This is a genomic window from Pseudomonas spelaei (assembly GCF_009724245.1).
In the GTDB taxonomy this organism is placed as follows: Bacteria; Pseudomonadota; Gammaproteobacteria; order Pseudomonadales; family Pseudomonadaceae; genus Aquipseudomonas; species Aquipseudomonas spelaei.
Window position 1 is genome coordinate 57,672 of record NZ_WNNK01000001.1, and the last position, 230,686, is coordinate 288,357.

A 230,686-nucleotide genomic window follows, 5' to 3' on the forward strand; every position below is an offset into this window, starting at 1 on the left:
AGGCCATTCGGGCTGATCAGGTAACCCCGGCCATCGAAACGGCAGATAAGCCCTTCCTTGTGCAGCAGCTCCAGGGCTCTGCGCACGGGGACGCGGCTGGTACCGAACAACTCCGCGAGCGGCGCTTCGAGCAGCACCAGGCCGTGGCGGGCGGTGCCGTTGACGATAGCGTCACGCAAGACCTGGCGGATCATCGCGTAACGGGAAGCCGAGGCTGACACTGCTTTCATCGGGTTCTCTAGAGCAGGGGGACGATGGCCGGGGATTCTCTCATAGATGCCCCTGTCACTCTGCGCCACGTTAGCGGCACTTTTTTGGGGCCATCAGAGAGGAATGTTACTTTTCTGCACCAAAATGGATTTATTAATAAAAGATACAATATTTCATTCTAGGACACCGTGAACACATCGATAGATTTTTCTTTCAACGATGTAAGCCTATCTAGCCCGTATATCTAAGCCAAAGTCGGGTCTTCATGTGTGAGCCACGTGTCGTCCTGGCGATAAGGCTGGCACGAATGCTGCCTTTGTAAAATGTATATTTTATTAATATGTACGTTTTTAAGGGAGTCTTTCATGTCAGACGCCACCTCATTGGCCGAGGACTTCGTCAGCGGTCGCAGTGATCCGGTGCAAGCGCTTGAGCAGGCGCTTGTCCACGCGAGCCTCGCCCCCAGCGTGTTCATCTGCCTGACCGCCGAGCGCGCCCGTCGTGAAGCCGAAGCGGCTGCTGCTCGCTGGCGTGCCGGGCAGCCTTTGAGTGTATTCGATGGCGTGCCGCTGGCGTGGAAAGATCTGTTTGATGTTGCCGGCAGCGTGACGACGGCGGGCGCCGCGTATCGCCGGCAAGCACCGGTTGCCTTGCTGGACGCTCCGGTCGTTGGCCAGTTGTGCCGCGCCGGCATGGTCAGCGTGGGCAAGACCAACCTCAGCGAACTGGCGTATTCGGGCCTGGGCCTTAACCCGCATTTCGGTACACCCCACAACCCCCATGGCACTGATCAGCCGCGCATTCCTGGCGGCTCGTCCTCAGGGGCTGCGGTCGCCGTGGCGGCCGGTATCGTACCGATTGCCATGGGCACCGACACGGCGGGTTCGATCCGCATTCCGGCCGCCTTCAACGGCCTGGTTGGTTATCGCAGCAGTTGCCGACGCTACAGCCGCGATGGGGTGTTTCCCCTGGCCCACACCCTCGACAGTCTCGGCCCGCTGACTCGCAGTGTGCGTGATGCGCTGGCCATCGATGACGTGCTCAATGGCCGCGACCAGCGCCAGCCACGCCCGGCCCGCAGCCTGAAGGGCCAGCGGTTCCAGGTTGAACAAAGTGTCCTGGAAGACGCCCGGGTCGAGCAGAGCGTGCGCGATAACCTGCATCGCTCTATCGATCAGCTAACGGCTGCAGGTGCGCTGATTGATGTACGCCCGTCGAAGACCTTTCAAGCCACGCTGGACCTGATCCAGCATCAAGGCTGGCTGGGTTCCTTCGAAGCCTTTGCCTTACACCAGGCATTGCTCGACAGCCCCGACGCCGAGCAACTCGACCCCCGCGTACGCCGCCGCCTTGAAGCTGCGCGCACGCTACCGGCCAGCCAACTGCTGGGCCTTTACGACGCCCGCCGCCGCCTGCAACAGCAACTGATCGAGGAACTCGACGGCGCCATCCTTATCACCCCAACCGTGGCCCATGTCGCCCCGGCCCTGGCACCGCTGGAAGCTGATGATCAACTGTTCGTCAGCACCAACCTTGCCACCCTGCGCCTGACGATGCCCGGCAGCTTGCTGGACATGCCCGGCGTGACCTTACCCAGCGGCCGCGACGCGCTGGGCCTACCCACCGGCTTGCTGCTCAGCGCCCCCAGCGGTGAAGACGCGCGGGTCTTAAGAGCGGCTCTGTCGGTTGAAACCGTACTTGTCCAATAAGGAAACACATCATGGCTAAAGACATCCTCTGTGCATTTGGCGTCGACGTCGACGCGGTCGCCGGCTGGCTGGGTTCCTACGGCGGCGAAGATTCCCCGGACGATATTTCCCGTGGCTTGTTCGCCGGCGAAATCGGTGCGCCACGCCTGTTGAAACTGTTCGAACGCTATGGCCTGCGCACCACCTGGTTTATCCCCGGCCACTCGATGGAAACCTTTCCCGAGCAGATGAAGGCGGTGGCCGACGCCGGCCATGAAATCGGCGTGCACGGTTACAGCCACGAAAACCCCATCGCCATGACCGCCGAACAGGAAGAAATTGTCCTCGATAAGTCCATCGATCTGATCACAAAAGTCACCGGCAAACGGCCTACCGGCTACGTCGCGCCGTGGTGGGAATTCAGCAAGGTCACCAACGAACTGCTGCTGAAAAAAGGCATCAAGTACGACCACAGCCTGATGCACAACGACTTCCATCCCTACTACGTGCGCAAGGGCGACAGCTGGACCAAGATCGACTACAGCCAGCACCCCGACACCTGGATGAAACCCCTGGTGCGCGGCGAAGAAACCGACCTGGTAGAGATCCCGGCCAACTGGTACCTCGACGACCTGCCACCGATGATGTTTATCAAAAAGGCCCCCAACAGCCACGGCTTCGTCAACCCGCGCCACCTCGAAGAAATGTGGCGCGACCAGTTCGACTGGGTCTACCGCGAACACGAACACGCCGTGTTCACCATGACCATCCACCCCGATGTGTCCGGTCGCCCGCAAGTGCTGCTGATGCTTGAGCGTCTGATCGAACACATCCAGAGCCATGCCGGCGTGCGCTTCGTCACTTTCGACGAAATCGCCGATGACTTTATCCGCCGCCAACCCCGTACCTGACCCCCGGCCAACTTCCTGAGGCGCGATTCATGTCTATCTACAACAAGCTTGACCTGACTGGCTGGAAACCCCGGCAACTGACGCCCAAGGAAGTGCGTTTCGCCACCTGGATTGCGTTTTTCGCCTGGGTGTTTGCGGTGTATGACTTCATCCTGTTCGGCACGTTGCTGCCGGAAATCGGCCGACACTTTGGCTGGGGTGAAGTGGAGCAAGCAGAAATCGCCACCTGGGTGGCTGTCGGTACCGCCGTGGTGGCGTTGGCCATCGGGCCTTTGGTAGACAAACTCGGGCGGCGCAAAGGGATTATTTTTACCGTCGCGGGTTCGGCGATCTGCTCCGCCTTGACCGCCATCGGCGGCGCGTGGGGCAAGTCGCCGCTGATCTTTATCCGTTCGTTGGGCGGCCTGGGGTATGCCGAGGAAACGGTCAACGCCACCTACCTGAGCGAACTGTACGCCGCCTCCGACGACCCGAAACTGGCGAAGCGGCGTGGCTTTATCTACAGCCTGGTGCAGGGCGGCTGGCCGGTGGGCGCGTTGATTGCTGCGGGTTTGACCGCGTTACTGCTGCCGATCATTGGCTGGCAGGGTTGCTTCGTGTTTGCGGCGATCCCGGCGATCGTGATCGCGATCATGGCCCGCAAGCTCAAGGAAAGCCCGCAGTTCCAGATCCATCAGCGCATCAGCGAGCTGCGTAAAAGCGGTGCGGTGGCAGAGGCGCAAAACGTCGCCGTGACCTACGGCGTGGACTATGACGAACACAGCAAGGCCGGCCTCAAAGCCGCCTTCCGTGGCCCGGCGCGGCGCGCGACGTTGGTGATCGGTGCGGCGATCCTGCTCAACTGGGCAGCGATCCAGGTGTTCAGCGTGCTGGGTACGTCGGTGATTGTCAGCGTGCACCACATTTCGTTCGAGAACTCGCTGATCATCCTGGTGCTGTCGAACCTGGTGGGTTACTGCGGTTACCTGTGCCACGGCTGGATGGGCGACAAGATCGGGCGACGCAATGTGATCGGCCTGGGCTGGATGCTCGGTGGGCTCGCGTTTGCCGGGATGCTGTATGGCCCGAGCAATATGCCGATGGTGGTCGGGCTCTACAGCCTGGGCTTGTTCTTCCTGATCGGGCCGTACTCGGCGGCGCTGTTTTTCATCAGTGAAAGTTTCCCCACCAGCATCCGCGCCACCGGCGGCGCAATCATCCATGCAATGGGGCCGCTGGGGGCGGTTGTCGCCGGTTTTGGTGCCACGCAGGTGTTATCGGCTGGCAGCGACTGGCAGACCGCAGCCCTGTATTTCGGCGCACTGCCGTGCTTTCTCTCCGGTGCGCTGATGTTTGCCGCGCGCCATGTGCGTCCGGAAACCGTCAAGTAAGGAGTTCAGTTGATGAGTCGTAAAGTTGCCTTGATTACCGGTGCTGCCAGCGGCATCGGCCAGGCCCTCGCGGTGGCCTATGCCCGTAGCGGTGTGGCGGTGGTGGGGGGGTATTACCCGGCCGATCCCCATGACCCGCATCAGACCGTCGCGTTGGTGGAGGCGGCGGGCGGTGAATGCCTGATGCTGGCGCTGGACGTGGGTGATACCGCATCTGTGGATAACCTGGCTGCGCAGGCGATCCAGCATTTTGGCCGTCTCGATTACGCCGTGGCCAACGCCGGCCTGCTGCGCCGTGCACCGTTGCTGGAGATGACCGATGAGTTGTGGAACGAGATGCTCAATGTCGACCTGACGGGGGTGATGCGCACCTTCCGTGCGGCGACCCGGCATATGCGTGAAGGCGGGGCGCTGGTAGCGATCTCGTCGATTGCCGGTGGTGTGTATGGCTGGCAGGAGCATTCGCACTATGCGGCGGCCAAGGCCGGGGTGCCGGGGTTGTGCCGGTCGCTGGCCGTGGAGTTGGCGCCGTTGGGGATTCGGTGCAACGCGGTGATTCCGGGGCTGATTGAAACGCCGCAGTCGCTGGATGCAAAGAACTCGCTGGGGCCTGAAGGCCTGGCGAAAGCGGCGCGGGCGATTCCGTTGGGCCGGGTAGGGCGGGCGGATGAAGTGGCGTCCCTGGTGCGGTTTTTGACCAGTGAAGAGTCGAGCTACCTGACGGGGCAGAGCATTGTGATTGATGGTGGCTTGACCGTGCGCTGGCCGGATTAACCCCAGTTTCAATCCACGCACAATCCAATGTGGGAGCTGGCTTGCCTGCGATGGCATCACCTCGGTGTAACTGAGTTACCGAGTCGACTGCATCGCAGGCAAGCCAGCTCCCACACTTGATGGTGTTCATTCATCAAAGGAGGACTAACAATGCCCCAGCTCACCACCCGCCGCGCCGTTATCACCGGCGCCGCCAGCGGCATCGGAGCCGCCATCGCCCGCGCCTACGCCGTCGAAGGTGCGCGCCTGCTATTGGCCGACCGCGACGCTACCCGCCTGGCACAAACCACCCAAATCTGCCGCACGTTGGGCGCCGAGGTCTTCGAATGCGTGGCTGACGTCGGCACCGTCGAAGGTGCACAGGCCAGCGTTGATGCGTGCGTCGCGTATTACGGTGGCATCGACATCCTGGTCAACAACGCCGGCATGTTGACCCAGGCCCGTTGCGTCGACCTGAGCATCGAGATGTGGAACGACATGCTGCGCGTCGACCTCACCAGCGTCTTCGTTGCCAGCCAGCGCGCCTTGCCCCACATGCTCGCGCAGCGCTGGGGTCGTATCATCAATGTGGCCTCGCAACTGGGCATCAAGGGTGGCGCTGAGTTGACCCATTACGCTGCCGCCAAGGCCGGCGTGATTGGCTTCACCAAATCACTGGCTCTGGAAGTGGCGAAGGATAACGTGTTGGTCAACGCCATCGCCCCCGGCCCGATTGAAACGCCCTTGGTCGGTGGCATCAGCGACACCTGGAAACGCGCCAAATCCGCCGAGTTGCCCCTGGGCCGTTTTGGCCTGGCGGACGAAGTCGCGCCCACTGCCGTGCTACTCGCCAGCGAGCCTGGCGGCAATCTGTTCGTCGGCCAGACCCTGGGCCCGAACTCCGGCGACGTCATGCCATGAGTGAGCAATAAGCATGTGTGGACTCTGCGGACTGTTGGGCGAAGATGTGCACTGGAGCGATCCTTTAGGCGATGAGTTGCCCCGTCGCCGTGAGCGCCTGCGCCGGATCGCCGCGATCAATCAGGTGCTGGCGGTGTTCCGGCTCAAGGTCGAGGACTTCCAGGGTGCGTCCTATCTGCTGTTGGGTGCCACCGGCAAGCAGGAACTCGCCAGCGGCCTGGATCAGCTATGGCGGGCAGCGGAAACCATGCTCGGGCGACCCTTGGATCCGCTGGACCCGGCACTGCTCGATCAGCTGGAGCAACCCTCATGAGCATCGCCCTCAACGTTATCACCGGCTTCCTCGGCAGCGGCAAGACCACCTTGCTCAAGCGCCTGCTGCAGGGCGAAAGCCTGGGCGATACCGCGCTGCTGATCAATGAATTCGGCGACGTCGGCATCGACCATTTGCTGGTGGAAGAGGTGGCGCCGGACACGGTGCTGCTGCCCAGCGGTTGTGTCTGCTGTTCCATTCGCGGCGAGTTGAAAGACGCTTTGCTCGGCCTGCTGCAACGTCGCGCCCGGGGTGAGATTCCTGCCTTCAAACGGGTGATTCTGGAAACCACCGGTCTGGCGGACCCGGCACCGATCCTTGCCACCTTGAACAACGACGTGCAACTGCGTGGGCGCTTTCATATCGGCTTGGTGATCACGTTAGTGGATGCCAGCCATGCGGCACTGCAAGAACGCCTGCACCCGGAGTGGCTGGCGCAAGTGGCGGCGGCGGATCGCCTGCTGTTGAGCAAGACCGATCGGGTAGAGGACTGCGAGCCGCTGCGCGAGCATTTGCGGGCGCTGAACGCCGGCACGCCGATCCTCAACACCCATGAAATCCTCAGCGGCGATCAACTGCTGCTGGGGGAAGGCCTGCGCAGTGCCGAGCCCGCCGCCGAAGTGAGCCGCTGGAAACTCCATCAAACCACCGCCGTCACCCACGGCGCAGCGCAAGTCTGCTGCCTGACCTTCGACCAGCCCCTGGATTGGGTCGGCTTCGGGGTCTGGCTGTCGATGCTGCTAAGATGCCATGGCGAACGTATTCTTCGCGTCAAAGGACTGCTCAATGTGAACGCCAGCCACGCTCCCATCGTCATTCATGGCGTGCAACACTGCCTGCATGCCCCCGTCCACTTGCCTGCCTGGCCGGGTACCGATCGGCAGTCGCGTCTGGTGTTTATCTTGCGGGGCCTTGACCCGGCGTTGCTGCGCCGCTCCTTTGATGTGTTCTCTCGTAGGTTCAACCCATGATTACGTTGCGTGTGCTCGGTACGTCGGTGACTTTGCTTGAGTGTTTGCGGGTACGCGCCGAGCAGGAGCTGGGGATTCGCCTGGTCTATCAGGTGCACGACGTCGAAAAGGCCCAGCGCATTGCGGTGATGCAGCCCGAAAGCTACGACCTGTACGACCAGTGGTTTCACAACGTCGACTTCGTGTGGCCGGCGCGGGCGATCCAGCCCATCGACACTCGGCGCATTGCCCTGTGGGATGAAATCAATGACCTGCCCAAGCGGGGGCGTTTGTCCGCCAACGATCGCTTGGGCGGGGGCAGCGTGCCCAGTGAGCGTTTGTTCGTGCAACACGATGGCAGCCTCGGCAGCACCGTCACTGGCCGCATCAGCATGTTGCCCCTGACCCATAACGCTGACAGTTTTGCCTATCGTCCCGAGCGGTTACCCGATGGTTTCAGCCCGGCCAACGAAAGTTGGGGCTGGCTGCTGGATCCTGCCTGGAGTGCGCGTACTGCGTTGCAGAGCGATGCGGCCATCGGTGCCCTCGATGCGGCGCTGGCAGTGCAGGGCGCCGGGTTGGCCCGCTTCAAGGATATCGGCAACATGAGCATCGAAGAGATCGATGTGCTGGCCGACATCCTGGTGCGCAAACAGAAGGAAGGGCACTTTGCGGCGTTCTGGTCCGATGACGAAGAAGCGGCGCAATTGATGCTCAGCCCCAACGTCGATATCCAGAGTCTGTGGTCGCCGACGTTGATGCGCCTGCACCGCGCCGGGGTCAAATACCGTTTGGCGGTACCTCGGGAAGGTTATCGCGCCTGGTTCGGCGGCCTGTCCCTGTCGCGTCATGCCAAGGGCCGGGTGCTGGATGCGGCCTACGCCTATCTCAACTGGTGGCTGTCCGGTTGGCCGGGCGCGGTGATGGCCCGCCAGGGTTACTACATCGGCAACCCGGCCCGCACCCGCGACCACTTGAGCAGCGCCGAATGGGATTACTGGTACGCAGGCAAGCCGGCCCGCGAGGAACTGCCGGGCAGCGACGGGCTGCCATTGATCGATATCGGCGAAGTGCGTGACGGCGGTTCCTACGAACAGCGCATGGGCCATATCGCGGTGTGGAACTCGGTGATGGACGAGCACAACTACCTGGTGCGGCGTTGGGGCGACTTCATGCGGGCAAGAGGTTAGGCAGCCCAAAAAAATACCGCCATTTTAATGACAGTCGGCATCCCGGTTTTATTGCGTGTGCTTCTGCTCATCCAAGGCTAATCTGGAAAATCCAAGTGCCCTTCCTGGAAGGGCATTTTTTTGACGCCGGGTTCAGTTGTTGCGAGGGACGCAGATGACCAAGGGATGTTTCGGCTCATTGAAAAGGGGATGGGCATGAAGTGGCGCCATACCTTCCAGGCACGGATTGCCGGTGTGCTGGCGCTGTTGCTGCTGGTGGTAGTGGGCGCGGTGTACTTCGCGATGAAGACCGCTACTTACCATGCCGTGGAAAACCAGGCGCAGGTGCAATTGGAAACCGGCAGCCGGGTGTTCGAGCGGCTGTTGGATTTGCGCGGCCGACGCCTGCGATATGGCCTGGACTGGCTGACGGTGGACTCGCAGTTTCGCCGGGCCGTCGCGGGTGGCCAAGCGGCGCCGATTCTCGCCGCGCTGCGTCGGCATGGCACGGGCATTCGCGCCAGTGAGGTGTTTGTCCTGGGCCTTGATGGCCGGGTGATTGCCAGCACCTTGTCCGCCGTCCCTCAGGACCGAACCTTCGCCTACACCGATGCCTTGCGCCAGGCTCGGCGTAGTGGTTTGCAGATGTTGATTGTGACCCTCGACGGCCATCCCTTCCTGCTGGTGCAGGATGAAGTCCTCGACCCGCAACCGATCGCCCGGGTGGTGATGGGGTTTCGCATGGACGATATTTTCGCCAGCGAATTGCGCACCATGAGTAACCTCGAAGTGTCGTTCATGAGCCAGCAGGACCAGCAGCCGGGCGAACTGTTCAGCACCCAGCCCCATGCGTACTGGGAGGCGATCATTGGTGCGATGCAGGGCTCGTTGCACCGTTCTGCGCAAAACTCGACGGCGCAAATGAGCGTCCTGGGCGGCCAGCGCTTTCTCAACCAGGCCCTGCAGCTGGCCAACACCGATGACCGTGATCGCAACCCGGTGCTGGTGTTGTTGCAAAGCCCCCTGGACCGCTCACTGCAATCCTTCGCGCCCCTTGATGGGCAGTTTCTCGGCATCGCTCTGGCGGCATTGGTGGTGTCGTCGGTGGGTGTGTTGTTCATGGCGCGGCGGGTCTCGCGTCCGCTCAATACGCTGGTGCGGGCCGCCGAGCGTATTGGTGCCGGTGATTACCGCACGCCGGTAGTGGTGCGCCGTCGGGATGAGTTCGGCCTGCTGGCCCACGCGTTTAATGCCATGCAAAGCGGCATTGCAGTGCGCGAACGGCAATTGGCCCATAACGCCTTGCACGATCCACTCACCGGGCTGCCCAACCGCGCCCTGGCCATGGAGCGCCTGGGCAGTGCGATCAGCGCCGGTCGACCGGTGGTGTTGCTGTATCTGGGGATTGAAAACTACCGGGTGATCAACGAAGGCTTTGGCCCCCAAGGTGTGGAAGAGATGCTGCGCGAGGCCAGTCGTTGTTTGTTGAGCAGCTTGTCGGCCAGCGACACCGCGGCGCGGATCACCGGCACTGAGTTTTTGCTGCTGCTGGAAAACACCCAGATCGACCGCGCCGTGGCCCGGGCCGATCGCTTGTATGGGCTGCTGACGGAACCGCTGCGTATTGGCGGTGATGAACTCAGGCATGAAGTGAGCATGGGTATCGCCGCCTATCCTGCTGATGGGCAGCAGGTCGAAGAGTTGATCAGCCGCGCCTCCATTGCTCGCCATGATGCTGCGGTGCTGCCCGGCTATTTGCAGATTTATCAACAGGACCGTGACCTGGCCCATCAGCGTCAGATCACTCTGATCCGTGATCTGCGCCGGGCAGCGGTGGAGAACGAATTGTTCCTGTGTTACCAGCCCAAGCTCGACCTGCACCACGGCCACGTGCGTCAGGCCGAGGCATTGTTGCGTTGGCAACACCCGACGCTGGGCCTGGTCTCGCCGTCCGAATTCATTCCCTTGGCTGAACGCACTGGCAGTATTGGCAGCTTGACCCAATGGGTGATCGAGGAAGCCATCCGCCAATTGGCCGAGTGGGATGTGCGGGGGTGGCAGGTGCAACTGTCGGTGAACATCTCGGTGGATGACCTGAGCGATGACAGCCTGGCCATTCGTGTTACCGAATTGCTGGCGCAGTACGGCGTATCGGCGGAGCAGTTGGTGTTTGAAATCACCGAGAGCGCAATCATGCACAACCCGCAGCAGGCCCTGCGTGTGCTGGAGCAACTGCGCGGCTGTGGCATCAGCCTGTCGGTGGACGACTTTGGCACCGGCTACTCATCCCTCGCGCAACTTCAGCGCCTGCCGGTGCAGGAATTGAAGATCGACAAGTCCTTTGTGCGCAACCTCGACAGCACCAGCGGCGATGGTGTGATCGTGCGCTCCACGATTGAAATGAGCCACAACCTGGGGCTCAAGGTGGTGGCGGAGGGCGTGGAGTTCGAGCACAGCCTGAAACTGCTGAAGCTGTGGAAGTGCGACACCGCCCAGGGCTACCTGATCAGTCGGCCATTGAATGCCATGGCGTTCGAGATGTGGATGCGCCGTGAGCGGGCGCCGGTGTGAAGCGTTGATCAGTGTTCAGCACCAGAACTGAAATGGCTGCCCGGTCACGTAGCCAATAAAGGACTGAATACTGATGCGTTTGCCTGACTCAAACCCGCAAATGGCGTGAGGACGACGGGTGTTCATGATGATCAGCTCATTTTTCTGCGGGACCATACGCAAGGGTTCGAGCAACCGTTCCTGCGGAAGATTTTCGCCTTCAAACTGTTCGATTTCAGCGAAGGAAAAGGGTTCGGTGTCCCAGATGCGCAGTTCTCCACCCGAGGGCGGGGTTTGCAGATAAATATTGGCGCTGAACTGTTGCTCCAGTGGGACGATGCCTTGAGGCAAGCAATCGACATGGGGCGTGGTTTCTGAAAGGTGTGCCGTTTCTGGAAACATGGCGCGAATAATCCCCGCGTACATCGGTTGGCCTTCAAAGGCCGCAATCGCCGCACCCGCCGGCCAATGGGCGTTGAATTCGCCGATCAGTGTCTGAATGGGCGTGCGCCGAGGTGCGCAAAGGCCTTCCATCAAGCGCTGCATATGCAGGGCGTCACCGTAGTATTTCTGCCGGGCGCCGTCCTCTGATGCCTTGCCGTACGTGCTGTTGAACGGAGTCCCCCAGCGATGGACGCCGTAGAAGTGCTGCACGACTTGCCCCTCTTCATACACTTCGTGGGTATAGGGGCGTAGCTGGGTGCTGGAGTCGATGTGTTGATTCAAGGCCGAGGCGATCGTTTCGTCACAGTAGTTCGGAATGCGAATGGCCAGCACCTCACCGTCGATGAGTTGCTGCAGGCTGTGTCGACTGAGTTTTTCCAGGGTCAGGATTCTGCTGTCGATGGCGGGAGCAGGAGTGTTTTTGCGGGGGGCACGATCCAGAGTGTGCATGTGGCGATCCTTTGCTGTTCGATACGAAGGGCAGCAGTAGAGCAGTCTGGATTCACTTTATTCGGGACGGGCTCGGCTTTTTTTCGGCAATGACCCCGGTATGGGGGACAGGGCAATGGGCAAAAAAAAGCGGCTACCGTCCGGTAGCCGCTTCTTCTGACTGCTGGCGATGAGTTAATCCGGCAGTTTGAACGCCATCACGTAGTCACCCTGTTTGGTGCCCAGGGAACCGTGACCGCCGGCCATGACCAGCACGTATTGCTTGCCGTCCTTGCCGGTGTAGGTCATCGGTGTGGTTTGAGCGCCTGCTGGCAGGCGACCTTCCCACAACTGCTTGCCGTTTTTCACGTCATAGGCGCGCAGGTACTGGTCGAGGGTACCGCTGAGGAAGGACACACCACCGGCGGTGGTGAAGGTCCCGCCCAGGCTTGGCACGCCCATGGTCAGAGGGATTGGAACCGGCGAGCTGTCACGCACGGTACCGTTTTTGTGCATCCAGATGGTCTTGTGGTTGGTCAGGTCGACCGCTGCCACATAACCCCAGGCCGGTGCCTGGCACGGCAGGCCCAGTGGCGAGAGCATCGCTTCAAGGATTACGCCGTACGGGGTGCCTTTGTTTGGCTGCACACCTTCGGTTTCGCTGACGCGCGGGCCTTGCTCGGCAATTTTTTCCGCCGGGATCAGCTTGGACTTGAACGCCATGTAGCTTGGGTTGACGAAGGCGATCTGGCGTACCGGATCCACCGAAATGCCGCCCCAGTCGAACACACCAAAGTTGCCTGGATAAACGATCGAGCCTTGCAGCGATGGCGGGGTAAACGGGCCGTCGTAGCGCAGGGACTTGAAGTCGATCCGGCAGAGCATCTGGTCGAACGGGGTCACGCCCCACATGTCACGTTCCTTGAGGGGCGGTGGCATCAGGTTGAGGTCGGACTTGGGCTGGGTAGGCGAAGTGTGGTCGCCGGCTACCGCGCCTTGCGGCACAGGGATTTCATTGATCGGTACAACCGGTTGGCCGGTAGCGCGATCCAGCACGTAGATGCTGCCTTGCTTGGTCGATGCCATGACCGCTTGCTTCACGCCTTCAGCCGTCTTGATGTCGACCAGCGAAGGCTGGCCGCCCACGTCCATGTCCCACAGGTCATGGTGCGTGAACTGGTAGTACCAGCGCACGTGGCCGGTGTTGATGTCCAGCGCGGTCAGGCCGGCGCTGTATTTTTCCGACTCGGGGGTACGCAGGCCACCGAACTGGTCAGGGGTCTGGTTGCCCATCGGCAGGTAGAGCATGCCGAGTTTTTCGTCGACGGCGAACATCGACCACATGTTGGGCGAGTTGCGGGTGTAGGTCTTGCCCGCCGCGATTGGCGTGGTGTCTTCAGGGTTGCCGCTGTCCCAGTTCCACACCAGTTTGCCGGTGTGTACGTCGAACGCACGGATCACGCCGCTGGGTTCGTCGGTGGAGACGTTGTCGGTCACGTGACCGCCGATGACCACCAGGTTCTTGGTGACGGCGGGTGGCGAGGTGGAGTAGTAGCCACCTGGCGCGAAGGTGCCGATGTTGGCGCCCAGGTCGACCTGGCCTTTGTCACCGAAGTCTTCGCACATCTTGCCAGTGTCGGCGTTCAGGGCGATCAGACGGGTGTCGGCGGTTGGCAGGAAGATCCGGCGTGGGCAGGCGTTGGCGGCCGGTGCAGCGGCGTCGGTGGCCGGGCTTTGCTCGGTGGCGGCGTAGGCGGCGTCATCGTGATACGACACGCCACGGCAGGTCATGTGCGCCCAACCCTTGAAGTTCGCGGCTTTTTGCGTCGAGAGCTTCGGATCGAAACGCCAGATTTCCTTGCCGGTGTCCGGGTCAAGGGCAATCACCTGGCTGTGAGGCGTACACACGTAGAGCATGCCGTTGACTTTCAGCGGGGTGTTTTCCGCGGTGGTTTCACCAGGGTCGCCAGGGCCAGGCAAGTCGCCGGTGCGATAGGTCCACGCCGGTACCAGCGTGTGGGCGTTTTCCGGGGTGATCTGCGCCAGGGGCGAATAACGGTCACCGAAAGCCGAGCGACCGTAGGAGTTCCAGTCGCCATCGGGCTGGGCCGGAGCGGCGTTGGTCATGCCCGGGACCGCGTCGCGGTCGAGCTGGCCTTTGATTTCACCCGGAGTGGTGAACTGGCTGGCCACGGCGGCGGCACCGGCCAGAACCACGGCCACGCTCAGCGCGCCAGTGCCCAGCGGCGCGGATTGGCCACGCAGTAACGGACGGCGGAACCATGGGAGCAGCATGACGATGCCGAGGGCGAACAACAGGGCCAGGCGTGGCACCAACTGCCACCAGTCCAGGCCGACTTCCCACAAGGCCCAGACGGTGCTGGCAAACAGCACCACTGCATACAGGCCCAGCGCCGCACGGCGCGTGGCCAGCAGCAGGACACCGGTCAAGGTGATGCCGATACCGGCCAGCAGGTAGTACAGCGACCCGCCGAGCATGCTCAGCTTGATCCCCCCGGCCAGCAAGGCCAGGCCCATAATCAGCAGCAAGATCCCCAGCAGCCTGGGCAGCAGGCGGCTTGGGCTTGAAGCACCATCAGTGCTCATAGTGTTGTTCTCCGTGACGTTTAATGTAGTCCCGCGCTTGTTCACTGTAGATGACGATCTGGCGCGGGCTTGGTTCAGCTGCAAAAGTGTTGTTTTTTCTCGGCGCCACCGTCGATGGGTAGGCCGCTCATTGGCTATGGGCCACTACTGTTGTAAAGACAGCGCTGTCTAAGGAGCGAAAAGTAGAGGCCAAGGCTTGAGCATGCTGGTCGGAGACGAGTTGGGGGTGAAACGTTTCAGGTTATTACTGACAAGGATAAAGCCACTTGTCGGGGAGAGAAAGGGGCATTCGCAAGATGGATCGTTTCGTATTTGGTAATAGTGCGAGGGGGCTCGCGATAGCGCTGTAGCTGCTGCCGAGGCACGAGGCTTTGAGGGCGGTCCTGCGGACACGCATCGCAGCCTCGTGCCTCGGCAGCGAAGGTCAGAAGGTAGTACGCAACCCGAACTCCACACTGCGCCCCGGCGCCGGTGCGATATCCCGCAGGATCGAGCTGGCATACCGCACGGTCTGGTTGGTCAGGTTCTCACCGTTGACGAAAGCCAGCCACTGGCTGCCACCGACGTTGAAACGGTAGCCGGCACTGGCGCCCAGGGTGGTGTAGCCGTTGGTGCCGCTTTCGTTATCGGGCACGCGGCCTTGGCCTGCCGCGTGTTCGATGTCGATACGCGCCTGCCAGCGGTCCAGTTCCCACAACAGGCCACTGTTCAAGCGCAGCGGAGCGATGCGCGGCAAGGCTTCGCCGGTGTCCAGGTTGGTGGCGCGGGTGTAGTCGCCTGACAGTTCCAGGGCGAACTTACCGTAGGCGCCTTCGCCCAGCTTCCAGTGATCCTGGGCTTCAAAGCCGGCGAACCGGGCACGCACGCCGGAGTATTTGTATTCAGGGTGGCCACCCGCGTCCTCTTCGCCCTCGTCATTCAAGGTCCTACCGCTACCCAGCAGGCCGATATAGTTGGAGAAACGGCTGTAGAACACGCCGAAGCTGCCCTTGTGGGTGCCGTTGTCGAAGCGCAGGGCCAGGTCGCTGGACACTGCTTTTTCCTTCGACAGATTGGCGTCGCCCACTTCATAGGTGCCGGTGGCGACGTGAGCGCCGTTGGCGTACAGCTCGTAGAAGGTCGGGGCGCGTTCGGTGTAGCCCAGGGTCGCGGCCAGGGACCAGATCGGCGTCAGGGTATAAACCGCTCCGGACGACAGGCTGCCGGCGGTGAAGGTGTTGGACTTGTCGGCATTGGCGAAGCGCGCGTTGCCCTTGGCGTCCGGGTCGACGGTGGTGTGTTCCAGGCGCCCGCCCAGGCTCAGTTTCAGGCGTTCGGTGGCTTGCATTTCTTCGAGGATAAACAGCGCGCCGGCATTGGTGTCGGTCTTCGGTACGAAGGCTTCTTCACCCAGCGCGGAAAACTCATTGCGGGTCACTTGGGCGCCCACTACGCCGTCGAACGGCCCCAGTGGCTGATGCCGCGCTTCAATACGGGCTTCATAGCCCTTGTTCTTGAACGTGGTACCGGTCTCGCCACCTTCGATTTCCCGGTGCTCGTAGTCGGTGTAGCCAGCGTCGAGTTTCACCGAGGTGAAGGGGCCTTGCAGGTTACGGATCTCGGACGCGAAGGCGTAGTGATCCTGCTTCATGCGAATCCGCACGTCCTGCTCAGCGGGTGAGCCGTAGTTGCTGTCGTAGTTGCTGTAGGACAGACCGGCGTAACCGTCATCCCAGGTGTAGGAACCGCCGACTGCGCCACCGTCCTGTCGGCCATCGCTGTTTCCCAGGCGACCGCGCTTGCCGTCGCCATTTTCGCTTTCAGGGGCGTGACGACTGCGGGCGAAGCCAGGGATTTTCAGGTCGTTGAATTCCCGGGCATTGGCGTCCAGGTGCAACGCAAACGTGCCGTTGCCGGCTTCCAGTTTGCCGGCGCTGCTGCGGGTGGTTGCGGCGCCACCGTAACGCAGTTCACCGGCGCCATGGATGCCTTCGATAGCCTCGGTGGGGATACGGTTATCGAAGGTATTGACCACCCCACCGATGGCACTGCCGCCGTAAAGCAGGGCGGCCGGACCACGGACGATTTCGATGCGGTCAACATTGACCGGGTCCAGCGGTACGGCATGGTCATAAGACAGCGACGAGGCATCCAGCGCCCCCACGCCATTGCGCAGGATGCGAATGCGGTCGCCGTCCTGGCCACGGATGATCGGGCGGCTGGCGCCCGGGCCGAAGTAGGACGACGACACACCCGGCTGCTTGTTCAGGGTTTCGCCGAGGCTGCCTTTTTGTTGCAGGGTCAGGTCATCGCCTTCCAGCACGGTGGTCGGCGAGGCGAGCTGCTGGCTGCCCAGCGGATTGCCGGTGATCACTTGAGGTTGCAATTCCAGCGCGTGAGCCTGGGCGCTGATCAGCAGGGCGGCGGCCAACGGGGTGAGGCGCCATAGCAGTGGACGAGAAGGGCAGAGGGACATCGGTCATTCCTTGGGTGGCGCACGCAGGGGCGCCCTGAGTCAAAAAGAGAAGGCTGAAAACGGTAACGGAACGATACCTGTGATAACTGTTGTTACAATATAACATCTCTTTTTTGTCTTGGAAGAGGAACTTTTCCCAAAATCCTGTAGCCGATGCCGAGGTTCTGCTACGCAGCCCCTCGCAGCCTCGCAGCCTCGTACCTCGGCAGCGGCTACAGGGCTATAGTGAAGGCATTGCTTCCACCCGCTGGGTCCCTCGGCTAAGGTGCGCGGCTTATTCTTCATTTTTGGCATAAAGGCTTGGCATGACCGCACAGAAAAACGACCCTTTGCACGGCGTCACCCTGGAACAAGTGCTCACCGCACTGGTGGCTCACTACCAATGGGAAGGGCTGGCCGAGCGCATCAACATTCGCTGTTTTTCCAGCGACCCGAGCATCAAGTCGAGCCTGTCATTCTTGCGCAAGACGCCATGGGCGCGGGAAAAAGTCGAAGGGTTGTACGTCAAGCTGATGCGCACCAAACGTCCCCAGGACTGATGGCATGAGGGCGTATGTTGCGGTAGCCGCGCTGGCCGGTTGGGCAGGGCTGGTGATTCAGCAGTACCTGATTTTCCAGTCGCGCTGGAGCGCAGATGCCAGTTTGCTGGGCGGCCTGGTGAGTTTTTTCAGTTTCTTCACGGTGCTCACCAATACCCTGGCGGTCGTGGTGCTGAGCTACGCACTGGTGAATCGTCCTTGCGCCGGGCGACAGTTTTTCCTGCAGCCGGCGGTCAGCAGTGGGATTGCCGTGAGTATGCTGGTCGTGGGCCTGGCCTACAGCCTATTGCTGCGGCATTTGTGGCATCCCGAAGGCTTTCAGTTTGTGGCTGACGAGTTACTGCACGACGTGATGCCGCTGCTGTTTCTCGGCTATTGGTGGTTCTGCGTACCCAAAGGCACCCTGCGCCTCAAACACGTTGGCCTGTGGGTGATTTATCCGCTGGTGTACTTCGCCTATGTGCTGCTGCGCGGGCATTTGCTGGGGCAGTATCAGTACCCGTTCATCAATGTGGATAACCTGGGTTATGCACAGGTGTTCGTGAATGCCGGGGGGATATTGGTGGGGTTTGTGGTGATTGCCTTGGCGATAACCGGGTTGGACAGAATCGCCAGATCACCGCAGGGTTAATGTGGGAGCGGGCTTGCTCGCGAAGGCGGTGGATCAGCTTGCACATGTATCAACTGACACACTGCCTTCGCGAGCAAGCCCGCTCCCACACTTTTACTCCTCGTCGCTGCCGTCCGCACGCCAGTAGCCAACCGCCTTGACGAACTCTTCATTCAGCCTGTGCGTATCCAACAATACCCGCCGAACCTGGCGTGACAGCTTGGTCTCGGTGGCGACCCAGGCATACAGCGAACCACCCGGTACGTTTAGTTTCTGAACGGTGGTGAGCAAGTCATCCACACCCCGCAGTACCCAGATCACCTCAACCTGCGCCGTACTCTCCAGCGTCTGTTTTTCTGCCGCATCCGCCACTTCAATCACCGCGAGCACTTTGCGTCCGGCCGGCAACTCTTCCAGGCGCCGCGCGATGGCGGGCAAGGCGGTTTCATCGCCGATCAGCAGATAACTGTCGAAGATATCCGGCACGATCATCGAGCCACGAGGCCCGCCGATGTACAGGTGTTGGCCGACAGCGGCCTGTTCGGCCCATGTCGAGGCTGGGCCGTCGCCGTGGAGCACGAAGTCGATGTCCAGTTCGCCGATATCGAGGTCAAACCGGCGTGGCGTGTAATCGCGCATCGCCGGTTGCGGGCCATCGCCCCTGATGTTGAACGTCGGGCTTTCCAGCGCGGCGTGTTCGGCGGCGTTCTGCGGGAACAGCAGTTTGATGTGGTCATCGCTGCCCAGGCTGATAAACCCGGCCAGTTGCTCGCCGCCCAGGGTGATGCGGCGCATGCGTGGCGTGATGTCGACTACACGCAGCACGTCCAGGCGACGGCGCTTGATTTCATGCATGACGCGGTGGATTTCCAACTTATTGGATTCACTCATTGGGCTTGCTCCGATGAAGATTGCACGGCAGGGCCGTCGACAATGGCTTTGGCGGTGTTATTGAGCAGCTCGCTGACTCGCCGGATTTCTTCCGGGCTCCAGCGCCCGTGGTGCAGTTGCAGGGCATGGCGCAGGTTGTGCACCGCCTCGTGGATTTCCGGAGGGCGGTCATGGCCGCGCAGCGAACGCTTGCTGACGTCGATGCGCATGCGCACGCCGTCCAGGGCAATGGCTTGTTCGTTTAAGAAGAGACGACCGGCGTCGGTGATTGTGTAGCGTTTTTTTCCACCTTCGGCGTCGCCGGTGATCAATTCGCTTTCTTCAAGAAAGGTCAGGGTGGGGTAGATCACCCCGGGGCTGGGGCTGTAGGCGCCGTCGAACAGGCCTTCGATCTGGCGGATCAGGTCGTAGCCGTGGCACGGTTGCTCGGCGATCAGTGCCAGTAACAGCAGTTTTAAATCACCGGGGGCAAACACCCGTGGGCCACGGCCGCCGCGTTCGCGGCCAGGGCGTTTTTCGAAGCCGTCGCGGCCGTCACCGTGTTCTCGGTGGGAATGATGGTCTCTCATTGTCGTGCTCTCTGTGCTTGGTTTAGACATAACTTAAGATATATCTTAATGCTGTGACAAGACAAGGCGACCAGCGGTCATGCGCGCAGGCGGACCGATAAAACGCCGTACCGATTACTTGAAGTTAATCACCGCCATCGAAATTAAGAACTATTGTTAGAGTGAAAGCTCGAATTAATAATAAATACTATTCTTCATGTTTTTTATTAGGTGCGTGGTACTGTTCTTACGGAATGTTCAACTAACTGGTTGGATTTTTATTTGTGTAGTCCATATCTTACGGACAGTTTTAAAGTTTTGGCAAAAGGCCATAATTTTCTCTCAAGGCCAGCATTTATGGGCTACATAAATGTGAGAACAAACTGGCATATCTGTTTTTTCAATTAGCGGATTATTGCTGTGGCGTTGCACTCGATTAGTTTCGGCGCAACGGCCCTCATTGTGTGTTGGTTTTAACCCTGTATTTAAAAACCAACGCTCAATGAGTTATTCCGCTCTCCAAAAAAACAGGAAATGACCATGTTCAAGAAGTTTGCAATTGCTGCTCCCCTGGCTGTTATGGCCCTGAGTTCCTCTGTAGCGTTTGCAGCGGGTGAGGCCAACCACACCGTCAACATCACAGCGAGTATCCCAACCACGGTATTCCACGCCCAGCCACGCGATCCCAACTTCGGTCGGGATGAGGCCATGAGCTACAACCTGGTGAGTGGCGAGCTGGCACCGTTGAGCGCCATCTACGACCTGAAGAACACCAACGGCTCGGTTCACGCTTACATCGAAGGTGGTCCGGCGGTGTTGTTCAACGGTAACGTGGCTCAAAACATCCCACTGACCACCACCCTGCATGGCGTCACCCTGACCGGTGCGCCAACCGAAGTGGTGAACGAAGCTGATTCCACCCCAGGTGTCGGGGCGGAATTGCGCATCACGGCTGCCAAGCCTACGGCCACCCAGCGTGGCGCGTACACCTCAGCTGTGGCGCTGGTGTTTGACGCGGTGCTGCCAACACCACGTTGATGGTGTGAGTGCCCGTGGGGCATTTGCGTCCGGGCATTTGCGTTCAGGCCGGCTGATTTTCCCCAGTGGCTGGCCTGCTTTTCATCTTGTCTCCTGGCCCTCAGAGTATTCCTTTCATGTTCCCGATGATGCCCATCGCGATTGCGCTTGCGCTATTGGTCTGTACGAGCGCCTTGGCCGCGCCGACGCCCGGTGCCGTGACGTCGACCAGCCTGCTGACCCAGGCCCAGGGTTTGCCTGCCGGGTTCAGTGACCATTTTTTCGACGTGCCGCTGGCGGTACGGGTTGAACTGGATCAGCAACTGTTGGGTGAGGCGCTGATTGTCTTGTCGCAGGATGAGCGTGTGACCCTGCTGGAATTTACCGATTCAGGCGAGAGCAAGGTTCCTGCTGCGACGCGCGATACCTGGCAGTCGGCGCTGGAACAGGGCATAGCCCTGGGCCCGTGTACCCAGTCCTGCCCACAGCAATTGGTATCCATGCACTACAACCTTGAAAACTCCCAGCTGTCGATCATTACCCAAAACGCCGAACACACCAGTGATGCCCCGCGCTACCACCCACAGCCCGAAGGCGGCAGCCGTGGCTTGATCATCAACAACCAGCTCAACCTCAACGGCGGCCAGGACGAAGACCTGGGCGGACGTTACGGTTTGCAGGCCAGCGCCAGCCTGGGCAACTGGACCCAAGTGTTCAACCTGCAACTGGCTCGCCAGAGTGGTGATGAAGAACAACTGCGTCACGCGATCCATGAGCTGTATACCCAGCGTGAACTGGAAGGCCAGTTTCTGCGCCTGGGTCATTTCACCCCTAATTCCGATGGCCTGATGCGTCAGTTACGCAGCTTTGGCGCCAGCCCCGATACGGCCCTGGGTGCTATGTATGGCAGCTCTGACAGCCTGTCTATCAACAATGCCAAGGCCAGTGTTTACCCGATCTACGTCACCGCCAATCGCCAGGCCGCCGTGGAGATTTACCGCAATGGCCTGCTGATCAATACCCAGGCGGTGTCGGCCGGTTTGCAGACGCTGGATACGCGCCCCCTGCCTGGCGGCATCTACGAAGTGGAAGTACGCCTGGTGGAAGACGGCTTGACCGTCAGCACCACCCAGGAACTGGTCTACAAACCCAGCAACTGGCGCAACGTCGATGACCGCTGGCGCTATAACGTATTCGCCGGGCGTGAAACCAAGTTGTTCAGCAACTGGGACGAACAGGCCACTGGTGCAATGACCGCCGGCGCCTCCGTCAACTACCTGGTGCACCCACGGGTGATTCTCGGCCTGTCGGCGCGCGAAGTGCGCGAGCAACTGCAATATGGCGGCTCGGTAGACTGGACCGTTGCCAACAACACCAGCCTTTACACCAACGTCTATCAGACCAATGAACACGGCACTGGCATGGACCTGCAAGGGCTCTATACCTTCGGCGCCACCAACCTGGTCTTTAGCCATAACCGCAGTTGGCTCGACACCCGCGACACCTATGAAACCCTGCCCGACGGAACACGCCTGCGGCGCAATACCTTCGTGGGCCAAACCAGCAACTCGGCGGTCTCCGTCAACCATCGGGTCGATGCGAAAAACTCGTGGAACCTGCGACTCTCCCACAGTGAAGGCAACGCCGAAGGCGCCGGGCTGGACCTGGGCTGGAGCCGCCGCGACACCGTGATGGGCAGCGATGCCAATTGGCGCTTCTCGGTGTTCGATCGTCCCGGTAACGCCGGTACCGATGATCAGCGCAACCGTGGCGTCGACATCAGCTTGAGCCTGGCCCTGGGCAGTGATGGCCGGCAGATTTCCGGCAGCATCGGCACCCGTACTGCCCGTGAGGGTGGCCGCGACAACAACGCCTCCGTCACCTACCGTCAGGACCTCACCGACCACTTGTTGCAAAGCGTCTCGGCCACGGCGATCACCGACACCTACGGCATCGGTTTATCGAGCATGGCCAGTTTCGACACCGACGTTGTCAGCGGTGACGGTTTTGTCCAGCGCAGTTCGTTCAACAACAACTTCACCGGTGGTTTGAACCTGCACAGCACCTTCGTTGCCGGTGCCGACAAGATGCTGCTGACCAGCCAGTACCAGAGCAACGGCGCGGGCATGATCATCGACGTCGAATCCGATCTGGACAGCATTGCCCTGCGGGCCGATGACTTCAACGGCGGCGGTGCGCTGCTGCGGCCGGGGCGCAATTTTGTGCCGGTGTCGGCCTACAAGAGCAGCACCGTCAACTTCGACTTTGAAGGCAACCACCCACCGGCCGCCAACATCCAGCCGGCGCGCACCACCTATCACCTGAACAAGGGCGGGGTGGACTACCGGAAAATCACCGTGATGAAAACCGTCAGCGTGCTCGGGCGCCTGCTCGATGCCCAGGGGCAGCCGCTCAAGGGGCACCACGTGATCAATCACGCCAGCCGTGGGGTGAGCGAAGTGGATGGGTTCTTCTCCATGGAAATGAGCGCCAGTTCTCCGACCCTGGAAGTGCGCTACCAGAACCAGTTGCTCTGCCAGTTCCGCCTGGACCCGGCCACGGCCGCGAATGAAAACGACGTGCTGATGATCGGTGATCTGCGCTGCACGCCGGACACCCTGGCTGAAAACACACTTAACGCGCAGACCGCCGGTTGAGTGTCATGACGAGACAATTCACGATGAAACGCATCAGTAGCGTGATAACGCAAATGGGCGCGGCAGTGTTGTTGGGGGCTTCGTCCGTGGCCAGCGCCAACGATATCACCGCGCTGTTCAGGCCGAATCCCGGCAACCCGATGGAAAACAAGTTCGAGAACACCACGCCCATCAGCTCAATTTGTGCCGCGCATATTCCGGCGCGCTGCAAGGCGCTCGGGATCTTCAGCCTCAGGGACAATGACATTGTCACCACTGCCAACGCGCCCATTCTGGCCAACCACGAGGATGAGCGGCAGGGCTTTATGGTCAAGGTGCCGTCCGATTGGCGAGACCTGCAAGTGACCCATTCGTCTACTGGGGAAACCGAGACGGTGCAGTTGCGCATTGCCGGTATCGGGGGGTTCTGGCGAATGTCCCGACCACCGGGTGTAGGGGGATGGGCGCAACCGGGAACGTCCTGGCAGAGTCGCTGGCAAACCGCGCCGAGCCCTTGCCAAAGTACCGGTCACTTGCCTGCCGGTGTCGCGTCTGCCTCGTATTTCTGGCTTACCCCTGAGGGGGCTGGAGCCTGCAGTCGGCAACCTTCGCAAACGATAAATGCCATGTACGTCAATACCATGGAGTACGCCTATGAACTCAGGACTCCCAACCCTCTGGGCATGTCCAGCGGGCAGTACGTGGGAAGCATCACCTACAGCATGGGACCAGGCGGTGACTACGACTTTGGCGACGTGTTCATACCCTCGAAAAACGCTATCACCTTCAACTTCACCCTGAGTGTGGAACACGCCCTCAAGGTCGATATTCCTCCCGGCGGTAATCGCATCGAATTGATCCCCGACGGCGGCTGGCAAGCCTGGCTCGATCGCGGGCGTACGCCGACCCGGCTGTACCGCGACCAGACGTTCCGTATCGCCGCCAGTTCACGTTTCAAGATGCAGTTGGAGTGTTCGATTGTCATGAACAACACCTGTGGCTTGCGCAACGGCAACGGTGATGAGGTGCCGGTGCAGGTCGCCGTGACGCTGCCTGTTGGCATCGACGGTCAGGACGACCAGGCGGTGCGCAAGCGCCCCCTGCGGTTGGATGGCACGGGTACCGAGTTGTTCCAGCCGCTGTTTTACGTGAATGACCGTCCCGGCACCCTGCACTTTGAAGTGCTCAGTGATGACATGCGCGAGATGCTCAGCCGGCCAGGCAGTACCTATTCGGGCGTGGTGACCGTGGTCTGGGACTCACAGGTCTAGACCGGCCCCACAACATCGGCGGCCGGGTACTTTCGCCCAGGCGCGCCGCGTTCAATCAATGAGGCGTAGTAAACATGAAGCATGCAGTGTTATGGATCGGGTTGTGCCTGCTGTCGCTGACGGCCCACGCCGGGCCGCTGATCAATGTCGGGGTGGTGTACGACTACCTGGAAGGTGATCGCAGTTCTTACCTCAAGCGCGTGTTCAATGGCGGCACCAGCACCGCGTTCATCAAGGTCAATGTGCTGGAGATTATCTACAACGCAGACGGCACCACCCGGGAAGTGCCTGTCGCCTCGATGACCGATGGCAAGGGCAACACCACCAGCCGCGACGGGCTGATGGCCAGTCCCGCTCGAATGATTGTGCCGGCGAACGGGCGTCAGGGCACCCGGCTGTTGTACATGGGCGCGCGGGACACAGAGCGGTATTTCCGCCTGCGCTTTATCCCGGTGGTGCCGGAGAAAGACGACAACTTTGGCATCACCGACGAAGAGCGGGCCGAATACAAAGACCATCTGGCTGCCGGGATCAACGTGATGGCGGGCTACGGCACGGTGTTTTTCGTGCGCCCCAAACACACCCGTTTCGATACCCAGATCAATGAAACGAGCGGCGAGTACCAACTGCGTAACGCCGGCAACAGTGTGGTGGTACTCGACGAGTTTTACGACTGTTCGGCGACTAGCGCAGCCGACTGCGTGCCGACCACCAAGCACCACATCCTTCCGGGACGCCAGTTGACGTTCGAGAAAAAACCGGACCGGCGTTACAGCTTCGTGCTGGTCGAAGGGCAGGTCAAAAAGCCGATGAAGGTCGGGAACAATAACGGGTGATCATGATGTTCAAGCAACTGACAAGACTCGGTGTGCTGGCGGCCTTGATGCTGTCGGGCACCCAGGCCGGAGCGATCCAGGAACGCTATTCCTTTGATGTGTCGGTGACTATTCCGGTCCATGAGGCCTATGTGCTGCCGTCCGAGCCGGACTGGATGGGCCAGGATCAGCGGCTGGCCTGGAACCTGGTGACGTCCCAGCTCAGCCATTTGCGCAAGAACTTCGATGTGAAGAACCTCCATGGCGGTGTCGCTGCCCGGTTGGGGGATACGCCGTACCTGTCCAACAACGGGCAGGGCCGCATCGATTTGCAGGTGCTGTTCAACCGTATCCCCTTGACCCTGGACGCGACAGAGGTGGTCAACGCCGAGGTGGCGCGCGTCGGCACCCGGGCCGAGCTGGACATCTCGGCGATCGAGCCCCCGGGTGGTTATAACGGCGGCGAGTATTACGGCACGGTGCACCTTGTGTTTGATTTTTTGGCACCGTGAGCAGGGGCCTCTTGCAAAGGCCTGCCGTTCGCTCAAACCACGGCGGCCAATGAAAACGATGTGCTGATGATTGGTGACCTGTGTTGCACAGCGGGCACCCTGGCTGAAAACACTTCCAGCCCTCAGAGCGCCGGTTAAGTGCAATGACGAGACCCTTCACGATGAAACGCGTCAATACAGTGATCACACAGATAGGGACGATGGGCGTGGCGCTGTTGTTCAGTTTGTCGGCGCAGGCTGCGGTTCAGGAGATCCGGGCGACGTTTGTCCCGGACCCGTCTAACCCGATGGTCAACCGCTTTGAGAATAAAACGCCCCAAGCGGGTGTCTGCGCCTCCTTCATGCCAGCACGTTGCAAGGCGCTGGGTATTTTCAGCCTGAGGCTTCCAGAGCTTTCGTTCGTTACGGAACAGGCGATTGAAGCTAATCATGAAAACCCGCGGCAGGGGTTCATGCTCACCCTGCCTTCAGATTGGCGGGATGTGGAGGTGCGCCACAGCATAGGTGAGACGGAAGTCGTCCAGATACGCATTGCCGGTATCGGTGGCAGTTGGAACCTTTCTCGTCCACCCGGGGTGAGTGCCTGGGCCCGGCCTGGGGCTTCCTGGCAATCGATGTGGCAATCGGCACCGGCCCCCTGCATGAGTACCAACTTTCTGGCGGCGGGTGCCTCTTATGCCCAGTTTTTCTGGTTGATGCCCGAGGGTGGCGGGGCTTGTGCAAGAACGCCGTCGGTGACGATCCCTTACTTCCGTTGGAGTGGCATTGACTATGTGTATGAACTGCGTACCCCCAACCCGTTGAGTATGCGCGCCGGTGAGTACCGTGGCTCGCTGTCTTACTCCATTGGCCGGGGGATGGACTTTGATATGGGGGATGCGCTGATCCCCAGTATCGACACGGTAGCCCTCAACTTTGTCCTGAGCGTGGAGCACGCCCTCAAGGTCGATATTCCGCCCGGCGGCAATCGTATCGAGTTGCTGCCCGACGGCGGCTGGCAAGCCTGGCTCGATCGGGGGCGTACGCCGACCCGGCTGTACCGCGACCAGACCTTTCGTATCGCCGCCAGTTCGCGGTTCAAGATGCAGTTGGAGTGCTCGATTGTCATGGGCAACACCTGTGGCTTGCGCAACGGCACAGGTGATGAGGTACCGGTGCAGGTGGCCGTGACGTTGCCAGGCGGCATTGACGGGCAGGGCGACCAGGCGGTGCGCAAGCGCCCCCTGCGGCTGGATGGTTCGGGTACCGAGTTGTTCCAGCCGCTGTTCTATGTCAATGACCGCCCCGGCACCCTGCACTTTGAAGTGCTCAGTGATGACATGCGCGAGATGCTCAACCGGCCGGGCAGTACCTATTCGGGCGTGGTGACCGTGGTCTGGGACTCCGAGGTCTAGGCCGGCCCCACTAAACATGAAGCCTGCAGTTTTTGTTTTCGGATCGGGTTGGTTTCCCCAGGGCCACTGTCCGGTGTCTCTCCGGCAGTGGCTGTGCAGAGGGCGGTATTACAGGCCTGCGTTTTTCAGGGCCTGGCGTGTCAATTGCCGGCCCAGCTCATTGTAATCATGCTGAATATCGTCGTAGAGCTTGCGCACGGTAGCGTCCGATAACGGCCGTTCGGCTAACACCACGGTGTGCGGGATAACCCGCTCATTGGCCAGGGTGACGAGCTGTTCGCGCAGTTGAGCTTTACGCTCGGGTGTCACTTGCGGGCTGGCCCATTCCTTTTGAGCGTCCAGCAAGTCCTCCAGTTGACTGCCGGCGTTGTTGCGTTGCTCACCTTGGGCGTTGAACGCTTCCAGGTGCGCGTCTTGCAGGTAGTCGTTCCAGAACGGTTGTTCAAGCAGGCCGTTCACCAGGCCATCGCCTTGCTCCTGCCCGATGATGCTGGCCGCAGCTTGGTCCAGATGCGCTTGCGTCACATTGGCTGTGTTGCGGTAGACCATGTGTTCGGACAGCCACGGCAGGTCGAGGCGCGTCTTGAGTCCGGTCTGGTAGGCGAGGTACACCTGCACGTCGTCAACGGTGTTGTCACCGAGGCCGAATGCCTGCCCCAGCCCGCCCTCGCTCTCTGGGGCTACACGATGCTGGATTTCTTGGTGGGCGAGTTGGTTGACCCGCTCCAGGCGCCAGGATTGCCTGGCCAGCGTTACCAGTTTCTTTTCGCGGGTCGATAGGCCTTGCGGGGAGTCATCTTTGCGGATGGTTTCCAGCAGGGTTTCGACGCCCATGCGGTTGAAAATATGAGCGCCGGCGTCTGCACAGTTGGCCGGGGCACCGGCCAGGCTGAACATCCGGTCGCGAAACTGTGGGTCTTTATCTACAGCAAACAGTAGTTGCCAGACGCGAATGGAGAGGTCGTCCCGACCTTGTTGAAACAACTGTTCATCGATATCCGTCTGGAACTCTGCAGGCGGTTGCAACAGTTTGAGGACATCGAAGAAACCCTGGGAACCGTGCTCCTGTTCGACGTCATCCCAAACCTTTATTGCGTCGGGGTGATCTGCTTCTGTCAGGCCAGACATCCAGTATTGCCTGTCGGCTGTACCCCCAGGTGGTGCAGTGCGGTATGGGTCGATACCGAAGGCGCGGCGATAGCGGACAAACCGGTCTTCATCCAGGCGCCCAAGTGTCGTGCGATCCACCCAACTGTTGGCCACTATCTGGGCTGCCACCGAGTCCTGGGCGAACTCGGGAACGGTCTTGACCTGGGTGTTGCTCAGGTCCAGCACCGGGATGCTGAGTCTTTGGATATCCAGGCCGCCTGGCCATTGGGTAATGCGGGTTCCGCGCAATACCAGTCGGCGCAGGTCAGGCATGTAACGGATATCCGGTGGGACCGCCATGAGCCGGTTGCCCGCCAGGTTCAGTGAGCGAAGGTACAAGAGGCGTCTAAGTACGTCATAGTTATAGGCGTCCGACCAAATGATCGGGTTCTCGCTCAGGTTCAGTGCCGTCAGGTCCTTCATGTCCACCAGATAGGCGGGAATGAGATCCAGGTGGTTGCTTGACAAGTCCAGGGCCCGCAGGTTGGGGAAGTTCATGAGAAACCCCATGTCTAGATCACTTAGCCGCGTGCCGTTCAGGTTCAGTCGGGTGACATGGCTGAAGTCAGCTCGTAGCGGTTTCAGTTGTCGTATGCAATGACCCAGGGTCAGTCCGCTCAGATCCAGCAGGGTACCGCGAGGTCCTGGTTCCGGGGGGAGCATGCGCTGGTAGGCGCCTTCTGCCCAGCAGGTTTTCAGTTCATTGATGATCAGGTCTCGCATGAGTTTTTCGTGCAGCGTGATAGTGGCGCTTGCCCTGGCGAGTGCTGGTTTTTCTCTGCGAAATTGGTCCATGTCTTCGTCCAGTGTCGCTCGGTCGGGTATCAGCGTTTTCAGAAACTGTTCCCCCTCCGGCGTGCTCAGGTAGGGCATCGCTTTTTGTATCTGTTCCTCGCTCAAACGGGGGCACAGTTGGGTCAGTGTTTCTTTGAGCGTGGGTGGCTGCCTCGGTGGATTTCTCCGAAGTAAACGGCGGAAGGCTCCGAGCATGGGTTTTTGCAGCAAGCGTTGTGTCGTGCGCTCATCGGCCTGGCGGCGAGTGGGTTCTTCCAACACCTTGCGGCGTTCGGCCAAGGGTTCAAGTTGCTCGATGAGCCATGCCTTGAATATGCCTCCCTGGCCCGGCAGGTAGTCGAGCGTGTCTTCGGGGACAGCACGCAACACCGCCTCGTAGAAGCTGTATTGCGCCTGGGAGGCAGAGGACGCGGCATCGTGGATCTGGTAGCGCCCGAGGCTCTTGTACACGAGTATTTTTTTCGTGCCGGCGTCTGCGGGCCCCACCTGGCAACGCAAGGCGCCGCTGGGGGATTGCTCATGAATGGCTATGTTCAAGTCACCCAGAGCATCGGTGTGCAAACGCACGATATTGAGCGCCATGCGTTCGGTGTCCGCTGTCAGCAACGCGTCGTTGTAGAACCCTTCAACCGCATGGCTGGCGCGGACTTCGTTGGCCAGTTCCCGGGCCAGGTTTTTCAGGCGCAGGGGGATGCGTTGCTCGCTGCTCATGATCCTCAGTTCTTGCGGCGAAATGCGTAGCAGCAGTGTCGCCACCAGGTCTTTGGGCAGTTGCGGGAACTGCTGTTGAATCAGCCGGCCATGAGGCGTGTCGATCACCTCTGCGGTGCTGTAGAGGTGGTTGAATATGGTGGTTTTTTCCTGCATCAGTGTATCGGCCAGCAGATCGCGCAGGGCCTGGATTCGCCCGGCCGGGGTTTCGGGTACGGGAACGGACAGCAGGGTACCGAGCTCTGTTTCACTCAAGAAGGCGATGAGTTGCTCGGGCAACTGGCCCGCTTCCACGTCCCGGTGACTGATCTTGAGGGTGTTGGCATCCGTGGCGTCCTGGGCCCCATAAGGCATGGCATCACCCACCAGGTCGTCACTTATAAACACCTTGATGGCTTTGTTCGACGGCCAGCCCGCACGTTCACTGGTGGTTTGCGCCGACCAGTTGGTTGGCAGCTCAGTCGTGGCCCCGGTGCGGATTTTTTCCGGCATGCGTTCGAGTTCCCCGCGTAGCTTCATGCGCTTGAGGCTGTCGGCCAGCAGGGGCGGTGGGGTATCGCGGTTGGCGTACATCATGCGCAAGGCGCCGTCATGGGTGCCGCTGGTTTCACAGGCTTGTTCGAGTTGGGCGGGGGAGAGGTCCTTGACCACGGGCCCGAGGCGGCGGCGTAAGGTCTCGCTGTCCCAGGTGTTCGGGTTTTCCCCCTCATGCACCCAGGCGCCACTGCCGTTATGCTCGAGCGTGGGTGAATAGGCCTCGGGACGCGTGGGGTGTTTGACCCGGTAAGTATTGGTAGCTTCTTCGTGTTCGACGACGTAGTGCTGGTCATCCAAGGGCAGGATTTTTTGCTCCTGGTGTGCATGCAGGCCCAGTTCATTGGGACGGGAGTCGCTCGGCAGCTGCAGGTCTTTCTTGGCATAAGGCGCAAGGTCGGGGTTCCACAAGCGTTGTTGACCCCCCACCTTGACTGCCCGCAGGCCGTCGACGAAGGCGGAGCGCTTGAAGACGCTGACAATTTCTCCACCCTCGGCGAAGATTGCCAATTGGATCAAATCGCTAGTCACGCCGATGAAGTGCTCGGCGCCTTCTATGATCTGTCCCTCTGCCAGGTCGACAATTCCTTCGAGCACCTCGTTGGCCAGCTGGAGGGCGGTGTAGACCAGCATCAACTCGCCCAGGCCCGGTACGAACGGGGTGACGACCATCAGGGCCGCGTTGAAAATATCCGAGAGGATTTTTGTAAAGTTATCCCACCAGGCCCAACGTTGTGCGCTGTCGGTATCGGCCGTGGAGACGGCGATGCTTCGTCCATCGTTAAGGATTTTGTTGAAGGATTGCTGGTAGAGGTATTCCCACAGGTCACCCTCGATTCTGCGTGAGGACGACCGTAGCCTGGGATCGTCCTGTGGGACTTTCTGACCGCCCTGGAGCGTGCACAGCTGTTGATCCAGCCCGGCAAAGAAATGCCCGCGTTGGGCATGGTCGACAAACTGGCTGAAGAACTGTTGGTAAGTCTGTTGTTGACGAGAAGGGATGGGCGCGTTGGCTTGCAGTTTGCGGGTCAGGTCGCGCATGAACTCAGGGATCGAGTTGTACTCCTTGACCGGACTCTCAGGGTCGTGGGGGATGTAGGCGATCACTTTCGACTCGCTGGAGGCCCGATCCAGGTCTGCGGCAATCAGCAGAATACCGCTCAGCGCCGTCTCCAGAATGCTCAGTTGGTAGAACTGCATGACGCCTCGTTCACTGCGTAAAGCGCGCATCAATACATGGTAGGCGGCCATCCCCAGGTCCGGCACCTGTTGCACATCGGTTTTCAGGCAGGCCAGTTGCGCTGCGGCCCTGAGCGCGGCTTTCTGGCTGGCGGTGACCTGGTTCTTCAAATCGGCACGGGCGGCGAGGTCCGTCGGCAGCAGGTGGGTGTTCAAGTGGTGTTGGTAGCGGGCGCCGAGGTCCAGTTCACGGCACAGCGCTTTGAACTGGTCGAGGGACATCGCGTCGGTTAACGGTTTGAGGGTGAAGTGACCGCGGTAGTCCGGTTGACTGATGTAGCAGGAGTTGTCTTCAAACGTTTCGCTATTGGCAAAATTATGCAACGCGGCGTCCAGCAGGGACACTTTTCGGGAAGTGACACCCTGGGAGATATTGAAGGTGTACCAGGGCAGTGCTTTGGGGATATACAGGTTCAGGAAGGTTGTCTTGACGTCCAGGTCGAGTTGGTACTTGTCCAGGATGGCTTTTTTCAACAGCGGCTCGGCAAAGGCATACACGTCCTGCACGTTACTCAGTTGCTGGTCTACGCTGTTTTGCGCACGCCAGCCCTCGGCATTGGCCGTCTTGAGGGCTTGATGCTGGTCGGGTGTGGCGCTGGTGTACCAGGCCGGCCGAGAAAGGACTGCATTGTTTAATTGAGTGACTTTCGCCAGGGAAGTCGTGGATAGCCAGTCCGGGATTTTTTGTTTGATCAGCTCATAATGCGGGCCTTTATAGGGCGTTGCAGGCGCCCGGAACGGGATTGGAGGTTTGGGCATTAAGTTGAACTCGTTAGAGGGATTTAATTATTAGCGTATCCTTTGTGGTTGAGAATAAAAGTTCAAAATTCTGAGGGGTGTTTAAGTGTTAAGTGTGCGGGTTATTCGTTATTTAAATGTGAAATATATATAACTAATTCCTGGAAGCTACGCCCATTCACGAGTACTCGCCGCCGCCTCCTGACAAATGCGTAACTCCCAATAATGCTGTTCCGTTAAGGAAACGCGCCGAATAGCTGATACGGCCGTTTTCTGTAGCCGCTGCCGAAGAATGAGGCTGCGATGGGCTGCGTAGCTGCCCCAAGGGCGGTCCTGGGGCCCGCATCGCAGCCTCGTACCTCGGCAGCGGCAGGGCAACCGAAAGCCCAAAAAACGTTCGGGCAGTGGCTTAACTGAGCGGCATCAAGACATGCCCCGGCGTCTTACTCGTCGATCCGCCCCAGCGACTGGCGGGTCTGCTCCCGTAGCCATTCCTGGCGTCGCCGGCCCAGGTCATTGAGCAATTGGTTGTAGAGCTCATCGGATATCGGCTCGTCAGGCACGACGCGGTCTTCGATTTGTAATTGCTCGATCATGAGTTTCAGTTGTTCGCGTTTTTCAACTTTTTGTGGCTCGGTCAGGTCCGGGGATTGGGTCAACGCTTGCTGTTCGCTTTGCAGTTGATCGAGGAGGGCAAATTGTTCATCGATGCTGCTCTCGTTGATCTCGTAGTCTGTCGCATAGCGCTCCTTGAGGAAGTTTTCCCAGTAAGGCTCAAGCAGTATTTGATCCACCAGCCCGTCACCTTCACTCAATGACAGTACTGCCGTGTGCGCTCGGCTGATGGAGACTTCATTGACCCTGGCGGTCTCCCGGTACAGCATGTGTTCGCTGACCCAGGGCAAACCGAGCCTGCGGGCCAGGCGCGTCTGGTAGGCCAGGTGAACTTCTACTTCATCAACGGTGCCAGGCTCGCCGCTGATCATCTCTGAGGTCAGTCGCAGGCCTAGTCCACCTTGCTCGACAGGTTTGAGACGGTGAGCGATGTCGGCGCGCGCAACGTGGTTCAACAGCTTGAGGTTGGCCGCCCCCTTGGCCAGTTTGATCAGTTGCTCTTCACGCTCAGCGGGTGTTCGGCTGAAGAGCCTGGCCCGGCTCGCCTCGACTTCGATGCCCATACTGTTGAATATTTGCATCCCCGCATCGGGGCACAACCCCGGAAAGCTGGACATCCGAAACAGTGTTTGCCGCAAGTCGTGGTCGGCGTCCATGGACGACAGCATGCGCTGCACTTGTGATCTCATCATTGCGCTGTTCTGTTGATAGAGTGCCCTGTCGGTCGGGTCTTCGAAGAACTCTGGGGGCTCCAGGGCTTTGATCACTTCGAAAAAACCTTGGGAGCCGTGTTCATGCTCCAGGTCTTTCCAGATGGCTCTATAAATAAAGCGGTTTTCATTGTCCAGATCGTCGAGCCAGTAACCGCTGTCGCCTTGGGGCTCATAGGTCCGATAAGGGTCAAGCCCCGCGACGGTTCTATAGGTCTCAAAGCGCTCCTGGGCCTCAACGGTCAGTTTTGCACGGTCCAGGCGGGTCAGGGCAACAATGACGGCCGATTCGGAGTTGCTGGCAACCAGGGGGACACTGGTAATGGGGTTACCGCGCAGTTCCAGGATGAAAGTACTGTTGCGTGGTTGTGCAAACAAGCCGGTAGGCCATTCGCTGATACCGGTGTCGCTTAACAGGAGTACATCTAAATTGGGCATCTTGCTGATATCCGGCACGATGCCCAACGGGTTGTTGGCCAGGTTCAGGCCGCGTAGGCGCGACAGGTTACTCAACTGCTCGGAGGTCGAGGCGTCCAGGACAATCTTGTTGTCGGCCAGGTTCAGCTCTCTGAGATTGGGCATGCGCTGAATGGCGGGAGGCAGCGTTGTTAGAGCGTTGCCTGTCAGATCAAGGACCTTCAGTTTTGGAAAGTGTTGTAGGAAGTTGGCACTGCTCGAAGAGAGTTTGTGGCCGGTCATGTTCAAGCGAGTGACCCGTTGCATTTCGGTGGGCAGCTCGGGCAGCTTGTCCGGCCATCGCGTTTTAGAAAAATCCAGCCTGACGCCACCGCGCGGAGTGTTGAGCTCGTCATGCAGTCGCGTATAGCCCTCACTCCAAGCCTCCATCAGCTTGTCAGCAAAATGGGTTCTAGTCTGACGAATCACTGCCTCCGGGGGATCGTCCTTGGAACGCGTTATTTTGGATTTGATATAGTCACCCAGCGTTTTTTCAAAGGTTTGGCCTTCGGTTTCCAGGTGCTCCAGTTTTTGTAGACCTTCCGCTGTTTCCGCTACTTGAGAAAAGCGTCTTACACCTTGCTCAGACATTTGGGGGAGCCACCTTTTGATGCGTTGCTGCAAGGTGGCGGGGGGCGCCTCTTCGGCCACTGTACCCCGTAAAGTGCTGATGAAGCCGCCCCCCAGCAAGGTGAGGGTTTCAGGTTCGGCCTGTACGCGGATCGGTGGTTCGGCCATTATCAGACGCCGCTCCGCAGGGGCTGTGATCTTTGTGATCAGCCATGACCTGAAGCGCTCACCGTCGATGAAGCGTTCGTCGGTGGTCAGGGTATGGAAGACCGCGCTGTAGAAGTCTGTCGTGCCATGCAGCAGTGTGCCTTGAGCATTAAAGACCCGGTATTGGGCCTTTTTGTTGCGCACCAGGATGCGCAGGTTGGCAGCGTCCTGTTCACCGACCTGAATCCGCAAGTCGCCAGTCGGGGCTTTTTCACGGATTTCGATACGCAAGTTCGCCAGCGCGTCGGTGTGGATTCTCAAGGTATTGAGCGCCAGGCGTTCGGCTTCTTCCGACAGAGGATAGTCTTGAAGGATCTGCTCGAACACCCGTGTGCTGGTGACCTCGAACTCCAGTTCCCGGGCCTGGTTCTTGACGTCCAGTGGCAGGCGTTGGTCCTCGCTCATCACCTTTAGATGGCGGCTTCGGGTATGACGGACCAACCGTTGGGCGATGCTCAGGGGGAGGTCGGGGTACTGGGTGCGCAGTAACTGGACATGCGGGTCGTCAGTGGCTTCTTGTTCGAGGTAAAGGTGCTGGGTGAGCGATTGACTCTGTTGTTCGACATGCTCGGCCAACCGATCACGCAGTGCCTGTACCTGTTCCGGTGCGGGCAGGGTTTCGCCCAGTAAGCGGGTGAGCTGTTGTGGGTCGAGAAACGCCACGACTTTTTCCGGCAGTTGGCCGGACATGACGTCGGCGATGCTGAGCGTCAGCACGTTATCTCCCTGGGCAGTCGGACTGCCATAGAAACGGGAGTCGCCGGACAGGTCGGAATGTTGATAGACCCGCAGCGCTTTGTCCTGCGGCCAGCCTTCAAGCTCGGTGACCATTTGCTCAAACCAACTGGACGCAGGGTCAAGCGGTTGTGCCATGCGGATTTTCTCGATACTGGTCTTGATCTGCCGGTCACTTTTAAAGCGTTGCAACGTGTCGGCGAGCAACGGCGGAGTCGGTTCATTCTTGACGTACATCTGGCGCAATGCACCGTACTCCACTCCGCTGATGACGCGTACTTGCTCAAGCTCAGCGTTGCTCAATCCATCCGTCTGTGGCCCCAGTCGGCGCAGTAACCGGGTATTGCTCCACGCGCGCGGCTGTTCGCCTTCCAGTACGCAGGCGCCGCTGCCGTTGAGTGTTACCGGTGGGCGATAGGCGTCGGAACGTTTGGGGTGGGCGAGTTGGAATGCCTGGTTTTCGGGATCCTGCCGGACTTCATAATGACGGTTATTCACACGCACGATCTGCTTGCCCCGGTGGGAGTGCAGGCCATTTTCCTGCGGTTCTGGCAGATCCTGCACCCTGTGCTGATAAGGCCGCAGGTCAGGATTCCACAAACGGGTATCGCCGGAAGGCATCTGTACGGGTTTAAGCCTGTCAACAAAGGGAGACAACTTCAGGCGGGCGACTGCTGCGAGCTGCCCTCCGGCGTGGAATGTCCCCAGTTGAATAACGTTTTCGGCAACCGCCAAGATATGCTCCCACCCCTCAATTTGCCGGCCTGCGCTCCAATCGACGATGCCTTCGAGTATGTCGTTGAGCAGTTGGTAGGTGGTATAGGCCAACATCAGCAGACCCAGGAAGGGGACGAATGGGGTGATGACCATGAGGGCGACGTTGAAAATGTCCGAGAGCATCTTTTCCAGATTGTCCCACCAGGCCCAGCGGGCCATACGGTCGGCATAGTCTGTGGAAATGGCGATTTCCCGAGCGTCGTTGATGATTTTGTTCAGTTTGACCTGGTGCAGATAACGCCACAGATCCTCGCTGGTATCGTTAGCAACTTCATCGCGTACAGCCTGAATGCGAAACTGCAGGTCGGGTACCTGCACAGGGGTTTCACGCCAGTTTGGATCGCTGTCACCCGGTTCCCTCGGGTACCAGCGCACGGTCGAGAGCAAATTGTTGAGCTGGTTAAAGAAGCGCCCGCGCTGTTCATGGGGAACGAACTGACTGAAAAATTGCTGATAGCTGAGGCGAGGCGAACCCGGTGTTGGCGTCTGGTCACGTAACTGGCGGGTCAGTTCTTTGACGAAGTCCAGTGACGACGCGTATTCCTTGAGGGGATGCTCCGGGTCATGGGGGACATAGGCCAACATCCGTCCGGTACCCCAGTCAGCCGTTTGCGAGGTGATGATCAGGACGCCGGCCAGGCGGGTATCCAACAGGTCCAGGGTGTAGAACTCGATTGGTTTGGCGTCGAGCATCAGCAGCCCGGGGGTGCCTGTGACCATGAGCTGGATCAGCTCATAGGCGTCCTCGGCAATGTGATTTTTGTCCAGGGCCATCTGGGAAGCGCTGTCCAGGGCTGCCCGCAGGTTGTCGATAACCTCGTGTCGTAGCGCGTCGGCGACCGACGGATTATCGAACCCCAACGAGGCCCGAAGTTGCTGTTGATAGCGCGCGCCAATGTCGAGGTTGCGGCAGAGCGTCTTGAACGTGTCGGCGGTCAGCACCTGGCCGCTCACGTTATGGGTGAACGTCAATAGCTGGCGCTGGCCTCGGGCATCTTCATCGGAGAGGAAGGCGTAGTCGGCGAAGGTTTCCGAGGCCGAGAAATTGTGCAGTGCGGCATCGAGCAACGTGATGGTTCGGCTGGTAACGCCAGGCAGCACACTGATCGACCACCAGGGCAGGTTGGCGGGGGAATAGAGGCGAATTGAGGTGTGTGACACATCAATATCACCGTAGGCGCTCAGCGCCTCTTTGAGCAGCGGCTCGGCAAAGGCCTGGACGTCATTCAGTTGGGCAAATTTTTTGTCGAGGGTGTTCTGGGTGGACCAATGCTTGTCCAGAGCCTGTTTCATGGCCGTGTGTAACGGTGGCGTGAGTGCGTTTGTGTGGAGCCCGGAGATGACGGGCTTGAGTGTTCTTAGTGTGGTCAGTCGCTGGGGCCCGGTATCGAGCAACCAGCGAGGCAGTTGTTGTTTGATGAAGTCGTAATGAACCGGTTTTTTTTCTACGATCGAAAGTGGTCGTTCTATGACAGCGGCAGGCATGGTTGGATGACCTTTTAATAATGCTTGGGTCATTCGATTGTGTGCGGGAACGCTCCATTCAAACCTCGAAAATGTTGCTCGGAACAGGGGGGATTGGATGAGCAATTCGGGACTGAAAAGTAAACAAGTAACGCCCTGCTGCGAATGCTCTGGCGGGCAGGGTATTGGCTCGAGAACGTGCGGAAAAACTTAGTTGCGATTAACCGCCGGCGGTTGGTGGCAGGCACAAGCTCCGGGCGCCGGGTTGTAGGTAAGGCATCAGAATCGGAGCCATGCCCTTGAGTACTTGTACTGGCAAGGCCGAGGTGAACGTGAAGCCTTGGGCCGAGGCACCGGGCACGAAGGCGGTCAGGGTGCCGAAGTGATGCTCACCGATGTAGAACACAAACGTGGCCGTGCGGTTGATCGACTTGGAGCTGAGAATGCGTCCGCCGGCACCGATGGCTTCAATGCGGTTATCCCCGGTACCGGTTTTACCGCCCATGGCCAGCGGCGTGCCGTCTGTGAGTTTGAAACTGCCGGAAACCCTTTTCGCCGTTCCCGTATCCACCACTTGCGACAACGCCTCGCGCAAGGCACTGGCGACTTCGCTGGGCATCACGCGTTTGCCGCGATTCGGGTCATTGATCAAGCGGGTTTCATAAGGCGTGGCGGCAGCAAAGTGCAGGCTGTCAATGCGCAGTGTCGGTTGACGCACGCCGTCATTGAGGATCGTTCCTACCAATTCCGCAAGGGCTGCGGGCTTGTCGCCCGAACTGCCAATCGCGGTGGCCAGGGACGGCACCAGATGGTCGAAGGGGTAGCCGACGGCTTGCCAGCGTTGATGAATATCCAGGAACGCCTCGATCTCCAGCATGGTGCGGATACGACTGTCGCGGGCACTCTTGTGTCGGCTTTTGAAGAGCCAGCCATAGACTTCCTGACGCTCGTGCTCGCTGGCGGCGACGGCCTGGGTGAAGGTGGCGTCGGGCTTGTTCAACAGGTAGCCGAGCAGCCACAAGTCCAGGGGGTGGACCTTGGCGATGTAGCCTTGGTCCGGCAGGTCATAGGCGCCGGGGCCGTAGTTTTGATAGAGCTTTTCCAGACGTTCATCGGTGAGCTTTTCCGGGTCCTTGGTGTGGATCAAGTGGGCGCGTACGAAGCTGTTGAAACTCTGTTGACTGGCCTGGGGCAGCAGGTAGCGGTGCACGGCGGCCAGGCGGATGGCGGTGGGGTGCATGCCGTCGAGGAAGGTGTCGAGTCGGGCCTGGGTATCTTTGTTGCGGTACTTTTTCCAGAAGCGCAGCAGAAAGGTAGTGCCCTCGCGGTCAGCGAATTGGGCCAGGTATTCCTGGCGGCGCGGGTCGTTGTCGTCCTTGAGCAACTCGGCACTGTTGTTGGCGCCGTGGTAGGTGCTGTAGCGCACCAGGTCGCGCATCAGGCGAATGAACGGCAGGTTGATCGATTCGCGCAGGGCATCGCGCAAGGTCGGGCTGCGGCCGTTGTCTTCGTTGCGAAAGTTGTGGAAGTGATGCAAACCGCCGCCGGTGAAAAAACTTTCGCCGGGGCTGGCGGAGTACTGCCGGTTGAGGGCCGCGTCGAGCATTTTCGGCAGGCTTTGGTCGCTGTTTTGCGCCAGGTAATCCACGGCCCAGCGGGACAGGCGATCCTGGTCGTCGACGTTGACTTTCCTCAGTGCGGCGGGCGCTTGCCCGGCGTAGCGGTCATGCAGTTCGCTGATGATCTGCAGGTAGGTGGTCAGCACCCGCAGCTTGGCGGTGGAGCCCAGTTCCAGCTTGCTGCCTTCGTTGATGTCGAAGGGCTGATCGGTGTTGTCGGTCTGTACCCGCACGCGGGCGCCATCGGGTGTCATCTCGTAGAGGTTGAAGCTGTAACGCACCTGGGCCGTGTTGGCTGGGGTCAGCAGGCGCGGCCCGAGCAGGCCGAGTTGTCCGGCGAAGGCGGGGTCGGCCAGGTGCTTGAGGTAGGCGGTGGCCTGGGTTTGCAGGTCATTTTGCAAGGTGCTGGTGGCGGACAGGTCGAGGCGGTCCAGGTCATACAGTGGGCGCTTGAGCAAGGTCGCGAGGCGGCTGCGGGCGACACTGATGCCTTTGTTGGTTTCGATGGGTTGGATCGTGGGTTGTTGTTGCCAGTCACGGTAATTGACCTTGCTGGCCAAGGCGGCGGCGGACAGTGCGGGTTCGATCACGCCATTTTGTGCCAGCAGGCGGATGTGACTGTCGGTGAGTTCCGCCAATTCCTGGCGACCTTTGGACAGATAGTGCGAGGGCCGGCGCTGGGCGATCATCAACGACAGCACTTCCCGCAGGGCCAGGCCTTTCTGCGCCAGATTTTTTGGATCGTTGCTGGCCAGAATGGCGTTGCTCTGCTTGAAGTCGGCGCCGTACCAGACTCGCAGACCTTCGGCCATGCCGTGCACTTCCCCGTGGCCGGGCACTGCCGACAGCGGGACGCTGTTGAGGTAGTCGCGCACGATGTTTTGCCGCGCCCTCAGTGTCTCGGGACCGCCCTGATAGGTGCGCACGCTGGCGGAAATCATCTGGCGAATCTTCTCGCCGCCAGACAGCGTTAGCCCATCGGGTGAATGGCGGTATTTTTCCAGTTGGGTAGCCAGGGTACTGCCACCCGCTGTCTGGCCTGGCAGGTGCAGCAGCTTGGCGATTTGCGACCAGGCGGCCTTGGCAAAGCGCGGCCAGTCCACGGCCGGGTTGGCCTGGGGTTGGGCCGGGTCCAGCAGGTCGCGGTTTTCGATAAACAGCAGGCTGTTGATCACCACCGGCGGGATGGCGGCGAAGCTGGGGTAGAACTGTTGCGGGTAGCTGAACTGGTACAGGGGCACGGCACGGCAATCGGTGATTGACAGGCCAGCCTGGATTTTTTCGGCATAGGGCACAAACAGGCCGTGTCGGGTGTAGTCCAGCAGGGCGTCAGAGAAGTGCGCCTGGCTTTGGATCAAGTAGTCGCGCTTGAGCAAACGTGGCAGGAAATCACCCAGGGCACTGTAGCCCAGGCGCTTGTCGAAGGGGCCGTCGCCGGGGTAGACCATGGCATTACTGGGGCCGGGCTGGACCTTGTAGGTCAAGGTCTCGGCAAGCCGGCTGAACTCCCGGGCCTGCCACTTGGACGTACGCATTTCCCGCGAAGCGGCATAACCGAGGGCGATCAGCCCCATCACCAGCAACAGCCAGAACATTCGCCAGACAAAGCGTCGTTTGCGGGGCTTTTGTGGCAATGGCTGTTCATCCGTGCTGTCGGTTGGCACCGCAGCCTTGGTCGAATTGGTTTGCCACAAAGCACCCATAGTCGATTGATCCATTCACGCAGATTGATCGGACTTGTCTGAAGCTTAGACGGTGGTTGGCGTGTGGGAAGAATTTGTGTGGGCAATCGATAGCAGGGGTGGGTACCTCTGACTTAAGGAAAAATGAAGAACCGACACAGCCGATTTCTGTAGCCGCTGCCGAGGTACGAGGCTGCGATGCGGGCGGCAGGACCGCCGCCGGGGGCCGCTACGTCGGAATGCCGCCCAGACCCATCACAGCCTCGTACCTCGGCAAGGGCTACAGAAGGTGCGTTCTAGAGCCTCCTGCCGAGGTAAACCCGACAAAAGCAGGGGCATGACGATGCACCTTCCCTGTGCAATACTCGCCGCCGCTAATTAAAGGCAATTCCTACATTGCCCAGGTGATGCCCCTCCGAAAAAGGCGCTTTTACCGAGACTTCTCGCTGAATCTTGCTGTTTATAGAGTGAAAAGCCCTGCCCATGGCTTTTTATACTGCACCCCCGCTGAGCTGGTCCGGTTTGCAGGGCCAGTCAGGTTTGCCCAAAAGGCAGGCCTGGCAGGAGGGCGTCGTGGCGACCCGCTGCGACGTCGAACACTCGGTGGTTCATATCCAATAACAAAATGAGGTTGTACCCCTATGCCCGCTGGCAACCACCTGCCCCACGGCGAGACCGCATCAGGCGGTCCGCTTAAACGCGAACTTGGCGAACGGCATATTCGCCTGATGGCGCTCGGCGCCTGTATCGGTGTCGGCCTGTTCCTGGGTTCGGCCAAGGCCATCGAGATGGCTGGCCCGGCGATCATGCTGTCGTACATCATTGGCGGCCTGGCGATCCTGGTGATCATGCGCGCCCTCGGCGAGATGGCGGTGCACAACCCCGTCGCCGGCTCGTTCAGCCGCTACGCCCAAGACTACCTCGGCCCATTGGCCGGCTTTCTCACCGGCTGGAACTACTGGTTCCTGTGGCTGGTGACCTGCGTTGCAGAAATCACCGCCGTCGCCGTGTACATGGGCGTCTGGTTCCCCGATGTGCCGCGCTGGATCTGGGCCCTGGCCGCCCTGGTCAGCATGGGCACCATCAACCTGATCGCAGTGAAAGCCTTCGGTGAGTTCGAGTTCTGGTTCGCCTTGATCAAGATCGTCACCATCATTGCGATGGTCATCGGCGGCGTCGGCATCATTGCCTTTGGCTTCGGCAACGACGGTGTAGCGCTGGGGATTTCCAACCTGTGGGCCCACGGCGGCTTCCTGCCCAACGGTGTGCAGGGCGTGTTGATGTCGCTGCAAATGGTGATGTTCGCCTACCTGGGCGTGGAGATGATCGGCCTGACCGCCGGTGAAGCGAAGAACCCGCAGAAGACCATTCCCAATGCGATCGGCTCGGTGTTCTGGCGCATTCTGTTGTTCTACGTGGGCGCGTTGTTCGTGATCCTGTCGATCTACCCATGGAATGAAATCGGCACTCAGGGCAGCCCGTTTGTGATGACTTTCGAGCGTCTGGGCATCAAGACCGCTGCCGGCATCATTAACTTCGTGGTGATCACTGCCGCGCTGTCGTCCTGCAACGGCGGGATCTTCAGCACCGGGCGCATGCTCTACAGCCTGGCGCAGAACGGCCAGGCCCCGGCGACCTTCGCCAGCACCTCCAGTAATGGTGTCCCGCGCCGCGCGCTGCTGCTGTCGATCTTTGCCTTGCTGCTGGGGGTGTTGCTCAACTACCTGGTACCGGACAAGGTCTTTGTCTGGGTGACTTCGATCGCCACTTTTGGCGCGATCTGGACCTGGGTCATGATCCTGCTGGCCCAGCTCAAGTTCCGTAAAGGCTTGAGCCCCGCCGAACAGAAAGCCCTGAAATACCGCATGTGGCTGTACCCGGTCAGCTCGTACCTGGCCCTGGCGTTCCTGGTGCTGGTGGTGGGCCTGATGGCGTACTTCCCGGATACCCGTGTTGCGCTGTATGTAGGGCCTGTGTTCCTGCTGTTCCTGACGGTGCTGTTCTACGTGTTCAAGTTGCAACCGACCAATGCCTCCCCAGGCTCGGCACGTTCAACGTCCTGATACGTACACGCTCAACAAAAAGCCCCGGTCAACTGATCGGGGCTTTGGTTTTTGCGGTGTCGAAGGTCAGGCCGTGGCGACACGCGCCGGTTGGGTCAGGCGCTTGTTCAAGTCCAGCCATGCGCCGAGCAAGGCCATCAATCCGGCGCCCACCAGCGCGGTGAAGATCTGCATGGCGAAGGCATCGTTGGTCATGGCGTTGACCATGTCCGCCAACGGCGCCAACAACACGCCCAGGCAGAACACTTCGAGGGAGTAGCGACCCATGCGGCAGGTTTGCTGTGCCAGCCAGTTTTGCGTCCAGACACGGCCCGGCAAAAGCTTGGCGGTGACGTAGGCCAAGGCCAGGAAGTGCAGCAGGCGCACCGGCGACAGGTCGGTTTTGCTGATGGGGTACAACAGGTCGCTCAGGGCGGCGGGCATCACTGCATCGTGGATTTCGGGCCAGCGCCAGGAGACCGTGATGATACCGGCCATCACCACGTAGCTGGCGGCGGCGATGAACAACGGCTGGCGTGAAAGCGGTCGACGTTGCACGGGCTGGGGTTTCTGGCTGTGCAGCGCTGCCGCGCCGCCCAGTACAAACAGCAACTGCCAGGTGACGGGGTTGAAGTACCACACACCGTCGGCAATCGCCGACAGGTTCCAGCCCAGTTTCGGCGCCAGCAGGTACACCGCCAGTGACACGGCAACGACCGCCCAGGCCTTGCGTACCAGCAGCGGCAGCACCAGCGGCAGGCCTGCCAGTAGCACGATGTACAGCGGCAACGGGTCCATCAGGTTCGGTTTGAAGCGCAACAGCAACTCATCCGTCAGCGCTTGCTGAGGGTTGCTGATGAAGTGCGTCAGGCCCATTTCCTGGACCAGGTCGCGGGTTTCCACATGGCTGTTGGCGAAGAACACGATGCCCATCAGCATCGCCAGCAGGAAGATATGCACCACGTACAGCACCCAGGCGCGCCGCAGGATCTTCACACAGGTGATCCAATACCCTTCGCGCTGCAGGATCTTGCCGTAGGCCAGCACCGCCGCGAAGCCCGCGAGAAACACGAAGACTTCCGCCGCATCGCTGAAGCCGATGTTGCGCAGGGTAATTTGGCCCAGCGGGTTGTGGGGCACGTGATCCCAGAAAATGAAGATCAGCGCCAGGCCCCGAAAAAAATCGATGCGCGGGTCGCGTCCGTTAAACATGGCTGCGGGCTCTTGAACAGTTGGTTTAGTAATGACAAGTGGACGACGGCATGGGTCGGACCGTACGTCGGGCGGGCGCAGGTTGGCGGTATTTGTAAGCAATTGCAAAGCGTGGGTATTACTGAATGTCTCATCCTGGCTGCCCAGGGATGAAGATCTAACCCTTGTAGGCGCTGTCGAGCTTTAGCGAGGCTGCGATGGCGGTGGGTCAGGCACCATCAATGTTTGCTGTACCGACGTCATCGTAGCCTCGCTAAAGCTCGACAACTCCCACAGTTGATCTTCACTGCCTTGAGCTGGATGTTTGCTTGGCGGGCTGGTGTTTAGAACGCATCCATCAGCAATACCCGGCACGGCCTGGCCTGATGCGCGTTGATCTGCGGTACCAACCGGGTGAAGTGTTCGGTTTGGCAGTGAGTATCCAGCGCGGCCTGATCGGGCCATTGCTCGATGAAGGTAAAGTGCCCCGGGTCTTTCTGGTCGACGAACAAGTCATAGGCGATGCACAGCGGTTCCTGGCGGGTTTTTTCCACCAGTTCGGCATACCACGGACGCACGGTGTCCAGGTGTTCGGGTTTGATGAAGTCTTCAGCGATCACTTTCAACATAAGGTCAATCCTTTGAGCGGCGCCGTGGCCGACGCCGCCATGGGGTTTAAGCAGCCGCTTCTTCATGGGGCTCAAAGCTGTCGGCCCGCGCCATCTGCCACATCCGCGAATAAAACTCGCCATTCACTTCGCCAGTGAGCAATTCACCGGGCTTGAGGAACACATGCAACTGCGAGAACAGTTTGATCTCGGTTGCCGACATGCGTCGTACCAGATGTTTGGCCGACAGCTGCGATGGATGCTCCAGACCTGCGGCTGCCAGCATTTCCGCCAGGGCCTTGAGCGTGTTGCGGTGGAAGTTGAACACCCGCTGGGCTTTGTCCGGTACCACCAGCGCGCGCTGACGCAGAGGGTCCTGGGTGGCGACGCCGGTCGGGCATTTGTTGGTGTGGCAGCTTTGCGACTGAATGCAGCCGATGGCGAACATGAAGCCCCGGGCTGCGTTGGCCCAGTCGGCACCGATAGCCAGCACGCTGGCGATATCGAAGGCGCTGACGATCTTGCCGCTGGCGCCCAGCTTGATCTTGTCCCGCAGGTTCAGACCCACCAGGGTGTTGTGGACGAACAGCAGGCCTTCACGCAGGGGCACGCCGATGTGGTCGGTGAACTCCACGGGCGCGGCGCCGGTGCCGCCTTCCTTGCCGTCGACCACGATAAAGTCCGGCAGGATTCCGGTTTCCAGCATGGCCTTGGCGATGCCCATGAATTCCCATGGGTGGCCCAGGCAGAATTTGAACCCGATGGGTTTGCCGCCAGACAGTTCACGCAACTGGGCGATGAACTGCATCATTTCAATGGGTGTGGAAAACGCGCTGTGGCGGGACGGCGAGATGCAGTCTTCGCCCATCATGATGCCGCGGGTCTCGGCGATTTCCTTGGTCACCTTGTGCTTGGGCAGGATCCCGCCGTGGCCGGGCTTGGCGCCCTGGCTCATCTTGATTTCGATCATCCGCACTTGCGGGTTCTGCGCCTGCACGGCGAAGCGTTCCGGGTCGAAGCGGCCATCGCTGGTGCGGCAGCCGAAGTAGCCGCTGCCCAGTTCCCAGGTCAGGTCGCCGCCGTTTTCCCGGTGATAGGGGCTGATGCTGCCTTCGCCGGTGTCATGGGCGAAGTTGCCGAGCTTGGCGCCCTGGTTCAGGGCGCGGATGGCATTGGCACTCAGGGAGCCGAAGCTCATGGCCGAGATGTTGAACACCGAGGCCGAATAGGGTTGTGTGCACTGTGGGCCGCCGACCATCACCCGAAAGGTGCTGGGGTCACTCAATGGCGCTGGGCGCATGGAGTGGCCGATGAATTCGAAACCGGACTGGTACACGTCGATCAAGGTGCCGAAGGGTTTGTCGGCGCTTTCATTCTTGGCCCGGGAATAGACCAGCGAGCGCTGGGCGCGCGAGAAGGGCAGGGCGTCGCTGTCGGACTCCAGCAGGTACTGGCGGATCTCCGGACGGATGCCTTCCACCAGGTAACGGATATTGCCCAGGATCGGATAGTTGCGGCGCACCGCGTGGGGGCTTTGCATCAGGTCGAAAATGCCGATCAGGCTGAGGATGCCCGTGACTACCGTGATAGGCCACAGCCAGTCATGGTCGACAAAGGGCAGGCTGGCGAGGGTGAAAATAACGCACACGGCAAAGAAGGCGTAACGGCTTAGCAAGGACAGGCTCATACGGTTTCCTTGGGTTCGGACTCATCAGGTCGGTCACGCATTCTGCGCCAGTACTGAAACCGCGGACAAGGATTGAGCACTCTGGGGCGCAGGGTTACGGCCCATGAAGAGGAACTCTTCCTGTTGTCGCTGCCACTACAGGCTTAAGACGCAAGTCCAATAACGTTCTTAATGTGCCGATGAGTGAGTCGTTTATGACTATAAGTACAGCAGTTACTTCTGATCGCTATTCACTGCCGCCTGCGCTACAACAAGAGACGGCTCACGTGGATCAGTCGATGACAAACAATGAAAAACCAGAGCTTACGGCCGATTCCGCAACGGAGCATTCAGCACAGAGCCAGCGTCCCGCAGAGCGGATGAATAATGGCAACTCTATCGTCAAACTTCTGATTGACCAGAAAGGCATTGAGTCTCGGGAGGAACATGCCCCGCAGGACGGCGTGACGAACAAAAACAAGGCCCCGGAAAGTACCCTGGACACTCATGTGGGGCATGACGATACCGATAAGGGGGTGGTGCGTAATACCGCCGGAAAAGTTGCTAGGAATACGTGGTTTATCCCTGGTCTGAGCAACATGCTTCAAGGTATTGAAAAGTCTGATGGTAGCCCCGGCGGTATTATGGAAGGGGCAAAAAACGGGTTTGAAAAGACACGGCGTGACGGTTTGGATACTGCGCTTGGCGGCGGTGTCCGAGGTGACTTTGCGTCAGTTGTCAAAGGCTATGCCGAGGCTGTGGCTAAAAGCGAAGCCACCCCGGTAGTCGTCAAGGAAGTGCTGCTCAAGGTCCTCGAATGGATGAGTGAGTGGTGGCAGCCCAGCTCTCCAGAAGCTGAAAAAAATTCGAACACAGCTCGGAGCGGAGCTTGATCCAAAGATGTTTTATTGCAACTGGTTCTCGTTTGAGTGTGATTGCATGTTACTGTATAACAGTTCTGACACCCAAATGCCCCGGAGGCCTTATGAAAGCTGGTATCCATCCTGACTACCGTACGGTGCTGTTCCACGACACCGCCGCCGATGTGTTCTTCCTGATCGGTTCCACGGTTGAGACGGATCGCACTCACAAACACACGGACGGCACCACTTACCCTTACATGGCCCTCGACGTGTCCAGTGCTTCGCACCCGATCTACACCGGTCAGCAGCGCAAGACTCAGGTCGAAGGCCGGATTGCCGGGTTCAACAAGCGTTTTGCATCGTTTGGTTCGAATCCGAAAAAAGCCGAGGCATGAATGAGGTTCGACGGCGACTGGCGGTGTGTCTTACACCGCCGTTTGCCGAATGGGTAACACCACTCGAAATATCGTGCCCTTGCCCAGTTCGCTGCTGACGGAAATGTTCCCGTGGTGTTTCTTGACGATACCGTAGGACAACGACAGTCCCAGCCCTGTCCCTTCACCCACCGGTTTGGTGGTGAAGAACGGATCAAAGATTTTCTGCAGGCTTTGCGGTGCAATACCGCAACCGTTGTCTGCCACCTCCAGCCAGACGTTTTTCCCCTCAACACCATTACTGATGGTGATTGTGCCGCGTTCCGGCCCCATGGCTTGCGCCGCGTTGATGATCAGATTCATGACCACTTGGTTGATTTGTGACGCCAGGCATTCGATCTCCGGTAGCGCCTGGTACTGCTTGATCACGTCTGCTTTGTACTTGAGTTCGCTGGCAACGATGTTCAGTGTCGAGTCGATGCCCTGCTGCAGGTTGGCCCACTGCCAGGATTGGTCGTTATCCACCCGGGAGAAGTCTTTCAAATCCTTGACGATCTGCACCACGCGGCCGATGCCTTCCTTGGACTCCCTGATCAGGATCGGAACGTCCTCCTTGAGAAACTCAAGGTCCATGCCAGTGCGCAAGGTTTTGAGTTGTTCAAGGCTTTCCCCCGAGGCGATAAGCTCTTCGGCTTGTCGATAGGCGTCGAGCATCTGCTGCAATTGTTTGAAGTAGCTGTCCAGGGTGCCCAGGTTGGAGGAGATGAACCCCACCGGGTTGTTGATTTCATGCGCGACGCCCGCGGCCAGTTGCCCCAGGGAGGCCAGCTTTTCCGACTGCACCAACTGGCTCTCCAGTTGCTTGCGCTCATCGATTTCCAGTTGCAGCGCCTGGCTGGCCTGGGTCAATGCTTGGGTGCGTTGTTCCACCAGCCGTTCCAATTGACTGGTTTGCAACGATGCGCGCCGGGCCATTTCCCATTTGGCTGTCAGGGTGTTGGCCATTTGTTGGACTTCGATGTTGTCGAAGGGCTTTTTCAGGATCAGCAACCGGTCGTGTGCCTGCAGGCGGAACAGCAGTTCCTCCCAGGAGTAATCCGAGTAGGCGGTGCATACCACTACTTGCAACTGCGGGTCGACTTTCCACAGCTCTTCGATAGTTTGCGCACCGTCCCAACCCTGGGGCATGCGCATGTCGACAAAGGCCAGGGCGTAGGGCAGTTTCTGAGCCATCGCCTTTTCGATCAGTTCTAAACCTTCCCGGCCACCATAGGCTGAGTCCAGCTCAAAGGCCTGGGCCCTGGGTTTGACGGCGTCGCCGAACAGCGCCATTTCCATATCGTCCAGTTCCGGGGTTTGCTCCTGGACGGGGGTGAGGATCTTGCGAAAGTCCTCGTGAATCGAGGGGGTATCGTCAATCAACAGGATGCGCCGGTTCGGTGGTTGATTCATGGTCAGTTCTCGGCGTTTTCCAGGGGGATTTGCAGGGTGAACAGAGCGCCTTTGCCCGGCCCGTCACTGTGGGCGGTCAGCTTGCCCTTCATTTCGATTGCCGCCAGTGCGCAACTGTGCAGGCCGAAGCCATGGCCTTCCTTGCGGGTGGTGAAACCGTGGGTAAAAATTCGGGCCATGTTTTCGGGCGGGATCCCTTCGCCCTCATCCTTGACGCTGATGTGCAAGGTGCTGTTGTCCATTGGACGAACCATCAGTGTCATTTGTCGTGGCCGATCGCAGAGGTTGGACATGGCGTACTTGGCGTTGCTGATCAGATTGACCAGGATCAGCAGCAGCCGATGCTTGTCGGCCATGATCTGCGGTACATCGTGATAGTCCTTGACCACCGTCACATGGTGGCGGCTCAGGGCGCCGGAGTTCATACGCAGGGCATCTTCGATCAAGGCGCTGATGTGTACCGGCTCCAGCAACGTGGAAGCGCCTGCGTAGGATTGCTGAGTGGAGACGATGTCCTTGATGTGGTCGACGCTCTTGCTGAGCTGAGCAAGTTCGTCGGTGATGTCCCGCTGTTCGAGAGTGATGGCCTCTACCAACTGGTTCAAGTAGCCGGGCAGCAATTTACCTTTTTCATCTTCGGTGATGAATCTGCCCAGGTCGTGGTGGTGTTCGTTGATCAGTTGCACGGCCTTGCCCAGTCCCAGCGTCTTGCTGGTGCGCAGCTTGCGGGTCACCAGGTCGGCGGAAATGTTTACGCTGTTGAGCACATTACCGACGTTGTGCAGCACATTGGTGGCGATTTCCGCCATGCCAGCCTGGCGTGCGCTGTCCAATAGTTCGCTCTGGGCGTCCTTGAGTTCGCGGGTGCGTTCTTCGACCCTCTGTTCAAGGCTTTCGTTGGCTGTGTGCAAGGCGCGGTTGACCCGGTTGATCTCGGCAAAACTGCGCAGCAAACGAATAGCCAGATACAGCAGCAGTACCACCAGCAGGCTTGCGAACACCAGCAGGTAGCGGTGGTACCTCTGGTCGACGAGGTCGGCTTCGGCCTGATCCTGATTGAGCAGGTTGGTCAGGTCGTCCAGGCGATCAGACAGCGGGATGGCGGCGATGCGTTCGAGCAACGTGTTGACCAGTGGTTGTTCGCGCAAGATCAGTGAAACGTGGTTGCTCAGAATCTCCACCGGCGCTTGGAACTCGTCGGGCAGGAGCGTCTTGTTGACCGCCAGTTTATTCAGCCCTACAAGAATATCCGCCGCTTTGTCGTCGCTGGTGACCTGGGCGAACTCCAGGCCACTGAGCAGTAAGTCATAGGTGTCGGTGGCGATGTTTTGTTGTTGCAGCTTGTCGGCATCATTGAGCTGGATGAATTGCGCCTGAATATCGTCCTCGGCGGTCGGCAAAAAGGCCAGGGAGTTACGCAGCACTGCGTTGTGGGACTTGAACTGGTCCACCAGCCGGGCCTTTTCCTGAAACGCCTGCACATAGGCATCCTGGCTGGCCTGCCAGAGTGCCGGGTCTTGAGGGTGATGATGGGACTCGCGCGTCAGCAGGCTGGCCCACAGGTGGGTCATTTCGTTGAGTGGCTCCACCAGAGGGTCGTAGTTGTGGGTCAGGGCAATCCTAGCTTTGAGTACTTCGCCGTCCCATTGCGCGTTCAGTTGCTTGAGCTGGCGGATCAGGTCCCGGGACTCGGTGTACGTGGCGGCCTGGTCAGTCGAGGACTTGAGGTACAGGAACACCAGGATCGAGGCCAGGACCAGGGTCATGGCGCTGAGCAGTGTCTGGCTGGCGTGGCGAGACAGTTTCATAACGGTTTGCCTGCCCATTCGCCGGTCAACGTCTTGAGAAACTGGATGATCAGGGTTTTGTCCTCCGCTGATGGAGTGCGACCCAGTTGGTACTTGAACATCACATCCACCGCCTCTTCCAGGGTCTTGGCCGAGGCGTCGTGGAAGTACGGTGCGGTGACTGCAACGTTACGCAGGCTGGGAACCTTGAAAACATGGCGGTCCTCCTCGTCCAGGGTCACCAGGTAGCGTCCCAGGTCCGCTTCGGTGGGGTTGCCCCGGGCCTTGAAGTAGTCCCCCATCACACCAAACTTCTGGTACATGTTGCCGCCGATATTGACCCCCTGATGGCAGGCGATACAGCCGTAGTCCTTGAAACGCTGGTAGCCGTATTTTTCCTGGAGAGTGAGGATGTCGGTGTTGCCTTGCAGGTATTGGTCAAAACGTGAGTGGGGGGTGAGCAGGGTACGTTCATAGGTAGTCAGAGCGTTTTGTACGTTGGTCGCCGTCACGCCGTCGGGGTATGCCTGGGCAAAAGCTGTTTGATACACCGGCAGGCTCGATAAAGTCTGCACCACGTTCTTCCAGTCATTGCCCATTTCCACGGGGCTGATGACCACTTGTTCTATTTGTGCTTCCAGGGTGTCCACCCGTGCGTTCCAGAACTGTTTGAAGTTCAGGCTGGCGTTGAACACGGAGGGTGTATTGAGGAGCACTGGCTGGCCGTCGAAACCGATGGAAAAAGCTTTGTTGTCGGCACCGCCCGTTTCCAGGTGATGGCAACTGGCGCAGGACAGGGTGTTATTGACCGACAGGCGTTTTTCATTGAACAGCTGACGGCCCAGCTCAACTTTTTCGGCATCCAGGGCCGGTACTGGGGGCAGAGGCTTCAACGGCTCATCCAAGGGGGCGGCGGACACCGACCCGGCCCACAGCATAAAGGCGAGGCTCAGCCCTCGCATTACCCGGTGCCGAGGATGTGGCAGAAGGTTACTCAAGTATTGATTCCTTGTGAGCACGGCGTTATTGGCCAGGCATCAGGGTGTGTAGTCCGGTTTGCAGCATCCGGGCGAAGTCATCGGCGGCGACGGGCTTGCTGAACAGATAGCCCTGACCTTCCTCGCACAGGTTGCTTTTGAGAAAGTCCAATTGCTCAACGGTCTCTACCCCTTCGGCAATGATGTGCAGGTTCAGGCTCTTGCCCAGGCTGATGATGGCGCCGATCAATTGCGCGTCCTGGCTGTTGGCGCTTAGGCCGCGAATAAACGATTGATCGATTTTCAGCACATCGATGGGAAAGCGTCGCAGGTAGCTGAGACTGGAATAGCCGGTGCCGAAATCATCGACGGCCAGGCGGACTCCCATGGCCTTGACCGCCCATAAGGTGGCCACCGTGTCCTCGACGTTTTGCATCAAGACGCTCTCGGTAATCTCCAGTTCCAGCAACGCGGGCGCCAGGCCGGTCTGTTCGAGGATGGCGGCCAGGTTGGCGACAAAATCCCGCTGACGGAAATCAATGGCCGAGATATTCACCGACATGCAGATCGGCGCCAGGCCCTGGGTTTGCCAGGCTTGTGCCTGCTCACAAGCCTGGCGCAGTACCCATTGGCTCAAGGGCACGATCAGGCCGCTGTCTTCAGCCACGGGAATAAAGGCAGATGGGTATATCCAGCCATGATCGGGTTGGCACCAGCGAATCAAGGCTTCGGCGCCGATGATCCGGCCACTTTTCAAGTCCAGTTTCGGTTGGTAGTGCAAGACAAACTCATTGCGTTCCAGCGCCAGCCGAATTGCGCTCTCCAGACTCTGTTGCTCCCGCGCCCGCAGGTTCATATCGTCGATGAAGAAGCTGAAGTTGTCAGGGCCATGGTCCTTGATGGTGCGCATGGCGATTTCGGCTTTCTTGATCAGTTCTACGGCGCTGAAACTGTCATTGGGGTAGAGGCTGGCGCCCAGACTCGCGGTAATGTTCAGGTCGTGGCCCGCCACATGGCGGGTGGCACTTACCGCCTTGAGAACTTTCTCGGCCATGCCCTGGGTTTGCTGGGGATGACGAATGTCGTTGAGGATCAGCACGAACTCATCGGAGCCGTAACGAAATACCGAGTCTGACTCCCGCACCGTCGCTACCAGGTTTTGGCTGACCTGCTTGAGCACCTCATCGCCCGCTGGATGGCCCAAGGCGTTGTTGATGCGCTTGAAGCGATCCAGGCCGATAAACATCACGGCCAACTGAGTGTCGTGACGCCTGCATAGGGTGATGGCCTGGGTCAGGCGATCCCCCAGCAACGTGCTGTTGGGCAACTCGGTGAGGGCGTCGTATTGCAGCAGGTGCGAGACCTTGAGCAACTCCTGGACCCGTTCCTCGATGGTGCGCTCAAGGCCCACCAACTTGAGCGCCGCGTCCTGTGCCAATTGCCACTTCCAGGTCAGGGCACTGGCCATCTGGCGAATTTCCAGGTTGTCGAAGGGCTTTTTCAGGATGAGCAGTTGATCGTCGAACGTCAGGCGCGCTTCAATCGCTTCGAAGGAATAGTCGGAATAGGCCGTGCACAAGGCGATTTGCAGATTCGGGTCGACGTTCCACAGTTGTTCGATGGTTTCCAGGCCGTCCCAGCCCGGCGGCATGCGCATATCGATGAACGCCAGGGCGTAAGGTGTCTTCTCGGCCAGGGCCCTGGTCACCAGTTCGAGGGCTTCCTGGCCCTGGTAGGCGGAGTCCAGGAGGAACGACTGACGCACTGCCGGGGCCGTACCGAACAAGGTTTGCTCGACCCTGTCCAGGGATTGGTCGCCACTGGTTTCGGGGCAGAGGATCTTGCGAAAGTCCTGATGAATCGATGCGGTGTCATCGACGATCAGAATCCGCCGATTGGCCCGTCCCGAGCGAGGATTCATTGCACTTCTCGCCCAATGCACAGCAGCGTATTCGGGCACATATGGCTTCCTTACCTTGATTGCCTGGCTGAAGGGGCGTGGCGACCAGCTTCATGCCCATAGCGTAGTCGACTCCCTTGAATAAGTCGGTGAGTTGGCGTCAAATCAATGCCAGTCAGTCATCAAAACTCCGTTGGCCTGCGCAATGGCGGTGCTTGATCTACGGTGTAGCGCAACGGTTCAATTGTCAGCAGGTGTCGCCATGGATGAGCAACTCGCTACGACTTCCCCCTATAAACCCACGGTCTTGCTGGTTGATGACGAAGAGTCGATCCTCAATAGCCTGCGTCGCCTGCTGCGTAGCCAACCCTACGAGGTGCTGCTGGCCGGCAGCGGGGCCCAGGCCCTGGAGATCATGGCTGCCCGGCCCATCGACCTGGTGATGAGTGACGCGCGTATGCCCGCCATGGACGGTGCCATGCTGTTGGCTGAAACCCGTCGGCTTTACCCGGCAACCACGCGGATCCTGCTGACGGGGTATGCCGACCTGACGATGATGATCAAGGCGATCAACGAAGGGCAGATTCATCATTACATCAGCAAACCCTGGAACGACGAGGAAATGCTCCTGACCCTGCGTCAGTCCCTGGAACACCAGCACTCCGAGCGCGAAAGGCTGCGTCTGGAGAAACTGACCCTGGAGCAGAACGACCAGTTGAAGGCCCTCAATGCCTCGCTCGAAAAGCGAGTGGAGGCGCGGACCAGCGAGCTGCAACAGACCGCTGACATGCTTGACCTGGCCTACGATGAGCTCAAGCGCAGCTATGTGACGGGCACCGAAGTGTTTTCGCTGTTGGCCAACCTGCGCCTGCCCAAGGAGAAGCAGACCAATCGTCAGTTGATCGAACTGATACGGGTCTACTGCACAGCCCAGGTGATGGACGAAGCCAGCAATCGCGACCTGACCATGGCCGCTGCGCTTTACAACATCGGCAAGCTCAGTTGGAGCGACAGCATGATGATCGCTCCGGCCGATCTGCTGCACAGCACCGACCGCGAGCGCTATCGGGCGTATCCGGCCCAGAGCGAGTCGCTGCTGATGACCCTGGAGCCGATGAAGGATGCCGCCCGGCTGATCCGTCATCATCAGGAACGCTGGGACGGCACGGGTTTTCCCGATCACCTCAAGGGTGAGGCGATTCCCTTCGGTTCGCGATTGCTGAAATTGGCCGTGGACTTCATTGAACTGCAGCACGGGCTGATTCTGGAGCGGCAGATGAACAGCGATGAGGCGCTGCTGTACATCCGCAAATACGCCGGGCGCCTCTACGACCCAGGCATGGTGGAAGACTTCGTCCAGGCCTGTGCCGCGTTCCTCAGCGATGTGACCTTGGGCGACCCGCGCGTCAAGGTGCTCAGCACCCGCGAACTGGCTGAAGGCATGGTGCTGGCCCGCAACCTCAACGCCGACAACGGCATGTTGCTGCTCAACGCGGGCAAGGTGCTGAACCTGCCGTTGGTGGACAAGTTGATCGCGTTTGAAGCGATGGAGGGTGCCAGGTACAGCGTGTTTATCAAGGAACCGGATGATGCACCGCTCCTTGCTTAGACTGAGGGTAAGGGGCTGCCTTTACCTCCTACATTCCCCAGGCGACTGGCTTGCTGGCGTGATAATCAATGATGCCTCTGAGTATGAATATATCGTTCTCACCGTCTTTCCCGGCTTTCTCAAAAGCTGCTCGCCATCGACCACGACCAGCACCGATCTCTACTTGCGGTAAATCAACATAGGTGTATTTACCTATTTTTTTTCGAGTAACACGACCTGCTTGAATGTCCTGAATAATGTCCTCGATTTTGGCTCTGGCATTATCGGGTAATAGTGGGATTTGGGTTTCTGCCAGATCATCCAGTTTTACGATGTTAGTTGTCGGAGCTCTGACGGCTGTTTGTGTTGGAACTGCCGGGATGTCGGGCGCAAGTACTGGTCTTTCAATTCGGTGCGTTTGAGCCCGTGGGCTAACAAACTCTAAGGGCGATGAAAATTGGGTGATGTTTCTTTCAAAGTTTGTGACAGTGACACTGTCAACCATTTTAACGCCAGAGTCCGAGCCCGTGGGTTTGCCCCGCGACAGTGCGATATAGGGAACGCCGGATTTTTTAAAATCTTCTGAAAAGGAATCTACGCCAAGCTGTCTGAGTTGCTCTATGAATTTCTCTGCTCTGAATTTTTCTAACGTATCTTGTATTTCAGGGGACTCTAGCAGTAGATCCAGCGCCTCTTGGCGTGTGATTTTTTTGTCTGCCGCTATTTTGTTGAGGATTTGTTGTCGTCCCTTTTCATTTAAGAAATTATTAAGGCTTTCGATTGGCCAAGTTGAAAGTTTGTGTTTTTGATCGAACTTTGTCAGGCTGTTAATATGTTTTTGTGTGAAGGCATAGCCTACAAGTCTCGCACCTGTCTCGGGGTCTGAGAGTCCAATGGATGCTCTGATGGATTTTGAGAAATCATCATTTTTTCCAATTATTCTTTTTATTCTTATATGAAGTTTATCTATATCTTCCGGAGTAAGGGGGAGGGAAAAATTTGTTGATTTGTTTATGTGGACGAAAATGTTCATGTCGGATTGTAGCGTCAGCAGCGAGTCACGTAATTTGGTTTTCGCGGTTTGGCTTAAACCCCGCGGGTCCGATACGATACGACGAAATGTAGCTTCATCTATATTGACGTCCAGTTGTTGCCGTGCGGTATCAAGGAGTCGTTTTTTTTGAGGATTGCTTAGTTTTACAAGGTCTTCTATGAATCTCGGTATCTCCTCTTCTGTTGAGTAAACACGAAGGGCTGCGATCAGATCATTATCCACTTGCTGTGCCGCTGTGAGCGGGCGCAGGGCGCTCCAGACGGGCCCTCCGCCTCTTAGCCTTCTCTCGAAACGCGGCTTCCAGCTTTTTGCGTCGTCCGGTACCACCATAAAGTCCACTTTATTCGCTGCCGGGTCTTTTATATAACGCGCTCCCTCATACTGGTAGGACGAGTACAGGTGATAGCGTCCCCGTTCATCCCTCATCGCAATAAACTGGTTATTTCGAGTGTCGATAAAAGAGGGCGCTCTTCCCGCACTGCGCGACAGCGTGTAATTGTTCGTCTGGGCAAACAGTTCCACGTCAAAGAGCGGGTCAATCTGTTTAGGCAACCGATACTCCGCGACGTTGACCCAGGCCGGCTCCAGCGGGCGGATTGAGATCTTTCCGATCGCGATGCCGGCTTTTCGGCCCCCACTGACTTTATTGACAAGCCCCGGAATAAGGTGCCCCAGTTTTTGTGCTTTGTGCAGCGCCCTAATGATTCCTCGACGCAAAAACGACAACACTGCCTTGGCCGGCACCAGATCTATCAGAAAATCGGCGACTTCAGCGGCGAACATAAAGGCATTCACCGTTGATTCTCGCGAGATTTCTTCGTTGCTCCGTGAACGGTAATCCGCACGTGCGAGTTGAAAGCCAAGTTGAGCCGAATACAGGTAGGCCTGGAAATTGCCGGTTATCGGTATCAAGGCATAGCGGTGCACGCTACGTGTATCGCTGAAGATTCGCGCAAGCTCCTGTGCATCGTTAGTGGCCATCCGTTGGGTCAAATAGGTCCGCCATTCGGGTTTTGTCTTCAATGTGTCCAGTTCCGCCAGCCCGTCGACCAACTCCCTGAATGGCACGCCATCTGGCGCATCCGGGGTATAGAGGACGCTGACCCCGTGAGTCCCGGTACCTTTTCGCTGGATGACCGAGACGCCATTGATGACCTGTCCTCCCTGGCCTTCTTCCAGTGCGCTGCCCATCACCAACAGGTTGCCCTCGATCTCGAATCCGCTGACTTTGGGGCGGGTTGCCGAATCGGGGTGCTCCGTTATCGACTGTATCCAGTCAAATCCACTGCCAGGCGTCTTGAATACAAACAGGTTGTAGGCTGCAGGATTCAGCCGGCTCTCAAGGGCATCCTTGTTCATTTTTACCGTGTGCGCGCGTTGCCAGGCCGTAGCAAAGGTGCCCCCGTTGCCGCTCTGCGAGAATGCTGATTTGAGATACGTCTCATATTTTTCGGCAATGTTGGCCTGTTGGGCGAGAGCACGTAAATCGGCATTGTCGAGCCTGCCTCTCTTTTTACCCGAGAAGTCGATGATGTCAGCGGTGGCGCTGATCGTCCTGTGTACTTCATGCACGGACCAAGGGTCGACATTGCGTCGGGTGTAACTTCCCAGGGTCCGTAAATCCACGATGGTTGTGGTCTTCCAGGAGCCCCTTTTCAATGAGGGGTTCTTCAGAAACTGCGGGATGTCTATCTTTGGGTCCTCACTGATATAGACCACTTCGGTTTCCTCGTCGCGATACCCCCTCACTTCGAAGGCGAGGGTGGCGGTCAAGCGCAGATGTACCAAGCTTCTATAGGGGGCAATGTGCACATCGGCATAGGCCGGTTTCTGTATTTTCAGCGCCTTGTGGGTCTCGATTTCTGAAAACGATGTCAGTGTCGAGATTTTCTCAAGCAGAGGGATGAGCACCTCGTTGCTGTCAATCATCGCCTTTTCCAGTTGCCTGTACCGGGCCTGATCTACCGGGCTGGCAGCTGCTAGCCAGCCGGGCTCGTGCGGCTCCACCAGGCGTAGGTTGCGGGCCGCAAGGGCAATGCAGGCATCCAGTTGCGGCGTCAGGTCTGCAGCCAGGTCGAGCTCGCCTGTCACCGGTAATGTCTCCCCGCGCAGAGCCTCGCGGATACGAAAGTGTTGCCGGATCCGCAGTGAGCGGACGCTGTCTGCAATCACATCGGCGTCTATCGGTGGCGGACGCACTGCCAGCACGGGCAAGCCGCCCCGTTGTGCGCGAGTCGTTGCTGGCAGACTACTGGCCAGCAGCTTGCCTGCCGATCCGCCGTCACGTAGACGTGCCGCCACTGTTTCATTCAAGCGACTGAGGTTTTCATACTCCTCAAACCCCTCGCCCGGGCTGTACAGCATCACGTTGCCCGCTGGCGACGCTCCACCCGTGGCGTTCAGGATAAAGGCGGCGGCGAACTCACTGCCGTCCTCCAGCGTCAGCCGGTATACCCCGGGCCTGTTACCGGCGGTAAATGCCTTTTCCCGCGCGGCTGCATCCGGGTACTTCAGCAGATTGTCTGCCAGCGTTCGTCCAGCCGCTGACAGCGTGCCGTCAACCGTACGCAATGCCAATTGATGGGCCAGTACCTGCCGGCGCAATGCGACTAACTGCTCCTCGGTGTTGGGTTGTTCGTCCTCGCGATCCCCCCAGAATTCATTCAGGCTCATCGTGATGGCTATTTCCAGCACGCTAGCCAGCGTCGCTGGCGAAGCGGTTGCAGAGAGGCTTTTGTCCGCTTCCAGCGTGTTGCGTTCCCGATAGAAGGCGCCGGTCTCTGTGAGGTATGCCTCCCCGCCAGGGGCCCGTATCTTTTTCAGCAGCGGTCCCAGGGGTTCGCAAGACAGGAGCTGTTTTTGCCCCTCGTTATCCACGCGGTAACGGCTGTAAAAGACGCTGTTTGGATTGATGGGCCGGGGCAGCTCGGGAAAGATCTCGGCCAGTTTCTGCTGATACACAGCCTCCAGGCTCGGCTGTTCGTGCATCAGGTCGTCGGTTCGGGTGTTGAGGTTGCCGAGTTCGCGAATGAGGTGCGCCTGTTGATTGTCGATCGATAGCTGTGTAGGCGGTACCACAGGCAGTGTCACGGGCTGCAAGGGATGGGCGGCCAAAGTGGCGGCCTGGATTTGTTTAAGGTCGCTATCCTGTTGCTCTTGGGATGGGGGCAATGAAGTGTGCATGGTAGAACCCGTATGAAGGGGGCGCACTGCAGATACCGTGTGCCCGACTGAATATGAGTTCTGAGTGTATGGTTGGCAGTAATGGGCGTTGCGGTGCATGTATGTCGGATAAAAAGCGGATGAGGACGCCTATTCAAACGGTCACTTTGGAAGGTTGGAGGCGGTTCGATTGCCCTCGGCTGACGCACATGTGATCCTTGACGTCTTTTACTCCGAGGCGTTTATTTCATGTCCCTGACTATCCGCATCGCCGCTGCTCTATTGATCGGCAGCGATGGCCAAACCCTGCTGGTGCGCAAGCGCGGTACTCAAGCCTTCATGCAGCCAGGCGGCAAGATCGACGCCGGTGAACAGCCGGCCGAGGCATTGGTGCGTGAACTGCACGAAGAGTTGGGGTTGTGCATTGATCCGGCGGCGGCCATCTATCTCGGTCAGTTCTCGGCGCCTGCGGCCAACGAGCCAGGCTTCGTCGTGGAGGCCGAGTTGTTCCAGGTCAATATCGATGTGCCGGTGACGCCTGCCGCCGAGATTGAAGAGGTGCGCTGGATCGATCCGGCCGGCGATGGCGACCTCGTGCTGGCACCGTTGACACGGGACCTGATCCTGCCGTTTTATCGCTCATCGCTGGCCATTGCCTGACCCCACAGGCTCAAAGGATTGAACCGTGATTCCGACCCAAGACCTGCTGATTTTCGCTGCGGCTTCCCTGTTGTTGGTGCTCACGCCCGGGCCGAACATGATCTACCTGATCTCTCGCTCGATCTGCCAGGGCCGCAAGGCCGGGGTCACGTCGCTGCTGGGTGTGGTGGCGGGATTCTTTGTTCACCTGTTCGCGGCTGCAGCCGGTTTGACGGCGGTGTTTCTCGCGGTGCCGATGGCTTATGAGGCACTGAAGTGGGCCGGCGCCCTGTACCTGTTGTGGTTGGCCTGGCAGGCGGTCAAGCCGGGCGCACGCTCGCCGTTCGAGGCCCAGCAACTGCCGCCGGATTCTTCACGCAAGCTGGTGCTGATGGGGTTTCTCACCAGTGCCCTGAACCCGAAAATCGCGGTGTTTTATCTCTCGGTCTTCCCGCAGTTCATCACCCCGGAGCACGGCTCGGTGTTTACCCAGAGCCTGATGCTCGGGATGACCCAGATCAGCGTGAGCTTCATGGTGAACCTGCTGATCTCGCTGTTCGCCGCCACCATTGCCGGCTGGTTTATCAACAACCCGAACTGGATGGCGGTGCAGCGCTATTTCATGGGGTTTGTCCTGGCGGCCTTGGCGGTTCGGCTGATGCTTGAGCAGCGTCGCAGCGCATGACCCACTTTTGACGCGACGGTCTAACGAACCGCGCTCACCCCATCCAGGGTCGAAAACGAGGTGTCCTTGGCCGTCAGCAAGAAGTCGCGCATGTATGGCGCGTCCAGCATGTCGGCGCGAATCCCTGCATACAGCGTGGCAAACAGGCCTTTTTCTCCCAGCCGCTTGGCCTTCACATAACCCCGTGAGCTGTATTCATGCAACGCCCAGTGCGGCATGCCACACACGCCACGGCCGCTGGCCACCAACTGCATCATCATCACTGTCAGCTCCGAGGTGCGTACCTGGGCGGGCTCCACGTCGGCTGGCTCCAGGAAGCGGGTGAAGATGTCCAGGCGGTCGCGTTCCACCGGGTAGGTGATCAAGGTTTCGTTGAGCAAGTCCTCGGGCACGATATAGGGCTTGTTCGCCAGTGAGTGCTGGTTGGCCACTGCCAGCATCGCTTCGTAGGTGAACAGCGGCACATAGGTGATGCCTGCCAGTTCCAGAGGGTCAGAAGTCACCACCAGGTCCAGGTCGCCACGGGCCAGCGCGGGCAGTGGGGCGAAGGCAAAACCTGAAGCCAGGTCCAGTTCGACTTCCGGCCAGGCATCGCGGAACTGGTCGATGGTCGGCATCAGCCACTGGAAGCAGCTGTGGCATTCAATGGCCATGTGCAGGCGCCCGGCGGTGCCACCGGCCAGGCGCGCGATGTCCCGTTCGGCGCCGCGCAGCAAGGGCAGGGTGGCGTCCGCCAGTTGCAGCAGGCGCAAGCCGGCGCTGGTGAAGCGCAGGGGTTTGGTCTTGCGCACGAACAGTTGCATGCCCAGGCGCTCCTCAAGTTCCTTGAACTGGTGGGACAGCGCAGACTGAGTCAGGTGTAGCCGTTCAGCGGCTTCCACCAGGCTGTCGGCTTCGCGCAGGGCGTGCAGGGTCTTGAGGTGGCGAATTTCGAGCACGGGCACTCCATGAGTACAATTTGTGATAAATGCGAATAGGGTGAGTTTGTCTCATGTTGTCGTCGCTGTCGACATCCGAGCCCGGCTTTAACTTCCAATGACCGTTGGGCGCCCTTCATCAAACTGTCACGCAACTGTGGCAGCGCGCTTGAATAAACTTCATCAGACTCGCGCTCTACTGGGGTTCTGCGTTTCGGTGTTTTCCATGCGTGTAGTGTTATTTCTGGCCGCGCTGTTGTTCGGCCTGCCGTCCTTTGCGGCTTCTCGATGTGATGTCAATGTCCCGACCCAACGGGTCGACCTGCCACAAGTCAGCCTGGCTTACCAAAGTATTGGTCGTGCCTCGGACCCGGCGTTGCTGCTGGTAATGGGCCTGGGCGGGCAACTGATTCACTGGCCCGACGAAGTCGTGGTTGCGCTGTGCCAGCAGGGTTTTCGGGTCATTCGTTACGACAACCGTGATGTGGGTTTGTCCACCTGGCGCCAGGCGCCAGCCAGCGCCAACCTGACGTTTGAGGTGCTGCGCTACAAATTGGGCTTGCCGGTGGCGGCGCCCTACACCCTGACCGACATGGCCGATGATGCGCTGGGGCTGATGGATGCTTTGCAAATCCAGCAGTTCCACGTGCTGGGCGCCAGCATGGGCGGGATGATTGCCCAACACCTGGCGGCCATGGCGCCCCAGCGGGTGGAAAGCCTGACGCTGATCATGACCAGTTCCGGCGCCGAAGGCCTGCCGGCACCGAGTGCGGCACTGGTGCAACTGTTGTCGCGGCGCAGCGCGCCCAATCGCGAGGTGGCATTGGAGCAACAGGCCGACCTGCTGGCGGCGCTGGGCAGCCCTGAGGTGAAGGACGATCGCCAGATGCTCCTGCATCAGGCGGCGCTGTCCTATGACCGGGCCTTCAACCCCGAGGGCGTGAAGCGCCAGATCATGGCGATCCTTGCCGAGCCCAGTCGGGTGCCGTTGCTCAACCAATTGCGGGTGCCGACCCTGGTGGTCCACGGCACTGCCGATCCGCTGCTGCCGGTGATGCACGGCGTGCACCTGGCCGCGCATATCCAGGGCAGCCAGTTACGGTTGATTCCGGGCCTGGCTCACCGATTCCAGGAGGCGTTCAAGGCGCCGCTGCTGGCGGCGGTGTTGCCGTACCTGCAAGCCCATCGGCAGGACACGGCGCATTGGGCGCGAATTGATCCAGTGGAGCCGGCGAACCTTTTGTGAGCGGGGGGCTCGGGTGTATGGTGCAACTTTTACGGCGCGTTTTAGCCTGCGAGGTTGCCTAAATGAGTACTCCCCTGAAAATCGATTTCGTCAGCGACGTGTCCTGCCCCTGGTGCATCATCGGCCTGCGCGGCCTGACCGAAGCCCTGGACCAGTTGGGGCCTGAGGTACAGGCCGAGATCCACTTCCAGCCCTTCGAACTGAACCCCAACATGCCTGCCGAAGGGCAGAACATCACCGAGCACATCACTGAAAAATACGGCTCCACTGCCGAACAGTCCCAGGCCAACCGGGCGATGATTCGCGATCGGGGTGCCGAGGTCGGTTTCGCGTTTCGCACCGACGGCCAAAGCCGCATCTACAACACCTTCGATGCCCACCGCCTGTTGCATTGGGCCGGGCTTGAAGGGTTGCAATACAACCTCAAGGAAGCGCTGTTCAAGGCGTACTTCACCGATCAGCAGAACCCCTCTGATCACGCCACCTTGGCGGCGGTTGCTGAAAGTGTCGGTCTTGATCGCAAGCGTGCAGAAGAAATTCTGGCCTCCGATGAATACGCCGCCGAAGTTCGCGAGCAAGAGCAGCTGTGGGTTTCCCGTGGCGTGAGCTCGGTGCCGACCATCGTCTTCAACGACCAGTACGCGGTCAGCGGTGGCCAGCCGCCGGAAGCTTTTGTCGGGGCGATTCGGCAAATCATCAGCGAAGCGAAAGGCTAAGGCCCCGTGCAGTTCAAAATGTGGGAGCGGGCTTGCCCGCGATGCAGTCGCCTCGGTGTGTCAATTGCACCGCAGTGATGCTATCGCGGGCAAGCCCGCTCCCACACTTTTTGATCTTCGGTGTCTCCATAGCCGCGTTTGCTTCACCGCTGGCCCGGCCCTTGCATCCACCCCCTAAAGCCTATTCGGCTGGCGTTCATGAGTGATGAAGCCGGTGTCTGGAGGGGCGCTGCCAGGGTGGAAACATTTCCTTGAACATTCTTGACCTCGACCACAGCCTCACGGCCCAGGACCCGATTGCCCGGCGTCTTGCCAGCGGCCTTGCGACACGCATCGACTTGCTGGACCTGGGCCCGAAACTGCGCCTGTGGTCTACCGAAAAAACCTACAAGCGGTTTGCCGAACGCCTGGCCCAGCGGTCCCGGCCCACGGGGGCGCGTCCGGAGATCTTCTTTGTCGGCTCCGGCGATTATCATCACCTGACACCGGCTTTTCTCGCGGATCTCAAAGAGCCCATCAGCCTGATCCACTTCGATAACCACCCTGACTGGGTACGTTTTGCGCCCCGTCGCCATTGCGGTTCCTGGGTCAACCGGGCGCTGAAAATGCCGGCCATCAAGCGCATCGTCACGCTCGGCCCGTGCAGCGATGACCTGCACAACCCACAGCTGCGTGGCGGTAATCTCGGCGCCCTGAAGCGCGGGGACTTGCAACTGTTCCCTTGGCAGCACCCGCCGTCGAAAGTCTGGGGCAGGGTCGGCGATGGCGCAGGCCATGAGCAACAGGAAGACCATCTGCATTGGCGCAACCTGGCCGAGCTGGACTGGACTGCGTTCCTGACGCAGATGATCGCCAGCCTACCCACCGAGGCGATCTGGATCACCATCGACAAGGACGTGCTGGCCAGCGAAGACGCCGCCACCAACTGGGATCAGGGCGGCATGCGCCTGACCCACCTGTTGGAAGCCCTGCGGACCCTGGCGGCGAGCAAGCGGATTATCGGCATCGATGTCTGCGGTGAATTTGCCCAGCCGGCCTTCAGTAATGCGCTCAAGCGCTGGGAAGCCAAGTCTGACCAACCTCCCGCCGAACGCTGGAGCGATGAAGACTTGCTGCGCAATTCGGCGACCAACGAAGCGTTGATCAATCTATTTGAGGAGCTGTTCCCGTGACCCTGACTGTGGTGCTGTTGGTGGCCTTTTCCATCGTGCTCGATGTGATTGGCCAACTGTGTTTCAAGCTGGGGCTGGATCGCCTGCCGGAACTGGAGGGCGGTTTTCGCCTGAATGCTTTCTGGGGCCAGGTGTTCAACGCGCCCTTGCTGTGGGCGGGCATTGCTGCCTACGCCATCGAATTTTTCGTCTGGCTTGAAGCCCTGTCCCGTGCGCCATTGAGCCTGCTGTTTCCGGCAGCGGCACTGGCGTATTGCGGCGTGGTGCTTGCCGGCAAGGTCGTACTCGGTGAAACCGTCAGCCGTCGCCGCTGGTTGGGCACTTTCGTGATCACGGCCGGCGTCATGCTGGTGGCTATTTCAGGGACGCAAGCATGAACTCAGAGAACATTTCCATGAACCCCGCTCGTCCCGAAGGCTGGCTGCACGGGCGCCTGGGCACCGTGGTGCTGTGGGCGTTGCTGATTTGCACCGAAAGTGCCGGGCAACTGTTCACCAAGGTGGCCGGTGATCAACTGGGGCAGATGGACTTCACCCTGCAATGGTTGGGGGATGTGGCGAGAAACCCGGGAATCCTGGCGGCCATTGGCAGCTATACCGGTGCGTTCTTCGTGTGGATGCTGATTTTGCGCCGCAGCAGCCTGTCCCTGGCGTTTCCGCTGAGTTCATTGGTGTTTGTGGTGGTGTTGCTCGGTTCCTGGCTGGGCCTGGGTGAGCACATCAGCTTCCTGCACTGGGTGGGCGTGGCGGTGATTATCGGCGGGATTGCGTTGTTGGCTGAAGGCGAAGAGAACTAGTCGAAGCCCATTTGCCAAATCCCCCGTAGCAGCTGTCGAGCTTTAGCGAGGCTGCGTAGGCCACACCACTGACCTCAGCCCCATACCGTGGCCCCCCGACGCAGCCTCGCTAAAGCTCGACAGCTGCTACGGGGAAACGACGGGGGCAGTGGCCAATGTCAGTTTTTGCGGTGAGCCACCAGAAAACCCAGCCCATGGGACACCGGAATCACCTTCACCCCCGCCTCACGCTGCTGCTGGGCAATCTCGCGGTGAAATACCTTCATTTTCGTCCAATGCATCTTCGGCCGGTAGTGGTGCTCGGCGTGATAGCCGTTGTTCATCCAGATCAGGTTGTACAGCACGCCGTAAGCGCTCACGCCCCAGGCAATCGGCAAGCCTGGGTTGCCGCCGAAGTGTTCGTAGTAGCCGTTGAGGGACGACAGGCATTGGCCCAGGTACCAGAACGGCAACAGCCATAGCACCGCCTGCCAGTTGTAGAACGCCAGGGCGATGTAAAACGCGACGGTGACGTAAATCTCTACCTTGACCCAACGGGCGTCCGCCGGGCGCTTGCGCTTCATTTCTTCGTAGAACGGCTTGGGATCATCGCGGAAAAAACTGAGGAACGTGTAAGCCCATGGGTTCTCAGGCTGGCCGTCCTTGCCCCGCAGGTAGATCGACAGTGGGTCGATGGTCTGGCCGTTTGGTCCCGGCAGGTCGGAGTTACCGCGGTGATGGCGGTTGTGGATATCGCGGTAGAGCGTTTGCGAGAAACCGATGGTCACCGACAGCAGCAGATCGAACCCGCGGTTCATCCAGGCCTGGGTGAAGTAGGCGTTGTGAATCTGGTTATGGGAAATGCTGTTGATGCTCCACGACAGGCTGACGGCATACACCAGTGCCAGGGGCACGATGGCCCACCAGGACAGGCTGTGGAAGGCCAATACTAACCAGATGACAAAAGCGAAATGCGCCAGGCCCAGGGCAATGGGAACCAGGTCCCACAGCGAATGGGCGAGCAGGCGATAAGCGGGGCGAGCCATGACTAACGTCCTGAGGAAATGAATTCCGGGGCGTCGTTGCAAAGCTCAGACCAATTTGTAAAAAATTATGTATTAATCGAATTTATAACTGATGGCTGTCTGCACCTGCCCCTGGTTCACATTCCCGGTTTGCTTGACGATGCTGCTGTCGGCCGCCGAACCCACCAGGTGTACCCAACTGGCGCTGGTCAGTAGCGACCAATTGGAGGCCAGCGGAAATTCGAAGCTCTGGGTCAATGTCAGGTTCTGGAAGCCACCGCTGGCGTTGTATGGGCGAAAGCCGGAAGCCGCGGATTCTTTAGCGTCGACGCCAAAATAGGTCTGGGTCTGGCGTGCGTCGGCAAAGTGCGCCATCAGGCTGCTGCTGCCGATGATCCCGCCGCCCAAGGGGTAGCCCAGTTCGCCGCCAATCTTGCCCAGCGTGCCACTTTCTTTGTGTCCGCCGCCCACGGCTCGGCCCAGTTGGGCGTAGACCCGCCAGAAGTCAGCCGGGGCGTATTGGATGAAGCCTCCGACCTCGGCCAAGTCCGGCACATTGTTCAAGCCCTGCAACGAACCATTGGAGTTCCGGCCGGGGAGGTAATTGATGTAGGGGCCGGCGGTGAATCCCTGGGTATTGAGTGCACTCCAGGTCAAGCCGTCATCGGTATTGAGGCTGACATTTCCCCAGTCCAGATCGAAATACGGAATGGGCCGTGTTTCGTAGCGGCTGCCGGTGGGGTCGTGGGGCTGGTAGCTGATGCCCGCGCCCGCTTCACCGGTGATCCCGTCCGCCAGGGCTGCACTGGAAAAGCTCCACAGGCCAAGTAAACCGGCAAATACAGCAAAGGTGACCTTGAACATGAAGCGTTTTCCTTCTCTGAACATGCGCGCATGAACGCGCGAAGGGCACTGTCCGCGCAAGCACTCATCTTGTTTGTAGCAGGCTACAAAAATTGTAGCTCATTCGATACATAACCCTCTTGTCTGCGTGAAAACCCCCAGCCCGGCTGGGCTTTGACGACTTGGCACAATCCCTGCTGTACCCCTTATGCAAGCGCAACAGCGCGCTCCTCTTCAAGGTAAAAGCAGATGATCCACTGGCATATCGTGTGTGACTTCGACGGGACCATCACCCCTACCGATGTCATCGACAACGTCCTCCAACGCTTCGCCGGCCCCGAGTGGGAAACCATCGAACAGGAATGGCTGGATGGGCACATCGGTTCCCGCGAATGCCTGAGCCGCCAATTGGCCCTGATCAAGGCGACCCCGGCCGAACTGCTGGCGTACTTTGACAGCGTCGAGATCGACCCTGACTTCCCCGACTTCGTTGATCATGTCATCGGCCTGGGCGCTTCCATCGAAGTGGTCAGCGACGGCATCGAGCAAGGTATTGCGCGGATTCTGTCGCGTAACTACGTGACCCTGCTGCCGATTCTCGCCAACCGCCTGCGTCAGGTCGACCAGAATAGCTGGCGCATCGACTTCCCGTATTCCAGCGATGCCTGCCGTGCTGCGTCCGGTAACTGCAAGTGCAAATCCACCCCGCGCAACAAGCGCGTGCTGGTGATCGGCGACGGCAAGTCTGACATGTGTGTGGCGTCCACTGCCGATTTCGTCTTCGCCAAAGGCAGCCTGGCCGAGTACTGCGAAACCAACAACATTCCTTACGCGCGCTTCGACACCTTTGCCGAAGTGCCTGCGCTGCTGGCTCAACTGCCTCAAGGCATGGCTGCCAACGCGACCTCTTTCAACACTTCTTCTGATAATCAGGAACTCTTCCACCATGTCTGATATCCGCATCGCTACCGCAGAAGACCAGGTTCTTCTGGATAAAGAAGCCAAGTACTGCTCCTACGGCGATACCGTTCACTACATCGACCCTCCGCGCATTTTCAGCCGTTGCGAAGGCTCCTATGTATGGGACACCGAAGACCAGGCTTACCTCGACCTGCAAATGTGGTACTCGGCCGTTAACTTCGGTTACGCCAACCCGCGCCTGAACAATGCGCTGAAACAGCAGATCGACACGCTGCCGCAAATCGCCAGCCAGTACCTGCACAAAGGCAAGATCGAACTGTCGGAAATGATTGCAGTCGACGCCAAGAACAAGTTCGGCCTCGACGGTCGCGTGCACTTCAACGTGGGTGGTTCGCAGTCCATTGAAGACTCGCTGAAAGTGGTGCGTAACGCGTCCAACGGCAAGAGCCTGATGTTCGCCTTCGAAGGCGGTTACCACGGTCGTACCCTCGGCGCCTCGTCGATCACTTCCAGCTTCCGCTATCGTCGCCGCTACGGCCACTTTGGCGAGCGCGCGAATTTCATTCCATTCCCGTACCACTTCCGTGGCCCGAAAGGCATGACCAAAGAAGAGTACGGCAGCCACTGCGTGCAGCAGTTCGCCCGTCTGTTCGAGACTGAATACAACGGCGTGTGGGATCCGAAAACCAATCAGTGCGAATACGCAGCCTTCTACGTCGAGCCAATTCAGGGCACCGGCGGCTACGTGATCCCGCCGATGAACTTCTACAGCGAACTCAAACAAGTCCTCGACCAGCACGGCATCCTGATGGTGTCCGACGAAATCCAGATGGGCTTCTGGCGTACCGGCAAGCTGTGGTCTATCGAACACTTCGACGTCAAACCTGACGTGATCGTTTTCGGTAAGGCACTGACCAACGGCCTGAACCCGCTGGGCGGCATCTGGGCCCGTGAAGAGCTGATCAACCCGAAGATCTTCCCACCAGGCTCGACTCACTCCACCTTCGCTTCCAACCCATTGGGTACTGCGGTAGGTCTGGAAATGTTCAAAATGACCAGCGAAGTCGACTACGGCGCGATGGTCATGGCCAAGGGCAAGTACTTCCTGGCTGGCCTGCAAGAGCTGCAAAAGCGCTTCCCGATCATCGGCGACGTCGATGGCCTGGGCCTGGCGCTGCGCTGCGAAATCTGCACCGCCGACGGCTTCACCCCGGACAAGGCCACCCTGGACTACATGGTCGAGGAAGGCATGAAGGGCGACATGGTGGTTGACGGTCAGAAACTCGGCCTGATCCTCGACGTGGGCGGCTACTACAAAAACGTGATCACCCTGGCACCGTCGCTGGAAATCACCTACCCGGAAATCGACCTGGGTCTGAAACTGCTCGAGCAACTGCTGGTGCGAGCGACCAAGCGGTGAATCACTCTGAGATCGACCTCGGTGAAGGTGATGCCGGCTTCGTTCTCGGCGAAGGTCCGATCGGGATTCTGTTGATCCACGGCCTGACGGGCACCCCGACGGAACTCCGTCGGGTAGCCCAGGGCTTGGCCAAGGTGGGTAATTGCACGGTGTACGTGCCGACCCTGGCTGGGCACTGTGGGGACAACAGCGACTTGCAAGCCACCGGCTGGCTGGACTGGTACGAAGGCGTACGCAAGACGTTCGTCGGCGTGCAGCAACGGCATGACCAGGTATTTGTCGGTGGCTTGTCCATGGGCGCGGTCATGTCGATGTACCTGGCTTCGGAATTTCCGGGTCAGGTCACTGGCCTGCTGATGTATTCCACGACGTTGAAGTACGACGGCTGGAACATCAACAAGCTGGCGTTCCTGACACCCTTGCTGATGAAGATTCCGTTTGGCGTGCACATTTGTGTCTTCGAGGAGAAGCCCCCCTACGGCATCAAGAACGAGCGCCTGCGGGCGATCGTCGAGCGGCAGATGAAGCAAGGGGAGAGCAGCCAGGCGGGTTTGTTGACCATGGAGGGCGTGACGGTGCGCGAGTTGCACCGCATGAACGCTGTGGTCAAGAAACGCATGCCGTCGATCAAGACGCCGGCGCTGGTGCTGCATTCCATCGAAGACGACATCACCAGCCGCTGGAACGCCGATTACGTGGAACGCCATCTCGGCGGCCAGGTGACCAAGGTCCTGCTGGACAACTGCTACCACATGATCACCGTCGATCTGCAATACCGTCGGGTGATTGAGTTGAGCGCCGACTTTATCCAACAACATGCCCAGGCCATCGAGGCCCCTGAAGATTATCGACAGCAAGCTCTGGCTTAAGGAAGAGACGTGATTACCGCCCAAGCCTTTTCGACCATTGGTGCTATCGAACGCAGTGCCTGGAACGACTGTTTTCCGGGTGCCCTGGAGGATTGGGACTATTACGTGGCGGTGGAAAAAGCGGCCATCGATGATTTTCAGTGGCGCTACCTGGCGGTGTTCGAGGGCGAAACGCTGGTGGCGGTTGCCCCGGCGTTTATCACTCATTACCGCCTCGACACCACCGTGTCAGGTATCGGCAAGCGCTTTACCGAGCGCCTGGAGCGACTGTGGCCGGGTGTTTTGCAGTTGGGCCTGTACGCTATCGGTTCGCCGGTGGCCGAGCAGTGCAACGCGGGTACTGCCAGCCACATTCCCGAGTCCCGGCGTCAGGCGTTACTTGAGCAGTTGCTCCAGGCTGCACGCCGGGATGCCGATGACTTCGGCATTGGTTTGTTGGCGGTGAAAGACGCGCCGACCAACGACGAACACTGGGCCAACAGTTGCCAGGCGGCGGGCTTTCAAAGCATGCCCAGCCTGCCCTCGGCGCTGTTGCCCATCCCTTTCGGTTCAGTGGACGCTTACCTGGGTTCCCTGGGCAAATCCACCCGCAAGGATCTGCGCCGCAAACTGCGGGCTCCCGGCCCACGGGTGGAGTGGCGGCGTAATATCGATGACGTGTTGCCAGAGATCATGCGCCTATATGAAGCCACCCTTGAACGCGCCGACCTGCAATTCGAGCGCCTGCCGGCGGGGTATTTCACCGGTATCCTTGAACAGCTGGGAGAGCGTGCGGTCTGTGTACTTTACTGGGTGGACGAGCAGTTGGTGGCGTTCAACCTGATCCTGCTGAACCAGGATCGGTTGATCGACAAATTCTTCGCCCATGACCTGGCCCGCAGCCGCGAGTACAACCTGTACTTTCGCAGTTGGCTGACCAACGTCGACTACTGTATTCAGCACAATATTGCGCTGTATGAGTGTGGTCAGGCCGGGTATGCCAGTAAGCTGCGCCTGGGCTGCAAGTTTGAGGGCAACAGTGTGTTTTTCCGCCATCGCAATTGGCTGCTCAACACGCTGCTCAAAGTCGTAAAAGTGTTTATTCGTCCGGATCGATCCGACCCCGCCATGGCTGCTGCGATAAGCGAAACCTGATGATCACCAAGACCCGCCAAAAAGCCCGCCCCTTTGCCATTTCGCGCTGGAGCGTCCAGCGTAAGCTGGTCCTGGCGTTCTGGCTGGTCAGCGTCATTCCGACCATGATTGCCGCTGAACTGGCGGCCACGACCCTGTCGCAGATTTTCGACAGCAACGTGCGTATCTGGCTGCAAGAGTCGACCAAGATCGTCAAGGACGAGATCAGTGAAACCCTTCACGATAATGCCCGTGCTGCACAGTTGTTCCTACGTTACACGCGGCCGCCCACGTCCCGCAGTTCGGCCAAGCACGACAAGCTGACGGCCGATATCGCCGATGCCATGGGCATCGACATGGTTGCGCTGATTCGCAAAAGCGACCACAAAGTGGCGTTCAGTACGGTGGCCGATAGCATCGTCGGGCAGATCAGTACGTCCTCCAACGCGGTCCTGCAGACCATTCAAATCAGTGGCGTGTCCACGGGGGCGGTGGTTTCGACATTTGAGACCACTGAAGAGGGCGTTGATTACATGCTGGTCATCGCGACCTTCCTGGATAACAGCTTCCTCACCAGCGTGGCCGATGTGCACTCCCTGGACTTGCGCCTGTACCTGGCCAACCCTACCGGCTTCTCGGAGATTTTCGCCACCCAGCGTTTCGAGGACCATCCCAACAAGATACCGAGCCAGGTCGAAGCCATGATGCGCTCGACCAAGCAACCGAGTGAGCAGTTCACCAGTCGCTACAGCGGTTTGTACTGGCCGATATTCAATGATTCCGGTGAGCTGCAAGGCGTGATCTTCAGCGGCTTGTTGCGTCACTCCAGCCTGGTGGGCCTGGTTAACCAGAGCAACCTGTTCGTACTGATCTTCCTGGTCAGCTCGGCGCTGTCACTGAGTGCCGGGTGGCTGGTGTCCAAGCGCCTGACTCACCCGCTGCGTAACCTGTCTGAAGGGGTGCGGGCGGTGATTTCCGGTGACTATCAACATCGGGTGCCGGTCAGTGGCGGCGATGAGCTGGCCGAGCTGAGCAGTACGTTCAACCACATGACCGAACGCCTGGGTGAACTGCATCACCTGGAAGCCCAGTTGCGCCGTCGTGACCGGCTGCATGCCCTGGGCGAAGTTGCCATGGGCCTGGCCCACGAAATTCGCAACCCGTTGGGCATCATCAAGACCGCTACCCAATTGTTGCACCGCCGGGCCGATCTGCCGGAAACCGACAAGCGTCACCTGGAATACGTGATCAGCGAAGTCAGCCGGATCAACGACCTGATCACCGAATTCCTTGACTTCGCCAAGCCCAGCGCGCCCCTGCGTACCCGGCAACTGGCACGGCCGCTGGTGGAAGAGATTCTCGGTTTCTGCGGCCCGGAGCTGTCCACCCACAACATCGATGCAAAAATTGATGACCACGCACCCGGCGCGACGATCTACGCTGATGCCAAGCAACTCAAGCAGGCTTGTCTCAATTTGATTCTTAACGCCATCGATGCCATGCCGGACGGCGGTTGCCTGATCCTGGGCATCAACACGGTAGAAGAAAACACCGTGATCAGCATTGCTGATACCGGCCAGGGCATTCCGGAGGACATGATCGAGCGCATCTTTACACCATTCGTCACCACCAAAGCCTCGGGCACTGGCCTGGGCCTGGCGAAAGTCTTCTCGATCATGGAAAGTCATGACGGCAGTATCGAATGTGCCAGCGAGAAAGATGCCGGCGCCACCTTCAGCCTGTACATTCCGGCTAACGGTGAAGACGACGGTTTTGAAGAGGATGGTGATGACGCATAACGTATTGGTGGTCGACGACGAGCCCAAGCTGTGTGACCTGCTGTCTTCGGCCTTGAGCCAGAGCGGCATCCAGGTGTTCACGGCGGGCAACGGCTTGCACGCGCTCAAGGTACTGGAGCAGGAAGACATCGACCTGGTGATCAGCGACTGGCGCATGCCTGGCATGGACGGCCCGGCGCTGTTGGCTGAAATCAAAGTGCGTTACCCGCAGTTGCCGGTCATTGTCATGACGGCCTACAGCACCGTGAAAAACGCCGTGCAATCGATGCGTAACGGCGCGTATGACTACATCGCCAAGCCCTTCGACATCGATGAGCTGGACATCACCGTGGCCAAGGCATTGCAGTTTCGCGACATCATGCGCGACAACGCGCGGATGCGCGCCGAGCTGGACGAACATGCCCAGTTCGACAGCCTGGTGGGCGATGGACCGGCCTTCCGCCGAGTGTTGCAGGCGGTGGATTCGGTGCGTGACAGCAACGCGACGATCCTGCTGACCGGCGAAAGCGGCACCGGCAAGGAAATGGTCGCCCGGGCGATCCACAAGCATGGCAACCGCGCCGACCGGCCATTTGTAGCGGTCAACTGCGCAGCCATTCCCGAGGGGTTGCTGGAAAGCGAGATGTTTGGCCACCGCAAGGGCGCGTTTACTGGCGCCGTGGCGGACCGGGTCGGGCGTTTCATGCAGGCCGACAAGGGCACACTGTTCCTCGACGAAGTGGGCGATATGCCCCTGGCGTTGCAGGCGAAGATTCTGCGCGCTCTGCAGGAGCGGGTGATCGAGCCCGTGGGCGATCCACGTGAGCGCAAGGTGGATGTGCGGGTGATCGCCGCCACCAACAAGAACCTGCTGGAGGCGGTGGCCAACAAGGAGTTCCGCGAGGACCTCTACTACCGTCTCAACGTCTTCCCGATCCCGCTGCCGGCTTTGCGCGAGCGCGTGGAAGACATCGCGCCCCTGGCCCGTCACTTTGCCCAGACCTTGAGCGCCACCACCGGCAAACGCATCACCGGCTTCAGTCCGGAGGCGTTGCAGGCCATGGCGGCTTATGGCTGGCCGGGCAATATCCGTGAACTGCAGAACTGCGTGGAGCGGGCGACCATCGTGGCTGCCAGTGCGGTGATCGAGGACATTGATCTACCGGCGTATCTGTTTGCTTCCCGGCCGGCGGACAGCAGCGTGGGGGCCGTTCTCAGCGAAGGGCCAGGCGTGCCCCAGGACCTGGATGCGGCGTTGGCCGAGGTGGAGAAAGCGTACATTCTGGCGGCGTTGCAGGAGAGCAACGGGGTGCAGGCTGCGGCGGCCCAGAAGATCGGGATATCCGAGCGCAGTTTCTGGTACCGGCTGAAGAAGCTGGGGATTCAGGTGGAAAAGATTATTCGCTGAGTTGCTGCCACAACACCGATCACCGTGTGGGAGCTGGCTTGCCTGCGATAGCGCTTGTAGCCGCTGCCGAGGTACAAGCGCATTCGCGAGCAAGTGTCAGGCGTGAATGCGCACCCACACGCTGACCAGCACCGTAGCCGCCATCAACCACGCCACCGCCGCCACGGCCAGTGACGCCTCCAGCCGCATCCGGTCCACCATCACGTACAGCGTTGCCAGGTACACAAAATACGGAATGATCGACCACATCCCGAACACGATAGTCGTCTTCAGATCCTCTACCGAGCGACCTTTGCCGACGATGTAATGCGCGATCAATGCAAAGGTCGGAAACAGTGGTACCAGACCTGCGATGTAATAGTTCCTGGTCTTGGCCAGCGCCGCGAGGATCAGTACCACCCCCGCACCCAGCGCGGCCTTCAGCAATAAATCCACACGACGCTCCTAGTGGCTCAAGCCGTACTTCTTGACCTTGTCGAACAGCGTGGTCTTGGCCATGCCCAGTTCCTGACTGGCCTGGGTCAGGTTGCCACCGCTGCGCTGCAAGGCGTCGTTGAGCAGGTTGCGTTCGAAGGCTTCCACCGCTTCAGTGAAGGCCAAGCCGTTGTTGCCGCTGCTGGCGCCGCTTTTCTTGAAGGCTGGCAATCCCAGGGCAAAGCGTTCGGCAACGTTGCGCAGTTCGCGTACGTTGCCCGGCCAGTCGTGGCTCATCAGGTTGGACAGGGTCTGGTTGTCCAGGTCCGGTGCAGTGCGGTCAAAACGCAGTGACGACTGCTGTAGAAAGTGTTCGAACAACTGCAGGATGTCTTCCCGGCGCTCGCGCAGGGGCGGCAGTTCCAGGGTCACCACGTTGAGGCGGTAATACAGGTCGCTGCGAAACTGGTTGGCGCGGCTCAGGTCATCAAGGTCGGACTTGGTGGCGGCAATGACCCGGCAATCTACCGCCACGCTCTGGTTTGAACCCAGGCGTTCCAGTGTGCGTTCCTGCAACACCCGCAATAGCTTGATCTGCAGGTTCATCGGCATGCTTTCCACTTCATCGAGAAACAGCGTGCCTTGGTGGGCGTGCTCGATCTTGCCGATCCGCCGTTTGCCGGCGCCGGTGAAGGCGTTGGCTTCGTGGCCGAAAATTTCGCTTTCGAACAGGTTCTCCGGCAGGCCGCCGCAGTTCAGGGCCACGAACTGATGAGCGTGGCGGCGACTGAAATCGTGCAGGCAACGGGCAACCAACTCCTTGCCGGTACCGGTTTCGCCTTCGATCAGCACGTTGGCTGAGGTGTCGGCGACGTTGGCGATCAACTCCCGCAGGTTTTGCATGGCGGGTGAGCGGCCGATGATCCGTCCTTCCAGGGAGTCGCGCTCGGCCAGTTGCCGACGCAACGACCAGACTTCCCGAGCCAGACCGCGCTGTTCCAGGGCACGGCGAGCGACGTCCACCAGGCGCTCGGGGGAGAAGGGTTTCTCCATGAAGTCATAAGCGCCGTTGCGCATGGCACCGACGGCCATGGAGATGTCGCCGTGGCCGGTGATCAGTACCACCGGCAGGCTCTTGTCCAACGCCTTGAGACGGGTCAGCAGTTCCAGCCCGTCGATGCCCGGCAGGCGAATATCGCTGATGACAATACCGGCAAAGTTTTCACCGACCCGAGTCAGGGCTTCCTCGGCACTGTTGACGCCAATGCTGGGAATGTCTTCCAGGGCCAGGGCTTGCTGGCAGCCGAGCAGTACATGGGGGTCATCTTCGACGATCAGGACGGTCAGGTCGGTGTTGTGTTCGGTATTCATGTCGACTCGCCGGGTTGAGGGCCTGCCAGGGGCAGGCTCAGGACAAAGGCTGTACCACCGTTGAGCGGGTGCTCGACGGCAAGCGTGCCGCCGGTGGCCGCCGCCAGGCTTGCCGACAGGGTCAGGCCAAGGCCCAGTCCCTGTTCGCCGGGTTTGGTGGTGAAAAAGGGTTCGAACAAATGCTTGCGGGTTTGCGCGTCAATACCATGCCCGTTGTCGCGTACCCGCAGGCGGTATTTGCCGTCGACGGTGTCACCCTCCAGCCACAGTTCGGGAGCCGGTTGCGCCTGCATGGCGTCCAGGGCGTTGCCGATCAGGTTGACCAGGATTTGCTCCAGCCGGGTCTGGTCGATTTGCAATTGCGCGGGCGTGAAGTTGCGGTGCAGGGTCAGCGGCAAGCTGTCCAGGCGGCTGCCCAGGACCTGAAAGGTCGCGTCTACCGCCTTGACCAGGCTCGCTTCGCCCTGGTCGTCGCCGCGCCTTGCAAAGGAGCGCAGGCTGGCGGTGATGCGGCCCATGCGGTCGATCAGTTCGTTGATGGTCTTGAGGTTGGCGCTGGCGGTGTCCAGGGCGCCGCGTTCGAGGAAGCGCACGGTGTTGCCTGACAGCGTACGCAGGGCGGCCAAAGGCTGGTTCAATTCATGGGCGATGCTGGTGGACATCTGGCCGATGGCGGCCAGCTTGCCGGCCTGGACCAGTTCATCCTGGGCCCGGCGCAAGGTTTCTTCGGCCAGGCGTCGTTCGCGGATCTGGCTCTTGAGTCGCTCATTGCTGGCCCGCAGGTCGGTGGTGCGTTCGGCGATGCGGCGCTCCAACTGATTATTGGCTTCCTGCAAGGCTTCCCGTGCAGCGAGGCGGGTGGCGATAACCTTGCGCCGCTCGTTCCAGGCGATCAACAGAAAGGCCACCAAGGCAAAGGCCACGGCCACCAGAATGCCCTGGTTGACCGCTGCCTGGCGCAGGTCATGCAGGGGCGTCAGCAGAGTGAAGTTCCACGGTGTGTCACTCAGGGGGCGGGTCTGGGCCAGGTAGCTGACTTCGTTGTCGTCGGCCACCACTTCGCTGTTGGCCGGGAAGGTCAATTTTTCCGTGCCTTCATTAAGACGCTCGCGGGCCAGGGGTTCCAGCTCGTTGAGGGTTGCCCAGTAATATTGCAGGCTGCGGGCCAGACGCTCCTTGGTGTCATCACTCAAGGGACGCACGGCCTTGAGGCGGCGCGCTGGGTCGCTGGACAGAATGATGATGCCGTTCTCGTCACTGACGAAGGCTTCCAGGCGTGCCCGTTGCCAGCGTTCTTCCAGTGCTTCCAGGCGCACTTTTACCACCGCGACGCCGATGATCTTGCCGTGTTCTTCCAGGCCATGGGCCAGGTAGTAACCCGGCTCGCCGTTGGTGCTGCCGATGCCGTAGAACCGACCGGGTTGGCCGCGCACCGCATTCTGGAAATAGGCGCGAAAGGACAGGTCTTCTCCCAGGTAACTGTCAGCATCGCGCCAGTTACTGGTGGCCAACACACGGCCGGTGGTGTCCATCACATAAATGGCTCGACTGCGGCTACGCCGGTTCAGGCCCTCGAGGTAATCGTTGACGGTCTTGCGGTGTTCGGCAGAGGGCTCAGCCAGCAACTTGGAGACGCTGGACTCCAGCTCCAGGAGGCTGGGCAGGTAGGTGTATTTGCTGATCTCACTCTCGACGGTGCGGGCGTGCAGCTCCAACTGACGCTCGCCGTTCTCGCCCAGGGTGCGGATTCCGTAGTATTCGCTGATCCAGAAGCCGATATAACCCAGGCCGATCATCAGCAGGATGATCAACGGCGGCAGGAACAATTGGCGAATCAGACGAGGCTTCACGGCAAGTGATGGCGGTGCGGCGCGATAGAGAGTGGGGTCGCATTTCATCACAGATGCCTTGGGTCAACCAGAGCTCAACCAAGCCGAACACGGTCTGCGAAACAGTGAAGATCAAAAGTGGGAGCGGGCTTGCCCGCGATGGCGGTATGTCAGGTGTCAGTAGATTGACTGGCAAATCGCTATCGCGGGCAAGCCCGCTCCCACATTTGTCCGGTTTCGACAGTGAGAGCGGTGTGCTTTTAGTGCTGCAGGATTTTCTCAAGGAAGTGCTGCGCACGCTCGGAACGGGCACTGATGTCGCCGAAGAACTCCTCTTTCGGGCAGTCTTCGATGATCTTGCCGGCGTCCATGAAGATCACCCGGTCCGCGACCTTGCGGGCGAAACCCATTTCGTGGGTTACGCACATCATGGTCATGCCTTCCTGGGCCAGTTGCACCATCACATCCAGTACTTCGTTGACCATTTCCGGGTCCAGCGCCGAGGTCGGTTCGTCGAACAGCATGACGATCGGGTCCATGGCCAGCGCACGGGCAATCGCCACACGCTGTTGCTGGCCGCCGGAAAGCTGGCCCGGGTGCTTGTGAGCGTGAGCCGACAGACCTACACGCTCCAGCAGTTGCAGGCCTTTCTTGGTGGCTTCTTCCTTGCTGCGTCCCAACACCTTGATCTGCGCGATGGTCAGGTTTTCGGTGATGGTCAGGTGCGGAAACAGCTCAAAGTGCTGGAACACCATGCCGACGCGCGAGCGCAGTTTTGGGAGATTGGTCTTCGGGTCGGCGATGGACGTGCCATCGACTACCACATCACCTTTCTGGAACGGCTCCAGGGCGTTGACGCATTTGATCAAGGTGGATTTGCCGGAGCCGGACGGTCCGCACACCACGATCACTTCGCCTTTTTTAACCTCGGTGCTGCAATCGGTCAGCACCTGGAAGTCGCCATACCACTTGTTGATGTTCTTGATAGAGATCATACGGCAAACCTTTTTTGCAGACGCTTGACCAGCAGCGAGGCGGAAAAGCTGATGATGAAGTAGACGACACCGGCGAAGATCAGGAACTCATTGGAGCGGCCAATGATGTCGCCATTGGAGCGGGCGGAGTTGAGGAAGTCCACCAGGCCCACGGTGTAGACCAGCGAGGTGTCCTGGAACAGGATGATCGACTGTTGCAGCAGCAACGGCGTCATCTTGCGGAACGCCTGGGGCAGGATGATCAAGCGCATGGTCTGGCCGTAGCTCATGCCCATGGCCTGCGCTGCGGCCATTTGGCCTTTGGGGATCGACTGCACACCGGCCCGCACGATTTCGCAGAAGTACGCCGCCTCGAACATCATGAACGCCACGACGCAGGAGGTGAACGCACCGATCGGCGTATCTTCGCCTGTAATCCAGCGCAGCACGAACGGTACCGCCAGGTAGAACCAGGTGATCACCAGCAGCAGCGGGATCGAACGGAAATAGTTCACATAGGCGCCGGCCAGGCGGGACAGCAGTTTGTTGGAGGACAGGCGCATCAGCGCGAGGATCGTCCCGATGATGATCCCGCCGACCACACCCATGACCATCAGCTTCAAGGTCATGACCATGCCGTTCCACAAGCCGGGAATGGCGGGGATGATGCCGCTGAAATCGAATTCCATTATTTACCCCCCACGGAGATCAGGCCGGGCACTGCGACTTTCTTCTCGACCACACGCATCAGCAGCATCAGGCTCATGTTCAAGGTGAAGTAAATCAGCGTGGCCAGGGTGAAGGCCTCGAACAGGTTGGCCGAAAACTCGGCGGTCTGTTTGGTTTGCGCCAGCAGTTCCATCAAGCCGATCAGGGACGCCACCGAGGAGTTCTTGAAGACGTTGAGGAACTCCGAGGTAAGCGGCGGAATGATGATCCGGTAAGCCTGGGGCAGCAGCACGTTCCAGTAGATCTGCGGCAGCTTGAAGCCCATGGCGCGCGCGGCGGATTCCTGGCCGCGTGGCAGCGCCTGAATGCCGGTGCGCACTTGCTCGCACACACGGGCGGCAGTGAACAGGCCCAGGCATACGACGACGCTCAGGTAGGCCGAGGTGGTCGGATTGAGGTCTTGTTTGTACCAGTCTTGCAGGTTCTGCGGCAGCAGGTCGGGTATCAGGAAATACCAGATGAACAGCTGAACCAGCAGCGGTACGTTACGAAACAGTTCCACGTAGCAGGTCGCGATGCCCGATACGATGCGGTTTGGCACGGTGCGCATGACGCCGAGTACGGAGCCCAGCAGCAAGGCGATGATCCATGCCACGACGGCAATAGCGATGGTCCAGCCCAGGCCAGCGATGTACCAGTCGAGATAAGTCTCGCTGCCAACGCCGGTGGACTTGAAGAACACGCCCCAGTCCCAGTTGTAATTCATTAGGGTCTCCCCTCGAGATCGATCGATGTACAAGCACCCGCTTGGGGAAAATCCATTCCCGCCTGACGTTGATCGTCAGGCACACACGATCGGCTCGAAAACCACCGGGTCGAGTGTTCCAAAAATTATTGCCAGCAGGTAGTAACAGACGCCTGAGGGAGGGTTGGCTCCCTCAGGAGATAAGGTTAGTCAGGAATCAGATTTTTACTTCCGGAGCAGGCTTGTCGGTCGGGTTCTGAATCAGTTCCTTGACCTTGTCGCTCATTGGGAAGTTCAGGTTCAGGCCTTTTGGTGGAATCGGGCTTTCGAACCACTTGCTGTAGATCTTGTTGATTTCGCCGGATTTGTACAGGCCGACGATGGCGTCATCCACGGCTTTCTTGAAGGCCGGGTCGTCTTTGCGAACCATGCAAGCGTAGGCTTCAAAGGACTGCGGAGTACCGGTGATGACCCAGTCATCCGGCTTCTTGGCCTTGGCTTCTTCACCGGCCAGCAGGGCGTCGTCCATCATGAACGCTACGGCGCGGCCGCTTTCGAGCATTTGGAAGGATTCGCCGTGGTCTTTGGCAGAGATGACGTTCATGCCCATCTGCTTGTCGGCGTTCATCGCTTTGATGATGCGCTCGGACGTGGTGCCGGCGGTGGTCACGACGTTCTTGCCTTTCAGATCAGCGAAATCGCTGTAGGACGGCTTGCCGTCTTTGTCTTTCTTGACCAGCAGGCGGGTGCCGATTTCGAACATGTTGATTGTGAAGTCAACTTGCTGGGCGCGTTCGGTGTTGTTGGTGGTGGAGCCGCACTCGATGTCCACGGTGCCGTTCTGCACCAGCGGGATACGAGTCTGTGAAGTGACCAGATTGTACTTGGCTTTCAGGTCGGGTTTGTTCAGGTCTTTTTTCAGGGCTTCAACGATAGCCAACTGAATGTCGTGGGAGTAGCCCACAGGTTTGCCCGAACCGTCCGCGATGTAGGAAAACGGGATGGAGCTGTCGCGGTGCCCGAGGGTGATGGTGCCGGAGTCGTTGATTTTCTTCAGTGTGCCGGTGAGTTCGGCGGCGAAAACTGGAGTGCTGATCAGAGCAGCAGCGATAGCTGCGCCCAAAATATGGGGAACGATGCGCATCAATACTTCCTCGACATTTGTTTTTTTTATGAAGCCGGTTAAGACGGCCCTTTTTGTACAGCGAATGCCTATGGCGGCTCCTGAGGCACCTCAGGCAATCGCCTACGAGTGTAGAGCATGAGTCGTGCCAGGCTTGAAATAAGTTATTAAGTATATGATTTATAACAATATTAACTTTATATGACCGACGCTTTTCAAGCGGTTGATCCGGTAAACCGAATCAAGGATGGCATGGCGTTCGGAAAACCGACTATTTGAATGGCCATAAAAAAGCCCCTGAACCTTTCGGCGCAGGGGCTTTGTCATGGCAGGTGGATCAGGCCGCTTCAATCTTGCTGCGGTTCTGTTCGACCTTGGCCAGGTAGTGCTGCACGTTTTCCTGTTCTTCCGGGGTGGTGAACAGGCCCAGCTTGCTGCGACGCCACAGGATGTCCTCAGGGTGCATGGCCCACTCTTCGGCACACAGGTAGTCGACTTCCCGGGTGTAGAGGCCGCCACCGAGGTGATCGCCCAAGTCTGCCAGCGACTGCACACCTTCCAGCAGGCGCCAGGTGCGGCTGCCATAGGTGGTGGACCAGCGACGGGCGATTTCGCTCGGGATCCAGTCGAACTTGTTGCGAATGGCCACGGCCAGGGCTTCTGGGGTGGTCATGTCTTCGCCGCCGGGCAAGGGGGCCTTGGCGGTCCAGCTTGGCCTCATCTGTGTGAAGTACGGTGCCAGATGGCCCATCGCCGACTCTGCCAGTTTGCGGTAGGTGGTCAGCTTGCCACCGAATACCGACAGCAGAGGTGCTTCGCCAGTGTTGCCGGACAGCGACAAGGTGTAGTCGCGGGTGATGGCCGATGGGTTGTCCGACTCGTCATTGCACAGTGGACGCACGCCGGAATAGGTGCGGACGATATCGTCGCGGCTCAGCTGTTTCTTGAAGTGGGCGTTGACCACCTTCAGCATGTAGTCGGTTTCACCTTCGGTAATCGCCACTTTTGCCGGGTCGCCGGTGTACTCACGATCGGTGGTGCCGATGATGGTGAAGTGGTTCAGGTACGGAATGGTGAAGACGATGCGCTGGTCTTCGTTCTGCAGGATATGCGCGTGGGCGCCTTCGTACAGTTTTGGCACGATCAGATGGCTGCCCTGAATCAAACGGATGCCATAGGGCGAATCCAGCTTCAGGTCGTCCTTGATGAACTTGGCAACCCAAGGACCGGCGGCGTTTACCAATGCCCTGGCGCGGATCGAGAACAGGCTGCCGTCGGCCCGTTCCATGTTCATTTCCCACAGACCTTTGCTGCGGTGAGCGCTGACGCAGCGGGTCTGGGTGTGGACATGGGCACCCTTTTCCCGTGCGGCCATGGCGTTGAGTACCACCAGGCGGGCGTCGTCGACCCAGCAATCGGAATACTCGAAACCTTTGGTGATTTCGCTTTTCAGCGGGCTGTCCGGGCCGAACTTGAGGCTTTTAGAACCTTCGAGTTTTTCCCGCTTGCCCAAGTGGTCGTACAGGAACAGGCCGGCACGAATCATCCACGCCGGACGCAGGTGCGGGCGGTGGGGCAGGACAAAGCGCATTTGTTTGACGATGTGCGGGGCCTTGGCCAGCAGCACTTCCCGTTCAGCCAGGGCTTCGCGCACCAGGCGGAACTCGTAATGTTCCAGGTAACGCAGGCCGCCGTGGATCAGCTTGCTGCTGGCCGAGGAGGTGTGGCTGGCCAAGTCGTCCTTTTCGCAAAGGAATACCGACAAACCGCGACCGGCTGCGTCTGCTGCAATGCCGACGCCATTGATCCCGCCACCAATAACGGCGACATCATAGACTTCGGCAAGCGGTTGAGCAGGCAAGGTAGAAGGGTTCATCGGCTGGCCTCGCAATCTTTTCGTATTGGAATTCGAACATTAATGTTCATTTGCGAAAATGGTAGCTTATAAACGCAGGCACAGCCAGTCCGCTTCGATTGAAAATACTGATCGAAGGGCGGGGAAAGGGAAATGTGTGAACGTAAGTCGGGTGACCGACTCAAGAAATGTTTTGTCAGCTAAGCCTTCATCGCGGGCAAGCCCGCTCCCACAGTTGAAATGCGATCAACTGTGGGAGCGGGCTTGCCTGCGATAGCAGAGGAACAGGCGATGAAGGTGACGGAGGGTTAAACCACTTCCAGGCGAATCTTGTTCTGATTGAGCAACTGCACCAGCGCCGGAACCGGCTGCTGATCGGTGACTAAACAATCAATCAAACTGATTGGTCCCAGACGAATCATGGCATTGCGCCCGAACTTGCTGGAGTCTGCTGCCAGAATCACCTTGCGTGCATTGGCGATGATCGCCTGGGACACCCGCACTTCCTGGTAATCGAAATCCAGCAGGCTGCCATCTTCATCGATACCGCTGATACCCACCAGTGCGAAATCGACCTTGAACTGATTGATAAAGTCCACGCTGGCCTGGCCCACCACGCCACCGTCACGGCGTACGTTGCCGCCGGTCAACAGCACATCAAAGTCATCCTTGGCACTGAGCATCGTGGCGACATTGAGGTTGTTGGTGATGATTTTCAGGTGGCTGTGGTTCAACAGCGCCCGAGCGATGGATTCGGTGGTGGTGCCGATATTGATGAACAGGGAGGCGTGATCGGGGATCTGCGCCGCAATCGCTTCGCCGATACGCTGTTTCTCGTCGCGCATCTGGTCGGCACGCATGGCGTACTCGGTGTTCTCGACGCTGGAGTCATAAGCCGCGCCGCCGTGGTAGCGACGCAACAGATTATCTTGGGCGAGTTGATTGATATCACGGCGGATGGTTTGCGGGGTGACAACGAACAGCTGCGCCATTTCCTCGATGCTCACATAGCCGCGTTCGCGGACGAGTTCGAGGATTTGCTGCTGGCGGGGAGGCAGATTCATGGGGCGTCCTTTGGGCTGCCGTACAAAAAAGTGGCCCATGATGACGCAGGAATCTGCTCCCTGCCAGTTACAACCCTATATGGGTCCAGCCGCTGGCTTATTCAGCACCTTCGTGGGGTTCCCAGTCGCGGGTGCGGCTGACGGCTTTTTTCCAGCCAGCGTAGAGTTTTTCCTTTGCGGGTTCGTCCAGTTGCGGTTCAAATTCGCGCTCGATGACGGCCTTGCCACGCAATTCCTCCAGGCTGCCCCAGAAGCCACAGGCCAGGCCTGCCAGGTAGGCGGCACCCAGTGCAGTGGTTTCGCGCATTTGCGGACGCTCAACCTGAGTGCCAAGGATGTCGGCCTGGAACTGCATCAGGAAGTTGTTGGCCACTGCGCCGCCGTCTACCCGCAGGGATTTCAAACGTTCGCCGGAATCCTGCTGCATGGCATCGAGTACGTCGCGGGTCTGGTAGGCAATAGACTCCAGGGCTGCACGAATGATGTGATCCACGCGTACGCCGCGGGTCAGGCCAAACAGTGCGCCACGGGCGTACGGGTCCCAGTACGGAGCGCCCAGGCCGGTGAAGGCCGGAACCAGGTACACGCCGTTACTGTCCTTGACCTTGCTGGCGAAGTATTCGGTGTCGGTGGCATCGGCGATGATCTTCAGTTCGTCGCGCAGCCACTGCACGGTGGAACCGCCGTTGAATACCGCACCTTCCAGGGCGTAAGCCACTTCGCCGCGCGGGCCGCAAGCGATGGTGGTGAGCATGCCGTGCTTGGATTTCACAGCCTTGTCGCCGGTGTTCATCAACAGGAAGCAACCGGTACCGTAGGTGTTTTTTGCCTGACCCGGTTCTACGCACATTTGGCCGAACAGCGCCGCTTGCTGGTCACCGGCGATACCGCCGATGGCGATGCCGCTCTTGGTGCGGCCGTAGATTTCCGAGGAGGACTTCACTTCCGGGAGCATTTCGCGGGGGATATCCAGGATATCCAGCATCTTCGCGTCCCACTCCAGGGTGTGGATGTTGAAGAGCATGGTGCGTGAGGCGTTGGTGTAGTCAGTGACGTGGGTCTTGCCGCCGGTAAATTTCCAGATCAGCCAGCTGTCGACGGTGCCGAACAGCAGTTCGCCGTTGCGCGCACGCTCGCGGCTGCCTTCGACGTTGTCGAGGATCCACTTGAGCTTGGTACCGGAGAAGTACGGGTCGGTTACCAGGCCAGTGGTGTCGCTGATGTATTGTTCGTGGCCGTCGCGCTTGAGCTGCTGGCAGATCTCGGTGCTGCGGCGGCACTGCCAGACAATGGCATTGTAGATCGGGCGACCGGTGACCTTGTCCCAGACCACCGTAGTTTCACGCTGGTTGGTGATGCCGATGGCGGCAACCTGGTCATGGTGCAGGCCGGCTTGTGCCAGGGCCTCGACCATCACCGCACTCTGGGTAGCAAAAATTTCCATCGGATCATGTTCGACCCATCCGGCTTGCGGGTAATGCTGGGCGAATTCACGCTGGGCGGTGCAGACCACGTTGGCGTCACGATCAAAAATGATCGCTCGGGAACTGGTCGTGCCCTGATCGAGGGCAATGATGTAGTTCTTATTCTGAGTGTCGGTCATGTCGATTGCCTTGGACGGAAAAAGGGAGAGGGTCAATAGCCTGGGTCGCAAAGGGCAGGAGGACCCAGGCTAGCACTGTCAGGAAGTTCGGGTTTTGTCGGTGGCGACGGTTCTTGTGTCAGTCGCATCAGTCGCATCAGTTGTAGCAGGTGCGACGCTGGGCAGGTGACGGGCAATCAGCCCGCGATAAGCCGCAGCGCCGAGGCAGGCACCGACAATCGGTGCAAAAATCGGAATCAGGAAATAAGGAATATCGCGCCCGCCAGTGAAGGCTATTTCACCCCAACCGGCGAAAAAGGTCATCAGCTTGGGGCCGAAATCACGGGCCGGGTTCATCGCAAACCCGGTCAGAGGGCCCATGGCGCTACCAATTACCGCGATCAGCAAGCCGATCAATAGCGGGGCCAGCGGGCCACGGGGCAAGCCATTGTTATCGTCGGTCAGGGCCATGATCACGCCCATCAGGATGGCGGTGATGACCAATTCCACCAGGAATGCCTGGGCAGTACTCAGCAGCGGGTGTGGGTAGGTGGAGAACACCGATGCCAATTCCAGGCTGGCCTGGGAGCCGCGGATCATATGGTGGGTTTGTTCGTAATCGAAAAACAGGTTGCTATAAAGCGTGTAAACCAACGCGGCTGCGCAGAAGGCGCCCGCCACTTGGGCAAGGATGTAGAACGGCAGTTTACGCTTGTCGAAATCGGCAAAAATACACAGCGCGATACTCACGGCGGGATTGAGGTGGGCCCCGGAAATGCCGGCGCTCAGGTAGATCGCCATGCTGACACCGATCCCCCAGATGATGCTGATTTCCCACAAACCAAAGCTGGCACCCGCGACCTTGAGCGCAGCAACACACCCGGTACCAAAAAAGATCAGCAGCGCAGTCCCCAGGAACTCGGCCATGCATTGGCTCGAGAGTGGCGGCTGTTGAAGAGCAGTTGTCATTGAAAACCTCTGTTTTTGTTGTTGTCCGGCGTCTTGTCGTAACGGGCAAGAGGCGATTTTCACCGTGTCGAGGACCCCCATCCTGTTCGCGGCTTGCTGCTGGAGTACCGAAGGGCTGTTTCTATAGTATTCGGAAACGAAAAAATATAGACAAGAAACACGGCTGTCAAAGGTCGAAAGTGAACTGTCGGTCATTTTCTAACTATTGGTGCGGTGAATGATCGCGAAGAGGATTGATAAAAGGGCTGTCACTCCCTGTCCGGATACGTCGCAGAGCGGGTCGGACTAGAGCCTTTTGTGAGGGCTTGGCCTAGAATGGGTGATCCGTTTTTCCACCTTGATGCCAAGTTTGGAGCCTTCATGACGCCTGCATTGGACTTGTTGAAAAAAGTTCGCGCCGAACATCGTATCCACAGTTATGAACACGACCCCAAGGCGGCCTCCTATGGCCTGGAGGCCGCGGAAAAACTGGGGCTTGATCCGGCGCAGGTGTTCAAGACCTTGCTGGCCAGCAGTGAAAAAGGTGAGCTGTTGGTGGCGGTTGTGCCGGTCGTCGGAAGTCTGGATTTAAAGGCCTTGGCTCATGCGGCGGGGGTGAAGAAAGTCGAGATGGCCGCCCCGGCAGCCGCGCAACGATCGACTGGGTATTTGCTGGGGGGAATCAGCCCCCTGGGGCAGAAGAAGCGTTTGCGCACATTCATTGATGTGACGGCGCAGCCATTTGCGACAATTTTTGTCAGCGCGGGGAGGAGGGGGCTTGAGGTGGAGTTGGCTGCTGCGGTGCTGGCTGAGCATACCCAAGGCAAGTTTGCAGAAATTGGCCGGGCTTGATTGCTTGCGTTGATCCCGAGAGCTCTGGAGATTAAGTGTGGGAGCAGGCTTGCCTGCGATAGCGGCGTAACAGGCAACATGAATGTTGAATGTTAGTCAGTCATCGCAGGCAAGCCAGCTCCTACATTTTGATTCGGTTTCTTCAGTTGGCGCTGCTGTAGCGCCGAACGCCTGATTCGACCTGGGGAATCTGCGCCGCCGTACTGCCCGAGGCCTGGAACAGCACCAGATGTTCAGCCGCCACGCGAATGCCAACCTCAGCACCCACCTGATGATCGGCATGGCTGGGGAAGATCGACTCCAACTGGGCGCCGGTTGGCAGTTGCAAGCGATACAAGGTCGACGCACCAAGAAAGGTCTTGCCGACGATCCGTGCTTTCAACGCGCTGTCCGGGGTATAGACAATGTCATCCGGGCGCAGCAATACATCCACCGTGCCGCCAGTCGGCCAGGTATAGGCACGATTGCCACGCAACTCACCCAGCTCGGTACTAACGGATTCCGGCGTCGTCAGTTGCCCGCGAATGAAATAACCCTGCCCGATAAAGCTGGCCACAAACGGTGTCAGTGGCTCGTGATAGAGGTTGTAGGGCGTGTCCCACTGTTCCAGGCGACCTTCTTTGAACACGCCAACATGGTCGCTTACCGCGAAGGCTTCTTCCTGGTCATGGGTCACCAGGATCGCACTGGTGCCCCGAGCCTTGAGGATATCGCGCACTTCATGGCTGAGTTTGCGCCGCAGTTCACCGTCGAGGTTGGAGAAGGGTTCGTCCAGTAATAGCAGCTGTGGTTCCGGCGCCAGTGCGCGAGCCAGGGCTACACGCTGTTGCTGGCCACCGGACAGCTCATGGGGGAAGCGCTTGCCCAGGTTCTTGAGGTTGACCAGTTCCAGCAGCTCGGCAACCACTCGGTCTTTTTGCGGGTGTTTGCGGATGCCGAAGGCGATGTTGTCGGCCACGCTGAGGTGTGGAAACAGCGCGTAGTCCTGGAACACCATGCCGATACGACGTTTCTCCGGCGCCAGGGTAAAACCGGCGCTGGAGATGACTTCGCCCGCCAGGCTGATTTCCCCTTCATGCACCGGCTCAAACCCGGCAATCGCCCGCAGGGTGGTGGTCTTGCCGCATCCCGAGGAGCCCAGCAGGCACCCGATGTCGCCAGCATTGAGGTGCAGGTTGAGGTTCTGCACCACCCGTTGATCCTGATAACCGCATGCCAGATTGCGAAGATTCAGCAGTAATGGCTGGCTCATGCGTGGTGGTACGCCGGTTCGACGAGAAATTCGAGCAAGGCTTTTTGGGCGTGCAGACGGTTTTCCGCCTGGTCCCAGGCCACCGAGCGCTGATCGTCCAGCAGGTCGAGGCTGATTTCTTCACCCCGGTGAGCTGGCAGGCAATGCATGAACAGTACATCCGGCGCGGCCAGGTCGAGCAGCGCGCGAGTCACCTGGAACGGTGCGAACAGCGCCAGACGCTTGGCAGTTTCGTCTTCCTGGCCCATCGAGGTCCAGACGTCAGTGCTTACCAGGTGGGCACCGACCACCGCATCCCGTGGGTCGCGTACGATTTGTACACGGCCTGCGGCCTTGGCGAGGAATTCGGCACTCGGTTCGTAACCTTCGGGGCAGGCAATGCGCAGGTGGAAGTCGAACTGGATCGCCGCTTCTATATAGCTGTTGCACATGTTGTTGCCGTCGCCAATCCAGGCCACGGTTTTGCCCTGAATCGGGCCACGGTGTTCGAGGAACGTCTGCATGTCGGCCAGCAACTGGCAGGGGTGCAGGTCATCGGACAGGCCGTTGATTACCGGTACCCGGGAGTTGGCGGCAAACTCGGTGAGGGTGCTGTGGGCGAAGGTACGGATCATCACCGCATCGAGCATGCGCGACATGACGATGGCGCAATCGCTGATGGGCTCGCCACGGCCCAGTTGGGTATCCCGAGGCGATAGGAAGATGGCCTGGCCGCCGAGCTGGATCATCCCGGCTTCGAAGGACAGGCGGGTGCGGGTGGACGACTTCTCGAAAATCATCCCGAGCACGCGGTTTTTCAAAGGCTCGAACAGTACGCCGCGGTTACGCAGGTCTTTAAGCTCAATGCCTCGACGGATCACGCTGACCAGCTCTTCGGGCGTGCAATCCATCAGGGAGAGAAAGTGCCTTGCGCTCATCATTAACTACCTTTTTGCAACAGACCGCAGATACTCAAAGCCTTGTTTATTGGGAAAACGGGCGAGACCTGCGGCGAAAGCCGCACGGGGCGACGAAATAGGGGAAGGCGCGATATTGACACTAAATGTCGCGTCTTACCAATAGGCTACGGTTTTTAGGGGTGTTCAAGGACGCGGGGAGAGCGCTTTTGAAGCCTGTTTCCTGACTGCAGCGGGTCATTTGTACACTGGCGTTGCTTAACTTTGCAACGCGTCAGGGCGGGCGTAGGTCAGGCTGTGTCGGTTTGGGCAGGCTGCGCAGGGCGGGTCTGCCGGTTCTGAAACATTTCCTAATGCTTCACCATGGCCGCACCTGATGGCGGCGGATTCACACGACGAACGTTGCTGGCGCCTGGGGCGGTGGCGGGCCATAGTTTTGCGCAAAGCGCTCACCCCGACGACGCTGCCCATAAGAAAGAGACTGGCCATGACCAAGACTCTCCATCACCGTGCCTGCCACCTGTGCGAGGCCATCTGCGGCCTGACGCTGGAAACCACCCAGGCCGAAGACGGCAGCCTGGCGATTACTTCGATCAAGGGCGACCCGCTGGACAGTTTCAGTCGCGGCCATATCTGCCCCAAGGCCGTGGCGCTGCAGGATATCCAGAATGATCCGGACCGCCTGCACCAGCCCATGTTGCGGGTGGGCAGCGAGTGGCAGCCCATCCCTTGGGATGACGCCTTTGCCCTGGTGGCGGAGCGGCTGGCGGGGATCCAGGCGCGTCATGGGCAGAACGCAGTGGCGGTGTACCAGGGCAATCCCAGTGTGCACAACTATGGCTTGATGACCCACAGCAACTACTTTCTTGGCCAGCTCAAGACGCGCAATCGCTTTTCCGCCACGTCGGTGGACCAACTGCCTCATCACCTCGCCAGTTACCTGATGTACGGCCACGGCTTGCTGCTGCCGATTCCGGACATCGACCATACCGATTTCATGCTGATCCTGGGCGGTAACCCGCTGGCGTCCAACGGCAGCATCATGACCGTGCCGGATGTGGAGAAGCGCCTGAAGGCCATCCAGGCCCGCGGCGGTAAAGTGGTGGTGGTCGATCCCCGGCGCAGTGAAACAGCCGCGATCGCCGATCAGCATCTGTTCGTGCGGCCAGGAGGTGATGCGGCGCTGTTGTTCGGGCTGCTTAATACCCTGTTTACCGAGAACCTGACCCGTGGCAGCCACCTGCCGGTAGATGGCCTGGATGAGGTGCGCCGCGCCGTTGCGGGGTTTACCGCCGAGGCCATGAGCCGTCAATGCGCGGTGCCTCCCGAACAGATCCGCCAATTGGCGCGGGATTTTGCTGCGGCCGACAAGGCGGTCTGTTATGGGCGGATGGGGGTTTCGACCCAGGCTTTCGGTACCTTGTGCCACTGGCTGGTGCAGTTGATCAACCTGGTCACCGGCAACCTGGATCGAGTGGGTGGTGCCTTATGCACCACACCTGCGGTCGATCTGGTGGCGGCCACTTCCGGCGGTCATTTCAACCGTTGGCAGAGTCGGGTTTCCGGGCGCCCTGAATACAGCGGCGAGTTGCCGGTGTCGGCGCTGGCCGAAGAAATGCTCACCGAAGGCGAAGGGCAAATCCGTGCCCTGGTGACGGTGGCGGGCAATCCAGTGCTGTCCACGCCCAATGGCCGGCAGTTGGAGCAAGCGCTGGACGGTCTGGAGTTCATGGTCAGCGTCGATCTGTATATCAATGAAACCACGCGTTATGCAGACCTGATCCTGCCGTCCACCTCGGCTTTGGAAAATGATCACTACGACACCACCTTCAACATGTTCGCGGTGCGCAATGTCACGCGGTTCAATCGCGCCATCCTGCCCAAGCCCGAAGGTGCACTGCATGACTGGGAGATCTTTGTCGGGTTGGCCCAGGCATTTGCGGCGAAGACCGGCAACGCGCTCAAGCCGACCATGCCGCCGGCGCAGATGATCGACTTCGGCATTCGGGCCGGAGCGTATGGCGATGCGTCCAGTCACAAGCTTTCAGTGGCCGCGCTGGCTGATCATCCCCACGGCCTGGACCTGGGACCGCTGCAAGCCAATCTGGCTGGGCGCTTGAAAACCGCCAATGGCCGCCTGCAGGCTGCGCCTGAGGTGATTCTGGCGGACCTGGTGCGATTCGCCGCGCAACCGCTGCCTGAGGCCGATGAGTTGTTGTTGATCGGGCGCCGGCACGTGCGTAGCAATAATTCCTGGATGCATAACTATCACCGCCTGGTGAAGGGCAAGCCCCGGCATCAGTTGTTGATGCACCCCGACGACTTGGCTCGACGCCAGTTGAATGATGGCCAGCGAGTGCGCGTCAGTTCGCGGATCGGCATGATTGAGGTGGAAGTAGTGGCCAGCCTGGACATGATGCCCGGCGTGGTCAGCCTGCCTCATGGTTGGGGTCATGGCCGCCCTGGAGTGCAGATGACGATTGCCAGCGGCCAGCCCGGGGCGAGTGCCAATGACCTGACGGATGAGCGGCAGGTGGATGAGTTATCGGGTAATGCGGCGTTGAATGGTGTACCGGTGCGGGTGGCAGCGGCTTGAGGCGTGTCTGTCGGGGAGTCCGAGCGTCATGCTGGGCTTTGCGTTACAATGCGCCACCGTGCCGACCCATGAGTCGGAAAGTTCCAGCCGAGGTGTTCCATGGATATCATCGAAACGATTAAAGAGCAGATTGCCAACAACACCATTCTGCTTTACATGAAGGGTGCGCCTAACGCCCCTCAGTGTGGCTTCTCTGCAAAGGCTTCCCAGGCAATCATGCAATGTGGCGAGAAATTCGCCTACGTGGATATCCTGCAGAACCCGGAAATCCGCGCCAACCTGCCGAAGTACGCCAACTGGCCCACCTTTCCGCAGTTGTGGGTTGCGGGTGAGTTGGTCGGCGGTAGCGACATCATCACCGAGATGGCGGCTGATGGTTCGTTGCAGGCACTGGTCAAAGATGCAGCGGCAAAAGCAGCTGCGAAGACCGAAGCCTGATTTGTTTTAGGCTGCGGTCATAAAAAGCCCCGCTTCTCCATAAGAGAGCGGGGCTTTTTAGTGGCCGAGAATTAAGGTTTATTCACCCATCTGCGATTGCAGATAGTTCTCGATCGTCACTTTATCGATCAGGCCTACTTGGGTTTCCAGCCAGTCGATATGTTCTTCCTGATCCTCAAGGATATCTTCCAGCAGCTCGCGGCTGCCGAAGTCGCCCTTGGTTTCGCAATGCGCGATGGCGGCCTTGAGGTCGGTGTGGCTTTTGCGTTCGAAGCCCAGGTCGCAGTTGATCATTTCCTGAGTGTGCTCGCCGATGTTCAACTTGCCCAGGTCCTGGACGTTCGGCAGGCCTTCAAGGAACAGGATGCGCTTGATCAGTTTGTCCGCGTCTTTCATGGCGTGGATGGATTCTTTGTACTCATGCTTGCCCAGCTTTTCCAGGCCCCAATCTTCATACATGCGCGCATGCAGGAAGTACTGATTGATCGCGACCAGTTCATTGGCAAGGATTTTGTTGAGTTGCTGGATGACTGTAATGTCGCCTTTCATGATTGGGGTCCTGCCCTGTATTCGCTGTATATAGGGCGGAGTTTGAGCCGGGCAATGACTACTGTCAAACCTAAGTTATTGAATAATATATGAAAATTAATCGGAATAAGAATGTTTGTGTTCCGCGTCTTGGCGCTAACTGATTGAATTCAAGGCATAAAAAAACCGGACATTAAGTCCGGTTCTTTAAAACACGCAAATTACGCGTGTGTAAATTCTGCTGAGTAGGGGATCGCAGCCTGGGCAGTTTGCAGCTGCGTCAGGGTTTCCCGCACCACTTGCTTGGCCAGGCAGGCGCATTTACCGCATTGGCTGGCAACGCCGGTGGTCTCACGTACTTCTTTGTAGCTGCAGCAGCCTTCGTAGATTGCTTCGCGGATTTGTCCGTCGGTGACGCCAGTGCAGAGGCAGACATACATAAGGGAGAACCATCGCGGGTTGAGGCTTAAGTGCGATGGATCTTAATGTTAACGAGAATGATTGTCAAAGTAGTTTCTCCGACCTTTGTGGTTACGCAGCCTCGCGCTGACGAACGGTTTTTTCGGTGTATGATGGTCGGTCTTCACGAAGCGTGACCGCGTCACAGGCCTGTCGTTTAGCCAAGGCACACTGAGGCCGGTCCTTTTACTTCAGCTACTACACCAGGAGATATCCAATGAGCGTACTCGTCGGCAAACAAGCCCCAGATTTCGACGTGCCAGCCGTCCTCGGCAATGGCGAAATCGTAGACAGCTTCAAACTGTCTGAAGCCATCAAAGGCAAATACGGCCTGGTGTTCTTCTACCCGCTGGACTTCACCTTCGTCTGCCCATCGGAGCTGATCGCTCTGGATCACCGCATGGAAGACTTCAAGGCGCGTAACGTTGAAGTGGTTGCCGTTTCCATCGACTCCCATTTCACCCACAACGCCTGGCGCAACACTGCCATCAACGATGGCGGCATCGGCAAAGTCAAATACACCATGGCTGCCGACATGAAGCACGACATCGCCAAGGCCTACGACGTTGAGTCCGAAGGCGGCGTGGCTTTCCGTGGCGCGTTCCTGATCGATGACAAGGGCGTTGTCCGCTCGCAGATCATCAACGACCTGCCGCTGGGCCGTAACATGGAAGAGCTGATCCGTCTGGTTGACGCGCTGCAATTCCACGAAGAGCACGGCGAAGTTTGCCCTGCCAACTGGAAAAAAGGCGACAAGGGCATGAACGCTTCGCCAGAAGGCGTGGCGGCTTACCTGACCGAGAACGCTGGCAAGCTGTAAGCCACGTTAGCGGCATAAAAAAACCGGCCTGTGAGGGCCGGTTTTTTTATGCGCGAGATTCAACTTCAGTCGTTGAAGTCTTCCCAGCCACCCATCTGTTTCCAGCGGTTGACGATGCCGCAGAACAGCTCGGCGGTTTTCTCGGTGTCGTAGCGGGCCGAGTGGGCTTCACGACCATCGAAGTCGATACCGGCGGCCTGGCAGGCTTTCGCCAGCACGGTCTGACCATAGGCCAAACCGGCCAGGGTGGCGGTGTCGAAGCTGGAGAACGGGTGAAACGGGTTACGCTTCATGTCCAGGCGCGCCACAGCAGCGTTGAGGAAGCCCAGGTCGAAACTGCTGTTATGCCCTACCAGGATCGCGCGTTTACAGCCATTGGCCTTCAAGGCCTTACGCACGCCACGGAAGATGTCGGTCATCGCGGCTTCTTCACTGACAGCCATGCGCAGCGGGTGATCGAGCTTGATCCCGGTGAATTCCAGGGCGGCAGCTTCGATGTTGGCACCTTCGAACGGTTCGACGCGGAAGAAGTGGGTGTGCTCCGGGAACACAAAACCCTGTTCATCCATGCCGATGGTCGTGGCAGCAATTTCCAGCAGGGCATCGGTGGCGCAGTTGAAGCCGCCGGTTTCTACGTCGATGACCACCGGCAGGTAGCCACGAAAGCGTTCAGCCATCGGGTGGCGTGAACCGCCACCGCCATGACCTTCGTGTTCGTCGTCGAAATGGTCTTCACTCACGGGTGTTCCTCCAGCAGGCGCCAGCGCAGTGTTTCACCGGCGCGCAGCGGGATGACGGTCAGCTCGCCAAATGGCAGGCTGGCAGGGGCGGTCCAGTCTTCACGGACCAGGGTAATGCGGTCGGTATTCGCCGGCAGGCCGTAGAAACGCGGGCCATTGAGGCTGGCGAAGCCTTCAAGCTTGTCCAGGGCATTGCGTTGTTCGAACGCTTCGGCGTACAGCTCGATCGCCGCATAGGCGGTGTAGCAGCCGGCACAACCACAGGCCGCTTCCTTGGCGTGCTGGGCGTGGGGCGCCGAGTCGGTGCCAAGGAAGAACTTCTCGCTGCCGCTGGTGGCGGCATCCAGCAGTGCTACCTGGTGGGTATTGCGCTTGAGGATCGGCAAGCAATAGAAGTGCGGCCGAATCCCGCCCACCAGCATGTGGTTGCGGTTGTACAGTAGGTGATGAGCGGTGATGGTCGCGCCGACATTGGCCGAAGCCTCAGTGACGAACTGCACGGCATCAGCGGTGGTGATGTGTTCGAACACCACCTTGAGGGTCGGGAACAGCTCCACGACGCGACGCATGTGTTCGTCGATGAAGATTTTCTCGCGATCAAATACGTCGACATCGCCACGGGTGACTTCGCCGTGGATCAGCAACGGCATGCCGACTTCTGCCATGGCTTCTATAGCCGGCAGGATCTTGTCGATGCTGGTCACGCCAGAGTCGGAGTTGGTGGTTGCGCCAGCAGGGTACAGTTTCGCGGCGTGGACGAAACCGCTGGCCTTGGCCTCACGAATTTCTTCGGGCTGGGTACGGTCGGTCAGGTAAAGCACCATCAACGGTTCGAAGCGGCTGCCGGCCGGTCGTGCAGCAAGAATGCGCTGGCGATAGGCGTCGGCTTCCACGGCATTACGCACCGGAGGTACCAGGTTAGGCATGATGATGGCGCGGCCAAACGTGCGCGCTACATCGGCCACGGTTTGGGGTAACGCAGCACCATCGCGAAGATGAATATGCCAGTCGTCGGGACGCAGCAGGGTCAGGCGGTCGGACATTGGGGATTCCAGGCGGGTCAATCTGGTGGGAATGCTACCGGAAAAGACTCTTGCAGGCACTCGCTATCAAGTTTTGCGGGAGGCGACCGATATCCCTGGGTATGCCTTAACGACGTATGACGCCTTGATGTGTTGTAGAAACCAGTGGAGCCTCCCGTGCGCCAGCATTATCTAGCCCTGCTCAGTGTGTTCGCCAGCCTGCCCGCGATGGCCCTCACGTTCCAGACACGACTGGAGAATATTGAGTGGAAGGTGGAGGGTGATAAGTTCGAGTGCCGTTTGAGTCAACCGATCACCGATTTTGGTTCGGGCGAGTTCGTGCGCCGTGCCGGTGAGCTGGCGACATTTCGCCTGAAAGCCTACAGCGGCTCGCTGGGCGCCGGTTCTGCGACGCTGTTGGCCGCGGCCGCGCCGTGGCAGCCGGGGCGTGGTGACATCAATCTGGGGGCGGTGCGCGTTGGCAGTGGCGATGTGCTGTTCAACAGTTCCCAGGCCCAGGCCGGGCGTTTGTTCACCGGCCTGCTCGAGGGGCGTAGCCCAACGGTGCGCCACTACGCCCGTGACGGCGGTTACTCCGAGATACGCCTGCTGCCGGTGAAGTTCAACAAGGCCTACAGCGACTATCAACTGTGTACCGCGAAGCTTCTGCCGATGAATTTCGAGCAGGTCAAACAAGCGGAAGTAGGCTTTCCTGGCGGCGGAATCGAACTGGATGCCGCAGCCAAGAAGAAGCTGTCGGTCATGCTGGAATTCATCAAAGCCGACCCGACAGTCAACCATATCGAGTTGGACGGTCACTCGGACAACAGCGGTAATCGGCTGACCAACCGCGACTTGTCTCGTCGTCGCGGCCTGGCAGTGATGGACTATCTGAAGGCTAATGGCATTCCGGAATCCCAGATTACCTTACGTTTTCATGGCGAACGCTACCCACTGGTGCCTAATACCAATCCAGCTAACCGGGCCAAGAACCGGCGGGTCAATATTCATCTGGAACGGGTGGCAACCCCTGAGAAACCGGCACCCCAGGCCACTGCTCCGGGCAATGCCGCAACCACGTCGTAAGGTGCGGCAATTCGTCGCCCACTCGACATAATCTGTCGCTTTATCTTCATTTGCTGTCGCGCCTCTGTAATTTCACGGTTTTGGTCGGTAGAATCGACGCCTTTCCGTACAACCCCGTGGAGTGATGGCATGGCCGACGTAAACAAGGTCGTTCTCGCGTATTCCGGCGGCCTGGACACTTCGGTGATCCTCAAGTGGCTGCAGGATACTTATAACTGTGAAGTGGTGACCTTCACCGCTGACCTGGGTCAGGGCGAAGAGGTCGAACCTGCACGTGCCAAGGCGCAAGCCATGGGCGTGAAAGAGATCTACATTGACGACCTGCGCGAAGAGTTCGTCCGCGATTTCGTTTTCCCGATGTTTCGCGCCAACACTGTCTACGAAGGCGAGTACCTGCTGGGTACCTCCATCGCACGTCCGCTGATCGCCAAGCGCTTGATCGAAATCGCCAACGAAACCGGCGCTGACGCCATTTCCCATGGCGCCACCGGCAAAGGCAACGATCAGGTCCGCTTTGAACTGGGCGCGTACGCCTTGAAGCCGGGCGTGAAAGTGATTGCTCCTTGGCGTGAGTGGGACTTGCTGTCCCGTGAAAAGCTGATGGACTACGCTGAAAAGCACAATATCCCGATCGAGCGCCACGGCAAGAAGAAGTCCCCGTACTCGATGGACGCCAACCTGCTGCACATCTCCTATGAAGGCGGCGTGCTGGAAGACACTTGGACCGAGCACGAAGAAGACATGTGGAAATGGACCGTCTCCCCGGAGAACGCTCCTGACAAGGCCCAGTACCTGGAACTGACCTACCGCAATGGCGACATCGTAGCGCTGGACGGCGTCGAAATGACCCCGGCCACCGTATTGGCGACCTTGAACCGTATCGGTGGCGAGCACGGTATCGGCCGTCTGGACATCGTCGAGAACCGCTACGTGGGCATGAAGTCCCGTGGCTGCTACGAAACCCCGGGTGGCACCATCATGCTGCGCGCTCACCGTGCCATTGAGTCCATCACCCTGGACCGTGAAGTGGCTCACCTCAAAGACGAGTTGATGCCCAAGTACGCCAGCCTGATCTACACCGGCTACTGGTGGAGCCCTGAGCGCCTGATGCTGCAACAGATGATCGATGCGTCCCAGGTTCACGTGAACGGCGTGGTGCGCTTGAAGCTCTATAAAGGCAACGTGATTGTCACCGGGCGCAAGTCCGATGAGTCGCTGTTCGATGCCAATATCGCCACCTTTGAAGAAGATGGCGGCGCCTACAATCAAGCGGATGCTGCCGGTTTCATCAAACTCAACGCATTGCGTATGCGTATTGCGGCCAACAAAGGTCGCAAGTTGTTCTGAGTGATTTAAGCTGCGATGAAAAAATGCCCCTTGCTTAAGGGGCATTTTTTTTGAGCTCTGTTTATGCTTTAAACATATGGCGGCGTTGTGTCGCTCGATAAGTTTAATATTCGTTTAGTTTGTCGCGGAATGATATGTCGGTCAGCCCAAGAGGGTGATCTTAGTCATTACGACATCTCATGATGTAGTTTTCATTCAGAGTGTGGGGAATTTTATTACGGAAAATTCACTCAATTAGTAGCCGCCAAGGTAGTGTTTGTTGAATGTTCTGTCAGAAAATTACTATGTAATGAAATATGCTGGTTGGAACTTTTTAGCGTGTGAGTTTGTTGCGTGTGCGTCGGAGTGTTGCTGGTAAACAAGGGGCATTTCCTGAAGTCGGTGTGCGGGACGTTTACCTTTGGCCATTGCTCTGAGGACTTTTCACTCAAGATATGTTCATCCTCGGAAACTTCTGAAAGTTCAAACAAAACTCGATACATCTGTTGTGGCGTCTTTTTGTAGGTCAAATCCTATCTCTTTGTGGGGGGTGTCTCTGCTTACTGTTGCTTGGGGGGGAGTGCTATGCCAAGGAGGAAACGACTAGGCTATTGTGCTTGCTCTAAATAATTCGAACAGCGAAATTGGACTTGCCCATGAATAAAGTGCTGATCGTGGATGATCATCCCGTCATTCGTCTTGCTGTGCGTATGCTAATGGAGCGTCATGGTTATGAGGTCGTTGCCGAGACTGATAACGGTGTCGATGCGTTGCAACTTGCACGGGAGCATATGCCGGATATTGTCATACTGGATATTGGAATACCCAAACTCGACGGTCTGGAAGTTATATGTCGACTGTCGTCTACCAAACAGGCACACCCCTTCAAGGTGCTGGTGCTGACGTCCCAGGCTCCCGGTCATTTTTCCATGCGGTGCATGCAGGCAGGGGCTGCTGGCTATGTGTGCAAGCAGCAGGACCTGACGGAGCTGTTGAGCGCTATAAAAGCGGTGCTTTGCGGCTACAGCTACTTCCCTAACCAGGCACTGAACTCGGTGCGCTCCACCTTGGGGAACGCCAGTGAAGCCGATATGGTCGAGCGTCTTTCAGGTCGAGAGATGATGGTGCTGCAACAGCTGGCCCGAGGGAAGACCAACAAGGAGATCGCCGATGGCATGTTCCTGAGCAACAAAACCGTGAGCACCTACAAGACGCGCCTGCTGCTCAAGCTCAATGCGCGTTCCCTGGTAGACCTGATCGAACTGGCTCAACGCAACGGCTTGGTATAGGGAAGGCCGCCCGTTCAGGACGTATACACAGAAAAGCCTCCGTAAGGGAGGCTTCTGATCACTACCAGTGTCGGTTTGATTAGAGATCGAAATCGTAATCGGCCAACTGTTTTTGCAAGCGTCGCTCTTCCAGAAGATTGTCGATGGTGCGGCGTTTGCTCAAATTGGTCTTGGCCACCTCTGCAGGTGCCTCCGCGGCATCATCATCGGACTCAGCGCCAACAAGCTCGTCTTCTACATCCAATTGTTCTTTGCCAGTGCTCATAAGGTTAACTCCAGGCTAAGACTGCCGTTGGCGCTCCTTATAACGATTATCGTGTTGCGGGTAAAAAAGATTTTTTCAATCGACTGATCAAAAAAAGCAATGGTTGCTCAATCGTCGCAAGTCTTGTCCTTGTATTCACACAGGTCTTCGATACGGCAACTGCCGCAGCGGGGCTTGCGGGCCTGGCAGACATAGCGTCCGTGAAGGATCAGCCAATGATGTGAATCAAGCAGATAGGGCTTGGGCACAAACTTCATCAGTTGTTTTTCAACCTCCACCACATTTTTCCCGCGAGCAATGCCGGTTCGGTTGCTGACCCGGAAAATGTGCGTGTCCACGGCCATGGTCAACTGACGGAACGCGGTATTGAGTACAACGTTGGCGGTTTTTCGACCGACACCTGGAAGCGCTTCGAGCTCTTCTCGTGTTTGCGGAACCTCGCCAGCATGACGCTCCACCAGCAACCGACAGGTCTCAATGACGTTTTTTGCCTTGCTGTTGTACAAGCCAATGGTCTTGATGTACTCGGACAACCCTTCAACCCCGAGGGCGTGAATGGCCGCTGGCGTGTTGGCGACCGGATACAGCTTGGCGGTAGCTTTGTTGACGCCGACGTCTGTTGACTGGGCCGAGAGAATCACGGCGATCAGCAACTCGAACGACGAGGAGTAGGCCAGTTCGGTTTTCGGTTCCGGATTGTCTTCGTGAAGCCGACGGAAAATTTCCAGGCGTTTTGCGGCATTCATGGGGCGAGCGGTTCCTTGCAGACAGTCAGTGTGGTTTTGAAAAGTGCACCCAGGCTTGTCGGCCGGCGAGCAGTAACCCAAGCAGGATAAACCCGCCTGGCGCGAGTGCGGCGATGGTGCCGCTACCGAGCAATCCGCGCACTGAGCCAAGCGTAATCAGCAGTAGGCCAAACAGGCCGAACAGTTGCAATCGCGTTTTGCCCTGGCCTGCGTCGAATCCGCCTGAATATTCCAGCAGCACGCATTGGACACTGATCAGTGCGAGGTAAATACCCAGTTGTTGATACAGAGGCAGTGCAAAGGCCTGCAAGATCAGTTGTACGCAACTGACCAGCGTGGCGGCGAGGAGCAGGCTGGCGATCAGCCGCATACGCTCACCCAGAAGGTTTCGCACGCAGCCCATACCCACGCCATACAGCGTCACGATTAACACCGAAAGCGCCCAGAAGCTCAGTGCCTTGGGCAGCGTGTCACTGACGCCAATCAGTGGTGCAAGCATCAATGAGCCAGTGAGACCAGGCGATTTAGTCATGGGCAGGTTGCTCCAACATCGACTGCCGGTGCTCATCAAAATAGCGCAAGGCGTCATGCACCGCGTTGATTACCGCCCTGGAGGTAATGGTAGCGCCCGCCATTTGATCGAATTGCCCGTGGTCCTTTTTCAATGCCCAGCCTGAATCCGCTGGATCGTTGCGGGACCGAGCCTTGAAGGCTGCCAGCCAAGGGTTATTGTCCTCGGCGATGTGCCCACCCAGGCTCGGGGTTTCTGACTGCTTCAGGGTTTTTACCCCCAGCAATTTTCCATGGATGGAAATGGCAATCAGCAACTCGATGGGGCCGCTGTAGCCACTGACCTGCGAGCGCAGCAGAACTGCATTGGGCTGGCTCGACAGGGTCGCGAGATAACCGCCCAGCAATTGACTGTTTGCCAATACCTGCGGGTTTATCACCAGCGGATGTTCCAGTGGATGGTTGTCGTAACTGCCACCGGGAAGGATGTCCAGCAGGGCACGGCGCTGTTGGTCTTGTCGTTCCTGGGTGACGCGGCTGGCGGTCAGTTGTTGGACGGCGATGGTCAGGCCAATCCCGGCGGCGGCGATCAGCAACACCATCAGCAGGCTTCGGGTGCCTTTCATGAGGTCACCGCAGGCTGTTTTGGCGCCGCCAGGCGTTCCAGTGCAGGCACCGCCAGGTTCATCAGCAATACTGCAAACGCTACCCCGTCGGGGTAACCGCCCCACGTACGGATCAGGTAAGTCAGCAAGCCCGCCCCAGCGCCAAACATCAGACGCGCCCGTGGGCTTTTAGGGCCGGACACTGGTTCAGTAACAATAAAAAATGCCCCGAGCATGCTGGCGCCGGTGAGCAGATGGAACAGTGGCGAGCCATGGGAGTCCGACCCCGAGCCGTTCCAGCACAACCAGCTGATGATGAACAAACTGCCGAGCATGCCCACCGGTGCATGCCAACTGAACACCCGTTGCTGCAACAGAAACAGGCCTCCGGCGAGAAACGCTAGGTTGACCCATTCACTGCCTCTGCCTGCGACGTAACCGAAACTTGGATTCCCGGCAAACAGTTCGTCGATCGTCAGGCTCTTATTGATACGCAACGTATCCAGGGCAGTGGCCTGCACCCAGGCGTCCGGAGCGTTACCGTGCAGGCCGAAAACCTGTTGCAGGCCCGCCAGCAGGTCCATGCCGTGGGATGCGGGCCAGTGAGTCATGGGTTGTGGGAAGGCCACCAGCATCAATGCATAACCGAGCATGGCCGGGTTGAACGGGTTCTGGTTGCCGCCATACAGGTGTTTGCCCAACAGCAATGCGCTGGCCACTGCCGCCACACACAACCACCAGGGGCAATAAGGTGGCAGCGCCAGCGCCAGCAGCGTCGCGCTGACCAAGCCGCTGAGGTCGTTGGCAGAGCGTTGGCGCAACCGCTGCACACCTGCTTCCAGCACCAGTGCGCAAGTGCCGGCCAACAGCAGGTTGATCAACACACCCCAGCCGTACAGCCAGAACATGGCCAATAAGCCTGGCACTGTCGCCAGCAGCACACGTTTCATCGCCTGCTGCTGGCGCTCGACGGTTTCACCCGCTGACATGGCTATTCACCGAGCACAGGGCATCGTCGAGACGGCGCTGGGCATCGGCCAACTCGGTCTCGCTGGCGCCAGGTTGACGTTGAAGTTTGCTCAAGTCGGCACGGGCATAGGCCAGGGTGGTTTTCAGTTGGCGTAGTTGACTATCGATTGGCCGCTTTTCCACCCGTTGCAAGACGGGGCGGGGCTGGTTGGACGCGGCTTCAGCGTCATGCAAGGCTTGTTCGGCTGCGGCCAGTGCTGCACTTAATGCCGCCAGTTGTTGCGGGTCGGCGTTTTGGTTTTGGGCTTTTTGCAATTCGGCACGACGCATCGCCAGTTGTATTTTTGCCCGTTTCAGCTCTGGATCCTTGTTTGGAGCTGGCGGCGGTGTGCTGTTTACGTCAAGCGCCGCGAGTGCTTGTTCAGCGGCTTCGAATTGCCGCTGCAGGATGACCAACTGCGACTGCTGTTCAAAGGTAGGTGGATGGCCGAACGCTTGCAGGGATTTGTGTAGCTGGGCACGGCTCATGGCCAGGTTTATTTTGGCCTTCTTCACAGCAACGTCCATGTCAGCGGCTTTTTGCGCGCGAACCCGCTCAATGGCGGCCTGGACCGGGTCGACTGTCACCGCCTCAACAACCGCTGGGCGTTTGACGCGGGACAGGCGTTCGGCGAGCTTCTGTTCTTCCTCCCGTTGCAGCCGCGCGTTGCGCTGTTCAAAGCGCCGCCGGGCACGGTCGCGCTTGATGCTGCGTGCCTGGCGCTCGTGATCGTTGGACGCAAGGCCACCCACAATCGGCAGCACCTTGGCCAGCGGGTGCATTTCGATGCAGTCAACGGGGCAGGGCGCGACACACAGGTCACAACCCGTGCACTCGTCGATAATCACCGTGTGCATCAGCTTGGCCGCACCGACGATCGCGTCCACCGGGCAGGCCTGGATGCATTTGGTGCAGCCAATGCATTCCGCCTCGCGGATAAAGGCGATCTGCGCCGGGGCGTCTCCCCGGGAAGTGTCCAGGTCCACTATGGGGACGTTCAACAGCTGCGCCAGTCCGGCGATGGTTTCCCGCCCGCCCGGAGGGCATTTGTTGATGGCTTCGCCTTGGGCGATGCCTTCGGCGTAAGGCTTGCAGCCAGGATGCCCGCATTTGCCACATTGGGTCTGTGGCAGCAGCGCGTCGATACGTTGAATCAGGCTCATGGTTTGATCATTGCGTTGAAACCCAGAAAAGCCACGGCCATCAGCCCGGCGCTGATCAGCGCTACGGGCAGGCCTCGAAAAGGAAGCGGGATATCGTTATCGGCAATGCGTTGGCGCAGGTCGCTGAACAGGCTCAGCACCAGCCAGAAACCCAGGCCAGCGCCCAGACTCAGGGCTGCCATGTGTGCCAACCCTTTATCGTCCTGTGTGCCTAGTAACACCCCGGCCAACACCCCGGCGTTACCCAGGAGCAACGGCCGCAGGCCATCGAATGACAGTTTGGGCAGATGGCGGGACAGCACGCTGAGCAGTGGTTGAATCAACAGGATAGCCACCGGAAGAAACACGAATAACCGCAGGGGTGTCAGCGCCAGTGGTTGCAACAGATAGTGGTCAAGCAGATAACTCAAGACAGCGCTCAGCACCATCAGCAAGGTGGTGGCAATGCCCAAGGCATGCACTTGTCTGCGTGGATGAGCGGGGGATGCCAGCACCGGGTCGATAGCCAACGGCATCTGCAACACGAAGTTGCTGATCAGGGCCGTGCTGACGAGGGTGAGCAGTATATCGGTCATGGGCATGCCGGGTTAAGCAAACAGAATCCGATTATCCGGCAAGCGAGGAGGGGGCACTAGCCCTGTAGCGAGCGGGCAGGCCCGCTCGCTACAGGTAGGTTTACTTGATGCGCTGGCCGGGCTTGGCGCCGCTGTCAGGGCTCAGCAAGTAGATCTCTTCACCGCCAGGGCCGGCCGCCATCACCATGCCTTCGGAGATGCCAAAACGCATTTTCCGGGGCTTGAGGTTGGCGATCATCATGGTCAGGCGACCTTCCAGCTTGGCCGGGTCCGGGTAGGCACTCTTGATCCCGGAGAACACGTTGCGTTGCTCATCACCGATGTCCAGGGTCAGGCGCAGCAGCTTGTCGGCGCCTTCCACAGCTTCGGCCTTGAGGATCAGCGCCACCCGCAGGTCGACAGCGGCAAATGCGTCGAAGTCGATTTCGGCAGACAGTGGATCTTTAGCCAGTTCGCCATTACCGGTCGGTGCGGCTTCGCCGGTATCAGTCTTGCTGGCTTCCAGATCTTCTTTCGACGCGTCGGTCATGGCCTGGACTTTCACCGGGTCAATGCGGGTCATCAGCGGCTTGAATTCATTGAGCTGATGGTTGCTGAGCAAGGTCGCGTGATCGTTCCAGGTCAGCGGCGGCACATTGAGGAACGCCTCGGCGTCGGCCGCCAGCAATGGCAGCACCGGCTTGAGGAAGATCACCAACTGGCGGAACAGATTGACGCCCGTGGCGCAGATGGCCTGGACTTCATCCTGCTTGCCTTCCTGTTTGTTCAGTGACCACGGTGCCTTGTCGGCAATCCAGGCGTTGGCACGGTCGGCCAGGCCCATGATCTCGCGCATGGCGCGGGCAAAGTCACGGGCTTCATAGGCGTCCGCGATGCTTGGCGCGGCGGCCAGGAACGCGTCGGTCAGCTCTGGCGCGGCATTTTCTGCCACCAGCACACCGGCGTTGCCCTTGTGGATAAAACCCGCGCAACGGCTGGCGATGTTGACGACCTTGCCCACCAGGTCCGAGTTGACCTTCTGCACGAAGTCTTCCAGGTTCAGGTCCAGGTCGTCGACGCCACGGCCCAGCTTGGCGGCGTAGTAGTAGCGCAGGTATTCCGGCGACAGGTGATCCAGGTAGGTGCGCGCCTTGATAAAGGTGCCACGGGACTTGGACATCTTCTGGCCATTGACGGTCAGGTAGCCGTGTACGGCGATGCCGGTCGGCTTGCGGTAGCCCGAACCTTCGAGCATTGCTGGCCAGAACAGGGCGTGGAAGTTGACGATGTCCTTGCCGATGAAGTGATACAGCTCGGCGGTGGAGTCCTTGCCCCAGAACGCGTCGAAGTCCAGCTCCGGCGTGCGGTCGCAGAGGTTCTTGAAGCTGGCCATGTAGCCGATTGGCGCGTCCAGCCACACATAGAAGTACTTGCCTGGCTCGTCAGGGATTTCGAAACCGAAGTACGGCGCATCGCGGGAGATGTCCCACTGTTGCAGGCCGGCGTCCAGCCATTCGGCGATCTTGTTGGCCACGGCGTCTTGCAGGGTGCCGCTGCGGGTCCAGGTTTGCAGCATTTGCTGGAAATCCGGGAGCTTGAAGAAGAAGTGCTGGGAGTCCTTGAGCACCGGTGTGGCGCCGGAGATCGCCGACTTCGGATTCTTCAGGTCGGTGGGTGCGTAGGTAGCACCGCATTTCTCGCAGTTGTCGCCGTACTGGTCTTCGGTGCCACACTTCGGGCAGGTGCCCTTGATGAAGCGGTCGGCCAGGAACATTTTCTTTTCCGGGTCGAAATACTGCGTGATCGAACGCGTGGCGATGTGCCCGGCGTCCCGCAGCCGCTTGTAGATCTGGCTCGACAGCTCACGGTTTTCTTCGGAGTGGGTCGAGTGGAAGTTGTCGAAGTCCACCAGGAACTCGGCAAAGTCGGCGCTGTGTTCAGCCTGGACGTTGGCGATCAGTTGTTCCGGGGTAATGCCTTCCTTTTCGGCGCGCAACATGATGGCCGAACCGTGGGCGTCGTCCGCGCAGACATAAATGCATTGATTGCCGCGATGCTTCTGGAAGCGCACCCACATATCGGTCTGGATGTACTCAAGCATATGGCCAAGGTGGATTGAACCATTGGCATAGGGCAGGGCGCTGGTGACGAGGATCTTGCGTGGCTCGGACATGGGGCTCGGCTACTTGATGAAACGGAGGTCGGCCACTATAAAGCGCCAGGAAATTTATTTCACCCCGTCGCGTTGTTTCAGCGTTTTCCATTACCGCGAAAGCATGCCGCTGGAAGCTCGGAACGGTTAGGATAGCCGCCTGTTTTAGTCAGTCTTTTTCGGGAGTAGCCCATGAGCGCCGTCAATCGCGCAGCGGTGGAAGCCGTTCTTCGCCAGTACACCGACCCCTACCTGAACCAGGACCCGGTCAGCGCCGGGTGCGTTCGCGTCATTGATGTGCAGGGTGACAAGGTCTCGGTCCAGCTTGAACTGGGTTATGCCGCAGGTCTGTTCAAGAGCGGTTGGGCGCAGATGCTGCAAATGGCCATTGAAGGTCTGGCTGGTGTCAGCACGGCCAAGGTCGATATTCAGTGCGTGATTGCACCGCACAAGGCCCAGGCGCAGATTCCAGGGCTGGCCAACGTCAAGAACGTGGTGGCCGTTGCTTCTGGCAAGGGCGGCGTGGGCAAATCCACCACCGCCGCCAACCTGGCCCTGGCCCTGGCCCGTGAAGGCGCCCGCGTCGGGATTCTGGATGCGGACATTTATGGACCGAGCCAGGGCGTGATGTTCGGCATCGCCGAAGGCACCCGGCCGAAGATCAAGGACCAGAAATGGTTCGTGCCCATCGAGTCTCATGGTGTGGAAGTGATGTCCATGGCATTCCTGACCGATGACAACACGCCGATGGTCTGGCGTGGGCCGATGGTCTCCGGAGCCCTGCTGCAACTGGTCACCCAGACCGCCTGGGGCGACCTGGACTACCTGGTGATCGACATGCCGCCAGGCACCGGTGATATCCAGTTGACCCTGGCGCAAAAGGTGCCGGTGGCCGGTTCGGTGATCGTCACCACACCTCAGGACCTGGCGCTGCTGGACGCGAAGAAGGGCGTGGAGATGTTCCGCAAGGTCAATATCCCGGTGCTGGGTGTTGTGGAAAACATGGCGGTGCACATTTGTTCCAACTGCGGCCATGCCGAGCATCTGTTCGGTGAAGGCGGTGGTGAAAAGCTGGCGACCCAGTACGGTGTCGAACTGCTGGCATCGTTACCGCTGTCGATGGTGATTCGTGAGCAGGCCGACGGCGGCAAGCCTACCGTGGTCGCCGAGCCTGACAGCCAGATTGCCATGGTGTACCAGGAACTGGCCCGCCACGTGGGCGCTCGGATCGTCTTGCAAGAAGCGGGCGCCCAGGCAATGCCGACTATCACGGTCAGCGACGACTGATCCACCTGTGGGTAGACAAGCCTCGACGGTGTCGGGGCTTTTTCTTGCCCGCAGAACACTTAATAGAGATCGTTTGGCGTTTACGTAATTGCTGGTGTAAGCATTTGCTTACTTTTTCGTAAGTGTTTGGTTTTTTTACCGGACGCGGACAGCTCGAATGGCTGGTTATATTTGCTAACTTGCTGAAATTTAATAACTATTTATTGGTTTTTTAAGTGCGAGATCCAATCTTCTGTCCGTTGGATCACGTTGAACTTAATCGTGAACTCTCTAAGATCAGCCCTGTGTCCACGGATTGACACAGTCATCAAGGAACGATGACTCAGGGAACCTCGCAGGATGCGATTCATCAGGATGATGAAAAGGAACACAGGGACTAGGGAAAAAATGTGGGCGGGTCATACCGCCCCTTTTTTTGCCTGTAGAAAAGTGAAACCCCGTACGCAGAAACGCAAAAAGGCCCGCAAGGGGCCTTTTGGAGGGCGTCGACGCTATTAGCGCTCGAGGTCTGCAATCTTGCCTTTTTTGCCATCCCACTCTTTAGCATCGGGCATCGGGTCTTTGCGCTCAGTGATATTCGGCCAGATTTCGGCCAGATCAACGTTCAACTGAATAAATTCCTGCATTTCTGCCGGGACTTCATCCTCGGAAAAAATGGCGACGGCCGGGCATTCTGGCTCGCACAGCGCGCAGTCAATGCACTCATCCGGGTGGATCACCAGGAAGTTCGGGCCTTCGTAAAAGCAGTCCACCGGACAGACTTCTACGCAGTCGGTGTACTTGCACTTGATGCAGTTGTCGGTGACGACGAAGGTCATTTCTAATTTTCTCCTCAGGCGGCGGCAGCGAAACCCCTTGTGGCGGGGCTCGCGAGGTTCGGGAGCGATAGTCTGCGGGCCAGGCTAAAAGCCCGCAGCATCCCAAACCGCGCGAGATTCTATCAGCTTGCAAGCGTCTGCGTTAGATCCGTGTCTTCAGTGCATAGAGCATTTCCAGCGCTTTACGCGGCGTCAACTCGTCCAGGTCAAGTTTAGCCAACTCATCCAGAACCGGATGGGGCAGGCTGGCGAACATATCGCTTTGGTGTGGAGCGCTGGATTTGCTGGCTGCTTTCGCGGGGCTGGCCACGGGCAACTCGTGGGGCAGAGCGGTCTCTTCCAGGCGGCTCAGGTGCTCACGGGCACGGGTGATGACATCCGTTGGCACGCCCGCCAACTGGGCCACGGCCAAGCCATAACTCTGGCTGGCTGGCCCCGGCAGCACGTGGTGCAGGAAGACGATGCGCTCGTTGTGCTCGGTGGCATTGAGGTGCACGTTGGCGACCAGCGGCTCGTTTTCCGGCAGCACGGTCAGCTCAAAGTAGTGGGTGGCGAACAGCGTATAAGCCCGCAAGTGTGCCAACCGCTCGGCTGCCGCCCATGCCAGAGACAGACCGTCGAAGGTGCTGGTGCCACGCCCCACTTCGTCCATCAGCACCAGGCTACGGTCGGTGGCGTTGTGCAGGATGTTGGCGGTTTCGCTCATTTCCACCATAAAGGTCGAACGGCCACCGGCCAGGTCATCGCTGGAGCCGATCCGGGTGAAGATGCGGTCTACAAGGGACAATTCGCAACTGGCCGCCGGCACGAAGCTGCCGATATGCGCCAGCAGCACAATCAATGCGGTCTGACGCATGTAGGTGGATTTACCACCCATGTTCGGACCGGTAATCACCAGCATGCGGGTATCGTCGTCCAGCGACAGGTCATTGGCCACGAACGGTGTGGTCAATACCTGTTCCACCACTGGGTGACGGCCCTGGACAATACGCATGCACGGCTCGCTGACAAAGCGCGGGCAGTTCAGGTCAAGGTTCAGTGCGCGTTCGGCCAGGTTGCTCAGTACGTCCAGCTCTGCCAGGGCGGCCGCGGTGTCCTGCAACGGCGCCAACTGGCCGATCAAGTCTTCGAGCAGGGCTTCGTAGAGCATCTTTTCACGGGCCAGGGCGCGGCTCTTGGCCGATAGCGCCTTGTCTTCGAACGCTTTCAGTTCTGGAGTGATAAAACGCTCGGCGCCTTTGAGGGTCTGGCGGCGTTGGTAATCGATAGGCGCCTGTTCGGCTTGCTTGCTCGGCAACTCAATAAAGTAGCCGTGGACGCGGTTGTAGCCGACTTTCAGGTTGGCCAGGCCGGTACGGGCTTTCTCCCGGGCTTCCAGGTCGATCAGGAACTGCCCGGCGTTCTCGCTCAGGGATTGCAGTTCGTCCAGCTCGTTGTCGTAACCGGTCTTCAATACGCCACCGTCGCGGATGATCGCTGGCGGGTTGTCGATGATGGCTTTTTCCAGCAGTGCCGCCAGCTCCGGGTAGGTGCTGGTGGTCACGGCTAGCTGTTGCAGGTGCGGCGCTTCCAGTTCAGTCATTGCCACTTGCAACTGCGGCAGGGCGCCGAGGGCATCCCGCAGGCGTGCGAGGTCACGAGGCCGCGCGTTGCGCAGGCCGATCCGCGCGAGGATCCGCTCGATATCGCCGATTTCCTTGAGCTGCGGTTGCAGCTTCTCAAAGCGATAGCGGTCCAGCAGGCAGGTAATCGAGGTTTGACGGGATTGCAGCACCGTCAAATCTCGCAGCGGGCGGTTCAACCAACGGGTCAGCAGACGGCTGCCCATGGCAGTCTGGCAACGGTCGACCACCGATTGCAGGGTATTATCGCGACCGCCGGCCAGGTTAGTGTCCAGCTCCAGGTTGCGTCGGCTGGCGCCATCGAGCACCACGGTGTCATCCAGGCGCTCATGACGCAGGCTGCGCAAATGGGGCAGGGCGGTGCGCTGGGTTTCCTTGGCGTAGCTGAGCAAACAACCGGCGGCGCCGATGGCCAGGGTCAGGGTTTCGCAACCAAAGCCCTTGAGGTCTTGCACGGAGAACTGTTGGCACAGGCTTTTCAGTGCCGAGTCACGTTCGAAGTCCCACGGCGCGCGGCGCTTGGTCCCACGGCGGCGTTCCGCCGGCAGGTCTTTGGGCCAATCGTCCGGAATCATCAACTCCACCGGATTGACGCGCTCCAGCTCCGCCAGCAGATTCTCCCAGCCCTTGATCTCCAGCACCGTAAAGTTGCCGCTGGTGATATCCAGCACGGCCAGGCCGAACAGCCGCTCATCCCCCAGCACTGCCGCGATCAGGTTGTCGCGACGCTCATCCAGCAGCGCCTCATCACTCACCGTCCCCGGGGTAATAATGCGCACCACCTGACGTTCCACCGGGCCCTTGCTGGTGGCCGGGTCGCCGATCTGCTCACAGATCACCACTGATTCGCCGAGCTTGACCAGCTTGACCAGGTACCCTTCCAGCGAGTGATAAGGGATCCCGCACATCGGAATCGCCTGCCCCGCCGACTGCCCACGCGCGGTCAGGGTGATGTCCAGCAACTTGGCCGCTTTCTTCGCGTCTTCATAGAAGATCTCGTAGAAGTCGCCCATGCGATAGAACATCAACTGATCAGGGTGCTGGTTCTTCAGGCGCCAGTACTGCTGCATCATTGGGGTGTGGGAGGACAGGTCGGAAGTGTTTTTACTCATTGGATAGTTAGCAAATTCGTTGGAAGTGATGGGGCAAAGGGGGCGCTTGGCCCAGCATTTTTTGCAATGGGCGCAAGGTTAACACGCAAGGTCAGGGCTTCGCAGTTCACAACGGCGCGGTATAAAGGCACGGCTAATGCATAAAATATGCAAAATAGCATTTGCCATCCACGAAAACTGCCTTCAATATCCGCGTTATGCAAAAACGCAACGTTTCTATCGTCTTAAGAGAGCTGTTGGATCGCGACCGGATCTCCCCCACGGAGCTTCACCGGCGTACCGGCGTGCCTCAATCCACACTGTCTCGGATCCTCAGCGGCAAGATCGTTGATCCGTCGGACAAACACATCTCACGCATCGCCGACTACTTCCGCGTCAGCACCGACCAACTGCGCGGGCGCGCGGCCTTGGTGGCGTCGCGGGAAGACGAGCGCGACCCGATGCATTCGGAACTCAAGGACATAAGCCTGTGGGACGACGATACCCCCGTCAACGATGACGAGGTGTCGATCCCCTTTCTGCGCGAGGTTGAATTGGCTGCTGGATCAGGAAGATTCGTCATCGAGGAAAGCGAGAAGGCCAGCCTGCGTTTCGGCAAGCGCAGCCTGCGGCATAACGGCGTGCAGTTCGACCAGGCCAAATGCGTGACCGTGCGCGGCAACAGTATGTTGCCGGTGCTGCGCGACGGCGCGACGGTGGGGGTCAATGCCGGCAAGTGCGGGATTGGCGACATCGTCGACGGTGATTTGTACGCCATCAATCACAACGGTCAGTTGCGGGTCAAACAGCTCTATCGACTGCCTTCCGGGATTCGCTTGCGCAGTTTCAATCGCGATGAGCACCCGGATGAGGACTACAGCTTCCAGGAAATCCAGGAAGAGCAGATCAGCATCCTGGGTCACGTTTTCTGGTGGGGCATGTACGCCCGTTAACTTCTCCCTGTAAGACAAAGCCCGCCACTGAGCGGGCTTTTTTTCGCCTGTGCAAAACCGGCAAACCCTTTACCTATAAGGGGTTTATGCGTCTGTGCATTTGCCGAGCAAAAATAAATGCATTTGTGCATTGACTGTATATGCATACATGCATATTCTTCACCTCAAGCCAGCCAACAAGGTCTGGTGGAGGTGGCAAGGATGCTGCCAGGGAAGACAAGGACGGCACGCAACATCGGCAAGGACGCCACCCAGGGTGGCAGGGATGCCAGGCAACACCGGCAAGGATGCCAGCGCTCTTTAGTTTCACCGTTTTACAGAAAAACAGGCAGCGATGAACCGGCCTTAACGGTTCAGAGGGTTGGCAACTGACCCGGGTGTGCAGCGTAAAGCACCAGAAGCAGTTATCCGGCAGACAGGGATCGTGGTCGGAACTAACAATTTAAATGGACCCGTACCGCGCCAGTAGCGCCGAAAGGTCGAGGACCGCATTACTGAAAAGCCCGGGCAACCGGGCTTTTTGGAATGCCTACCTGAAGAAGGCGCCCTTTGAGACGCAATGGATTTGAAACTCATACGGATTAACCAACGCACCGGCGCCAGGCCGGTATCACTCATTCCAGGAGGCCTGACATGACAAACGAGCAGCAAGCGTTAGCGGAAATGCCTATCTGGCTGGTCATCGTATTAGCAGTGATCGGCGGGGTTTCCGGAGAAATGTGGCGCGCCGACAAGGAGGGCGCCCGCGGCTGGTCTTTGCTTCGTCGCTTAGTCCTGCGCTCCGGGGCGTGCATGGTCTGCGGGGTCTCGGCATTGATGCTGTGTTATGCCGCCGGCATGTCGATCTGGACTGCCGGCGCCATTGGCTGCCTGACCGCCATGGCCGGTGCCGACGTGGCCATCGGCTTGTATGAACGCTGGGCAGCCAAGCGGATCGGGGTCAACGAAGGCCCACCGCCCAACCAGCCGTGATTGTGGCAAGGAAGTTACTTAAATGATGCTTATCGAAAAACCTTCCCAGTTGCCGATGGCCATCGGGGACGCGCTGCACCGTGCCTTTCCTGATGTGCGGATAGGCAGCCACCAGGACTTCCAGGGAGCAGAGGATAAGACCGGCGTATTGATCACGGTCGAAGGCAATGGCCCCGGGGTCCGCTCCCTTGAAGGGCGCAAGGCCCATGTCATGGCGATTTCGCTCAAGGCCATGGTTGCCCGGGGAGCATTGCCGTTTGATGCCTGTGACCTGGCCAGCCAACTGATGGACCTGGTGCTCGACAACCGTTGGAACCTGCCGTCCGCGCAGTGTGATTTGCCGGCGAGCATTGTCGCTGTACCAACACTGCTCGGCGCACAACCCGACTACGACACCTGGACCGTTTCCTTCACCCAAACCCTTTATCTCGGTCAGCCGTTGCTCGACGATCCTCAGGGCAAACCTGTGTTTGCCTGCACGTGGGAAGTCTCGAACATCGATGACCCCGACCAATATCAGGCACTGCCGGGGTAGCCCATGTTTGACGCGCTGTTACGCATGCAATTGGCGCCGATCGTCGAGCGTCTGGCGGAAATGGAAACCCAGTTCGAAGACCTCTACCGGCGTGCCGAAAGTTTCTGCCGGATCGGCGTGTGCCAGGAAGTCGATGCCGCCAGCAACACCTGCAAGGTCAGTCACGGCGAACTGCTCACCCCGGCGATCCGCTTCTTCAACCCCAGCGCTGGTGCGCAGACCGAGACGCGTATCCCTTCGGTGGGTGAGCAATGTCTGGTGCTCAACTATGGCGGCGGCGAGGGTGGGGCGCAGTCGGTGGCCTTGTTTGGCCTGCACAGCGACCGCTTTCCGCCGGTCTCGACGGTCGCCACGTTGACCCGCCGCCGTCATCAGGACGGCACGCAGAGCGACTACGACGATGCCAGCCATGTCTTCAACTGGAGCAATGGGCCGACCGTCTTCAAGGGCTCCCGCGACCGGGTCGACGTGAGCATCGGCGCAACCAGCCTGGCCATGACCGCCCAGAACCTCGAACTGAAAGTCGGCGCGGTCGGCATGGTGCTGGATGCCAGCGGTGTTCACTTCAGTGGCCCGGTGGTGGATCACCTGGGCCGGGTCATCAGCCCCAGATAAGGACTTCTCATGATCGGAATCGATCGAAATACCGGCGCCACGGTGGACGACTGGCTGCAATTTGTGCAGCGCGCCACCCGGGCGCTGACCACCCCGCTGGGCACCCGGCAAAAGCGTCCACTGTACGGTTCGATGATCCCGCAACTGTTGGGGCAGAACCTGGGGGATGACCTGTTGATTCTTGCCCAAAGCCACGCCGCCCAAGCGTTCTACAACCCACAGAACGGCATCGCTGATTTTGAACCGCAGGTGATCGTCGCCAGCCGTCAGGGCGCCGGTCTGTTGTTGCGCTTCGCCGGCACCTGGAAAAACCGCAAACAATCCTTCGAGGTAGTGACATGAGCATGCTGATACCCGGCCAGAACCAGTTGGCCGAGCCGGCGATCATTGCCGTCGACGAGTTCGAATCGCTGCTGGCTGAATTCAAGGCATTCGTGGTCAGTTACGTTGCCGACCGCTCGCCGCAAAACGCAGCAAAGCTGAAGGTCAGCCTGGAAAACGAAAGCGAGCTGCTGACCCTGGCGCTGGAAGCTTTTTGCGTGCGTTTGCAAACCCACGAACGCAAGTACAACACCCGCATCAAGCAGATGCTGGCGTGGTGGGCTACCGGCAGCAACCTTGATGCGCGGCTCGCCGACATGGGCCTGGAGCGTCAAGTGCTGGACCCAGGCGACCCGGCGGCGTTTCCGCCGGTCCCGCCCACCCTGGAAAGCGACGACGACGCCCGCTTGCGCTACTACCTGGCACCTCATGCGCCGGCAGCGGGCTCGCGGATGCAGTACCGCCGCGAGGTCTTCACCCTGGGTGAGCGACCTGCGGTGAAAGTGCAAAGCGCAGCACCGGGTGTGGTGACGGTCACCTACACCTTCGACCCGGATGGCTATGCCGCCCAGGTCAAGGATGGCAATGGTCGTCGAACCGCACCCGGTGAAGTGATGGTCACCGTCTTGTCCCGGGAAGGGGACGGCACGCCATCGGCGGATTTGCTCGATGGCGTTCGCCGGCACTTCACCCGGCCGGATGTGCGGCCGGAAACCGATCTGGTGACGGTGCAGGGCGCGCAGATCCTGCGTTACAAGATCCGGGTGGTGGCGAAGATCAACGCCGGTCCGGATTCGGGGCTGACGCAGGTGGCGGCGCAGCAACTGCTGCAAGCCTATGCCGAGTCCTGCCATCGGCTGGAAGGGCGAGTGGATCCGAGTTGGATCGACTACACCATCCATACGGCGGGTGCGGCGCAGTTGCAGATCCTCGAGCCGTTGGCGCCGATTGTCACCACGGCGTTCCAGGCCCCGTATTGCACGGGTGTCGAGGTGGAGGTGTACACGCTATGAGTGAGCCCAAGCCAAGCTTGTTACCCGCCAACAGTTCGCCGCTGGAGAAAGCGCTGGACCAGGGTTTCGGCCAGTTGCTCGATCGGGTCACGCCCCCGTTTCCTGCGTTGATGAACCCGCTCGAAACACCGGTGGAATTTTTGCCGTACCTCGCCGCTGACCGTGGCGTCAGCGAATGGGATGCCGCCGCCAGTGAGTCTGAAAAGCGCCTGACCGTAGCCCTGTCCTGGCAGATCCAGCGCCAGGCCGGTACGCCCAAGGCATTGAGCTACGCCGTCGAGTCGCTGGGCTTCACCCCCAATATCAGTGCCTGGTACCAACAGCGACCCTTGGGTTTGCCTTACACCTTCGACGTGCAGGCAATCATCGGCCGCAGCTGGTCCAGCGGCGACCATAACCGTTTGATCCGCCGCATCAATGCGGCCAAGAGCGAACGGGATCAGGCGACCATCACCATCGTTCACCAGACCCAGGGTGGTTTGCGCATTGCAGCCGCCGCTGACCCAGGGCTAAGCATCAGTGACGACAGCCATCCGTGTGCGTTGCCTGAAGTGAAACTGCGCGGCGAACTTTCATTAACCAGTGCGGCCCATACCCCGCTGAGTGACAGCGAGCTGTTTTTGTGGGGCGCACTGCCCGAACTCGGGCTGGCTGCCCGGCTTAACAGTGTCGGGGTTGCCCGGCACTACACCATTAACGACTACGACCTCAGGGCGCAGCCATGACAGAAGACATTACGCGCCTGGTGCGCTTCACCTCCAAGGGATTGGATGAAGTGCTGCAGGCAAAGAACCAGGGCTTGAAAGGCGAGATCACCCACATCGGCGCCGGCACGGGTCGTTATGACCCCGACGGTAGCGAAGTCGCACTGCGCGACGAACGCCAGCGCGTAGCGATTGTGGATTACGAGGACCTGGGCGACCGGCAACTCAGGATGGCCGCGCTGTTTGATGGCGAGGGCGAGTATGAGATTGGCGAGTTCGGGTTCTACCTCGCCAGTGGGACGCTGTTGGCCGTGTATTCGGTGGTCGGGAAGTTACTGACGTATAAGGCCGCAGCGGCTCGGGTGCTGCAGAAGTTTACGCTGGATATTTCACCGTTGCCGGCTGATAGCGTGACGATTGTGGTGGGGAGTGAAAACCTCAATGTACTGCTGGCCGAGGAGATTGCGATTATGGCGGCGGCTTCGGTTGGCAACATGTCGCGCCACGTTGATTTGATGTTCCGGGTTATGCATCTCGAAGCGAAGTAGTAGCACTGACAAAAGTGCTGGAAAGATTAATTAACAGGGAGTTGATGATGGGAATTGAAACGACTATCACGAAAGTTGTGGATGCGTGTAATAAGCTGACGGAAACGGTTACTAACCAGATCGGTAAGATTGATGCTCAAATGGATGTGGCTCTGGGGCAATTCACGGCCTGGCGCGGAAGCGTACAAGCCAAGGATATTAATGGTCGTGCGTCCTACTCTCAGGTTATCGATCTTACTGGGCTATCTACGAATATTTTCTACCCTGTCTGGTGGAGAATGCCGGGTAACGAGAAGGGAATTTCGGAGATCGTTATCTCTAGGAATTTTTCGCAGAATCATGAGTTGAATCCCTTCAATAATAACTTCGACACTCATGTCGCAGGTCTGAACTTGGAAATGGAGGGGTGCGGGATTCCATGGAATGGAGATGCCAATTTTTTGACAACTAAGCGGATCTCTCAAACTTATCGAGAGACCGTTCGTCGTGCGCAGTTTGGAATGCTTTCCTATGTCCGTCCAGTGACGGGGTTGAAACCTATTTGGCTCAATCAAGTTCCAGGCACGTTAGTGAGCTCGCCGCAAGAGTCTGGATGCTATCTGCGTGGTGGCCTTAGCTATTTGGTGACCAAAAGTTTTGAAGAGCCCGTGAAGTACAGTCGTTCGGATGCAGAGGTTGAGCTGAGCCAAGCGGTCACGCCAGAATATGAGATCTCTTGGAAAGTTAAGCCTTTTGCCATAACAGCAACGGAGTTGGGTGAAACCTATCCGGAAAGCAGGATGGCTTACACATTGGATAACGATCAGCGCTATGCAGTTAAAGGAGTATGACCATGGCCGGCTCTATTAAAAAGTTGCTGCTTGAATCTGGTGAAATACTCATAAATGTTCCTGCGGATCGCCCAACATTGATTGCTCTTGGCTTCAACGAGACTCGCGCCAATGAACTCTGCGAGGAGGCTGAAAATGCGACGAAGTTGGAAGGCATAATCGCCGCCCGTCGTACGCTGTACGTAACTCAGGCCGATCCCCTGTTCCTTGAATGGCAATACGACGAAACCCAGGAAAAGGAAAAGGCATGGCGAGATAAAGTCGCCGAAATCAAGGCGCGTTACCCGCTGCCTGATCGCACCTGATCTCTACCGCGAAAGCGGTTTTTTTTCGCCCGCCCAAAGCCCCTCCCGCAGGGGCTTTGGCGTTTTGCACCCGGAGAATCTTAAACATGGCAAACCGCCAAACCTACACCGTCCTCGTCCCATTCCCCACCGGAGGTGGCCATTGGTCCACCGTCGGCCAGGAGCTGGACCTGCTGGACGTCGAAGCATCTGCGCTACGTACCGCCGGCCGCCTGGAACTGACCAGCGCCCTGGACACCACCAAGGCCAAGAAGGCCGCCACCAAGAAGGCTGAATAATCATGGCTGAGGTTTTGAACTTCGAGCATAACGGTATCACCGTCAATGCCACCGAATCCCCCGAGGCCATGGGTGGCCTGGGTGACAACGTGATCGGTCTGGTCGGCACCGCGCCCAATGCGCATTTGTCGATCCCGAAGAACGCCCCGTTTCGCATCAACAGCTTCACCGCCCAGGCGCTGCTGGACCCTACCGGTGCTGAAGCCGGCACGCTGTATCACGCGGTGTACCAGATCCTCAAAGTGGTCAAGGTGCCGGTCTACGTGGTGATCGTCGAAGAGGGCACGACCCCGGCCGATACCCTGAACAATGTGATCGGCGGTAACGAGCCTGTGACGGGTCGCAAACTGGGCCTCGCTGCGCTGAGCAGCGTTCCGGAAGACCTGACCATCATTGGCGCTCCAGGCTTCACCGGGACCAAGGCCGTGGCTGGCGAATTCGCTTCCTTCGGCAAGCGCATCAAGGCCCGTGTGGTGCTGGATGGCAAGGACGCATCGGTTGCTGATCAAGTGACCTACAGCGGCGAGTTGGGCGGTGCCGACCTGGGCTTCGACCGTTGCCTGCTGGTGCACAACATGCCGTCGGTGTACTCCAAGGCCGCGAAGAAGAATGTGTTCCTGGCGCCGTCGTCCCTGGCCATCGCCGCACTGGCCAAGGTCAAGCAGTGGGAAAGCCCGGGCAATCAGGTGACCTTCGCCGAAGACGTTTCCCGCGTGGTTGAGTACAACATCCTCGACACCTCCACCGAAGGTGATTTGCTCAACCGCTACGGCGTGAGCTACTACGCCCGCACCATCCTTGGCGGCTTCTCGCTGCTGGGCAACCGCTCCATCACCGGCAAGTTCATCAGCTACGTCGGCCTGGAAGATGCCATCAGCCGCAAGCTGGTCAAGGCCGGCCAGAAAGCCATGGCCAAGAACCTGACCAAGTCGTTCATGGACCAGGAGGTCAAGCGCATCAACGACTGGCTGCAAACTCTGGTAGCCGACGAAACCATTCCTGGCGGCAGCGTGTACCTGCACCCGGAATTGAACAGTGTCGAGAAGTACAAGAACGGCACCTGGTTCATCGTTATCGACTATGGCCGCTACGCGCCGAACGAACACATGGTTTATCAACTCAACGCCCGCGATGAAATTATCGAGCAGTTCCTGGAGGACGTTCTCTAATGTTTACCAACCGAGTCAGACAGGCCATTGCGGCCACCCTCCAAGGCCTGCCGTTGTCCGCCACCGTGGAAGAGTTCACCCCGCCGAAGATTGAATTCGACATGGAAACCATGACCGGCGGCCGTTTCATCGGCGAGGAAATGGCCAAGAGCGGCAAGGTGCTGGGCGCCACGTTGGTGCTGCAAGGCGCCGGTCCGGAAATCATGCTGGCCCTGGGTGTGAAGCTGGGTGAAGACATCCTGCTGAACGTCCGTGAGGCTGGCCAGGATCAGGACGGCCGGACCTTCTTTACCTACCACACCGTGGGCGGCAAGTTGAAATCCCTGACCGAAGCCAAGCTGAAAATGGGCGATAAGGCCACCACCACCCTGGAGCTGTCCTGCCGCACTTACAACCGTCTGGACAACGGCATCCAGGTGATCGACATCGACGTGCGCACGCAGAAATTCGTGCTCAACGGCGTGGACATTCTGGGTGACGCCCGCCGTGCGGTATTGATGCCGTAAGGCTGTCGCTGCTCTCATGTGGGCACGGTCAAGGTGGGAGCCGGGCTTGCCCGCGATGCAGGCGACTCGGTATTGAAGTCACATCGAGGTGATGCCATCGCAGGCAAGCCAGCTCCCACACCGACGGTGTCCACCTGGGATCTCTGGTGTTTTTCAAACTGTTTTCTCAGCAAGGAATTGCTCCATGGCCTGGATGCCCCCGCTGCACATTCTGCTGTCCCCGATCACTGCCGACACCGGCGCCACGATCGAGCAGATTCAGCTCAAACCGCTGTTCTATGCCCCACAAAAAGAAGCCTTGGCCCGCGCCGGTGACGACGAGGACGATCAGTTCTTCGAGCTGGCCAAACTGGCCACCGGCTTGTCGGTAAAAGAGCTCGACCAACTCAAACGCCCGGACTACGTCAGCATCGCCCAATACGTGCATGACATGTCGACCCGCCCGGCGTCGTACTTCCTGGAAGCGCTCGGCGAAGTGGCTAACGAACCCTCCGAGTCGCTGACCACCGAACAGGTGCAACTGCTGTTGCCACTGGACGCCGCTGGCCGCGCCCTGACTTCGGTCACCCTGGAAATGCCGGCCCTGCGCGCCACCAAGGTGATGAAAAAACTCACCACGGCCAAGGAGCGCGCCGAGTTCATCACGTCCCACTGCACCGGCTTGATGATCCCCGATCTGGCCGGCTTGACGGTGCCCGACTGGACCGAATTGCAGGAGCGCATCGACGATTTTTTAAACAAACCGGCGGCCTTCTTTCGGAGCGCGACATCGAAGTAATCCTCGACGTCGTACCGCTCATCTACTCGGTAAATGAAGCGGAGATCCTCGATTGGGAAGTCGGTAAAGCATTGCGCCGCTACGACATCGCGGTCACTCGCCTTGGCGTCAAACAGGAGTAGAGCGGGATGCAAGATAACTATTCGCTCAAGCTCGCCCTGCTCGATGAAGCGCGGGGCGGTTTTGAGGATGGCGATGCGAGTCTGGGGCGCCTCTCTCAGCCTGAGCGCCTCGCCGGACGTTCTACCCCGGACGCCGTCCAGGCGCCGTTGTCGGGCTTGAGCCTGGCCTTGGCTAATGCGGGGTTGCAGATTAATGGTTTGATCCTGGAGCAAGGACTGCTGCGGGAAAGCCTGGTATCGCTCAATAACACGCTGTCATCGCAGCTGGCATTGCTCGAGCCGAAGGATGGCAGCGCGGTTGCGGGTTCCACGGGTGAACCCGGCAGTAAGAATGAAGCTTCGCCAGTGGTGAAGCTGGAAATGATCGTTGCCGGTCTGAATCTGCTGCTGAACCTTGTCAGTCAGCAACGTGACCTGAAGACAGCCACCACCCAGAATGTGACGGGTGTGATCAACCCTGGCGCTGTGGGGCTGACGTCTGATGGAACAGAGCATGGGCAAAGCCACGACCAAGCGTCCTGGACGGAAAGTTCGGGTACCAGCCTCACGCTGAACGCTCGGTTGATGGATATTGCCTCGACGCTACAGCGTCATGCAGACATTGCGGCGTCCAAGGTTTCGACGCCCGGGCAGGCAGCGGTGTCGAGCCCGGACGCCAGCAAGCCTGCTGCTCCCGAGAACTCGGTACAGGCCAATCGCGAAGCCTACGAGGCCAGTAAAGAGCGGCTGGTCCACACCCTGGACACGTCGCCTTCGCCGCTGGAAAACACCCAATTCAAAGCTTTGAGCTGGATGGCTGATGGTGCGAACTCGTTCGCGGAGGACTCACCCCGGATCGCTGGAACCCTTAAGTCAGTGGGTGCCACGTTGGGGCCGATGGTCGGCAGTGCTCTCGGGGCGGTAGTGGATGAAGCCAAGACCCGCATCGCAGGCAAGGCAGTCGATGCAGTGTCTGGAGGGCTGTTCAAGGCCAGCGCGAAGATCAAGGGTAGTCAAAAAAGCAAGGCCAGATTGGCGGTGGCCACAGGTATTGGTGGTCTTGGTAATTTATTGAAAGGGAAGGATGAAGGGAAGAAGGGGGACTGCTGCTGCCCTGGCGAAGCGAAGCTCGCTGGCATTACGTCCTATGTGTCGGAGCCAGCGCCTGAATCCACGAAGCCGTCCAAAAACGCTAAATCAGGCAAAGGAGTAAGGGGCGCCAAAGCCACCAAGGCAGGTAAGACGCAGGGCACCGTTACGCAACCCGCCAGCGACCCACGGCAGGCTAAAAACCTGGTGGTGGGCAATGCCGCGACCAAGTCTCTTGCTACGGTATCGAACGAGAAAATTTCCCGTAGAGGGCGACCTTCTCAGCGTATGGGGTTTGCTCCGCCCATGGCCCCTGTCCAAAACCTGACAGCCATTTCGCGAGCAACAAAAACATCTACCAGCCGCCTGACGGGAGCGATGGCCAAGCTCGGCTCTGCCGGCATCCGCCGATCGTCGCCCATGAGGCTGGCCACTGCAGCGTTCGACGTGGTTCAGGGTGCGCAAAACGGTGACCTGCGCGCCGTCGGCGCCGGCCTCGGTACCGCCGGCGGCGCGTGGGCCGGAGCCTCTGCGGGCGCAGCTCTCGGCACCTTGATCCTTCCGGGGATCGGCACCGCCGTCGGTGGTGCGTTGGGTGGATTCTTCGGCAGCGATGCCGGTGCCTGGCTCGGCGACAAACTGGGAGGCATGGTCGACCGGCTGCGCTCGCCGGATGAGGTCAGCAAACAGCTCACCAACAACGCGCCGGCGGATAACCGGCAAATCACCCTCAGCCCGGTGATCAATATCAGCGGCCTGGATCCGAACAGCGCCCAGCAGGTTGCCACGATGGTGATTCAAACCCTGCAGAACCAATGCATGCCGATGATGACCGATGCGCTGGCGGTTCGACGCAGCGCAACACTGACCGATGGAGTGGCGTGATGCGACAGCAGATGGTGTTGGGCAGCTTTATTTTCGGGCTGTCGCGAGGCTTTGCGTACAAGACGTTGCAGCGCCAGTCGGAGGGTGGCTGGGTCAACCTGGACATCATTGCCAGCAAACCCCAGTCGCGCCAGGGCGGGCAGAAACTGCAAATCCTGACGTTCACCGGCAGTGCGATGCAGGCCTTGGGCATGCAACGTCTGGACGAGTTACGGGCCCTGCAGGATGCGCGGATGCCCCTGCCGCTGGTGGACGGTATCGGACGTAATTGGGGGTTGTGGCGGATCAATTCGGTGGTGGAAAACCAGACCGATGTGATCGATGACGGCACCGCCATGGTGATCAACTGGACGCTGGTGCTGGAGGAGTTCGTCAATGCGTAGGGTACGAAGTATTGCCGGTGATTCGGTCAACCTGCTGCTCTACCGCGAGCTCGGTCGTTGCGATGACGCCGCCGAAGAAATCCTCTGGCGCCTGAACCCCGGGCTTGCCGAATATGGCCCGGTGTTGCCGGTCGGTGTGTGGGTGATCGTGCCCGAAGTGGAGACGCGCCCCAGCGCCGTGCGGGCTATTTCGGCTTGGGATTAAGGAGGCCACATGGCTATGGGATATACCCCGGCGATTGAGATTTATGGCGCCAACGCGGCACTGCTCAATCAACGCTTGATGCAGTGGAAACACACCGACGCCGCGGGTATCGAGTCCGATCGGCTGGAGCTGATGATCAACATCGAAGGCCTTGACGGTTTGCCCAGCCTCGGCGGAAGAATCGGCTTGCGGGTCGGGTATCTGGAATCGGGGTTGGTGGAAAAAGGTGAGTTCATCATTACCCAGCGAACCCCGCATCTGTTCCCCATGCGCCTGGCCATCGTGGCGTCGGCGGCGCCGTTCAGTGTGGCCGATCAGAGCGGCTTCAGGCAGCGCCGATCCGCCAGCCACGGGCCGACGACCTTGGGTGCACTGTTCCGGCAACTGACCACCCGGCACGGGTTTTCCCCTCGCGTGGCGCCGGACCTGGACGCGATACCGATCACCCATATCGACCAGTCCAACGAAACCGACATGGGCTTTATCACCCGGCTCGCCGCCCGCTACGACGCGGTGACCAAGCCGGTCAACGAGCTGTATGTGTTGGCCAAGCGTGGGCAGGTCAAGTCGCTTTCCGGCCAGCAACTGCCGGATGTCCGGCTGTCGGTCACCCACGACAATCGCCCCGGCGACGAGGCCTTTATCAGCGCCAAGCTCGACGACACCGCCCGGGCCAAATACCAGGGTTGCCGGGTCAATTGGTGGGATGCCGCTGGCGGCAAGCAGCACAAGGTCGAGATCGGTAATGCGCCGTTCAAGATCCTGCGCCAGCGCTGCCAGAACGAAGACGAAGCCCGCGCGGTGGCGCAAGGTGAAATGCGCCGAGTCGGACGCGAAGGGCTGAAGCTGACCATCGATTGTCCGGGCAACCCGCAACTGTCCGCCGAAGGCCTGTTGCTGCTGGACGAAACCTGGCCCCTGTACATGCAGGGCCGCTGGTCGATCACCACCGTGATTCACACCATTGACCCGACGCAAAGTTACCGCAGTTCTATCGTGGCGAGCGGGCTGGCGCCTGGTTAACTCAATTTTGACGTGACACAGGAACCCTATGCCCATGAACGACGAAGACCTGGCCGCGATCAATCGCTTGATCGCCGCCTTGCAAACCCAAACTGACGGCCAGGTAGCGCTCAACGCTGCCATTCGGCTGTTGGCCCAGAGCAACCAGGCACTGGTCGACTTGATCAAGAGCCGTGAGCCGGACCCGAATGCCCCGCCTTATCTGGATGGCACACCGGCGCCCTGATCCCACCCCGACCTGTCTTGCACGCAGCGACAAACCCGTTGCATCCACAACCCGCCTTCGCGGGTTTTTTATTGTTCATTGGAGAACACTCGATGTCGATTCTTACCCAAGGTACCCAGATTTTTGCCCTCGTCCCGCCGGTCTCCGGCACCGGGCCTTACACCGTGCTGGAAGTCGAGCACGCCACCTCCTTTGATCCGGGCGGCGCACCGGCCGAGCAGATCGAAGACACCAGCCTCAACGCCGAAGAGCGCAGCTACAAGAAAGGCCTGCGCACCCCCGGTACCGCGAGCCTGGGCCTCAACGCCGATCCGACCAATGCCAGCCATATCCGCCTGCATCAACTGTCCGAAGCCAAGGGCGACACCGGCATCAAGTGGGCGGTGGGCTGGTCCGACGGCAAGGACGTGCTGCCGACCTTGAACACCAAGGGCGACGCTTTCGAGCTGCCAGCCACGCGTACCTGGTTCACCTTTGACGGCTATGTCTCGGACTTCCCGTTCAACTTCGCGTTGAACGCGGTCGTGACCACCACCGTCACCATCCAACGCACCGGCGGCAGCGCCTGGATCAAGAAAGCCTGAGAGACGCCATGAACCTCAAACAACTGAAAGCCAAGGGCGGCATCGTCGATGGCCAGCCGGTCAAGAAAGAAGTCAGCTGGACTCACCCGGACAGCAAAACCGGCAAAGACGTGACAGACACCTTCACCCTGCATATCCGCCGCCAGTCGTTCGGTGTCATCGAGCGGCTGTTTGCCCAGGGCGAATCCGACCAGAGCCGCAACGCCAGTTACATCGCCGCGTCGGTGGCGTTGGGCAGTGAGGGCAGCGAAGCCCTGAGCTACGACGATGCCTACAGCCTTGAGCCGTCGTTGGGGTTCTTGATCCTCAACGCAGTCAATGAGGTCAATGGTACGGGCGGTGCTTCGGCAAAAAACTGACGGCCGCCGATGAGTTCTGGCACGAGCTGGTGCTGAACGGAGTGGGCGGCCGAACGATTGCCGAAGCCAAGGAACGCATGACCTACCACGAAGCCCTGGCCTGGGGACGCTATATCGACCGATATGGCTCCTTGCACGCCGGTAGGCGGCTGGAGGCGGGCAGCGCGTTGGTGGCGCTGCAGACCCACCGGCTGGGCGGTGGCACGGCCGAGTTGATTGACTTCATGCCCCATGAGCTGCGCCGGGGCATGTCACTCGAACGTGCGATGAACGAGTGGCGTTAAGGACCATTGCTTTTAAGGTCTTTGAAAAACAGCCTTATGGCTAACACTGAACCTGTGGCTGCTTTCTGTCGCCGCTGCCGAGGTACGAGGCTGCGATGGGCAGCGAAGCGGCCCCAAGGCGGCGGTCCTGTGGCCCGCATCGCAGCCTCGTACCTCGGCAGCGGCTACAGGGGCAGTGCTCGCTCTTGATGGGCCTGTTTTTTCAAAGACCTTGAAAGGGCTGGCGTTAAGGACAGCGCCACTTTCCTTGAAACCCGTTTCGACGGGTTTCCCATGACCCGGAGAAACCTATGGCAACTGCTTCCCAGGGTAATCTGACGCTCAACCTCGGCGGCCTGGAGCAGGCCCTGGCGAAAGCGTCACGGATTACTGATCAAAGCATGCGAGAGATGCAGAAAAGGATAGAGGAGGCTGCCAAGAAAATCAGCAGCTCCATGTCCGCCTCTGCTGCCGCGGCGTTACAGGTCACGACCGGCCAGTTCAGCGACTTTCAAAAGTCGTATGACCCGGCGACGGACGCGGCAGAGAAGTTTATCCAGAAGAATGCGCAACTGGTTCAAGTGCTCAAGCAGAGCCAGGGAGTGCAGCGGGGTTTCGCTAGTTCACTGGACGCACAGTCGACCTATACCGGGCGAGCGGGCCTCAAGTTTCCAACGGGCGGGCCCTATGGTGATGCGACGCCGCAGAGTTCAGCTGGCGGCCAGGATCCAACGGCGCTCTTTGCTGATGATAAGGCGCAGCAGGTTCAAGGCAGTTTTTCCGCCATGACCGATGCCCTCGATGAATGGCGAAAGGGAGCCAACGACGCGTTTGACGAGTACGCGAAGAAGTCGGGTACTGTCGCCGAACAATCGAAGGCCGTATTCACCGGTGCTTTCAAGGCGATGGATGATGCGGTTCTGGCATTTGCGACCACGGGCAAATTCAACTTCTCCGACTTTGCCAAGTCGGTACTCAAAGATATGGCCATGTTGGCAGCCAAGACGGCGGCATCCAGTGCGCTGAGCTCGTTGTTGAGTTTTGCGGGTTCGGCGCTTTCGAGCTTGTGGCCAGGTACAGGTGCCGCAGCGAGTACAGCAGTAGGCCCAGGTGGCTACACCAACGCAGTCAAGACGCCAATCGACTTCAAATACTCACCTTCCAGTGCTGCTTTCGCCAACGGCGGCGCCTTCACCAACTCCGTCGCCACCGGCCCGACCCTGGCCCCAATGGCCCTGTTCGGCGAAGCCGGCCCGGAAGCCATCATGCCCCTCAGTCGTGGTTCCGACGGTTCCCTCGGCGTGCGTGCATTGGGCGGTGGACAGCAGGGCAGCACCAGCAGCAACCAGGTAGTGATCCAGCAGACCATCAATGTCGCCGACGGCCAGGGTGCAGGTGCTGATATGAACTCCCAGAACGTCGCCAAGGCCTATGCCGGTTCCGCCCGTCAAGGCGCTGCCGAGCAGATTGCCCGTGACCTGAAACCGGGTGGGCAGATCTGGTCCGCCATCAATGGCCGCTGACAAGCGACGACTTACGCCTGGAGAAAACATGACTACAGAAACCTTCACCTGGGTTCCCAAAGTGGAGCCCGTCGGCAGTGTCGACTTTCGCCTGAAGACGGCCAAGTTCGGCGATGGTTACCAGCAAACGGCTCAGGATGGGATCAACAACAAGAGCCAGTCCTGGCCGTTGACGTTCGTGGGCGAAGAGGCGCGGATCAAGGCCATTATCGACTTCCTGGATCGTCACGCCGGTGCCACGCCGTTTTACTGGACGGCGCCATTGGCGGCGCCTGCGCTGTATCGCTGCAAGGGGTATCAGCCGACACCGATGGGTGCTGGGGTTTACACCTTGACGGCGACGTTTGAGCAGGCTTTTCACCCCTAGATCCTGGAGGGGCGACCCACACACCCCGCTCACCGCGGGGTTTTCTTTGCCCGGAGAGTCATATGTCCATCACCGCAGATATCCAGACCCTGGAGCCCGGGGCCTGGGTGGAGCTTTTCGAACTCGACGCTAGTGCCCTGGGTGCCGAGTTGTACCGGTTTCACGGTTACCCGCAACAATCCTCGATCTTCTGGCAGGGTCACGAATATTCGCCTTGGCCGATCCAGGCCGAAGGTTTCGAAATGTCGGGGCAGGGCACACAACCCACGCCGACGTTGGCAGTGGGCAACGTCGGTGGCTTTATCACCGCCCTGGTGCTGTATTTCGAAGACCTCGTAGGCGCGCGGTTGATCCGTCACCGCACCCTGGGCAAGTACCTCGACGGTCAGCCCGAAGCTGATCCAGAAGAAGAACTGCCACCGGACATCTGGTACGTCGAGCGCAAGGTCGCTGAAAGCAGCGAGACCGTGAAGTTCGAACTGGCCAGTGCGCTGGACTTCAACGGCGTGCAACTGCCGCGTCGGCAAATCGTCGCTAACGTCTGTTGGTGGCTGAGCTGCGGTGGTTACCGTGGTCCCTACTGCGGCTACAACGGCGGCCCGGTGGCCGATGCCAATGACGTGATCGTCACCGACGCCGCCAAGGATAAATGCGGCGGCCGCCTCAGCAGCTGCAAGCTGCGTTTCGGCGAAAACAATCCGCTGCCCTACGGATCATTCCCGGCCGCCGGACTGCTGCGGAGCTGACCATGAACAAGACCAACCTGACGGCCATTACCCGCCACGCTGTGGCCGACTATCCCAACGAATGCTGTGGCCTGCTGATTCGCGAAGGGCGCAAGCGCGTGTACGTGCCTTGTCGCAACACCGCGACGACCCCAAGCGAGCACTTTCGCCTGGCACCCGAAGACTACGCCGCAGCCGAAGAGCGGGGCGAAGTCCTGGCGGTGATCCACAGTCACCCGGATTACCCGGCGACGCCCAGCGAAGCCGATCGCGTGGCGTGCGAGGCCTCAGGTTTGCCCTGGCACATCCTCGAAGTACGCAAGGGTGACGACAACATCGTCCGCCCAGGCGAATGGGCCAGCCTCACGCCGAACGGCTACCAGGCGCCCTTGATTGGCCGTGCATTTGCCCATGGCGTGCATGATTGCCTGAGCATCATCCTCGACTACTACCGTCGGGAAATGGGCATTGAACTCGGGGATTACCAACGTGAGGATGGCTGGTGGGACAACGGCGGCAATCTCTACCTGGACAACCTGCCCGCCGCCGGTTTCGATCAGGTCAGCCGTTTGCAGCAAGGCGACATTGTGCTGATGCAGATTCGCTCGCCAGTACCTAACCACGCGGCGATTTATCTCGCCGACGGCGTCCTCAAGACCGAGCCCGAACACTACCCGGCACCCGGCTCGATCCTGCACCATCTCTATGGGCGCGACAGCAAACGCGACACCTATGGCGGGTATTGGGGCGAGGTGACGGTCAGTTACTGGCGGCATCGGCAGCTCATCAACCACTAATCACGCGGGCGGTTCATTCGCCTGGAGGATGCCATGCATCATGAAAAAGTCAGGACGGTGCGCCTCTACGGCACCCTGGGCGCAAGCTTTGGGCGTGTGCATCGGTTGGCCGTCAGTAACGCGTCGGAAGCGATTCACGCGCTGTGTATTTTGGTGCCTGGGTTCGAACGGTTCCTGATGGAGTCCAAGGACAAGGGCGTGACGTATTCGATATTCCTGGGCCGGGAAAATATTGGCCAGGATCGGCTCAAGGCGCCTTCGGGGGTGTCGGATATTCGGATCGCGCCGGTGCTGATGGGCAGCAAGCGTGCGGGCTCGATGCAGACCATTATCGGCGTGGCGCTGATTGTGGCGGCTTCGTATTTTTCCGGTGGCCTGGCCTCCGCTGGCGGCACCTCGACGTTGATTGGCGGTACCGCCACAACCGGCTGGACCTTCGCCGCCAGCATGGGGATCTCCATGGCCATGGGCGGCGTCGCACAGCTGATGTCGCCGATGGCCAAAGGGCTCGGCACGATGGACCGCCCGGAAAATCGCGCCAGCTACAGCTTCAACGGTCCTGTCAATACCACGATTCAAGGCAGCCCGGTGGGCCTGCTTTATGGTGAGCTGACGGTGGGCAGCGCAGTGATCAGTGCTGGGGTATATGCGCAGGATCAGCTCTAGCCGCGCGTTCAAAAATACCCTGCGACCTGCAGGTAATCTGGAGAGCCTCCATGGAATTGGCAGTCGAACAACACACGATGCGAACGGTTCTGTTGTCAGGATCCCTCGCCAAACTTTTCGGCCGAGAGCATCGCGTGACAACCTCGGGTGGGTTCAGGGATGTGATGGGGTACTTCAAACAGTTTCCCGGTTTTGAACGTTACATGGTGGAAAGCGCTGACAAGGGCCTGCGATTCGCGGTGTTCAATGGCAAGCGCAACATCGCCGAAGAAGAGATTCAGAAACCCTTGGGCAAGGAGGTGATCCGCATCGCTCCGGTGTTGACGGGGTCCAAGCGTGCAGGTGGTTTGCAGACGATCGTTGGGGCGGTATTGATGGCCGTCGCGTATTTCAACCCGTTCGGTTTCCTGACCGGCCCGGCCGCCAGCATGTTGATGCTGGCGGGCGCGTCAATGGCGGCAGGAGGGGTCATGCAAATGCTGTCTCCCCCACCCAAGGGCCTCGGGTCTCAAGACAGCCCGGACAATCGCCCCAGCTACAGCTTCAACGGCCCAGTCAATACCAACGCCCAGGGCAACCCGGTGGGCCTGCTGTACGGCCAGTTGATCACCGGCAGTTCCGTGATCAGCGCCGGGATCTACGCCCAAGATCAACTCTAACGTTCTTCCTCTTCAACCAGCCCGCCATTGCGCGGGCTTTATTTCGCCTGAAGGAAAGCCATGACTGACCTCACTCTCACTGGCAGTAAAGGTGGCGAGTCCAAGCCACGCCCCTCCGTGGAGGCGCCAGACAGCCTGCAAAGCACGGCCTACGCCCGGATTCTCGATCTCGTCAGTGAAGGCGAGATTGTCGGTTTGAAAAACGATAAGCGCTCGGTGTTTCTCGACGAGACGCCCCTGGCCAATGAAGATGGCAGTCTCAACTTCAGTGGCGTGACCCTAGACACCCGCAACGGCACTCAGGACCAGACCTACATCCCAGGCTTCCCGGCGGTAGAAAATGAAAGTTCGGTATCGATCGAGCTGCGCAGCGACCAGCCCTGGACCAAGGCCTACTCCAACCTGCAACTGTCAGCCGTACGGATTCGCCTGGCCGTGACGCGCCTGTCGCAGACCAACACCAGCAATGGCGACACCAACGGCTACACCGTCAAATACGCGATTGACCTGTCCACCGATGGCGGCGCGTTCGTCGAGGTGCTGGCCGCTGCCTTCAGCGGTAAAACCACCACCAAGTACGAGCGTTCCCACCGGGTCGACCTGCCGCCGGCAAAAAGTGGCTGGACCGTGCGCGTGCGTCGGATCACGCCCAATTCCACCAGCGGCACGATTGCCGATACCACAACGGTGGAGTCGTCCACCGACATCATCGACGCCAAACTGCGCTATCCCGGCTCGGCCATCATCGGCCTGCAATTCGACGCCTCGCAGTTCCAGTCGATCCCCTCGCGCTCCTTCGAACTGCGTGGCCGGATCATCAAGGTACCGAGCAACTACGACCCGCAAACCCGCACCTACAGCGGCGTGTGGGACGGTACCTTCAAATCCGCCTGGACCGACAACCCGGCCTGGATCTACTACGACTTGCTGTTGCACCAACGCTACGGCCTGGGTCATTTGCTCAACGCTGGGCAAGTGGACAAATGGGAGCTGTACCGCATCGGCCAGTACTGCGACCAACCGGTGTCCGACGGCAAGGGCGGCACCGAGCCGCGCTTCACCTGCAACCTGTACCTGTCGGTGCGTGCCGATGCATTGAAGGTACTGCAAGACCTGGCGACTACTTTCCGTGGCATGTCCTATTGGGGCGCCGGATCGGTAATGGCCGTGGCGGACATGCCGGAAGACCCGGTCTACACCTACTCCAACGCTAACGTCATTGGCGGCCAGTTCGTCTACGGCGGCTCCGCGAAAAAGACCCGCTACACCGTGGCCCTGGTCAGTTGGAACGACCCCACCGACTTCTACCGCCAGAAGGTGCAATACGTCGACGACGCCGAAGGCATTGCCCGCTACGGCATCCAGCAAACCGAAATCAGCGCCACCGGCTGCACCTCCCAGGCCCAGGCCCAGCGGATCGGCAAATGGGCGCTGCTGACCAACCGCCTGGAAACCGAGAGCGTCACCTTCTCCGTTGGTTTGGACGGCACCCTGGCGCGTCCAGGACAAATCATCCGCGTCGCCGACAACGACCGCGCCGGTCGCCGTATCGGCGGTCGCCTGCGTGCCGCTACGCTCGACACCCTCACCCTGGACGCCGAAGTCAAAGCCAGCGCGGGCGACACCCTCACCCTGGTGATGCCCAACGGCAAGGCCGTTTCCCGCGTGATCAAATCGGCCAGCGTCAGTGCCGAGGAGGCAGGCGAGCAGCATGTGGTGCTGGAAACCAAACTGGATGAACTGCCACCGGCCCAGTCCATCTGGGCGATTGACTCAGCAACCCTGGCGCTGCAGCAGTTTCGCGTGTTGTCGATTTCCGAGGACTTCTCCGATAACGAAATCAAATACAGCCTGAGCGCCGTCAAACACGTCCCGAGCAAATTTGCGGCCATCGACAACGGTGCGCGGATTGATAGCCCACCGATCACCGTCATCCCACCGAGCGTGCAAGCCGCGCCGGCCGGCGTCACGGTCAGCAATGACCATTTCGTCGAGCAGGGCAGTGCGGTCAATGTCATGACCATCGACTGGCAGCGTGCGGCCAATGCAATTGCGTACGAAGCCTACTGGCGCAAGAACGACGGCGAGTGGATCTACGCCGGTCGTACGGGGGGCAATTCGATTGAAGTGTCCGGGATCTATGCCGGGCGTTATGTGGCCAAGGTTCGGGCGATCAATGCGCTGGATATTGGCTCGCTGTACAGCGAGTCTGTGGAGACTGTGCTTAACGGCAAGACCACACTGCCGCCGACAGTGGCGGCGCTGACGACTGAGTCGTTGGTGTTTGCGATCAAGGTGAAGTGGCAGATTCCCCAGGGGGTTGGTACGGCGGATTTGCAGCGGACAGAGATCTGGTATGGCAAGAATTCCGACCTGGTGTCGGCGATCAAGCTTGGGGATTACGCGTATCCACAGACCGATTTGACCATGATGGGGTTGGGGGCGGGGACGTCGTTGTTCTTCTGGGCACGGTTGGTGGATCGCACCGGGAATATTGGGCCGTGGTTTCCGACGGGGTCTGGTGTGCTGGGGCAAAGCAGCTCGGATGCTTCGCCGATTCTCGATCTGATTGCGGGGCAGATTGCTGAGACTGAGCTGGGTAAGCACCTGCGAGATCGGATTGAGCTGATTGATGGTGTGGGCGCGGGCTCGGTCAATGAGCGGTTGGATAAAACGCGCAAGGAGTTGGAAGGGCTGGTTGATCAACTGACGGATGCGTTGCTGTATGACTCGGCCAAGGCGTATGCCAGTGGGGAGTTTGTGCGGCTGGGGCAGCATCTCTACCAGGCGGTTGCTTCGGTACCGGCGGGTAATGCACCACCGAATACGACGTATTGGTTGGATATTGGCACCCTTGTTCAGACGACGGCGGCGCTGGCTACGCAGATGCAGCAGAACTCGGCGGCGATTGCTCAGCAGGGTAATGACATTAACGCTCAGGCCCAGCAGTTGAGTGCTGTGAGGGCCACGGTTAATGATCCTGTCACGGGTGTGAGCGCTACGGCTAATGGGCTAAACACCTTGAAGGCTACGGTGACCACACTGGATGGCAAGGTCACTACTACGGCGGAGCGGGTTGATGGCATTTACTTGCAGGTTAATCCGCCTATGCAGGGTGATGAATCGGGGTGGCAAGGCTCCGAGCAGAGTAACGTCGGCGTCTGGTCGATTCAGTCCGCGATTATCGAAGGTGACCTAATCCAGGGGCGGCGTACGGAAGCGGTGGAGGTAAAAAATGCAGCGAACACCGCTGCTGTTCAGTCTGAACAGACTGCACGTATCAATGCCGATGGAGCACTTGGTAGCAGGATAGATACCGTTACGGCGCAGGCTGACGCCAACAAAGCAACTGTTCAGAGTGAGATCACCGCACGGACCAATGGAGACCAGGCCCTCGGCCAGCGCATCGATACGGTCCAAACCACTGTGGGCGGTCATACGTTGGCTATTCAGACCAATGCAACGGCCATTCAAACGGTAGGCGGCAAGATCGCGGCCAATTGGTCCGTGCGTATGCAGTACGACACCGGGAATGGAGTCTACAAGTACGCCGGTATTGGCCTGGGCTTGGAGAACGGCTCGGGCGGTCTACAAAGCCAGTTCATAATCGATGCTGACCGTTTCGCTATTGGGCAGGCGAATAAGATTCCATTTGCAGTGCAGGACGGGCAGACGTTTATCCAAGCGGCCTTTATCCAGGACGGCACGATCACGAACGCCAAAATCGGAAGTTTCATCAGTTCGACGAACTATGTCGCGGGACAGTCGGGTTGGCGGCTGGACAAAAACGGAACGTTTGAGATCAACGGGCCCGCATCTGGCGGAGGAAAGCTGACCATAACCAATCAACTGATCCAGGTATTCGACGCAGGAGGAAACCTTCGGGTAAGGATGGGTATTTGGGGATAATAAGGGAGGGCCGAAAGGCCCTTTTCGGTGAATGAAATGACAGTGCAAGGGCTACAGGTTTTAGCGGCTGACGGGTCGATTGAGGTTGATCTGGGGCAGCGCATGGGTGTTTTTATCGGATCAACCGATACCGGAGGGGCTGATGGATTTCACAACAACGCCCTTCTCTCACAAGGAAAGCCTTTTCACAGCATTGTGCTAATGCAGGAAGGGAGCACGCTCACGACGTATATGGGACCAAAAGTCACGTTTAGCGGTAGCGTCATGTCGTGGGTTTATCCATATCCGACAAAGCCTAACTACAGGATTTTCTACGGAATACGATAAATGCGATCAGGAATAGAGATACGGAATCCCGACTCTACAATTCAGATTAGTGATGAGTACAGCAACTTGCGCGTAGCAAGTAAACAGGTATTCAAACAAGGGGTTGTTGGTAACGGCATATACACCACCACAGTTGATGCACCCATCGCTTATCCGTTCATGGCTATCTACTGCGCAAACGCAAATGTTGGACTTATGTACACGCAAGTAGTGAGTGCCTCAACCATTAGGTATACGTTATTTGTAATTGCGGATATTAGTCAGTCAACGGTTATTGAATACTATTTCTTCGATAAGACGGTCGCGGGAGGAGCTCTAGGGATACAGGTATGGGATGCTCTAGGAAATATGTCCTACAACTCAAGCAATATTTACGCAGATATCGTGGATAACATCACATCGCCAAATCCTATAGCCCTTGTAGGTAATCACTTTTACAAGCCAGGGAAGCAGTACGCAGTTATTTACGGCGCCCAAGTCGGGGAGAGAGAGATAACCTGGGGTGAGGCGGGAGGAAACCTTGTCACAAGGGCGGAGTTCCATTTCGGTCTAGGATCAAAGTCTATATCTGGCGGAGTTAACATGGCATGGGAGACTTACTTTGACTTTTCTCAAACCATCCCAGGGAGTGTTCGACCTAACGAGACGTACAAGATGGAAGCAACACAAGTTCTGGTTGTTGATATTACGAGAGCCAGGGCTCACCTGTAAAAAATGAGAACCAACTCACAACTCGGGAGTTACTATGGCACGACAAGAAATCAACTTGGGCACTCCGCCGACAGGCGTGGGCGGCGACAGTCCGAGAAGCACGGGCGTTAAGATCAACGCTATGACGGCAGAGTTGTACGATGGCCGCATTACCACCACCACCCTGTTAAACGGCGGCCTTGCCAACGATTCGCCACAGAAAGGTTCCACCGGAAATGCTAACAGCCAACCGGCGGGCACCAATTGGTCTTACAATGGCCTAGATAGCGATTCCGTGGCGAACAACTGGCCAAGCCTGGGGTCTCCAGGTAGCGCAGTATGGTGGAACATCAGCACGTACGGGCTCGCCGGGAACCGAGGCACTCAGGTAGCAACGCAGGTCTATAACGGCCAGTTCCAGGGTGCCATGTATACGCGGGCAAAGCATGATGGCTCGTGGTCACCGTGGAACAAGATTATCAGGGCTGGCGACTATGGCCTTGGGCCGGCAAATAACGCCGCAGTTGGCGACGGGTACTTGTACACAGGGAATATTGACAATCTGAAAAGTGCTGACCCGCTTGTCGCCGGTAGAGCTGGAACATCATTTTTCCGGCTAAACGGATCAACTACTGGGATGTTTTCTCCGACCGGTAATGGATTTAACGGGGCCATTCTACAAGTCCAGGTGTGGGACTCCAACACTGTCGTTCAGACCCTGCAACACATTGAGCATACTTATACGCGCAACCTAAACAACGGATCATATAACGACTGGGTGCGCGTCTTCACCAACAGGAACGCGACGGGCGGGGTAGTTGGCGGGATCAGTAGCGGCCTGATGGATATGCAGAACATAGGGGCGTGGCGAGTCGCTCGCTTCTTAAATGGATCTGTAACAATGGCAATAAACATAGACGTGGCAGGCCCGATAAGCGGCAACACAGCTGGCAGGGTTGATTTTACCCTGCCAGTAGCAACTCCGGATTGGGGGAAAACCACCCTTACTGTTGACTTGGCCCCGACGGCTACGCAAGATCATTACGGGATTATAACAAAATGCATGGAGTCAGCTACGACCGGATACTTTCTTATTCGCAACGGGGCCACAACTCAATCATTTTACGCTGTAAGAGTAACGGCTGCGGGGTACTGGAAATAATGAAAATCACACTCTATCAAGTTCTCTCTGACGAAAAGATCGAAGCATCCGTATCGGGCGACACGATCACCGTCAACGGGGAGGCTATCGATCTATCGGCCATCCCTGACGGATACAAGTTACCAGCCAGCGCTGCGAATAATCCATGGTTCGTCAATGGCGACTATATCCAACGAGTCAATGGTGTGTTCGAGTTCTCGTTAAGGTTCCCAGTCAAGTGGGACAGTCCAGACGAAGTGCGCGCCCCTGGCACACCCATCATCCTTGACGTAAAGAGCGGCAAGGTTCGATTCCCAAACGTAGAGCCATTGACGAATGATTAACCTCGACAAGCTGGAGCCGATCCAGAAACCGTATGACCAATGGCACCAAGAAGCGTATGACCAGTGCATTCAGTACCTGAGCTCCACCGACTGGCAGGTGATCGCCAAGTACGAGCGCAAGCGTCCGATCCCTGACGAGGTCCAGGCAAAACGAAAAGCCGCTCTCGACGTTGTGACTGCTGAGCCAGTAACGGAGACCTGATCGCAACCCACCCACCGATACCCGCCCTGAGCGGGTTTTTTATTGCCTGGAGAACGCAATGCCGGTCACAGAACCCCGCGGGGTACGTAACCGAAACCCCGGAAATATCGACTACAACCCAGCCAATCAATGGCAAGGCCAGCTCAAACCTGACCCTGCCATCGAGAAACGGTTTGCCCGATTCAACACGCCCGAGAATGGTATCCGCGCCATGGGCAAGTTGCTGTTGACCTACCAGCGCAAGCATGGGCTCAGAACGGTGCAGGCGATCATCGGCCGGTGGGCACCCGATGTTGAGAACGATACGGCGGCATACGTTCATGCCGTCGAGGTGGGCAGCGGTACCCGGCCCGGCGCAGAGATTGACCTGACCAGGCCCGCGGTGATGCGCGGGATCGTCAAGGCAATCATCCACCATGAGAATGGAGGGTATGCCTACCCCGACGCGGTGCTGGCCGAAGGTGTGCGCAGGGCGTTGCTTTGACTCGGGTGCAGAAGCTGGTCGGTCTCTTGATGCTAATGGTGCTGGCCATGGCAGGCGCTGCAGCGATGGCGTGGCAGCTCCAAGCCTGGCGTTATGGAGTGCAACTCGAACGCCAGTCAGCCTCCCAAACTGACGCACTCAAGCAGCAACTCCAGACGGCGCTGCACCAGCAGCAACTCGAACAAACCAAACGCCTGGTCCTGGAGCAACAGCTCAGCGCCAGCGACCAACAACATGCTCAAGAGTTAAGCGATGCCCAACGTGATCAAGCTCGCCTGCGGGACCGTCTTGCCACTGCTGATCTGCGGTTGTCAGTCTTCCTCGATACTACCGATCCGGCCAATGGCTGCTCAATGCCTGCCACCCCCTCCGCCAGCGGCGTGGTTCATGGAGCCTCGCGAGCCCGACTTGACCCGGCGCATGCTCAACGAATTATCGGCATCACCGATGCCGGCGATAACGGACTGATCGCGCTGCGGGCCTGTCAGGCTTATATACGTGCCCTCATTCATTAGCATCCTGCCCCCGTCTGCATCTTGCATGACCGATGGGCTCCTGTAGGGTAGGCAAACGCCCGCCCACTCCTGGAGACGACCGTGAAGGAAATTACCCAACTCGCCGCTGAACTTGGCCGCCGCTTGCAGGTGCTCAATGCCCATGTCACCACCGCCGAGTCGTGTACCGGTGGCGGGATCGCCGAGGCGATCACGCGTATCCCCGGGAGTTCGGCCTGGTTCGAGGCGGGGTATGTCACGTATTCCAACCGGCAGAAGACTCGGCAGTTGAATGTGCCGGAAGTGTTGTTTCCCAAAGTCGGTGCTGTCAGTCGGGAGGTGGTCGAGGCCATGGTGAAGGGTGCCCAGGAGAAAAGCCTGGCACGGTTTGCCGTGGCGGTCAGCGGTGTGGCCGGCCCTGATGGGGGCTCACCGGACAAGCCGGTGGGCACGGTGTGGCTGGCCTGGGGGGTGGGCGACGAGGTTACGGCTGAGCGCCAGCATTTCCCCGGTAATCGCGACGAGGTCCGCCGACAAACGGTAAAGGCCGCGTTAGAGGGGCTATTGCGACGAGCTGCACTCGAAATAGAAAAACAGGGGTAGTCGATCCCGGATCTTTGTGGAACAATACTGTCTACTTATACAGGTGTTGGCCGTCAGGCCTTATTGATTACGTGAGGACTTTAATGGACGACAACAAGAAGAAAGCCTTGGCTGCGGCCCTGGGTCAGATCGAACGTCAATTCGGCAAGGGTGCCGTAATGCGTATGGGCGATCACGACCGTCAGGCGATCCCGGCTATTTCCACGGGCTCTCTGGGTCTGGACATCGCGCTCGGCATTGGCGGCCTGCCAAAAGGCCGTATCGTTGAAATCTACGGTCCAGAATCTTCCGGTAAAACCACCCTGACCCTGTCGGTGATTGCCCAGGCACAAAAGATGGGTGCCACCTGCGCGTTCGTCGATGCCGAGCACGCCCTGGATCCTGAATACGCCGGCAAGCTGGGCGTCAATGTCGACGATCTGCTGGTATCGCAGCCGGACACCGGCGAGCAGGCGCTGGAAATCACCGACATGCTGGTGCGCTCCAACGCCATTGATGTGATTGTTATCGACTCCGTGGCGGCCCTGGTACCCAAGGCTGAAATCGAAGGCGAAATGGGTGACATGCACGTTGGCCTGCAAGCCCGTCTGATGTCCCAGGCCCTGCGTAAAATCACCGGTAACATCAAGAACGCCAACTGTCTGGTGATCTTCATCAACCAGATTCGGATGAAGATCGGCGTGATGTTCGGCAGCCCGGAAACCACCACCGGTGGTAACGCGCTGAAGTTCTATGCTTCGGTCCGTCTGGACATCCGCCGTACTGGCGCGGTGAAGGAAGGTGACGAGGTTGTGGGTAGCGAAACCCGCGTTAAAGTCGTGAAGAACAAGGTAGCTCCGCCGTTCCGTCAGGCCGAGTTCCAGATTCTCTACGGCAAGGGTATCTACCTGAACGGCGAGATGATCGACCTGGGCGTGCTGCACGGTTTCGTTGAGAAGTCCGGTGCCTGGTATGCCTACAACGGTAGCAAGATCGGTCAGGGCAAGGCCAACTCGGCCAAGTTCCTGCAGGACAATCCTGATGTGGCTGCAGCCCTTGAGAAGCAGATCCGCGACAAGTTGCTGACTCCGACAGCCGACGTCAAATCGACTGCAACCCGAGAAACCGCTGACGATATGGCCGACGCTGACATCTGAGCCAAACGATGACAGTTGTACTGGATACACTCGTCGCCGTACGGCGCACTGCAATGGACCTGCTCGCTCGACGCGAGCACGGTCGAGTCGAGTTGACGCGTAAATTGCGTCAGCGCGGCGCTCCTCCCGAAATGATCGAAACAGCCCTCGACCGTCTGACGGAGGATGGGCTGCTTTCGGAAGCCCGTTATCTCGAAAGCTTTGTGTCCTACCGGGCTCGCTCCGGCTATGGTCCGGCGCGGATCCGCGAGGAGCTGAGCCAGCGTGGCCTGCAACGTGCTGATATCGAGCTCGCGTTACGTGAGTGCGGCATCAGTTGGCAAGCGCAGTTGGAAGACACTTGGCGTCGCAAGTTTTCCGGGCATCTGCCCATCGATGCTCGGGAGCGTGCGAAACAAGGTCGCTTCCTGAGTTACCGCGGTTTCTCGATGGAAATGATCAGCCGCTTGTTAAGCGGTCGGGACATGGATGATTGAGTGCCCTGAAACTCCACGTTCGTTCTGTCTGCATACACCGGCAACATACAAAAAGGCCCGCTATGAAAATAGCGGGCCTTTTTGCGTTTGGCTTATGCCGGCTCTGTCACCCGTTGCTGCGCTTTCCCCTGAGCTTGCGCCCAGTTCTCCGGCAAGTTGATGTAATCCACCAACTCCCGCAGTCGGCCTTGATCCCGGCCATTAAAGTTAAACACCAGCCGGGTCAGATGGCTGAAGCGTGGTTCGTCGTATGCCTCACCTTCATAAGCATGTTGGTGAAAGTCCTCACTGAGCCTCAGGTCGGCAAACGCTTCCTGTAGATGTGCCAGTGCACGATCACTCAATGGGTGATTCATACGGATCACAAATTGGCGCTTCAACCAGCGGGTGGAGTGGAAGTTGGCGTAGAACTGGTTGATTTCCTCTACCGCTTCCTCGGCGCTGTGCACCATGCGCACCAGCTTGAGGTCGGTGGGCAAGATGTAGCGGTTGGCTTCCAGCTGGCTACGCACAAAATCCAGCGCCCCTTGCCAGAAACCACCCCCCGGTACATCCAGCAGCACCACTGGAACCAACGGACTCTTGCCTGTCTGGATCAGGGTCAGGACTTCCAGTGCTTCATCCAGGGTGCCGAAACCACCTGGGCATAGCACCAAGGCATCGGCTTCCTTGACGAAGAACAGCTTGCGGGTAAAGAAGAAGTGGAAGGACAGCAGGTTCTCGGTGCCATCAATGGTCGGGTTGGCATGCTGTTCAAAGGGCAGGGTGATGTTGAACCCCAGGCTGTGCTCCAGGCCTGCACCTTCGTGAGCCGCCGCCATGATGCCGCCGCCCCCACCGGTAATGACCATCATGTCCGAGCGTGCCAGGACGGCCCCGACTTCCCGGGCCAATGCATACAGCGGGCTTTCCACGGGGGTACGCGCCGAGCCGAAGACAGTGACCTTGCGCCGACCCTTGAATTGCTCCAGGACACGGAAGGCATTGTCCAGTTCGCGGATAGCTTGCAGGGTGATCTTGGCGTTCCAGCGACTACGGTCGTCCTGCGCCATGCGCAACACGGTGAAGATCATGTCGCGATAAAGAGGAATATTCGGGCTGTTAGGGGCAATCAGGTTGAGTTGTGCGTCGACCTGCTGCGTGAGGTCGGTCCCGTTTTCCTGGAAGTGACGGATCAGGAGGTCATTCGGTTCGTAAGGCATTCAACTTCTCCTTCTTCACAGAACCCAGGGTGCCGGCGAGAGATTCGTCGGGGGCCACGACACTGCATGTGTCGCTGTCGGCCTCGGCGTGTGGCCGGGCTTTACACGGGGTTCGCCAGGCCTCTGATAATCGAGGTGGGCGAAACAGGCTCTGTATGTTCCTTGTGATTAAAAACCTTTGCACTGCAAGCCAAGCGAGGCAATCCTCTTTTGCCCTGAAAATGTTACAAAACAACATAAAAGCTGCAGGTTGCCAGCTTTCGGGATGATTTGATCATGAGCCTATAAAGTCTTGGCTGGCAACAGCTTATTGATCACTCATCACGCAGTTTAGTCCCTGGTATGAGCACAGCGGGGGGCATTGCAGAGGGGGTATTACACGCCGCTGATCAGCGGCGTGTGAAAGAGCATTGCTTACTTTTTCTTCTTGGCTGCAGCCGGTGCCGGACAATCAGCTTCCTGGAACTTGACCGAGGCCACAGGGCGATTGGTCTTGTTCTCGGTAATCTCGTAGCGCATCACCGCACCCTTGGCCATCAGTTCGCGATAACCCTTGTTCAGGCAGACGCTCTGACCCAGTTGGAAATACACGGCCTTCGGGTTGGCGCGCATTTGTTCGGCACGATCGGTCTGGACGCTGAGATGATCAATCAGTTGCGAACCTTCCACGGTGTAGGCCACTTCCAGGGTTTTTTCATCCAATTCCCTTGGCAGGTCTTTGTTGCTTTCCGCCGCAACGCTTTGCAGCTTCTTGTTCAGTTGAAGTTCCAGCAAGGAAGCCGCTTGGGCGCCCACGGGCAAAACCAACGCGAGGGCGATGGAGGGGGCGACATAACGCAGCATGAAACGCAGCATGGAAATCTCCTGATTCGGTTACTGGTGCATAGACCCGCCACGGTGCTGTGCGTTCAATGGCGCGCGATTATAGGTGACCCTTGGCCAGTACGGCCAGCGGATTGCGGGAAGTGCAGGTGAGGGCGGCGGGCTCTGGTAAACTGCGGCGACTTTATACCTTCCCCGAGTTCTATCCGTGTTGATCTTCACTGCTTTGCGGCGGCGCACCCGATGAGCCACGCCGTCTCCCGTTTGCGCACCCAGCGCCTGGCCCGGGCCATCAGGCCTTTTGTCGCCCGCGGTTCTCGCGCCGAACGCTGCCCCGCCTGCCGTGTGATCCCCGAGTATTGCCTGTGTGCCTGGCGGCCGAAGGTCCAGGCCAAATCGGCCATGTGCCTGTTGATGCATGACGTGGAACCCATGAAACCCAGCAATACCGGCTGGCTGATTGCCGATGTGATCGGCGACACGACGGCGTTCCCTTGGTCACGAACCGAGGTGGAGCCCGAACTGCTGGCGCTGTTGGCAGACCCGCAGTGGCAGCCTTATATCGTGTTTCCCGGTGAGTTCGTGGCGCCTGAGCGGGTGGTCAACGAGGTCAAGCTGGCCCCTGGCAAGCGTCCGCTGTTCATCCTGCTGGACGGAACCTGGAGCGAGGCACGCAAGATGTTTCGCAAGAGCCCGTACCTGGAGCACTTGCCAGTACTGAGCCTGGAGCCTGAGCAGCTGTCGCGCTACAAGCTACGGCGCTCCAAGCGCGATGACCACTTCTGCACCGCCGAAGTCGCGGCCCTGTGCCTGGAGTTGGCGGGGGATCAGCCGGCCAGTGAGGTGCTGGATGCTTACCTGGATGTTTTCAGCACCCATTATCTGGCTGCCAAGTTTCAGCTGGCGCTGGACCCGACAGACATCATCCACACTCGCCTGACACCTTATCTATAGGCATCGTGGCCAGAGGACCTTGGCATGATGGCACCGCAGCCGTCGTGCCCGGTAAAATGCCCACGGGCGTAGCGCTTGACCACCCAGGCTGCGCTGGGCATGCTTGGCGCCGATCAGGGCGCCGCCGTAAATTTTCAAGCGTCGCGAGTGGTACTTTTGACGTTGAACGTGCCCTGTGGTGCCTGTCTTGCGGTCACCTTGTGTTGCCTTGGCGAGCACTGAACCCATCGGTGCTCGCATAAAAAACAGGATCATTTGAAAAATGGCCACATACGAAATCCTGATTGCCGATGACCACCCACTTTTTCGCAGTGCACTCCATCAGGCCGTCACGCTGGGCCTGGGGCCGGATGTACGCTTGGTTGAAGTTGCCAGCATTGCCGAACTGGAAACCCGCCTCACCGAAAAGTCTGACTGGGACCTGGTGTTACTGGACCTGAACATGCCCGGCGCCTATGGTTTTTCGGGGCTTGTGTTGCTCCGCGGGCAATACCCGCAGATTCCCGTGGTGATGGTTTCGGCCCAGGAAGAGGCATCGGTGGTGGTGCGCTCCAAGGAGTTCGGTGCCAGCGGCTTCATTCCAAAATCCAGCGCCATGGAAGACATTCAAAAAGCCGTGCGCAGGGTGCTGGACGGCGATGTTTCCTGGCCGCCACAAGCGTTTGAAGAGATCAATGTCTCTGATGAAGCCAAGGCGGCACGTGATGGCTTGGCCAGCTTGACCCCCCAGCAGTTCCGGGTGCTGACCATGGTGTGCGAAGGGCTGTTGAACAAGCAGATTGCCTACGAGTTGAGCGTGTCCGAAGCGACCATCAAGGCGCACGTGACAGCGATTTTTCGCAAGCTCGGGGTACGTACACGCACTCAGGCGGCGTTGCTCTTGCAACAACTTGAGTCAATTTCGCAGCAGTAAGACGCTATACATTCACGCTTTTTTGACTTTGCGTGCTCTAGTTTTCCCACTCCTTTTTTTGCAGTTGCCTACTCTATGTCGCCTTTCAAAGGTCAAACCGGTATCAAACGTATCCTTAACGCAGGCGGTTATTCCCTGGATGGCCTGCGTGCAGCTTTCACTGGCGAGGCGGCGTTTCGCCAGCTGGTGTTGCTTAACGTCATCCTGATTCCGCTGAGTTTTTTCCTGAATGTCAGCCGGGTCGAACGGGCATTGTTGATTGCCGTCTGCCTGCTGGCGCTGATCGTCGAATTGCTCAATTCGGCGGTAGAAGCGGCCATTGACCGGATCTCCCTGGATCGTCACCCCTTGTCGAAGAACGCCAAGGACATGGGCAGCGCCGCGCAGTTCGTGGCGTTGACCATGATTACCCTGGTGTGGGCCGTGATCCTGATCTAAAGACATTCAGGCAATGTTGGGCAGCACGATCTCGTCGCTGCGCTGTACCCCGGCGGTAAAGGACCGGCACAGCTCCAGAAACTCGCGCATGGCCGAGGTCTGGTATTTCTGCTTGTGCCAGATGAAGTAGAACTGCCGGGCCAGGTCCAGGTCCGGGGTTTCTACCGGTACCAGGCTGCCGCGTCGGAAGGCATCGCGCAGGGCCAGCCGTGAAATGCAGCCAATCCCCAATCCTGACTCCACTGCGCGTTTGATCGCCTCGGTGTGTTCCAGCTCCAGGCGGATATTCAACGCGCTGCGGTGATGCCGCATGGCCTGGTCGAAGGTCAGGCGTGTGCCGGAGCCTTGTTCCCGCAGGATCCACGCTTCATGGGTCAACTCTTCCATGGTGGCTTGGCCGCGCTGGGCCAAGTGATGCTGGGGCGCGCAAAACACCACCAGTTCGTCCTCCACCCAGGTTTGCACCTCGATGTCCGGGTGGCTACAGTCGCCCTCGATTAGACCCAGGTCAATTTCGTAGTGCGCCACCTGATGCACGATATGCGCAGTGTTTTGCACATGCAGCTTCACCTGGCTCTCCGGGTGCTGCTGCATGAAGCTGCCGATCAGCAGCGTGGCCAGGTAGTTGCCGATGGTCAGAGTGGCGCCGACCGCCAAGGAGCCGAAGCCGGATTTGCCGTTGAGCAGGTCCTCGATCTCCTTGGCCTGGTCCAGCAGCGCCACCGCTTGGGGTAACAGCTGGCGGCCGAGGGCATTCAGGCTCAGGCGTTTACCGGCGCGGTCGAACAATTGGCAGCTGGATTGACGCTCCAGCTCGGTAATTGAGGTGCTGGCGGCGGATTGAGATAAGGCCAGAAGGCCAGCAGCGCGGGAGACGCTTTCCTGCTGGGCGACGGCGACGAAGACTTGCAGTTGACGTAGAGTAAATCGCATATCGATATAACCGATAACCCTTATCTTAATAATCCAGTTAACAGATATTGTCGCCGCCATTAGAATGCTGTGCAATTGCGCATCTATCATTTGGCGCAGACCCATTTCCAGGAGTTCCCCGTACATGAGCAACATGAACCACGAGCGTGTCCTCAGTGTTCATCACTGGAACGACACTCTGTTCAGCTTCAAGTGCACCCGTGACCCGGGCCTGCGCTTCGAGAACGGTCAGTTCGTGATGATCGGCCTGCAACAGCCCAACGGCCGCCCTCTCATGCGTGCTTACTCCATCGCCAGCCCGAACTGGGAAGAGCATCTGGAGTTCTTCAGCATCAAGGTCCCGGATGGCCCGCTGACTTCCCAATTGCAGCACTTGAAGGAAGGCGACGAGATCATCATCAGCAAAAAACCGACCGGCACCCTGGTGCTGGACGATTTGAAGCCGGGCAAACATTTGTACCTGCTCAGCACCGGCACCGGTCTGGCGCCATTCATGAGCGTCATTCAGGACCCGGAAACCTACGAGCGTTTCGAAAAAGTGATCCTGTGCCACGGCGTGCGCTACGTCAACGAAGTCGCTTACCGCGAATTCATCACCGAGCATCTGCCGCAGAACGAGTTCTTCGGTGAAGCTTTGCGTGACAAGTTGATCTACTACCCAACCGTGACCCGCGAACCCTTCGAAAACGAAGGTCGCCTGACCGACCTGATGCGTAGCGGCAAGCTGTTCACTGACATTGGTCTGCCGCCGATCAACCCCGAGGACGATCGCGCCATGCTGTGCGGCAGCCCGAGCATGTTGGACGAGACCAGCGAAGTGTTGAACAGCTTCGGCCTGAAGGTTTCGCCACGGATGCGCGAACCGGGTGATTACCTGATCGAGCGAGCGTTCGTCGAGAAGTAAGCGCTACGCAAAAAAGTGTGGGAGCGGGCTTGCCCGCGATGGCGATGTATCAGTCAACAATTGTGTCGACTGAACAGGCGCATCGCGGGCAAGCCCGCTCCCACAGTTGTTTTTGGCATTTAATCGGCCGCAACCACTTCCAGCACACAAATCATCCCAGCCTCGGGATAGTGCCACCGCACATCCACATCCCAGAACCGCACCCCATATTCCCGCTCAGGCCCCGGTGTCTGGTATGCCGGTCGTGGATCCTGTGCCAAACACTGCTCAATCAACGCCACCAATGGCTCCCCAAGGCGTTGTGCGTGGCCTTGTGCCTGTTGCAGGGCAGACTTCAGCCATTGCACGGGAATCAGCTGTGGCGCCGCACTGGCGATGCTGTTGGTCGCCGTATCGATGATGTCGGCGTAGGGCACATACGGCTTGATGTCGAGAATCGGCGTGCCGTCCAGCAAATCAATGCCGGATATCCACAGGCGATTGGTCTCCACCTTGTCCAGTTTCACCACCGATTGGCCGATGCCGTTGGGGCGATGAGTGGCGCGGGTGGCAAATACCCCCATGGATTTGTTGCCGCCCAGACGCGGTGGGCGGACTTTCAGGCGGGGTTTTTCTTCCAAGGCCTGATGAAACAAAAACAGCAACCACACGTGGCTGACCTGCTCCAGGCCTTGTACCGCCTCGCCCTGATCGAACGGTGCCACCAACTCCAGCACACCTCGGGCGGCAGGCGCCAGTTGCGGCTGGCGCGGGATGGCGAACTTTTCCTTGAAGCAGGAGCGGACGAAGCCGATGGGCGAGACGCTGTAGCTCATGGGCTTAGGCGCGAACGCGCAGCGTCAGGCCCTTGAGGAAGTTACGCAACAACTGGTCGCCACACGTGCGGTAGTTGGTGTGGCCGAATTTTCGGAACAGCGCACTCAGTTCGGGCTTGGACACCGGGAACTCGGAAGCCTTGAGGATGGCGTGCATATCGTCTTCCTTCAGTTCGAAGGCGACCCGCAGTTTCTTCAGGATGATGTTGTTGGTCACCGGCAACTCGATCGGCTGTGGTGGGCGGCTCTCGTCCTTGCCACGCTTGAAGATCACCAGGCCGTCGAGGAAATGGGCCATGACTTCGTCCGGGCAGAACACAAAGCCTTCTTCCTCGTCTTTCTTGAGGTAGGTCAGCAGGTCGTCCTTGGTGACATCCATGCCGCCGAGCTTGATGATCTCGACCATCTTGTTGTCGCTGATGTCGAGCATGTAGCGCACGCTGCGCAGTACGTCGTTGTGAATCATGTTGGCAATCCTGGTCATTCAACTGTGAACACCGCCCAGAGAGGCGGTGTCGAGAGGTTCGGCGGCGAAAGAGCGGTTAGAACTTCTCTTTGCCGGACAGATAGCGCCATTGGCCCACCGGCACTTTGCCGATGGAGACTCCGCCAATGCGGATGCGTCGAATAGCGACGACTTTCAAGCCAACGGCTTCGCAGAACAAGGCAATCACACCCGGTTGCGGATTTTTCAGCGCAAAGCGCAGGCGGTTCTCGTTCTGCCAGCTGGCTTTCACCGCAGGCAACTCCTTGCCCTTGTAGGTCAGGCCATGGTTCAGGCGGTTCAGGCCGTGCGCAACCATGTCCCCGGACACTTCGACCACATACTCCTGCTCGATCTTGGCGGCATCGGCCGTCAATTTGCGCAGGATTTTCCAGTCCTGGGTAAACACCAGCAGGCCGCTGGCGTTGGCTTGCAGGTCGGCGCTGGCTGTCAGGCGCAGGAAGTGGCCCTTGAGCGGGCGCTTGCCGAAGCGGTGCTCATCCGACAGGCTCTCGGCGCTGATGGATTGCATCGCCGTCTCGGCGTCCACGCCAGCCGGCGCGTGCAGCAAGATCGTCACCGGCTCCGGGGCCGTGGCCTTGGCATCGGGGTCCAGTTCGACTTTCTGGGTGGCGACCTTGAACTGCGGTTCGTCGATCACTTCGCCGTCCACCGTGACCCAGCCGCCTTCGATGAACAACTCAGCCTCCCGACGGGAGCAGCCGACCAGTTCGATGAGGCGTTTGGAGAGACGTATGGGGTCAGTCATGACAAGGGCCGTAACAAAAGGGGGCAGCTATTGTACCTGTGTGGCGCCGGTTAATCCCGGCCCCATTTCAGTGGTGCGGCTTTTAGCCACTGCTCGCCTGCTGCTGGCCCTGACGTAAACGCATATGCAGCAAAGGATAAGGCTGCCCCATGCCGTCATGATCGGTGCGTCCGATCACTTCAAAACCCTGCTTGAAGTAGAAGCCCAGGGCTTGCGGGTTCTGTTCGTTGACGTCCAGCTCATCGGCATTCAGTTGTTCGATCGCATAGCGCAGCAATTGTCGGCCCAGGCCGTGGCCACGGTGCGCCGGGTCGATAAACAGCATCTCGACCTTGCCCGCCGCCACGCCCGCAAAGCCAGTGATGCGCTGGCGCGAGTCCTTGGTGCAGATCAGCATCACCGCATCCAGGTAGCGAGTCAGCACGAGGTTTTTCAGCAACTCGATGTAGCTGTCCGGGAGGAAGTCATGGGTGGCGCGCACCGAAGCCTCCCAGATGCGGGTCAACTCCGGATAGTCGCTGGTTTTAGGTGTGTGGATAACCGAATGCTGACGCATGCCCGCTGCCCCTTGCCGATGATCGGCACTGATGGGCAAAACGATAGACCTAAAAAAGCCCCGCATCTTGTTAAAGAGCAGGGCTTTTTCAATTTTTTACACGTTATGCGCGCTTTTCAGCCCAGAGGTCGTACTCGTCGGCATCCGTCACCGTGCACCAGACTTTATCACCTGGCTTCAGGTCGCTGGCATCGTCGATAAACACGTTACCGTCGATTTCCGGAGCGTCGAAGAAGCAGCGGCCAACCGCGCCTTGCTCGTCGACTTCGTCAATCAGCACTTCGATCTCCCGGCCGATGCGCAGTTGCAGGCGCGCCGAGCTGATGGCCTGTTGATGGGCCATGAAGCGTTCCCAGCGGTCTTGCTTGACGTCATCTGGAACAATCGCTGCGTCCAGCAGGTTGGCCGGAGCACCTTCCACCGGCGAGTACTGGAAGCAGCCAACGCGGTCCAGTTGGGCTTCGGTCAGCCAGTCCAGCAGGTACTGGAAGTCTTCTTCGGTCTCGCCGGGGAAGCCGACGATGAACGTGGAACGGATGATCAGTTCCGGGCAGATCTGGCGCCAGTTCTTGATCCGCGCCAGGGTCTTGTCTTCGAAGGCCGGGCGCTTCATGGCCTTGAGGATTTTCGGGCTGGCGTGCTGGAACGGGATGTCCAGGTACGGCAGGATCTTGCCGGCGGCCATCAACGGGATCAGCTCGTCAACGTGCGGGTACGGGTAGACGTAGTGCAGGCGCACCCACACGCCGAGGCTGCTCAAGGCTTCGCAGAGTTCGGTCATGCGGGTTTTCACCGGCGCGCCGTTCCAGAAGCCGGTGCGGTACTTGACGTCGACGCCGTAGGCGCTGGTGTCCTGGGAAATCACCAACAACTCTTTGACGCCGGACTTGACCAGGCGCTGGGCCTCGTCCAGTACGTCACCCACCGGACGGCTCACCAGCTTGCCGCGCATCGACGGGATGATGCAGAAGCTGCAGCTGTGGTTGCAGCCTTCGGAAATCTTCAGGTACGCATAGTGACGCGGGGTCAGCTTGATGCCTTGTGGCGGTACCAGGTCGATCAGCGGGTTGTGATCCTGACGCGGTGGCACCACTTGGTGCACGGCATTGACCACCTGCTCGTACTGCTGCGGACCGGTCACGGCCAGCACGCTCGGGTGCACATTGCGGATATTGCCTTCTTCCACACCCATGCAGCCGGTGACGATGACCTTGCCGTTTTCCTTGATGGCTTCGCCGATCACTTCCAGGGATTCCGCCTTGGCCGAGTCGATAAAGCCGCAGGTGTTGACCACCACCACGTCCGCGTCCTGGTAGGTGGACACGACGTCATAACCTTCCATCCGCAGCTGGGTGAGGATGCGTTCGGAGTCGACCAGAGCCTTCGGGCAACCCAGGGATACAAAGCCGACCTTGGGGTTGGCTTTTGCGATGGTGGTGGACATGTCTAACCTCGGTATTGAATGACGCCGCCAGTCGTGCACGACAAGCTGCGGACGGGCACTTGGCGTGCCTCTGATCAAAAAGTGCGCAATTCTATCGACGTGAATCGCTCTTGACCAGCTTTATGCAGGGAAATGCGACGAGTGCTGCGCTATGCTTCGCGCCGTTGCACCTGGGTGAAACCCTGCGGTCAATAAATCGTCTGTAACGAGAAGTAAAACAGCGCATGCTGTGCACAGCTTAGGCGCCGGCCTACGGGTGTGCTGTTTATAAAAGACCTCAGGTCAAAAAAGGGCAGGAGTGGTTAATGGGTCAGGCAAGTAGTCAGGCAGCAGGTGCCGAGCAGTCCAACGCAAAGCCGATCGGCATGCTCGTGGCCGCAGTGGGGGTGGTTTACGGCGATATCGGCACCAGCCCGCTCTATACCCTCAAAGAGGTGTTTGCTGGCGGTTATGGGGTTCAGGTCAATCATGACGGGGTCTTCGGGATTCTGGCACTGATTTTCTGGTCGCTGGTCTGGGTCGTGTCGATCAAGTACGTGCTGTTTATCCTGCGCGCGGACAACCAGGGCGAAGGCGGCATCATGGCCCTGACGGCGCTGGCCCGACGGGCGGCGGCACCTTATCCACGGTTGCGGGCGGTGTTGGTGATTCTTGGCTTGATCGGTGCGGCGCTGTTTTACGGTGACAGCATGATCACCCCGGCGATCTCGGTGTTGTCAGCCGTGGAGGGCCTGGAGTTGGCCTTCGATGGTCTTGAACGCTGGGTCGTGCCGTTGGCGCTGGTGGTGCTGGTGGGGCTGTTTTTGATCCAGAAACACGGCACCGACCGTATCGGCAAGCTGTTCGGACCGGTGATGGTGGTGTGGTTCCTGGTGCTGGCCGGCCTGGGGGTGCATGGGATTGTCCAGCATCCCGAGGTGCTCAACGCGCTGAACCCGGTCTGGGGTGTGCGCTTCTTTGTCGTCCACCCCGGCATGGGTGTGGCGATTCTCGGCGCAGTGGTACTGGCGCTGACCGGTGCCGAAGCCTTGTACGCCGACATGGGCCACTTCGGCCGCAAGCCGATTGCCCGCGCCTGGTTCGCCCTGGTGCTGCCGGCGCTGGTGCTCAACTATTTTGGCCAAGGTGCGTTGTTGCTGGAAAATCCGGAAGCTGCGCGTAACCCGTTCTATCTGCTGGCGCCGGCTTGGGCCTTGATTCCGTTGGTGGTGCTGTCGACGCTGGCGACGGTGATTGCGTCCCAGGCGGTGATCTCCGGGGCGTTCTCCCTGACCCGCCAGGCGATCCAGCTCGGTTACATCCCGCGCATGCACATTCAGCACACCTCCAGTGCCGAGCAAGGTCAGATCTACATCGGTGCCGTGAACTGGACGTTGATGTTTGGCGTGATCCTGTTGGTGCTGGGCTTCGAGTCCTCTAACGCCCTGGCGTCGGCCTACGGCGTGGCAGTGACCGGCACCATGTTGATCACCAGCATCCTGGTGTCGGCGGTGATGCTGTTGCTGTGGAAATGGCCACCGGTGCTGGCGATCCCTGTGTTGATCGGTTTCCTGCTGGTGGACGGGCTGTTCTTTGCCGCCAACGTGCCGAAGATCGTCCAGGGCGGTGCCTTCCCGGTATTGGCGGGGATTGTGCTGTTTGTCCTGATGACCACCTGGAAGCGCGGCAAGGAGCTGTTGGTGGATCGCCTGGATGAGGGCGGTCTGCCGTTGCCGATCTTTATCAGCAGCATCCGCGTACAGCCGCCCCATCGGGTGCAGGGTACGGCGGTGTTCCTGACCGCACGGCCTGATGCGGTGCCGCATGCCCTGTTGCACAACCTGCTGCATAACCAGGTGCTGCACGAGCAGGTGGTGTTGCTGACGGTGGTCTACGAAGATATTCCCCGTGTACCGGCCCAGCGCCGTTTTGAGGTCGACTCCTACGGCGACGGGTTCTTCCGGGTAATCCTGCACTTTGGTTTCGTCGATGAGCCGGACGTACCCGAGGCGCTGAAGCTGTGCCATCTGGACGACCTGGATTTCAGCCCGATGCGTACCACCTACTTCCTCAGCCGCGAGACGGTTATCGCCTCCAAGCTCGATGGCATGGCGCGCTGGCGGGAAGCGTTGTTCGCCTTCATGCTCAAGAACGCCAATGGCAACCTGCGATTCTTCAAGCTGCCGGTGAACCGGGTGATCGAGCTGGGCACTCAGGTAGAAATGTAAGCCCCACAAAAAGCCCCCGTTGCCTTGCGGCAGCGGGGGCTTTTTGTGGGCAGACGATTTGATTTGGAATGCTATCAACTGTGGGAGCGAGCAAGCCCGCTCCCACACTTGACCGAGTAGCGCCGGCTACTCAATCACTCTTCCTTAGCTTTTCCCTGGCGCTTCTCGATGATGTCTACCAAGCGCTTGGCCAGCGCCGGGTAGTTCTCGTCGAAGTGGTGGCCACCGGGCAACTTCACCGCTTCGCCGACGGCGGTCTTGTCGGTGCAACCGCTCTCGTTGACCTCTTCTGCGCCGTAGATGCACACCACTTTGGCGGCCGGCAGTTTGGCCATTTCCGGGCCGGTCGCGGCTTCTTTACCGGCATTGCCCAGCCAACCCTCAACTTCGATTTCGAAGCTGCCGGTGCGGGCAAAGGCCAGAAGGATGATTGCATCCACCCGCTGCTGTTCGGTTTCCGGCAGACGGTTGTAGATCGCCGGCAACACATCAGCACCGAACGAATAACCGGTCAGCACGAAGCGCTTGGTGCCCCATTTCTGCCGGTAGTGCTGCATCAGTTCGGTGAGGTCCTTGGCGCTTTGTTCTGGCGTCTTGTGCTGCCAGTAGTAGCGCAGGGTATCGATGCCCACCACCGGGTAGCCGATCTTGGCCATTTCCCCGGCCACGTCGCGGTCCAGGTCGCGCCAGCCGCCGTCACCGGACAGGAACAGGGTCACGGTGTCCTTGGCCTGGCCGGCAGGCACTTCCACCACGGGAATCGCCAGCCCGCCATTGTCCGAACCCACCAGTTGCTTGCGCAGCTCATTGTTCAGGATCTGTGGGAAGTGGATGTCATAGTCGCTGATGCTGGTGGTCGCGCGCGGGGTGTCCCGTACGAAACTGGCACTCTCATCGTCAGGGTTATCGTTCCACGCCACCAGCCAGTTACCGTGGGCCGAGGTTTTCGGCAGCGGGTCCTTGCAGCCTTCCTGGACCAGGGTGAAGCCGACAGAAATGGCATTGGCCTTGTCGTCGTTCTGGGTAGCCAGCCAGCGCCAGGCCAGGGCTGCACCAGGGCCGATACCGCTGACCAGCGTCGCCGGGCCTGTGAGTTGGCCCAAGGCGGTTTGCAGGGCTTGTTCCTGCAGCTTGCAGTCATCCTTGGGCAGGATCACCTGGACGATCTGCGCAGCTCCACCCTGGCTCAGGGCAGTCAGTTGGCTGTCGGTCAGGGTTTCGTCGGCCATCACGGCCACAGCCACCCGGGCCTTGGGCGCAGTGCCCGGCGTCACGCGGGTCAGCACGGTGCCGTCAGCTTGTGGGAACTGTTCCAGCGTTGGTTGCGGTGCCGGGCGATTCCAGTACCAGTAGCCGCCACCGAGGATCAGTGCCAGTACCACCAAAAATGCCAATACATACCGCCAGGAGCGTCGAATCATTAGCGTTTCACCAATCCAGTCAAGCCGCCCGCAATCAGGGCGGCGGTATCGGCCAGTGCCACCAGCGGATCAAGTCCTGCGGGCACGGCCATGTAACGGGGTTCCCAGTCAGGCTGGAACTTGTCTTTGAAGCGGCGCAAGCCTTGGAAGTTATACAGTTGCTCGCCACGGCGGAACACCATCGAGCCCAGACGCTGGGTCAAGGGGGCGCCGCGCCGTGGTTGCAAGCCCGACAACGGCACCATGCCGAGGCTGAAACGGGCGTAGCCGTGACTCTTATAATGTTGAATCAGACCGACCATCATGAATTCCATGGTCAGCTTCGGCGCGTCCGGGTGCGCGCGCATCAGGTCGAGACTGGCCAAATCATGGTTGTAGGTCTCGAGCAGGTTGGCGAAGGCCACCGTGCGCCCTTCGAAGCGAATGATCGCGATGCGAAAGTGCTTGAGGTAGTCGTCGCTGAATCGTCCCAGGGAGAAGCCTTTTTCCCGTACGTTCTTGCCGGTCAGCCATGCATCGGAGATGACTTTCAGCTCATCCATCGGCGCCTGGCCCGGCTCAAAGATCTCCAGGGACAGACCGTCCCGGCTTCCGCGGTTCCAGGTGTAGCGCAGGTCCTTCATCTCTTTGCCCTTGGCTTCCAGGTCAAAGCGTTTCAGGTCAACGCGGGCTTCTTCGCCCAGCTTGATCGCCGTCAGGCCGATATCCATGTAGTAGGGCAGGTTCTCCGCCCGGACTTGGTAGAACACCGGGCGCGCATGGTGAATGTCACACAGGTCGCGGAACTGCCAGATCATCTCGGCCCGTTGCTGGGTCGGGCCGATCGGGTCGTAGAGGGCTACGAGGCTGCGACCGCGACGGGCGTACATCAGGAACGCCTCGTCGTTGGGGTGGAACAGCAGCGCTTTGTCACCGGTCAGTGCGAGGCCGCCGTCGGGTTGCGCCGAGGCCATCAGAATCTTGGTGGCACGTTCCAGTTCATCCTGCGTCGGCAAGTGAATCACCGGACGTGCGGTGCGCAGCAGCCAGGTCAGCGACACAATCACCAGCAGTACCGCAGCTCCCAGCAACGAGCGCAGGCCGCGCGGGGCGTTGGCATCAAGGGTGAACTGCCACCACAGTTGATGGCTATAGGGTACGTCCTGGTAGGCAAACAGCAGCAGCCACATTGAGGCACCGAGCACGCAGACACTGGCTACCAGGTACAGCGGCGAGAACGGCAGTTCGGTCAAGCGGCTGGCGCGGTAGAAGGAGCGCCGAAAGATCGCCAGCAGTACGGCGGTCATGGTCATCAGGCTGGCTTCTTCCCAGTCGAAGCCCTTGAGCAGTGAGAGCAGGGCGCCGGTCAGCAGCAAGACCATGGTCAGCATCCAGGCCGCCGACAAACGTCGGCGCAAGCCCTGGGCCAGCAACAGGCACAGTACGCCGATCAGGCTGGCACCGAAGTGCGACGCGTCAATCAGGCGATGAGGAATCAGGAAGCCGATGTTTTCCAGGCGCGAGTCGATTTCCGGGGTGGCGCCGGAGAACAGCAACACCACGCCGGACAAAAAAACCAGCACCGCCAGTACGGGCGCGGCGAGGCCTGAAGCGACCCGCAGACTTTGTTGGGTCTGGAACAGGCGCTGGGCTTCATTGACCAGCAGGAACACGCAGGCGATCAGCAGCGGCAGCACCACATAGATCATCCGGTACAGCAGCAGGGCAGCGGCTAAAGGCGCGGCACCGAGTTTGTCGGCGAAGGCCGCCAGCAGGATGGCCTCGAACACGCCGACACCACCCGGCACATGGCTGAGCACACCGGCAGCGAGTGCCAGCAGGTAAACCAGCAGGAACGGCCCAAAAGGTGGCGCTTCCGGCAGCAACATATACAGCACGGTGGCGGCAGCGGCGACGTCCAGGGCGGTGATGATCAGTTGCAGGAACGTCAGGCGTCGACCGGGCAGGCGCAGGGTACGGCGCCCGGCCTTGACCAGCAGGTTGTCAGGATAAGGTTGTTCCGGCAGGCGACGACGATAAATGCCGATGCACAGCACCGCTGATAGCAGCAGGACAGCGCCGGCAATACCACCGAGCAGGCTGGCCGGCAGGTGCAGGGCGTTGGCGGCCGCTGGCAAGTTGCTCAGGGTGGCCAGAGCGGCCAGCGGGGGCAGGGCGCAACCGAGGGCCAGGCTGGCGAACACTGTCATGTGGGCAACTTCTGACGCCCCGATGCCATGACGTGCATATAAACGGTAGCGCACCGAGCCGCCGGAGAGCATCGACAGGCCAATGGCATTGCCGATGGCAAAGGCGGTAAAGCCACCGAGGGCCAGGGTCTTGGCCGGTAGTTTCACGCCAGCATAGCGGGCGCCGGAAAACTCATAGCCCAGCAGAATAATGAAACCGGCAATGGCGGCGGCGAGCGCACCCAGCAAGGATGGCTTCGGCACTTCCAGGATCGAGTCGTGGAGCGCGTACAGGTCCAGTTCAAGCAGCAGGTGGCGGCAGGCGATCAGGGCAATAGCGAACAGCAACAGGGTGACGGCCAGCCCGATGGGTTGACGGTATTTGCTCAACAGATCCAGCCAGCGCAAACGGGTGGGAGTGATCGGTTGTGTCGCTGTGACGGTGTCTTGTGGTTCAGACGAGTTGGCGCGCATCAATCACCTCGTGGATTGTGCGCGACAGGATGGAGGTATCCAGCCAAGTTACCAATCCCTATGGACAAAATAATTACAAATATTAACGCGTATCACCGGGTCCGGCGACAGCGCCCATTGGTCGTAGAGAAGTGTTGAGCATAGCTTGCAATGAGATGGACTCTACAAACCGTGTACGGTTTCATGAAAGATGCCATGTCATTGTTTCAAAAGAACTTTTTCGACGGATACAAAAAAGGCCACTCTTTCGAGCAGCCTTTTTTGATGTTTGGTTGCGGGAGCCGGATTTGAACCGACGACCTTCGGGTTATGAGCCCGACGAGCTACCAGACTGCTCCATCCCGCGTCTGTGTGGCGGCATTCTACAGAGCAACGGCGGGGTGTCAACCGTTAATCGGCCGATGGGTCAAATAAGTGCGAATTAACCGTTCATCGTCACCTGAGAGCGGTAAGTGCTCGATTGGAAACGGTTTTTTTGTCGGACAATGGCGGGAGAGGTAAAACAGGCAGGCACAAAAAAGGCCACTCTTTCGAGTAGCCTTTTTTGATGTTTGGTTGCGGGAGCCGGATTTGAACCGACGACCTTCGGGTTATGAGCCCGACGAGCTACCAGACTGCTCCATCCCGCGTCTGTGTGTCGGCATTCTACAGAGGAACGACGGTGTGTCAACCGTTGATTCAAAGAAAAGCGCTTGTGGTTCAATCGCTTAGCTCTCCACGGCAACATCTTGATAGGGCGCGGGCCAGTCAGGCCGAGGCTTTCAGCTCTATTGGGGTGCCTGTTTCGATTGAGAAAATGAATTCATCAGGGGTTTTTCCTACCGCTTGTGCGGAAGATTCAAAGTACTGGTGCTATATACAGGTGTCAGTGAGATACTGGCATTTCTGTCTTGGCCACCTCTTTCTTTATATGACGCAGCGCAAAATCATCCACGTCGACTGTGATTGCTTCTACGCCGCCATCGAGATGCGCGATGACCCGAGCCTGGCACAAAAGCCCTTGGCAGTCGGTGGTTCGGCGGACCGGCGAGGTGTGATTGCCACCTGCAATTACGAGGCGCGGGCTTATGGTGTGCGTTCGGCCATGTCCTCCCGGCACGCCTTGAAGCTCTGTCCGGACTTGACCATCGTCAAGCCGCGCATGGATGCCTATAAAGAAGCGTCGAAGGAAATCCAGACGATCTTTCGTGATTACACCGACCTGATCGAACCATTGTCGCTGGATGAGGCTTACCTGGACGTCTCGGACTGCCCGCATTTTGGCGGCAGCGCCACGCGTATTGCCCAGGACATCCGCCGCCGCGTTTCCAATCAACTGCATATCACCGTTTCCGCAGGCGTGGCCCCGAACAAATTCCTGGCCAAGATTGCCAGCGACTGGAAGAAGCCCAACGGTCTGTTCGTGATTACCCCTGACCAGGTGGAAGACTTCGTCTCGGCATTGCCGGTCAGCAAGCTGCACGGTGTCGGCAAGGTGACGGCGGACAAGCTGGCGCGTCTGGGGATCGAAGACTGCCTGCAATTGCGCGAGTGGAACAAGCTGGCGTTGGTGCGGGAGTTCGGCAGTTTTGGCGAGCGGCTTTGGAGCCTGGCCCGTGGGATTGATGACCGAGTGGTGCAGAACGACAGTCGCCGGCAATCCATCAGTGTGGAAAACACCTACGATGTTGACTTGCCTGATCTGTCCAGTTGCCTGGAAAAGTTACCTGAGTTGATGGAGACCCTGGCGGGGCGCATGGCGCGCATCGACAGCAGCTACCGGGCGGGCAAGCCGTTCGTCAAAGTGAAATTTCACGACTTCACCCAGACCACGCTGGAACAGGCGGGGGCGGGGCGGGACCTTGAGAGTTATCAGCAGTTGCTGACACAGGCATTCAATCGCGGTGGGAAACCGGTGCGATTGTTGGGGATTGGGGTGCGGCTATTGGATTTGAGTGGCGGTAATGAACAGTTGGAGTTGGCCTGGTAGAAACCGCAAACCACTGTGGGAGCTGGCTTGCCTGCGATAGCGGAGTGTCAGTCACTGACGGTTTGACGGTACACCGCTATCGCAGGCAAGCCAGCTCCCACATTTAGATCATTGGCGTTGCTGAAAACTCAGCTTGCTCCAGGATCCGCCACCAATCGCCCTGCATCCTTGGTCAAGGCCTTGAGGAATTCCTGTTGCAACTCAGGATCATTGCGGGTCAGTTCGATCAGGCTTTGTTCCAGCTCGCTGGCTTCTTCTTCCAGGCCCAGTTCCGATAAGCGCTTGACCCTATGCACCCACTGACTGACTTCGTCATCTTCCAGGTCGTCGTAGATCAAGCCATGGGCTTCCAGCAATTTGCCTCGCAGGGTATTGCTGATCGCCAGTGAGGAGTCCGAATGCGCATCATCCTGAGCATCTTCGACACTGATCTTCAGTGTGCCGATACGGTTCAGGTCCTGTTCGGCAAACGGGCTGTCCAACAGGTTCAGGCGCAGCACGCCGTCGCGGTCGGTGGTCAGCTCATGAGTTTGCTTGCCCGCGGTAACCTGCACGGGGCGTTCACTCCAGGGCAGGCTTGAATACTCCAGGCGCTTGTCGCGCTGGACTTCATCGATACCTGCCAGGTTCTGTTGTGCGCGGCCGTGGGATTGCACGTTCATGAACGGGTTGAGCCCGTCCACGCCGTAGCTGAGCCAGTCACGGGTCATGCTGGTAGGAACATTGCCCAGTGCGAAGATATTGGCCACGTTAGCGCCGACACCTGCCACCAACGCCACCGCGCCGAGCGGGATCTCATAGACCTTGCGCCATGGCTGGTAGGGTGTGTAGCGATCGTAACGACGGGTTACTTCGAATTCGGTGACCTCGAAGGTCTTTTGCTCATGAATCCGAACCCGACGTTGCGGCAACTCAAGCACCTTGGGTTCGCCCACATCAATCTGCAGGCTGTGGTCGAGCAATTTGCGCTCGATACGTTCCTCGTGCTCGCTGCGTTGCGACATCTGATTGGCGCAGCCGCTGACCAGCAGGGCGCCGCACAAGGCGGCGCCCCCCAGGGCGTGGGTGTTTCGCTTGAACATGACTTCTCTTGATCTGGTTTTCAGCGACGAATACGCGCCTGAAGGAAAGACAGCACGTCAGCCACCGGCAACGGTTGGGCTTCGGCTTCGGTCCGGCTCTTGTATTCCAGATTGCCATCGGCCAGGCCGCGGTCACTGACCACGATCCGGTGCGGGATGCCAATCAGTTCCATATCGGCGAACTTGATGCCCGGGCTGGTTTTCTTGTCCCGGTCATCCAGCAGCACTTCAAAACCGGCGGCTGTCAGTTTGGCATACAGTTTGTCGGTGGCTTCGCGTACTTGCTCGTTGTCATAGCGCAGCGGCACCAGGGCGATCTGGAAGGGCGCCAGGGCGTCACTCCAGATGATGCCTTTCTCGTCGTTGTTCTGCTCGATGGCAGCAGCCACCACGCGGGAAACGCCAATGCCGTAGCAGCCCATTTCCAGGGTGATCGGCTTGCCGTTCTCGCCCAGCACTTCGCACTTCATCGCCTTGCTGTACTTGTTGCCCAGCTGGAAGATGTGCCCGACTTCGATGCCACGCTTGATTTCCAGCGTGCCCTGGCCATCCGGGCTTGGGTCGCCAGCGACCACGTTGCGCAGGTCGGCCACGGTTGGGACCGGCAGGTCACGCTCCCAGTTGACGCCGAAGTAGTGTTTGTCATCGATGTTGGCACCGATACCGAAGTCGCTCATCAGCTCGACGGAACGGTCGATGATGATCGGCAACGGCAGGTTCAGCGGGCCGAGGGAGCCCGCACCGGCGCCAATGGCGTCGCGCAGTTCGGCGTCGCTGGCCATGACCAGTGGGCTGGCAACGCCAGGTTGCTGGGACGCCTTGATTTCGTTGAGCTCGTGATCACCACGGATCACCAGGGCGATCAGCTTGCCGGCTTCTTCGGCGTGCACGATCAGGGTCTTGATGGTCTTTTCAATCGGCAGATTGAACTTCTCCACCAGTGCGGCGATGGTCTTGGTCTCTGGTGTATCCACCAGACGCAGCTCTTCGCTTGGTGCAGGACGGGAAGTTTCCCGTGGCACGGCTTCGGCTTTCTCGATGTTCGCCGCGTAGTCGGAGCCGTTGCTGAAGACGATATCGTCTTCGCCGGATTCGGCCAGCACGTGGAACTCATGGGAGCCGGCGCCACCGATGGAACCGTTGTCCGCTTCAACCGGGCGGAATTTCAGGCCCAGGCGAGTGAACACGTTGCAGTAGGCCTGGTGCATGCGGTCGTAGGTGACTTGCAGGGACGGCAGGTCCGCGTGGAACGAATAGGCGTCCTTCATGATGAACTCGCGGCCGCGCATCAAACCGAAGCGTGGGCGGATTTCGTCACGGAATTTGGTCTGGATCTGGTACAGGTTGAGGGGCAGCTGTTTATAGCTGCTCAACTCGTTGCGCATCAGGTCGGTGATCACTTCTTCGTGGGTCGGGCCGGCGCAGAAGTCGCGGCCATGACGATCCTTGAAGCGCAGCAATTCAGGGCCGTACTCTTCCCAGCGCCCGGACTCCTGCCACAACTCGGCCGGTTGGGTGCTCGGCATCAACACTTCCAGAGAGCCGGCGGCGTTCATTTCTTCACGAACGATCGCTTCGACCTTGCGCATCACCTTCAAGCCCATGGGCAGCCAGGTGTACAGGCCCGAGGCCAGTTTGCGGATCATGCCGGCGCGCAGCATCAACTGATGGCTGATCACGACTGCGTCGGATGGCGTTTCTTTCTGTGTGGCGAGCAAATATTGACTGGTGCGCATGGTAGGCCGTTGTCGGTTGCTTGGACTTGAAATGACTTGGGATTGTACGGGCGTGGGCTGCCGGAGTACAGGTATCCGAATGTCGGGCTGCAGGTGGGAGCTGGCAAGCCAGCTCCCACATTGATCCAGGGGGATCAGTCTTCTTTGGGAGGGTTCAAGCGTATCCGCCGACTTTCCTGAAACCAGTGCAAGGCAATCAGGAACAGTGTCGGCATACCCAGCAGGGCGGTGATCATGAAGAAGTTGTGATAACCGAACTTTTCCACCATCACCCCTGAATAGCCGCCGATCAAACGTGGCAGCAACAGCATGATCGAGCTGAGCAGCGCATATTGGGTGGCAGAGAACTTGAGGTTGGTCAGGCTCGACAGGTACGCCACAAACGCTGAAGTCGCCATGCCGGAGCTGAAGTTGTCCAGGGAAATGGTGAAGATCAGCATCTGCAGGTCCGGGCCCATATCGGCGAGCATCAGGAACAGCAGGTTGGTACTGGCCGATGCCACACCGCCGATAAACAGGATCGGCAGGATGCCGAAACGTACGATCAGCAGTCCCCCCATACCGGCGCCCAGCAAGGTCATGATGAGGCCGAAAATCTTGCTGACACCGGCAATCTGATCCTTGGTAAAGCCCTGGTCGATGTAGAACACGTTGGCCATCACGCCCATGACCGTGTCGGACATCCGGTAGGTGGCAATCAGCCCCAGCAACAGGAACGCTTGCCAGCGATAGCGCAGGATAAAGTCGTTGACCGGCGTGAGTACGGGGGCGAGTCCGCGACGCCCCATGGCCGACAGGCACAGGGTGGTGAGGATGATATAGAGGATGGCCCGCAGGAACGCACGGTCTTCGAGCAGCAGGTCGAGCAGGCTTACGCCATGGAACAGCACACTGGCGAAGTCAGTGTTGTACAGCTGGGTGAACATGGCCGGAACGGACACCAGCAAGACGATCAGCACGAAGACTGACACCAGTTGGTGAGTAAAGCTGTAGCGCCCGGCTTGCAGCTGGGTGCGCAGCGGCACATCGGGTTCACGCATGAAGAAGGTGGTCAGCAGGGCCGGAATCATCAGCAGACCGAACAGCACATAGGTGCCGGTCCAGGCCGAATGCTTGTAGTTGAAGCCGGTGGAGCCGAAGCCTTCGGCAAAGAACAGCGCGCCGGCGGTGGCCAGCAGCGCGGCGATCCGGTAGCCCGACATATAGCTGGCGGCGAGGGCGGCCTGGCGGCTGTCGTCGGCGATTTCCAGGCGGTAGGCGTCCACGGCGATATCTTGGGTGGCGGACGCGAAGGCGACCACAACGGCAATGGCAATCAGCCAGGAGAGGTGCTTCTGCGGATCGCAGAAACCCATGCCGATCAATCCGAGGATGACCAGCGACTGGGCCAGTACCAGCCAGGAACGACGACGCCCAAGCTTGCCGAGCAACGGCAGGCGCCACTGATCGAGCAGTGGCGACCAGACCCACTTGAAGGCATAGGCCAGGCCGATCAGGCTCGCATAACCGATGGTTTCGCGGGCCACACCGGCTTCACGCAGCCATACGGAGAGCGTCGAGAACACCAACATGTAAGGCAGGCCGGCAGCAAAGCCGAGCAGCAACAGCACTAACGTCGAGGGGCTGGCATAGGCGGCGAGCGCGGCGCGCCAGGTTTTACGGGGCATGGGCTGGAGTCTGCCTCAGATTTGCGGAAACAAAGCGCGCACTCTAACCGCTGTGCTCTACCGGGCGCCAGCCATGACGCCGAATATCAACGCGATTGTTCAGGATACTGACACCTTCGCTGCGCAAACGCGCACGTTGTTCGTCCCCTGAGGCGCTACCTACCGGCAGACTTATCCGACCGCCGGCACCCAGCACTCGGTGCCAGGGCAACTTGGTGTCGCCGGGGAGTTGGCTAAGGGTGCGGCCAACCCAACGGGCCGCGCGACCCAAGCCTGCGAGGTGCGCCAGGTCACCGTAACTCACCACACAACCCGCAGGGACTTGGGCGAGGGTCAGGTAGAGCGCAGTGCGGCGTATCTGGGCTGGGCTTTGTTCTTCGTCGGCGGGGTCAGTCACTTGAGCGTATCCCGTTGAAATCGTCGGTCTATTTGTAAGAAACGTCTGTAAATATGGTGATGAGAATTGAACTCAATATAGATAGTCGAGTCAGTCCTTGCTAAGACTTTATCCTTGACGATAATGCCTGTTTTTTCCGCAAACTTGAGCCCATCATCCGCTTATGCTGTCCAGAACTCTGCTGTGCCTTGCTGTTTTCAGCGCCTCCACGCCCCTGCTTGCCGATACTGTCTGGTTGAAAAATGGTGATCGCCTGACCGGCAAGATCAAGGTCTTTGATGGCGGTAAATTGCTGATCCAGACCGACTATGCCGGTTCCATCCCGGTGGACTGGAAACAGGTGAAGACCCTGGAAAGTGACCAGGAATTGCTGGTCAAGCAAGATGCCTACACGGGGGAGAAAGCCAAATCCCTGCAGGCCGCCGAGCCTGGCAAGGTCACCCTGGCCAATGGTGAGGCACCCAAGACCGTCGAATTGGCAAGCATCCAGCAGATCATCAAGCCCAAGCCTGTGATCGAAGACCTGGTGTGGAAGGGCAATGTCGACGTAGCGCTGGACTACAAGCGCGCAGAAAAAGACACCAATGACTACGACATCGACTTCAAGACCAGCGCCCGTCATGGCGCCTGGCGGCATACGGCCAAGGGCGAATACAACCGCGAGTTCCAGAACGACGTCGTGACGACCGACAACTGGAGCGCCGAGTACGACCTGGACCGATTCCTCACTGAACAGTGGTTCTGGCAGGGGCGCTTGACCTACAAGCGCGACAAGATCGAAGACCTGTCCCGTCAGCGCACCGTTGGTACCGGCCCGGGCTATCAGTTCTGGGATGATGAGTTGGGTGCGTTTTCCTTGGGCTCGCTGTTGAACCGTACGGATTACGAGTACTCGGACGGTGGCAAAGACAATTTCTACTCACTGGCGATGAAGTGGAATTACAACCGTTACCTGGTTGGTAAGACGGTGGAGTTCTTCACCAACGGCGAAGTTGGCAAGCCGCTGGCGGGGCCTGCCGACTACTCCCTCGATGCGGAAATGGGCTTGCGTTACAAGGTCACCGAATGGGCGTCTCTCAACCTTAAGGCTGAGCGCGACATTATTAGTGGTAGCTCGGACAGTGATTTGAGCAAGACGCGCTATACCGCAGGTTTTGGCGTGACCTGGTAAGGGCAGGGGCGAGCGTGCTCGCCCTTACAACCGCAACCCGCCATCCATCTCCAGAATCCGGCCGGTGTAATAGTCGTTCTCGAAAATATATGCCGCCGAATGAGCAATCTCCTCCGGTCGCCCCATACGCTTGAGGGGAATCCCCGCCGTCATCTTCTCCAGCGCCTCAGGTTTCATGCCCAGGGTCATCTCGGTCTCGATAAAGCCTGGGGCAATACCCGCTACGCGAATGCCGTAGCGAGCCAGTTCCCTGGCCCAGGTCACGGTTGCCGCAGCGACTCCGGCCTTGGCGGCCGAGTAATTGGTCTGACCGACATTACCCGCCCGGGAAATCGATGAGATGTTGATAATGGTGCCCTGGTTCTTCAACTCGACCATCTTTGCCGCCACTTCACGGGTGCACAGGAACACGCCGGTCAGGTTGACGTCGATCACCGCCTGCCACTGAGCCAGGCTCATCTTGGTCATCTCGCCGTCCTTGACCTTGAGCAGCAAGCCATCGCGCAAAATCCCGGCGTTGTTGATCAAGCCGTGGATGGCACCGAAGTCTTCGGCAATCTGCGCCACTGTCTGGACGACTTGCTCTTCATTGGCCACGTTGCACAGATAGGCGCGAGCCTTGACGCCATGGGCCTGGCAGGCAGCGACTGTCTGGTCGAGTTTTTCCTGATTCAGGTCCACCAGTGCCAGGTTGGCGCCTTTGCCTGCAAAATACTCGGCCATGGAACGGCCCAAACCCTGGCAACCGCCGGTGATAATGATTACTTTGTCGTTGAGATGCATTCGCATGTCCTGTGAGCAGATTTAAGCGCTCACCCTAGTCCGTTTTTTGACGGAATTTATCGAAGGAGTCATAAGTTGAGCGCGCACGTTGCCAAGAATGCCCGAGAACTACTGCTCAAGGAATACCGTGGAGCGCTCTCCACGTTGTCCAAGGCCATGCCCGGATTTCCCTTTGGCTCGGTGGTGCCTTACTGCCTGGATGCCGACGGCCAGCCGCTGATTCTGATCAGCCGCATCGCACAGCACACCCATAATTTGCAGAAAGACCCCAAGTGCTCGCTGCTGGTGGGTGAGCGTGAGGCGGACGATGTGCAGGCCGTAGGGCGTCTGACCTACCTGGCTGAAGCGCAGAAGATCACTGATCCTGCGGCGATCGACGCGGCAGCAGAGCGCTATTATCGCTACTTCCCTGATTCGGCGAATTACCACAAGGCCCATGATTTTGATTTCTGGGTGCTCAATCCGGTGCGCCATCGTTATATCGGCGGTTTTGGCGCGATCCACTGGGTCGACCAATTAACCTTGGCCAATCCGTTTGCCGGCAAGGCCGAGCAGAGCATGATCGAGCATATGAACAGTGACCACACCAAGGCCATTGCCCACTATGTTGAGTTGGCTGGCTTGCCGACAACAGAGCCTGCCCAACTGGCCGGTATCGACAGTGAAGGTATGCACCTGCGCATTGCTCAGGCGCTGTACTGGCTGCCTTTTGCCGAGCCTTGCAATACGCCGACACAAGTACGCGAAGCCTTGGTTTTCCTGGCTCACGCGCAGGCCTGGCCGAAAAAAGCCGTCGCCGAAGCTTGAATTCACGAAACGGCGACGTCATCTAAGGTGAACTGGCAAGGCATTCTTGCGTTGAGGAACCATTTGATGCGCCCTTTTTTATTGCTCTTTCTGCTGTTCCCGGTGTTGGAGCTGTTCGTATTCGTCAAGGTCAGTGCGGCCATCGGGTTTTTCCCGGCCCTGCTGCTGATTATTCTCGGCTCGATGCTCGGCGTGTTCGTGCTGCGTATCGCCGGCTTGGCCACTGCGCTGCGCGCTCGTGAAAGCTTGAATCGCGGCGAGTTGCCGGCCCAGACCATGCTTGAAGGCCTGATGATGGCTTTGGCTGGCGGCCTGTTGATCCTGCCGGGTTTTGTCAGCGACGTGGTCGCCTTGGTGCTGTTGATGCCGTTCACTCGTCGGCTATTGGCGGGCAAGATGCGCCAGCGTGCCGAAGAGGCTGCGATCCGCCAGCGTGCGTTCGCCGATGACCTGCAACCGCGCGGCGGCCCGGCTCCGCGCCAGCCTCTGGGGCGTGAGGGCGATGTGATCGAAGGCGAGTTCGAACACCGCGACTCCAAGTAGTCCCTTCACTGACACGGCACCTTTGGGTGCCGTGTTGCTTTTAAAGGTTCGGCAAACACAAAAATTTTCATCCCCAAGCCTTGTAATAAGCTTATGCGCCCTTATGTAACGGTCACCGCAAGGTTTCTGGTGGCAACACCAGACAGACTTCCGCGTTTCGCCCTGCGAACCGCGACCGGCGCCGCCGGAATTTAACCTGCCGGAATTGACACCGGCCGATGAAAAACACAATTAGGAGAGATCGACAATGAGCAAGCTTCGTCCTCTGCATGACCGCGTCGTCATCCGTCGCAGTGAAGAAGAAAAGAAAACCGCTGGTGGGATCGTTCTGCCAGGTTCGGCTGCTGAAAAAGCCAACCACGGTGTGATTCTCGCTGCTGGCCCAGGCAAAACCCTGGAAAACGGTGAAGTACGTGCGCTGGCTGTGAAAGTGGGTGACAAGGTTGTATTCGGCCCTTACTCCGGCAGCAACACTGTGAAAATCGACGGCGAAGACCTGCTGGTAATGGCTGAGAACGAGATTCTCGCTGTTCTGGAAGGCTGATTTCCCCGCTCATTTTCCCGTTACTACAAAGTATTTAAGGAATATCGATCATGGCTGCTAAAGAAGTTAAATTCGGCGACTCCGCCCGTAAGAAAATGCTCGCCGGTGTCAACGTCCTGGCTGACGCAGTAAAAGCGACCCTGGGCCCTAAAGGCCGTAACGTGATCATCGAGAAGAGCTTCGGCGCTCCGACCATCACCAAGGACGGCGTGTCCGTTGCCAAAGAAATCGAGCTGAAAGATCGCTTCGAAAACATGGGCGCGCAGCTGGTCAAAGACGTTGCCTCCCGTGCCAACGATGACGCAGGCGACGGCACCACTACCGCTACCGTTCTGGCTCAGTCGATCGTCAACGAAGGCCTGAAAGCCGTCGCTGCCGGCATGAACCCGATGGACCTGAAACGCGGCATCGACAAGGCGACCATCGCCATTGTCAAAGAGCTGAAGTCCCTGTCCAAGCCATGCGCTGACACCAAGGCTATCGCTCAGGTCGGCACCATCTCGGCCAACTCCGACAGCTCCATCGGCGACATCATTGCCGAAGCCATGGAAAAAGTCGGTAAAGAAGGCGTGATCACCGTTGAAGAAGGCTCGGGCCTGGAAAACGAACTGTCGGTTGTTGAAGGCATGCAGTTCGACCGTGGCTACCTGTCCCCGTACTTCGTCAACAAGCCAGACACCATGACCGCCGAGCTCGACGGCCCGCTGATCCTGCTGGTCGACAAAAAGATCTCGAACATCCGTGAACTGCTGCCCGTTCTGGAAGCTGTTGCCAAAGCCGGCCGCCCATTGCTGATCGTGAGCGAAGACGTTGAAGGCGAAGCCCTGGCGACTCTGGTTGTGAACAACATGCGCGGTATCGTGAAAGTGGTTGCCGTGAAGGCGCCAGGTTTTGGCGATCGTCGCAAGGCCATGCTGCAGGACATCGCTGTTCTGACTGGCGGTACCGTTATCTCCGAAGAGATCGGCCTGAGCCTGGAAAGCGCTACCCTGGAACACCTGGGTAATGCCAAGCGCGTCACCGTGACCAAGGAAAACACCACCGTCATCGACGGCGCTGGCGTCGAAGCCGACATCCAGGCTCGTGTTACCCAGATCCGTGCACAAGTGGCTGATACCACTTCCGACTACGACCGTGAAAAACTGCAAGAGCGTCTGGCCAAGCTGTCCGGCGGCGTTGCAGTGATCAAGGTTGGCGCGGGTTCCGAAGTTGAAATGAAAGAGAAGAAAGCCCGCGTTGAAGACGCCCTGCACGCTACCCGTGCAGCCGTTGAAGAAGGCGTGGTACCTGGCGGTGGCGTGGCACTGGTTCGCGCTCTGCAGGCTATCTCCGAACTGAAAGGCGACAACGCTGATCAGGACGTCGGTATCGCTCTGCTGCGTCGTGCTGTTGAAGCACCGCTGCGCCAGATCGTTGCCAACTCCGGCGACGAGCCAAGCGTAGTTGTCGACAAGGTCAAGCAGGGTTCGGGTAACTTCGGTTACAACGCTGCTACCGGCGAATACGGCGACATGATCGAAATGGGCATCCTGGACCCAGCTAAAGTGACTCGTTCGGCTCTGCAAGCGGCTTCGTCGATTGCCAGCCTGATGATCACCACTGAAGCAATGATCGCCGAGATCAAAGATGACGCTCCTGCTGGCGGCGGTATGCCAGACATGGGCGGTATGGGCGGCATGGGCGGCATGATGTAAGCCAGCCTTACCCCGATACTGAAAAGCCCCGCCTGCAGTGATGCAGGCGGGGCTTTTTTATGGCTGTAGCCGCTGCCGAGGTACGAGGCTGCGATGCGTGTCCGCAGGGCCGCCCGGCTGCCAGCTTCGGTCGAGCGCGACCTCGGCAGCGCCTACAGGATCAGCCCAATCCTCCTCGGCGCAACAGCTTCTTGAACGTGAACCCACGAGCAAGCTCCAGTCGCACTGGCGGATTTACGGCAACTGGCACAGATCCCATAGACGCTCGAGTTCGGGTGAATGGCTGATTAGCAGACACGTGTGCTGCCTTTTTGCTCGGTGCAGGCCTGGGACGTTCCCAATGGCCGGACATGATGACCATGCTCAGCAGTTTGAGGGTGTTGCCGTAGTAGGCGTTGTCCGTGATCGACTGGTGTTGCAGGTTGTCCCAGACACTGTTGACCCAGGGCTGATTGTCGGCGCTGATCATTGCGCTGACCCCCAGGGCCGAGACAAACCCCAGGGCATTCTTGCCCTCATCGACGAGGGCGCTGCCGTCGATCCTGTAACCGCTGTTGAAGGCTGCGGGATCATCATGGGTGGTCGAGCGTGCCCAGCGGTTGAACACGGTCAACGCTTCAAGGGCTCTAGGGTCACCGTAAAGCAGGTAGTCCAGGCCGACACGCCAGGGATAGCGAGCGGCGTTCCAGGCATAGTCACCGTCGCGCTTGTTGCCCACCAGCTCGGAACGGGCGGGGGTCATCGAGGTGTCCAGATGACTGATGAAGTCCGGCAACAAGGCGCTTTTTGGGGTGTAGCGCTGGTTGAAGGTGTTGATGATCGAGTAGGTCTTGTCGCGTACGGCTTGCCAGCGCTTATCGCCGGTGATGGCGTAAAAACTGTAGAGGTGCGATTGCATGAAGTCCGAGCTGCGGGTTGCGTACTCGATTTCGTGATCACCATCGGTGCCGGCCCAGTCGCCGATCATCAGGTGGTGGGTCCTGGGGTGGACTTCGTGTTTGAGGATTGCTGCCAGGACAGCATTGGCCTCGCTACGGTAGTCGATGATGCCTTGGCTGCCCCACTTCTGGTCGGCCAGGAGTAAGGCATAGGCGATGTCGAGGTCACCGTCGGTGGCGCTGACGTCGCCCCGGAATCGGCCGGTGGAGTTACCGCAGCCTTCAATCTGGTTCCAGGCCATCAAGCCAGGGTCGGACGTGGCCGGATGGTCCTCGAAGTAACGCACCATGCCGTCGAAGATCTTTTGTGCGTCGGTGTCGTAGTCCGCCATCATCACGCTGATCAGCATGCCGTAGCCGTGGGCTTCGGACACGGTGATGGTGCCGGGCGCGGTATCGCCGCCCACCGGCTTATGGTCGGCGTTGACCTTGACGAAATAACGGCCGCTGCCGCATTCGTCGGAGAGATAAATCGCTTTCCAGGCCTTATAGAAGGTGGCCAGTTGCTGATCCATGTCGGCCTGGGGCAAATGATCAGGGGCGATGGTGCCGGGATAGTAAGGGGCGCGAGGGCTATTGGCCGAGACGGTGCAGGTGAATAATGCGCTGGCCGCGATGCACAGCGACAGCACCAGTGCAGTGCTTGGCCGTTTAGGGTGACGCATGAGGTGACTCTCCAACCTGTTCCAGGGGGCATGGACTCAGGGCGGGCGCTGGCAGGGTGGCCGAGCGGTCCTGAATCAGGTCGGGAGGTTAACGGGAGTGGGAACGGTTCACTGTCACCGGCTGTAACAGGCTGGCTATTCGAGGCTACAAGGGCCGTAGTGGCAATATGAGGCTCATGCGCGCACCGCCCAGGGGGCTGCGGGAAATCGACAATTGGCCACGGTGCCAATGGGTGGCACGTTTGGCCAAGGCCAGCCCGAGGCCAAAACCGCTGGGTTCATCGCGGCCCAAGGCCAGGCGGACAAAGGGCTCGAAGATTTTTTCGCGATTCTCCGGCAGTACTCCGGGACCGTCATCGTCGACGTGCAGCACCAGGTGCTGTTGATCGTGGTACGACACGCTGACGTTCACTTGCTCACGGGCATAGGTGACGGCGTTACTCAACAGGTTGCGCACGATCAGGTGCAGCAACGAGCGATCACCTACCAGTTCCAGGCCCGGTGGGTCGGTTTCCAGGGTCAGCAGGCGGTGGTGGCCATCGAGCAAGGCAAACTCCTGTTGCAGCCAGGCGCGGATATTGATGGGCTCGTGGTGCAGGTCCGCTGGGGCGTCGGCCAACCGGGCAAAGGCCAGGCTGGCGCGAACCAGGGACTCCAGTTCTTCGATGTCGGTTTGCAAACGCTCTTGCAGACGCGTGCGGGTGATGGGGTCTTCGCTTTTACTCAGCAACGCCAAGGCAAAGCGCATTCGGGCCAGAGGCGTGCGCAGTTCGTGGGACACGGCCTGGGAAACCTCTCGAAGACGTTCTCCCATCGAGGTGATTTCCTGGGCATGCCGTTGCAGTGTCAGCAGCAACGGTGCCCACTCCAGGCTCATTGCTGGCAGCATCACATTGGGCGTGCGCGCCAGGGCACGAATGCAGTCATCGAGTGCATTCAGGTCGTTGGTGTACTTGCGTCGCGCGCGTAAACCGAACCACAGAAAGAACAACACCGGCAGGCCAGCGACGCAGGCGGTTATCCAATAAACCGGAAAGCGCAGCAGATCCTTGGTTTCAGCGGTGCCCCACATGGGGCCGAATTGAATCACCGTGTCATCGTCCAGCGGGAAGTAGGTGATGTCTTCGTCACTGTTCATGGCCGGCTGGTGGTGTTCCAGCATGACGATAGCCTCAGGCGGCAATTCGATGTCATCGATCTTCTCCAGGCTCACTGGGTACTGGAAGCGTGCCTGGAGTGACTCGATGTGCGCCTCGCGCTGTTCGGCCGGCAAGGCCTTGAGTTGCTCGGCCACCAGATAGCCCGGCCCGGCCATCAGGCGCAGGAAACTGTCTTCGCCGACAAACACCGAGGCATTGGTGCACAGCCACAGCAGGTAAAGGGTCAGGGCTGCCCAACTGGTGCCGGCCACTATCGCCATCCACGGGCGCAACTTAGACCGCATGGGCGTTACCTGGCGGGACTTCGACAAACAGGTAGCCCTGGGCAGTAATGGTCTGGATGGTCACCGGGCACTCAAGGGTCATGAGTTTTTTGCGCAGGCGCGATACACGCATATCAATGGAGCGGTTCAGTCCGTCGTATTCCAGGCCGCGCAGACGCTGCAGCAGTTTTTCCCGGGTCAGCAATACCCCGCAGTGACGGGCGAAAATGGCCAGCAGCTCGAACTCGGCAAGGGAAAACTGCAAGGGCACTTCATTGAGCCAGGCGAAGTGATTGTTCAAGTCCAGCTTGAACTGCCCCCATTGGTAGTAGGCGCGGGGGGCCTGAGGGTGGCGGCGTAGCAGCGAGCGGATCCTCGCCAGCAACAATAACGGGTCTATGGGCTTGACCACGTAGTCGTCGGCTCCGGCTTCAAAGCCGATCAGTTGTTCGGTGTTTTCATCCAGTGCCGTCATCATCAGGATCAGCCCAGGATATTGGTCGCGAATCTGCCGGCACAAGGTGAAACCGTCGATCCCCGGCAACATGACATCCAGGATCAACAGCGCAGGCTGCTCGTCGTGGATGCGCTGGGCGGCAAGGTCGCCCCGGTGTTCCACGGCGACGGTAAAACCTTCGGCGCGCAGGAATTCGGCTGTCAGTGCCGCCAGTGGCAGGTCGTCTTCAATCAGCAGTAGAGTGTCGGACATGACTCAAGGTGATCATTGCCAGGGGAGGGGCGCAGTGTTGCGCCCTTGCCCCCGGCTAGGCAAGGGCTGTCTATCAGGGCGTTGCGCGCTGGTTCTGGAAAGTGGGTTCAGCCGTCTTCGCCGGTCGATACAGCAGGAAGTAATACGTCCCCAGGCCAATCAGCCAGCAAAAAATCGCCGTCCACACGTTATGAGAAAAGAAGTGCGCACCTTGCATCATCCGGCCAATGGAAAACACCGTTCCCAGGCAGGCGGCAAAGATGAAGGCGTTGCGCGCCATGCGTGGCCGACGGTCGCGCAAGACAAAGAACAGTGCAAACAAGGTAAAGCCGGTTGCCGCATGGCCGCCGGGCCAGCAGCGCCCAGGTTTGTCGGTGGGAGGGCGTGGGCTGAGCAGTTCGCTGTAGGTTTCTTTGCCGCCGAACTCCTTCAGGCTCCAGGGGCATTGCACGGCGGTGACGGCTTTCATCGGGGTGACGAATGCAGTGGCCAACGCCATGGACAACACCAGGCAGCCCAGTTCGCGACGGTAGGGTTTGAGGCGCTCAAGGATGAACGCGCCGATAAAGCCCAGGACCGCCAGCAGCGAGAACAGGATGACCACTTGCTTGGCGCGGTCGTGGAGGATGTCTTCGAGGAAAAAACTGTGGCGACCAATGAAGCCGCCCTCGGCCGGGTTGTAGAACAGCTTGGCCAGGTCCATGTCCAGTGACGTCAGTTGCAGCAACAGCAGCGTCACCGCTGCAACGACGGGTACTCCCAGGTACAGCCAGAAATTGATGGGTTTTGAGGTTGGACGGGCAACGGTGGATGACATGGCGAACTCGGACATTGAAAAAAGCCCCGGACAGACCTGCCCGGGGCGTTCTGGTTAGCGTTCGCCGAGCTGTGGGGCCACGTCCTTGGGCGCCCTCCAGCTCAGCAGTTGTTGTTTGAAACCATAGCTGGCGGCCTGGTAGTAGGTGATCGCCCGTTGGATCAACGGGTCATCACTGGTGACGCGTGATTCCTGGCTTTCGCCCAGGGCCTGGTCATGACGACGCAAGCCTTGGCGTGGGCTGAGAATGGCCAGGTCTTTGCCATCAAACAGGCCCAGGTGCTGATAGTTACCGACCACCACACGCGGTGGCAGCGGATTGTCTTGCAGCAGGTTACGGCCAAAGAAGGTCGATTCATAGTTCAGGTTGAGCAAGCCCAGCAAGGTCGGTGCGAGGTCGATCTGGCTGGCCAGTTGTGCAGTTTCCCGGGCCTCGATCAGTTTCGGTGCATAGATGAACAAGGGGATCTGATAGTTGCTGATGGGCAGGTCTTCCTTGCCTGCACTGCCGGCAGTATGGTCGGCGACGAAGACGAAGATCGTATTGTCGAACCACGGCTTCTGGCGCGCGGCTTCCAGGAACTGGCCGATGGCGTAGTCAGTGTATTTCACTGCACCGTCGCGACCGTTGCCGGATTTGATGTCGATGCGGCCTTCCGGGTAGGTATAGGGGCGGTGGTTGGAAGTGGTCATCAGTTGCAGCAAAAACGGCTGTTGCTTGGCGTAGTCGGCGTCGGCCAGTTTCAAGGTCTGGTTGTAGAGGTCTTCATCGGCCATGCCCCACGCGTTTTTGAAGGAGATTTGCGCTTCGTCGACGCTGCTCTGATCCACCACGCGATAACCGTTGCCGCTGAAAAACGCGTTCATGTTGTCGAAGTAGCCACGTCCGCCATAGACAAACACGCTGTCATAGCCGACCGCGCTGAGCTGCTGGCCAAGGCTGGCAAAGCCGCTTTCCCGGCCTATGCGCTTGACGATGGAGCGCCCCGGCGTGGGTGGGATCGCCAAGGTGATGGCTTCCAGGCCGCGATCAGTGCGGGTGCCGGTGGCGTAGAAATTGTTGAAATACAGGCTTTGTTTGCGCAGCACGTCGAGGTTGGGGGTCAGGTTGCGCCCGTCGCCGTTACTGCCCATGTACTTGGCGCTGAAGCTTTCGATGGTCACCAGCACGATATTGGGGGTGCGCAGGGTGCCCGGATGGGTGATGGCACGGCGGATATCCAGCGGGTCGGTGCCGATAAAGCGTGCGTTAGGTTCGCTGAGTTCGGCGCGCAGCTGTTTGGCGACCACCTCTGAAGGCAGGCTTTTGTAAAACTGCGGGTAGTCCAGCTCGTTGTTACGGAACGCGGCGAAGAACTGATACGGACCGTTGCTGGCCAATTCATTCTTGTAGGCATTACCGCCTTGGCTGCGCGGGCTGTCCTGGCTGATCAGTTGCAGGCTCAAGCCGGCAACCACCAGCAAGCCGAGGGCATGGAGTAAGCGGCGGCGAATGGGCGGCATTGGCGCATTGACGGCGGCATTGAAGGGCTTGCGTAATACCAGGCTCAAGACAACCGCCAGCATGGCGAGCAGGCTCAGCAGTTTGCCGATCGGGTAAGACTCCAGCAGGTTGTTCAGCACCTCGTCGGAGTACACCAGATAATCGACGGCGATAAAGTTGAAGCGCACACCGAACTCATCCCAGAACAACCATTCCGCGACTGCTGTGAACAGCATGGCGAACAGGCTGATGGTCAACAGCGCTTGCAGGAACCAGCGATGGCCACGGCGACGCCACAGGGCGGGCGGGCACAGCAGCAAATACAGGCCCAGGGGCAGGGCGGCATAGGCCAGGAAACCGAGGTCATAGAGTAAGCCGACACCCAATACCGGCAATAGATTACCGCCGACTTCGTCCAAGTGGGTCAGCAACAGCACGCTGCGGGTCAGCAGGAACACCACCAGCCAGGCGCCGGTCACTAACGACAAATAGCGCATTGGTGCGGTTTTGGGATAACCCATGTCTACGTTCCTTATATCAATGGGGCGCGATCTTCGCGTTGCACCTGTAGTCAGGGTGTGAACCTATAGTGAAAAACTTGTTAAGTCATTCAATTGGTTGAAACAATTGATCGGCGGGCCCTTCAGGCCTAGCCCTGAGTCAAAGTTGGCCTTAAGCTGCGCGAGCCAAGACGGCTGTACCGCGTACGGAGAAACTGCCCATGCGAATTTTATTGGTTGAAGACAACCGCGATATTCTGGCCAACCTGGCCGACTACCTGGGGCTCAAGGGTTACACCGTGGACTGTGCGCAGGACGGTTTGTCGGGCCTGCATCTGGCCGCCACCGAACACTACGACCTGATCGTGCTGGATATCATGCTGCCGGGGATCGATGGCTACACCCTGTGCAAACGCCTGCGTGAAGACGCCCGCCGTGATACGCCGGTGATCATGCTCACCGCTCGCGATCAACTGGATGACCGGCTGCAAGGCTTCAAGTCTGGTGCCGATGACTACCTGCTCAAGCCGTTCGCCTTGTCGGAGCTGGCCGCGCGGATCGAAGCTGTGCTGCGTCGTGCCCAGGGGGGCGGTCGCCGCGCCTTGCAGGTGGGCGACCTGCATTACGACCTCGACACTCTGGAAGTGACCCGCGACGGACGCTTGCTCAAGCTCAACCCGGTAGGCCTGAAACTGCTGGCGGTGTTGATGCAGAAAAGCCCTCATGTATTGCGCCGGGAAATTCTTGAAGAGGCTTTGTGGGGCGATGATTGCCCTGACAGTGACAGCTTGCGCAGCCACGTCCATCAATTGCGCCAGGTGATCGATAAACCCTTCGCCAAACCGTTGCTGCAAACGGTGCACGGTGTGGGCTATCGCTTGGCCGAGGGCCGAGATGGAGTTTAAGCAAAGCCTTGCCCAGCGGATCATCATCGCCTTTGCGTTGATGAGCGCGTTGGTGGCAGGAGCCTTCGCCATGGGCATCGTCGCGACGGTGCACCTGGTGGAAGAAAAGCTGATCTCAGCCGGCTTGGGCGGTGATCTGCAACGCCTGTTGCTGATGGACAGTGTCGAGGACTGGAGTCACCGCCCCGAGCCGGACCAGTTGTTCTATTTCAGCGGTGGGCCAGGGGATTTCGATCTACCCAAGGACTTGCGGCATCTGGACGCAGGTTTTCATGAGGTGTTTCGCGAGCATCTGTCCTATCACGCAATGGTTGAGATCGTCGACGGTCGCCGCTACGTCCTGCTGCAAGATCAAAGTGATTTCGAAGAGCGCGAGCGGGTGCTGTTTGCCGTGGTGCTGGTGGGCTTTGTCCTCAGCCTGGCGCTGGCGGTGTTCCTCGGCTGGATCCTCGCACGCAAAGTGATGGCGCCGGTGGTACGGCTGGCCCGCCAGGTTCGTCATCGCGACCAACTGCTCGGCTTGGCCCCACCACTGGCTCCGGACTATGCCGCGGACGAAGTCGGTGAATTGGCGGTGGCGTTCGACGCCACCCTCGGGCGTTTGCGTCAGGCGCTGTCCCGGGAGCGCTTGTTTACCAGCGATGTCAGCCATGAACTGCGCACGCCGTTGATGGTACTGGCCAGTTCCTGTGAACTGTTGCTGGAGAACCCGGCGATTGACCAGCGCGGTCGCAATCAGGTTGAGCGCATTGCCCGCGCCTGCGAAGAAATGCGTGAACTGGTGCAGACCTTCCTGATGCTGGCGCGGGCTCAGCGGGAAGACGCCAGCATGTCGCCTCAAGTCAATCTGGCCCAGGTGGCCGATGACTTGCTGGGAATCTGGCGTGAGCCTATCGACGACAAAGGCATCGAGCTGATCTACCAGCCGGGCAACCCACTGGACACCCGCTATAACGCCACCTTCCTGCACGCCGTGATGGGTAACTTGCTGCGTAATGCCCTGCATTACACCGAGCGTGGGTTTATCCGACTGACCCTGGAACCTACCGGGTTCGTGGTGGAGGACAGCGGTGTCGGGATTCCCGAGGACAAGCGTGAGGCGATGTTCGAGCCGTTTGTACGCGGCAGCGAGAAACGCGGCGAAGGCCTGGGGTTGGGCTTGTCACTGGTCCAGCGGATTTGCGAAAACCAGGGCTGGACCGTCAGTCTCAGCACCATGGAACCCAACGGCTGCCGTTTCCATGTTGAGTTGAGCCAGGTCAAATCCTGAACCCTGTCCTGCCTCTACTCTCGGGGGCAGATCCCGGCTTTTCGCCGAAGATGGCCCCATGCCATGACTTTTTCTTGTAAAACTTTGTATTGTTTTACCCTTGGACGGGACGTTTTTTTCACAAAGGGTTGACCGGACGATGACAGACCGAAACATAAGGTCGTAGGCATCAGTAACCGGAGTCCCGTTGATGTCTAGTCCGATCAAGCTCGAATTTTCCGAAAAGTACGACGATCAGCATGCGCAGAATTATTTGCTCAAGCATCAGGACACTTTCGCACGCCGGATGTCCCACAAACGCGACGAGCAATTGGCGCGCGGTGCGCTGGCCATGGCTGGCGAGCCTGGCTTGGTGCTGGACCTGCCTTGCGGGGCGGGGCGTTTCTGGCCATTGCTGGCAGAAAAACCCAACCGGGTGATTATTGGTGCCGATAACTCAGAGTCGATGTTGAAGATTGCCACCGTGGCCCAACCGGCTGATGTGGTGAAACGGGTACGTCCCTTGCAAACGTCAGCCTTTGATATCGATTTGCCAGACAACGCGGTCGACAGCATTTTCTGTATGCGCTTGATGCACCACATTGGCGAGCCTGAACACCGGCTCTCAATACTGAAGGAGTTTCAACGGGTTACCCGCGACAGCGTGATTATTTCGTTGTGGGTGGATGGCAATTTCAAGGCTTGGAAGCGCAAGCGTTCCGAAGTGCGGCGTCGCAATAAAGGGGAGCAGGGCGGTTACCAGAATCGGTTTGTGTTACCGGCTGCTACTGTTGAGGCCGAGTTTGAACAAGCCGGTTTCCGGGTTCAGGAACATTTGGACTTCATTCCGCTCTACGCCATGTGGCGAGTGTATGTATTGCGCAAGAGGTAACAGGATGGCAGTTGAGTGTTTAGCCGGTAGTGAAGTAGCTCCCGAGGAGCGATTTGATTATTTCTGGCGCCAGACAGGCGAGTGGGTCGAGGAGCCCAACGTTCGTCGTGGCGGTGAAAGTGGTGTGCAACGGGTGATCGGTACCAATGGGCGTTTGCTCTACAGCAAGCGCCAGACAGGCCACATTTACCGCAGCTGGCTCCATCCTTTTGGGCGCCCGACCGTGTTACGCGAACGTGATGCCCTCAAGGGCCTGCGTTTGTTGGATGTAAGAGTGCCTGAACTGGTGTTCTGCGGTGCCCGCCGTGATCCGGAGCATCAGTGGAAGGCCCTGCTGGTGACGGCGGCTCTGGAGGGTTTCGACGAGATCGAAAACTGGTACGCCGCCGGTGGCCGCGAGCAGTACGGTGAAGCGGTGCATGAACGTCTTCTTCAGGAACTCGCCGGGACTCTGGCGCGTATGCACAAAGGCCGGTGGCAGCACGGATGCCTGTATATCAAACATGTTTTTGTGCGGGTCACGGGTGAAGGTGATTCGGCCACTGTTGAGGTCGCGTTGCTGGATTTTGAGAAGTGCCGCCGGCGCATGACCGCTCGGCAGGCGGCGTCCCACGACATGCGTCAATTACGTCGCCACTCGTCGTGGAACAGTACCGACTGGCAAAAACTCAGCTACTTTTATGAGACGGCGTTTGGCAGCGCGATCAAAGGTTTAACCTGATGAAGCTAGAAATAGCACGAGGTTTGTTTCTGGTGGGGGCCTTGGGGATTGCTTCCTTGGCCCTGGCCGCCTGGGAGCAGCCCCGGACACAAGTGCTCAGTGCGATGCAGGGTACCGGGCACTGCCCGTTGCCTCGGGTCGCCAAGGTGAGTATTCCGGCCAAACCTGATCATGAACTGTTGCTGTTTATGTTTGGAATGTCTCAAGGGATGAGGCCGCAGAGTTGAAACGATTGAAACCCCCTGAAAAGGCCTCGCATTGCGAGGCCTTTATTTTTTGGGGCCTTCAGATCAGATGCAGGTGGTTGTCCCACAGGCCTGCTGGTAACTCCAGAGGCTTTGCCACCAACGGCGACTGTCGACAATCGTAGAAGCGGCAACGGCCTTGGCCGGAGGTCACGACAAATCCGTCTGCCACCGCACCGACCCCCGCGCAATCCGGCATCGGTCCGTCCAGGCGCAACTCGCCGCTGTCCATGTCCCAGATAAAAAACCGATTGCCCCGTGGTGCCGTGAGAGCCACCAGGCGCAGTTCGCTGTGTACGGCGACGCTGGCGGTGTAGTGCCCCATGGCCTGCAACTGTTCGTCGGCCACCGGGAATGGCACGAAAGGTTGGCCCGGCCGCTTGATCGCCAGTAACGCTGAACGCTCATGGGACGGCCCCATGAACTGCTGCCCGGCGAGGATGGTGCCGTCGCTGGCAATCCCCATGTGGCGCACGCTGTTCATCTGCTGGGCCAGGGTTTCCTTGCTCAACAGCGTACCGTCACGCTGCATCAGCACCAGGCTCGGCTCCATGGCATTGAGGTTCATCTCGACGCGGCTTTCGGCCTCGGTACGGATGCCGCCATTGGCGACCACCAGGGTTTCGCCGTCGGGCATCCATGACACCTGATGCGGGCCGATGCCGTGGGTGGAGAGCTCGCCGCTGTGCACCAGCCGCTCGCCTTCGAATGCGTACACGCCGAGTAAGCCGCGGCCGGGATCGGAGGTATCGTTTTCCGTGGCATATAGCCAGTCGCCGCTTTTGTGAATGACCGCGTGACCATAGAAGTGGCGATTGGCTTGAGAGGCAATGGTTTGCAGCAAAGCACCGTCACGCAAGTCGATCAGGTAGCTCTCGGTGCCCGGTCGGCGGGCGACAAACAGCGCAATCGGCAGCGTCGGGTGGTTGATGATGTCGTGGCAACGCTGGCTGACCTGGGTAGCAAATGCTTGTTTGCCATCCAGGTGATAGCCGACGGCATAGTGCTTGCCATCACCGTCATCCCGCGCCGAGAGCAGCAGCGGGTCTTTTCCTTTGTGCTTGAACAGCGTCCAGCCACCCAGCGTGATCGCACTGAGCAGCACGCTGCCGATGGCCAAAGCCTGTCGCCTGAGCATCATCAGTCACCGTCGTTGGCGTTAAAGCCCAGTTGGATGCCCAGCGCCTTGGCCAGTTCGCCTTCGTGCAGGCGATGAACCACGTTGAGGCTGTCGTAGAGATCGTTGAGTTGCTGGCGTCCGGCGTCATCGGCCAGCAGTTCATTCAACGTACGCTGGTTGCTGGCGAACAGCTTCAAGGACGCTGCATAGGCGGCATCGACCTTGTCGGCCAGCGGCTTCTGATCGGCTGGCAACAGGCCGCGCAGGCCCTTGTTGTCGACGCCGACCCACACCGTCTGGGCCGCCGCGAGGCTGGCTTCCAGGCTCTGCAGGGACGACTGGCTGCGCCACGCATCGGCCTGGAACGGCTGCGGGATACCCTTGCTCTGGCGACCCATCGGGGTGCCGAGTTTTTTCTTCAGGGTGTCGAGGGCGGTCACCTGGACGCGCAACAGGTCGGCGATGGCTTCGTGGGAATCAGCGTAGCGCTGGTTAGGAAACTTGGTCATCTGTGCGAGCATGCCGTCGGTGGTGTTCCAGCGCGACAGGATCTCTTCAGCGAGGACTTTCTGCCGTTCGCCAATGGCCATCAGCAATGGGCAATAACGGGCTTTCTGCTCGGCATCGGCCAGGTCGATCTTGGCGTCATACAGAATGTATTCGTAGGCGGACAGGCCCTGCACCACGACGCTGGACTTGGCCAGTGCGGCGGCATCGATCTGCGGCTGGGCAATGACCAGTTGCTCGACCTGACGGCCCACCAGGTTTTTCTTGTCGGGCCAGAACTGCACCTGCCACGACCGGTTGCCTTCAGCCAGTGGGCCGATCAGCAGCGGTTGCAACTCGGCCCAGGCCTTTTGCGCGTGCAGGAAATCGGCGCGGGCGGTTTCCAGGGTTTCCTTGCCTTGGCAGTAAGCCAGGGCGCTGACGGCCAACTGGCGGTCGGCGTCGACCCAGCGGCTGTAGGTCGGCAGGATCACTTGCTTGGCGATGGCCGCAGAGGTCACCGCCTGCGGGTCCTGGGGCGAACAGGCGCCGAGCGCGAGGGCGGCCAGGCTGGTGAACAACAACTTGGGACGGAACATGTCGAGCTCCCTTCTGTAATTATGACAACGCTTATAAAGAGTTCAGGAACGCCAGCAACGCCGCACGTTGCTCGGCATTAAAAGACAACACGTGCTGCTGCGCCGCCTGGGCTTCTCCGCCGTGCCATAGCACGGCCTCCATCAGGTTGCGGGCGCGGCCGTCATGCAAAAACTGGGTATGCCCGCTGACGGCTTGTGTCAGGCCAATGCCCCACAATGGCGGTGTGCGCCAATCGCGGCCACTGGCCTGGAATTCGGTACGGTGATCAGCCAGACCTTCGCCCATGTCATGCAACAGCAAATCGCTGTAGGGGCGAATCACTTGATTGGCCAATTCAGGTTCGGCGGCATTTTGCGCGGTGGTGAATGTGGGGGTGTGACACGACTGGCAACCCGCCTGGAAGAACAGATTTTTTCCGGCCAGCACCTGCTCACCGTTGACGTCCCGGCGGGCCGGCACTGCCAGATTACGGGTGTAGAACAGCACCAGACGCAGGATGTTATCGCTGACTTCCGGCTCGCCATCGGGACCGTTGCCGTTGGGCGCCTGTTTGCAGGCCACTTGTGCATCGGTGCAGTCATCGAACGGTCTCAGGCGAGTGGTCAGGCCCATATCACCAGAGAACGCGTGAACATTTTGTTGATTGAGGTTTGGTTGCCCGGCTTTCCAGCCAAATCGACCCAGGACGGTTTTTTGCCGGGCGTCGTCCCAGACCCGGTTCGGCCGGCCCACCACGCCGTTTTTATCCGGTTTTGTGGCGGCATTCTTGAGGATGTCGGCGTCGGAGATGGCTTCGAGCAAACCCAGGCCGATCATCGGCGGTGCCACGCGGGCGGAGAAGCGGGTGTCGGGGTGCATCGGGCCGTAACCCAGTTGGGTGATCTGCAGCGTCGGCTTGCGCAGCTCGACCACGGTGCCGTCCTTGAAACTTATGTTCACCGGCGTGTAGTCGACCCGTACCTTGCCTTCCGGGGCGACGCCAGGCACCGCCATGTCCTGCAATTGGCCGCCGTAGACCGGCTCGGGAACAATCCCCATGTGCTCGATGACCTTGGCGTAGTGCGGCGTATCAGGAATCGACAGGCGTACCAGCATCGACACGGCGTTGGGCGCGCTCGCAACCGGTGGGTGTCCACGGCCGTCCTTGATATGGCAGTTCTGGCAGGCGTTGGTATTGAACAGCGGTCCCAGGCCGTCCCGAGCGGTGGTGGTGGACGGTGCAATCACCCAGGGGCTGCGGAAGAAGCTGTTGCCGACGCTGAAATCCAGGCGCCGGGTGGGCGCCAGGTTGGCGGATGGCAGGGAGAAGGCATTCTGGTCGGTCTTTCTCACCGTTGTACCACCACCGGAACGCGCTTCACCGGGCTCAGCCTTAGTGAATCGAGGGGCATCATCGCAGGCACTCAGGCTCAGGGCCATCAAGAGTGCAGACAGGCGAAGAGGCGAACGAGACATCAGGCTTCCTGAACGTTTGCGGAAAATAAGGTCGCAAAGTCTAACAGGGCAGGGCTGATTGAATAAGAGCAATTATCGTTTGGTGCTATCGGATTCAATCCCGCTAGAATGACCGCACATTTTATTCTGGAGGTGGCCATGCAAGCTCTCGACGCTTTGCTCAACCGTGTTTCCGTGCCGCGATTGCTGGAACCGGCTCCTACTGCCGAGCAGCGCGAGGTGTTGTTCGCGGCGGCCATGCGTGCGCCCGACCACGGCCAACTGCGGCCTTGGCGCTTTTTGACGGTGGAAGGTGCGGCCCGCGAACAGATGGGCACGTTGCTGGCTGAAGCGGCTCGTTTGCAAGATGGCGACGCTCCTCAGGCCGTGATCGACAAGGCCCAGGCCGGTCCATTGCGCGCCCCATTGGTCGTGGTAGTGATTGCCCGTCTGCAAGAGCACTTCAAGGTGCCCAAGTCGGAACAGCGCCTGGCAGCAGCCTGTGCCGCCCATGGCATCCTGCTGGCGGCCTACGCCCAGGGGATCGGTGCGGTGTGGCGTACCGGTGAATTGTCCTACTCGGCGCACGTCGCCAAAGGTCTGGGGCTGGGCGCTGGTGAGGAGGTCATTGGTTTCCTCTACCTGGGCACCCCACAAAACCCGCCGCGTATCGCATCGAAGGAAGAGGCGCTGGTGACGGCCTGGACTGGCCAGTAACGCCCAGCGCCAATCTGCTTTATGTGGGAGCTGGCTTGCCTGCGATACAGACACCTTGGTATTTCAGCCATATCGAGTTGATGCCATCGCAGGCAAGCCAGCTCCCACATTTGATTGCATTTCACAGTGGGACCTCAGTGTTTTCAGTCTCAGCAATCACACCCGAAACTGATCCATCAGCTTCATCTGCTGGCTGGCCAGGGCATTGAGCTGGCTGCTGATGGCCGCCGATTCGGTGGCCTGGCCGGTCAGGGTTTCCGTTACGGTGCGGATCGCCGAGACGTTGCGGTTGACCTCTTCGGCCACGGCGCTTTGCTGCTCGGCGGCGCTGGCGATTTGCAGGTTCATGTCGCTGATTACCGTCACCGCGTCGCTGATCTTGCCCAGAGCCTGCACCGCTTGTTGAATCTGCCCGGCGTTGTTCTGCGCCTGGCTCTGACTTGAATGCATGGTCGCCACCACGCCACGGGTGGCGCCCTGGATGCGCTCGATCACCAGGCGAATCTCTTCCACGGAGTCCTGGGTACGCTTGGCCAGGTTGCGCACCTCGTCGGCCACCACCGCAAAGCCGCGGCCACTTTCCCCGGCCCGGGCCGCCTCAATCGCCGCATTCAACGCCAGCAGATTGGTTTGCTCGGCGATGCTGCGGATGACTTCCAGCACCGAACCGATCTGCTCACTGTTGACCGCCAGGGCTTCGACCTCGGTCACGGCTTTGCTGACTTCCTCGGCCAGGGTGGTGATGTCCCGCGTACTGCGCTCGATGATCGACAGGCCTTCGCGGGCCGATTGATCGGCGCCACGGGCAGCACTGGCGGCGTTGGAGGCGCTGTTGGCCACATCGTGGGCGGTGGCGCTCATTTCGTTGGAGGCCGTGGCCACCTGATCGATTTCGCGGAACTGCACCTGCATGCCTTCGCTGGTCTGGCGGGCAATTTCCGAAGACTGGTCGGCGGTGCCGCGCGCTTCGGTGATGCTCTGCTTGATCTGGGCGATGGTCGGTTGCAGCTTGTCGAGGAAGCGGTTGAACCAGTTCACCAGTTCCCCCAGTTCGTCTTTTTTGCCATAGGCCAGGCGTTGGGTAAGGTCACCGTCACCGCTGGCGATTTCCTTGAGCATGGCGGCCACGCTGTTAATCGGCCGGGTGACTCCAGTGGCAGTCAGCCAGATCAATAACAGCCCCAGCAGGCCGGCGGCGCCACCTACCAGTAAGGCTTTCAGGGTGCCACTGGCTTGGGCCTCGTCGAGCACGCCTTGCAGTTTTACCGAGTCAGCCAACAGCACTTGCTTGGGCAGTTTGATCACCACGCCCCAGGACTTGGCATCGGCAATCGGCTTGACCGGGTACACGGCGCGGATCGTGTCGTCTTGCTCGCGAACCTTGCGGGTGTCACTGGCCAGCAGTTGCACGATTTCCTTTCCTTCACTGCCGAGGGTGTCGACGAGGTTCTTGCCGACCATTTCCGGTTGGCCGCTGTAGCTGGCGATCAAACCATTGCCGGAGAGGACTTCCATGATGCCGGCTCCGTCGAACAGCTCTTGTTGGGCGGCATTGGCTGCCGCTTGCAGGGCATCGAGGGCGATGTCGATACCGATCACGCCGATCACTTTTCCATCCGCCTGCAGTGGCAGGGAAATCGTGGTCATCAGCAGCGATTTGCCGGCCACTTCGTCGGCGTACGGGTCCAGCAGGCAGGTACGTTGGGTGTCCCGTGGGCAGGTGTACCAGATGTTGTAGGGCGTACCGCTGAGGTTGAGGGTGGTTTTGGTCAGGTCTTCTTCGACGATCACGGTGTTCAGGCCTTCACCACCGGCGCGGCTCCAGTAGCTGGAAAAGCGTCCGGCTTCGTTGGAGCCGCGAACCTTGTCGTTGACGAAGTCGCTGTCCTGGCCATCCAGCGCATTGGGTTCGAAGGACAGCCAGATGCCCAGCACCTTGGTGTTGCGCTCGAAGGCGGTCTTCAGGCTGTGGTTGAGTTCTTCACGCAGGGCGCCGCCGGGCAGCGACTGTTTGCGGGCGAGGGTGCGCAGGTCCTTGATCTGGTCGGCAAGGGCGGTGACTACCAACAGGTTCTCACCGAAGGTTTTCTGCACCTGCACCGCTTGTTCCGCGGCTTTCGCCTGGAGCAGGTTTTCCACACTGGCGGTGAGCATTCGCGAGCTTGAGGTACTGATCAGTTGGTCGTTCTGGTTGGCCTGATAAATGTTCATGCTGACAATCAGCGCGATCACTCCCAACAAGCAAAGACCGGACAGCAGCACGATTTTCAAGCGAATGGAGAGGGAGTCGAACATAGGATTACTCGCGAATGGACTTATTGGTATGCAAGCAGTGCGTGGCCAAGTCCATTCGGCGCCTTGTTCGGAATATCGGCGCGAGTGGCCAATTCATGAGGGGAAGGCGATGAGCGGCTACAGAGATAGGTGCCAATCAGGAGATGGGCGTCAACGCCTCAGGCCGTGACCAGATCCACAAGTTGCCCAGGCTCATCCCGGCAATGGCCAGGTAGATGGGCCAGCCATGTTCCAGCATCACCAGCATCAAGCCGGCACAGAGCAGCATGCTCACGGTGGCGCTGACCTTGGCCCGGCGAGCGATGATTTTACCGTTGCGCCAATTGAGCAGGATCGGCCCGAACAACCGGTGGTTTTCCAGCCAGGCACTCAGACGCGGCGAGCTTTTGGTTGCGGCCCAGGCGGCCAGCAGGATGAATTCGGTGGTGGGCAGGCCCGGCACGACAATCGCGATCAGGCCGATACCCAGGCTGACGTACGCCAACAGGCCGAACAGCAGGCGTGCGGTTTTCGAGCGTGAAAGGGTCGGTCGAGTCATGGCCAATCATATGAGGTAAGTGTCCGGTCGCCATCAGCGACCGGTTGGTGCACGGCCAGGGCCGTCGTTACTTAGGCCGGCTGAGGGCTGGTGGCGCGTTTTCCAACGGTGCGCAACAGCAATTCCAGACGTGCGAAGGCATCTCTGGACGCCTGGTCCACCTCGGCCTCTTCTTCGGCGCTGAGGGGCAGGTTGTCGAAGATAGCATTAAACGCTTTCCAGCCTCGCATGCGGCCGCCTTCGGGCTCCGCCAGGTGACGAGCACCATGGGTTTCGCTGAAGCCCAGGGCAACCGCTTGCTTGAAGAGGATGGCGGCGCCCAGTTTCGAGCCTTCCGACACCCGGATCCAGGCCAGTGCCTGAGCCTTGGACGGTGCTTGCAAGGCGCCTGGAACGGCTGCTGGAATCTGTGCGCCGAGGTCAGCCAGATCGGCTTCGGCGGCCTTTACCCGGCAGCGCTCTGGCAGGTCGGCAAACAGGTTGACCAGCTCGGGGTCGTGGTACAACGCCTGGATTTCCGACTGAAACAGGTACTGCATTTGCACGAAGCGGGTGAAGCCGGGAAGCGTGTCGGTAGGTGCCCATTCGCCGACGGTGTCTTCGAGGCTTTTGTGCAGGTCCTGGGTCAATTCTCTAACCCGCTGAGAGCGCAGGAGAGGGGCTTGGCTGGCTTCGGTGGTCGGGTGTTGGGGGTTCATGTGATCGTTCCTGAAGAAGTCGAGGTGCTCGGTGACAAGTGCTTATGAACTAGACGAACAAGAAGACGCGCCACCGTAAAAAATCCTCACTGCACCCGTCACAAAACGGGTGCAGTGATGTGCAGGGCTTAGATATCCCAGATCAGGTTGACCGCAAAGTTGCGGCCCGGCTGGGTCAGGCGGTCCAGGCTGGCAGGCGAGGTCACGCCTGCTTCGCCGACGCCGTCGTAGCTGCGCACGTCATCCCAGTTCCAGTATTTCTTGTCGGTGAGGTTGTACAGGCCGCCGTTGATGGTCACGTCGTCGGTGACTTTGTAGAAACCGGTCAGGTCGACGATGCCAAAGCCGGGTGTCTTGAACGGACCGTTGGCCTTGTTGCCGTCGGGGGCGAAGAAGGTGGTGCTGTCGACGCGGTCCTGCTTCTTGACCAGGGTCCAGCTGACCAGCGCGCCGTATTTTTCCTGCTCGTAACCCAGGCCGAACACGCCCTTGAGCGGGTTGACGCTGTTCAGTGGCTCGCCAGTGTCGTCATTGCGGCCGTGGGCGTAGGCAATCGAACCCTGGGTGTACAGACCGTGCGGCGCACCCAGCGCATCGAGGTTCAGGCGACCTTTGACTTCCACACCCTTGATGGTGGCGTGTTTGATGTTGTTGGCCTGGAAGGCTTCGACGGTGCTGCCAGGTACAGAGGCGTCTTCGTTGATGAAGTCGCGGTACTTGTTGTAGAACACCGCCACATCGAAGTTGCCGGACTCGAAGTTGCCACGCAGGCCGGTTTCGTAGCTTTTGCTGGTCTCCGGTTTCAGGCCGGAGTTGGGCTCGACAATGTAGCCCACGTCGAGGTTTTCAAAACGACCATACAAGGCTTTGGCCGACGGTGTGCGGAAGCCTTCGGCGTACTGGCCGAACCAGGTGTATTGCTCGGTCAGGGCATAGGTCAGGCCGAACTTGGGCGACACACGGTGCCAGGTTTTCTTCTCGTCGCTGACCGGATCGGTGCCGTTCGGGTTGACGGTATTGAGGAACTCCTGGGTCAGCTTGGGCTTGAGTTGCACGTAGTCGTAGCGCACGCCAGGCAGGAAGGTCCAATCATTCCAGCTGATCTGGTCCTGGGCGAACAGGCTGTAGCTGTTGATGGTCGGGTCCGGGAAGTCGCTGGACTTCTTCACGCTGTCGGAGGCCTGTGGGCTCGGCGCGCCGATTGCGGTGCAGCCTGCACCGACAGCCAGGCAGGTGGCGCCGCCTTCGCGGGAACCGGTGACTTTCTGCTGCTTGAGCGTAGTGCCGTAGGTCAGCAAGTGGTCGGTTTGGCCGATGTTGAAGGCCTTGTCCAACTGCGCATCGAATACCCACTGTTTTTCTTCGTACAGGGTATCGCGGGTGCGCAATACCTTGCGGGATGGCTGGTAGATTTCCTGGGTGGCCTGGTCGGTCTTGGCGATCTGGTAGTTGAGGCTGGTCTTGATGTGATCGGCAATCGGCGAGTCGAGGCTGAAGCGGTTTTCTATACCGAAGCGCTCACGGGTGATGGTGTCGTTACCCTGGCGCCCACGATAGAAGTTGAAGCCTCGTCCGGCGTTGAAAGGGCCGCCCACTGCACTTTTCTGGTTGATGTCGCGGTCGTCCTTGTACTTCTCGTAGGTCAGGCCCAGGCGGTTGTCGTCGCCATAGTTCCAGCCCAGCTTGGCCAGTACGTTGGTGGTGCGCGCATCTTCCGGGTTGGCGCCGGTGCGGGCCAGGCCGGTGGCATTGTTGCCGTCGTAGGATTCGGTTTCATGACCATTGCGCTGGCTCAGGTGCAGCAAGCCGTCGAAGTCCTGGACACGGCCGGCGACAGTACCGGAGGTCAACCAGCTTTCGTCGGCGGAGCTGTAGCCGGTCTTGAGGCGTGCACCGAAGTCCTGGCCGGGCTTGATGATGTCGTCAGGGTCGAGGGTGAAGTAGCTCACCGCGCCGCCGATGGCACTGCTGCCGTACAGCACCGAAGCTGGTCCGCGCAGGATTTCTACACGCTTGACGATTTCCGGGTCGACATAGTTACGGCGGGTCTTGGCGTAGGGGCCGTTGAAGAAGTTGTCCGGTACTTCAACGCCGTCCACCTGGGTCAGGATGCGGTCGCCGTCGATACCGCGAATGTTGTAGCCGGCGTTGCCCGAGCGGCTGCCGGTACCGCTGACCGAAACACCGGGCTCGTAACGCACCAGCTCACGGATGTTGTTCACGTTCTGGCGGTCCAGTTCTTCACGGTCATGCACCGTGACGGTGCTGGGCACGCTGGTCACGTCCTGCTCCTGACGGGTGGCACTGATGGTCACCTGTTGCAGGTTGAGGGTGCTGCCGGCGGCGCGCTTCTCCAGCACGATGTTGTTATTGCCCAGTTTGCGGTAGCTCAGGTTGGTCCCCACCAACAGCCGGTCCAGGGCTTTTTCCGGTGTCAGCGAGCCGCGTGCGCCAGGGGAGGAAACACCCTGGGCCAACTCTGCGGGCAGGCCGACTTGCCAGCCGGTCACCGAGGTAAAGGCGTTGAGGGCCGAGACCAGGGACTGCTGCTCGATGCTGAAGCTGTAATTGCCGTGGCTGCGAGTGGCCGGCTCGGTACCGGTGGCAGCCATGACAGGTGCAACCTGGCTCCCCGCCAGCAAGATGGCGGCAGTCAGCAGGGACAAGCCGTGGCGACGAGCGGGGGAAGAGGACCGATTGAAACGAGAGGACATCGAGAGCGCTCCGGAAGGTACGAATCTTATAGTTGCGAACCTGAATCAAATACGAATCAGTTGCATTGGCTATAACTAGACGTACCGTCGTTGGCTATCGAGTAAAAATAATTCTCATTTAGTTAAGGATCACCAGCGCCGGGTATTCCGAGAGTTTGGCCGAAGTGATGTGGGCCAGGGAGCGCACCACATCCAGCGGTTGGTCGAGGCGGTAATTACCCGTGACGTTGACGCTGGCCAATCGGTCGCTGTTGTTGACGATCCAGCCGGGGTAGTAGCGCCGCAGTTCGGCCAGCACTTCACTCATCGGGCAGTTTTCGAAGATCAGGCGGCCCTGGACCCAGGCCAGGTCCTTGCTGGCGTCCAGACGGGCGGGTTCGCCGAAGCCCTTGGGACCGATGCGGATGCTTTGGCCGGCGCTCAGGCGTACTCGGGCGTCGTCGAAGGTGGTGCTCAGGTCGACATCACCGCGTTGCACCTGGACCTGGGCTTCGCCATTGAGGTAACGCACGGCGAAGGTGGTATCACTGACACGGGCCCGCACGGGGCCGGCATCGATTTCCAGGGGGCGTTCGCGATTGGCCACGACTTCAAAAAACGCTTCGCCCTGATACAGGCGGGCAATGCGTTGATGGTCATTGATGGTGCTGGAGAAGGCGGAATTGGTGTTGAGCAGGACTTTCGAGCCATCGTCCAATTGCAGACGCTGGCGCTCGCCCACCACGGTCAGGTGATCAGCCTGCAAGCGCACCGGCAGGTTGCTGAAACTGAACAATCCCAGCAACAACACGGCGGCGGTGGCCAAGGGTTTCCAGTGGGGTTTGACACGGCGCCAGGCGCTGGGCTTACGGGGCGCGTTGAGGGCCACGGCGGCACTGTGTACCGGCGCGCCACCCCAGGCGGCCTGGGCTTTGGCGAAAGCCTCAAGGTGCGCCGGGTCGCTGGCCAGCCAGGCCTCGAACTCGGCCTGCTGTCCGGGTTGCGGGCACTGCAAGGCGATCAGCCAGTCGAGGGCTTGGTCCATGGCCGTATCTTGCAACACCTCATGAGCCAGCTCATGGGGCTGCAGTTTATTCGGGTCCGTCACGGTGTTCCTCGGGTCTTCGCCCACGTTTTATTCAATCGTCTTGCAGTTTGAATCGACAGGGCTGTCGGTTTCGTCCGACAAAGCTTAAGGGCGATCCAGCCGTTCGGCCACACCCACACAGATGGCCATGATCAATTTCAGTTCCTTTTGCACGGTACTCAAGGACACGTTGAGCTGATCGGCGATCTCCTGATAGCTGCAACCGTGCAGGCGGCTGAGGATGAAAATCTGCTGCTGACGCGCGCTCAACTGACCGAGACTGACACTCAGGTGCTCCAGCAATTGCTCGGCCTGGGTGGCGTCTTCGGGGGTGCTGACGGGGGAGGCGACGCTTTGCAGGATGTCCATGGGCACATCCTCCTGCAACGTGCGCGCTTGAATCCGACGTGAGCGCAGGTGGTCCAGCGTCAGGTTGCGGGCGGTCTGGTAGACGAAGGGTTCCAGGTGATCGATCGGTCTTTCACTCAGGGCCCGAGTGACACGCAGGTAGGTTTCCTGCAACAGGTCCTCGGCGGTGCTGTGGTTATTCACCATCCGCTGCAAGGTGCGCAGCAGAATGACCCGTTGGCTGAGAAAGACTTGATTGAAGCGAGATTGGCTCACAGTGATACCAGACCGATTTGCAGCGAATGATAATGCTTATCATCAGCACAAATGGCAAGTGGCACTTTGAACGCTTGCACCGATCCCTGTAGGAGCTGGCTTGCCTGCGATGGTATCAACTGGATCTAACTGACAGATCGAGTCGCTTGTATCGCAGGCAAGCCAGCTCCCACAGAAAATCATCATTGTGGGTTATTCGGCGTTACACAGCGCCAGGCAGTTATCCAGCATCCGGTTGGAGAAGCCCCATTCGTTGTCATACCAGGCCAACACCTTCAACAGCTTGCCGCTGGATTTGGTGTGGTTGGCGTCGAAGATCGACGACAGCGGGTTGTGGTTGAAGTCGCTGGAAACCAGCGGCAGGGTGTTGTAGCCGAGGATCTTCGAGTGCTGGCTGGCGGCCTTGAGCAGGGCGTTGACCTCATCAGCAGATGCTTCGCGCTTGAGCTGGACGGTCAAATCCACCAGGGACACGTTGATCACCGGCACGCGCACGGCCATGCCGGTCAACTTGCCTGCCAGCTCCGGCAGCACCAGGCCTACCGCTTCGGCGGCACCGGTCTTGCTCGGGATCATGTTCTGAGTGGCCGAACGGGCGCGGTACGGGTCGGTGTGGTAGACGTCGGTCAGGTTCTGGTCGTTGGTGTAGGCGTGGATGGTGGTCATCAAGCCGCTTTCGATGCCCAGTTCACGGTGCAGCACCTGGGCGACCGGTGCCAGGCAGTTGGTGGTGCAGGAAGCGTTGGAAATGATCTGGTGGGATTGACGCAGGATGTCGTGGTTCACACCGTAGACCACGGTGGCATCAGCGCCCTTGGCCGGAGCCGAAATGATCACCTTGCGTGCACCGGCGGTAATATGGGCAGCCGCCTTGGCACGGTCGGTGAACAGACCGGTGCATTCGAAGACAACGTCGATCTTTTCCGCAGCCCAGGGCAGGTCAGCCGGGTTGCGAATGGCACTGACGGCAATCCGGTCACCATTGACGGTCAGGCTTTCCTGATCGTGGGCGACCTCTGCATCGAAAGTACCGTGGACGGTGTCGTACTTGAGCAGGTGGGCATTGATCGAACTGTCGCCAAGATCGTTGATGGCGACGATCTGCAAATCCTGACGGTAACCTTGGGTATAAAGTGCGCGCAGGACGTTACGGCCGATCCGGCCAAAACCATTGATTGCGATTCGAAGTGTCATTGGAAAGCGCCTGTCGTCGATTTGTTGTAAGAATTACAAGATTATTCGCATAAAAATAGAAAACAAGCCTTTTTAGTGGCAATATTTTGTTCAATCTACAACGAGTGACCTGAATCAACTGGTCCGATGGGTCAAATAACACGCTGCCATCCCACGTGCAGCGGCGTTTGATCAGCATAGACATACAGGTCGCCACATCCGTTAGCCTGGAGTTCTACACATGCATCCCCGCGTACTTGAGGTCACCGAACGGCTTATCGCCCGTAGCCGCGCCACCCGTGAGGCCTACCTTGCACTCATTCGCGGTGCTGCCAGCGACGGTCCGATGCGTGGCAAGCTGCAATGCGCCAACTTTGCCCACGGCGTGGCCGGTTGCGGTACTGAGGACAAGCACAGCCTGCGGATGATGAACGCCGCCAACGTGGCAATTGTTTCTTCATATAACGACATGCTCTCGGCTCACCAGCCGTACGAACATTTCCCCGAGCAAATCAAAAAGGCCCTGCGAGAAGTCGGTTCCGTCGGTCAGTTCGCCGGTGGCACCCCGGCCATGTGCGACGGCGTGACCCAGGGCGAGCCCGGCATGGAGTTGAGCCTGCTGAGCCGTGAAGTCATTGCGATGTCCACGGCGGTAGCGCTGTCCCACAACATGTTCGATGCGGCGCTGATGCTGGGCATCTGCGACAAGATCGTCCCCGGCCTGATGATGGGCGCCTTGCGCTACGGCCATTTGCCGATGATCTTCGTCCCGGGCGGGCCGATGCCGTCGGGTATCTCCAACAAGCAGAAGGCCGACGTGCGCCAGCGCTACGCCGAAGGCAAGGCTACCCGCGAAGAACTGCTGGAATCGGAGATGAACTCCTACCACAGCCCTGGCACCTGCACCTTCTACGGCACCGCCAACACCAACCAGTTGCTGATGGAAGTCATGGGCCTGCACCTGCCGGGCGCCTCTTTCGTCAACCCGTACACGCCGCTGCGTGACGCCCTGACCCGTGAGGCCGCGCATCAGGTCACCCGGCTGACCAAGCAGAACGGCGGGTTCATGCCGATTGGCGAGATCGTCGACGAGAAGTCCATCGTCAACTCTATCGTCGCCCTCAACGCCACCGGCGGCTCCACCAACCACACTCTGCACATGCCGGCCATCGCCATGGCGGCGGGCATCATCCTCACTTGGCAGGACATGGCCGACCTCTCCGAGGTGGTGCCGACCCTGTCCCATGTCTATCCAAACGGCAAGGCCGATATCAACCACTTCCAGGCGGCGGGCGGTATGTCGTTCCTGATTCGCGAGCTGCTGGAAGCCGGCCTGCTTCACAACGACGTCAACACCGTGGCCGGTCATGGCCTGAGCCGCTACACCCAGGAACCGTTCCTGGTGGAAGGCGAACTGGTGTGGCGTGAAGGCCCCATCGAAAGCCTCGACGAAACCATCCTGCGCCCTGTGGCTCGGGCGTTCTCGCCGGAAGGTGGGTTGCGGGTGATGGAAGGCAACCTCGGCCGCGGTGTGATGAAAGTTTCCGCCGTGGCCCTTGAACATCAAATCGTCGAAGCCCCGGCGGTGGTGTTCCAGGATCAACAGGACCTGGCCGATGCCTTCAAGGCCGGCCAGTTGGAGAAAGACTTTGTTGCGGTGATGCGCTTCCAGGGCCCGCGCTCCAACGGCATGCCGGAACTGCACAAGATGACGCCGTTCCTCGGTGTGTTGCAGGACCGTGGCTTCAAGGTGGCGTTGGTGACAGACGGGCGGATGTCCGGCGCCTCGGGTAAGATCCCGGCGGCGATTCATGTCAGCCCCGAGGCTCAGCGCGGTGGTGCGCTGGCACGCGTGCGAGATGGCGATATCATTCGTGTGGATGGCGTCAAAGGCACTTTGGAGCTTAAGGTGGACGCCGAAGAATTTGCAGCGCGCGCGCCTGCCACGGGCCTGTTGGGCAATAACGTGGGGGCCGGTCGCGAGCTGTTTGCATTTATGCGCCTGGCCGCAAGCTCCGCAGAGCAGGGCGCCAGCGCCTTTACGTCTGCCCTGGAGAGTCTTAAGTGAAGCTTGCGCTGGTCGGTGATATCGGTGGTACCAACGCCCGTTTTGCGTTGTGGCGGGATCAAGGGTTGCACTCGATCCGCGTCCACGCGACGGCGGATCATGCCAGCCCCGAGGAGGCCATCCAGGCCTACCTCAAAGAGGAAGGCCTGGCGCTGGGCTCCATCGGTGCGGTGTGCCTGTCGGTCGCCGGGCCAGTGAGTGGTGATGAATTTAAATTCACCAACAATCACTGGCGGCTGAGCAAAACTGCCTTCTGCAACACCTTGCAGGTGGATGAGCTGCTGCTGGTCAACGATTTCTCGGCCATGGCCCTGGGCATGACCCGTCTGCAGCCCGATGAATTTCGCGTGGTCTGCGAAGGCACGCCGGAGCCGTTGCGTCCGGCAGTGGTGATCGGTCCGGGCACCGGCCTGGGCGTGGGTACCCTGCTGGACCTGGGCGCCGGGCGCTGGGCAGCCTTGCCGGGGGAGGGCGGCCATGTCGACCTGCCTCTGAGCAGCCCGCGAGAAGCACAGCTGTGGCAGCACATTTACAACGAGATCGGCCATGTCAGCGCCGAAACCGTGTTGAGCGGTGGCGGTTTGCCGCGTTTGTATCGGGCGATCTGTGCGGTGGACGGGCACACGCCAGTGCTGGAAACCCCCGAAGCCGTAACGGCGGCGGGCCTGGCCGGCGATCCGGTAGCGCTGGAAGTACTCGACCAGTTCAGTATCTGGCTCGGCCGAGTGGCCGGTAACAACGTGTTGACCACCGGCGGTCGTGGCGGGGTGTATATCGTTGGCGGCGTGATCCCGCGGTTTGCCGATTTCTTTATCAAGAGTGGTTTTGCCAAGAGCTTTGGTGACAAAGGCTGCATGAGTGACTACTTCAAGGGCATTCCGGTGTGGCTGGTGACGGCGCCGTATTCCGGGTTGACCGGGGCAGGTGTCGCGCTTGAGCAGGCATTTGCGTAGGCAGTGATGGCGCTATCGCGGGCAAGCCCGGCTCCCACATTTGGAATGCATTCCCCTGTGGGAGTCGGGCTTGCCCGCGATGAGGCCCGTAAGCACAACGAATTATTCAGCCCGTCCCATCCAAAACAATAAGGACGACCCCGTGAGCGTAACCAGTAAGTCCATTCTCCTTGTCGACGACGACGAGGAAATCCGTGAGTTGCTGCAAACCTACCTCTGTCGCGCCGGCTTCCAGGTGCGTGGCGTGTCGGACGGTGCGGGGTTTCGCCAGGCGATGAACGAGGCGCCGTGCGACCTGGTGATCCTTGATGTGATGCTGCCGGACGAAGACGGTTTCAGCCTCTGCCGCTGGATCCGCCAGCACCCGCGTCAGGCGCAGGTGCCGATCATCATGCTCACCGCCAGCTCCGACGAAGCCGACCGGGTGATTGGCCTGGAACTGGGCGCCGACGACTACATTGGCAAGCCGTTCAGCCCGCGTGAATTGCAGGCACGGATCAAGGCCCTGTTGCGCCGCGCCCAGTTCGGGCAAGAGCGCAGCGGTGGCGAGGTACTGGTGTTCGATGAGTGGCGCCTGGACATGGTCAGCCACCGCCTGTTTCATCTGGACGGGGAAGAAGTGATTCTCTCCGGCGCCGACTTTGCCTTGTTGAAGCTGTTTCTCGATCACCCCCAGCAAATCCTCGACCGCGACACCATCGGCAACGCCACCCGTGGCCGCGACCTGATGCCGCTGGACCGAATTGTCGACATGGCCGTCAGCCGCTTGCGCCAACGTCTTCGGGACACCGAGAAACCACCCCGGCTGATTCGCACGGTGCGCGGCAGTGGCTATCAACTGGCGGCCAGTGTGGTTGCCAGTAATGCCCACTGAACGCCTGAACGAACAACGTCGCCGGCTTCCGGTACCTCGCTCGCTGTTGGGGCGGATGTTGCTCCTGACCCTGTTGGCGGTGTTGTTTGCCCAGGCGTTGTCCAGCGTGATCTGGGTCTCGCAATTGCGGGCTACTCAGCTGGAAGGCTTGGTCACCAGCGCCCGTAGTCTGGCCCATTCGATGACTGCCAGCGTCAGTTATTTCCGCTCACTGCCGGTGGCTTATCGCCCGTTGGTACTGGACCAATTGCGCAGCATGGGCGGTACGCGTTTCGTGGTGACCCTCAATGACAAACCGCTGGATATGGCGATACTGCCCGAGACCCCGCGCAAGCAGGCCGTGCTCAAAGCGGTGGACGAAGTGCTGCGCCAGACCCTGGGCAGCGACGTGCACGTCTCGGTAGAGTTTGTCAGCGCCGAAGACCTGCGGATCTTTAACGCGGGCCTGAAACTCGACGAACTGCCGCGTTCCTGGGCTCACTACGCCTTGACCCTGGAGCCGGTCAATCCGCCTGTGCTGGTGACCCAGATCCAACTGGCCCCCGGCGAATGGCTGTACATCGCCTCGCTGTTGCCTGAGCCCTACACCAGCCTCGAAGAACAAGGCCTGCCGTCCCAGCAGGTGTGGTTTATCGTGTTGACCAGTGCGTTCCTGTTGCTGTTTATCGGCCTGCTGGTGCATTGGCAAAGTCGACCGCTCAAGCGCTTGGCGCGGGCGGCGAGGGACATGTCCCTGGGCGCGGACGTGGAACCTGTGGCTGAAGGCGGTGGCAGTGAAGTCGTGGAAGTGGGGCGGGCCTTCAATGCCATGCGCGAACGCATCAGCCGCTACCTGACCGAGCGCAGCCAATTGTTCAGCGCCATTTCCCACGACCTGCGCACACCCATCACGCGTCTACGGCTGCGGGTGGAATTGCTGGAGGATGAAAAACTGCAGGCCAAGTTCGGTCGGGACCTGGATGAGCTGGAGTTGCTGGTCAAGGGCGCGTTGCAGTGCGTCAAGGACACCGACATCCACGAAAACATCGAGCCGGTGGACCTCAATTACGTACTCGATTGCCTGGTGGAGCCTTACCTGGCGCCCAACGGCAACGGCCGCGTGACCCAGCACGGACGGGCGCTGTCGCTCTACCCGGGCAAGCCGCTGGCCCTCAAGCGCTGCATGGGCAACCTGATCGACAACGCCTTGAAGTATGGACAGAACGCCCATCTGTACATCGAAGATGACGGTGCGCAGTTCATCCTCCACGTGGATGACGAAGGCCCCGGCGTGCCTGAACAGCGCCTGGAGCAAGTCTTCGAGCCGCACTTTCGCCTCGCCGGGCAGCAGCAAGGCTACGGCTTGGGCCTGGGCATCGCACGCAACATTGCCCATAGCCATGGCGGTGAAGTGAGTCTGCAGAATTTGCGTGAGGGTGGGTTGCGGGTGACCTTGCAGTTGCCCCGAACCCTGGATTGATGGGTTTTATGCAACAAAACAGATCAAATGTGGGAGCTGGCTTGCCTGCGATAGCGGTGGGTCAGGCAACATATTTTTATCTGACCGGTCGTTATCGCAGGCAAGCCAGCTCCCACATTTGATTTTCATTGTTCTTGGGTCTGTGTCAGACGCTCAAACGCAGCCGCGCCAAATCCCGCAACGGCGGCGCGCCAAACAACCGGCTGTATTCACGGCTGAATTGCGACGGGCTTTCATACCCCACCCGATACCCCGCCGCCGAGGCCTCCAGGCCTTCGGCGATCATCAGCCGCCGGGCTTCCTGCAGGCGCAGTTGCTTCTGATATTGCAACGGACTCATGGCCGTCATCGCCTTGAAACGGTGGTGCAAGGTCGAGACGCTGAGGTTCACTTCCTTGGCCAGGTCATCAATGCGCAGCGGTTGTTCAAAGTTGCCGTTCAACCACTTGATGGCCTGGCTGACCCGATGGCTCTGACTGTTGGCGACGGCAATTTCATACAGTCGATAGCCCTGCGGGCTACGCAACAGGCGATACAGGATCTCGCGGCTGATCAGCGGAGCGAGCATGGCGATGTCTTTGGGCGTGTCCAGCAGGCGCGTCAGGCGCAGCACTGCATCCAGCAACTGGCTGTCGAGACGGTCGACATACAAGCCTCGAGCCGTCGGGCGAGTGGGCACACCCATGGGGCCGGCCTCGGCGATCAGCGCGGTGATTTGCGCCGGGTCGATGTCCAGTCGAAGTGACAGGTTAGGGTTTTCCGGAGAGGCCTCGATAATGCGCCCGGCCACCGGCATCGACACCGAAAATACCAGGTAATTAAGCGGGTCATACGCGAACGTTTCGTCTGCCAGGCGCACTTCCTTGCTGCCGTGGGCCAGGATGCACAACGCCGGTTGCGCCAGTACGGGCATGAAGTCCCGTGGTGCGTTATGCCGGTTGAGCACGAAGGAATTGATCGCGGTGGCGTAGGAGCCGTCCTCACAGGTGTGACGCAGAACGATATCGGCCAATTCTGCGCGCTGCTTTTCCATGTCGGGGTCGAGGGGGGCAGGGCGATGTTCTAGCGACGACATGGGGCATCCTCTGGGCGCTTTGACGATGGGCACAGCTTAAAGGCGGGTTTCCAAACAGTGTTATGTCAATTCTGCACAATCCTTGCCTGATCCTGCGATAAATCGCGAATCAGGCAAGGATCGCTGCTGTCACCGGGCGGTAACCCGTATGAAACAAGGCTGTCATGCCCGGCGTAAAACCGGTGGCTTGAACGCTATCTCTACGCTTCTCGCAGGATTGTGCAATAAGCCGGCAGGAATCGACTAACCACGCGTGCGGGGGCGCCGTTATCTTTGATCCTGTGGCAACACACCCCCACCGTGTTGCCGAGCATCACTTCTCAACGGGAGAGTCGAACATGTCCACCCCCATTCCCGCGAGCCATATGGCCTTTATCCGCGCCCGCACCGGGTGCAGCACCGAACTGGGTGCACGCTTGAGCAGTTTGATCGAACCGGGCCGCCAGGCTCAGGGTTGCCTGCAATTCTCGTTGCAGCATTCCTTGTCGGATCCGGATGTGTGGCTGATCTCGGGTTTCTGGAGCAGCGAACAGGCGATGAGCGCCTATTTCAGCTCCCCGGCCTTGATGATCTTTACCGAGTTGGTCAATGACCTGGTGATCCGCAGCATGGACTTCCAGACCTTCACCGACACGTCTGCCGTCAACGCTTACGGCGAATACCTGCAACTGGCTGGATGAGTGTTTAGAATGGCCGACTTTCCATTGGCCAGGACCTGCAACATGGCACGTAAAGAGTTTGCCCACCACGAAGCCGTTTCCGCCGTAGTGCCGGGAGAAGGTGGCTACAGCGCCGCCGTCGCCGTCAAGGCACTGGATGGCATGGGCGCACCGCGCTTTCACAAGATCCTTGATGACCAGAAGTTCAAGACCGCTGATGACGCCGACGACGCTGCTGCCCAGCAACTTGAGCGGTTGATCGACGTCGACGAAGACGGTCAGTTGACGTGGGCTGCTGTTGCCAGCTAAAGCCGGACACTGTTCTACACAACGACAAAGATCCAATGTGGGAGCCGGGCTTGTGTGGGAGCGGGCTTGCTCGCGAAAGCGGTGGGTCAGCCAAACATTTGGCGACTGACACTACGCCTTCGCGAGCAAGTCGAATCGTCGCACCGCCGCTCCCACACTTTGATGGCAATCCGTTCAACGTGGCCGGTACATCTTGAACAAGGCCTCAGGTCCCAGCTGGAAGTAATCCGCCGGGCCGCCGCCCCGCAGAATCGGCTCGGCGGCGGCGGTGTCGTACACCCCATCCTTGAGCAACCACTTGGCGATGTGCACGGCGACCACCTCTCCGAGCACCAGCCAGCTGGGAACCAATGCCTTGTCGGCTCGCTGCAGTTGAATGATCTGCGTCACCTTGCATTCGAACGACACCGGGCTCTCGCCCACCCGAGGCACGGTAATCACTTTCGATGCCACCGGCGTCAGGCCGGACAATTCGAACTCGTTGACCTCGGGTGAAACGGGCGCGCAGCTCTGGTTCATCTGCTCGGCCAGCGGGCGGGTGGCCAGGTTCCAGACAAACTCGCCGGTCTGCTCAATGTTATTCAGGCTGTCTTTACGCCCGACACTGGAAAAGCCAATGATCGGCGGAATGTAGTTGAAGGCGTTGAAGAAGCTGTAGGGCGCCAGGTTCAGGCGACCCTCGTGGTCCTGTGAAGAAATCCAGCCAATCGGTCGTGGGCCGACGATGGCATTGAACGGGTCATGGGGCAGGCCGTGACCGTTGGCGGGCTCGTAGAAATGGATATCGTCGGACATGGCCGGGGTTCCTGCTGGGCGGTTCTGGAAGGGCATCATAGTGCAAGCCGTGGCGAGGGATTTCCATCGGTGTCTGCTACGAAGCATGGAATTTTCATACGCTGCCCACCTATTTTTCACAGCTCTGCGTTCAGTCTGCGCGCCAGGTCGACACCCCCTCTGCGTCGGCCTTCAAGACTGAACTCTGGAGCCTTCTGCGTCATGAACAAACTTCCTCAGATCACCCTGGCGTTCTGGGTCATGAAAATCTGCGCGACGACCTTGGGCGAAACCGCCGGGGACTTGCTGTCGATGACCTTGAATGTCGGTTATGCCATCAGCTCGATGATCCTGATCAGCGTGTTTCTGGTCACCCTGGTGACGCAACTCTGGTCGAAAACCTACAACCCGGTGCTGTACTGGATTGTGATCCTGTCCACCAGCACTGCCGGCACCACCATGTCGGACTTTATGGACCGCACCCTGGGTTTGGGGTATGCCACGGGCTCCCTGATCCTGATCTCGATACTGGTGGCGATCTTTGCCCTGTGGCGCGTCAGCGGCGACTCGCTGAACGTGAACAAGGTTCAGACCTTTCGCGGTGAGTTGTTCTACTGGATGGCGATCCTGTTCTCCAACACCTTGGGTACTGCGCTGGGGGATTTCCTCGCCGACGATTCGGGGCTTGGCTTTGCCGGTGGGGCCTTGCTGATCGGCGCGAGTATCGCGGTGGTGGTGTTGCTCAAGTACTTCACGAAGATTTCGTCGGTACTGCTGTTCTGGGTGGCGTTTGTGTTGACCCGACCGTTTGGCGCAACCCTGGGTGACTTCCTGACCAAACCCCTTGAAAAGGGTGGGCTGGATTTCGGCACCATTGGCTCGTCGGCGGTGTTGGCGGCGGTGTTGGTGGTGATGATTGCCGGGGCGTCGTATGCGCAGCGCCGGTATGGGCGCCAAGGGGTGGCTGAGTTGTCTTGAGGCAGGTGCGATTCGTCAAGCGATGAGATCGCTTGTGTGGGAGCTGGCTTGCCTGCGATGCAGATGCCTCGATGTATCAGTTACACCGAGGTGATGCCATCGCAGGCAAGCCAGCTCCCACACAAGCCGGCTCCCACATTTTCTACCGCGTCTGACTGTTAGTCCGTGGTAATCCGCGAATGCTTGCGGGTGTCTTTCATGGTCACGTAGACCATCAACGACACTGCAATACACGCAGTCACGTACCAGTAATAGCCGGTTTCCATGCCGATGCTCTTGAACCACAGTGCGATGTATTCAGCGGTACCGCCGAAGATCGACACCGTCAGCGCATACGGCAAGCCAACGCCCAGGGCGCGGATCTCGGTAGGGAACAGTTCGGCCTTCACCACGGCGTTGATCGAGGTATAGCCGCTGACAATGATCAGCGCCGCCATGATCAGGAAGAACGCGCCCCACCAGCTCTGGATGGTGTGCAGGGTGGTGAGGATCGGTACGGTGAACAAGGTCCCCAGGATACCGAAGGCAATCAGGATCGGCCGGCGACCGACCTTATCCGACAGCCCGCCGACAATGGGTTGCAGGCACATGAACAGAAACAGCGTGGCCGCCGAGATGGTGGTGGAGTCGGAGATGCTCATGCCGACGGTGTTCACCAGGTATTTCTGCATGTAGGTGGTGTAGGTGTAGAACGCCAGGGTGCCGCCCATGGTCAGGCCGACCACGGTCATCAGTTCCTTGGGATGACGCATCAAGGTGCGCATGGCGCTTTCCTTGGCTTTTTCCTTCTTGGTGAACGACTCGGTTTCTTCCATGCCGCGACGCAGGTACAGCGCAACGATTGCACAGAGGGCGCCGATGACGAACGGGATACGCCAGCCCCAGTCGTACAGTTGCTCGGTGGTCAGCGTCTGTTGCAGCACAATCAGCACGCCGAGGGCGATGAGCTGGCCGGAGATCAGGGTCACGTACTGGAAGCTGGAGAAGAAGCCGCGACGTTCCTTGGTTGCCATTTCACTCAGGTAAGTGGCCGAGGTGCCGTATTCGCCACCCACTGACAGCCCTTGCAGCAGACGGGCGAACACCAACAGGATCGGCGCGCCGACACCGATGGTTTCATAACCAGGGGTCAGGGCGATGATCAGCGAGCCGAAGCACATCAGCAGCACCGAGGCCATCAGCGCGGCTTTACGGCCCTTGCGGTCGGCGTACAGGCCCATCAGCCAGCCACCGATAGGGCGCATCAGGAAGCCCACGGCGAAGATCGCGGCGGTGTTGAGCAGTTGGGCGGTGGTGTCGCCTTTGGGGAAGAAGGCTTTGGCGAAGTACAGCGAGAAAGCGGCGTAGACGTACCAGTCGTACCACTCGACCATGTTGCCGACCGAGCCACTGAAAATCGACTTGATCCGGCTGGAAGTGGTGCGTTCTTTTGCCGGCGCAGCCGCCGACCCTAGAGGCAGGGAGTTGGAGTTATCCATTGAAGGATCCTTCATCTAATTGTTTTTGTGGAGCGCGCGCAAACGCAGCCTGCTCGGGCTATAGCAGGAGCTGTGCCAAGCAGATGAAGGCCCGGTCTAGAAGGGTTACAGGAATTTATTGAGCGGAAAACCGCTGATATTTGATGGGTAATGAGCGGAAAACCGCTCACCTGGCTGGGAAGTGGGTTGTCTTGAAGGGCCTCATCGCAGGCAAGCCAGCTCCCACCTTTGACCGAGTTGTCAGCAACAGCACCGATCAAATGTGGGAGCCGGGCTTGCCCGCGATGAGGCCCACGCGGGCAACACAATGTCAGCCTAGAGAAACGTCTCCCGCGCCAACCCGTGCCGCTGCATCTTTTCATTAAAGGTGCGCCTGGGCAGTTGCAACTCCGCCAGCACCGCCTTGATATCGCCTTTGTGCCGGGTCAGTGCCGCTTTCAGGCAGTGGGCTTCAAAGGCTTCCTGCTGAGCCGCCAGTGACTGTCCAGCCTCGATGCCTTCCGGCTCCGGTTCGCCAAGCCCCAACACTTGTCGTTCGGCGACGTTGGCCAACTCACGCACATTGCCCGGCCAGTCGTGGCTGAGCAGTCGCCCCAGTTGCGGCCCGCTCAGTGGTGAAAAACTGCGGCCCAGGCGCTCGGCAGCACTCTGGGCAAAGTGTTCGAACAGCAGCGGAATATCTTCCCGGCGCTCGCGCAAGGGCGGTAAATGCAGTTGTGCAACGTTCAGCCGATAGGCCAAGTCTTCGCGAAAGCGCCCGGCTCGTGCTTCGTCCAGGAGGTCTGGCTTGGTCGCGGCAATGATCCGCAAGTCCACCTTGATGCTCTGGTTGGAGCCCAGCCGCTCAAGCTTTTGCTCCTGCAACACCCGCAGCAACTTCACCTGCTGGGCCAGGGGCATGCTTTCGATTTCATCGAGAAACAACGTGCCGCCGTTGGCGTATTCCAGCTTGCCGATGCGTTTACCCTGGGCGCCGGTAAAGGCGCCGCTTTCATGGCCGAACAACTCGGCCTCGAACAACTGCTCGGGAATTGCTGCACAGTTCAATGCCACAAACGGTTTCTTTGCCCGAGGCCCGAAGTCATGCAGGCAACGTGCGACCAACTCCTTGCCGCTGCCAGTCTCGCCACGGATCAGCACGTTAACGGGCAACGTCGCGAGGTCCAGTACTTGCCGACGCAGGTTCTGCAAGCTGCGGGATACGCCGAGCAGACTGGCGTCCAACTGGGCCCGGTGGTCAGCCTGTTGATGCAGGCGACGGTTTTCCAGGACCAGTGCGCGCTTGTCCAGCGCCCGCCGCAGGCTGCTGAGCAGGGCCTCGGGACTGAAGGGTTTTTCCAGGAAGTCGTAGGCGCCGTCGCGCATGGCTTCCACCGCCATCGGCACATCGCCGTGACCCGTGAGCAGGATCACCGGCAGGTCGGCATCGCGCCGTTGCACCTCGGCCAATAACTCCAGGCCACTGAGCCCCGGCATGCGCACATCGCTGAGAATCACCCCGGGGAAATCCCTGGGCAACTGCAGCAGGCATTCCTCGGCGCGGCTGAACAGCTGCACTTCGAAGCCCGACAAGCTCAGCCATTGCTCAACGGCCGTGCGGATGCTGGCTTCGTCATCGACCACAATCACCGCATTCAACATAGGTCTGGTGTCTCCAGGGCGATGGGCAAGGTCAGGGTGAAGATCGCGCCGTCACCCTGGTTGGCGGCGCTCAGGCGGCCGCCCAGTTCGTGGACGATAGCGTAGGACACCGCCAGCCCCAAGCCGAGCCCGTCACCCACCGGTTTAGTGGTGAAGAACGGGTCAAACACGTTATTGAGGTGATCTTCGGCAATGCCACCGCCGCTGTCGCTGACCGTCAGACGCCACAGTTGTTGATCGACGTGCAGACGAATTTCCAGGCGTTTGTGCGGTTTGTCGGCCATGGCATCCAGGGCATTACGCAGCAGGTTGATCAGCACTTGTTCCAGGCGAATCGCATCGCCGCGCACCCAGGCCGGGCGGGACAGGTCCAGCACTGTACCAATGGACTCGTCCCGCAGGCGGGCGTCGAGCAAGTGCAGGGACTGATCCACCACTGTTGCCAGGTCCAGACGTTCGCGCAGCCCGCTGGGGCTTTTACGGGCGAAGGTCTTGAGGTGGCCGGTCAGAGCGGCCATGCGGGTGAGCATGTCGTCCAGTGGGGTCAGTGCCTTGTAGGCGTCATCCACCCGGCCGTGATCCAGCAGCAGCCTCAGCGTCGCCAGTTGCATGCGCTGGGCGGTCAGCGGTTGGTTGATTTCATGGGCCAGGGCGGCGGACATCTGTCCCAGCGCTGCGAGCTTGGCCGACTGCACCAGGCCATCCTGAGCGGTGCGCAGGTCGCGGGTGCGTTCTTCCACCAGTTGTTCAAGTTCTTCCCGGCTGCGCTGACGCAAACGAGCCAGGCGCCAACGCTGGGTCAGGAACAGCAGCAGGAACACCAGCGTCAGCCACAACCCCGCCGCGGCGAGGCCGGCATTGCGTTGTTCTTCGACCGCCAGTTGGGGCTTGCGTAACAGGTGCAGGGTCCAGCCTTCAGCTTTCAGCGGCAAGGACTCCCACAGGTAGTCGGTGCGGCCCTCAGGGCCATCGACGCGCATCAGGTGGCTGTTGTCGTCAAAGCGCTGCAAGGCCTGGGTGTCCAGGGGCAACAGCTGTTTCTTGTCGTATTGCCGGGTGGCCTTGAGTTCGGCGTGGTCGCTGTCTGACAGAGGATGCAAGGCACGATAGCGCCAGCCTGGCTGATTGGCGATAAACACAATGCCCCGGGCATCGCTGACCAGCAGCAGATCATTGCCCTGCGCCCACTCGCGCTCCAGCTCTGGAAATTCCAGCTTGACCACCATGGCACCGAGGAACTGCTGGTGTTCATCCAGGACTGCGCTTGAGAGGAAGTAACCCGGAATGCCGGTGGTTACCCCCACCGCGTAAAAGCGCCCAGTGCCCTGGATCAGTGTTTGGCTGAAATACGGGCGAAACGCGTAGTTATGCCCGACATAACTGCTGGGCAAATTCCAGTTGCTGGCGGCCACGGCCAGACCGGTGCGGTCCATCAATTCCAGGGTAGACGACTGGGCTGCGCCGTTGATGCGCTCCAGCTTACGGTTGAGCAGGTCCTGGGTCGCGGCGTCCAGCGGGCCTTTCAAGGCGCTGATCATTTCCGAGTCCAGGGCCAGCACGGCGGGCAGGGCGCGGTAACGTTCGATCAGGGTGTGCAGGGAGTTGCCGTACAGCCCAAGCTGTTGATTGGCGCGGGCTGCGTCATCCACCAGGGACTGGCGTTCGGCGTGACGCATGGCCAGGCCGGCAGCGAGTACGGCGCCGGCCACGATCAACAGGGTGTAGAGGGTCAAACGCAATGGGCGGGGAATCGCGATCATGTGCAGATGAACGGGGGCAATTAGGGGCGAGCACCATAGCATGTGCAATAAAAAAGGCGACCGGGGCATGTTGCCTCGATCGCCTTTTATCCTTGCGGGGAAATGCTTACTGCACTTCTACCGCCAGGCTCTCACTGATCTTTTTCTGCCAGATGGCAGGACCTGTGATGTGTACCGATTCACCCTTGCTGTCCACCGCAACGGTCACCGGCATGTCTTTCACGTCGAACTCGTAGATCGCTTCCATGCCCAGTTCGGCGAAAGCCACCACACGGGATTTCTTGATGGCCTGGGCCACCAGGTAAGCCGCGCCGCCAACAGCCATCAGGTAAACGGCCTTATGGTCCTTGATCGCTTCGATAGCGGTCGGGCCGCGCTCGGATTTGCCGATCATGCCCAACAAGCCGGTTTGCTCGAGGATCTGGCGGGTGAACTTGTCCATCCGCGTAGCCGTGGTTGGACCGGCCGGCCCGACGACTTCTTCGCGTACCGGATCAACCGGGCCGACGTAGTAGATAAAGCGACCCTTGAGGTCCACCGGCAGGGTTTCGCCCTTGTTCAGCATCTCGACCATGCGCTTGTGCGCGGCGTCGCGACCGGTGAGCATCTTGCCGTTGAGCAATACGGTTTCGCCCGGCTTCCAGCTCTGCACGTCTTCCGGGGTCAGGGTGTCGAGGTTGACACGACGGGCCGACGGGCCGGCTTCCCAGACGATTTCCGGGTAGGCGTCCAGCGGTGGCGCCTCCAGCGAAGCCGGGCCGGAACCGTCGAGCACGAAGTGCGCGTGACGGGTGGCGGCGCAGTTCGGGATCATGCACACCGGCAGCGAGGCTGCGTGGGTCGGGTAATCCATGATCTTCACGTCGAGCACGGTGGTCAGGCCACCCAGGCCCTGGGCGCCGATGCCCAGTTGGTTGACCTTCTCGAACAGCTCCAGGCGCATCTCTTCGATACGGTTGGACGGGCCACGCTTTTTCAGCTCGTGGATGTCGATGGATTCCATCAACACTTCCTTGGCCATCACTGCGGCTTTCTCGGCAGTACCGCCGATGCCGATGCCCAGCATACCTGGTGGGCACCAGCCGGCGCCCATGGTCGGAACGGTTTTCAAAACCCAGTCGACGATCGAGTCGGACGGATTGAGCATGGCCATTTTCGACTTGTTCTCGGAGCCGCCGCCCTTGGCCGCCACGTCCACTTCCACAGTGTTACCCGGGACGATGGAGTAGTGGATCACCGCAGGGGTGTTGTCCTTGGTATTTTTGCGCGCGCCTGCCGGGTCGGCAAGGATCGAGGCCCGCAGGACGTTTTCCGGCAGGTTGTAAGCCTGGCGCACGCCTTGGTTGATCATGTCGTCCAGGCTCATGGTGGCGCCATCCCAGCGCACGTCCATACCTACACGTACAAATACGGTGACGATCCCGGTGTCCTGGCAGATCGGGCGGTGGCCGGTGGCACACATGCGCGAGTTGATCAGGATCTGTGCCATGGAGTCACGGGCCGCTGGCGATTCTTCGCGCAGGTAGGCTTCGTGCATGGCCTGGATGAAGTCAACGGGGTGGTAGTAGGAAATGAACTGCAGGGCGTCGGCAACGCTCTGAATCAGGTCGTCTTGCTTGATCACGGTCATGAGTCGCGCTCCTCTATAAGACGGGAACATTCAATAAAGGTGTCTTCAGTAGGGTGTATCGGTCGGCTGAAGACACCTTTCCAAGGCACGCCGGGTGCTACTAGGCGCGACGCTAAAAAGGCGCGGCAGTATAACCCGGTGCGGTGGCCGATACACCCGACTATGGTCAAACTATCCTGGGCGTGGTCCCCTGTAGGCGCCTTTTTTGATCCGAGACCTTTATGCCTGAACTCCACGTCGGTGAACGCCATTGGTCGGTACCCGCCGGCAGCAACCTGCTGGATGCCCTGAACCAGGCGGGTGTCGCCGTGCCCTACAGTTGCCGGGCGGGCAGTTGCCATGCCTGTCTGGTGCGTTGCCAGGGCGAGGTTCAGGACAAACAGCCTGATGCCTTGAGCCCCGTGCAGCGTCAGGAAGGCTGGCGCCTGGCATGCCAGTGCCAGGTCACGGGCGATCTGCAGGTGGAAACCTTCGATCCGCGCACGGATGGCCTGGCTGCGCACGTACTGCGCGCCGACTGGTTGAACCCGACAGTGCTGCGTTTGCGTCTGCAACCGGAGCATAACCTGCGCTATCAGGCCGGGCAGCACTTAGTGTTGTGGGCGGGGAGGGTCGCGAGGCCGTACTCTCTGGCCAGCCTGCCCCAGGTCGACCCGTACCTGGAGTTTCACCTCGATTGCCGCCTGCCCGGCGAATTCAGCGATGCCGCCCGAAAGCTGAAGGTGGGCGATAGCCTGCGCCTGGGCGAGTTGCGCGGTGGCGCGTTGCACTACGACCCGGACTGGCAGGCCCGTCCGCTTTGGCTGTTGGGCGCAGGTACCGGCATGGCACCGTTGTGGGGTGTGCTGCGGGAGGCCTTGCGCCAGGATCATCAGGGCGCCATCCGGGTCATTCACCTGGCGCATGATGCCAACGGGCATTATTTGGCCGAGCCTTTGGCGGCGCTGGAGGCCAGCCATGCAAACCTTACCGTCGAGCTGTGGACGGCGGCGGAGTTGACTGAGGCTTTGGCGCAACTGCGGCTTGTTTCAAGGCAAACACTGGCTTTACTCTGCGGGCACCCTGCCAGTGTCGAAGCTTTTTCAAAGCGCCTGTTCCTGGCGGGACTGCCGCGCAATCAACTGCTGGCCGACGTCTTCCTGCCCCGTGGTTGAGCGCTGAATTTTCCAGCCTCGAGATTTGCCATGACCGACGCCATCCTGCTGCAACGCGAACGCGGGCTGCTGATCCTGCAGCTTAATCGCCCGGACAAGAAAAACGCCCTGACCCGTGCCATGTACAGTCAATTGGCCGAGGCGCTGGAGCAGGCTGACGCTGACGCCACCGTCAATGCTGTGTTGATCCAGGGCAGCCGTGAGTGCTTCACCGCCGGGAATGACATTGGTGACTTTCTTGAACAACCGCCGGCCGATCTCGACAGTCCGGTGTTTCATTTCATGCGCAGTTTGCTCAATTGCCGAAAGCCGGTGATTGCGGCGGTTGCGGGTGCAGCGGTGGGGATTGGTACGACGCTGCTGTTGCACTGTGATCTGGTGTACGTCAGCCGAGATGCTCGGTTGCGCATGCCGTTCGTCAACTTGGGGCTGTGCCCGGAGTTTGGCTCCAGTTTGATCCTGCCGCGATTGTTGGGGCATGCCAAGGCCGCGGAATTACTGCTGTTGGGCGAAGGGTTCAGTGGTGAGCAGGCGGCTATTTGGGGGATTGCCACTGAGGCGTTGGGTAGCGGTGAGGCGGCGTTGGCCAAGGCGCGGGAAGTCGCTGAGCGTTTTGAAACCCTGGCGCCTGGGGCGGTGCAGGTCAGCAAACATCTGATGAAAAGTGTGGATCGCGAGCAGTTGCGCCGGGTGATCGAGGAAGAGGGTGCCTTGTTTACCCAGCGGTTGAAGTCGCCGGAGGCGATTGCGGCGTTGTCGGGGTTTATCAGCAAGCGCTGAAGGTGTGTTGATTGGGCTGGCGCCATCGCGGGTAAGCCCGGCTCCCACATTTGACCGTATTTCTTCAGGATGTACGCGGTTAAATGTGGGAGCGGGCTTGCCCGCGAAGAGGCCAGTGAGGCCAATACAAAAGCCAATCTGAAATGCAAAAAGCCCCGCCATTCACATGGCAGGGCTTTTGTTTTTCAGCAAGCGGTCACTCAGACCATCTTGTCGCCAACGTGCAGGATCTTCATGCCGTTGGTGCCGCCGATGGTGTGGTAGCTGTCGCCCTTGGTCAGGATGACCCAGTCGCCTTTCTCCACAACGCCACGCTTGAGCAACTCGTCGATCGCAGCCTGGCTGACTTGCTCAGGCGGCAGCGATGCCGGGTCGAACGGTACGGTGTAGACGCCACGGAACATGGCCGCGCGGGCCTGGGTTTCGCGGTGCGGGGAGAACGCGTAGATCGGGATCGAGGAGCGGATACGCGACATGATCAACGGCGTGTAGCCACTTTCGGTCAAGGCGATGATCGCTTTCACGCCCGGGAAGTGGTTGGCGGTGTACATGGCAGCCAGGGCGATGCTCTGGTCGCAGCTTTCGAACACCTTGCCGATGCGGTGGCTGGAGGTCTTGCTGGTCGGGTGCTTTTCAGCGCCGACGCAGATACGCGCCATGGCCTGGACGGCTTCCAGCGGGTACGGGCCAGCAGCACTTTCAGCCGAGAGCATCACGGCGTCGGTGTAGTCGAGCACGGCGTTGGCCACGTCGGACACTTCGGCGCGGGTCGGCATCGGGTTCTGGATCATCGACTCCATCATCTGGGTCGCCACGATCACCGCTTTGTTGTGACGGCGTGCGTGCAGGATGATCTTCTTCTGGATGCCGATCAGCTCGGCGTCACCGATTTCCACGCCCAGGTCGCCACGGGCAACCATTACAGCGTCGGAAGCCTTGATCAGGCCGTCGAGGGTTTCGTCGTCGGCCACGGCTTCGGCGCGTTCGATCTTCGCCACGAGCCAGGCGGTGCCGCCGGCTTCGTCGCGCAGCTTACGGGCGTATTCCATGTCGGCAGCGTCGCGCGGGAAGGACACGGCGAGGTAGTCCACTTCCATTTCGGCGGCGAGCTTGATGTCGGCCTTGTCTTTTTCAGTCAGGGCCGGCGCCGTCAGGCCACCGCCGCGACGGTTGATACCTTTGTGGTCGGACAGCGGGCCGCCGATGATCACGGTGCAGTTCAGCTCAGTAACGGTAGCGGTGTCGACGCGCATGACCACGCGACCGTCGTCCAGCAGCAGTTCGTCGCCGACGCCGCAATCTTTCACCAGGTCCGGGTAGTCGATACCCACGACTTGCTGGTTGCCGTCGGTCAGCGAATGGCTGGTGGAGAAGGTGAACTTGTCACCGATCTTCAGCTCGATCCGCTTGTTGGCGAATTTGGCGATACGAATTTTCGGGCCTTGCAGATCACCCAGCAGTGCGACGAAGCGGCCATGCTTGGCGGCCAGGTCACGCACCAGTTTGGCGCGAGCCTTGTGCTCGTCCGGGGTGCCGTGGGAGAAGTTCAGACGGGCAACGTCCAAGCCAGCCAGAATCAGCTGTTCGAGGACTTCCGGCGAGTTACTGGCCGGGCCAAGGGTGGCGACGATTTTGGTACGACGGACGGACATGCACGGACTCCTGAGTTCAAGCGCTGAGGAAGGCTACTATGCTCTTTGGTTGTAGTCATTGTTCGTTTGCACTACTTAACGACGTTTCACTTGTTTTCAACGGTTTGGACAGGCGATCAACCTTGAAGATTTTTGCGCAGGGGTCGATACACTGCACAAGACAGGAGAACCCCCCATGCGAATCGTGATCATTGCTGCCCTGGCCGTCAGTGTTGTCGGCTGTACCCGTTGGTCGATGGACCATCATTTGAACAATGCCTATCGCGCCTATGATGTCGGCGATTGTCAGCGGGTAACCCTTGAGTTGTCCCAGGTCGATCGTGAAAGTCGTTCCCGGCGCTACGTACAACCAGAGGTCTCGATGCTGCGCGGGCAATGCCTGGAGCGGCAGAAGCTGTTCGTCGATGCGGCGCAAACCTATCAGTTCATCATCAGCCAATACCCGGCCAGCGAGTATGCCTTCCGGGCGCGGGCGCGCCTGGATACCTTGCAGCAACTGGGGCATTACCCAGGCATCAGTGCCGCTCAACCGCGTCCGGCAGCGTTGTAATGATATTTGTCATTCCATGGCTGGCCCCTTGCCAGTCTTCGGCTATTCTTTGAAAGTCTGTTTGTACAAGTTTCTCATTCAAGCGGATGCTAGACCCGGATTCGGCAGCTGTAACGTGGCAAGGCGCTTGCTGTTGTCGCACCGAAGTCCAGGGAGAGCGGGCTATAGCAGCCCGTTCCGAATCACTGGAGCGGCCAGAGTCTTGGCCATTGGATGGCGAACTCACCATGTTTACCGACCGAAGGATTGAGCGGCATCAACTACCCTGCTTTCTGCAAGTCTTCAACCGTCTGACGGACAGGCCCATTGGTTACTTGGGCAATGTCTCTGAAGAGGGGCTGATGTTGATCAGTCAATTGCCCATGATGGTCGAGGTGGACTTCGAGCTGCGTTTGAAGATCCCAGGGCCTGAGGGTGATGTGCATGCAGTTGATCTTACAGCCACCTGCCTGTGGTGCCATGAAGATATCAACCCTCGGCATTACGATTCAGGGTTCAGTGTTTTGCGGGCGCCCGTCGAATACGGGCAACTGATCAACGCGCTGTTGCAGTACTTCAGCTTCGATCCCTTGCAGGCCTCGGCTTAGCCGCTGCGCGTGTTGTCGGTCTGGTTTGGGGCCTTGTACCGTGGCCGTGCGCCGTTTTTTATAACACTCCCGCTTTTTTCCAACCCAGGTAGCGTGTCACCAGGGCTGCACCCAGCTCCGAAGGTTGTGTGTCCAGCACCGACAGGCCGTGGGCACTCAATCGATCATGCAACTCGTCCCGGGCATTGAGGTAATCGACGGTGCCACAATAGGCCAGGGCCTCGGGCAGGGTTTGCACAGGGGCGTGGCGCAATTGGTCGAGGACTTCTTCTCGCAGGCTCGCCACCAACACCCTGTGCTGGCGGCTGATGCGTTTGACCGCTGTCAGCAGTTCTTCATCATCCTCATCCCGCAGATTACTCACCACGATCACCAACGCCCGGCGCTTCTGCCGGGCCAACAATTGGCTGGCGGCGGCCTGGTAGTCAGCCGCACGTCGGGTGGTGTTCAGGTCATACACCGTGTTGAGTAACAGGTTGAGCTGGCCACTGCCCTTGACGGGGGCCAGGTAGCGGGGCTGGTCGCAGGCAAAGGTGCAGAGCCCCACGGCGTCGCCCTGGCGCAAGGCGACGTAACTGAGCAACAGGCAGGCATTCAGGGCGTGATCGAAGTGGGACAGCTCGCCGTCCTGACTGCGCATGCGCCGGCCGCAGTCGAGCATGAACACGATCTGTTGATCGCGCTCATCCTGATACTCGCGAGCAATCGGGGTGCGTTGGCGGGCGGTGGCTTTCCAGTCGATCTGGCGCAGGCTGTCGCCCTCGCGAAATTCACGCAACTGGTGAAACTCCAGGCCTAGCCCACGACGTTGGCGCTGGCGTACGCCGAGCTGGCTGAGCCAGTTGTCTACGGCCAGTAACTGCGCGCCATATAAACGGGCAAAGTCCGGGTACACCCGGGTCGCATCGTGGGCCTTTATAAAGCGTCGTGTCGACCACAGTCCCAAAGGGCTGGGAAGGTGGACTTCACACCGCTCGAAATTGAAGTGCCCGCGCCGCAACGGACGCAGGCGATAGCCCAGTTCGCTGTGTTCGCCGGGTCGCAGCTCGATGGACTGTGGCAGGTTCTCCAGGCTCAGGCCGTCAGGCACGTGGTCGAACACCTCTACGGTCAATGGCTGGGAGTCATTGTGTTCAAGTGTGATCCGTACCTCTCCCCAACGTCCCAGGGCCAGGCTGCCGGGCATCTGCCGGCGCACGCGAGGCGAAGGCCGGCGGCGCAGACGAACGGCGTCCAGCAGGGCCAGCAAGAGTAGGGCCAGGAGCAGGCCCCAGGCGATCGAGTGCAGCGTGCCCGGCACGTTGAACTGCAGCGCCGTACAGGCGCCCAATAGAATGCTCAGCCCCAGCAATACGCCGAGCCAGATCAACAGCAGGCGGGTGGGCTTCATGGGCGGGTCATTGCCGAGGCGCCGGGACTTGGTCCAGCAATTGTTTAAGCACCTGATCCACCTCCAGCCCGTCAATGCCCAGTTCCGGAGCGATACGCACCCGATGACGCAATACCGCCAGGGCGCAGCCCTTGATGTCGTCCGGTGTCACGAATTCGCCGCCACGCAATAGCGCTCGGGCTCGTGCGCCACGCACCAGGGCGATGGAGGCCCGAGGCCCTGCGCCGATGGTCAGGCCGGGCCAACTGCGGGTGGTACGGGCCAGGCGTACGGCGTAGTCGAGGACTTGTTCATCCAGCGGCAGCTCGCTGGCGACCTGTTGCAACAGCAGCACGTCTTCGGCCTGGAGCACGGTGCGTAGCGGTTGCACGTCGAGCATGTCGGCCCGGGATGAGCGGGTCACCTCCCGCACCATGTCCAGTTCCTGTTGTGCCTCGGGGTAGTCCATGCGCACTTTGAGCATGAAGCGATCCAGTTCGGCCTCGGGCAACGGGTAGGTGCCTTCCTGTTCGATCGGGTTCTGGGTGGCCAGCACCATGAACGGTTGCCCGATGGGCAGCGCTTCGCCTTCGAGGGTGACCTGGCGTTCTTGCATGGCTTCCAGCAGTGCTGCCTGGGTTTTTGCCGGCGCGCGGTTGATCTCATCGGCCAGCAGCAGGTTGGTGAACAAGGGGCCCTTGCGCAGCTTGAATTGCTCGCTGTGCAGGTCATACACGGCGTGGCCGGTGACGTCGCTGGGCATCAAGTCCGGGGTGAACTGGATGCGCGCGAACTCGCCACCAAAACAGCGTGCCAGAGCGCGCACCAGCAAGGTCTTGCCCAGGCCGGGAACGCCTTCGAGCAGCACATGGCCACCGGCGATCAGCGCAGTGAGCACGTCATCGATCACCTGATCCTGGCCAATCACCGCCTTGCGCAGTTCGACGCGCAAGGCCTGGGCCAACTCGCTGGCGCGTTGAAGGGGTTGCGCTGGAAATTCGCTCATAGGGCATTCCTGAGGGTTTGCAGGCAGGCCACCTGGCGGCTGAAGTCGGCGCTGGAAAGCCGCTTTGCCGGGAGTGGGCCGAGGGCCTGGCTGATGACAAGGGTAGGTTGACGGGTCAGGCGTTCAAGGGCCTGCCACTGTTCAGCGGTGTCGAGGTGTTCGAAGCCGGGGTGACGGCGCCGGGCGGTACGCAGGATGTCGTGTTGCAGGGCTTGCAACAGGCTGTTCTGGCCGCTGCGACGCAGCAGGAAGTCAGCGCTGGCTTTCAAGTGCTCCTGCAATTGCCGGCGCGCCCTGGAGGCGGGAGGTTGAATCGGCCCCTGGCGCATCCCCGCGTGCCACAAACCGAAGGCCAGCAGCGCTGCGAGCGCCACCAGGGTCTGAGGGAAGTAACGTAGCAACAGGCTGAAAAAGTCGTCAACGTCGCTGTTGAATAGCAGTGTGACCGTGGTGCCCTGATTCAGGTACCACAGCAACCAGGCGTTGTCGTGTCGACCGATATTGCGGTTTTTCCACAAGTCGCTGTCGGTGACCACCGTGATGCGGCCCTGCCCGAGGTTGACCTGCATCAAATGGCTGGCCTTGGCGCTGTTGGCTGAAAACTGGGCCAGGTGCCTGGGGTCGGTCAGGTTGAAGTCGGTGTCGAAGCTGAAATAAGCCGCTGGGGTTTCGTTGTCGACATACAGCTTGGTCAGGTCAGGGGTGCGTTTTTTACCGGCAGGTACCGGTTTGTCGAAGCCTTCGCTGAAGGATTGGTGCAGCTGCACACGGTCCAGCAACAGATCGTCGCTTTTGCCGGTTTCGTCATCCCACAGCGCTTCAGCCACCAGCAGCAGATGGCCGCCAGACCTGGCCCATTCCAGCAGTTGGTCAGCCTGGCGCGGGGTCATGTTGCTGCGATCGCCCAGCAACAACAGGCTGTTGCCCCGGGGCGCTAGGCTCGTCAGTTGTTCAGGGCCGTTGGCGTGTTCGACCACCAGGCCTTGCTGACGCAGGAAATGCTCCGCCGCCAGGTAGGGGTTGGCCTGGACGTCGGGAGAGGGGCCACGGTCGATCACTTCCTGGTAGGGAATTGCCTTGTGCCAGGCGTAGAGGCCACCGGCGGTCAGCAAGCAACCGAGTACCAACCCGACCCATAACAATGGCCGCTTCATTGCGCCGCTCCCGAGCCGAACAGCGCCCGCCAATCAGCACACAACTGTTGCTGTGCCTGCGTCGGTGGCAGGCGGTGACCATAGGCGAGGTTTTGCCAGTGCCGGGTCAAGTCATCGCTGAAGGCCAGCAACTGGGGTTGTTGCAACCGATGAATGCGCGCCAGGACCTGGCCTTCGGTGTCAGCATCTTTCAATGGCAGGTTGAAGTCGTGCAGCAGGCGGCTGAGCAAGCCGCGGTAGAGCAGGCCAAGGGCTTCCCGTGGCTGGGTTGGCCAGAGCTGTTCGGCGGTGCCGGCAATGTCGTCGGGCAAGGTTTCGGTGCCCAGCTCCAGCCCGAACAGTTGCGTGGGCGCGGGCTTGGCGATTTTTGGCTTGCGTGGCGCGCGCCGGCTGACAAAGGCTCGCAACCAGTCGCGATAGCGCCAGATCACCAGGGCCAATGCTCCCAGCAGTAAGCTCCAGAGCAGCACCTCAAGGCCTTGGGCCAGGTGTTTGAATGAATTGCTATTGAGGTTGTTCAGCAGCGCTTCCAGCCACGCCGGTAGCTTGGCATCACCTCCCGATTTGTCTTTCTCGGTGGGTTTGTCAGGTCCGAAGCGATAGCGGGTAACGGTTTCAGGGTTCTTGAACGGTGGTTGTTCCAGCAATGCCTTGATCGACTGATTCGCGGCGTGTGTGCTGAGCGGCTTCGCAGTGATCGGTTCATCGGCCATGGCCGGTTGGATAGCCGGGATCAGCATCAGCCCGATGGCCAGCAGCAGAACCGGTACCACCGAGCTCAGGCGCTGGCGCAGACGGCGGAACACCAGTTCCAGGTCCCAGGCTTCCAGCGTAGTGCGGCGATTCAGGTACAGGCTGAAACCGCAGGCCACATAGATTGGCTCCCAGAACACCAGGATCAAGGCGTAGAAAGCATTGGTCAGGTGCTCCAGCCACAGCCAATCGTGGCTGGTCGCGGGTATCAGCTGTTGCCAGTCCCAATCCCGTTCGACCTGCTGTGGCAGGAACAGATAGAACAGCACCATCAAGCCGATCCACAAAGCCATTTCCAGGTGTACGCCGATCAGGGTCAGCCAGCGTGCTGCGCCGGCGTTGCGTTGTTGCAGCACTCCCAGGCGTTGTTGGCGTGCCTGGCCCTCCAGGCCCTCGAGCTGAACCACCGGCATCTCGAAGCTGCGGCTGAGGCTGAAGCGTCGCCAGGTCAGGCTGGCCAGCAGTTGACGCTTGAGCAGGCGCGGCCATTGGCGCAGGGACTGCTTGAGGGTGGGGGTTTCGCCGAACATAGCCTTGGACAGGATATACAGCGGCAAGCGGTCAAAGGCGGGTTTGAGCCACCAGAACAGCAGCAGCGCGGTCGACGGATAATTCCATAACAGTGCGCTGATCAGGGCGAAAATCGGCAGGGTGATCAGTGCCCAACTGCTCATTAACAGCCAACGATGTTCGCCGGCCAGCAGCACGCCCAGGTCCATGGCTTCCCAGGACGTACGGGGACGAATCACCACACTGGCGTCACTCAGGCGCATGGCGACTCCGTCCGGCGAATAGCAGGTAGGTGGCCATCAATAACCAGAGTGCGGCGCCCACCAGGTACTTGATCCAGGGCGCCACGGAGGTGGTGGATGACCAGTAGGCTTCGATAAAGGCCGCAATCAGCAGAAACACCATGACACCACAGATCATTTGCACGCTTTTGCGCGCTGCCAGCCGCAGGGATTCGCTTCTGGTCAGATGCCCCGGGGCGATCAGCGCCCAGCCCAATTGCAGACCGGCGGCACCCGCCAGGGCAATGGCGCTCAGTTCGAAGGCACCGTGGCCAATGACGAATGACCAGAAGGTCTGGCCGTAGCCGATTTGCGTCAGGTGCCCGGCAACGGCACCGATGATCAACCCGTTGAAGAACAGGAAGAACACGCTGCCCAGGCCAAACAGCAAACCGGCGGCAAACGTCTGGAAGGCGATGCCGATGTTATGCATGACGTAATAGCCGAACATCATCCAGTCCTCGCTCGATGCGCGTTCGGCGGCGCGTCCCAGGCGGCTGGCGTCAGGGTCGTACATGCTCTGCATCTCGGCCACTTGCTGGGGGCTGACGATGCTGTAGATCAGGTCTGGAAACAGATACACCAGCAGGGCAATACCCAGCAGGCTGCCGAAGAACAGCAGGCTGGCCACCAGTACGAAACGCCATTGTTCACGCACCAGCCGGGGAAAGTCGGCGAGTACAAAACCCAGCACATCGGCCCCCAACTGGCTGCGATGCCGATACAGCTGTTGGTGGCCACGCAAGGCCAGTTGTTGCAACGGGTCCACCAGGTAACTGCTGTAGCCACGCTCCTGCGCCAGGGCCAGGTGTTGGCATAAACGTCGGTAATGATGGGGGAAGTCGGTAAAGTCCGAGGTATGGGCCTTGCCCTGTTCCAGCTGCGCGAGTTGGGCGGCAAAGGCTTGCCATTGAGGCTGATGACGGCTTTCGAAAAGGCTCTGCTTCATGTCGGCCCCAACAAGCCACGGGCCACGCCGTTGAGCTCGCTCACGGCGCGGGCAGGGGAGACTTGCAAGGGTGTGGCCAGGATCGCGGCCAACTCGTTGACGCGCTCAGTGGACAGGTCGCCCTGGCGCTCGGCGAAACCGAGTATGGCCCGTTGCTCGTTCAGGTCCAGGGCGAATGGCAGGCGCAGCGCGGGGGCCTGGGGAAGTTGCGGGCGCGACAACGGTTGCTCGCGGTAAATCACCAGGGTCCCGGCGGCCAGGTCGCCGAGGCGTTTGAAGTGGGGATGCTGCAGGCAGCTGATGGCACCGAAGAAGTAGCCGAAGGGCAACATGTCGACAAAACGCAGCAGGTTACGAATCAGCGACGCGGACCAGCCGATGGGCGTGCCGTCGTCCTGTACCACCCGCAGGCCCATGATCTGCTTGCCGGGCGAGCAGCCCTGGTTGAGAACTTCAAACAACACCATGTACCACCAACTGACCAGGAACAGCAGGAGCGAGCCAAGGCCAATCCCCAGGTTGCCCAGAAACGCCAGGGCCACGAACAGGATGCCGAGGATCAGGCCACGCAGGCCCAGGTCGAAGGCGAACGCCAGGGAACGAGGCAGCAGGCCGGCCGGGCGCAGGGGCAGGTCGATGCCCTCCGGGGTCTCGATCTGATAGCGGGTGTCCAATGGCGCTGATGGCATCGCGGTCCTTGGCAGTGCAGAGCTGTTGCGCCGGGCGACAGCGGGCGGATAGAGAGACGGATGCTAGCAGTGTCGACGGTGGAAGCAACCACTCAAAGTGCTGCAACGTTTCACTGAATATTTGTACAGGGCACTCAGCGCTGGCCTCAGGCGTCTTCCAGCGCCTAGACTTTGTCGGTCTTCAACACAGGAATAGCCCGTGACCACCATCTTCTGGTACGACTATGAAACCACCGGCATCAACCCGCGTAACGACCGCCCACTGCAGGTAGCCGGGATTCGTACTGACCTTGACCTCAACGAGGCAGGGCCGCCGGTCAACCTCTATTGCCAGCCCAGCGACGATATTCTGCCCCATCCGGCCGCTTGTGCGATTACCGGTATCACGCCAAGTGTGCTGGCGGAGAAGGGTTTGGCCGAGGCCGACTTCATGACTCGGGTCCACGCCGAACTCGCAGCCCCGGGAACCTGTGGCGCGGGTTACAACACCCTGCGTTTTGATGATGAAATGACGCGATACAGTTTGTACCGCAACTTTTTCGACCCGTATGCACGTGAGTGGCAGGGCGGTAATAGCCGCTGGGATCTGATCGACGTCGTTCGCACGGCCTACGCCTTGCGTCCGCAAGGCATTGTCTGGCCGGAGCAGGACGGACGGGTCACGCTCAAGCTTGAGCGCCTGACCGCCGCCAATGGCATCGACCATGGGCAGGCTCATGACGCCTTGTCCGATGTCCGCGCCACCATTGCCCTGGCCCGACTGATTCGCGAGAAACAACCCAAGTTGTATGACTGGCTGTTTCAGTTGCGCAGCAAACAACGCGTTATGGACCAGATCCGGCTGTTGCAGCCGATGGTGCATATCTCCGGTCGCTTTTCTGCCGAGCGCCATTACCTTGGGGTGGTGTTGCCACTGGCCTGGCACCCGCGCAATCGCAATGCCTTGATCGTCTGTGACCTGGGGCTCGATCCCCAAGGGTTGCTCGACCTGGACGCCGACACCCTGCGCCAGCGTTTGTATACCCGGCGTGATGACCTAGCCGAGGGTGAACTGCCAGTGCCGCTCAAACTGTTGCACATCAATCGCTGCCCGGTGGTTGCCCCCTTGAATGTGCTACGGGCCGAAGACCGCCAGCGTTTACAACTGGACATGGACCTGTATCAGGCGCGCGCCCTGCGGCTAACTGACGCACAGGAAGTTTGGCGCGATAAGTTACCGGAAATTTACGCCGAGGAAGACTTTGCATCGAGCGCCGACCCTGAGCAGCAGCTATACGATGGTTTTATCGGTGATCGTGATCGGCGTTTATGTGAGCAAGTCAGACTCGCCGAGCCTGGGCAATTAGCGCGTCAGTGGCCTTTTGATGATCAGCGTTTGCCTGAATTATTATTTCGCTACCGTGCCCGAAACTTTTCACACACCTTGAATAGCGAGGAGCAAGAACGCTGGAGACTTTTCTGTCAGCAACGTTTGTCAGACGCTGAGTGGGGCGCACCGAATACCCTCGAGAGTTTTAAGCAAGCTCGGCTGGAATTGGCTGTTAGTGCTACATCGTTTCAGCGTCAGGTGCTCGATGAGTGGCAAGAATATGCAGACTCTTTAGGTGCACGTTTGAGCCTGTAATCAATTTATGGAAAAAGTCCGGACAATAAAAAACGCCAGCATGCTGGCGTTTTTTATTACGTCGCGAATCAAGCTGCGACCGTGCGAGGCTTAGCCCAGCAGGGTGGCCCAGCCTTCAACCACGTCGCCGCCCCACTTGGCTTTCCACTCTTTCAGCGTCTTGTGGTTGCCACCTTTGGTTTCAATCACTTCGCCGTTGTGCGGGTTCTTGTACTGCTTAACCTTGCGAGCACGTTTGGTGCCGGTAGTTTTCACAGCGCCACGTGGTGCTTTAACTTTCGACTCTGGGTCCAGCAGCGCGATGATGTCACGCAGGGATTTGGAGTACTCACCCATCAGGGTGCGCAGTTTGCCTTCGAATTCCAGCTCGGTTTGCAGTTTGTCGTCTTGGGACAGATTCTTCAAACGGGCTTGCAGCTCTTTAATAGCTTCTTCGGTGGCGCGGTATTCGTTGATCAGGGACATGAGGACTACCTTATGTAGGGCGCTGGTGACAGGGGATAGTGGCCTAATAATAGTCAGACAGTTTCCTCAAGTAAACATTTAAGCGGGCTTTTATGTAATTTACTTTGGTTGTTTGTGGCGAAAGCGTGGAATTGAGTTAATTAGTAAGGGGTACGGGATAAAGATACTCTCGTTAAATCTTGACTAACTGCTCAAGCCCAAGCGCGCAGGCACATATAGCGAGGTAAAACCTTACGCTATTAAGGGACAGTCCTGGCGCCTGCTGACAGAATAAGCGTTAAGGAATACTGCAGTTTTTCTGCGCAATCGCTAGAATGGCGGCCTTTGCGAAGTTCTGGAGTTTCCCCCTAATGCGCACTTTTCGGCTGGTGATTGCTTGCCCGGACCGCGTCGGCATCGTTGCTAAAGTCAGTAACTTTCTGGCGTCCCACAACGGCTGGATCACCGAAGCGAGCCATCACTCGGACAATCTCAGCGGTTGGTTCTTCATGCGTCACGAGATCCGTGCCGACACACTGCCCTTTGGCCTTGAGGCTTTTCGTGAGGCATTTGCGCCGATCGCCGAAGAGTTTTCAATGACCTGGCGCATCACCGACACGGAGCAGAAAAAGCGCGTGGTCCTGATGGCCAGTCGTGAGTCGCACTGCCTGGCAGACCTTCTGCACCGCTGGCACAGTGATGAGTTGGACTGCGAAATTTCCTGCGTGGTCTCCAACCATGACGACCTGCGCAGCATGGTCGAGTGGCACGGTATTCCGTACTACCACGTCCCGGTCGACCCGCAGAACAAGGAGCCAGCGTTTGCCGAAGTGTCGCGCCTGGTCAAGCAGCACGACGCTGATGTGGTAGTGCTGGCGCGTTACATGCAGATCCTGCCGCCGGAGCTGTGCCGCGAATACGCTGGCAAGGTGATCAACATCCACCACAGCTTTCTGCCATCGTTCGTCGGCGCCAAACCGTATCACCAAGCGTCCTTGCGCGGCGTGAAGCTGATTGGCGCAACTTGCCACTATGTCACCGAAGAGCTGGACGCCGGTCCGATCATCGAGCAGGACGTAGTGCGAGTCAGTCACAGCGACAGCATCGAAGACATGGTGCGCTTCGGTCGTGATGTCGAGAAGATGGTTCTGGCGCGTGGCCTGCGTTATCACCTGGAAGACCGGGTGCTGGTGCATGGTAACAAGACCGTCGTGTTCTGATTGATGGCTTGAAGCGTGAGGGGCCTGGGCGTTAAATCGTTCCAGGCCCTTTTTCTTTGGGCAGGCATGAGGATAGGACCATGAGTGACCCACTCGATAAGGCCACTTCCAAGGCCCCGGCGACATTGGGCGAAGGCTGCTTGAGCCGCTTTGACCCGGACGATCTCGATAGCGAGGACGGTACCGAGTTTCCGGGAGCGGCTGAGTTGTGGGAGCAGGTTCGGGACAAACCCGAAACCGAGGATGAGTAGGGGATAGCCGCTGCCCAAGGCAGCGGCTTGTGATTTAGATCCGGAAACTCCCCACCAGCTGTTTCAATCTCGCCGCCTGTTGTTCCAGGTCGGCACAGGCACGCAAGGTGGAGTGCAGGTTCTCCACGCCTTCCTGGTTGAGGGTGTTGATCTCGGTAATGTCCATGTTGATCGACTCCACCACCGACGTTTGCTCCTCGGTGGCGGTAGCCACCGATTGGTTCATGCCGTCGATCTCGCCGATGCGCTGGGTTACGCTGTTCAGTCGCTCTCCCGCCAGGTTGGCGATGTCAACGCTGTCTTGGCTATGGCGCTGGCTTTCGCTCATGGTGCTGACCGATTCCCGTGCACCGACTTGCAGTTCCTCGATCATCTTCTGCACCTGCTGAGCCGATTCCTGGGTCCGGTGGGCCAGGTTGCGCACTTCGTCGGCCACCACCGCAAACCCGCGACCGGCCTCTCCGGCCCGTGCCGCTTCAATGGCGGCGTTGAGGGCCAGCAGGTTGGTTTGCTGGGAAATGCTGGTGATCACTTCAAGAATCTGCCCAATGTTCACCGTCTTGCTGTTGAGCGCTTCTATATTGCTGCTGGAAGCACTGATCATCTGCGACAGCTGATTCATCGCCTTGATATTGCGTTCCACCACTTGCTGGCCATCTTCGGCCAGATGCCGGGCGTCGCTGGCCTGATGGGACGCTTGTGCGGCGTTGCGGGCGATTTCCTGGGCGGCGGCACCGAGTTCGTTGATGGCAGCGGCGACACTGTTGGTGCGGTTGGCTTGTTCGTCGGAGTTGACCATCGACGAGTTGGAGGCGCTGACCACCCGCAGGGCGACTTCATTGACCTGCTCGGTGGTGGAGGACACTTCGCGGATCGAGGTGTGAATCCGTTCCACGAAACGGTTGAACGCGATGCCCAGAATGCCGAATTCATCGTGGTTCTGGATATTCAGGCGACGCGTCAAGTCGCCTTCACCGTCGGCGATGTCTTCCATGGCCCGGGTCATGACGTGCAGCGGCTGCAACAGGGCGCGAATCAACATGCCGAGCAGGGCCAGGATGATCACCACGGCAATGATCGTGGCAATAATGGCAGAGGTTCGGAATTCGCTGAGCATGGCGAAGGATTTGTCTTTATCTACCGACAGGCCCAGGTACCAGTTCACTGACGGCAAGCCCTTGATCGGGGCGAAGGTGACGATGCGGGTTTTGCCGTCGACCTCGACTTCGCTGATGTCGCTGCTGATTTTCGGTGTGTCGGTCGGGTAGACGTCGCTCAGGCTCTTCATCACCAGGCTTTTATCCGGGTGTACCAGCACCTTGCCGTCGGCGCTGACCAGGAACGCATAACCCATACCGCCGAAGTTCAGGGCGCCGATGTTGTCCACCAGGGTTTGCAGGCTCAGGTCGCCACCCACCACGCCGACACTCTGGCCGGCCTTGCTGCTGGGCGTGGCAATAGAAATGATCAACTGGCCGGTGGCCGCATCGATGTAGGGTTCAGTCAGGGTCGAGCCACCGCTGGTCTGGGCGCCTTTATACCAAGGGCGCACGCGGGGGTCGAAGCCGTCCGGCATTTTGCTGTCGGGGCGGATAGTGAAGCCGCCTTTGTTGTCGCCCAGGTAAGTGGCCATGAACGACGACGTCAGGGCTTTCTGTTCCAGCAGGGTGGCGACGGTGGCCGGCTCGGGGTTGATGGCGATGTTCTGGGCGGCGCTTTCTATCAGGACAATGCGTCCGGCGAGCCAGGTTTGAATGTTGCTGGCGGTGACGTCGCCCATTTCATGCAGGTAGTTGTTCAGGTCGTCACGAATCGCATTACGTTGCAGGTAGTCGTTGTAGAGGGTAAACAACGCAAAAGCGGCAATGACGATAAGGGCGGCTGCAAGCAGTATCTTGTGGCTGAAGCGCAGATTTTTATTCATGGCTTGTAGGGTCCGCTAAGGTCTTAATGTCCGAGGCGCGTGCTTGTGAAAACGCGCGAAATGGCAGCGTCAAAAGAAGTGTGATATTTCCATCTACCTATGTAGGAAGTATCTGACCTATTTTTAGACTTTTTGGGTCTTTCACTTGTCTGTATCGACCGTGCAGCGTTAAAGATTAACCATGGGTGACAAAATGCCAGACTCCTCGCAACTCATTATTGGTGCCGACCTTAACGGCCAACCTATTGCCCAGGCGATGCGCCTGGCTAACCGCCATGGCTTGATTGCCGGCGCCACGGGGACCGGCAAGACCGTGACTTTGCAGCGTCTGGCAGAAGCCTTCAGCGATGCGGGCGTTGCTGTGTTTGCTGCAGACATCAAGGGCGACCTGTGCGGCCTGGGTGCCGTGGCCAATCCCCAGGGCAAGGTCGCCGAGCGAATCGCCGGCATGCCGTTCCTCAATTACACGCCCAAGGCCTATCCGGTGACGCTGTGGGATATCCACGGGCAGTCCGGTCATCCGCTTCGTACAACAATGAGTGAAATGGGCCCGCTATTGCTGGGCGCCTTGTTGGAGTTGACCGATAGCCAGCAAGCGGCCCTGTACGCGACTTTCAAAGTGGCCGACCGCGAAGGTCTGTTGTTGCTGGACCTCAAGGACCTCAAGGCGCTGCTCAATCACCTCAAGTTCCACCCGGAACTGTTAGGCGAAGATGCGGCCTTGATGACCACCGGTTCCAGCCAGGCACTGTTGCGGCGCCTGGCCGTACTTGAGCAGCAGGGTGCCGAAGCCTTGTTCGGCGAGCCGGCCTTGCAGTTGGAAGACATTCTGCAGCCCACCAGCGATGGCCGCGGGCGCATTCATTTGCTGGATGCCAGTCGATTGGTGCATGAGTCGCCCAAGGTCTACGCGACGTTCCTGCTGTGGTTGCTGGCGGAACTGTTCGAGCAACTGCCGGAACGCGGCGATGCCGACAAGCCATTGCTGGCGCTGTTCTTCGATGAGGCGCACTTGCTGTTTGCCGATACACCGAAGGCCCTGCAGGATCGCCTGGAGCAAGTCGTGCGGCTGATTCGATCCAAAGGTGTCGGGGTATATTTCGTCACTCAATCACCGAGCGACTTGCCGGACAACATCCTGGCGCAGCTGGGTTTGCGTATCCAGCATGGTCTGCGGGCCTTCACCACCAAAGAGCAGAAGTCCCTGCGGGCGGTGGCTGATGGTTTCCGGCCCAATCCGGCGTTCGATGCCCTGGCGGTGCTGACCGAGCTGGGTACCGGTGAGGCGTTGGTGGGGACTTTGCAGGAAAATGGTACGCCGCAGGTGGTCCAGCGGGTGTTGGTAGCGCCGCCGCAATCGCGGATCGGGCCGTTGACCGAGGCTGAGCGGGCGGCGCTGATCGCCAGTTCGCCGTTGCTGGGTCGCTACGACAAGCCGATTGACCGGGAGTCGGCCTACGAAGTACTGATGGCGCGCAAAGACCTAGCGCCGCAGGAGGGCGCCACACCTGCCGCTGAAGAACCGAGTTTCACTGACAAGGCGGGTGCCTTCCTGGGGACCACAGCAGGCAAAGCGCTGAAGTCAGCCATGCAACAGGCTGCCAATCAGATGGGCCGACAGTTGGTACGCGGGTTGTTGGGGTCGTTGTTGGGCGGCAGCAAGCGTAAATAGCTATATAGGCTGTGTGCCAGGCTCAGGTTTTGGGCTTGGCATGCGCTGCCAATCGCTCCAGCGCCGCTCGTAAATTCGGATCGGTGATACCGTCCGCCGTGGCCTGAATGGTCTCGGCGGCATCCGTCGACAAATCCATCGTATGCCCCACCGCGCCTTGCTGGACAGTCGGCGGCTGCACCTTGAACTGAATGCGTGTCAGGCTGGCGAACTCGTCGAAGGCCTGTAATTGGCGCTGCAAGCGTTTTTGCTGATAGCGCAAGCGGGTTGCCCAGTGGCCATCGGTGACGATCAACAACAGGTTGCCTTCGCGCCAGGAGGCGACATGACAATGTTCGCGGGCAGCCGGTTGCAACTGGCTATCCACCAGGCGTTGCAGGTGGCCCAGGCGTTGCGCGTGGCCGAAGATGGCTTTTAAGGGCTTGGCTTCGCGAAGCAACACGGCAGGAGCGCGGGCCGTAAGAGGGCGAAATGCCATGATCAGACACCTTAAGTAACAGAGCTGCCATGGTAGCAGAAAGCGTCTGGCCCGCCCCGAGCATTGCTTTGTCAGGGGTTTCTCCATTAAATCAATAAGTAACTTCTGTGCTCCATGGGTTGAAGTTCTGCAAAAAGCCCTTATTTTAAACAAGCCCTCTAATAGCGCCGTACCAGCATCGGGGAACAACGCCACTTTCCTCACCCACGTTTCCGGGTAGAATGCGCGTTCGCATGCGGCCATGAGGGCTGCTCGGGCGACTCACGGGGCGCCCTCCATCCCTATGTGTGGAAGAACCTGCCGATATGTTTGCGCCTTTGTTAAAGAAACTTTTTGGAAGCAAGAATGAGCGCGAAGTCAAACGCATGCTCAAGACGGTGCAGCTGGTCAATGCCTTCGAAGAGCAGATGGTTGCCCTTTCGGATGAGCAATTGCGCGCCAAGACCGAAGAGTTCAAGGCCCGCATAGCCAAAGGTGAAACCCTCGACAAGCTGCTTCCCGAAGCCTTTGCGGTCGCCCGCGAAGCCGGTAAGCGTGTCATGGGCATGCGCCACTTCGACGTGCAGTTGATCGGCGGCATGACCTTGCATGAAGGCATGATTGCCGAAATGCGCACGGGTGAAGGCAAGACCCTGGTGGCAACCCTGGGTGTTTACCTCAACGCACTGTCCGGCAAGGGCGTGCACGTTGTGACGGTGAACGACTACCTGGCCCGCCGGGACGCCAACTGGATGCGCCCGCTCTATGAATTCCTCGGCCTGACCGTCGGCGTCGTGACGCCGTTCCAGCCGCCGGAAGAGAAGCGTGCCGCCTACGCTGCCGACATTACCTACGGCACCAACAACGAATTCGGTTTCGACTACCTGCGCGACAACATGGCGTTCAGCATGGAAGAAAAATTCCAGCGCGAACTCAACTTTGCCGTGATCGACGAAGTCGACTCCATCCTGATCGACGAAGCCCGTACCCCGCTGATCATTTCCGGTCAG

The 230,686-nt window shown here is 59.3% G+C and carries 206 protein-coding genes, 2 tRNA genes and 2 pseudogenes (2 of these 210 only partly in view); 113 read left to right on the plus strand and 97 right to left on the minus strand.

Annotated features, from left to right (window positions below; genetic code table 11):
• On the minus strand, positions 1-230 hold the 5' portion of the coding sequence (locus GNF76_RS00270) for a GntR family transcriptional regulator (RefSeq protein WP_155581195.1). Its footprint begins 760 nt before the window's first position; 230 of the gene's 990 nt are visible here — the first part of the coding sequence; the start codon lies at positions 228-230; its stop codon lies off the left edge, out of view.
• A 345-nt stretch (positions 231-575) separates the two neighbouring features.
• Here GNF76_RS00270 and GNF76_RS00275 point away from each other — a divergent pair, with 345 nt between their 5' ends.
• The 9 genes from GNF76_RS00275 to GNF76_RS00315 all read left to right on the plus strand — a co-directional run bounded on the left by GNF76_RS00275 (position 576) and on the right by GNF76_RS00315 (position 10,856).
• On the plus strand, positions 576-1,919 hold the full coding sequence (locus tag GNF76_RS00275; protein WP_155581196.1) for an amidase: 1,344 nt from the start codon (positions 576-578) through the stop codon (positions 1,917-1,919).
• An 11-nt stretch (positions 1,920-1,930) separates the two neighbouring features.
• A complete protein-coding gene (locus GNF76_RS00280) occupies positions 1,931-2,809 on the plus strand; it encodes a polysaccharide deacetylase family protein (protein WP_155581197.1) in 879 nt (292 codons plus the stop codon).
• A 29-nt stretch (positions 2,810-2,838) separates the two neighbouring features.
• Positions 2,839-4,179, plus strand: coding sequence for an MFS transporter (locus tag GNF76_RS00285; RefSeq protein WP_155581198.1), 1,341 nt, complete (start codon positions 2,839-2,841; stop codon positions 4,177-4,179).
• A gap of 12 nt (positions 4,180-4,191) precedes the next feature.
• The gene (locus tag GNF76_RS00290; RefSeq protein ID WP_155581199.1) at positions 4,192-4,953 is read left to right on the plus strand and encodes an SDR family NAD(P)-dependent oxidoreductase; all 762 of its coding nucleotides are present in this window, start codon (positions 4,192-4,194) and stop codon (positions 4,951-4,953) included.
• A 150-nt stretch (positions 4,954-5,103) separates the two neighbouring features.
• The gene (locus GNF76_RS00295; RefSeq protein WP_155581200.1) at positions 5,104-5,853 is read left to right on the plus strand and encodes an SDR family NAD(P)-dependent oxidoreductase; all 750 of its coding nucleotides are present in this window, start codon (positions 5,104-5,106) and stop codon (positions 5,851-5,853) included.
• Between the two features lie 13 nt (positions 5,854-5,866).
• Complete coding sequence (locus tag GNF76_RS00300) at positions 5,867-6,166, plus strand: hypothetical protein (RefSeq protein ID WP_155581201.1); 300 nt, start codon at positions 5,867-5,869, stop codon at positions 6,164-6,166.
• Positions 6,163-7,137, plus strand: a complete 975-nt coding sequence (locus GNF76_RS00305; RefSeq protein ID WP_155581202.1) for a CobW family GTP-binding protein — start codon at positions 6,163-6,165, stop codon at positions 7,135-7,137. The genes GNF76_RS00300 and GNF76_RS00305 overlap by 4 nt, the downstream gene beginning before the upstream one ends.
• Positions 7,134-8,306 carry an ABC transporter substrate-binding protein gene (locus GNF76_RS00310; protein WP_155581203.1) on the plus strand — a complete coding sequence of 391 codons (1,173 nt, stop codon included), beginning with the start codon at positions 7,134-7,136 and terminating at the stop codon, positions 8,304-8,306. Before GNF76_RS00305 ends, GNF76_RS00310 begins: the two co-directional genes overlap by 4 nt.
• 195 nt (positions 8,307-8,501) lie before the next feature.
• Complete coding sequence (locus GNF76_RS00315) at positions 8,502-10,856, plus strand: putative bifunctional diguanylate cyclase/phosphodiesterase (protein ID WP_155581204.1); 2,355 nt, start codon at positions 8,502-8,504, stop codon at positions 10,854-10,856.
• A gap of 15 nt (positions 10,857-10,871) precedes the next feature.
• Here the strand turns inward: GNF76_RS00315 and GNF76_RS00320 are convergent, their stop codons facing one another.
• From GNF76_RS00320 to GNF76_RS00330, 3 genes are all read right to left on the minus strand, one after another.
• Positions 10,872-11,729: a 2OG-Fe(II) oxygenase gene (locus GNF76_RS00320; RefSeq protein ID WP_155581205.1), complete on the minus strand. Its 858-nt coding sequence runs from the start codon at positions 11,727-11,729 to the stop codon at positions 10,872-10,874.
• Between the two features lie 174 nt (positions 11,730-11,903).
• Complete coding sequence (locus GNF76_RS00325) at positions 11,904-14,315, minus strand: glucose/quinate/shikimate family membrane-bound PQQ-dependent dehydrogenase (protein ID WP_155581206.1); 2,412 nt, start codon at positions 14,313-14,315, stop codon at positions 11,904-11,906.
• Positions 14,316-14,739: 424 nt separating this feature from the next.
• Complete coding sequence (locus tag GNF76_RS00330) at positions 14,740-16,770, minus strand: TonB-dependent receptor (RefSeq protein WP_155581207.1); 2,031 nt, start codon at positions 16,768-16,770, stop codon at positions 14,740-14,742.
• A 305-nt stretch (positions 16,771-17,075) separates the two neighbouring features.
• Here GNF76_RS00330 and GNF76_RS00335 point away from each other — a divergent pair, with 305 nt between their 5' ends.
• Entirely contained in the window at positions 17,076-17,309 is a 234-nt protein-coding gene (locus GNF76_RS00335) for a VF530 family protein (protein ID WP_155581208.1), read from the plus strand.
• Between the two features lie 4 nt (positions 17,310-17,313).
• Positions 17,314-17,940, plus strand: a complete 627-nt coding sequence (locus GNF76_RS00340; protein ID WP_155581209.1) for a Pr6Pr family membrane protein — start codon at positions 17,314-17,316, stop codon at positions 17,938-17,940.
• A gap of 93 nt (positions 17,941-18,033) precedes the next feature.
• Here GNF76_RS00340 and GNF76_RS00345 read toward each other — a convergent pair whose 3' ends face one another.
• A complete protein-coding gene (locus tag GNF76_RS00345) occupies positions 18,034-18,810 on the minus strand; it encodes a siderophore-interacting protein (protein ID WP_155581210.1) in 777 nt (258 codons plus the stop codon).
• Positions 18,807-19,379, minus strand: a complete 573-nt coding sequence (locus tag GNF76_RS00350) for a PadR family transcriptional regulator (protein WP_155581211.1) — start codon at positions 19,377-19,379, stop codon at positions 18,807-18,809. The genes GNF76_RS00345 and GNF76_RS00350 overlap by 4 nt, the downstream gene beginning before the upstream one ends.
• A 519-nt stretch (positions 19,380-19,898) precedes the next feature.
• Between GNF76_RS00350 and GNF76_RS00355 the strand changes: the two genes are divergently transcribed.
• The 6 genes from GNF76_RS00355 to GNF76_RS00380 all read left to right on the plus strand — a co-directional run bounded on the left by GNF76_RS00355 (position 19,899) and on the right by GNF76_RS00380 (position 27,003).
• The gene (locus GNF76_RS00355; protein WP_155581212.1) at positions 19,899-20,396 is read left to right on the plus strand and encodes a CS1 type fimbrial major subunit; all 498 of its coding nucleotides are present in this window, start codon (positions 19,899-19,901) and stop codon (positions 20,394-20,396) included.
• Positions 20,397-20,512: 116 nt separating this feature from the next.
• Entirely contained in the window at positions 20,513-23,032 is a 2,520-nt protein-coding gene (locus GNF76_RS00360; protein WP_155581213.1) for a CS1-pili formation C-terminal domain-containing protein, read from the plus strand.
• Between the two features lie 23 nt (positions 23,033-23,055).
• Positions 23,056-24,282 (plus strand): hypothetical protein, encoded by a 1,227-nt coding sequence (locus GNF76_RS00365; protein WP_155581214.1) that lies wholly within the window; start codon positions 23,056-23,058, stop codon positions 24,280-24,282.
• Between the two features lie 74 nt (positions 24,283-24,356).
• The gene (locus tag GNF76_RS00370; protein ID WP_155581215.1) at positions 24,357-25,118 is read left to right on the plus strand and encodes a molecular chaperone; all 762 of its coding nucleotides are present in this window, start codon (positions 24,357-24,359) and stop codon (positions 25,116-25,118) included.
• 5 nt (positions 25,119-25,123) lie between these two features.
• Positions 25,124-25,609, plus strand: coding sequence for a CS1 type fimbrial major subunit (locus GNF76_RS00375; RefSeq protein WP_155581216.1), 486 nt, complete (start codon positions 25,124-25,126; stop codon positions 25,607-25,609).
• 161 nt (positions 25,610-25,770) lie between these two features.
• The gene (locus GNF76_RS00380) at positions 25,771-27,003 is read left to right on the plus strand and encodes a hypothetical protein (protein ID WP_155581217.1); all 1,233 of its coding nucleotides are present in this window, start codon (positions 25,771-25,773) and stop codon (positions 27,001-27,003) included.
• Between the two features lie 108 nt (positions 27,004-27,111).
• Here the strand turns inward: GNF76_RS00380 and GNF76_RS00385 are convergent, their stop codons facing one another.
• The 3 genes from GNF76_RS00385 to GNF76_RS00395 all read right to left on the minus strand — a co-directional run bounded on the left by GNF76_RS00385 (position 27,112) and on the right by GNF76_RS00395 (position 41,025).
• Entirely contained in the window at positions 27,112-32,190 is a 5,079-nt protein-coding gene (locus tag GNF76_RS00385; RefSeq protein ID WP_155581218.1) for an NEL-type E3 ubiquitin ligase domain-containing protein, read from the minus strand.
• A gap of 422 nt (positions 32,191-32,612) precedes the next feature.
• A complete protein-coding gene (locus tag GNF76_RS00390) occupies positions 32,613-37,724 on the minus strand; it encodes an NEL-type E3 ubiquitin ligase domain-containing protein (RefSeq protein WP_246211840.1) in 5,112 nt (1,703 codons plus the stop codon).
• 199 nt (positions 37,725-37,923) lie between these two features.
• On the minus strand, positions 37,924-41,025 hold the full coding sequence (locus GNF76_RS00395) for a transglycosylase domain-containing protein (RefSeq protein ID WP_155581220.1): 3,102 nt from the start codon (positions 41,023-41,025) through the stop codon (positions 37,924-37,926).
• A 620-nt stretch (positions 41,026-41,645) separates the two neighbouring features.
• On the opposite strand from GNF76_RS00395, the gene GNF76_RS00400 reads away from it, so the two are divergent.
• The gene (locus GNF76_RS00400; protein ID WP_155581221.1) at positions 41,646-43,067 is read left to right on the plus strand and encodes an amino acid permease; all 1,422 of its coding nucleotides are present in this window, start codon (positions 41,646-41,648) and stop codon (positions 43,065-43,067) included.
• 66 nt (positions 43,068-43,133) lie between these two features.
• Here GNF76_RS00400 and GNF76_RS00405 read toward each other — a convergent pair whose 3' ends face one another.
• The 3 genes from GNF76_RS00405 to GNF76_RS00415 all read right to left on the minus strand — a co-directional run bounded on the left by GNF76_RS00405 (position 43,134) and on the right by GNF76_RS00415 (position 46,532).
• Complete coding sequence (locus tag GNF76_RS00405) at positions 43,134-44,258, minus strand: OpgC family protein (RefSeq protein ID WP_155581222.1); 1,125 nt, start codon at positions 44,256-44,258, stop codon at positions 43,134-43,136.
• Positions 44,259-44,581: 323 nt separating this feature from the next.
• Positions 44,582-44,866: a putative quinol monooxygenase gene (locus tag GNF76_RS00410; protein ID WP_155581223.1), complete on the minus strand. Its 285-nt coding sequence runs from the start codon at positions 44,864-44,866 to the stop codon at positions 44,582-44,584.
• Between the two features lie 46 nt (positions 44,867-44,912).
• A complete protein-coding gene (locus GNF76_RS00415) occupies positions 44,913-46,532 on the minus strand; it encodes an FMN-binding glutamate synthase family protein (protein WP_155581224.1) in 1,620 nt (539 codons plus the stop codon).
• Between the two features lie 278 nt (positions 46,533-46,810).
• Here GNF76_RS00415 and GNF76_RS00420 point away from each other — a divergent pair, with 278 nt between their 5' ends.
• Both GNF76_RS00420 and GNF76_RS00425 read left to right on the plus strand, forming a co-directional pair.
• A complete protein-coding gene (locus GNF76_RS00420) occupies positions 46,811-47,404 on the plus strand; it encodes a hypothetical protein (RefSeq protein WP_155581225.1) in 594 nt (197 codons plus the stop codon).
• 92 nt (positions 47,405-47,496) lie between these two features.
• Positions 47,497-47,769, plus strand: coding sequence for a type B 50S ribosomal protein L31 (locus tag GNF76_RS00425; protein WP_155581226.1), 273 nt, complete (start codon positions 47,497-47,499; stop codon positions 47,767-47,769).
• A 30-nt stretch (positions 47,770-47,799) separates the two neighbouring features.
• Here GNF76_RS00425 and GNF76_RS00430 read toward each other — a convergent pair whose 3' ends face one another.
• From GNF76_RS00430 to GNF76_RS00445, 4 genes are read right to left on the minus strand one after another with little or no spacing between them, the layout of a single operon-like run.
• Complete coding sequence (locus tag GNF76_RS00430) at positions 47,800-49,200, minus strand: ATP-binding protein (RefSeq protein WP_155581227.1); 1,401 nt, start codon at positions 49,198-49,200, stop codon at positions 47,800-47,802.
• Positions 49,201-49,202: 2 nt separating this feature from the next.
• Positions 49,203-51,008, minus strand: coding sequence for a DAHL domain-containing protein (locus GNF76_RS00435; protein WP_155581228.1), 1,806 nt, complete (start codon positions 51,006-51,008; stop codon positions 49,203-49,205).
• Positions 51,005-51,985, minus strand: coding sequence for a cytochrome-c peroxidase (locus GNF76_RS00440; protein WP_379652559.1), 981 nt, complete (start codon positions 51,983-51,985; stop codon positions 51,005-51,007). Before GNF76_RS00440 ends, GNF76_RS00435 begins: the two co-directional genes overlap by 4 nt.
• Positions 51,986-52,010: 25 nt before the next feature.
• Positions 52,011-53,885, minus strand: a complete 1,875-nt coding sequence (locus GNF76_RS00445) for a putative bifunctional diguanylate cyclase/phosphodiesterase (RefSeq protein ID WP_155581229.1) — start codon at positions 53,883-53,885, stop codon at positions 52,011-52,013.
• A 241-nt stretch (positions 53,886-54,126) separates the two neighbouring features.
• Between GNF76_RS00445 and nosR the strand changes: the two genes are divergently transcribed.
• Positions 54,127-55,473 carry a response regulator c-di-GMP phosphodiesterase, NosR family gene (gene nosR / locus GNF76_RS00450; protein ID WP_155581230.1) on the plus strand — a complete coding sequence of 449 codons (1,347 nt, stop codon included), beginning with the start codon at positions 54,127-54,129 and terminating at the stop codon, positions 55,471-55,473.
• A 28-nt stretch (positions 55,474-55,501) separates the two neighbouring features.
• On the opposite strand, the gene GNF76_RS00455 is transcribed toward nosR, so the two are convergent.
• Entirely contained in the window at positions 55,502-59,689 is a 4,188-nt protein-coding gene (locus GNF76_RS00455; RefSeq protein WP_155581231.1) for a dermonecrotic toxin domain-containing protein, read from the minus strand.
• A 228-nt stretch (positions 59,690-59,917) separates the two neighbouring features.
• On the opposite strand from GNF76_RS00455, the gene GNF76_RS00460 reads away from it, so the two are divergent.
• Together GNF76_RS00460 and GNF76_RS00465 are read left to right on the plus strand one after the other, a co-directional pair.
• Positions 59,918-60,328, plus strand: a complete 411-nt coding sequence (locus tag GNF76_RS00460) for an NUDIX hydrolase (RefSeq protein WP_155581232.1) — start codon at positions 59,918-59,920, stop codon at positions 60,326-60,328.
• A gap of 25 nt (positions 60,329-60,353) precedes the next feature.
• Complete coding sequence (locus tag GNF76_RS00465; RefSeq protein WP_178123112.1) at positions 60,354-60,992, plus strand: LysE family translocator; 639 nt, start codon at positions 60,354-60,356, stop codon at positions 60,990-60,992.
• Between the two features lie 20 nt (positions 60,993-61,012).
• Here GNF76_RS00465 and metR read toward each other — a convergent pair whose 3' ends face one another.
• Positions 61,013-61,930 (minus strand): transcriptional regulator MetR, encoded by a 918-nt coding sequence (gene metR, locus GNF76_RS00470; RefSeq protein WP_178123113.1) that lies wholly within the window; start codon positions 61,928-61,930, stop codon positions 61,013-61,015.
• 205 nt (positions 61,931-62,135) lie between these two features.
• Between metR and GNF76_RS00475 the strand changes: the two genes are divergently transcribed.
• The 5 genes from GNF76_RS00475 to GNF76_RS00495 all read left to right on the plus strand — a co-directional run bounded on the left by GNF76_RS00475 (position 62,136) and on the right by GNF76_RS00495 (position 65,839).
• Positions 62,136-63,155 carry an alpha/beta fold hydrolase gene (locus GNF76_RS00475; RefSeq protein ID WP_155581233.1) on the plus strand — a complete coding sequence of 340 codons (1,020 nt, stop codon included), beginning with the start codon at positions 62,136-62,138 and terminating at the stop codon, positions 63,153-63,155.
• A gap of 62 nt (positions 63,156-63,217) precedes the next feature.
• A complete protein-coding gene (locus GNF76_RS00480) occupies positions 63,218-63,871 on the plus strand; it encodes a DsbA family oxidoreductase (protein ID WP_155581234.1) in 654 nt (217 codons plus the stop codon).
• 251 nt (positions 63,872-64,122) lie between these two features.
• Positions 64,123-65,043 (plus strand): arginase family protein, encoded by a 921-nt coding sequence (locus tag GNF76_RS00485; protein ID WP_155581235.1) that lies wholly within the window; start codon positions 64,123-64,125, stop codon positions 65,041-65,043.
• Positions 65,040-65,420: a DMT family transporter gene (locus GNF76_RS00490; RefSeq protein ID WP_169356158.1), complete on the plus strand. Its 381-nt coding sequence runs from the start codon at positions 65,040-65,042 to the stop codon at positions 65,418-65,420. The genes GNF76_RS00485 and GNF76_RS00490 overlap by 4 nt, the downstream gene beginning before the upstream one ends.
• Entirely contained in the window at positions 65,417-65,839 is a 423-nt protein-coding gene (locus GNF76_RS00495; protein WP_155581236.1) for a DMT family transporter, read from the plus strand. Before GNF76_RS00490 ends, GNF76_RS00495 begins: the two co-directional genes overlap by 4 nt.
• A 158-nt stretch (positions 65,840-65,997) precedes the next feature.
• Here the strand turns inward: GNF76_RS00495 and GNF76_RS00500 are convergent, their stop codons facing one another.
• Together GNF76_RS00500 and GNF76_RS00505 are read right to left on the minus strand one after the other, a co-directional pair.
• Positions 65,998-66,864, minus strand: coding sequence for a fatty acid desaturase (locus GNF76_RS00500; protein ID WP_155581237.1), 867 nt, complete (start codon positions 66,862-66,864; stop codon positions 65,998-66,000).
• Positions 66,865-66,936: 72 nt separating this feature from the next.
• Positions 66,937-67,707 (minus strand): MipA/OmpV family protein, encoded by a 771-nt coding sequence (locus GNF76_RS00505; RefSeq protein WP_155581238.1) that lies wholly within the window; start codon positions 67,705-67,707, stop codon positions 66,937-66,939.
• Positions 67,708-67,935: 228 nt separating this feature from the next.
• Here GNF76_RS00505 and GNF76_RS00510 point away from each other — a divergent pair, with 228 nt between their 5' ends.
• The 6 genes from GNF76_RS00510 to GNF76_RS00535 are packed head-to-tail and all read left to right on the plus strand — an operon-like array spanning position 67,936 to position 75,195.
• Positions 67,936-68,640, plus strand: a complete 705-nt coding sequence (locus GNF76_RS00510; protein WP_155581239.1) for an MtnX-like HAD-IB family phosphatase — start codon at positions 67,936-67,938, stop codon at positions 68,638-68,640.
• Positions 68,633-70,027, plus strand: coding sequence for an aspartate aminotransferase family protein (locus tag GNF76_RS00515; protein WP_155581240.1), 1,395 nt, complete (start codon positions 68,633-68,635; stop codon positions 70,025-70,027). Before GNF76_RS00510 ends, GNF76_RS00515 begins: the two co-directional genes overlap by 8 nt.
• Complete coding sequence (locus GNF76_RS00520; protein ID WP_178123114.1) at positions 70,024-70,896, plus strand: alpha/beta hydrolase; 873 nt, start codon at positions 70,024-70,026, stop codon at positions 70,894-70,896. The genes GNF76_RS00515 and GNF76_RS00520 overlap by 4 nt, the downstream gene beginning before the upstream one ends.
• A gap of 9 nt (positions 70,897-70,905) precedes the next feature.
• Positions 70,906-72,030 carry a GNAT family N-acetyltransferase gene (locus GNF76_RS00525; protein ID WP_178123115.1) on the plus strand — a complete coding sequence of 375 codons (1,125 nt, stop codon included), beginning with the start codon at positions 70,906-70,908 and terminating at the stop codon, positions 72,028-72,030.
• Positions 72,030-73,808: a sensor histidine kinase gene (locus GNF76_RS00530; protein WP_155581241.1), complete on the plus strand. Its 1,779-nt coding sequence runs from the start codon at positions 72,030-72,032 to the stop codon at positions 73,806-73,808. The genes GNF76_RS00525 and GNF76_RS00530 overlap by 1 nt, the downstream gene beginning before the upstream one ends.
• Entirely contained in the window at positions 73,798-75,195 is a 1,398-nt protein-coding gene (locus tag GNF76_RS00535) for a sigma-54-dependent transcriptional regulator (RefSeq protein ID WP_155581242.1), read from the plus strand. Before GNF76_RS00530 ends, GNF76_RS00535 begins: the two co-directional genes overlap by 11 nt.
• 96 nt (positions 75,196-75,291) lie before the next feature.
• Here GNF76_RS00535 and GNF76_RS00540 read toward each other — a convergent pair whose 3' ends face one another.
• From GNF76_RS00540 to GNF76_RS00590, 11 genes are all read right to left on the minus strand, one after another.
• On the minus strand, positions 75,292-75,621 hold the full coding sequence (locus GNF76_RS00540; protein WP_155581522.1) for a GlpM family protein: 330 nt from the start codon (positions 75,619-75,621) through the stop codon (positions 75,292-75,294).
• 18 nt (positions 75,622-75,639) lie between these two features.
• Entirely contained in the window at positions 75,640-76,980 is a 1,341-nt protein-coding gene (gene aauR, locus GNF76_RS00545) for a two-component response regulator AauR (protein WP_155581243.1), read from the minus strand.
• Entirely contained in the window at positions 76,977-78,878 is a 1,902-nt protein-coding gene (gene aauS, locus GNF76_RS00550; RefSeq protein ID WP_155581244.1) for a two-component sensor histidine kinase AauS, read from the minus strand. The genes aauR and aauS overlap by 4 nt, the downstream gene beginning before the upstream one ends.
• A gap of 191 nt (positions 78,879-79,069) precedes the next feature.
• Positions 79,070-79,804 (minus strand): amino acid ABC transporter ATP-binding protein, encoded by a 735-nt coding sequence (locus GNF76_RS00555; protein ID WP_003208734.1) that lies wholly within the window; start codon positions 79,802-79,804, stop codon positions 79,070-79,072.
• Positions 79,801-80,472, minus strand: coding sequence for an amino acid ABC transporter permease (locus GNF76_RS00560; protein WP_155581245.1), 672 nt, complete (start codon positions 80,470-80,472; stop codon positions 79,801-79,803). The genes GNF76_RS00555 and GNF76_RS00560 overlap by 4 nt, the downstream gene beginning before the upstream one ends.
• Complete coding sequence (locus GNF76_RS00565) at positions 80,472-81,218, minus strand: amino acid ABC transporter permease (RefSeq protein ID WP_155581246.1); 747 nt, start codon at positions 81,216-81,218, stop codon at positions 80,472-80,474. Before GNF76_RS00565 ends, GNF76_RS00560 begins: the two co-directional genes overlap by 1 nt.
• Before the next feature lie 196 nt (positions 81,219-81,414).
• Positions 81,415-82,341 carry a glutamate/aspartate ABC transporter substrate-binding protein gene (locus GNF76_RS00570; RefSeq protein ID WP_155581247.1) on the minus strand — a complete coding sequence of 309 codons (927 nt, stop codon included), beginning with the start codon at positions 82,339-82,341 and terminating at the stop codon, positions 81,415-81,417.
• A gap of 316 nt (positions 82,342-82,657) precedes the next feature.
• Complete coding sequence (glpD, locus tag GNF76_RS00575) at positions 82,658-84,196, minus strand: glycerol-3-phosphate dehydrogenase (RefSeq protein ID WP_155581248.1); 1,539 nt, start codon at positions 84,194-84,196, stop codon at positions 82,658-82,660.
• Between the two features lie 287 nt (positions 84,197-84,483).
• The gene (locus GNF76_RS00580; RefSeq protein WP_155581249.1) at positions 84,484-85,239 is read right to left on the minus strand and encodes a DeoR/GlpR family transcriptional regulator; all 756 of its coding nucleotides are present in this window, start codon (positions 85,237-85,239) and stop codon (positions 84,484-84,486) included.
• A gap of 97 nt (positions 85,240-85,336) precedes the next feature.
• Complete coding sequence (gene glpK, locus GNF76_RS00585) at positions 85,337-86,842, minus strand: glycerol kinase GlpK (RefSeq protein WP_155581250.1); 1,506 nt, start codon at positions 86,840-86,842, stop codon at positions 85,337-85,339.
• 78 nt (positions 86,843-86,920) lie between these two features.
• Positions 86,921-87,790, minus strand: a complete 870-nt coding sequence (locus GNF76_RS00590) for an MIP/aquaporin family protein (RefSeq protein ID WP_155581251.1) — start codon at positions 87,788-87,790, stop codon at positions 86,921-86,923.
• A gap of 360 nt (positions 87,791-88,150) precedes the next feature.
• Here GNF76_RS00590 and ybaK point away from each other — a divergent pair, with 360 nt between their 5' ends.
• Complete coding sequence (gene ybaK, locus GNF76_RS00595) at positions 88,151-88,621, plus strand: Cys-tRNA(Pro) deacylase (RefSeq protein WP_155581523.1); 471 nt, start codon at positions 88,151-88,153, stop codon at positions 88,619-88,621.
• 142 nt (positions 88,622-88,763) lie between these two features.
• Here the strand turns inward: ybaK and GNF76_RS00600 are convergent, their stop codons facing one another.
• Positions 88,764-89,873, minus strand: coding sequence for an ABC transporter ATP-binding protein (locus GNF76_RS00600; RefSeq protein WP_155581252.1), 1,110 nt, complete (start codon positions 89,871-89,873; stop codon positions 88,764-88,766).
• On the minus strand, positions 89,870-90,790 hold the full coding sequence (gene argF / locus GNF76_RS00605; RefSeq protein WP_155581253.1) for an ornithine carbamoyltransferase: 921 nt from the start codon (positions 90,788-90,790) through the stop codon (positions 89,870-89,872). Before argF ends, GNF76_RS00600 begins: the two co-directional genes overlap by 4 nt.
• Positions 90,791-91,256: 466 nt before the next feature.
• Between argF and GNF76_RS00610 the strand changes: the two genes are divergently transcribed.
• Both GNF76_RS00610 and grxD read left to right on the plus strand, forming a co-directional pair.
• Positions 91,257-93,365 carry a molybdopterin oxidoreductase family protein gene (locus GNF76_RS00610; protein WP_155581254.1) on the plus strand — a complete coding sequence of 703 codons (2,109 nt, stop codon included), beginning with the start codon at positions 91,257-91,259 and terminating at the stop codon, positions 93,363-93,365.
• A 99-nt stretch (positions 93,366-93,464) separates the two neighbouring features.
• Complete coding sequence (grxD, locus tag GNF76_RS00615) at positions 93,465-93,803, plus strand: Grx4 family monothiol glutaredoxin (RefSeq protein ID WP_155581255.1); 339 nt, start codon at positions 93,465-93,467, stop codon at positions 93,801-93,803.
• A 78-nt stretch (positions 93,804-93,881) separates the two neighbouring features.
• Here the strand turns inward: grxD and bfr are convergent, their stop codons facing one another.
• Positions 93,882-94,352, minus strand: a complete 471-nt coding sequence (gene bfr, locus GNF76_RS00620; RefSeq protein WP_155581256.1) for a bacterioferritin — start codon at positions 94,350-94,352, stop codon at positions 93,882-93,884.
• A 200-nt stretch (positions 94,353-94,552) separates the two neighbouring features.
• Positions 94,553-94,771 carry a bacterioferritin-associated ferredoxin gene (locus tag GNF76_RS00625; RefSeq protein ID WP_003208706.1) on the minus strand — a complete coding sequence of 73 codons (219 nt, stop codon included), beginning with the start codon at positions 94,769-94,771 and terminating at the stop codon, positions 94,553-94,555.
• Positions 94,772-95,007: 236 nt separating this feature from the next.
• Between GNF76_RS00625 and GNF76_RS00630 the strand changes: the two genes are divergently transcribed.
• Positions 95,008-95,610 (plus strand): peroxiredoxin, encoded by a 603-nt coding sequence (locus GNF76_RS00630; RefSeq protein ID WP_155581257.1) that lies wholly within the window; start codon positions 95,008-95,010, stop codon positions 95,608-95,610.
• Positions 95,611-95,675: 65 nt separating this feature from the next.
• On the opposite strand, the gene rnt is transcribed toward GNF76_RS00630, so the two are convergent.
• Both rnt and pyrC read right to left on the minus strand, forming a co-directional pair.
• The gene (gene rnt / locus GNF76_RS00635) at positions 95,676-96,350 is read right to left on the minus strand and encodes a ribonuclease T (protein WP_169356134.1); all 675 of its coding nucleotides are present in this window, start codon (positions 96,348-96,350) and stop codon (positions 95,676-95,678) included.
• Positions 96,347-97,393, minus strand: coding sequence for a dihydroorotase (gene pyrC / locus GNF76_RS00640; RefSeq protein ID WP_155581259.1), 1,047 nt, complete (start codon positions 97,391-97,393; stop codon positions 96,347-96,349). Before pyrC ends, rnt begins: the two co-directional genes overlap by 4 nt.
• A gap of 156 nt (positions 97,394-97,549) precedes the next feature.
• Here pyrC and GNF76_RS00645 point away from each other — a divergent pair, with 156 nt between their 5' ends.
• From GNF76_RS00645 to GNF76_RS00655, 3 genes are all read left to right on the plus strand, one after another.
• On the plus strand, positions 97,550-98,458 hold the full coding sequence (locus tag GNF76_RS00645) for a flagellar protein MotY (protein WP_178123116.1): 909 nt from the start codon (positions 97,550-97,552) through the stop codon (positions 98,456-98,458).
• A 129-nt stretch (positions 98,459-98,587) separates the two neighbouring features.
• The gene (locus GNF76_RS00650) at positions 98,588-99,805 is read left to right on the plus strand and encodes an argininosuccinate synthase (protein WP_155581260.1); all 1,218 of its coding nucleotides are present in this window, start codon (positions 98,588-98,590) and stop codon (positions 99,803-99,805) included.
• Positions 99,806-100,440: 635 nt separating this feature from the next.
• Entirely contained in the window at positions 100,441-101,073 is a 633-nt protein-coding gene (locus GNF76_RS00655) for a response regulator transcription factor (RefSeq protein ID WP_155581261.1), read from the plus strand.
• Between the two features lie 79 nt (positions 101,074-101,152).
• Here the strand turns inward: GNF76_RS00655 and GNF76_RS00660 are convergent, their stop codons facing one another.
• From GNF76_RS00660 to metG, 8 genes are all read right to left on the minus strand, one after another.
• Entirely contained in the window at positions 101,153-101,338 is a 186-nt protein-coding gene (locus GNF76_RS00660) for a PA3496 family putative envelope integrity protein (protein WP_155581262.1), read from the minus strand.
• A 107-nt stretch (positions 101,339-101,445) separates the two neighbouring features.
• Positions 101,446-102,084: an endonuclease III gene (nth, locus tag GNF76_RS00665; RefSeq protein ID WP_155581263.1), complete on the minus strand. Its 639-nt coding sequence runs from the start codon at positions 102,082-102,084 to the stop codon at positions 101,446-101,448.
• Positions 102,085-102,109: 25 nt separating this feature from the next.
• Positions 102,110-102,616 (minus strand): Rnf-Nqr domain containing protein, encoded by a 507-nt coding sequence (locus tag GNF76_RS00670; RefSeq protein ID WP_155581264.1) that lies wholly within the window; start codon positions 102,614-102,616, stop codon positions 102,110-102,112.
• Positions 102,609-103,220 carry an RnfABCDGE type electron transport complex subunit G gene (locus GNF76_RS00675; protein ID WP_155581265.1) on the minus strand — a complete coding sequence of 204 codons (612 nt, stop codon included), beginning with the start codon at positions 103,218-103,220 and terminating at the stop codon, positions 102,609-102,611. Before GNF76_RS00675 ends, GNF76_RS00670 begins: the two co-directional genes overlap by 8 nt.
• Entirely contained in the window at positions 103,217-104,188 is a 972-nt protein-coding gene (locus GNF76_RS00680; RefSeq protein WP_155581266.1) for an RnfABCDGE type electron transport complex subunit D, read from the minus strand. Before GNF76_RS00680 ends, GNF76_RS00675 begins: the two co-directional genes overlap by 4 nt.
• The gene (rsxB, locus tag GNF76_RS00685) at positions 104,175-105,371 is read right to left on the minus strand and encodes an electron transport complex subunit RsxB (protein WP_155581267.1); all 1,197 of its coding nucleotides are present in this window, start codon (positions 105,369-105,371) and stop codon (positions 104,175-104,177) included. The genes GNF76_RS00680 and rsxB overlap by 14 nt, the downstream gene beginning before the upstream one ends.
• Entirely contained in the window at positions 105,368-105,946 is a 579-nt protein-coding gene (locus tag GNF76_RS00690; protein ID WP_155581268.1) for an Rnf-Nqr domain containing protein, read from the minus strand. Before GNF76_RS00690 ends, rsxB begins: the two co-directional genes overlap by 4 nt.
• 100 nt (positions 105,947-106,046) lie before the next feature.
• Positions 106,047-108,098: a methionine--tRNA ligase gene (gene metG, locus GNF76_RS00695; protein ID WP_155581269.1), complete on the minus strand. Its 2,052-nt coding sequence runs from the start codon at positions 108,096-108,098 to the stop codon at positions 106,047-106,049.
• Positions 108,099-108,269: 171 nt separating this feature from the next.
• On the opposite strand from metG, the gene apbC reads away from it, so the two are divergent.
• Positions 108,270-109,364 carry an iron-sulfur cluster carrier protein ApbC gene (gene apbC / locus GNF76_RS00700; RefSeq protein WP_155581270.1) on the plus strand — a complete coding sequence of 365 codons (1,095 nt, stop codon included), beginning with the start codon at positions 108,270-108,272 and terminating at the stop codon, positions 109,362-109,364.
• Between the two features lie 494 nt (positions 109,365-109,858).
• Here the strand turns inward: apbC and fdxA are convergent, their stop codons facing one another.
• Entirely contained in the window at positions 109,859-110,182 is a 324-nt protein-coding gene (gene fdxA, locus GNF76_RS00705) for a ferredoxin FdxA (protein ID WP_071487533.1), read from the minus strand.
• A 142-nt stretch (positions 110,183-110,324) separates the two neighbouring features.
• Positions 110,325-112,916 (minus strand): DNA mismatch repair protein MutS, encoded by a 2,592-nt coding sequence (gene mutS / locus GNF76_RS00710; RefSeq protein WP_155581271.1) that lies wholly within the window; start codon positions 112,914-112,916, stop codon positions 110,325-110,327.
• Positions 112,917-113,113: 197 nt separating this feature from the next.
• On the opposite strand from mutS, the gene GNF76_RS00715 reads away from it, so the two are divergent.
• The 38 genes from GNF76_RS00715 (at position 113,114) to recX (ending at position 142,083) form a co-directional block, all read left to right on the plus strand.
• Complete coding sequence (locus tag GNF76_RS00715) at positions 113,114-113,848, plus strand: LexA family transcriptional regulator (RefSeq protein ID WP_155581272.1); 735 nt, start codon at positions 113,114-113,116, stop codon at positions 113,846-113,848.
• A gap of 633 nt (positions 113,849-114,481) precedes the next feature.
• Positions 114,482-114,820 (plus strand): phage holin family protein, encoded by a 339-nt coding sequence (locus tag GNF76_RS00720; RefSeq protein WP_155581273.1) that lies wholly within the window; start codon positions 114,482-114,484, stop codon positions 114,818-114,820.
• A gap of 22 nt (positions 114,821-114,842) precedes the next feature.
• A complete protein-coding gene (locus GNF76_RS00725; RefSeq protein ID WP_155581274.1) occupies positions 114,843-115,355 on the plus strand; it encodes a hypothetical protein in 513 nt (170 codons plus the stop codon).
• Between the two features lie 3 nt (positions 115,356-115,358).
• Positions 115,359-115,970, plus strand: coding sequence for a phage baseplate assembly protein V (locus GNF76_RS00730; RefSeq protein WP_155581275.1), 612 nt, complete (start codon positions 115,359-115,361; stop codon positions 115,968-115,970).
• A 9-nt stretch (positions 115,971-115,979) separates the two neighbouring features.
• Positions 115,980-116,312 carry a phage baseplate protein gene (locus tag GNF76_RS00735; protein ID WP_155581276.1) on the plus strand — a complete coding sequence of 111 codons (333 nt, stop codon included), beginning with the start codon at positions 115,980-115,982 and terminating at the stop codon, positions 116,310-116,312.
• Positions 116,309-117,304: a baseplate J/gp47 family protein gene (locus GNF76_RS00740; protein ID WP_155581277.1), complete on the plus strand. Its 996-nt coding sequence runs from the start codon at positions 116,309-116,311 to the stop codon at positions 117,302-117,304. The genes GNF76_RS00735 and GNF76_RS00740 overlap by 4 nt, the downstream gene beginning before the upstream one ends.
• A complete protein-coding gene (locus GNF76_RS00745; protein ID WP_155581278.1) occupies positions 117,301-118,029 on the plus strand; it encodes a phage tail protein I in 729 nt (242 codons plus the stop codon). Before GNF76_RS00740 ends, GNF76_RS00745 begins: the two co-directional genes overlap by 4 nt.
• Entirely contained in the window at positions 118,026-118,556 is a 531-nt protein-coding gene (locus tag GNF76_RS00750) for a hypothetical protein (protein WP_155581279.1), read from the plus strand. Before GNF76_RS00745 ends, GNF76_RS00750 begins: the two co-directional genes overlap by 4 nt.
• Before the next feature lie 47 nt (positions 118,557-118,603).
• Positions 118,604-119,386: a phage tail protein gene (locus GNF76_RS00755; RefSeq protein ID WP_155581280.1), complete on the plus strand. Its 783-nt coding sequence runs from the start codon at positions 118,604-118,606 to the stop codon at positions 119,384-119,386.
• A 2-nt stretch (positions 119,387-119,388) separates the two neighbouring features.
• Positions 119,389-119,691 (plus strand): hypothetical protein, encoded by a 303-nt coding sequence (locus tag GNF76_RS00760; RefSeq protein ID WP_246211841.1) that lies wholly within the window; start codon positions 119,389-119,391, stop codon positions 119,689-119,691.
• An 86-nt stretch (positions 119,692-119,777) separates the two neighbouring features.
• Positions 119,778-119,969, plus strand: coding sequence for a hypothetical protein (locus tag GNF76_RS00765; protein WP_155581282.1), 192 nt, complete (start codon positions 119,778-119,780; stop codon positions 119,967-119,969).
• Between the two features lie 2 nt (positions 119,970-119,971).
• Entirely contained in the window at positions 119,972-121,138 is a 1,167-nt protein-coding gene (locus GNF76_RS00770) for a phage tail sheath protein (RefSeq protein ID WP_155581283.1), read from the plus strand.
• Positions 121,138-121,644 (plus strand): phage major tail tube protein, encoded by a 507-nt coding sequence (locus tag GNF76_RS00775; RefSeq protein ID WP_155581284.1) that lies wholly within the window; start codon positions 121,138-121,140, stop codon positions 121,642-121,644. Before GNF76_RS00770 ends, GNF76_RS00775 begins: the two co-directional genes overlap by 1 nt.
• Positions 121,645-121,828: 184 nt before the next feature.
• Positions 121,829-122,422 carry a phage tail assembly protein gene (locus GNF76_RS00780; protein ID WP_155581285.1) on the plus strand — a complete coding sequence of 198 codons (594 nt, stop codon included), beginning with the start codon at positions 121,829-121,831 and terminating at the stop codon, positions 122,420-122,422.
• A 128-nt stretch (positions 122,423-122,550) separates the two neighbouring features.
• Positions 122,551-124,497 carry a hypothetical protein gene (locus GNF76_RS29520; RefSeq protein WP_246211842.1) on the plus strand — a complete coding sequence of 649 codons (1,947 nt, stop codon included), beginning with the start codon at positions 122,551-122,553 and terminating at the stop codon, positions 124,495-124,497.
• Positions 124,497-124,880 (plus strand): phage tail protein, encoded by a 384-nt coding sequence (locus GNF76_RS00790; RefSeq protein ID WP_155581286.1) that lies wholly within the window; start codon positions 124,497-124,499, stop codon positions 124,878-124,880. Before GNF76_RS29520 ends, GNF76_RS00790 begins: the two co-directional genes overlap by 1 nt.
• Positions 124,873-125,085: a tail protein X gene (locus GNF76_RS00795; RefSeq protein ID WP_155581287.1), complete on the plus strand. Its 213-nt coding sequence runs from the start codon at positions 124,873-124,875 to the stop codon at positions 125,083-125,085. The genes GNF76_RS00790 and GNF76_RS00795 overlap by 8 nt, the downstream gene beginning before the upstream one ends.
• A 9-nt stretch (positions 125,086-125,094) precedes the next feature.
• Positions 125,095-126,108 (plus strand): contractile injection system protein, VgrG/Pvc8 family, encoded by a 1,014-nt coding sequence (locus GNF76_RS00800; protein ID WP_155581288.1) that lies wholly within the window; start codon positions 125,095-125,097, stop codon positions 126,106-126,108.
• A 34-nt stretch (positions 126,109-126,142) separates the two neighbouring features.
• Entirely contained in the window at positions 126,143-126,334 is a 192-nt protein-coding gene (locus GNF76_RS00805; protein ID WP_155581289.1) for a hypothetical protein, read from the plus strand.
• 92 nt (positions 126,335-126,426) lie between these two features.
• Positions 126,427-126,918: a phage tail tube protein gene (locus GNF76_RS00810; RefSeq protein WP_155581290.1), complete on the plus strand. Its 492-nt coding sequence runs from the start codon at positions 126,427-126,429 to the stop codon at positions 126,916-126,918.
• Between the two features lie 8 nt (positions 126,919-126,926).
• Positions 126,927-127,277: a phage tail assembly chaperone family protein, TAC gene (locus tag GNF76_RS00815; RefSeq protein ID WP_155581291.1), complete on the plus strand. Its 351-nt coding sequence runs from the start codon at positions 126,927-126,929 to the stop codon at positions 127,275-127,277.
• A gap of 29 nt (positions 127,278-127,306) precedes the next feature.
• Positions 127,307-127,561 (plus strand): hypothetical protein, encoded by a 255-nt coding sequence (locus tag GNF76_RS00820; protein WP_123714817.1) that lies wholly within the window; start codon positions 127,307-127,309, stop codon positions 127,559-127,561.
• Between the two features lie 290 nt (positions 127,562-127,851).
• Positions 127,852-129,063, plus strand: coding sequence for a phage tail tape measure protein (locus tag GNF76_RS00825; RefSeq protein WP_155581292.1), 1,212 nt, complete (start codon positions 127,852-127,854; stop codon positions 129,061-129,063).
• 28 nt (positions 129,064-129,091) lie between these two features.
• Positions 129,092-129,430: a phage tail protein gene (locus tag GNF76_RS00830; RefSeq protein ID WP_155581293.1), complete on the plus strand. Its 339-nt coding sequence runs from the start codon at positions 129,092-129,094 to the stop codon at positions 129,428-129,430.
• Positions 129,431-129,492: 62 nt separating this feature from the next.
• Positions 129,493-130,176 (plus strand): phage minor tail protein L, encoded by a 684-nt coding sequence (locus GNF76_RS00835; protein ID WP_155581294.1) that lies wholly within the window; start codon positions 129,493-129,495, stop codon positions 130,174-130,176.
• A 2-nt stretch (positions 130,177-130,178) separates the two neighbouring features.
• Positions 130,179-130,952 (plus strand): C40 family peptidase, encoded by a 774-nt coding sequence (locus tag GNF76_RS00840; protein ID WP_155581295.1) that lies wholly within the window; start codon positions 130,179-130,181, stop codon positions 130,950-130,952.
• A gap of 33 nt (positions 130,953-130,985) precedes the next feature.
• Positions 130,986-131,618 carry a tail assembly protein gene (locus GNF76_RS00845; RefSeq protein WP_155581296.1) on the plus strand — a complete coding sequence of 211 codons (633 nt, stop codon included), beginning with the start codon at positions 130,986-130,988 and terminating at the stop codon, positions 131,616-131,618.
• A gap of 50 nt (positions 131,619-131,668) precedes the next feature.
• Positions 131,669-132,277, plus strand: coding sequence for a tail assembly protein (locus GNF76_RS00850; RefSeq protein WP_155581297.1), 609 nt, complete (start codon positions 131,669-131,671; stop codon positions 132,275-132,277).
• A gap of 60 nt (positions 132,278-132,337) precedes the next feature.
• A complete protein-coding gene (locus GNF76_RS00855) occupies positions 132,338-136,186 on the plus strand; it encodes a TipJ family phage tail tip protein (protein WP_155581298.1) in 3,849 nt (1,282 codons plus the stop codon).
• A gap of 327 nt (positions 136,187-136,513) precedes the next feature.
• The gene (locus GNF76_RS00860) at positions 136,514-137,224 is read left to right on the plus strand and encodes a hypothetical protein (protein WP_155581299.1); all 711 of its coding nucleotides are present in this window, start codon (positions 136,514-136,516) and stop codon (positions 137,222-137,224) included.
• Positions 137,225-137,345: 121 nt separating this feature from the next.
• A complete protein-coding gene (locus GNF76_RS00865; RefSeq protein ID WP_178123117.1) occupies positions 137,346-138,365 on the plus strand; it encodes a hypothetical protein in 1,020 nt (339 codons plus the stop codon).
• The gene (locus GNF76_RS00870; RefSeq protein ID WP_155581301.1) at positions 138,365-138,688 is read left to right on the plus strand and encodes a hypothetical protein; all 324 of its coding nucleotides are present in this window, start codon (positions 138,365-138,367) and stop codon (positions 138,686-138,688) included. Before GNF76_RS00865 ends, GNF76_RS00870 begins: the two co-directional genes overlap by 1 nt.
• Positions 138,681-138,890, plus strand: coding sequence for a hypothetical protein (locus GNF76_RS00875; protein ID WP_155581302.1), 210 nt, complete (start codon positions 138,681-138,683; stop codon positions 138,888-138,890). The genes GNF76_RS00870 and GNF76_RS00875 overlap by 8 nt, the downstream gene beginning before the upstream one ends.
• Positions 138,891-138,948: 58 nt before the next feature.
• Positions 138,949-139,374 (plus strand): structural protein, encoded by a 426-nt coding sequence (locus tag GNF76_RS00880; RefSeq protein ID WP_155581303.1) that lies wholly within the window; start codon positions 138,949-138,951, stop codon positions 139,372-139,374.
• Positions 139,375-139,439: 65 nt separating this feature from the next.
• Positions 139,440-139,889 (plus strand): lysis system i-spanin subunit Rz, encoded by a 450-nt coding sequence (locus tag GNF76_RS00885; protein ID WP_246211843.1) that lies wholly within the window; start codon positions 139,440-139,442, stop codon positions 139,887-139,889.
• A gap of 81 nt (positions 139,890-139,970) precedes the next feature.
• The gene (locus GNF76_RS00890) at positions 139,971-140,471 is read left to right on the plus strand and encodes a CinA family protein (protein WP_178123118.1); all 501 of its coding nucleotides are present in this window, start codon (positions 139,971-139,973) and stop codon (positions 140,469-140,471) included.
• A gap of 83 nt (positions 140,472-140,554) precedes the next feature.
• Positions 140,555-141,607, plus strand: a complete 1,053-nt coding sequence (gene recA / locus GNF76_RS00895) for a recombinase RecA (RefSeq protein WP_155581305.1) — start codon at positions 140,555-140,557, stop codon at positions 141,605-141,607.
• An 8-nt stretch (positions 141,608-141,615) separates the two neighbouring features.
• Positions 141,616-142,083: a recombination regulator RecX gene (gene recX / locus GNF76_RS00900; RefSeq protein WP_155581306.1), complete on the plus strand. Its 468-nt coding sequence runs from the start codon at positions 141,616-141,618 to the stop codon at positions 142,081-142,083.
• Positions 142,084-142,175: 92 nt separating this feature from the next.
• Here the strand turns inward: recX and GNF76_RS00905 are convergent, their stop codons facing one another.
• Together GNF76_RS00905 and GNF76_RS00910 are read right to left on the minus strand one after the other, a co-directional pair.
• Positions 142,176-143,285, minus strand: a complete 1,110-nt coding sequence (locus GNF76_RS00905; protein ID WP_155581307.1) for an LOG family protein — start codon at positions 143,283-143,285, stop codon at positions 142,176-142,178.
• 414 nt (positions 143,286-143,699) lie between these two features.
• Positions 143,700-144,140: a PA3611 family quorum-sensing-regulated virulence factor gene (locus GNF76_RS00910; RefSeq protein WP_155581308.1), complete on the minus strand. Its 441-nt coding sequence runs from the start codon at positions 144,138-144,140 to the stop codon at positions 143,700-143,702.
• Between the two features lie 210 nt (positions 144,141-144,350).
• Between GNF76_RS00910 and GNF76_RS00915 the strand changes: the two genes are divergently transcribed.
• The 3 genes from GNF76_RS00915 (at position 144,351) to GNF76_RS00925 (ending at position 146,412) form a co-directional block, all read left to right on the plus strand.
• Positions 144,351-145,061 carry a tRNA-uridine aminocarboxypropyltransferase gene (locus GNF76_RS00915; protein ID WP_155581309.1) on the plus strand — a complete coding sequence of 237 codons (711 nt, stop codon included), beginning with the start codon at positions 144,351-144,353 and terminating at the stop codon, positions 145,059-145,061.
• Positions 145,062-145,323: 262 nt separating this feature from the next.
• A complete protein-coding gene (gene erdR, locus GNF76_RS00920; RefSeq protein ID WP_155581310.1) occupies positions 145,324-145,974 on the plus strand; it encodes a response regulator transcription factor ErdR in 651 nt (216 codons plus the stop codon).
• Positions 145,975-146,049: 75 nt separating this feature from the next.
• Positions 146,050-146,412, plus strand: a complete 363-nt coding sequence (locus GNF76_RS00925) for a diacylglycerol kinase (protein ID WP_155581311.1) — start codon at positions 146,050-146,052, stop codon at positions 146,410-146,412.
• 6 nt (positions 146,413-146,418) lie between these two features.
• Here the strand turns inward: GNF76_RS00925 and GNF76_RS00930 are convergent, their stop codons facing one another.
• On the minus strand, positions 146,419-147,345 hold the full coding sequence (locus tag GNF76_RS00930) for a LysR family transcriptional regulator (RefSeq protein ID WP_155581312.1): 927 nt from the start codon (positions 147,343-147,345) through the stop codon (positions 146,419-146,421).
• Positions 147,346-147,469: 124 nt separating this feature from the next.
• Between GNF76_RS00930 and fpr the strand changes: the two genes are divergently transcribed.
• Complete coding sequence (gene fpr, locus GNF76_RS00935) at positions 147,470-148,249, plus strand: ferredoxin-NADP reductase (RefSeq protein WP_003231344.1); 780 nt, start codon at positions 147,470-147,472, stop codon at positions 148,247-148,249.
• A gap of 119 nt (positions 148,250-148,368) precedes the next feature.
• Here fpr and tsaA read toward each other — a convergent pair whose 3' ends face one another.
• From tsaA to rimO, 5 genes are all read right to left on the minus strand, one after another.
• Positions 148,369-149,064, minus strand: coding sequence for a tRNA (N6-threonylcarbamoyladenosine(37)-N6)-methyltransferase TrmO (tsaA, locus tag GNF76_RS00940; RefSeq protein WP_155581313.1), 696 nt, complete (start codon positions 149,062-149,064; stop codon positions 148,369-148,371).
• Positions 149,065-149,068: 4 nt separating this feature from the next.
• Positions 149,069-149,530, minus strand: coding sequence for a YehS family protein (locus tag GNF76_RS00945; RefSeq protein ID WP_155581314.1), 462 nt, complete (start codon positions 149,528-149,530; stop codon positions 149,069-149,071).
• Between the two features lie 76 nt (positions 149,531-149,606).
• Positions 149,607-150,317, minus strand: coding sequence for an rRNA pseudouridine synthase (locus tag GNF76_RS00950; RefSeq protein ID WP_155581315.1), 711 nt, complete (start codon positions 150,315-150,317; stop codon positions 149,607-149,609).
• Between the two features lie 82 nt (positions 150,318-150,399).
• A complete protein-coding gene (locus GNF76_RS00955; RefSeq protein ID WP_155581316.1) occupies positions 150,400-150,873 on the minus strand; it encodes a GNAT family N-acetyltransferase in 474 nt (157 codons plus the stop codon).
• A 103-nt stretch (positions 150,874-150,976) separates the two neighbouring features.
• Positions 150,977-152,317, minus strand: a complete 1,341-nt coding sequence (rimO, locus tag GNF76_RS00960; RefSeq protein WP_155581317.1) for a 30S ribosomal protein S12 methylthiotransferase RimO — start codon at positions 152,315-152,317, stop codon at positions 150,977-150,979.
• Positions 152,318-152,622: 305 nt separating this feature from the next.
• Here rimO and GNF76_RS00965 point away from each other — a divergent pair, with 305 nt between their 5' ends.
• On the plus strand, positions 152,623-154,524 hold the full coding sequence (locus GNF76_RS00965; protein ID WP_155581318.1) for a potassium transporter Kup: 1,902 nt from the start codon (positions 152,623-152,625) through the stop codon (positions 154,522-154,524).
• Positions 154,525-154,658: 134 nt separating this feature from the next.
• Here the strand turns inward: GNF76_RS00965 and GNF76_RS00970 are convergent, their stop codons facing one another.
• The 4 genes from GNF76_RS00970 to GNF76_RS00985 form a co-directional block, all read right to left on the minus strand.
• On the minus strand, positions 154,659-155,945 hold the full coding sequence (locus GNF76_RS00970) for a virulence factor family protein (protein WP_155581319.1): 1,287 nt from the start codon (positions 155,943-155,945) through the stop codon (positions 154,659-154,661).
• Complete coding sequence (mprF, locus tag GNF76_RS00975) at positions 155,945-158,587, minus strand: bifunctional lysylphosphatidylglycerol flippase/synthetase MprF (RefSeq protein WP_155581320.1); 2,643 nt, start codon at positions 158,585-158,587, stop codon at positions 155,945-155,947. Before mprF ends, GNF76_RS00970 begins: the two co-directional genes overlap by 1 nt.
• A 269-nt stretch (positions 158,588-158,856) precedes the next feature.
• Positions 158,857-158,933: transfer RNA gene (locus tag GNF76_RS00980), tRNA-Met, on the minus strand.
• 206 nt (positions 158,934-159,139) lie between these two features.
• Positions 159,140-159,216 (minus strand) — tRNA-Met (locus GNF76_RS00985).
• 281 nt (positions 159,217-159,497) lie between these two features.
• Here GNF76_RS00985 and dinB point away from each other — a divergent pair.
• Positions 159,498-160,556: a DNA polymerase IV gene (gene dinB / locus GNF76_RS00990; RefSeq protein WP_155581321.1), complete on the plus strand. Its 1,059-nt coding sequence runs from the start codon at positions 159,498-159,500 to the stop codon at positions 160,554-160,556.
• 128 nt (positions 160,557-160,684) lie between these two features.
• On the opposite strand, the gene GNF76_RS00995 is transcribed toward dinB, so the two are convergent.
• The 4 genes from GNF76_RS00995 to GNF76_RS01010 form a co-directional block, all read right to left on the minus strand.
• Positions 160,685-161,638, minus strand: a complete 954-nt coding sequence (locus GNF76_RS00995) for a hypothetical protein (protein WP_155581322.1) — start codon at positions 161,636-161,638, stop codon at positions 160,685-160,687.
• Between the two features lie 20 nt (positions 161,639-161,658).
• Positions 161,659-163,374, minus strand: coding sequence for a proline--tRNA ligase (locus GNF76_RS01000; RefSeq protein WP_155581323.1), 1,716 nt, complete (start codon positions 163,372-163,374; stop codon positions 161,659-161,661).
• Positions 163,375-163,508: 134 nt separating this feature from the next.
• Entirely contained in the window at positions 163,509-165,041 is a 1,533-nt protein-coding gene (locus GNF76_RS01005) for an AmpG family muropeptide MFS transporter (RefSeq protein WP_155581324.1), read from the minus strand.
• Positions 165,042-165,084: 43 nt separating this feature from the next.
• Entirely contained in the window at positions 165,085-165,438 is a 354-nt protein-coding gene (locus GNF76_RS01010; RefSeq protein WP_178123119.1) for an MGMT family protein, read from the minus strand.
• Positions 165,439-165,601: 163 nt separating this feature from the next.
• On the opposite strand from GNF76_RS01010, the gene GNF76_RS01015 reads away from it, so the two are divergent.
• Positions 165,602-166,609, plus strand: coding sequence for a DUF481 domain-containing protein (locus GNF76_RS01015; RefSeq protein ID WP_155581325.1), 1,008 nt, complete (start codon positions 165,602-165,604; stop codon positions 166,607-166,609).
• Positions 166,610-166,633: 24 nt separating this feature from the next.
• On the opposite strand, the gene GNF76_RS01020 is transcribed toward GNF76_RS01015, so the two are convergent.
• Positions 166,634-167,392, minus strand: a complete 759-nt coding sequence (locus GNF76_RS01020; protein WP_155581326.1) for an SDR family oxidoreductase — start codon at positions 167,390-167,392, stop codon at positions 166,634-166,636.
• 75 nt (positions 167,393-167,467) lie between these two features.
• Here GNF76_RS01020 and GNF76_RS01025 point away from each other — a divergent pair, with 75 nt between their 5' ends.
• The 4 genes from GNF76_RS01025 (at position 167,468) to groL (ending at position 170,980) form a co-directional block, all read left to right on the plus strand.
• Complete coding sequence (locus GNF76_RS01025; RefSeq protein ID WP_155581327.1) at positions 167,468-168,199, plus strand: HugZ family pyridoxamine 5'-phosphate oxidase; 732 nt, start codon at positions 167,468-167,470, stop codon at positions 168,197-168,199.
• Positions 168,200-168,265: 66 nt separating this feature from the next.
• On the plus strand, positions 168,266-168,742 hold the full coding sequence (locus GNF76_RS01030) for an FxsA family protein (protein ID WP_155581328.1): 477 nt from the start codon (positions 168,266-168,268) through the stop codon (positions 168,740-168,742).
• A 247-nt stretch (positions 168,743-168,989) separates the two neighbouring features.
• Positions 168,990-169,286 carry a co-chaperone GroES gene (locus tag GNF76_RS01035; protein ID WP_003208599.1) on the plus strand — a complete coding sequence of 99 codons (297 nt, stop codon included), beginning with the start codon at positions 168,990-168,992 and terminating at the stop codon, positions 169,284-169,286.
• 50 nt (positions 169,287-169,336) lie between these two features.
• A complete protein-coding gene (gene groL / locus GNF76_RS01040; RefSeq protein ID WP_076015366.1) occupies positions 169,337-170,980 on the plus strand; it encodes a chaperonin GroEL in 1,644 nt (547 codons plus the stop codon).
• A gap of 160 nt (positions 170,981-171,140) precedes the next feature.
• On the opposite strand, the gene GNF76_RS01045 is transcribed toward groL, so the two are convergent.
• From GNF76_RS01045 to GNF76_RS01065, 5 genes are all read right to left on the minus strand, one after another.
• Positions 171,141-172,583, minus strand: a complete 1,443-nt coding sequence (locus GNF76_RS01045; RefSeq protein ID WP_155581329.1) for a family 8 glycosyl hydrolase — start codon at positions 172,581-172,583, stop codon at positions 171,141-171,143.
• A 145-nt stretch (positions 172,584-172,728) separates the two neighbouring features.
• Complete coding sequence (locus tag GNF76_RS01050) at positions 172,729-174,027, minus strand: sensor histidine kinase (RefSeq protein WP_155581330.1); 1,299 nt, start codon at positions 174,025-174,027, stop codon at positions 172,729-172,731.
• Positions 174,017-174,715, minus strand: a complete 699-nt coding sequence (locus GNF76_RS01055) for a response regulator (protein WP_155581331.1) — start codon at positions 174,713-174,715, stop codon at positions 174,017-174,019. Before GNF76_RS01055 ends, GNF76_RS01050 begins: the two co-directional genes overlap by 11 nt.
• A gap of 73 nt (positions 174,716-174,788) precedes the next feature.
• Complete coding sequence (locus GNF76_RS01060; protein ID WP_155581529.1) at positions 174,789-175,532, minus strand: phosphatase PAP2 family protein; 744 nt, start codon at positions 175,530-175,532, stop codon at positions 174,789-174,791.
• A gap of 54 nt (positions 175,533-175,586) precedes the next feature.
• Entirely contained in the window at positions 175,587-177,536 is a 1,950-nt protein-coding gene (locus tag GNF76_RS01065) for an LTA synthase family protein (protein WP_155581332.1), read from the minus strand.
• A gap of 200 nt (positions 177,537-177,736) precedes the next feature.
• Here GNF76_RS01065 and colR point away from each other — a divergent pair, with 200 nt between their 5' ends.
• From colR to GNF76_RS01090, 5 genes are all read left to right on the plus strand, one after another.
• A complete protein-coding gene (colR, locus tag GNF76_RS01070) occupies positions 177,737-178,420 on the plus strand; it encodes a two-component system response regulator ColR (RefSeq protein WP_155581333.1) in 684 nt (227 codons plus the stop codon).
• A complete protein-coding gene (locus tag GNF76_RS01075) occupies positions 178,410-179,690 on the plus strand; it encodes a sensor histidine kinase (protein WP_155581334.1) in 1,281 nt (426 codons plus the stop codon). Before colR ends, GNF76_RS01075 begins: the two co-directional genes overlap by 11 nt.
• Before the next feature lie 190 nt (positions 179,691-179,880).
• Positions 179,881-180,561, plus strand: coding sequence for a class I SAM-dependent methyltransferase (locus GNF76_RS01080; RefSeq protein WP_155581335.1), 681 nt, complete (start codon positions 179,881-179,883; stop codon positions 180,559-180,561).
• 4 nt (positions 180,562-180,565) lie between these two features.
• Complete coding sequence (locus GNF76_RS01085) at positions 180,566-181,282, plus strand: lipopolysaccharide kinase InaA family protein (protein WP_155581336.1); 717 nt, start codon at positions 180,566-180,568, stop codon at positions 181,280-181,282.
• Positions 181,282-181,509 carry a hypothetical protein gene (locus tag GNF76_RS01090; RefSeq protein ID WP_155581337.1) on the plus strand — a complete coding sequence of 76 codons (228 nt, stop codon included), beginning with the start codon at positions 181,282-181,284 and terminating at the stop codon, positions 181,507-181,509. The genes GNF76_RS01085 and GNF76_RS01090 overlap by 1 nt, the downstream gene beginning before the upstream one ends.
• Positions 181,510-181,567: 58 nt before the next feature.
• Here GNF76_RS01090 and GNF76_RS01095 read toward each other — a convergent pair whose 3' ends face one another.
• From GNF76_RS01095 to GNF76_RS01105, 3 genes are read right to left on the minus strand one after another with little or no spacing between them, the layout of a single operon-like run.
• Positions 181,568-182,665, minus strand: coding sequence for a DUF1513 domain-containing protein (locus tag GNF76_RS01095; RefSeq protein WP_155581530.1), 1,098 nt, complete (start codon positions 182,663-182,665; stop codon positions 181,568-181,570).
• Between the two features lie 2 nt (positions 182,666-182,667).
• A complete protein-coding gene (locus tag GNF76_RS01100; protein WP_155581338.1) occupies positions 182,668-183,732 on the minus strand; it encodes an imelysin family protein in 1,065 nt (354 codons plus the stop codon).
• A 31-nt stretch (positions 183,733-183,763) separates the two neighbouring features.
• Positions 183,764-185,188 carry a di-heme oxidoreductase family protein gene (locus GNF76_RS01105; RefSeq protein ID WP_155581339.1) on the minus strand — a complete coding sequence of 475 codons (1,425 nt, stop codon included), beginning with the start codon at positions 185,186-185,188 and terminating at the stop codon, positions 183,764-183,766.
• A gap of 138 nt (positions 185,189-185,326) precedes the next feature.
• Here GNF76_RS01105 and GNF76_RS01110 point away from each other — a divergent pair, with 138 nt between their 5' ends.
• Positions 185,327-185,884, plus strand: coding sequence for a nitroreductase family protein (locus GNF76_RS01110; protein ID WP_155581340.1), 558 nt, complete (start codon positions 185,327-185,329; stop codon positions 185,882-185,884).
• Positions 185,885-186,040: 156 nt separating this feature from the next.
• On the opposite strand, the gene GNF76_RS29850 is transcribed toward GNF76_RS01110, so the two are convergent.
• The 8 genes and pseudogenes from GNF76_RS29850 to gap form a co-directional block, all read right to left on the minus strand.
• Positions 186,041-186,796, minus strand: coding sequence for a methyl-accepting chemotaxis protein (locus GNF76_RS29850; protein ID WP_425502781.1), 756 nt, complete (start codon positions 186,794-186,796; stop codon positions 186,041-186,043).
• Positions 186,797-186,898: 102 nt separating this feature from the next.
• Positions 186,899-188,179: pseudogene (locus GNF76_RS29855) on the minus strand (methyl-accepting chemotaxis protein); the annotation flags it as partial.
• 136 nt (positions 188,180-188,315) lie between these two features.
• Positions 188,316-188,717, minus strand: a complete 402-nt coding sequence (locus tag GNF76_RS01120; protein WP_155581342.1) for a YbaN family protein — start codon at positions 188,715-188,717, stop codon at positions 188,316-188,318.
• Between the two features lie 71 nt (positions 188,718-188,788).
• Entirely contained in the window at positions 188,789-189,415 is a 627-nt protein-coding gene (locus GNF76_RS01125) for a biliverdin-producing heme oxygenase (protein WP_155581343.1), read from the minus strand.
• A 128-nt stretch (positions 189,416-189,543) separates the two neighbouring features.
• Entirely contained in the window at positions 189,544-192,129 is a 2,586-nt protein-coding gene (locus GNF76_RS01130) for a TonB-dependent receptor (protein ID WP_155581344.1), read from the minus strand.
• A gap of 118 nt (positions 192,130-192,247) precedes the next feature.
• The gene (locus GNF76_RS01135; protein ID WP_178123120.1) at positions 192,248-193,216 is read right to left on the minus strand and encodes a FecR domain-containing protein; all 969 of its coding nucleotides are present in this window, start codon (positions 193,214-193,216) and stop codon (positions 192,248-192,250) included.
• Between the two features lie 84 nt (positions 193,217-193,300).
• The gene (locus GNF76_RS01140) at positions 193,301-193,819 is read right to left on the minus strand and encodes a sigma-70 family RNA polymerase sigma factor (protein ID WP_178123121.1); all 519 of its coding nucleotides are present in this window, start codon (positions 193,817-193,819) and stop codon (positions 193,301-193,303) included.
• A 192-nt stretch (positions 193,820-194,011) separates the two neighbouring features.
• Positions 194,012-195,013, minus strand: coding sequence for a type I glyceraldehyde-3-phosphate dehydrogenase (gene gap / locus GNF76_RS01145; protein ID WP_155581345.1), 1,002 nt, complete (start codon positions 195,011-195,013; stop codon positions 194,012-194,014).
• Between the two features lie 220 nt (positions 195,014-195,233).
• Between gap and edd the strand changes: the two genes are divergently transcribed.
• The 4 genes from edd to GNF76_RS01165 all read left to right on the plus strand — a co-directional run bounded on the left by edd (position 195,234) and on the right by GNF76_RS01165 (position 200,346).
• Positions 195,234-197,060: a phosphogluconate dehydratase gene (gene edd / locus GNF76_RS01150; RefSeq protein WP_155581346.1), complete on the plus strand. Its 1,827-nt coding sequence runs from the start codon at positions 195,234-195,236 to the stop codon at positions 197,058-197,060.
• Entirely contained in the window at positions 197,057-198,013 is a 957-nt protein-coding gene (locus GNF76_RS01155; protein WP_178123122.1) for a glucokinase, read from the plus strand. Before edd ends, GNF76_RS01155 begins: the two co-directional genes overlap by 4 nt.
• Before the next feature lie 142 nt (positions 198,014-198,155).
• Positions 198,156-198,887, plus strand: coding sequence for a response regulator (locus GNF76_RS01160; RefSeq protein ID WP_178123123.1), 732 nt, complete (start codon positions 198,156-198,158; stop codon positions 198,885-198,887).
• Positions 198,877-200,346, plus strand: coding sequence for an ATP-binding protein (locus tag GNF76_RS01165; protein ID WP_155581347.1), 1,470 nt, complete (start codon positions 198,877-198,879; stop codon positions 200,344-200,346). Before GNF76_RS01160 ends, GNF76_RS01165 begins: the two co-directional genes overlap by 11 nt.
• A 145-nt stretch (positions 200,347-200,491) precedes the next feature.
• Here the strand turns inward: GNF76_RS01165 and GNF76_RS01170 are convergent, their stop codons facing one another.
• Entirely contained in the window at positions 200,492-201,421 is a 930-nt protein-coding gene (locus tag GNF76_RS01170; RefSeq protein WP_155581348.1) for an AraC family transcriptional regulator, read from the minus strand.
• A 338-nt stretch (positions 201,422-201,759) separates the two neighbouring features.
• On the opposite strand from GNF76_RS01170, the gene GNF76_RS01175 reads away from it, so the two are divergent.
• Positions 201,760-202,101, plus strand: a complete 342-nt coding sequence (locus GNF76_RS01175; protein WP_155581349.1) for an antibiotic biosynthesis monooxygenase family protein — start codon at positions 201,760-201,762, stop codon at positions 202,099-202,101.
• Between the two features lie 9 nt (positions 202,102-202,110).
• Positions 202,111-202,389, plus strand: coding sequence for a hypothetical protein (locus GNF76_RS01180; RefSeq protein ID WP_155581350.1), 279 nt, complete (start codon positions 202,111-202,113; stop codon positions 202,387-202,389).
• A gap of 174 nt (positions 202,390-202,563) precedes the next feature.
• Here GNF76_RS01180 and GNF76_RS01185 read toward each other — a convergent pair whose 3' ends face one another.
• Positions 202,564-203,184 (minus strand): flavin reductase family protein, encoded by a 621-nt coding sequence (locus tag GNF76_RS01185; RefSeq protein WP_155581351.1) that lies wholly within the window; start codon positions 203,182-203,184, stop codon positions 202,564-202,566.
• A 201-nt stretch (positions 203,185-203,385) separates the two neighbouring features.
• Between GNF76_RS01185 and GNF76_RS01190 the strand changes: the two genes are divergently transcribed.
• On the plus strand, positions 203,386-204,141 hold the full coding sequence (locus GNF76_RS01190; protein WP_155581352.1) for a COG4705 family protein: 756 nt from the start codon (positions 203,386-203,388) through the stop codon (positions 204,139-204,141).
• Positions 204,142-204,299: 158 nt separating this feature from the next.
• On the opposite strand, the gene GNF76_RS01195 is transcribed toward GNF76_RS01190, so the two are convergent.
• The 4 genes from GNF76_RS01195 to GNF76_RS01210 form a co-directional block, all read right to left on the minus strand.
• Positions 204,300-205,619, minus strand: a complete 1,320-nt coding sequence (locus GNF76_RS01195) for an MFS transporter (protein ID WP_155581353.1) — start codon at positions 205,617-205,619, stop codon at positions 204,300-204,302.
• Positions 205,620-205,934: 315 nt separating this feature from the next.
• On the minus strand, positions 205,935-207,260 hold the full coding sequence (locus GNF76_RS01200) for a sigma-54-dependent transcriptional regulator (protein ID WP_155581354.1): 1,326 nt from the start codon (positions 207,258-207,260) through the stop codon (positions 205,935-205,937).
• On the minus strand, positions 207,254-209,020 hold the full coding sequence (locus GNF76_RS01205; protein ID WP_155581355.1) for an ATP-binding protein: 1,767 nt from the start codon (positions 209,018-209,020) through the stop codon (positions 207,254-207,256). Before GNF76_RS01205 ends, GNF76_RS01200 begins: the two co-directional genes overlap by 7 nt.
• Positions 209,021-209,126: 106 nt before the next feature.
• Positions 209,127-210,650 carry a fumarate hydratase gene (locus GNF76_RS01210; RefSeq protein WP_003214142.1) on the minus strand — a complete coding sequence of 508 codons (1,524 nt, stop codon included), beginning with the start codon at positions 210,648-210,650 and terminating at the stop codon, positions 209,127-209,129.
• A gap of 221 nt (positions 210,651-210,871) precedes the next feature.
• Between GNF76_RS01210 and GNF76_RS01215 the strand changes: the two genes are divergently transcribed.
• Positions 210,872-211,804, plus strand: a complete 933-nt coding sequence (locus tag GNF76_RS01215; RefSeq protein WP_155581356.1) for an iron-sulfur-binding ferredoxin reductase — start codon at positions 210,872-210,874, stop codon at positions 211,802-211,804.
• Between the two features lie 30 nt (positions 211,805-211,834).
• Positions 211,835-212,584, plus strand: coding sequence for an enoyl-CoA hydratase-related protein (locus GNF76_RS01220; protein WP_155581357.1), 750 nt, complete (start codon positions 211,835-211,837; stop codon positions 212,582-212,584).
• A gap of 200 nt (positions 212,585-212,784) precedes the next feature.
• Here GNF76_RS01220 and pyk read toward each other — a convergent pair whose 3' ends face one another.
• Entirely contained in the window at positions 212,785-214,236 is a 1,452-nt protein-coding gene (pyk, locus tag GNF76_RS01225) for a pyruvate kinase (RefSeq protein ID WP_155581358.1), read from the minus strand.
• Positions 214,237-214,411: 175 nt separating this feature from the next.
• Between pyk and GNF76_RS01230 the strand changes: the two genes are divergently transcribed.
• Positions 214,412-214,786 (plus strand): tol-pal system YbgF family protein, encoded by a 375-nt coding sequence (locus tag GNF76_RS01230; protein ID WP_155581359.1) that lies wholly within the window; start codon positions 214,412-214,414, stop codon positions 214,784-214,786.
• A 227-nt stretch (positions 214,787-215,013) separates the two neighbouring features.
• Positions 215,014-215,373 carry a PilZ domain-containing protein gene (locus GNF76_RS01235; protein ID WP_155581360.1) on the plus strand — a complete coding sequence of 120 codons (360 nt, stop codon included), beginning with the start codon at positions 215,014-215,016 and terminating at the stop codon, positions 215,371-215,373.
• A 58-nt stretch (positions 215,374-215,431) separates the two neighbouring features.
• Here GNF76_RS01235 and GNF76_RS01240 read toward each other — a convergent pair whose 3' ends face one another.
• Genes GNF76_RS01240 through GNF76_RS01265 form a run of 6 tightly spaced genes read right to left on the minus strand, consistent with a single transcriptional unit; the run spans position 215,432 to position 222,084 of the window.
• A complete protein-coding gene (locus GNF76_RS01240; protein ID WP_155581361.1) occupies positions 215,432-216,763 on the minus strand; it encodes a DUF58 domain-containing protein in 1,332 nt (443 codons plus the stop codon).
• Positions 216,764-216,770: 7 nt separating this feature from the next.
• Positions 216,771-217,748, minus strand: coding sequence for an AAA family ATPase (locus GNF76_RS01245; protein ID WP_155581362.1), 978 nt, complete (start codon positions 217,746-217,748; stop codon positions 216,771-216,773).
• Positions 217,745-218,902, minus strand: a complete 1,158-nt coding sequence (locus GNF76_RS01250) for a DUF4350 domain-containing protein (RefSeq protein WP_155581363.1) — start codon at positions 218,900-218,902, stop codon at positions 217,745-217,747. Before GNF76_RS01250 ends, GNF76_RS01245 begins: the two co-directional genes overlap by 4 nt.
• On the minus strand, positions 218,899-220,428 hold the full coding sequence (locus GNF76_RS01255) for a DUF4129 domain-containing protein (protein ID WP_155581364.1): 1,530 nt from the start codon (positions 220,426-220,428) through the stop codon (positions 218,899-218,901). The genes GNF76_RS01250 and GNF76_RS01255 overlap by 4 nt, the downstream gene beginning before the upstream one ends.
• Positions 220,415-221,395: a stage II sporulation protein M gene (locus GNF76_RS01260; RefSeq protein ID WP_155581365.1), complete on the minus strand. Its 981-nt coding sequence runs from the start codon at positions 221,393-221,395 to the stop codon at positions 220,415-220,417. The genes GNF76_RS01255 and GNF76_RS01260 overlap by 14 nt, the downstream gene beginning before the upstream one ends.
• Positions 221,392-222,084, minus strand: coding sequence for an RDD family protein (locus GNF76_RS01265; RefSeq protein WP_155581366.1), 693 nt, complete (start codon positions 222,082-222,084; stop codon positions 221,392-221,394). Before GNF76_RS01265 ends, GNF76_RS01260 begins: the two co-directional genes overlap by 4 nt.
• A gap of 199 nt (positions 222,085-222,283) precedes the next feature.
• On the opposite strand from GNF76_RS01265, the gene sbcB reads away from it, so the two are divergent.
• Complete coding sequence (gene sbcB / locus GNF76_RS01270) at positions 222,284-223,708, plus strand: exodeoxyribonuclease I (protein WP_178123124.1); 1,425 nt, start codon at positions 222,284-222,286, stop codon at positions 223,706-223,708.
• A 90-nt stretch (positions 223,709-223,798) separates the two neighbouring features.
• Here sbcB and mvaT read toward each other — a convergent pair whose 3' ends face one another.
• On the minus strand, positions 223,799-224,173 hold the full coding sequence (gene mvaT / locus GNF76_RS01275) for a histone-like nucleoid-structuring protein MvaT (RefSeq protein WP_005790963.1): 375 nt from the start codon (positions 224,171-224,173) through the stop codon (positions 223,799-223,801).
• A gap of 350 nt (positions 224,174-224,523) precedes the next feature.
• Here mvaT and purU point away from each other — a divergent pair, with 350 nt between their 5' ends.
• Both purU and GNF76_RS29285 read left to right on the plus strand, forming a co-directional pair.
• On the plus strand, positions 224,524-225,372 hold the full coding sequence (gene purU, locus GNF76_RS01280) for a formyltetrahydrofolate deformylase (RefSeq protein WP_155581367.1): 849 nt from the start codon (positions 224,524-224,526) through the stop codon (positions 225,370-225,372).
• Between the two features lie 80 nt (positions 225,373-225,452).
• Positions 225,453-225,623 carry a hypothetical protein gene (locus GNF76_RS29285; protein WP_178123125.1) on the plus strand — a complete coding sequence of 57 codons (171 nt, stop codon included), beginning with the start codon at positions 225,453-225,455 and terminating at the stop codon, positions 225,621-225,623.
• A 34-nt stretch (positions 225,624-225,657) separates the two neighbouring features.
• Here the strand turns inward: GNF76_RS29285 and GNF76_RS29860 are convergent, their stop codons facing one another.
• Both GNF76_RS29860 and GNF76_RS29865 read right to left on the minus strand, forming a co-directional pair.
• Positions 225,658-226,422, minus strand: a complete 765-nt coding sequence (locus GNF76_RS29860; RefSeq protein ID WP_379652564.1) for a methyl-accepting chemotaxis protein — start codon at positions 226,420-226,422, stop codon at positions 225,658-225,660.
• 93 nt (positions 226,423-226,515) lie between these two features.
• A pseudogene (locus tag GNF76_RS29865) lies at positions 226,516-227,547 on the minus strand (HAMP domain-containing protein); the annotation flags it as partial.
• Positions 227,548-227,740: 193 nt separating this feature from the next.
• On the opposite strand from GNF76_RS29865, the gene GNF76_RS01290 reads away from it, so the two are divergent.
• A complete protein-coding gene (locus GNF76_RS01290; RefSeq protein ID WP_155581535.1) occupies positions 227,741-229,219 on the plus strand; it encodes a helicase HerA-like domain-containing protein in 1,479 nt (492 codons plus the stop codon).
• 22 nt (positions 229,220-229,241) lie between these two features.
• Here the strand turns inward: GNF76_RS01290 and GNF76_RS01295 are convergent, their stop codons facing one another.
• Positions 229,242-229,697: a DUF721 domain-containing protein gene (locus GNF76_RS01295; RefSeq protein WP_155581369.1), complete on the minus strand. Its 456-nt coding sequence runs from the start codon at positions 229,695-229,697 to the stop codon at positions 229,242-229,244.
• Positions 229,698-230,002: 305 nt separating this feature from the next.
• Here GNF76_RS01295 and secA point away from each other — a divergent pair, with 305 nt between their 5' ends.
• Positions 230,003-230,686 carry the start of a preprotein translocase subunit SecA gene (secA, locus tag GNF76_RS01300; protein ID WP_155581370.1) on the plus strand. Its footprint extends 2,052 nt past the window's final position, so only the first 684 of its 2,736 coding nucleotides appear in the window; the start codon lies at positions 230,003-230,005; the stop codon falls past the right edge of the window.

Bases quoted from the DNA above. Each gene is read 5' to 3' on its own strand.
- GNF76_RS00275 (WP_155581196.1), top strand. From the start codon at position 576: ATGTCAGACGCCACCTCATTGGCCGAGGACTTCGTCAGCGGTCGCAGT.
- GNF76_RS00280 (WP_155581197.1), top strand. From the start codon at position 1,931: ATGGCTAAAGACATCCTCTGTGCATTTGGCGTCGACGTCGACGCGGTC.
- GNF76_RS00285 (WP_155581198.1), top strand. From the start codon at position 2,839: ATGTCTATCTACAACAAGCTTGACCTGACTGGCTGGAAACCCCGGCAA.
- GNF76_RS00290 (WP_155581199.1), top strand. From the start codon at position 4,192: ATGAGTCGTAAAGTTGCCTTGATTACCGGTGCTGCCAGCGGCATCGGC.
- GNF76_RS00295 (WP_155581200.1), top strand. From the start codon at position 5,104: ATGCCCCAGCTCACCACCCGCCGCGCCGTTATCACCGGCGCCGCCAGC.
- GNF76_RS00300 (WP_155581201.1), top strand. From the start codon at position 5,867: ATGTGTGGACTCTGCGGACTGTTGGGCGAAGATGTGCACTGGAGCGAT.
- GNF76_RS00305 (WP_155581202.1), top strand. From the start codon at position 6,163: ATGAGCATCGCCCTCAACGTTATCACCGGCTTCCTCGGCAGCGGCAAG.
- GNF76_RS00310 (WP_155581203.1), top strand. From the start codon at position 7,134: ATGATTACGTTGCGTGTGCTCGGTACGTCGGTGACTTTGCTTGAGTGT.
- GNF76_RS00315 (WP_155581204.1), top strand. From the start codon at position 8,502: ATGAAGTGGCGCCATACCTTCCAGGCACGGATTGCCGGTGTGCTGGCG.
- GNF76_RS00320 (WP_155581205.1), bottom strand. From the start codon at position 11,729: ATGCACACTCTGGATCGTGCCCCCCGCAAAAACACTCCTGCTCCCGCC.
- GNF76_RS00325 (WP_155581206.1), bottom strand. From the start codon at position 14,315: ATGAGCACTGATGGTGCTTCAAGCCCAAGCCGCCTGCTGCCCAGGCTG.
- GNF76_RS00330 (WP_155581207.1), bottom strand. From the start codon at position 16,770: ATGTCCCTCTGCCCTTCTCGTCCACTGCTATGGCGCCTCACCCCGTTG.
- GNF76_RS00335 (WP_155581208.1), top strand. From the start codon at position 17,076: ATGACCGCACAGAAAAACGACCCTTTGCACGGCGTCACCCTGGAACAA.
- GNF76_RS00340 (WP_155581209.1), top strand. From the start codon at position 17,314: ATGAGGGCGTATGTTGCGGTAGCCGCGCTGGCCGGTTGGGCAGGGCTG.
- GNF76_RS00345 (WP_155581210.1), bottom strand. From the start codon at position 18,810: ATGAGTGAATCCAATAAGTTGGAAATCCACCGCGTCATGCATGAAATC.
- GNF76_RS00350 (WP_155581211.1), bottom strand. From the start codon at position 19,379: ATGAGAGACCATCATTCCCACCGAGAACACGGTGACGGCCGCGACGGC.
- GNF76_RS00355 (WP_155581212.1), top strand. From the start codon at position 19,899: ATGTTCAAGAAGTTTGCAATTGCTGCTCCCCTGGCTGTTATGGCCCTG.
- GNF76_RS00360 (WP_155581213.1), top strand. From the start codon at position 20,513: ATGTTCCCGATGATGCCCATCGCGATTGCGCTTGCGCTATTGGTCTGT.
- GNF76_RS00365 (WP_155581214.1), top strand. From the start codon at position 23,056: ATGAAACGCATCAGTAGCGTGATAACGCAAATGGGCGCGGCAGTGTTG.
- GNF76_RS00370 (WP_155581215.1), top strand. From the start codon at position 24,357: ATGAAGCATGCAGTGTTATGGATCGGGTTGTGCCTGCTGTCGCTGACG.
- GNF76_RS00375 (WP_155581216.1), top strand. From the start codon at position 25,124: ATGTTCAAGCAACTGACAAGACTCGGTGTGCTGGCGGCCTTGATGCTG.
- GNF76_RS00380 (WP_155581217.1), top strand. From the start codon at position 25,771: ATGAAACGCGTCAATACAGTGATCACACAGATAGGGACGATGGGCGTG.
- GNF76_RS00385 (WP_155581218.1), bottom strand. From the start codon at position 32,190: ATGCCCAAACCTCCAATCCCGTTCCGGGCGCCTGCAACGCCCTATAAA.
- GNF76_RS00390 (WP_246211840.1), bottom strand. From the start codon at position 37,724: ATGCCTGCCGCTGTCATAGAACGACCACTTTCGATCGTAGAAAAAAAA.
- GNF76_RS00395 (WP_155581220.1), bottom strand. From the start codon at position 41,025: ATGGGTGCTTTGTGGCAAACCAATTCGACCAAGGCTGCGGTGCCAACC.
- GNF76_RS00400 (WP_155581221.1), top strand. From the start codon at position 41,646: ATGCCCGCTGGCAACCACCTGCCCCACGGCGAGACCGCATCAGGCGGT.
- GNF76_RS00405 (WP_155581222.1), bottom strand. From the start codon at position 44,258: ATGTTTAACGGACGCGACCCGCGCATCGATTTTTTTCGGGGCCTGGCG.
- GNF76_RS00410 (WP_155581223.1), bottom strand. From the start codon at position 44,866: ATGTTGAAAGTGATCGCTGAAGACTTCATCAAACCCGAACACCTGGAC.
- GNF76_RS00415 (WP_155581224.1), bottom strand. From the start codon at position 46,532: ATGAGCCTGTCCTTGCTAAGCCGTTACGCCTTCTTTGCCGTGTGCGTT.
- GNF76_RS00420 (WP_155581225.1), top strand. From the start codon at position 46,811: ATGACAAACAATGAAAAACCAGAGCTTACGGCCGATTCCGCAACGGAG.
- GNF76_RS00425 (WP_155581226.1), top strand. From the start codon at position 47,497: ATGAAAGCTGGTATCCATCCTGACTACCGTACGGTGCTGTTCCACGAC.
- GNF76_RS00430 (WP_155581227.1), bottom strand. From the start codon at position 49,200: ATGAATCAACCACCGAACCGGCGCATCCTGTTGATTGACGATACCCCC.
- GNF76_RS00435 (WP_155581228.1), bottom strand. From the start codon at position 51,008: ATGAAACTGTCTCGCCACGCCAGCCAGACACTGCTCAGCGCCATGACC.
- GNF76_RS00445 (WP_155581229.1), bottom strand. From the start codon at position 53,885: ATGAATCCTCGCTCGGGACGGGCCAATCGGCGGATTCTGATCGTCGAT.
- nosR (WP_155581230.1), top strand. From the start codon at position 54,127: ATGGATGAGCAACTCGCTACGACTTCCCCCTATAAACCCACGGTCTTG.
- GNF76_RS00455 (WP_155581231.1), bottom strand. From the start codon at position 59,689: ATGCACACTTCATTGCCCCCATCCCAAGAGCAACAGGATAGCGACCTT.
- GNF76_RS00460 (WP_155581232.1), top strand. From the start codon at position 59,918: ATGTCCCTGACTATCCGCATCGCCGCTGCTCTATTGATCGGCAGCGAT.
- GNF76_RS00475 (WP_155581233.1), top strand. From the start codon at position 62,136: ATGCGTGTAGTGTTATTTCTGGCCGCGCTGTTGTTCGGCCTGCCGTCC.
- GNF76_RS00480 (WP_155581234.1), top strand. From the start codon at position 63,218: ATGAGTACTCCCCTGAAAATCGATTTCGTCAGCGACGTGTCCTGCCCC.
- GNF76_RS00495 (WP_155581236.1), top strand. From the start codon at position 65,417: ATGAACTCAGAGAACATTTCCATGAACCCCGCTCGTCCCGAAGGCTGG.
- GNF76_RS00500 (WP_155581237.1), bottom strand. From the start codon at position 66,864: ATGGCTCGCCCCGCTTATCGCCTGCTCGCCCATTCGCTGTGGGACCTG.
- GNF76_RS00505 (WP_155581238.1), bottom strand. From the start codon at position 67,707: ATGTTCAAGGTCACCTTTGCTGTATTTGCCGGTTTACTTGGCCTGTGG.
- GNF76_RS00510 (WP_155581239.1), top strand. From the start codon at position 67,936: ATGATCCACTGGCATATCGTGTGTGACTTCGACGGGACCATCACCCCT.
- GNF76_RS00515 (WP_155581240.1), top strand. From the start codon at position 68,633: ATGTCTGATATCCGCATCGCTACCGCAGAAGACCAGGTTCTTCTGGAT.
- GNF76_RS00530 (WP_155581241.1), top strand. From the start codon at position 72,030: ATGATCACCAAGACCCGCCAAAAAGCCCGCCCCTTTGCCATTTCGCGC.
- GNF76_RS00535 (WP_155581242.1), top strand. From the start codon at position 73,798: ATGACGCATAACGTATTGGTGGTCGACGACGAGCCCAAGCTGTGTGAC.
- aauR (WP_155581243.1), bottom strand. From the start codon at position 76,980: ATGAATACCGAACACAACACCGACCTGACCGTCCTGATCGTCGAAGAT.
- aauS (WP_155581244.1), bottom strand. From the start codon at position 78,878: ATGAAATGCGACCCCACTCTCTATCGCGCCGCACCGCCATCACTTGCC.
- GNF76_RS00555 (WP_003208734.1), bottom strand. From the start codon at position 79,804: ATGATCTCTATCAAGAACATCAACAAGTGGTATGGCGACTTCCAGGTG.
- GNF76_RS00560 (WP_155581245.1), bottom strand. From the start codon at position 80,472: ATGGAATTCGATTTCAGCGGCATCATCCCCGCCATTCCCGGCTTGTGG.
- GNF76_RS00565 (WP_155581246.1), bottom strand. From the start codon at position 81,218: ATGAATTACAACTGGGACTGGGGCGTGTTCTTCAAGTCCACCGGCGTT.
- GNF76_RS00570 (WP_155581247.1), bottom strand. From the start codon at position 82,341: ATGCGCATCGTTCCCCATATTTTGGGCGCAGCTATCGCTGCTGCTCTG.
- glpD (WP_155581248.1), bottom strand. From the start codon at position 84,196: ATGAACCCTTCTACCTTGCCTGCTCAACCGCTTGCCGAAGTCTATGAT.
- GNF76_RS00580 (WP_155581249.1), bottom strand. From the start codon at position 85,239: ATGAATCTGCCTCCCCGCCAGCAGCAAATCCTCGAACTCGTCCGCGAA.
- glpK (WP_155581250.1), bottom strand. From the start codon at position 86,842: ATGACCGACACTCAGAATAAGAACTACATCATTGCCCTCGATCAGGGC.
- GNF76_RS00590 (WP_155581251.1), bottom strand. From the start codon at position 87,790: ATGACAACTGCTCTTCAACAGCCGCCACTCTCGAGCCAATGCATGGCC.
- ybaK (WP_155581523.1), top strand. From the start codon at position 88,151: ATGACGCCTGCATTGGACTTGTTGAAAAAAGTTCGCGCCGAACATCGT.
- GNF76_RS00600 (WP_155581252.1), bottom strand. From the start codon at position 89,873: ATGAGCCAGCCATTACTGCTGAATCTTCGCAATCTGGCATGCGGTTAT.
- argF (WP_155581253.1), bottom strand. From the start codon at position 90,790: ATGAGCGCAAGGCACTTTCTCTCCCTGATGGATTGCACGCCCGAAGAG.
- GNF76_RS00610 (WP_155581254.1), top strand. From the start codon at position 91,257: ATGACCAAGACTCTCCATCACCGTGCCTGCCACCTGTGCGAGGCCATC.
- grxD (WP_155581255.1), top strand. From the start codon at position 93,465: ATGGATATCATCGAAACGATTAAAGAGCAGATTGCCAACAACACCATT.
- bfr (WP_155581256.1), bottom strand. From the start codon at position 94,352: ATGAAAGGCGACATTACAGTCATCCAGCAACTCAACAAAATCCTTGCC.
- GNF76_RS00625 (WP_003208706.1), bottom strand. From the start codon at position 94,771: ATGTATGTCTGCCTCTGCACTGGCGTCACCGACGGACAAATCCGCGAA.
- GNF76_RS00630 (WP_155581257.1), top strand. From the start codon at position 95,008: ATGAGCGTACTCGTCGGCAAACAAGCCCCAGATTTCGACGTGCCAGCC.
- pyrC (WP_155581259.1), bottom strand. From the start codon at position 97,393: ATGTCCGACCGCCTGACCCTGCTGCGTCCCGACGACTGGCATATTCAT.
- GNF76_RS00650 (WP_155581260.1), top strand. From the start codon at position 98,588: ATGGCCGACGTAAACAAGGTCGTTCTCGCGTATTCCGGCGGCCTGGAC.
- GNF76_RS00655 (WP_155581261.1), top strand. From the start codon at position 100,441: ATGAATAAAGTGCTGATCGTGGATGATCATCCCGTCATTCGTCTTGCT.
- GNF76_RS00660 (WP_155581262.1), bottom strand. From the start codon at position 101,338: ATGAGCACTGGCAAAGAACAATTGGATGTAGAAGACGAGCTTGTTGGC.
- nth (WP_155581263.1), bottom strand. From the start codon at position 102,084: ATGAATGCCGCAAAACGCCTGGAAATTTTCCGTCGGCTTCACGAAGAC.
- GNF76_RS00670 (WP_155581264.1), bottom strand. From the start codon at position 102,616: ATGACTAAATCGCCTGGTCTCACTGGCTCATTGATGCTTGCACCACTG.
- GNF76_RS00675 (WP_155581265.1), bottom strand. From the start codon at position 103,220: ATGAAAGGCACCCGAAGCCTGCTGATGGTGTTGCTGATCGCCGCCGCC.
- GNF76_RS00680 (WP_155581266.1), bottom strand. From the start codon at position 104,188: ATGTCAGCGGGTGAAACCGTCGAGCGCCAGCAGCAGGCGATGAAACGT.
- rsxB (WP_155581267.1), bottom strand. From the start codon at position 105,371: ATGAGCCTGATTCAACGTATCGACGCGCTGCTGCCACAGACCCAATGT.
- GNF76_RS00690 (WP_155581268.1), bottom strand. From the start codon at position 105,946: ATGACCGATATACTGCTCACCCTCGTCAGCACGGCCCTGATCAGCAAC.
- metG (WP_155581269.1), bottom strand. From the start codon at position 108,098: ATGTCCGAGCCACGCAAGATCCTCGTCACCAGCGCCCTGCCCTATGCC.
- apbC (WP_155581270.1), top strand. From the start codon at position 108,270: ATGAGCGCCGTCAATCGCGCAGCGGTGGAAGCCGTTCTTCGCCAGTAC.
- fdxA (WP_071487533.1), bottom strand. From the start codon at position 110,182: ATGACCTTCGTCGTCACCGACAACTGCATCAAGTGCAAGTACACCGAC.
- mutS (WP_155581271.1), bottom strand. From the start codon at position 112,916: ATGAGTAAAAACACTTCCGACCTGTCCTCCCACACCCCAATGATGCAG.
- GNF76_RS00715 (WP_155581272.1), top strand. From the start codon at position 113,114: ATGCAAAAACGCAACGTTTCTATCGTCTTAAGAGAGCTGTTGGATCGC.
- GNF76_RS00720 (WP_155581273.1), top strand. From the start codon at position 114,482: ATGACAAACGAGCAGCAAGCGTTAGCGGAAATGCCTATCTGGCTGGTC.
- GNF76_RS00725 (WP_155581274.1), top strand. From the start codon at position 114,843: ATGATGCTTATCGAAAAACCTTCCCAGTTGCCGATGGCCATCGGGGAC.
- GNF76_RS00730 (WP_155581275.1), top strand. From the start codon at position 115,359: ATGTTTGACGCGCTGTTACGCATGCAATTGGCGCCGATCGTCGAGCGT.
- GNF76_RS00735 (WP_155581276.1), top strand. From the start codon at position 115,980: ATGATCGGAATCGATCGAAATACCGGCGCCACGGTGGACGACTGGCTG.
- GNF76_RS00740 (WP_155581277.1), top strand. From the start codon at position 116,309: ATGAGCATGCTGATACCCGGCCAGAACCAGTTGGCCGAGCCGGCGATC.
- GNF76_RS00745 (WP_155581278.1), top strand. From the start codon at position 117,301: ATGAGTGAGCCCAAGCCAAGCTTGTTACCCGCCAACAGTTCGCCGCTG.
- GNF76_RS00750 (WP_155581279.1), top strand. From the start codon at position 118,026: ATGACAGAAGACATTACGCGCCTGGTGCGCTTCACCTCCAAGGGATTG.
- GNF76_RS00755 (WP_155581280.1), top strand. From the start codon at position 118,604: ATGGGAATTGAAACGACTATCACGAAAGTTGTGGATGCGTGTAATAAG.
- GNF76_RS00760 (WP_246211841.1), top strand. From the start codon at position 119,389: ATGGCCGGCTCTATTAAAAAGTTGCTGCTTGAATCTGGTGAAATACTC.
- GNF76_RS00765 (WP_155581282.1), top strand. From the start codon at position 119,778: ATGGCAAACCGCCAAACCTACACCGTCCTCGTCCCATTCCCCACCGGA.
- GNF76_RS00770 (WP_155581283.1), top strand. From the start codon at position 119,972: ATGGCTGAGGTTTTGAACTTCGAGCATAACGGTATCACCGTCAATGCC.
- GNF76_RS00775 (WP_155581284.1), top strand. From the start codon at position 121,138: ATGTTTACCAACCGAGTCAGACAGGCCATTGCGGCCACCCTCCAAGGC.
- GNF76_RS00780 (WP_155581285.1), top strand. From the start codon at position 121,829: ATGGCCTGGATGCCCCCGCTGCACATTCTGCTGTCCCCGATCACTGCC.
- GNF76_RS29520 (WP_246211842.1), top strand. From the start codon at position 122,551: ATGCAAGATAACTATTCGCTCAAGCTCGCCCTGCTCGATGAAGCGCGG.
- GNF76_RS00790 (WP_155581286.1), top strand. From the start codon at position 124,497: ATGCGACAGCAGATGGTGTTGGGCAGCTTTATTTTCGGGCTGTCGCGA.
- GNF76_RS00795 (WP_155581287.1), top strand. From the start codon at position 124,873: ATGCGTAGGGTACGAAGTATTGCCGGTGATTCGGTCAACCTGCTGCTC.
- GNF76_RS00800 (WP_155581288.1), top strand. From the start codon at position 125,095: ATGGCTATGGGATATACCCCGGCGATTGAGATTTATGGCGCCAACGCG.
- GNF76_RS00805 (WP_155581289.1), top strand. From the start codon at position 126,143: ATGAACGACGAAGACCTGGCCGCGATCAATCGCTTGATCGCCGCCTTG.
- GNF76_RS00810 (WP_155581290.1), top strand. From the start codon at position 126,427: ATGTCGATTCTTACCCAAGGTACCCAGATTTTTGCCCTCGTCCCGCCG.
- GNF76_RS00815 (WP_155581291.1), top strand. From the start codon at position 126,927: ATGAACCTCAAACAACTGAAAGCCAAGGGCGGCATCGTCGATGGCCAG.
- GNF76_RS00825 (WP_155581292.1), top strand. From the start codon at position 127,852: ATGGCAACTGCTTCCCAGGGTAATCTGACGCTCAACCTCGGCGGCCTG.
- GNF76_RS00830 (WP_155581293.1), top strand. From the start codon at position 129,092: ATGACTACAGAAACCTTCACCTGGGTTCCCAAAGTGGAGCCCGTCGGC.
- GNF76_RS00835 (WP_155581294.1), top strand. From the start codon at position 129,493: ATGTCCATCACCGCAGATATCCAGACCCTGGAGCCCGGGGCCTGGGTG.
- GNF76_RS00840 (WP_155581295.1), top strand. From the start codon at position 130,179: ATGAACAAGACCAACCTGACGGCCATTACCCGCCACGCTGTGGCCGAC.
- GNF76_RS00845 (WP_155581296.1), top strand. From the start codon at position 130,986: ATGCATCATGAAAAAGTCAGGACGGTGCGCCTCTACGGCACCCTGGGC.
- GNF76_RS00850 (WP_155581297.1), top strand. From the start codon at position 131,669: ATGGAATTGGCAGTCGAACAACACACGATGCGAACGGTTCTGTTGTCA.
- GNF76_RS00855 (WP_155581298.1), top strand. From the start codon at position 132,338: ATGACTGACCTCACTCTCACTGGCAGTAAAGGTGGCGAGTCCAAGCCA.
- GNF76_RS00860 (WP_155581299.1), top strand. From the start codon at position 136,514: ATGCGATCAGGAATAGAGATACGGAATCCCGACTCTACAATTCAGATT.
- GNF76_RS00865 (WP_178123117.1), top strand. From the start codon at position 137,346: ATGACGGCAGAGTTGTACGATGGCCGCATTACCACCACCACCCTGTTA.
- GNF76_RS00870 (WP_155581301.1), top strand. From the start codon at position 138,365: ATGAAAATCACACTCTATCAAGTTCTCTCTGACGAAAAGATCGAAGCA.
- GNF76_RS00875 (WP_155581302.1), top strand. From the start codon at position 138,681: ATGATTAACCTCGACAAGCTGGAGCCGATCCAGAAACCGTATGACCAA.
- GNF76_RS00880 (WP_155581303.1), top strand. From the start codon at position 138,949: ATGCCGGTCACAGAACCCCGCGGGGTACGTAACCGAAACCCCGGAAAT.
- GNF76_RS00885 (WP_246211843.1), top strand. From the start codon at position 139,440: ATGGCGTGGCAGCTCCAAGCCTGGCGTTATGGAGTGCAACTCGAACGC.
- recA (WP_155581305.1), top strand. From the start codon at position 140,555: ATGGACGACAACAAGAAGAAAGCCTTGGCTGCGGCCCTGGGTCAGATC.
- recX (WP_155581306.1), top strand. From the start codon at position 141,616: ATGACAGTTGTACTGGATACACTCGTCGCCGTACGGCGCACTGCAATG.
- GNF76_RS00905 (WP_155581307.1), bottom strand. From the start codon at position 143,285: ATGCCTTACGAACCGAATGACCTCCTGATCCGTCACTTCCAGGAAAAC.
- GNF76_RS00910 (WP_155581308.1), bottom strand. From the start codon at position 144,140: ATGCTGCGTTTCATGCTGCGTTATGTCGCCCCCTCCATCGCCCTCGCG.
- GNF76_RS00915 (WP_155581309.1), top strand. From the start codon at position 144,351: ATGAGCCACGCCGTCTCCCGTTTGCGCACCCAGCGCCTGGCCCGGGCC.
- erdR (WP_155581310.1), top strand. From the start codon at position 145,324: ATGGCCACATACGAAATCCTGATTGCCGATGACCACCCACTTTTTCGC.
- GNF76_RS00925 (WP_155581311.1), top strand. From the start codon at position 146,050: ATGTCGCCTTTCAAAGGTCAAACCGGTATCAAACGTATCCTTAACGCA.
- GNF76_RS00930 (WP_155581312.1), bottom strand. From the start codon at position 147,345: ATGCGATTTACTCTACGTCAACTGCAAGTCTTCGTCGCCGTCGCCCAG.
- fpr (WP_003231344.1), top strand. From the start codon at position 147,470: ATGAGCAACATGAACCACGAGCGTGTCCTCAGTGTTCATCACTGGAAC.
- tsaA (WP_155581313.1), bottom strand. From the start codon at position 149,064: ATGAGCTACAGCGTCTCGCCCATCGGCTTCGTCCGCTCCTGCTTCAAG.
- GNF76_RS00945 (WP_155581314.1), bottom strand. From the start codon at position 149,530: ATGATTCACAACGACGTACTGCGCAGCGTGCGCTACATGCTCGACATC.
- GNF76_RS00950 (WP_155581315.1), bottom strand. From the start codon at position 150,317: ATGACTGACCCCATACGTCTCTCCAAACGCCTCATCGAACTGGTCGGC.
- GNF76_RS00955 (WP_155581316.1), bottom strand. From the start codon at position 150,873: ATGCGTCAGCATTCGGTTATCCACACACCTAAAACCAGCGACTATCCG.
- rimO (WP_155581317.1), bottom strand. From the start codon at position 152,317: ATGTCCACCACCATCGCAAAAGCCAACCCCAAGGTCGGCTTTGTATCC.
- GNF76_RS00965 (WP_155581318.1), top strand. From the start codon at position 152,623: ATGGGTCAGGCAAGTAGTCAGGCAGCAGGTGCCGAGCAGTCCAACGCA.
- GNF76_RS00970 (WP_155581319.1), bottom strand. From the start codon at position 155,945: ATGATTCGACGCTCCTGGCGGTATGTATTGGCATTTTTGGTGGTACTG.
- mprF (WP_155581320.1), bottom strand. From the start codon at position 158,587: ATGCGCGCCAACTCGTCTGAACCACAAGACACCGTCACAGCGACACAA.
- dinB (WP_155581321.1), top strand. From the start codon at position 159,498: ATGACGCAGCGCAAAATCATCCACGTCGACTGTGATTGCTTCTACGCC.
- GNF76_RS00995 (WP_155581322.1), bottom strand. From the start codon at position 161,638: ATGTTCAAGCGAAACACCCACGCCCTGGGGGGCGCCGCCTTGTGCGGC.
- GNF76_RS01000 (WP_155581323.1), bottom strand. From the start codon at position 163,374: ATGCGCACCAGTCAATATTTGCTCGCCACACAGAAAGAAACGCCATCC.
- GNF76_RS01005 (WP_155581324.1), bottom strand. From the start codon at position 165,041: ATGCCCCGTAAAACCTGGCGCGCCGCGCTCGCCGCCTATGCCAGCCCC.
- GNF76_RS01015 (WP_155581325.1), top strand. From the start codon at position 165,602: ATGCTGTCCAGAACTCTGCTGTGCCTTGCTGTTTTCAGCGCCTCCACG.
- GNF76_RS01020 (WP_155581326.1), bottom strand. From the start codon at position 167,392: ATGCATCTCAACGACAAAGTAATCATTATCACCGGCGGTTGCCAGGGT.
- GNF76_RS01030 (WP_155581328.1), top strand. From the start codon at position 168,266: ATGCGCCCTTTTTTATTGCTCTTTCTGCTGTTCCCGGTGTTGGAGCTG.
- GNF76_RS01035 (WP_003208599.1), top strand. From the start codon at position 168,990: ATGAGCAAGCTTCGTCCTCTGCATGACCGCGTCGTCATCCGTCGCAGT.
- groL (WP_076015366.1), top strand. From the start codon at position 169,337: ATGGCTGCTAAAGAAGTTAAATTCGGCGACTCCGCCCGTAAGAAAATG.
- GNF76_RS01045 (WP_155581329.1), bottom strand. From the start codon at position 172,583: ATGCGTCACCCTAAACGGCCAAGCACTGCACTGGTGCTGTCGCTGTGC.
- GNF76_RS01050 (WP_155581330.1), bottom strand. From the start codon at position 174,027: ATGCGGTCTAAGTTGCGCCCGTGGATGGCGATAGTGGCCGGCACCAGT.
- GNF76_RS01055 (WP_155581331.1), bottom strand. From the start codon at position 174,715: ATGTCCGACACTCTACTGCTGATTGAAGACGACCTGCCACTGGCGGCA.
- GNF76_RS01060 (WP_155581529.1), bottom strand. From the start codon at position 175,532: ATGTCATCCACCGTTGCCCGTCCAACCTCAAAACCCATCAATTTCTGG.
- GNF76_RS01065 (WP_155581332.1), bottom strand. From the start codon at position 177,536: ATGGGTTATCCCAAAACCGCACCAATGCGCTATTTGTCGTTAGTGACC.
- colR (WP_155581333.1), top strand. From the start codon at position 177,737: ATGCGAATTTTATTGGTTGAAGACAACCGCGATATTCTGGCCAACCTG.
- GNF76_RS01075 (WP_155581334.1), top strand. From the start codon at position 178,410: ATGGAGTTTAAGCAAAGCCTTGCCCAGCGGATCATCATCGCCTTTGCG.
- GNF76_RS01080 (WP_155581335.1), top strand. From the start codon at position 179,881: ATGTCTAGTCCGATCAAGCTCGAATTTTCCGAAAAGTACGACGATCAG.
- GNF76_RS01085 (WP_155581336.1), top strand. From the start codon at position 180,566: ATGGCAGTTGAGTGTTTAGCCGGTAGTGAAGTAGCTCCCGAGGAGCGA.
- GNF76_RS01090 (WP_155581337.1), top strand. From the start codon at position 181,282: ATGAAGCTAGAAATAGCACGAGGTTTGTTTCTGGTGGGGGCCTTGGGG.
- GNF76_RS01095 (WP_155581530.1), bottom strand. From the start codon at position 182,665: ATGCTCAGGCGACAGGCTTTGGCCATCGGCAGCGTGCTGCTCAGTGCG.
- GNF76_RS01100 (WP_155581338.1), bottom strand. From the start codon at position 183,732: ATGTTCCGTCCCAAGTTGTTGTTCACCAGCCTGGCCGCCCTCGCGCTC.
- GNF76_RS01105 (WP_155581339.1), bottom strand. From the start codon at position 185,188: ATGTCTCGTTCGCCTCTTCGCCTGTCTGCACTCTTGATGGCCCTGAGC.
- GNF76_RS01110 (WP_155581340.1), top strand. From the start codon at position 185,327: ATGCAAGCTCTCGACGCTTTGCTCAACCGTGTTTCCGTGCCGCGATTG.
- GNF76_RS29850 (WP_425502781.1), bottom strand. From the start codon at position 186,796: ATGCAGGTGCAGTTCCGCGAAATCGATCAGGTGGCCACGGCCTCCAAC.
- GNF76_RS01120 (WP_155581342.1), bottom strand. From the start codon at position 188,717: ATGACTCGACCGACCCTTTCACGCTCGAAAACCGCACGCCTGCTGTTC.
- GNF76_RS01125 (WP_155581343.1), bottom strand. From the start codon at position 189,415: ATGAACCCCCAACACCCGACCACCGAAGCCAGCCAAGCCCCTCTCCTG.
- GNF76_RS01130 (WP_155581344.1), bottom strand. From the start codon at position 192,129: ATGTCCTCTCGTTTCAATCGGTCCTCTTCCCCCGCTCGTCGCCACGGC.
- gap (WP_155581345.1), bottom strand. From the start codon at position 195,013: ATGACACTTCGAATCGCAATCAATGGTTTTGGCCGGATCGGCCGTAAC.
- edd (WP_155581346.1), top strand. From the start codon at position 195,234: ATGCATCCCCGCGTACTTGAGGTCACCGAACGGCTTATCGCCCGTAGC.
- GNF76_RS01165 (WP_155581347.1), top strand. From the start codon at position 198,877: ATGCCCACTGAACGCCTGAACGAACAACGTCGCCGGCTTCCGGTACCT.
- GNF76_RS01170 (WP_155581348.1), bottom strand. From the start codon at position 201,421: ATGTCGTCGCTAGAACATCGCCCTGCCCCCCTCGACCCCGACATGGAA.
- GNF76_RS01175 (WP_155581349.1), top strand. From the start codon at position 201,760: ATGTCCACCCCCATTCCCGCGAGCCATATGGCCTTTATCCGCGCCCGC.
- GNF76_RS01180 (WP_155581350.1), top strand. From the start codon at position 202,111: ATGGCCGACTTTCCATTGGCCAGGACCTGCAACATGGCACGTAAAGAG.
- GNF76_RS01185 (WP_155581351.1), bottom strand. From the start codon at position 203,184: ATGTCCGACGATATCCATTTCTACGAGCCCGCCAACGGTCACGGCCTG.
- GNF76_RS01190 (WP_155581352.1), top strand. From the start codon at position 203,386: ATGAACAAACTTCCTCAGATCACCCTGGCGTTCTGGGTCATGAAAATC.
- GNF76_RS01195 (WP_155581353.1), bottom strand. From the start codon at position 205,619: ATGGATAACTCCAACTCCCTGCCTCTAGGGTCGGCGGCTGCGCCGGCA.
- GNF76_RS01200 (WP_155581354.1), bottom strand. From the start codon at position 207,260: ATGTTGAATGCGGTGATTGTGGTCGATGACGAAGCCAGCATCCGCACG.
- GNF76_RS01205 (WP_155581355.1), bottom strand. From the start codon at position 209,020: ATGATCGCGATTCCCCGCCCATTGCGTTTGACCCTCTACACCCTGTTG.
- GNF76_RS01210 (WP_003214142.1), bottom strand. From the start codon at position 210,650: ATGACCGTGATCAAGCAAGACGACCTGATTCAGAGCGTTGCCGACGCC.
- GNF76_RS01215 (WP_155581356.1), top strand. From the start codon at position 210,872: ATGCCTGAACTCCACGTCGGTGAACGCCATTGGTCGGTACCCGCCGGC.
- GNF76_RS01220 (WP_155581357.1), top strand. From the start codon at position 211,835: ATGACCGACGCCATCCTGCTGCAACGCGAACGCGGGCTGCTGATCCTG.
- pyk (WP_155581358.1), bottom strand. From the start codon at position 214,236: ATGTCCGTCCGTCGTACCAAAATCGTCGCCACCCTTGGCCCGGCCAGT.
- GNF76_RS01230 (WP_155581359.1), top strand. From the start codon at position 214,412: ATGCGAATCGTGATCATTGCTGCCCTGGCCGTCAGTGTTGTCGGCTGT.
- GNF76_RS01235 (WP_155581360.1), top strand. From the start codon at position 215,014: ATGTTTACCGACCGAAGGATTGAGCGGCATCAACTACCCTGCTTTCTG.
- GNF76_RS01240 (WP_155581361.1), bottom strand. From the start codon at position 216,763: ATGAAGCCCACCCGCCTGCTGTTGATCTGGCTCGGCGTATTGCTGGGG.
- GNF76_RS01245 (WP_155581362.1), bottom strand. From the start codon at position 217,748: ATGAGCGAATTTCCAGCGCAACCCCTTCAACGCGCCAGCGAGTTGGCC.
- GNF76_RS01250 (WP_155581363.1), bottom strand. From the start codon at position 218,902: ATGAAGCGGCCATTGTTATGGGTCGGGTTGGTACTCGGTTGCTTGCTG.
- GNF76_RS01255 (WP_155581364.1), bottom strand. From the start codon at position 220,428: ATGCGCCTGAGTGACGCCAGTGTGGTGATTCGTCCCCGTACGTCCTGG.
- GNF76_RS01260 (WP_155581365.1), bottom strand. From the start codon at position 221,395: ATGAAGCAGAGCCTTTTCGAAAGCCGTCATCAGCCTCAATGGCAAGCC.
- GNF76_RS01265 (WP_155581366.1), bottom strand. From the start codon at position 222,084: ATGCCATCAGCGCCATTGGACACCCGCTATCAGATCGAGACCCCGGAG.
- mvaT (WP_005790963.1), bottom strand. From the start codon at position 224,173: ATGTCCCTGATCAACGAATACCGCGCCACCGAAGAAGCTATTAAAGAG.
- purU (WP_155581367.1), top strand. From the start codon at position 224,524: ATGCGCACTTTTCGGCTGGTGATTGCTTGCCCGGACCGCGTCGGCATC.
- GNF76_RS29285 (WP_178123125.1), top strand. From the start codon at position 225,453: ATGAGTGACCCACTCGATAAGGCCACTTCCAAGGCCCCGGCGACATTG.
- GNF76_RS29860 (WP_379652564.1), bottom strand. From the start codon at position 226,422: ATGGTCAACTCCGACGAACAAGCCAACCGCACCAACAGTGTCGCCGCT.
- GNF76_RS01290 (WP_155581535.1), top strand. From the start codon at position 227,741: ATGCCAGACTCCTCGCAACTCATTATTGGTGCCGACCTTAACGGCCAA.
- GNF76_RS01295 (WP_155581369.1), bottom strand. From the start codon at position 229,697: ATGGCATTTCGCCCTCTTACGGCCCGCGCTCCTGCCGTGTTGCTTCGC.